This is a genomic window from Streptomyces speibonae, assembly GCF_984686075.1.
Genome location: NZ_OZ480260.1, coordinates 1,864,334 through 2,095,019 on the forward strand (window position 1 = coordinate 1,864,334; position 230,686 = coordinate 2,095,019).

Sequence of the window (230,686 nt, forward strand, 5' to 3'; positions counted from 1 at the left end):
ATCCCGTGGACAAGGCCGTCCTGAGCCTCGGCCTCACCGCGCTCGCGATCTCGCTGCCGCCCTGGCCTGGCGCGGCCCTGGTGCTCGTGACCGCGCTCGCGGTCCTGCTCGGCCCGGCCGGAGTGCCCGGGCGGCGGCTGTGGCGGGCGTACCGGGTGCCGCTGGGGTTCTGCGTCACCGGGGCGCTCACCCTGCTGGTGCAGGTGGGCGGGCCGGACGGGTTCGTCTCACCCGCCGAGGACGGGCCGCTGCGCGCCGGGGAGTTGCTGCTGCGCACCTCGGCGGCGTCCCTCGGGGTGCTGCTGTTCGCGTTCACCACTCCCCTGTCGGATCTGCTGCCGCGCCTCGTGCGCGCCGGCGTGCCCGCCCCTCTCGTCGACGTGGCGCTGGTGACGTACCGGATGAGCTTTCTGCTGCTCGACTCGGTACGCCGGGTCCGGGAGGCGCAGGCGGCCCGGCTCGGGCACACCACCCGCGCGGCGACCTGGCGCTCCCTCGGCGGGCTCGGCGCGACCGCGTTCGTGCGGTCCTTCGACCGGGCGGCGCGGTTGCAGACCGGTCTCGCCGGACGCGGTTACGACGGCACCCTGCGCGTGCTGGTGCCCGAGACCCGGATCTCCGTCCGGTTCACGGTGCTGAGCGTGGCGCTCCTGGCGGCGCTGGCCGCCCTCACCCTGGTACTGGAAAGGCCCCTGTCGTGAGCGAGTCCGTGCCGGTGGCCCTGCGGGGCGTGTCCTTCGCGTACGAGGACGGACCTCCCGTGCTCACCGGCCTCGACTTCGAGGTGCGTGAGGGACGCGCCCTGGCCCTGCTGGGGCGCAACGGCAGCGGCAAGACGACGCTGATGCGCCTGCTCAGCGGCGGACTGCGCCCGGACGGCGGGGAGTTGACGCTGGACGGGCGGGCGGTGCGGTACGACCGGAAGGGGCTGACGGCGCTGCGCACCACCGTGCAGCTGGTGGTGCAGGACCCCGACGACCAGCTGTTCGCCGCGTCGGTCGGACAGGACGTGTCGTTCGGGCCGCTGAACCTCGGCCTGCCGGATGCGGAGGTGCGGGCCCGCGTGGCCGAGGCGCTGGCCGCGCTGGACATCTCCGCGCTCGCCGACCGGCCCACGCATCTGCTCTCCTACGGGCAGCGCAAGCGGACGGCCATCGCGGGCGCGGTCGCCATGCGACCCCGCGTACTGATCCTGGACGAGCCGACGGCCGGCCTCGACCCGGACGGCCAGGAACGGCTGCTCACCACCCTCGACGGGCTGCGTGCGAACGGCACGACGGTCGTCATGGCGACGCACGACGTCGACCTGGCCCTGCGCTGGGCGGACGACGCGGCCCTGCTCACCCCGTCGGGCGCGCACACCGGCGCGGCGGCCGGGATGCTGGCCCGCACCGACCTGCTCGCGGCGGCGGGACTGCGGCTGCCGTGGGGTGTCGCGGTCGCTCGACTCCTGCGGGAACAGGGGCTGTTGACCAAGGCGGCCACGGGTCCGCGGACCCCGGAGGAACTGGCGGCCCTGATGACCGCGCCGGCCGGCGGGAGGAACACACGGCTCGTGTGACGGCGGTCGGAGGAAGTACCAAGACCTGCTCAGAACGGCAGGATTTCGTTCACGGTCAGGGAGTCGAGGTCCAGCGAAGCGCCGCGGCGGCGGTCGCGGGAAGCGGGCTCGTCCGCCAGATGCAGCGCCCTGCGGCGGGCATCCTGGTACGAGTCCGCTTCCACCACGAACGTGTGGCTGCCGACGCTTCCTTCGGGAGTCCTCATGAGAAAGGTGACGGACCAGAAGAACATTGGTCTGCCTCCGGTTTCGGGTCGAAGGCTGGTCTGCGTTGTGCCCTGGAATCAGTGTTGACCCGCGGGCACCGATGCGTCCAATGCATATATCGCAATCACTGAATGCAGGGGGCGCATATACGGCCGTCCTCGTCGCGCGAGGCGGCTCAGGATGCCGCAGCCTCGGTGGCCGCGGCGGCCAACTGCTCGATGATGGCGGGAAGTTGCTCGGTCACCTCGGCGTCCTGAACGGGCTGGACGTCCGCGAAGCGGGCCCGTGATCCGGGGATCGCGAGCGGGGCGTGGTCCAGGACGACGGCACCGGCGACACCGAGGGCCCTGCGTGCGTCGTCGTGCGCCCGCGCCCCGCCGAAGCGGCCGGCGGACGCCCCGATGACCGCGGCCGGCTTGCCGGCGAGGGCGGCCGAGCCCCGGGGCCGGGAGCACCAGTCGATGGCGTTCTTCAGCGCCGCAGGGAGGGTGCCGTTGTGCTCGGGCGACAGCAGGAGGAAGGCGTCCGCGCCGTCGGCGGCCTCCCGGAGCCGCGCGGCGGCCGCGGGGACGCTGCCCTCGACGTCGATGTCCTCGTTGTAGAGGGGGACGTCGGCGAGTCCCTCGTGGATGTCGATCTCGACGCCCTCGGGGGCGAGCTTGCCGGCGGCCTGGGCCAACTGGCGGTTGTGCGATCCGGAACGGAGGCTTCCCACGAGGGCGAGGACGCGTATGGGCATGACGGAACTCCTGTCGGGTCGAGCGGGGAGATAAGGGGGGAGAAGGAAGGAGTACGGCGGGCTCGTCACACCTTCCGCATGGCGCTGATCACGCTGTCCACATGGCGTCTCGCGGCGGCCTCGGCCGCCTCCGGGTCACGGTTGGCGATCGACTCGATGATGGCCAGGTGCTGGGGCAGCGACACGGCCGGGCGTCCGGGCTGGAGGGCCAGCTTGTACTGGTGCCGGATCAGCTGGGCGCGCAGCCGGTCGATGAGTTCGGCGGCGGCCTTCTGGCCGGACATCTCCAGAACGAGCCGGTGCATCGCCTGGTTGAGCTGCGAGTACTTCAGCGGCTCACCCGCCGCCACCGCCGCCTGCATCTCGTCACCGAGCCCGCGCAGCCGGGCGATGTCGTCGTCGGTGGCCCGCTCGGCCGCCTTCGCGGCGCACAGCCCTTCGAGGACCATCCGGCACTCGGTGATGGCGATGGCCTCCTCGATGGGGACCACGCGCACACGGGCACCGCGGTTGGGGATCCGCTCGACGAGGCCCTCCGCCGCCAGGTCAAGCAGCGCTTGGCGGAGGCTGGCTCTGGTGACGCCGTAGGTTTCGGAGAGCTCCACCTCGACCAGCCGCTGACCGGGGACCATCTCCCCGGACAGGATCGCCTTGCGCAGCTCATCGGCCGCGCGGCGCGCTGCAGTGACCCCACGTGACATCTCGGGTCTCCCTTCTTTTTCCTCAACGTAGCCAATGGCTGACCATATTGTCAACAATCACGTAGACAATCACCGCCGCCCGGACAACCCCGGGACGCCCGGCGAGCAGCGCCGCGAGCACGGTCGCGAGCGCCACTGCGGCCACCCCGCCCAAGATTAGTTCACACAATCATCGCCGAGATTGTTGACAATCTTTGGCGAGCGCCGTCACTCTCATGGAGACGCAGGGCCACGGAACGGCCCGAACCGGCGCATTCCGGATGAAGTCCCTGTGTCCCGATACGGCGACGTGCGCATGGCGCGGGCCACGGTCTCACCGGCCCCGATGCGTTGTGGACAAGGAGATTCGATGAGTTCAGTCCCAGATGCTGGGCCGCTGCTCGTCATCAGTGCCCATGCCGGTGACTTCGTGTGGCGTGCGGGCGGCTCGATCGCCCTGGCGGCCGAGCGCGGCGAGCGGGCGAAGGTGGTGTGCCTCAGCTTCGGCGAACGGGGTGAGTCCGCCAAGGCATGGCGGGCGGGCAGGACGCTGAAGGAGATCAAGGAGATACGCCGCACCGAGGCGGAGAACGCCGCCGCGGCCCTCGGCGCCGAGATCGAGTTCCTGGACGCGGGCGACTACCCGCTGCAGGAGAGCGCCGAGCTGGTGGACCGGCTCGTCGGCGTCTACCGGGAGCTGAACCCCTCGGTGGTGCTCACCCACCCGCTGACCGACCCGTACAACGGGGACCACCCGGCCGCGAGCAGGATGGCGCTGCAGGCCAGGGTGCTGGCCCAGGCGGTCGGCTACGACGCGCCGGGGGAGCCGCTGGGCGCGCCCCCGGTCTTCTTCTTCGAACCGCACCAGCCGGAGCAGTGCGGCTTCGTCCCCCAGGTGCTGCTCGACATCACCGCGGTCTTCGACAAGAAGCGCGCGGCCATGGAGTGCCTGCCGGCGCAGCAGCACATGTGGGACTACTACACCGACCTGGCCAGGCGGCGCGGTGTGCAGCTCAAGCGCAACGCGGGACCCAATCTCGGGCTGCCCCATGCCACCATGGGTGAGGCGTACATGCGGTTGTACCCGCAGGTGACGGATGTGCTGCTATGAGGACCGTCGTCGTCACAGACCCTCCGCGCGCCGATGTCCGCCAGGCCGACGAGCTCGGCCGGTACGGCGTGGCGACCGTGCACGAGGCCCTGGGCAGGACCGGGTATCTCGGTCCGGGGCTGCGCCCCGCCTGGCCGGGAGCACGCATGGCCGGCAACGCCGTGACCGTGCTCTGCTGGCCGGGTGACAACCTGATGATCCACGTGGCCGTGGAGCAGTGCCGCGAGGGCGACGTCCTCGTGGTCACCACCACCTCACCGAGCACCGACGGCATGTTCGGCGAGCTCTTCGCCACCGCGCTCCAGCGCCGCGGGGTACGCGGCCTGGTGATCGACGCCGGGGTCCGCGACGTCGCGGATCTGCGGACGATGGGCTTCCCCGTGTGGTCGGCCGCGGTGAGCGCCCAGGGGACGGTGAAGGCCACGGCGGGCGCCGTGAACGTACCCGTCACCCTCGGCGGCCGGCAGGTCCGGCCGGGAGACACCATCGTGGCCGATGACGACGGTGTGCTGTGCGTCCCGCGTGAGGACGTGGCGCGGGGCATCAGCGCCGCGCACGCCCGGTCCCTGCGCGAGGAGGAGGCCCGTGCCGCCTTCCGGGAGGGCGAGCTCGGTCTGGACCGCTACCGGCTGCGCGAGCGGCTGCCCGGGATGGGGATCCGCTATGTGACCTCCGCCGAGTACGCCCGTCTGCTGGAGGGCGGGACGCCCCCGGGCTCCGCGCCCGCCGGCAGCGCGACGGGGGGTGCGTCATGACGGCTTCCGAGGCGGGTGTCCGCTGTCTGCTGATGCGCGGCGGAACGTCGAAGGGGGCCTACTTCCTGGCGGAGGACCTGCCGCGGGAGAAGGCCGAACGCGACGACCTGCTGCTGCGGATCATGGGCAGCCCCGATCCGCGCCAGATCGACGGCATCGGCGGTGCCCACCCCCTGACCAGCAAGGTCGCCGTCGTGTCACGGTCGGCCGACCCCGCCGCCGACCTCGACTACCTGTTCCTTCAGCTGGGCGTCGAGGAGGGCACCGTCTCCGAGCGGCAGAACTGCGGCAACCTGCTGGCCGGCGTGGGACCGTTCGGGGTGGAGCGCGGTCTGATCGCCGCGGGCGCCCCGTTCACGGACGTACGCATCCGGATGCTCAACATGGGCGGCGGCATCGCCACCGCGCGCTTCCCCACCGTGGACGGTGGCGTGCAGTACGCGGGCACGACCGCCATCTCGGGCGTGCCGGGCACGGCCGCGCCGATCGTCCTGAACTTCACCGGCACCGCGGGCTCGGTCACCGGGCAGCTGCTGCCGACCGGCAAGGCCCGGGACGTGATCGACGGCGTCGAGGTGACCTGCGTGGACAACGGCGTGCCCGTCGTCGTGGCGGCCGCCGAGGACCTGGGCATCACCGGGTACGAGCCGGCCGAGGAACTCGCCCGCGACCACCGGCTGCGCGACCGGGTGCAGTCGCTGCGGCTCCAGGCCGGGACGATGATGGGACTCGGCGACGTCTCCGGCACCTCCGTGCCCAAGACGACGCTCGTCGCCGCTCCGCGGGACGGCGGGACGCTGTGCACCCGCACCTTCATCCCCCTGCGCCCGCACACCTCCATCGGCGTGCTCGGAGCGGTCGGCGCACTCACGGCGGCGCTCGTCGACGACGGGGTCGCCCGGCGGTTCGCCGTCCTGCCCCCCGACGGGCACCCCCTGGACGTCGAGCACCCCACCGGCCACACGCAGATCGAGCTGGAGATCGACACGGCGACGGACCCGCCGACCGTGCGGCGCGCGGGCAACGTGCGCACCGCCCGCAAGCTCTTCGACGGAACCGTCTTCCCCCGCCACAGCGCACGCCCCGGCCCAGGACGGAGAACACCATGACACTGCTGCACGAGGTCGCCCACCTCGGCCATGTGGAACTGCTGACCCCGGAACCGGACAAGAGCCTGTGGTTCTTCACCGAGCTGCTCGGCATGACCGAGAACGGCACCGACGGTGACTCCGTCTACCTGCGCACCTGGGACGACTACGAGCACCACAGCCTGAAGCTGACCGCCCACCACACCTCCGGCATCCGCGGCACCGCGCTGCGCTGCTCCAGCGAGGAGGCGCTCAAGCGCAGGGTCGCCGCGATCGAGGAGACCGGAGCCGGCCTCGGCTGGCGCGACGGCGACGCCGGACTCGGCGCCACCTACTGCTTCCGCGACCCGGACGGCCACGAGATCCAGCTGTACTGGGAGACCGAGTGGTACCAGCCGCCGGACGAGCTGCGGCCGGCGCTGAAGAACCAGGCCCAGGCCTACCCCGGGCGGGGCGTGGGCGTACGGCGCCTCGACCACGTCAACTTCCTCGCCGCGGACGTCGAGCGCAACGGCACGTTCCTGTGCGACGCCCTCGGCGCCCGGGTCACCGAGCAGATCGTGCTGGACGACGGCACCATCGGCGCCCAGTGGCTGCACTTCGCCAACAAGTCCTACGACCTCGTCTACACCGAGGACTGGACGCAGAGCAACGGGCGGCTGCACCACATCGCCTTCGCGACCGACACCCGCGAGGACATCCTGCGCGCCGCGGACATCTTCCTGGACAACGGCGTCTTCATCGAGACCGGACCGCACAAGCACGCGATCCAGCAGACGTTCTTCCTCTACGTCTACGAGCCCGGCGGCAACCGCGTCGAACTGTGCAACCCGGTCGCCCGGCTGATCCTCGCCCCCGACTGGCGTCCCCTGACCTGGACCCAGGACGAACGCGCCAAGGGCCAGGCCTGGGGTCTGAAGACCATCGAGTCCTTCCACACCCATGGCACACCACCGGTCGGCTGAGCCGCCCGCCCACCAGAACGAGGAGAGCCGCAGTGCAGTACACCGAGGCGGAAGAAGTGGTGCGGGCGCATCGCGCACTCGCCGTGGTCGGCCAGTCCGACATGGTGTGGGGACATGTGTCCCTGCGTGATCCGCACGGGCGCGGGATCTGGATGAAGAGCGCCGGCTGGGGCTTCGAGGAGGTCGGCACCGAGCAGATCGTCCTGGTCTCCATGGACGGCGAGGTGCTCAGCGGCACCGGCAAGCGCCATCTCGAGTGGCCCATCCACACCGAGATCATGCGGGCCAGGCCGGAGGTCACCTGTGTGGTGCACACCCATGCCACCCCGGTGATCGCGTTCGCCTCCCTGGGCGTGTCCCTGCTGCCGGTCGACCGCGACGGAGTGCTGTTCACCGACCCGCAGATCCCCCGCTTCACCGTGACCGGGGGCCTGGTCAAGACCACCGGGCTCGGCACGGCACTCGCCGACACCCTGGGCGGCGCGCCCGCCTGCCTGATGCCCACCCACGGAATGGTCGCCGTCGGAACCGACACCGCGCACGCGGTGATGCACGCCGTCCTGCTGGAACGCGCGTGCCGGATGCAGCTGCTGGCGGCGTCCGCGGGCGGCCCGACCCTCTACTCCAACCACCACGAGGTCCTGGCCAAGCGCGAGGAGTGCTGGCCGGACAGCCAGATCCAGGCCGGCTGGGAGTACCTCGTCCGGCAAGCAGAACTCGCGTACCCCAAGGAGATGCCATGACAGCCGAGCCGACACTGCCCGCGGGCGCTTCCCGCCCCGTCGACGTGGACGCGTTGAGCGAGGCCACCCGCAACCGCACGTGGTCCATGCTCATCGCGGGAGAGCTTGTGCCGGCCGGATCCGGGGCGAGCTACGAGGACGTCTCCCCCGTCACCGGGAAGACGGTCGCACAGGTGCCGGACGCGACCGCCGAGGACGTCGAGACGGCCGTCGTGGCGGCGCGCGCCGCCTTCAAGGAGTGGGCGGCGACGCCGATCACCGAGCGCGCCCGGGTGGTCCGCGAGATCGCCCGCCGGGTACGGGAGCACGCGCCCGAGTTCGGCGCGCTGGACACCCTGGACGGCGGCAACATCATCCGGCTGTCCACCGCGGACGCCTACGCCGGCGCCGACGCCCTCGACTACTTCGCCGACTGCGCGGTGGCCCTCAAGGGCGAAACGGTGCCGATCTCTCCGTCCGCCCTGCACTACACCACCCAGGAGCCGGTCGGCCTGGTGGCCCGCATCATCCCCTACAACCACCCGATCATGTTCGCCACCGCCAAGATCGCGGCGCCGCTGGTCGCGGGCAACTGCGTGCTGCTCAAGCCTCCGCACCAGACTCCGCTGTCGGCCCTGCGGCTGGGCGAGATCGTGGCGGACCTGCTGCCGAAGGGCGTGCTGTCGATCATCACCGGCCAGGGCCCCGAGACGGGTCAGGCCCTGGTCGAGCACCCCGACATCCGGCGGATCGCCTTCATCGGCAGCCCGCAGACGGGACTGCGCGTCCAGCGCGCGGCGGCCGAGACCACCGTCAAGCACGTCACCCTCGAACTGGGCGGCAAGAACGCCCTGATCGCCTTCCCCGACGCCGATCCGAAGGCCGTCGCCGCGTCGGTGGTCCGCGGCATGAACTTCACCTGGGCCGGACAGTCCTGCGGTTCGACGAGCAGGCTCGTGGTCCACGAGGACATCCGCGAGGAGACGGTCGCCGAAGTCGTCCGTCTCATCCGGGACATGCGCATCGGCGACCCCTTCGACGAGCAGGCCGACGTCGGCTGCCTGGTCTCGCCCGAGCAGTTCGCGAAGGTCAACAGCTACCTGTCCATCGCCACCGGGGAAGGAGCGACGTGCGCCGTGGGCGGCGCCCCCAACCAGCCGGCGGCGCGGCCCCACGCGCTGATCGTGGAGCCGACCGTGTTCACCGGCGTCACCCCGGACATGCGCATCGCGCAGGAGGAGGTCTTCGGCCCGATCCTGTCCGTCCTGAGCTTCACCACCGAGTCCGAAGCCGTCGAGATCGCCAACTCCGTGGAGTACGGGCTGACCGGCTCCGTGTGGACCGACGACCTGCGCAGGGCGCACCGCGTCGCGGACGCCCTCGACACCGGCTACGTCTGGATCAACGACTCCGCACGGCACTTCGCCGGCACCCCCTTCGGCGGCTGGAAGGCCTCCGGGCTCGGCCAGGAGGAGTGCGTCGAGGAGCTCGTCAGCTTCACCCAGCCCAAGGCCGTCCACGTCAACTACGCCTAGCCACCGGAAGACTCCCCGCCCCGCGGGCGGCGCGTGGCACCGCCCGCGGGGAGGGCCAGAAAGGAACGTGAGGACCGTGGCAAAGAGTTCTGCCGTCTTCCGGCGGCACCAACAGCAGGAAGGCAGCACACCCATGAGCAAGTCCGCCGGCCCCCTCGACGACGCCGGGATAGAGATCGACGGCGTCGGCAAAACGTTTCGGTGGCGGAACAAGGGCGTCGCGGAGGAGGTCGTGGCCCTGGGCAAGGTGGACTTCACCGTCCGGTCCAACGAGTTCCTCGCGGTGATCGGCCCCAGCGGCTGCGGAAAGACCACCCTGCTGCGGACCGTGGCCGGGCTGATCAAGCCCGACCGGGGCGAGATCCGCGTCGGCGGACGGCCGGTCACCGGACCCGGCGAGGACCGGGCGGTGGTGTTCCAGCACTTCGGCCTCTTCCCCTGGAAGACCGTCGTGGACAACGTCAAGTTCCCGCTGCGCATGCGGGGCGTGCCCGACAAGGAGGCGGCGGCCACCGCCCGCGCGAACCTCAAGAAGGTCGGTCTGGAGGGCTTCGAGCGCAGCTACCCGCACCAGCTGTCCGGCGGCATGCAGCAGCGGGTGGGCCTGGCCCGGGCGCTCGCGACCGACGCGCGGATCCTGCTCATGGACGAGCCGTTCGGCGCGATCGACGCCCAGACCCGGGAGTTCATGCAGGAACAGCTGATGAAGCTCTGGGACGAGAACAAGAAGACGGTCGTCTTCGTCACCCACGACCTCGACGAGGCCGTCAGCCTCGCCGACCGCATCCTCGTGCTCTCCCGCCGGCCGAGCCGGGTCCGCGCCGTCGTCGACGTCGACCTCCCCCGGCCCCGCTGGGACTACGACGTACGCAGCGAGCCCGCGTTCGCGGAGGCCCGGCGCACCATCTGGGAGATGCTCCGCAGCGACCTCGTGGAGGAAGAGGAAGGGGCGGGCATCCATGCGGTCTGAACGCTTCTCCCCTCGCGCCGCGCTCGGCCGGGCCGCGCCTCACCTCGCGTTCGCCGTCGTCTTCTTCGGCGCCTGGGAGCTCTACGGCCGGTCCGACGACGCGCAGCTCCCCGCGGTCTCCGCCGTCGCCACCGCCATGGCCGACATCACTGCCGACGGCTCCCTGCCCAGCGCCCTGGGCTCCAGCATGCAGCTGCTGGTCATCGGCTTCCTCAGCGCGGCGGTCGCCGGGTTCGTGGGAGGCGTCCTGCTGGGCCGCTACCGGCCGCTCGACCGCACGCTCATGCCCTTCCTGAGCGCGCTGTACGCCGTCCCCACCGTCGCGCTGGTTCCCCTGGTACTGGTGTGGCTCGGATTCGGGCTGAGCGGCCGGGTGACCGTCGTGTTCCTCTCCTGCTACTTCCCGATCATGATGAACGTCTACGCCGGCGTCCGGGACACCCCGCCCGAACTCATCGAGGTCTCCCGCTCCTTCCTCGTCAAGTCCGAGTTCGGCCTGCTGCGCACCGTCGTCATCCCCGCGGCCGTCCCGTTCATCATGTCCGGACTGCGCCTGGGCATCGGCCTGGGAGTGGTCGGTATGGCCGTCGCCGAGGTCTATCTGCGCCTCGGCGGGATCGGAGCACTCATCGCCGCCTACGGCGCCACGTTCCGGCTCGACTACCTGTTCGCCGCGATCATCCCGCTGCCCCTGCTCGGGCTCCTCCTCACCAAGCTCTTCACCCTCATCGAGCGCCGTGCCGACGCATGGCGAGCCGGCTGAGCCGTCGCGTCCTTCGGCCGGCGACACGACACCGCGAACCGCAACCCCTGGACTGTGCCATGCAGACGATTGCCCTCACCGACCAGAAAGCCGACAGGCCCCCACCCCGCAAGCCACCCGGCCGCGTCCGACGCCTGTGGGCCCGGATGTGCACCCCGGAGTTCTACTCGCCCGCCTGCTTCCTCCTCGTCTTCTTCATCGCGTGGGAGATCGCGGGCCGCCGGATCGACCCCCTCCTCTTCGCCCCGCCGTCCCGGGTGGCAGAGGCCTTCGTCGACCTGGCGGCATCCGGTGAGCTGGTCACCGCGACCCTCACCACCCTCAACGCCCTTCTCGCCGGCTTCGGACTGGCCGTCCTGATCGGCCTGCCCTTCGGCGTCCTCCTCGGCCAGGGCAGCGTCTTCGGCCGCGTTCTGGAGCCCTACATCAACGCCGTCTACGCCACCCCGCGCGTGGTCATCGTCCCCCTGGTCATCATCTGGTTCGGGGTGGACTACTCCGGCCGGGTCTTCCTGGTCTGGCTCGGCTCCGTGATCCCGGTGATCATCAACACCGCGTACGGGGTCCGCAACGCCCGGCCCGACCTCATCGAGGTCGCCCGGTCCTTCCAGACCCCCCGCCACCAGCTCATCCGCCACGTCCTGCTCCCCGGCGCACTGCCCTACATCGCCGCGGGACTGCGCATCGCCGCGGGCCGCGCCGTCATCGGCGTCCTCGTCGCCGAGATCTTCCTCCAGAACACGGGACTGGGCGGTGTCATCCAGACCAACGCCGCCTTCTTCCGCACCGCCCCGATGCTCGCCGCGGTGATGCTCGTCGGCCTGATCGGCACGCTGTTCATCAGCTCGGTCAACGTCCTGGAGAAGCGCGTCGCCGACTGGAAGACGGCGGGCCGGGCCGAGTAGCCCGCGGCACCGCCCGTCCCCACCGCACCGCGCACCCGACCCCCCAGCCGCCGCCCCCCGCCTCTTCCCACCCACCGCCGGAAGCCCCCCCGCCGGCACGTCCCCGAAGAACAGGAACTCCCATGCAACACCGCACCGCACTCCGCCTCACCGCGGCCTTCGCCGCCATCGCCCTCGCGGCAGGCTGCAGCAGCGCATCGGACCAGGACTCCGGACCGCAGACGGCACCGAGCAGCGAGTTCGACTTCGACCTGGAGGGCCAGACCATCCGGCTGGGGCTCACCCAGCCCAGCGCCTACCAGATGGGCTCCTACTACTCCCGCGACCTGCTCGAGCAGTGGGGCGCGAACGTCGAGACCCAGGTCCTCGGCAAGACCACCGGAGTCGAGGCCATCGTCGCCGGCCAGCTCGACGTCGCGGCCCGGAGCCAGGAGGAGGCCCTGCGCGGCTCGGACTCCGGGGCGGATCTCACCGCCATCGGCTCCTGGCTCAGCTCCATCCCCTACGTGCTCATCACCAAGAAGGAAGTCAGCGACGTAGCCGATCTCAAGGGCCGCAACCTCGCCGTCGCCGGCCCGGCGAGCTTCGACAACCTGATGTTCCGCTACATCCTCGAGAACGAGGGTCTCGACCCCGAATCCGACGTCACGTTCACGGCGCTCGGTGCCCCGCCCGACCGTACCTCCGCGATGCTCTCCGGACGCGTCGACGCGGCCCTCCTCTTCGTCGACGGATGGATCTCCATCGAGGAACAGGCCGACGATCTCAAGAATCTCGGATATCTCAACGACACCCTTCCCGACCCCGGAATCGACAACGGATTCTGGTACGGCGACACGGAATTCCTGAAGAGTTCCGGTGACGTTCCGCTCGCCATCGCGTGCGCCAACCTCGAGGCCAACGCCTGGGCCAAGGACAAGGACGCCTTCGTCTCGTACACCCTCGACCACGTCAAGGGCGCCCTCGAACCCGACGTGGCCGCGGCCTACGACGAGGCACAGCGGCTGAACATGTTCCCGACCACGCCCGAGGAACTGCTCAAGACGGACCGCATCGACAACCTGGTCGGCATCCTCGCCGACCACGACATCGTGAAGGACGACCTCGACCCGAAGCAGATCGTCGACAGCAGCTACCTGGAAGAGGCCGCGGAAATGGGCTGCGGATCCTGATCCCGTAGGCCTCCGCGCCCACCGCACCGCAGCACCGTCGCCCGCCATGACGCATGGCGGGCGACGGTCTTCCGCATACGTCCGGCGCATCCCCGCCGTTCCGAACTTACATTTCACTCATGACAATGCACGGTGCATTCTGAGGTGCACCCGACACACCACAAAGGAAAAACTCATCGATGAGGAGCCCGCATTGTCATCCGTTCACCCGAAGAATTCCGGACGACGAGCCACTTCCCTGTGGACGGCCGCCGGCATCCTCGGCTGTGTCATGAACCCGGGCAGCACCCCGCTCTTCCTCGCCCTGATCGCCCTGATCGGCGCCGGTGCGCAGAGCGCGCTCAACCTCATCACCGCCTCGGTCGCCGACACCTACCCGGTGACGCTGCGCGCCACCGCCATCGGCTGGACCCACGGCGTCGGCCGGGGCGGGGCCATTCTGGCGCCGCAGCTCGGCGGCTGGATCCTGGCCGCGGGCTTCGGCCCGCACGCCGTCCTGGGCACGTTCGTCGTCACCGCGGCCCTGGGCGGTCTGTTCATGCTCGTGCTGACGGCGATCGGGGTGGCGGCGGCCGTGCGCCGCGCTCCGGCACCGCTCGTGTCGACGCGGAGCCGGTAGGCGGCGCACGGTCTCAGTCGGTCCCGGGGCGCGGATGGGCCAGCAGCCGGCGGGGGTCGGACGCCCGGGTGATGGCCGACTCGACGGCGGCGATGCGCTCGCCGAGCAGGGTCAGGGCGTCCACCGCGCGGGCCGCGGGATCCTCGCCGTGACCGGCCGCGCTCCGGGTGCGCACGTGGGCGGCCTTGAGCTCGGCCCAGCGGGCCGCCCCGTCGGGGGTGAGCGTGCCGCGCAGTTCGGCCAGCTTGAGCAGGCTCGCCTCGGCGCCGCTGGTGAGCGTCTGCGCCTCGGCCGCGTAGTGGTCGTCGATGACGGCGGTCAGCTCGGCGTCGTTCATGACGGGCTGGATCCGCTGGGCGATCCGGTTCATGTTGCGGTAGGAGCCCTGGAGGCGAAACGGCGGCTCGGTACGGGCCTCGTCGGACTGGGCGGCTGAGGCGATGTAGGCCTCGTTGACCGCGAGCACCGTCCGGCGGGCGGTGAGCAGATGGCGCAGCACGGCCAGGATCCGGTCCAGTTCGGTGGGCGGGTAGGGGTGGACGAGCCGGTCGGGGCGGGCCGTGGGGTCGCCGGCGGCGAGGCGGATCAGCAGGTCCAGGTCGGCGCGGTCGCGGGAGGCGAGCGGGGCGAGCACCGGGTTGGCGGTGAGGGCGTTCTCGACGAAGCTGAGCGCGAAGACGTCCTCCTTGCCGGCGAGGACGTCGCCGAGGTTCCACACGTCGGCGCGGTTGGCCAGCATGTCGGGGACCCGGAAGGCCTCGCCGGACTCGGTGTAGGGGTTGCCGGACATGCAGACGGCGAACCGCTTGCCGCGCAGGTCGTAGGTGCGCGGTTCGCCCTCCCACACGCCTTCCATCCGGCGGGTGGCGTCGCACAGCGGGATGAACTTCTGCAGCAGCTCGGGCGAGGTGTGCTGGATGTCGTCGAGGTAGAGCAGGGTGTTGTTGCCGGCGGCCAGCGCGAAGTTGATCTTCTCGACCTCCTGGCGGGCGGTGGCGTTGGGCGCCTCGGCCGGGTCGAGTGAGGTGACCGCGTGGCCGAGTGCCGGGCCGCTGATGCGGACCAGGACCAGACCGAGCCGGTGCGCCACGTACTCCACGAGGGTGGTCTTGCCGTAGCCGGGCGGGGAGACGAGCAGCAGCAGTCCGCCGGTGCCGGTACGGGCGGACTCGCCCGTGGTGCCGAGCTGTTTGGCGAGGCTGTCGCCGATCAGCGGCAGATAGACCTCGTCGACCAGCCGGTTGCGGACGAACGAGGACATCACGCGCGGCCGGTGGTCGTCCAGACGCAGCCGGGTGCGTTCGGCGACCACGAGGGCGGTGCGGCGGCGCTGGAAGGCGCGGAAGGCGGGGCCGTCGTGGTCCCTGAACTCCTCGGTGCGGTAGAGGAATTCGTCGAGGCGGAGGGTGAGGCGGCGGTCGGTGATCCGGGGGTGGGTGGCGATCAGCCCGTCCACCGTGACGGTCAGCGGGGCGTCCGATTCGTGGCGGGGCACGTCCGGGCAGAGTTCGGCGGCGACGGCCTCCGCGAGGTCGCCGGGCGTCACCGGGTCGCCGGCGGCGGTGGTGTACGCGGTCAGCCAGGCCTCGACCAGTTGCCGGCGGGCGGTGAGATCGGCGAGGGCGGGAAGGTCCTCGTCGTAGGCGTCCGTGGCGACCGTGCGGCGGAACTTGTCGAGCAGGGTGCGGGCCCGGGAGCTGATCACGAAGCCGTCGGGGCCGGTGGTCAGTTCGTCGAAGAGGTACGCGGCGCAGGCCTCGGGGCGGACGGCGGCGCCCGCGTCCCACTCCCCCACCGCGCGGGCCAGTTCGGCGCGCAGCGCGTCCAGCGCGGGCGGCGGGCCGAAGGCGTCACGGACCCGGGCGAGGGAGCGGGCGCGGCGGGTGAGGTCCTCGCGCTCCCGGTCCGTGGTGCCGTGGGCCCAGTAGAGCAGGGCGTGGGCACGGGCGGCGGAGGCGTGGCGCAGGGTTCCGGCGCCGTCGTACAGGGGCAGCAGGGCGGTGAGGATCGCGGTGGCGTCGTGGTCGTGGACGCCCCGCTCGTAGCCCTCGTCGTACGCCTCCTCGGCGGCCTTGCGGACCAGGGCGGCCAGGTCGTCGGCGCCGGCCAGGGCGTCGGGGCCGTGCTCGTGCAGCAGGCGGGCGGCGAGGTGTTCGGCGCGGTACACCTCCGGTGACTCGGAGGGCAGGTGCCGCTGCCACAGGGGCCGGTCGGCGAGCAGGGCCGGGTCGGTGACGGGGGCGCGGTAGTCGGTGCCGGTGAGGGCGACGGCGAGGCCGTCGCCGTGCGGGACGACGGTGAGGTCGAAGGGCTGGGTGGAGACGGCGAAGCGGTGGCCGCCGAGGCGGATGACGCGGCCGCCGTCCGCGTAGAGGTCGGTGCGGTCGCGCAGGGCGCGGGCGGCCTCCTCGTGGGCGGAGCGCAGTCGGCCCTCGAGTTCCTCTGCCCGTACCCGGTCGCCGAGTTCGCGCAGTTCGCCGGCGGTGCGGCGGACCTTGGCGACGAGCGGGTCGGAGGCGAAGTAGGTGCTGACCGCGTCGGTGTCGGTGAGGGAGGCGGAGCGGCGGGCGATCGTCTCCAGGACGCGGTCGGCGGCGGAGGCGAGCTGTTCGGCGCGGCGGGCGCGGGCGTCGGTGAGGCTCTGCTTGCGCGCGGCGAACGCCTCGTAGATCTCGGTGCGCTTGGCGGCGAGTTCGCCGAGGACGTCGTCGAACTCGGCGAAGCGGGACTCCAGCGACTCCAGCTGGGTCAGCACCCGGGTGAGCTGGTCGTCGCAGTGCTCGGGGTCGTCGGCCGCCGCGAGGGCGCCGGTGACGGTCTGGCCGAGCAGGGCGAGTTCGGCGGCGAACCCGGCGCGTGCCTCCTGGTCGAGGAGGCCCCGGCGGTGGGTGTCGAGGGTGGCGCGGGCGCGGTTGACGCCGCCCATGGCGTCGGCGACGCGTTCCAGGACGGTGGTGCGGACGGTGGCGTCGGTGATGTCGAGTCCGGCGACCACCTCGGTCACCGTGCGCAGTCCGTCGGCGAGTTCGTCGAGGCGGGCGGCGACGGGGGCGGCCTCGGCGGTGGTGGTGAGCGACTCGATGTCGGCGTGCAGCCGTTCGAGGTCGGTGTGGTGGGCGGCGAAGGCGTCCTCGCGGGCCAGGAAGGCGATCGCGCGCTGCCCGAAGGAGGCGAGGTCCGTCTCGGCCGTCCCGGCCAGCTCGTCGATGCGGTCGTGGTCCGCGTACCGCATGTCCTTCAGGGTCAGCAGATGGCCCTGGGCGTGGCGGAGTTCGGTGAGGCCGGTGACCCAGGCGGTGGCCTCCCGGGGCTGCTCGCCGCGCAGCCGGCGCACCACCGAGGCGATGCGGTCCGCGGCCTCGTCGAGCGCCTCGGCGGCCCGGCGGGTGAGGTCGCGTACGGTCTCGAACTCGGCCAGCACCTGCTCGGCGGTGGTACGCACCTGCTCCAGCGGGGTGCGCAGGTCGCCGAGTTCCGGCTCGCCCAGCCAGTGGTGGGTGTCCAGGGCGCGGACGCAGGCGGCCGCGAGGGTGGTGTAGATCTCGGCCGTCGGGGTGGTCTCGGCGGCGGAGCGGGCCAGGGACAGGCAGTCGGAGATGCCGCGGACGAGGTCGGCGTTGCCGACCCGGGCCAGTGCGCCCTCGCCGGCGGGCAGTGCGGCGGCGTGGGTGTCGGAGACGTAGGGCGACTCCCACAGCTGGACGGGGTGGACGCGGGCGGGCTCGTCGCCCTCGGGGCGCAGCAGGACGAGCTGTCCGTCGTCGAACAGCGCCCAGCCGTGGCCGGCCATGGGGGTGGCGACCGCCTCGCGGATCTGGTTGTACGACAGCAGCAGGGCGCGTCCGCGGGCGGGCGCGTGGAACGCGTAGAGCACGTCCTCGCCGTGGGGCGAGCGCACCTCGCGTTCGAACTCCATGCCGTCCGTGTCGAGTTCGTACGTCTTGTGGGTGCCGGCGGCGAGGCAGTAGCCGCCGGGGAAGACGATGCCCTGGTCCTCGGGCAGCCGGCGGCAGCCCTGTCCGATGCCGTCGAGGCGGACGACGGTGCGGGTGAGGGTGTTGAAGACCAGGTGGCGGGGCGCGGTCTCCTTGTAGGGGAGCACCCGCAGCAGGATCAGCGGGCCGACGCGGGCGTGGGCGATGTCGGCGTCGGCGAGGGACTGCAGGGGCTCGTCGACCGGCTCGGCGTGGATGCCGTCGGGGGTGGTGGTGTCGTTCTCGGTCTTGACGGTGAGGGTGCCGCCGAGGGTGTCGACGTAGATCTCGTCCTGGACGCAGACGTGCGGGTGGCGGCCGAGGACGTGGTTCTCGCGGGTGGCGGGCGTCCAGACGATGTCGGCGGGCGGGGTGGCCGCGTGGTCGCGGTCGCCGCGCGCGTCGAGGAAGGCGGTGCGGCCGTCCTCGGTCACCGACCAGCGCAGGACGCGGATGTCGCCGGGCTTCTCGCCGGTCTGGAAGACGGCGAGCAGCTTGCCGTCGACGCGGCGCAGCCGCAGCAGCCGGGCCTGGCGGTAGTAGCGGTGCAGGGCGGCGAACTCGCGGACGAAGTCGGGGTCGTCGAGGAGTCCGGGCACCGCGTCCTCGGGGAGGCGGCGCAGGTCGCGGTCGTGCGGGGCGAGCACGTCGCCGACCGCGGTGTCCCGGTCGGGCCGGGGCCGGGCCTCGTAGCCGAAGAGGAGCACGTCGCCCACGGCGACGATGTCGCGCGGGATGCTCGCGCGGTCGGTGCGCAGCCGCTCGGTGCCGGTGAGGCGCAGTTCGGGGGCGCCGAACTCCTCGGCGCGGCGGTGGTTCAGCGCCTCGGCACGGCGGGCGAGTTCGCCGGCCTGCGCGGTGAGGCGGTCGCGCAGTACCTGGTAGGCGCCGCCGTCGACCGCCGGCCCGGCCCCGCCCGGGGCGGGTGTACGGGACGCCTCGTGGGGCGCGTCCGGGCCGGGAGCCGTGCTGGTTCCGGGTGCGCCCGGGCCCGGCGTTGCGCGCGGGGCCGGGTTCGTGGGCTCGTGGGTGCCGGTGGTCATGGCTGCCTCTCGGGATGGGAGCGGTCGGGAGCCGCCGTCCCCTGTGCGGCGGCTCCCGACCGGATGGCGGTCAGGTCCTGGCGCGGCCGTTCAGCTCGGCCAGCGGTGTGTCGGACAGACCCAACTCGCCCGCTTTCTCGATCAGTTCACGGAACCGATCGGTGTGCTCCCCGCCCTGGCGCATGAGCCGCATCAGCAGCGCGGAGACCGTGAGGTTCTGCACGTCGCCCGTGGAGACGGAGCCGAGGATCCGGCTCAGGTCGTCGGTGAAGCTGGCCGAGCCGTCCAGCCAGGGGCCGGCGAGGGCCTGTGCGGTCTCGGAGTTCTTGACGAAGCCGTCCACGCCCTTGCCGAGCGCGATGGAGGACATGAGGCGGTCGAAGAACACCGACTCCCCGCCGACGATGTTGATGTCGGCGCTCTCCAGGCCGGTGGCGAGGACGGTGGCCTGTGCCTCGGCGACCTGCCGCTGCACGTCCAGTCCGGCGAGCCGGATGTCCTTCTCGGCTTCCAGCCGCAGCCGGTACTCCTCGTGGCCGCGCGACGCCTCGTCGAGGGCGGCCATCGCCGCCGCCTTCTCGGTGAGGCCGGCCGCCTCGGCGCGGAGCTTGCCGCTGATGGCTTCCGCGTCAGCGAGGGCCTTGGCGCGTGCGCCCTCGGCCTCAGCGCGCAGCCGGGCCTGGGTGGCCTCGGCCTCGGCGCGGCCCGCCTTCTCGATGACCTCGGCCTCCTTGTCGCGGACCTGGACGGTGGCCAGTCCCTCGGCGGCCGACTCCGCCTGGATCCCCTCGGCCAGCCGCAGCTTGGCCTGTGCGTCGAGGTCGGCGGTCTTCAACCGGGCCTCGGCGAGGGTGAGTTCCTCGGCGGCGCGGTGGGTGGCGGCCTGCTCGGCGGCCTCGGCGGCCTTGATGTCCTTGACCAGCTTCTCCTGCGCCTCGGCCTCCGCGGCGATGATGACGGCCTGGCGCTCCCGCTCGGCCTCCTCCACGGCCCGCAGCCTCTTGATGGACTCCTCCTGCTCGGCGACGGTACGGTCCACCGCCACCCGCTCGCGGATGACCTCGGCGATCTCCCGCTTCTCCGCCTCGACCTCCTTCTCGGCGGAGATCCTGGTCAGTTCGGTCTCCCGGTCCCGGGCGATGACCTCCAGCAGGCGGTCCTTCTCGATGCGCTCGCTCTCCACGGCGAGGACCCGCTCGCGGTTCTTGGCGGCGACGGCGACCTCGCGTGCCTGGTTCTCGCGCTGCACGCCGAGCTGTTCCTCGGTGCGCAGGAAGGCGCTCTGCGCGCGCAGCCGCTCCTCCTCCACCACCCGCGCGGTCTCGGCCTCCTCACGGGCCCGTACGGTCTCGATCTCCCGCTTCTGCTTGCTCTCGGCGTCGGCCTGCCGGCGCTCCAGTTCCAGGATCGCCTCGCGTGCGTCGACGTCCTGCCGGGTGATCTCCTTCTGCTCGTTGCGCTGGGCCTCGTTGGTGCGGACGTGCTCCACGGCCGTGAGCTCGGTGATCTTGCGGATGCCCTGCGCGTCGAGCACGTTGCCCGGGTCGAGCTGGGTCAGCGGGGTCTGCTCCAGGAAGTCGATCGCGGCGTCCTCGAGGTGGTAGCCGTTCAGGTCGACGCCGATGACCTCGATGATCCGGTACCGCAGCTCCTCGCGCTTGGTGTAGAGGTCGGTGAAGTCCATCTGCTTGCCGACGGTCTTGAGCGCCTCGGAGAACTTGGCGTGGAACAGTTCCTGGAGGGTGTTGCGGTCGCTGGCCCGGGCGGTGCCGACGGCCTGCGCGACCTTGATGACGTCGTCGACGGTCTTGTTGACCTTGACGAAGAACGTGATGCGGATGTCCGCGCGGATGTTGTCCCGGCAGATCAGGCCTTCCTTGCCGGCCCGGGTGATCTCGATGGTCTTCACCGAGATGTCCATCACCTCGGCCTTGTGCAGCACCGGCAGCACGACGGAGCCGGTGAACGTCACGTCCACCTTGCGGACCTTGGAGACGATCAGCGCCTTGCCCTGCTCCACCTTGCGGAAGAGCTTGGTGACCAGCAGCAGACCGATGAGCACGAGCAACAGGGCGACGCCGGCGAGTACGGCGAGGCCCACGGTGGCGGCATCCATGGGAGACGTCCTTATGGGCTGAAATAGTGGCAGAAGTCGGGTGAGGCGGTGCCTCGTTGGCGGGACGGGCGAATGACCGGTGAAGGAGGAGACGGCTCAGCGGGCGCTGTGGTTCTGCGACGCCCGCGGACTGAGGCCGTCCACTCGTCGGCGCTCCGCGCGCCGGGCCCCGTCCCGGTCCGCACCGCGTGAGCGCGGGGACCGGGACGGCCAGGGTTCGTCGGGGCAGGGCCGGTGCGACGGCCGCCCGTACCGGGTGACGGGCGGGACCGCGGCCGCGTCGCATGTGCGCATCTCCGCCCCCTCCCGTTCACCGCTCGACGACTTCGGGCAGCACTGCTCCCCTCCGGGCTCCGGCGCGGACACCTGCCGGTGTCCGGCACCGGAACCTTCCGCGGTGCTCCCCGGGAAGCATGATGCCCGATCGGGGCGGACCGGCGCATTGCCGGATTCCGGCAAGTTTTACTAGGGTCTGCATGCCGACGCATGCACACGAACGCATCAGGGATGCGTCAAGAGTTGGGGGGACCGGGTGACGGAACGGCAGATTCCGGAAGAGTATCTGGAGGGCTATCCCCGCATTCTCGCCGAGGTGGCGGCGACGGGCCGACGCCTCACCCGGGACGAGATCGCCTCACGGCGGGTCCTGGGGGAACGGGCCGCGGAGGCGGGTTTCAATCTGCGCTCCCTCGTCAGCGCGCATCTGTCCGCGGCGCGCGGCGCGTGGCCGCCCGGCGAGGATTCGGCGGACGACGCGCTCGCGGCCGTCCAGCAGGTCGTGGACGCGTTCGCCGAGGGCTACGAGCGCGCACAGCGGCTGGCGGTGCGTCAGGAGGAGGCGGCCCGGCGGGAGTTCATCGACGACCTGCTCTACGGCCGCAGCGACCTGGGCCGGCTCGCCGAACGCGCCGAGCGCTTCGGTCTACGGCTGTCCCACGAACACGCGGTCGCCGTCGCGCAGGGGCCGGCCGCCTACGACGAGGGCGACCCGGTGCCGCGGCAGGTGGAGCAGGCGCTGATAGCCCGCTTCAACGACCGCAGCATCCTGCTCACCACGAAGGACGGCCGGCTGCTGTGCATCGCGCCGGGGCATCAGAAGGAGGTGCTGACCTACTTCGCCAAGCAGGCGCACGCCGCCACCGACGGCGGCCAGGTCGCCATCGGCCGCCCGCAGTCCGGGCCGGGCGGGGTCGTCCAGTCGTACGAGGAGGCCCTGAGCTCCCTGGAGATCGCCGAGCGGCTGGGGCTGGACGACCCGGTGCTGCGCGCCGCCGATCTGCTCGTCTACCCGGTGCTCGCCCGCGACCGCCAGGCCATGTCCGACCTGGTGCACAACACCCTGGGCCCGCTGTCCACGGCCCGGGGCGGCGCCCAGCCCCTGATCGACACGCTCACCGCCTACTTCGACTCCGGCTGCGTGGCCGCGGAGGCGGCCCGGCGCCTCTCCCTGAGCGTGCGTGCGCTGACGTACCGCCTGGAACGCATCAGCAAACTCACCGGCGCGAACCCTGCCGACCCGGCCCACCGCTACATGCTCCAGACAGCGGTGATCGGCGCCCGCCTCCTGGACTGGCCGAACAGCGACGCGTAGCGCCTGGCCGGCAGGCAGGACCCCGATGATCAGCACGCGCCTGCCGGACCGCCCGGGCGGCGACGCGTAGAGCCTCGCCGACAGGCGGGCAAGGCCGTCACCGGACGCCGACGACCGGCACGCGGCTGCCGGACCACCCGGGCGACAACGCACAGACGGGCACTTCGACACCCCGCCACGCGGCCAGCTCCCGCAACGCCCCGGCCCACAACAACCTCGCCCGGACACAAGGCACCGATGACCGGCATCAGGCCGCCGGACCTGCCGGGAGGCGACACGTGAGCCGTCGGCCCGCGCGCCGGGCCGCCGCCAGGGGCTCCCGCCTCGCCGGCCGGCGAGGGACTCGGCGTCCCGCCACGCCACCAGCTCATCCCGGCGACCGCGGCACAGGGCGACGCCCCCACCGGGCGGCGCGGCTGCCCGACCGCGCCGGACGGTGGCGCGTGTGCCGTCGCCGGCAGGCGCGGAAACTCGGCGGTTCGCCGTATGGTCGGCTCGGCCGGGGGCCGACCCGGGCACGGGCGGCGGTGGTCGGCGCGCGGCTGCCCGGCCGGGCCCGACAGTGACGCGTATGCCGTCGTCCGCAGATGCGGGAACCCGGCGGTTCGCCGTGCGGTCGGGGCGGTCAGGGGGACCTGGGTACAGGGGCGTCGCCGGGTGGGGGGCGTCAGGGTGGGGTGGGGTCGGTGGGCAGGAGCTCTCGGTGCAGGGACTCGGGGGGCAGTGCCAGTACTCGGGGGATCTCCGTGTTCCAGTGCGTGGCCAGGTCGTTCAGGGTGGCGGCGAAAGAGCGCTGGGGGCGGCCTCGGACGAGGGTCAGGGCGATGGCCGCCACCGGGCGGTACAGACGGCGGCCGCGGATGCGGACCGTGACCGTCACGCGCCAGTGGCCCTCGAGGCCGCCGGGCGCGGGGACCGCCCGCAGTTCCGCCCGCCCCGCGCCGCACTCCACGCGCGCCCACAGCGGTGCCGTGCGCCCCCGGCGGCCCGAGTCCGCCGCCGTCCACCAGTCGTCGCAGCGCAGCCGCGCCGCACCGCTCACCCGGGACAGGGCGGACCACACGCCCGCCACCCGCGCCCGCCCGTCGATCTCGACCAGGCGCGGACGGTCCGGCCGGCGCAGCAGACCCCGTCCCTCGACCTCCGCGTCCGGCGCCGACACCGCGAGCGCCAGCCGCAGCGCGCGCCGGCGGTGCCACTCCTCCACCCCGACCCGCACCGTCTCCCGCGCGTCCCCGGTGCTCTCGTACACGGCCCCGGGGTGGAGATGGCGCCCCTCGGCGAGCCGTACGTCCGGCACGGTCCGCCCGTCCGGCAGCAGCACCCGCCCCGCCTCCGCACGGCTGCCCTCCGCCAGGTCGAGCAGGACGGCGAGGGCGTCGGCGAGCCAGGGAAGCGGGACGGGTGCGAGGGACACCGTGTGACGGAGAACGGCCATGGGGCCAGCCTGGCGAACCGGCCGCGGGCGGGTCCATGCCCGGCGACGGCAGGAACGGCGCGGTCGCCCTTCCGGCCCACGGCAACGGGTGGGCAGGAAGGGCGCCGGTCAGTCCTGGACCAGGGTGATGTCCCGGTGCTCGACGGCGTGGGTGACGGGCAGCAGCAGGATGCCGCCGGGGCGCAGCTCCATGACCGTGGCCTCGACGTGCGCCGAGCCGGCCTTCAGGGTCGCGCCCTGCACATGGCCGGAGTTCACCCAGCGGTGCTCCTTGCCGTCGCACACCGCGCGGGTGCCCCCGATCGGGTAGCGCTTCCCGGGCTCGGCCGCCTGGCTGATCGAGGAGGCGACGAAGACCTCTCCGGTGGCGGCGGTGCAGCGGTAGGTGCCGGAGAGGGTGACGCCGTAGGAGTCGACCCGTCCCTCCGCATCGACCGTCACGGACTCCTCGGGCGCGGCCTGCGCGGTCGCGGAGGGGGCTGCCGCGGCGGTGCCGAGCAGCAGGAGCGCGGCACCGGCCGCCGCGCCGAGGTAGGGACGTACAGGCACGGGGAAACCTCCACAGGTGAGGGGAAGGGGGCGTTTCACCCCTACCCGGCCAGGGGGTGCGCGGCCACGCCTCGTCACCCCTTCGGCGGCGGAAGGCATCGGCTGTCGGGGAACCGTCCCGGGATTGTCCTGGAGCTGTCACGTTCCACGACGGGCCGTTCCGGTGCGTCGGCGGACGGAGGATGGTCGTGCGTACGACCCATTCGGATCGTCACCGATGTGGAGGTGCGCCATGTGTGCCCACCAGCCTTCCTGCCCCCGGACCGAGTCCCGCGTCCCGCACGTCGTGGCCGCCCACCCCGAGCAGGGGTGGAGCCTGCTGTGCGACGGCGTGATCGTCTTCGACGACACCGGCGAGCTGCTCCCCGACGGCCGGGTGGTCGCCCCGCACCGGCTCCCCGCCGAGAGCCTCGCGGTCGCCGCCTAACACCGTCCGCGGCACCGGCCGCGCCCGCCGCCCGGCGCGCGCCGCTCAGCGCCCGCCACCCGGCGCCCGCCGCTCATCCCTCCGCGACGAACCACCGCAGCAGGGAGGCCAGCCGCTCCGGCCGGTCCTCGGCGATCAGCGTCCGGGTCCTCTTCAGCTCCACCAGCCTGCCCCGGGGCAGCAGTTCGGCCAGCAGGCGGCCGTGCTCGCGGGGCATCATCCGGTCCTCGGCCGCCCAGACCACCAGCGCGGGCCGGTCGAAGTACCGCAGCCCCTGAGCGGCCTCGAGCAGTTCGGACCGCCGCACATGGGTGCCGTAGTGCCGGAAATCCCGCCGGATCGCCGGTTCGGTGCGCAGCGGCCGCAGCCACCGCTCGACGATCTCGTCCGGCACCGGGCGCAGGGTGAGCGCGCCGAAGCCGACCGGCAGTCCGCGCAGGGGTTTCAGGCCCAGGGCGCGCACCATGAGCGGGACGCCGCCGGGGATCCGGCAGGCCGCGGTGATCATTTTCCCGGGCAGGCCCGGCGGATAGTTGTCGAAGGCCTCGCAGGAGATCAGCACCAGCCGGGCCAGCCGCTCGGGATGCCGGGCCGCGACCGTCTGGGCGCGTCCGCAGTCGCTCTCGACCAGGGTGACGTCCCGCAGGTCGAGCCGGTCGAGGAACTCCACGATCAGCTCGTTGACCAGGTCGGGCGTGGGCGGCCGGGACATCGGCCTGCGGTGCGCGCCGTACGGCAGGGTGGGCGCGATCAGCCGGTGGCCGGGGCGCAGCACGGCGATGACCTTCCGCCAGACGGAGGAGTCGTGCAGGAGTCCGTGCAGCAGCACGACGACCGGCCCCTCGCCCCCGGTGTCCTCGTACTCGATCGTGCCCGCGCTCAGTGCGATCTCCGGCATGACGCCAGGCTAGATGTGTCCGCACGGCACGGCGCGGCGCGGGCCGTCACCCGCTCAGGGCAGCACCGCGAAGCCGTCGAGTTCCACCAGGGCCTCCTCGTCCCACAGGCGGACCACTTCGACGACCGCCATCGCCGGGTAGTCGCGTCCGGCCAGTTCCCGCCATGCCGTCCCGATCTCCCGGGCGTGGGTGCGGTACGCGGCGACGTCGGTGGCGTACACGGTGACGCGGGCCAGGTCGGCGGGGGTGCCGCCGGCGGCACGCAGGGCGGCGAGCAGGTTGGTCAGGGCCCGGCTGAACTGTTCGGGCAGGGTGTCGCCGACGACCTTGCCGCCGGGGTCGAGCGCGGTCTGGCCGGCCAGGAACACCAGCCGGGAGCCGGTGGCGACGACGGCGTGCGAGAAGCCGGCCGGCGGGGAGAGTTCGGGCGGATTGACGCGCTCGGCGGTCACCGGACCTCCAGGTTCTTGTACGACTCCTTGGCGATGATGCCCCGCTGCACCTCGCTGGCCCCCTCGTAGATGCGGGGCGCGCGGACCTCCCGGTAGAGGTGTTCGAGCAGGTGCCCGCGTTGCAGGGCCCGCGCGCCGTGCAGTTGGACGGCGCGGTCGACGACGTACTGCGCGGTCTCGGTGGCGAGCAGTTTCGCCATCGCCGAGCGCCGGGGGACGTCGGCGGCGCCCGCGTCGTACGCCGTGGCCGCCGCGTACACCATCAGGCGGGCCGCCTCCGTGCGCAGGGCCATCTCGGCGACCTGGTGGGCGACGGACTGCAGGTCCTTCAGCTTGCCGCCGAAGGCGTCCCGCCGGGCGGTGTGGCGCAGGGTGGCGTCCAGGGCGGCCTGGGCCATGCCGACCGCGAAGGCGCCGACGCTGGGCCGGAACAGGTTGAGGGTGTCCATGGCGACCCGGAAGCCGCCGTCGGGCTCGCCGAGCACGTCGTCGGCGGTCACCGGTACGGCGTCGAACCGGAGCGCGCCGATGGGGTGCGGGGAGATCATGTCGAGGCGGCTGCCGGTGAGGCCGGGACGGTCGGCGGGGACCAGGAAGGCGGTCACGCCGCGGGCGCCGGCACCGGGGGTGGTGCGGGCGAAGACGGTGCAGAAGTCGGCGTCGGGGGCGTTGGAGATCCAGCGCTTGTCGCCGGTGAGCCGCCAGGCGCCGGGCCCGTCGGGGTGCGCGGTGAGCGACAGGGCCGCCGCGTCGGAGCCTGCGCCCGGCTCGCTCAGCGCGAACGCCGCGACGACGCTGCCGTCGCTCACCCCGGGCAGCCAGCGCTCACGCTGGGCGGGGGTGCCGTGGGCGTGCACCGGGTGGGCGCCCAGGCCCTGGAGGGCGAGCGCGGTCTCCGCCTCGGTGCAGGCCTGGGCGAGGGACTCGCGCATCAGGCACAGCTCGAGCGCGCCCGAGGTGAACAGGCGGGACAGCAGTCCGAGGGAGCCCAGTTCGGCGACCAGGGCGCGGTCGACCCGCCCGGGTTCGCTCTTCTCCGCGAGCGGGCGCAGCCGCTGGGCCGCCAGCGCGCGCAGCTCGGCACACCAGGCGACTTGTGCCGGTTCGAGCGAGAATGCGGTCATCGCCGGTCCTTCCCTCGCGGCTGGGCCGCTCCGAGGTTATCGCGGACCATTGACTGTCGTCACCAACACGCTACGCTCCCCGTGCGAGCCCACCACGCCAAGGGGGCGAACCGCCATGAATCCACGGGCCACCGCGCACGTCGACACCTTCGCCCGCGACCATCTCCCGCCACCCGACGAGTGGCCGGAGCTCCGCTTCGACCTGCCGGAGCTGCGCTACCCCGAGCGGCTGAACTGCGCCGCCGAACTGCTGCACGGCCCGCCCGACGACCGCCCGGTGTTCCGCACCCCCGACGGCGCGTCCTGGACGTACGGCGAACTGCGGGCGCGGGTGGACCGGCTCGCGCACCTGCTCACCGGCGACCTCGGGGTCGTCCCCGGCAACCGGGTGCTGCTGCGCGGGCCCACCACGCCGTGGCTGGCCGCGTGCTGGCTGGCGGTGCTGAAGGCGGGCGCGGTCGCCGTCACCGTGCTGGCCCAGCAGCGCGCGCACGAGCTGAGCACCATCTGCTCGATCGCCGAGGTGCGCCACGCGCTGTGCGACGTGCGATCCGTGGACGACCTGGCCAAGGCCGAGGTCCCGGGCCTGCGGATCGCCACGTACGGCGGCGACACACCGGACGACCTGCTGCGCCGCCCGGCGCCCGGTACCCCGTACGAGGCGGTGCCGACCGCCGCCGACGACGTCGCGCTGATCGCCTTCACCTCCGGCACCACCGGACGGCCCAAGGGCTGCATGCACTTCCACCGCGACGTGCTGGCGATCGCGGACACCTTCTCCCGGCACGTGCTCAGGCCGGTCCCGGACGACGTCTTCGCCGGCAGCCCCCCGCTCGGCTTCACCTTCGGCCTGGGCGGACTCGTGGTGTTCCCGATGCGGGCCGGCGCGAGTGCCCTGCTGCTCGAACAGGCGCACCCCGAGCAGTTGCTTGCGGCGGTCGCCGAGCACCGGGTGTCGGTGCTGTTCACCGCGCCCACCGCCTACCGGGCGATGCTCGGCGCGGCGGCCCCCCGCGACCTGTCCTCGCTGCGCCGGTGCGTCTCGGCGGGCGAGAACCTGCCGGCCGCCACCTGGAACGCCTGGTACGAACGCACCGGCCTGCGCATCATCAACGGCATCGGCGCGACCGAACTGCTGCACATCTTCGTCTCGGCCGCCGACGAGGACATCAGGCCGGGGGCGACCGGGGTGCCGGTGCCCGGCTGGCAGGCGCGCGTGCAGGACGCGGACGGCGCCCCCGTGCCGGACGGGGAGCCCGGCCTGCTCGCGGTGCGCGGCCCGGTCGGCTGCCGCTATCTCGCCGACCCGCGCCAGCGGGACTACGTACGCGGCGGCTGGAACATCACCGGTGACACCTACGTCCGCGACCCCGACGGCTACTTCCGGTACGTGGCCCGCGCCGACGACATGATCATCTCGGCCGGGTACAACATCGCCGGACCCGAGGTGGAGGACGCCCTGCTGCGCCACCCCGACGTCGTCGAGGCGGCCGTGGTGGGGCGGCCCGACGAGGCACGCGGCCAGGTGGTGGTGGCGTACACGGTGGTCAAGGAGGGCGCCGAGCGCGACGCGGAGGCCCTGCGCGCCTTCGTGAAGGAGGAACTCGCCCCGTACAAGTGCCCCCGCGAGATCGTCTTCATGGACGCGCTGCCGCGTACCGCCACCGGCAAGCTCCAGCGCTTCCGGCTGCGCACTTCCGCCGGTACAAGGGATGACCAGGGCTGATGCGGGGGAACGGCACCCGCCGGCACGACCTAAGATGATCAACGTGTCCGACCAGCATGCTCCACGGTCTCTCATCGTCACGCTCTACGGCGCCTACGGCCGCTTCGCGCCGGGCCCGGTGCCCGTCGCCGAACTGATCCGGCTGCTGGCCGCGGTCGGCGTGGACGCCCCGTCCGTGCGTTCCTCGGTGTCCCGGCTCAAACGGCGCGGGCTGCTCGTCCCCGCGCGCACCGCGCGGGGTGCCGCCGGGTACGAACTGTCCCCGGACGCACGCCAGTTGCTGGAGGACGGCGACCGGCGCATCTACGCCACCGCCCCCCACCGGGACGAGGGCTGGGTGCTCGCCGTGTTCTCCGTGCCGGAGTCCGAGCGGCAGAAGCGGCATGTGCTGCGCTCCCGGCTGTCCGGCCTCGGCTTCGGCACGGCGGCACCGGGCGTGTGGATCGCGCCCGCGCGGCTGTACGAGGAGACCCGGCACACGCTGGAGCGGCTGCGGCTCGACGGGTACGTCGACCTCTTCCGCGGTGAGCACCTCGGCTTCGCGCCCACCGCGGACGCGGTCGCACGCTGGTGGGACCTGGCCGGGATCGCCAAGCAGCACGAGGCGTTCCTGGACCGGCACGGGCCCGTGCTGCGCTCCTGGCAGGAGCGGTCCGACACCCCGCCCGAGGAGGCCTACCGCGACTACCTGCTCGCCCTGGACTCCTGGCGCCACCTGCCCTACACCGACCCGGGCCTGCCCGCCGCCCTGCTCCCCCGGGACTGGCCCGGTACGCGCTCCGCGGCCGTCTTCCACGCGTTGCACGAGCGACTCCGCGACGCGGGCGCCCGCTACGCGGCCCTGGAGTCCCGCTGACCCGGACACCCCGCCCGAGTGTCATGCGTCACACTTCCCATGATTCAGGGAACCTTTAAAGTCTCCCTTCCCTCTTCTCATCATTCTCATCTACGGTCGGTCCGCATGAGTCTCCTGCGCAATGTGAACCGGGCCCTGACCGTCACCACCGGCCTCCAGGTGCGGCGGGCTCCCCGTACGGCCTCCCCCCGGCCGGCCGTGAACCCCGCCGAGCGCCCGGCGGGCCCGTACCACCGCCCGTCGGCCGGGGAGCTGGCGACCGAACGGTTGCTGCGGCAACCGGTCTTCATCATCTCCTCCATCCGCTCCGGCTCCACGCTGCTGCGCATGATGCTCGGCGCCCACTCCCGGCTGCACGCCCCGCACGAACTGCACCTGGGCGCGATCGACGTCACCTGCGCCAACTGGTTCTCCGAACGCGCCATGAAGGCCCTCGGCCTGGGCCGCGGCGACCTGGAACACCTGCTGTGGGACCGCATCATGCACCGCGAACTGGTCACATCGGGCAAGGAGTTCGTCGTCGAGAAGACGCCGGCCAACGTCTACATGCACCGGCGGATCCGGGACTGCTGGCCCGACGCCCGGTTCGTCTTCCTGCTGCGCCACCCGGAGTCCGTCGCCCGTTCGTGGCACGAGAGCGACCCCGTCAAGCGCCCGTACGACAAGGCCGTGACCGACGTGCTGCGCTACCTGGACGCCGTCGAGAAGGCGCGCGCCGCCTGGGAGGACGGCTGCACCGTGCGCTACGAGGACATCACCGCCGACCCCGAGCGGGAGATGCGCCGGCTGTGCGCGTTCCTCGGCATCGACTACGAGCCGGCCATGCTCGAGTACGGCACGAAGAGCGGCGGCGAACTCGTCCGGGGGCTCGGCGACTGGCGCGACAACATCCGGACCGGCACGGTGCAGCCGGGCCGTCCGCTGCCCCGGCGGGAGGAGATCTGCGAACGGCTGCGCCCGACCTGCGAGGCCTGGGGCTATCCGGCCTGAGCGGGTCGGTCGCCCAGGGTGAGGCGGGGCTTGGGCGCGTCGGTGCGCCCGGTCTGCGGGCGGCGGCTGCCCGCGCGGTACTGCGGCGGCCAGACGACGCCCGGCCCCTCGTAGCCCTGCTCGGCCGCCGCGTGCAGGGTCCAGTGCGGGTCGTAGAGGTGCGGCCGGGCCAGCGCGCACAGGTCCGTACGCCCGGCGAGGAGCAGGGAGTTGACGTCGTCCCACGAGGAGATCGCCCCGACCGCGATCACCGGGACGCCGGCCTCGTTGCGCACCCGGTCGGCGAACGGGGTCTGGTACGAGCGGCCGTACTCCGGCCGCTCGTCGGCCACCACCTGCCCCGTCGACACGTCGATCGCGTCGGCGCCGTGCGCGGCGAAGGCGCGGGCGACCTCGACCGCGTCCTCGGCGGTCATGCCGCCCTCGGCCCAGTCGGTGGCGGAGATGCGGACGGTCATCGGCCGGTCCCCGGGCCACACCGCGCGCACGGCGTCGAAGACCTCCAGCGGGAAGCGCAGCCGCTTCTCCGGTGAGCCCCCGTAGGCGTCGGTGCGGCGGTTGGTCAGCGGGGAGAGGAAACCGGAGAGCAGATAGCCGTGGGCGCAGTGCAGTTCCAGCAGGTCGAAACCGGCCCGCGCGGCCCGCAGGGCGGCGGCCGTGAACTGCTCCCTGAGGTCGGTGAGCTGGGCCCGGCTCAGCTCCCGGGGCACCTGGCTGCCCGGCTTGTACGGCAGCGGGGACGCGGCGACGAGCGGCCAGTTGCCGTCGTCGAGCGGCTCGTCCATGCCCTCCCACATCAGCTTGGTCGAGCCCTTGCGCCCGCTGTGGCCGAGCTGCACGCCGATCGCGGTGCCGGGCGCCTGGGCGTGCACGAAGTCGGTGATCCGCCGCCACGCCTCGGCCTGCCGGCCGGTGTACAGGCCCGCGCAGCCGGGGGTGATGCGGCCCTGCGGGCTGACGCACACCATCTCGGTCATCACCAGTCCGGCGCCGCCGAGGGCGCGGGCGCCCAGGTGGACGAGGTGGAAGTCACCGGGCACGCCGTCGGCCGCCGAGTACATGTCCATGGGAGAGACGACGACCCGGTTGCGCAGGGTCAGACCGCGCAGCCGGAACGGCGTGAACATCGGCGGCGTGCCGGGCGGGCAGCCGAAGGCGCGCTCCACCGATCCGGTGAAGCGGGCGTCGCGCAGCCGCAGGTTGTCATGGGTGACGCGCCTGCTGCGGGTCAGCAGGTTGAAGGCGAACTGGCGGGGCGGCTGGGAGAGGTACACGGACAGGTTCTCGAACCATTCCAGGCTGGCCCGGGCGGCGCGCTGGGTGGAGGCGACGACGGGCCGGCGCTCGGCCTCGTACGCGCTCAGCGCGTCGTCGAGGGCGGGCTGCTCGCGCAGGCAGGCGGCGAGCGCCAGCGCGTCCTCCACGGCGAGCTTGGTGCCGGAGCCGATGGAGAAGTGCGCGGTGTGCGCGGCGTCGCCGAGGAGGACGGTGTTGCCGTGCGACCAGCGCTCGTTGACGACCGTGCGGAAGGTGGTCCACGCCGAGTTGTTGCCCCGCAGCGGCCGTCCGCCGAGCGCCTCGGCGAAGATCTTGGCGCAGCGCGCGAGGGACTCGTCCGTGTCGAGCTCGTCGAATCCGGCGGCGTGCCAGACCTCTTCGCGCATCTCGACGATCACGGTGGAGGCGCATGGGCTCTGCGGCCCGGAGGGCCTCGTTGAGGGGTGGTGGCCGGGCGACGGGCGGGCGAAGGGGTAGCCGTGCAGCTGCATCACGCCGTGCTCGGTCTCGGCGATCTCGAACCGGAAGGCGTCGAAGGCGAAGTCGGCGGCCAGCCAGATGTAGCGGCAGCGGTGTGCGGTGATCCGGGGCCGGAAGACGTCCGCGAAGGCCTCGCGGGTGGTGCTGTTGACGCCGTCGGCGGCCACGACGAGGTCGTGGGTGGCGGCCAGGCGGGCCGGGTCGGGGGCCGGGGAGCGGAAGCGCAGGTCGACGCCGAGGGCGCGGCAGCGGTCGTGCAGGATCTGAAGGAGGCGGCGGCGCTCGAGCGCGGCGAAGGCGTGCCCCGTGGAGGTGTGGCGGGTGCCGCGGTGGACGATGTCGATGTCGTCCCAGCGGACGAAGTCGCGTTGCAGGGCCGCGTAGACCTGCGGGTCGGCGTGCTCGATCCCGCCGAGGGTCTCGTCGGAGAGGACGACGCCGAAGCCGAAGGTGTCGTCCGGGGCGTTGCGTTCCCAGAGGGTGATCTGCCGACCGGGGTCCAGCCGCTTGAGCAGCGCCGCGGTGTAGAGGCCGCCGGGGCCTCCGCCGATGATCGCGACGCGCTGCCCCCGGGGGTGTGCGGTGCCGTGCGTCATCGGGTCACCGTCCCTGCCACTTCGCAGGACGCTTCTCGGTGAAGGCCGCGTGGAACTCGGCGTAGTCCTCGCCGGTCATCAGCAGGGCCTGGGTCGACGCGTCGAGTTCGACCGCCGCCGACAGGGGCATGTCCAGTTCGGCCGTGAGCAGCGCCTTGGTCTGGGCGTGGGCGAGGGCGGGGCCGTCGGCGAGGCGGCGGGCCAGGCTCCGGGCGGCCTCGTCGGCGCCGCCCTCGTCCGTGAGAGTGCTGATCAGGCCGATCCGCTCGGCCTCCGGGGCGCGCACCGGCTCGCCCAGCATCAGCAGCCGCGTCGCGTGGCCCAGGCCGACGACCCGCGGCAGCAGGTACGCGGCGCCCATGTCGCCGCCGGAGAGGCCGACCCGGGTGAAGAGGAAGGCGAAGCGGGCGCTGGGGTCGGCGACGCGGAAGTCGGCGGCCAGGGCGAGGACCGCGCCGGCGCCGGCCGCCACGCCGTGCACCGCGGCGATCACCGGGAACGGGCACTCCCGTACGGCGCGCACCACCTGGCCGGTCATGCGGTTGAAGTCGAGCAGCTGGGCGGTGTCCATGGCGAGGGTCGCGCCGATGATCTCGTCGACGTCGCCCCCGGAGCAGAAGCCGCGTCCCTCGCCGGCCAGCACCAGGGCCCGCACCGCGCGCTCCCGGGACAGCTCGGCGAGCAGGTCGCGCAGGTCGGCGTAGGCGCCGAAGGTGAGCGCGTTGAGCTTGTCGGGGCGGGCGAGGGTGACGGTCGCGACGCCGTCGTCGAGGTCGACGCGCAGATGCTCCCAGCGGCCGGTGCGGGCGGCGGAGCCGGTGAAGGGACTCATGAGGGCGGCCTCCTCGGGCGGGCGCGGCGCTGCTCACTGACCTCGGTCCTCCCGAAGTTATCACCGATCGGTGACTGTCGTCACGAGCACGCGATACACCGTTCGGGGGCCGTCACTTCCGTCACGGCTTGTCGACACACCGGTAACGGTGGGATCAGGCGTGCGAGGCGGGGCGCCGGCATGGGTAGGCCGTCCGTTGCCGGGGCCGGACGCCCCGGCCGGCGCCCGGCCAGTACACCGGGACCGGCCCCCGCGAAGGGCGGCACCGGGTGCGCCGTACCATGACGGCTGAACACAGGAGCGCCCGCTCCATGAACGGACCCGCTGTGCACGAACCCTCCGCCGCTTCCACCTCCTGGCGCGTCGCGCTGCCGCACACCACTGCCGCAGTGCCCGTGGCGCGTGCACTGGTCCGTACGGCGCTGGCCGAGCGCAAGCACTCCGCCGACAGCGACACGGCGGAGCTGCTGACGGCGGAGCTGGTGGCCAACGCGGTGGAGCACACCTCGGGGAGCACCCCGATAGAGCTGGTGGTGCGGCTGCTGCCGGCCGGGTTCCATGTCGAGGTGCACGACACCGACCCGGCGCCGCCCGGCGACCTCACCCGCCCGGTGATCGGCCTGCCCGCCCCCTGGCAGGAGCACGGGCGCGGGCTGCTGCTGATCCGCTCGCTGAGTTCGTCCTGCGGTCACCGCCCCACCGAGTCCGGCAAGGCGGTGTGGTTCCGGCTGCCGGGGCAGCGGCGCCCGGTCTGAACGGGCCGCCTCAGGCGAGGGTGGCCACCAGGACCGCCTTGATCGTGTGCATACGGTTCTCCGCCTCGTCGAAGACCAGCGAGTGCGCGGACTCGAACACCTCGTCGGTCACCTCCAGCGACTCGAGGCCGTGCGCCTCGTGCACCTCGCGGCCGACCTGGGTGCCGAGGTCGTGGAAGGCGGGCAGGCAGTGCAGGAAGCCGACGTCCGGGTTGCCGGTGGCGCGCAGGACGTCCATGGTCACCGCGTACGGCGCGAGGGCGGCGATCCGCTCGGCCCAGACCTCCTTGGGCTCCCCCATGGAGACCCAGACGTCCGTGGCGACGAAGTCGGCGCCCGCGACGCCCTCGGCGATGTCCTCGGTGAGCGTGATGCGGGCCCCGCTCGACGCGGCGAGCTCGCGGGCCCGGTCGACGACCTCCTGGGCCGGCCAGTAGGTCTTCGGGGCGACGATGCGGACGTCCATGCCCAGCAGGGAGGCGGTGACGAGGTAGGAGTTGCCCATGTTGAAGCGGGCGTCACCGAGGTAGGCGAAGGCGGTCTCCGTGAGCGGCTTGGCGGTGTGCTCGGTCATGGTGAGCACGTCGGCGAGCATCTGGGTGGGGTGCCAGTCGTCGGTGAGCCCGTTGTAGACGGGGACGCCCGCGTACCGGGCCAGCTCCTCCACCTTGGCCTGGCTGTCCCCGCGGTACTCGATGCCGTCGTACATCCGGCCCAGCACCCGGGCGGTGTCCTTCACGGACTCCTTGTGCCCCATCTGCGAGCCGGACGGGTCGAGGTACGTGGTCGAGGCGCCCTGGTCGGCGGCCGCGACCTCGAACGCGCAGCGGGTGCGCGTCGAGGTCTTCTCGAAGATCAGCGCGATGTTCCTGCCCTGCAGGTACCGGCGCTCCGCCCCGGCCCGCTTGGCCGCCTTCAGCTCGGCGGCCAGCTCCAGCAGGCCGCGGAACTCCTCCGCGGTGAAGTCCGCCTCCTTGAGGAAGTGGCGGCCGGCGAGGGCGGTCGGGACAGTCGCCATGGGGTGCTCCAGGGATGGGGGACACGAACGTCTGGAAGTGTATACGAGAACTCGTATTTATATACGACGTTGTCAGACGGCGTCTCGCTCCACGGGACAGCTCATGCAGCGCGGGCCGCCCCTGCCCCGGCCCAGCTCGCTGCCGGGGATCTCTATCACCTCGATGCCCTGCTTGCGCAGGTGCGTGTTGGTGGTGGAGTTCCGTTCGTAGGCGACGACCACGCCCGGTTCGACGGCCAGGACGTTGCAGCCGTCGTCCCACTGCTCGCGTTCCGCGCTGTGCACGTCCTGCGTGGCGGTGAGCACGCGGATCTCGCTGAGCCCGAGCGCGGCGGCGATCGCGCGGTGCATGTGCTCCGGCGGGTGGTCGGTGACCTTCAGCTCCTTGTCGTCGGAGCCGGGCTCGATGGTGTAGGAGCGGAGCATGCCGAGGCCGGCGTACTGGGTGAAGGTGTCGCCGTCGATCATCGTCATCACGGTGTCGAGGTGCATCAGGGCACGTCTCTTCGGCATGTCGAGCGCGATGATCGTACGGGCCGAACCGGCCGCGAACAGCTTGTGCGCGAGCATCTCCACGGCCTGCGGTGTGGTGCGCTCACTCATCCCGATCAGCACGGCGCCGTTGCCGATGACCAGCACGTCCCCGCCCTCGATGGTGGAGGGGTAGTCGGCCTGCCCCTCGGACCACAGGTGGAAGGTCTCCTGCCGGAACAGCGGGTGGTGCCGGTAGATCGCCTCGAAGTGCACGGTCTCGCGCTGCCGGGCGGGCCAGCGCATCGCGTTGATGGATACGCCGTCGTAGATCCAGGCGGAGGTGTCACGGGTGAAGAGGTGGTTGGGCAGCGGGCGCAGGAGGAAGTCGTCGAGCTCCATGACGTGGAAGCGCACGGAGGTCGGCTCCGGGTGGGTGTCCAGGAACTCCCGCTTGGTCATCCCGCCCACCAGGACCTCGGCGAGTTCGGGCGCCGGGAGCGTCTCGAACGCGGCGCGGAGGTGGTCCGTGGCCAGCGGGCCGTACTCCTTCTCGTCGAAGACCCGGTCCAGGACGAGCGCGCGGGCGGCGGGGAGCGCGAGCGTCTCGGCGAGCAGGTCGCCGAAGAGGTGCACGGTGACCCCGCGGTCGCGCAGGACGTCGGCGAACCCGTCGTGCTCGGCGCGCGCCCGGCGCACCCAGAGCACGTCGTCGAAGAGCAGGGCGTCCTTGTTGCTGGGGGTGAGCCTTTTGAGCTCGAGATCGGGCCGGTGCAGGATGACGCGGCGCAGCCGCCCGGCCTCGGAGTCGACGTGGTAGGTCATGCCTTCATCCTGACCACCCGAACGCGAATTCACCCCCTCTTCCCCACATCCACGCCACGCCCCCGGTCACGCGGCGCCGGAAAGCACCGGCCCCCGGCCTTCAGCACCGGCCGGACCCCGGTCCCCGCCCTCCGGCGCGCCGCCGCACGCCGCGATACGGGACACGACCGGTGCGGTGTCGGAGCCTTCGGGCGGGCGGGGAGGAAGACGGCCCTAGCAGGAGGGCGGGCGGGGCGCACGATGCGCTGCCGCACAGCACAGCGGCGCCGCCGCGGGCACGGCCCGTCCCGGCCGGTGGACCCTCGATGAGGCCCGCCCGGCAGAAGCCCGCCGGAGCGGCGACGCGCCGAACCCCACCGCCGCGGCCAGGCAGGCCCGGCGACGACGCACCGCACACCGGCCGCCCCGCCCCCGCGCCACCGGCACGGACACACCGCCCACGCGCGCCCGCCGAACCGCACCGCCGGGCGCGGGGTGGCCTGAAAGGGACCCTCGACAGCCCGCCCGACAGGGCGGCTACAGGCGGGGGTCCACCGGTTCGGATTCCAGGGCGAGGACCGCGAACACCGGTTCGTGGATGCGCCACAGGGGCTCGCCGTCGGCCAGGCGGTCCAGGGACTCCAGGCCGAGGGCGTACTCGCGGATGGCGAGGGAGCGCTTGTGGTTCAGGAAGCGGTGGCGCAGGCGGGCCAGGTTCTCCGGGCGGGTGTACTCGGGGCCGTAGATGATCCGCAGGTACTCGCGGCCCCGGCACTTGATGCCGGGCTGGACCAGGCGGCCCGAGGGGTCGCGGACCAGGGCGTCGACGGGCTTGACGACCATGCCCTCGCCGCCGCGGCCGGTCATCTCCAGCCACCAGTCGACGCCGGCCCGTACCGACTCGGGGTCGGCCGTGTCGACGAAGAGACGGCGGGTGGTCCGCAGCAGGCCGGTGGTGTCGTGCTCGACCATGCGGTCGATCAGCCCGAGCTGCCGGTCGTGCGGCAGGGCGGCGAGGCTGCGGCCCTGGACGGCGAGGATCTGGAACGGCGCCAGGCGCACGCCGTCCAGCCCGTCGGTGGTCCAGCAGTAACGGCGGTAGGCGTCGGTGAACGCCGCCGCCGACTCCGCGCGCTCGCGCTGGCGGTCCAGCAGGCCGCCCACGTCCACACCGCGGGCCCCCGCCGCCTCCAGCGCGGCCAGGGCACCCGGGAAGACCGCGCCGGAGGCGGCGCCGACCGCGGCGTACTGCGAGCGCAGCAGCCCGGACGCCTTCAGGGACCACGGCATCAGCTCGGCGTCCAGAAGGAGCCAGTCCGTCTTGAGCTCATCCCACAGGCCCGCCGCGGTGACCGCCGTGCGCAGCCGGCCGAGGATCTCCTCCGTGACGGTGGCGTCGTCGAAGAAGGGCCGGCCGGTACGGGTGTACAGCGAGCCGGTCGTGTCCCCGACGGCGGCGAAGCGCTCGGCGGCCACGGCCGCGTCGCGGCAGACCAGGGCCACCGCGCGGGAGCCCATGTGCTTCTCCTCGCACACCACCCGCGCGACACCGTCCCGCTCGTACTGGGCGAAGGCCTCCACCGGGTGCTCCAGGTACCCGTCGAGGTGCGAGGTGGCGGTCGGTGCCATGGTCGGCGGCAGGTACGGCAGCAGCCGCGGGTCGATCGCGAAGCGGCTCATCACCTCCAGGGCCGCCGCGGCGTTCTCCTCCCGTACGGTCACCCGCCCCGCGTGCCGGGTCTCGACCACGCGGCGGCCGTGCACGTCCGCCAGGTCCAGCGGACGCCCCTCGTGACCGCCGGGTGCCTCCGTGCGCAGCGGACGGGCCGGCTCGTACCAGACCCGCTCGGCCGGTACGTCGACCAGTTCGCGCTCCGGCCAGCGCAGCGCGGTGAGCTTGCCGCCGAACACCGCGCCGGTGTCCAGGCAGATGGTGTTGTTGAGCCAGGTGGCCTCCGGGACGGGGGTGTGGCCGTAGACGACCGCCGCCCGGCCGCGGTAGTCCTCGGCCCACGGGTAGCGCACGGGCAGCCCGAACTCGTCGGTCTCGCCGGTGGTGTCGCCGTACAGGGCGTGACCGCGCACCCGGCCGGAGGTGCGGCCGTGGTACTTCTCCGGCAGACCCGCGTGGCAGACCACGAGCCGGCCGCCGTCGAGCACGTAGTGGCTGACGAGGCCCTCGATGAACTGCAGTACCTCCGCACGGAACTCCTCGCTCTCGCCGTCCATCTGCTCGATGGTCTCGGCCAGTCCGTGCGTGTGCTGCACCTTGCGGCCCTTGAGGTACCGGCCGAACTTGTTCTCGTGGTTGCCGGGCACGCACAGCGCGTCGCCCGACTTCACCATGGCCATCACGCGGCGCAACACGGCGGGGCTGTCCGGCCCGCGGTCGACGAGGTCGCCGACGAAGACGGCGGTACGGCCCTCGGGGTGCGCGCCGTCGACGTAGCCCAGCTTGCCGAGCAGGGCCTCCAGTTCGGCGGAGCAGCCGTGCACGTCGCCGATGATGTCGAACGGCCCGGTGAGGTGGGTGAGATCGTTGAACCGCTTCTCCGTGACGACGGTGGCCCGCTCGACCTCCTCCACGCCGCGCAGCACATGCACCTTGCGGAAGCCCTCGCGCTCCAGGTGGCGCAGCGAGCGGCGCAGTTCCCGGGTGTGCCGCTGGACGACCCGGCGCGGCATGTCGGCGCGGTCGGCGCGGGCCGCGTTGCGCTCGGCGCACACCTGCTCGGGGACGTCGAGCACGATGGCGATGGGCAGCACGTCGTACCGCTTCGCCAGGTCGATCAGCTGCCGCCGGGACTCCTGCTGGACGCTGGTGGCGTCGACGACGGTGCGGCGGCCGGCGGCCAGGCGCTTGCCGGCGATGTAGTGCAGTACGTCGAAGGCGTCACGGGAGGCGCTCTGGTCGTTCTCGTCGTCGGCGACCAGACCGCGGCAGAAGTCCGAGGAGATGACCTCGGTGGGCTTGAAGTGGCGCCGGGCGAAGGTGGACTTGCCCGAGCCGGAGGCGCCGATGAGCACCACGAGGGAGAGGTCGGTGACGGGCAGCGCGCGGCCCGGCGTGGTCACGGTGGTCGTGGTGCTGGTCATGCGGCCTTCGCCTCCTTCACGGTCTCGGTCACGAACACGGCCATCTGCGTGGGCGGTCCGACCTCGGGGTCGTCCGGTCCGACGGGGAGGAAGTCGACGTGGTAGCCGTGCCGTCCGGCCACCTTCTCCGCCCAGGCGCGGAACTCCGCCCTGGTCCACTCGAAGCGGTGGTCGCCGTGGCGGACATGGCCGGCCGGGAGGCTCTCCCAGCGCACGTTGTACTCGACGTTGGGGGTGGTCACGACGACCGTCCGGGGGCGGGCCGCGCCGAACACCGCGTACTCCAGGGCGGGCAGCCGGGGCAGGTCGAGGTGTTCGATCACCTCGCTGAGCACGGCGGCGTCATAGCCCCGCAGCCGCTTGTCGGTGTAGGCGAGCGAGCCCTGGACGAGGCGCACGCGCGCCGCCTGCCGCTCCCCCATGCGGTCCAGCTTCAGCCGCCGGGAGGCGATGGTGAGCGCCCGCATCGACACGTCGACGCCGACGATCTCGGTGAAGGACGGGTCCTTGAGGAGCTGCTGCACCAGCTGTCCCTGGCCGCAGCCCAGGTCGAGCACCCGCGCGGCCCCGGCCCCGCGCAGCGCGGCGAGGATCGCCTCCCGCCGCTGCACGGCGAGCGGTGTCGGCTTCTCCTCCTGCTCGGCCTCCGCCCCGACGGCGTTGTCGATGTCCTCGACCTCGCTGTCGTCCGCCTCGGCCAGCCGGACCAGCTCCAGCCGCTCCCTGGCCTGCCGGGTCAGCGACCAGCGGCGGGAGAGGTACCGGGCGGTGATCAGCTGCTGCTCGGGGTGCCCGGGCAGCCAGCCCTCGCCGGCCCGCAGCAGCTTGTCGACCTCCTCGGAGGAGACCCAGTAGTGCTTGGCGTCGTCGAGGACGGGGAGCAGGACGTACAGGTGGCGCAGGGCCTCGGCGAGGGTGAGCGTGTCCGCGTCCAGGACCAGGCGTATGTAACGCGAGTCGCCCCACTCCGGGAACGCGGTGTCCAGCGGTACGGGTTCGGCGGTGACCGTCCAGCCGAGCGGCTCGAAGAGCCGGCGCACGAGGTCCGGGCCGCCGCGCGCCGGGAGGGCGGGCACCTCGATGCGCAGCGGGCGCGGCTGTCCTGGCAGTTCCGGCCGGGCGTTGCACACCCCGCGCATCGCGCTGGAGAAGACACCGCTGAGCGCGACGGCGAGCAGCGAGGACGCCGCGTACGGCCGGTCGTTGACGTACTGCGCGAGCGCGGCGTCGGGGGCGCCGCCGCGGCCCTTGCCCTTGCCGCGCCTGACCAGTGCCACCGCGTCCACCTCCAGCAGCAACGCCGCCGTGCAGCGCTGGTCGTCGGCCTCGGGGTAGAGGACGTGCGCCGTGCCGTGGGAGGTGGAGAACGCCTGCGCCTTCTCGGGATGCTTGTGCAACAGGAAACCGAGGTCGGTCGCCGGGCGCTGCGCGGAGCCGGTGGTACTGATCGTCAGGAACACGGTGGTTACACCTCGAACACCTTCTGAGCTGCGGATACACGCCGGGGATCCGGCGCGTCCGGCCAGCGTACGGGGGATGGGGCCGCGGTGTTCGGGGATTTTCGCCGGGCCGGCGGCGGGCGGGGCCGCCCCGGTGGGTGCGGCGTCCGCCCGCCGGGCGCGTGCCCTTACGACAGCTGGGACTGGACCTGGGAGGAGATCAGCTCCAGGTGGTCGAGGTCGGACAGGTCGAGGACCTGGAGGTAGATGCGCCGGGAGCCGGTCCCGGCGTAACGGCCGATCTTGTCGACGACCTCGGCCGGGGAGCCCGCGAGGCCGTTGGCCCTGAGTTCGTCGACCTCGCGGCCGATGGCGGCGGCGCGGCGGGCGACCTCCTGGTCGTCCTTGCCGACGCAGACGACGAGGGCGTTGGAGTAGACGAGGTCGTCGGGGTCGCGGCCGATCTCCCGGGCGGCGTCCCGGACCCGGGTGAACTGGCGCACGGTGTCCTCGACCGAGGCGAAGGGCATGTTGAACTCGTCCGCGTACCGGGCCGCGAGGCGCGGGGTGCGCTTCGCGCCGTGGCCGCCGATGAGCACCGGCACCTTGGCCTGGGCGGGCTTGGGCAGGGCCGGGGACCCGGTGAGGTCGTAGTAGGTGCCGTGGTGGTCGAAGGTCCGGCCGGGTTCGGTGGCCCACAGGCCGGTGACGATCTCCAGCTGTTCCTCGAGGCGGGCGAACTTCTCCCTCGGGAAGGGGATGCCGTACGCCTTGTGCTCCTCCTCGAACCAGCCGGCACCCAGGCCCAGTTCGATCCGGCCGCCGGACATCTGGTCGACCTGGGCGACCTGGATGGCGAGCACGCCGGGGAGGCGGAAGGTGCCCGCGGTCATCAGGGTGCCCAGGCGGATGCGCCGGGTCTCGCGGGCGAGGCCGGCCAGGGTGATCCAGGCGTCGGTGGGGCCGGGCAGGCCGTCCGAGGAGCCCATGCTGAGGTAGTGGTCGGAGCGGAAGAAGGCGTCGAAGCCGAGGTCCTCGGTGGCCTTGGCGACGGTGAGCAAGGTGTCGTAGGTGGCCCCCTGCTGGGGCTCGGTGAAGATGCGAAGATCCATGCCTCCATCCTGCATGCCGTGCGCACCTGCGCGCGGCGGGCCGGGCCGTCGTACCGGGGGTGGTACGGCCGTCCTGCCGGGGCGGGCGGCCACGGTCGGGTGAAATCGGGGCGGGCCGGGTGGTGGGGTGTGACCGGGCCCGGTGAAGATCGTTGGCTCGGGCGGAGCCGGAGCGCCCGGCTTCCGCTCCGGCCGGTGTGCGCCGGGGTGTCAGGGTGTCGGTCCGCCAAGGACCACGGGCCGGGGAGGCCGTCATGTCCGAAGAGAGCGTGCCGCAGCAGGGCGGGGTGGCGGCGGGTCCGCCGAAGGGGCTGTTGCGGCAGATGGAGGAGCTGATGGCGGCGCTGAACGCGGATCTGTTGGCGCTGGACGCGGATCTGCAGGCGGCGGGGCCGGGGCGGGCCGGCGGTGCCACGGCCGGTGCGGAGGAGAGCGAGAGGCGCTGAGCCTGCGGAGCGGGGGCCGGTGGGTCAGCCGGCCTCCCGCTCGGATAAGACCTCGTCGCGGTCCGCCAGTCTGCGCAGCATCTCCAGGACGCGGTCGCGGGATTCGTCCGCCGCGTCGATGGCCTCCATGCACTGCCAGTACGTCGCCTCGTCGTCGACGGAGCAGGCGATGCCGACGAGGGCGATGCCGACCTCGCCGAGCAGCCCGCCGAGGTGCATCAGGGCCTGGCGGGCCTCGCCCAGCTCGGTCAGCTGGGCCGCGCGCAGCTCGCCCGGTGCGCAGTCCCGGCTGTCCAGCACTCCGCAGCCGCGGCCCGCCAGCTCGGTCAACCCCAGGGCCTCGCCCCGCAGTTCGGGCGGTCCGGCGACCGCGAGCCGGCTCCCTATCGCCTGTGCCAGGGCTTGCGCCTGCCACACCTCGGTCAGCAGTTCCGGTATGCCCCGGCTCGCGGCCAGGGCCCTTCTGTTCGTCACGATGAGCCGCACAGCGTCCATGCGCTGCCCCCGTCTGTCCGACGCGCTACCCACGCGTCCGCATCCGTTGAACTCCCCTGTTCACTACCCAGAGTGAGGGGCCGTGAGACAAAAAGCCAGAGGAAGACCGAAATCTGTGGACAACAATTCGAGATCGGTCGACTTTTCGCATACGGAGAGTGAAATCGGAGTCATCAGCTCCATCGCGGAGTCATTGGCTCCATCACGGGGACTCCCGGCGGGGCCTCCCCGCGGGGAACCTGTGCTCGTTCCGGTCGATCTTCGCGGCGAGCGCCGGCAGCGGGTCGACACCGAGGACTTCGCACAGCTGGAGGAGATAGGCGAGGACGTCGGCGACCTCGTCGGTGACCCGGTGCGCGGTGCCGGGGTCCTCCATGACCCGGGCCGACTCCTCCGGCGTCAGCCACTGGAAGATCTCGAGGAGTTCGGACGCCTCCACGCTCAGCGCGGCGGCCAGGTTCTTCGGGGTGTGGTACGGCCGCCAGTCGCGCGCGGCGGCGAACTCGGCGAGGCGGCGCTGGAGTCCGGCGAGGTCGAGGGGCTCGCGCGGGGTGTCGTCATCGTACGGTTCGGTCACGGTCCAGGTGTACCACCGTCGCTCCGGGCACCGCCGCGGCCCAGGAGGCGTCGCTCACCGCGCCGGCCAGGCGGATGTGCCCGCGCTCGCACATCCGCGCCGCCAGCCGGAGCAGCTGTGTGCGCTGGCCGGGGTCCAGGGACCGGTCCAGACCGTCGGTGACGACCGTGAGGGTGCGCAGCGCGGCCGGGACCTCGCCGGGCACGTCGGTCTCCAGCACGCCGGGGCCGGTGAGCAGCACCAGCGCGAGGGCGGTGTAGCGCAGTTCTCCGTCGCCGAGCCGCCGCAGCTCGGTGCGGCGGCCGTCGCCCCGGTCGAGCAGGGCGCGGACGAGCCGGCCGGCGTCGTACGGCTCGGCGAGCAGATCGGCGACCGGCCCGGCGCAGCCGGCGCGCACCACGTCGACGAGGAGCGCGTGCCGGCGTCCGCACTCGGCGCGGGTGCGCCACAGGACGTCGGCGAGGTTGTCACAGCCGCCGAGCAGCCGCCCGGACCCGGCCGGCACCGGCCCGCGCATCCGGTCGGGGCGCGGATCGCAGGGGAAGACCGAGCGCAGCGCGACGACCATCTGCTCGGCGGCGGCGAGCACCTGCCGCTGCCCGGGGGTCTTGCCGGCGACGCGCAGCGGCAGCAGCGCGGTGCCGAGCCGGTCGTCCGGCAGCGGGGCCCGGGTCACCGGGGTGGCTCCGGCGGTGTGCCAGGCGGCCTGGACGGTGCGCTGCCGCGGGTCGCGCAACGCGGTCTCCAGCAGGACCAGGCCGCCGGCCGTCAGCCGCTCCCCCACGATCCGCAGGCCGGGTTCGGCCTGGACGGCGATCTCCAGCCGGACCGGCCCCTGCGGGCCGTCGGCGGTGCAGCCGATCCGGAATCCACGCCGCCGCTGGGCGTCGGGGCGGGAGCGTTCCGGCACCCATGCGACGGGCTCGGGGAACACCTCCGCCAGCGGGGCCCCGCCGCCGAGCCGGGCGAGCGCCTCGTACGCCCGCAGCGCACCGGTCTTGCCGCTGCCGCTCGGCCCGGTGATCAGCGTGAGCGCCCCCAGGGGCAGCGCGACGCCGCGGTGCCCGGCGAACGCCGAGAGCAGCAGTTCGGTGACCCGCGGCAGACCGGGCCCGGCGGCGGGCGCGGCACTCGCGGCGGACGCGCTCCCGGCAGGCGCGGCACTCGCGGCGGACGCGGCGGGGGTGCTCCCGGCGGGCGCGGCGCTCGCGGCGGGCGCGTTCCCGGCCGACGGCGTGGGTGGCGGGGGCGTGCCCGGGCGGGACAGGGGTGGCGAGGTCATGTGCGGGACGCTAGGGGATGCGGTGCGCGGCGAACCGTTCCGCTCGGGCGGCCTTCCTACGATCGGGCGGCGCGGGCCGGACCGCCGCTCGCGCCCCGTGGACCGCGTGCGCCCCCGCGCTCACGTCCCTGTTATCCCCATCCCCTCCATCAGCCCCGTGACCTCCGTGCCGGACGGGGTCAGCAGGAAGACGTTGCGGTCGACCCGGTGCATCCCGCTGGCCAGGCCGAAGACGACGCCCGTGCTGAAGTCCAGGACGCGTTTGGCGACGTCGGCCTCCGCGCCCGTCAGGTCCAGCAGCACGGGTATGCCGGACATCAGGGTCTCGGCGACGTCGCGGGCGTCCGCGAAGACGTTCACCCGCAGGACGACGAAGCGGCGCCGTGCCTCCGTCTCCGCGTCGGGCCGGGCACGGTGGTCCACGGCGGAGGGCCACGCGTCGCGGCCCCGCAGCGGGACGACCTGGGCGAGCCCCTCCCACTGTTCGTCGGTGACATCGTGGCTGTTCACCGGCATGCTCCGTCCCCTGTCGTGCTGGCAGTGTGCATCAGTCGATTCTGACGCATGGTCACCCGTTCGGCCCAACACGACACGCTCCGCCACAGCGCTGCCGCTGGTGACCCACGTTCTTCGCCCCCGCCGCCCCTTCCCGTCCCGACCCGGGGGCGCTGCCCCCGGACGCCCGCTCCTCAAACGCCGGAGGGGCTGAATTTCAGCCCCTCCGGCGTTTGAGGACGAGGCCCGAAGGCCGAAAGGCGGGGCTGGGGCTACCCCTGAGCTTCGGCCAAGCCGGACCCGGCCACCGCCTCCGCCGCCGCCACACCGCAGACGCGTGCCGCGCCGTGCGTGGCGATGTGCAGCGCGCCGCGCGGCGGTGACTGGGGCACGCCCATCTCCACCACCACGGTGTCCGGGTCCGCGGCGAGCAGCGTGTCCAGCGCCGTGCGCATCCACGGGTGCCGGTGCTCGTCGCGGACCACGGCGACGACCCGCCGGCCGGCCGCGGCCTTCAGCGCCTCGTCACCGGCCCCGGCGCCGGTGAAGCTGCCCGTGGAGGTGCCCGGCAGCAGCCGCTCCAGCTCCGCGCCGACACCCCACGGGGTCTCGTCGCCCACGGCGATGTTCGGCGCCGGGTTGAAGGTCGCCACGTACACCGGCCCGGTGACCGGCGCGGGGGCGGGGCCCCGGGTGACGGTCACCGCGCGGCGGGCCGCCGTGAGGCCGATCTCCGGCTCGGCGGCGACGGCCGCGTCCGGGGAGCGCCGTACCTCCGCGGTCCACCGGGCCAGCTCGCGCACCCGGCCCGCGGCGTCGGCGAGCCGTTCCTCGGGCAGTTCGCCGGAGCGTACGGCGGACACGAGCGCGTTCCGCAGGCTCAGCACCGTGTCCTCGTCGCACAGTCCGCCGCCCACGCAGATCGCGTCGGCGCCGGCGGCGATGGCCAGCACGACGCCCTGTTCCAGACCGTAGGTGGCGGAGACGGCCCGCATCTCCATGCCGTCGGTGACGATCAGGCCCTCGTAGCCGAGTTCGCCGCGCAGCAGCTCGGTGAGGATGCGCCGGGAGAGCGTGGCCGGGCGGTCCGGGTCGAGGACCGGCACGCGGATGTGGGCGCTCATCACGGCGCGGGTGCCGGCCGCGATCGCCGCCCGGAACGGCTGGAGTTCACGCTCGTGCAGCGTGGTGGCGTCCAGGTCGATGTGCGGGATCGCGTGGTGCGAGTCGACGCTGGTGTCGCCGTGGCCGGGGAAGTGCTTGGTGCAGGCGGCGACCCCGGTGGACTGCAGGCCCTGGACGTAGGCGGCGGTGTGCCGGGCCACCAGCGCGGTGTCCCGGCCGAAGGAGCGGACGCCGATCACCGGGTTGTCGGGGTTGGCGTTGACGTCGGCGGACGGTGCCCAGTTGAAGTTGACCCCGCACTCGGCGAGCCGTCGGCCCAGTTCGCGGGCGACGCCCCGGGTCAGGTCGGTGTCGTCGACCGCGCCGAGTGCGTGGTTGCCGGGGAAGGAGGAGCCCGTGCGGACCTCCAGACGGGTGACGTCGCCGCTCTCCTCGTCGATGGCCACCAGCAGGTCGTCCCGCTCGGCCCGCAGCTGCGCGGTGAGGGCGGTGACCTGCTCGGCCGTGGTGACGTTGCGGCCGAAGAGCGCGACGGAGGCGAGCCCTTCGCCGAGCCGGCGGCGCACCCAGTCGGGCGCGGTGGTCCCGGCGAAGCCGGGCTGGAGCACGGCCAGCGCGTCCCGGGTGAGGGTGTCGGTGCCGGTGGTGAATGTCGTCATCAGGGGCGTTATCCCTTCACGGCGCCGTCGGTCAGGCCGCTGACGGCCTTGCGCTGCAGGAAGATGAAGAGGATCAGAATGGGAAGCGCGAAGAGGGAGGACGCGGCCATCGTGGCCCCCCAGTCGTCGCCGAAGGCGGTGCGGAACTGCGAGAGCCACAGCGGCAGGGTCTGGTGCTCGATGCCCTTGTTCAGGATGAGGACGAGGGGGAATTCGTTCCAGGCGGTGATGAAGCCGAAGAGCGAGGTGGCCATGAGCCCGGGTGCCAGCAGCGGGAAGATCACCTTGACGAAGGCCTGGGTGCGGGTGCAGCCGTCGACCATCGCCGATTCCTCCAGTTCCTTCGGCACGGCGGCCACATAGCCGCGGAGCGTCAGCAGGGTGAGGGGCAGCACCATCATCATGTAGAAGGCGGTGAGCGGCACCAGGCTGTCGAGCATGTCGCTGTCGCGCACCAGCATGTAGATGGCGATGACCATGACCTCCCAGGGCGCCATCTGCGCCAGCATGAAGGTCACGATGAAGCCGCGCCGTCCCTTGAACCGCATCCGGGCCAGGGCGAACGACGCGAGCAGGGCGATGACCAGCGACAGCAGCACCGCGACGACGGTGACGGTGACCGAGTTGCGGACCAGTGTCCAGAAGTGGTCGGCGTGGACGGCCTTGTCGAAGTGGGTGAGGGTGACGTCCGTCGGGAACCACACGGGGGTCTCGGTGATGATGTCGCCGCGCGGTTTGAAGGCCGTGGCGAACATCCAGTAGACGGGGAAGGCGAACACCACGAAGAGCAGGACGGCGGTCGTGTTGGGCCAGATGCGGCCGAAGAGTGAGCGCTTCACAGCTCGTCCTCCTCTTGCTTGATCACCGCGCGCAGGTAGTACGAGGTGATGACGATCAGCACCAGGATGGTGAGGAACGAGATGGCGGCGCCCATGCCGAAGTGCTGGTTGCCCACGCCCTCGACGAAGGCGTAGATCGGCAGGGTCTCGGTGAGCCGGTCCGGCCCGCCCTCGTTGATGGCGAAGATCTGCGGGAACGCCTTGAAGACCCAGATGACCTCGAGGAAGGTCGTCGCGTACAGGAAGGGCCGCAGGAACGGGAAGGTGACCGAGGTGAAGCTCTTCCAGGGGCCGGCGCCGTCCAGGGAGGCGGCCTCGTACAGTTCCTTGGGAATGGTGGTGGTGGCGGCGTACAGGTTGATCGCCACGAACGGCACCGACTGCCAGACGATCAGCATGGTGACCACGGAGAACGTGGAGAACTGGGTGCCGAGCCAGTTGTAGTCCGCCATGGAGTGCCAGCCGGCCTTGTCCAGCACCCAGTTGACGACGCCGTAGCGCTGGGCGAACAGCCACTGGTAGACGGTGGTGGCGGCGATGATGGGCATCGCCCAGGCCAGGACCAGGCCCAGCATGAGCAGCAGCCGCATCCTCTTGCCCAGCCGCGCGAGCAGCAGGCCGACGAGGGTGCCCAGCAGCATGATCAGCACCACGTTGGCCGTGGTGAAGTAGACCGTGCGCTGGACGACCGACCAGAACTCCGAACTGCCCAGGGCTTCCTGGTAGTTGTCGAAGCCGTTCCATTCGGTCAGATGCTGGATGAGCTGCCGCGCGTTGAGGTTCTGGAACGACAGCATGCCGTTCTTCACCAGGGGCCAGCCGAGCAGGGTCAGCGTGGCGAGGAGTGCGGGCAGCAGGAGCAGATAGGGGGCAGCGGCGGCGCTGCGGCCGCGTGAGGCCCGGGATCCGCGTTTCGTCTCACGCGGGCCCGGCCGGGCCTCGGCCTTGTGGACATCGGGCTCCCCGGCCGTGTCCGTGCCTTGGGTCTGCACTGGCATGACTTGCCGTCTCTTCCGTGGCCGTACGAGCAACGGCCGGGGGCGCCGTGCGGCGCCCCCGGCACGTTGTCGTCAGTTCTCCTGTGCGAGGCGCTTGTTGATCTCCGACTCGACGTCCTTGGCGGCGTCGGCCGGAGACTTGCCCTTGAGCACGGCGGTCATGTACGCCTTGATCGGGTTGGGCGTGTTCTCCACCGCGGCCCACTGCGGGATCAGCGGGGTGGTGCCGCCCACCGCGGCGGCCGGGGCGGCGGCCTCGGCGACCGCGTTGCCCTCGAGGCTGGACTCCAGCGACTTCTTGTTCGGGATGACGCCGTTGGCCTTGGCCAGGGCACCCTCGAACTCGTCGGACAGGACGACCTTCAGGAACTCCTTGGCCAGTTCCTGCCTCTCGCTGCCCGCCGCGACGGCCAGGTTGGAACCGCCGAGGAAGACACCCTCGGGCTTGTCGGCCGTCTCACCGGGGATGGTGAAGTAGCCGAGGTCCTTCTCGATCGCGGGGTTGGCCTCGATCGCGGTCGCGGCCTCCCAGCCCATGCCGATGAAGGCGCCGGTCTTGCCCTTGGAGAAGACGTCGGCCTGCTGCGGGTTGGCCTCGTCCTTGTCCTTGGGGGCGCTGGAGAAGGAGGCGTACTTCTTGTAGATCTCCATGGCCGCGGTGACCTTGGGGTCGGAGAGGTTGGAGACGTACTTGTCGCCGTCCTTCTTCACCAGGTCGGCGCCCTGGCCGATGATCAGGCCGTCGAAGAAGTACCAGTTCTGGCCGGCCATGTAGATCGGCTCGGCGTCGGTCTTCTTGTCGATGGCCTCGAGGTCCTCGAAGAACTCGTCGCGCGTCTTGGGGGTGTCCTTGATCCCGGCCTCGGCCCAGATCTTCTTGTTGTAGATGACGACGCGGTTGGCGAAGTACCAGGGGGCGGCGTACTGCTTGCCCTCGAAGATGGAGGACTCGTTGACGGAGTCCGTCCACTCCGAGCCGATCTCCTTCTTCAGGTCCTCGAGCTCGGCGAGGCCCCCGGTGGCCGCGTAGGCCGGGGTCTGGGTGTTGCCGATCTCGATGACGTCCGGCGGGTTGCTCTCGGAGAGGGCCGTGGTGACCTTCTGCTGGATGCCGTCCCACTGCTGGGTCTCGAACTTGACCTTGGCGCCGGTCTTCTTCTCGAAGGCGGCCTGTACATCCTTGGTCCAGTCGGCCGGCGCGGAACCGTCCATCGTCCAGACCACGAGGGTCTGCCCCTTGAAGCTCTCCGGCCCCGCGTCCTTGCCGCTGTCACCGTCGTCGCCGCACGCAGCGACGGAGAACAACATGCCCGCGACCCCGATCGCGGCTATCAGCTTGCGCTTCACGCGCCACCCCTCCTCAGGAATGCCTTGCACACCCACGCCCTCGGCGGTGACCCCCACAGCGGCGCAACAGCTCGGTGGGCTGGGAACCGGCTTCCTCTAAATGGTTTAGACCAGCAAGGGGAGCTTGGCCTAGACCTATGGCTCTGTCAAGGGCCGTGGACTCACGCCTGGATAACGGGTCGGACACCGTTGCCCCGCCGGGCAACTCCCCTCAAACAGGGATGGGTTGACCGTTGGACTAGACCAAAGCGAGAACTCAACGTTATAACGGGTTCGCCGAGCGTGCGGCGCCGATCCCGGCCGTCCGCCGACGTGCACCGCGGTCGGCTCCTGCCGTCCGCGCGCCGGACATCGCAGCCGGAAGGCAGGTCATGAGCACGGACGTCAACAACGCCCAGGCCGACACGGGGGTGCCGCGCCGTATCGGACGCGTTCCTAAGTACTACCGCATCAAGCAGCGGTTACTGCACATGACCGACGAGCGGGCGCCGGGCTCCCCGATGCCCGCCGAGCGTCTGCTCGCCGTCGAGTTCCGCACCTCCCGGACCACGATCCGCAAGGCCCTGCAGGAGCTGGTGGGCGAGGGGCGGCTCGACCGCATCCAGGGCAAGGGCACGTTCGTCGCCCGCCCGAAGGTCTACCGGACGCTCCAGCTGACCTCGTACACCGAGGACATGCGGGCGCAGGGGCTCAGCCCCGCCTCCCAGGTGCTGGACATCGGGTACATCGCCGCCGACGCCGAGCTGGCGGTGCTGCTGGACGTCGAGCCGGGGGACAGGGTGCTGCGCATCGAGCGGCTGCGGCTGGCCGGCGGGGAGCCCATGGCGATCGAGGCGACCCACCTGCCCGACCGGCGCTTCCCCCAGCTGCGCCGCAACCTCAGCCGCTACACCTCGCTCTACACCACGCTCGCGGAGGTGTACGGCGTGCGGCCGGCGGAGGCCGACGAGACCATCGAGACCTCCCCCGCGACCCCGCGGGAGGCGGGCCTGCTCGCCACGGACGTGGGACTGCCCATGCTGCTGCTCTCCCGCCACTCGCGGGACGAGTCGGGCACCCCGGTGGAGTGGGTCCGCTCGGTCTACCGCGGTTCGCGCTACAAGTTCACGGCCACCCTGAAGCGTCCACCGGCCTGACACTCCGTGACGTCCGAGACACCGCTGGCCATGATTGGCCTATACCTTTCACGGAAAGGCGGGTATACACGGGAGGGACCATTTGGCTTCCCATTCCAAGGACCCACCACATGGCCATTCGGCAACGCACCATCGTCCTCGGCACGCTGGGCTTCGGGACGAGCACCGACCAGGAGACGTCGTTCAGGATCCTGGACCGCTTCACCGAACTGGGCGGCACCGTCCTCGACACGGCCAACAACTACGCGTTCTGGGTCGACGGCGGCACCGGCGACGAGAGCGAACTCGTCATCGGCGCGTGGCTCGCGGACCGGGGCGCACGCGACCGGGTCACCATCGGCACCAAGGCCGGGGCCCGGCCCTCCGTCCCCGGCGGCGGCCTCGAGTCCGCCGAGGGGCTCTCGGAGAAGGCGATCCGGGCGGCGCTCGAGGGCAGCCTGCGCCGCCTGGGCACCGACCACGTCGATGTGTTCTGGGCCCATATCGAGGACCGCTCCGTCCCCCTGTCCGAAACCGTGCACGCCCTCGCCGGCCTCGTCGACGAGGGCAGGACCGGCGAGCTCGGGGTGAGCAACCACGCGCTCTGGCGCGTCGAGCGGGCCAGAGCCCTGGCCGGTGACCGGCCCCGCTGCACCCACCTGCAGTACCGGTACTCCTACCTCCAGCCCCGCTTCGACCAGCCGCTGCCGTCGTCGGCCCACGTCCATGTCACCGGCGACCTGCTCGACTACGTGCGCAGCGAGCCGGAGCTGCGGCTGTGGGCCTACAGCCCGCTGCTGTCGGGCGGCTACACCCGACAGGACGTGGAGATCCCGGCGGCGTACGACCACCCCGGCACCGAACCCCGGATGGCCGCCCTGCGCGAGGTCGCCGACGAGCTGGGCGCGACGGTGAACCAGGTGGTGCTCGCCTGGCTGCTTGACCACGACCCGGCGATCCTGCCGATCGTCGGCGTCAGCCGGGTCGCCCAGATCGAGGAGGCCATGGGAGCTCTCGACCTGGTGCTCAACGACGACCAGCGCGGACGTCTGGACCGGGCGGGCCGGTGACCGCTGGACCGGGCGGGCCGGTGACCGCGGACCGCCGGCGCTGACGGCCGCCGCCGTCGGCGGGTCCGGGATGCCGCTCTCCCGGACCCGCCCCGCCCGGCTCAGCGGGCGAGCGAGACCACCAGCCGCTGAGCCTGGTGGTCGGAGAGCCCCCGTGGGTCCTCGAAGGCGTAGCGGTGCACCCGCAGCCCGTCGTCGGTGAACGCCCAGTCCAGCCGCCACAGTCCCAGGCCCTCGGCGTTCCAGGTACCGGGCAGCACGGTTCCGGAGGCGGGCAGGGCGTCACGGAGTGTGCCCCGCAGGCCGTCCAGGTCGCGCATGGCCGGAGTGGTGTTGAAGTCCCCCGCGACGAACACCGGGTGCGGGTTGTCCCGTACATCCTTCACCAACTGCGCGTAATGGTCGCGGCGTTCGGCGTCGCGGGCCCGGATCTCACGGTAGAAGCCGCCGCTCAGCACGCTGCGCTCGATGTCGAGCTGGACGGGTATGTGGACGTTGTAGAACGAGACCACCTCGCCCCGCACGTCCACATCGGTGCGCAGCACCTTCCCCCGCTCGAACGTCTCCCGCCAGGGCGTTCCGGGGCCGATTTCCCTGCCCTGGCCGACCGGCGGGCGGGAGACCACGGGGAAGCGCGACAGGGTCAGCTGCTCCCCCACAACCGCCACGTGGTACCCGGGGAACTCCTCGCGCACGCGGTCCAGTTCGTCGAGCGGAACGGGCCGGCCGTCGTCCCAGGCGAGGTACTCCTGCAACAGGTAGACGTCGGCCCGCTGGGCCTTGAGATAGCGGTAGAACGCGTCGGGGTCGTCCGTGGTGTCCCAGTACAGGGTGTTCCACGACACGACCGTCAGCGCGTCCGCGGGCGCGGGGCCGGGCCGCCCGCCGGGCGTCAGGGCGGCCCAGTTGACGCCGGCCCGGCCGAGTCCGGTCAGCAGCACCAGCACGAGCACGGCCGCCAGCGGCCGGCGTATCCGGCGCGGGCTCGCCCACCGGGTGAGTACCAGGAGCACCGTCGGCACGGCCAGGAAACAGACCGGCGGCACCAGGTCGAACACCAGCCACAGCCACCAGCGGCCGCTCAGCGCGTAGTTGAGCACCGAGTACAGCGTCCACAGCGCGGTGAGACAGACCGGCGCGACGGCGGCGGCCCGCCGCAGGCCGGTACGCGGCGGGGCGGAGGAGGGGGAGGCGAGGGGGTCGGCGGTGGCCGTCATATGTCCTCGGACGGATGATCGTATGGATCTTCGGCGGTCACGCGGCCGCACCCTAGCAGGCGGTCCCGGGGGCCGGACGACGATACAGAACCGATAACGGTCCGATACGCAGCGCGACCGACACTACCCGCATGCCGCCTTCCATATCGGTTGTCATCCCTGCTCACAACGCCTCCCGTACCCTCGCCGCCTGCCTGGAGTCCGTCTACGCCCAGAGCTGCCCGATCCACGAGGTGATCGTCGTGGACGACGGCAGCACCGACCGGACGGGCGACATCGCCCGGGGCTTTCCGTGCACGCTGATCCGGCTGGAGCCCAACCGCGGTGTCTCGGCGGCCCGCAACGCCGGCATCGCCGCCGCCGGCGGCGACATCCTGTTCTTCCTCGACTCCGACGAGGCGCTCACCCCCGACTCGGTGGCGAACGCCGTGGACCTCCTGGAGGCGGACCCGGACCGCGGGTGCGTCCACGGCGTGATCGCGCCGGACCCGCTGTTCGACGACGGGCCGGTCGAGCGGTACAAGGTGCTGCACGCCCACTGGTGGCGGGCGCGCGGGGTGGGCGAGGTGGAGACCGCGTTCTTCGCCCAGGCCGCCGTGAAGCGCCGGGTGTTCGACGTCGTGGGCGGGTTCGACGAGCGGCTGCGCGACTCCGAGGACCTGGAGTTCAGCGACCGGCTGGCGCCGCACTTCCGGATCGTGCTCACCGACCGGATCGTGGCCCGCCACGACGAGGAACACGAACTGGGCACCCTGCTCGCCGAGACGTTCCGGCGCGCGCTGCTGCTGGTCCCCGCGCTGCGCTCGGCACGGCGCGGCGGACGCCGGAACCTGACCGCGAACAGCCCCGCGTCGGTCGCCGCCGCCGCCCTGTTCTTCCTGAGCCTGCCGCTGGCCTTCCTGTGGCCCCCGGCGCCGGTGGCGGGTCTGGCCGCCTTCTGCGCCGCCAACGCGGGACTGCTGCGGTTCGCCGCACGGCACCGGGGCGTGGGGTTCGTGCCGTTCTTCACCGCGGTGCATCTCGCCACGCACGCCGCCCTGTTGAGCGGGGCCGCGCTCGGTGCCCTGCGGGCGCCGGGCGGCCGGAGCGCCGGCCGCGGCTCCGTCGCCGTGCGCCGGGAGCCGAGCCGGTGAAGCGCGGGCTGCGCACGCTGCTCACTCCGGCCGTCGTGCTGACCGCCCTCGTCTTCGTCTTCCTCGCGCTGCGCGAGGACGGCCCCGAGGCGGTACGGGCCCTGGCCCGGCCGGAGGCGGCACCGCTGCTGGCCGCCGCGGTGGTCACCAATGTCGCCGGGCTGGTGCTCGCCGTGCACGCCTGGCGGGTGCTCATCCCCGGTGACCACGCCGTGCGGGGCCTGTACGCGGCGCGGATCTACTTCCTGGGCCAGCTCAGCAAGTACATCCCCGGGCGGGTCTGGGGCGTGCTCACCCATGTCGCGCACGGCCGCGCGGCCGGGGTGCCCGGCGCGCAGATGACCTCCGCCTACGTCCTGAGCCTGGCGCTGACCCTGCTGACCGGGACCGGGGTCGCCCTGCTCGCGGCGCCCGCCGCGATGCCCGGCAGCTGGCCGTGGATGCTGCTGCCGGCCCTGGCCCTCGCCGCCTGTGTGGTGCGGCCCGCACTGGCGACCCGGCCGCTGACCGCGCTGGCCGACAGGCTCCGCCGGCCGGTGCTCGCGCCGGACGACCGGGCGGTGCGGCGGGCGATGCTGCTGGCCGTCGCCGCCTGGCTGGTCTCCGGCGCCCACCTGTGGTTCGTGGTCCTCGCCCTCGACGCACCGGTGTGGCGCAGCACCGGCCCGGCGGTCGGGGCGTTCGCCCTGGCCACGGTGGTCAGCAGCCTGGCCCTGATCGTGCCGGACGGGTGGGGGGTACGGGAACTCACCATCACCGCGGCGCTGTCCGCCGTACTGCCCGGCGGGGTCGCGGTGACCGCCGCCCTGGCCAGCCGGCTCGTCTGTGTCGTGGCCGAGCTGGGCAGTTCGGCCGTCGTCCTCGCCTGGTCCCGGTTCCGGGGCGCCCCCGACCTTCCCCTCACCGCGCGGCCCGCAACGGCGCGGCCCGCGAGCCCGCACTCCGTCACTCCGATGGGAGAAACCCGTGTACACCCTTGACGACGCCGAACGACTCGAGGTCGGCGAGGTGCACGACCTCTACCGGCAGTATGTGAACAAGAGCCAGGTCTCCCTCATGACCTCCTTCGGCTTCGGCCGTGAACTGGTCGACCACGCCGAGGGCGCCTACCTCACGCTCAAGGACGGCCGCCGGGTCCTCGACATGACCGGCGGGGTCGGCGTCCTCAACCACGGCCACAACCATCCGCGGGTCCTCGCCGTCCGGGAACGGTTCGCCCGTGACCGGCGGATGGAGGTCCACAAGACGTACTTCTCCCCCTATCTGGCGGCGCTCGGCCACAACCTGGCCGAGGTGCTGCCCGGCGACCTGAACATGTCGTTCCTGCCCAACTCGGGCGCCGAGGCGGTCGAGGGCGCGGTCAAGCTCGCGTACAAGTACCACAACGGCAAGCGGCACACCGTGCTCCGCGCGGACTGCGCCTTCCACGGCAAGCTGCTCGGCTCGGGCGGGCTGACCGGCCAGAACCAGTTCTCGTTCCCGACCATCCCCGGCATCGACACCTTCCGGTACGGCGATCTGGACTCGGTGCGCGAGGCGATCGGCCGGCACCCGCGGGACGTCTACGCGATCCTCATCGAGCCGTTCAGCGCCTCCACCGTGCAGTGGTGCTCGGAGCACTTCCTGCGCGGGCTGCGCGAGTTGTGCACGCGGCACGACATCGTGCTGATCTTCGACGAGATCTACACGGGCTGGGGCAAGACGGGCAGCATGTTCCACTTCATGCGGTATCCGGGGCTGCTGCCGGACGTGGTCACCACGTCCAAGTCGTTCGGCGGCGGCAAGTCCTCGATCTCCGCCTATGTCGCCCGGGAGCCCGTCTTCCGCAGGGCGTACGACAACCTGGGCGACTCGCTGCTCAACTCGACCTCCACCACGTACTACGGCTTCGGCGAGGAGTGCGCCACCGCGCTGGAGGCGGTCAACATCGCGGTGGAGGACGACTATCCGGCGCGGGCCCGCGCCCTGGAGGCCGTGCTGGAGCCGGGGCTGGCCCGGCTCGCCAAGGAGCACCCCGACGCGATCGGCTCCGTCGCGGGCGCCGGCGCCCTGTGGGGCGTCTTCATCGACGGCGGCCCCAAGGTGCTCGACCTGGTGGCGAAGCTGGCGCCCGGGGGCATGGCCAGGGACCCGCAGTTCAAGACCAAGCTGGTGACCTGCGCGGTGATCAACGCCCTCTACGAGGACCACGACATCTTCGCCTACTACACCCTCAACGGACGCAATCCGCTGATCCTCGGGCCGTCGCTGGTCACCGAGCCGGACGAGGCGGAACGCGCGGTGGACGCGCTCGGCGCGGTGCTGGAGCAGGGCCTTGGGCGGCTCGTCGCCCGTTTCGTCAAGCAGAAGGTGAGCTCGCAGTGGTGATCACCATCACCGGCGCGGCCGGCATGCTCGGCGGCCGGCTGGCCGAACGTCTGCGCGCCGACGGCTGGGAGGTGCGCGGAGTGGATCTGCGCCCCGGCCCGGACGTGGAGTTCGTCGGGGACATCCGTGACCGCGACCTGATGCGACGCGCCCTGACGGGCGCGGACGTCCTGGTGCACGCGGCGGCCGCGCTGCCCAGCTATCCGGACGAGCAGATACGGTCGATCATCGTCGGCGGCACCAAGAACGTGTTCGCGGCGGCGCGGGCGGCCGGCACGCCCCGGGTCGTGCACGTCTCCTCCACCGCCGTGTACGGGCTGCCGAAGGTGGTGCCGACGACGGAGGGGTATCCGCGCGAGCCCGTGGACACCTACAGCCGGGCCAAGGCGGCCGCCGAGGAGGTCGCCGAGCGCTACCGCGGGGACGGCATGTGCGTGCCGATCCTGCGGCCCAAGACCTTTGTGGGCCCCGGCCGCATGGGGCTGTTCTCCATGCTCTTTGAATGGGCCGAGGAGGGGCGCAACTTCCCGGTCCTGGGCAAGGGCGACGTGCGGATACAGATGTTCGCCATCGACGATCTGATCGACGCGGTCGTCACCGTGCTCACCGCCGAAGAGGACGTCGCCAACGACACCTACAACCTGGCCGCCGCCGAGTTCGGCACCCTGCGCGAGGACTTCCAGGCCGTCCTGGACGCCGCCGGGCACGGCAAACGCGTCGTCGGACTGCCCGCCCGCCCGGCGCTCGGCGTCCTCGCCGCCCTGGAGAAGGCCAGGCTGTCACCGGTGTACGGACGGCTGCTGCACAAGCTGATGGACGACTCCTACGTCAGCATCGACAAGGCGTCCCGTCGGCTGGGGTTCACGCCCAAGTACTCCAACCAGGAAGCCGTGCTGCTCACCTACGAGTGGTGGCGCACCGTCCGTCACGAGGCCCCGACCGGCGGCGCGACCGGCCGCACCAGCCGGGATCCATGGCGCCAGGGCCTGCTGTCCGCGGCCCGGGTCTTCTTCTGAGGAGGGCCATGACCTACGTCGACGCACAGACGACGCCCGCCCCGGCCGCCGGGGACACGGGCGACGGTCCGGACGGGCGCGGACCCGGGGGAGCAGGGCCGGCGCGGGGCGCGGCGGCCGGGCTGCTCGCCCTCACCCGCCCCGGCCAGTGGCCGAAGAACTTCCTGGTGGTGCCCCTGCCGCTGCTCGGGGCCCCGTGGAGCTGGGGCACCGCCGGGCAGGTCGCCACGGCCACCGCGGCCTTCGTGCTGGCCTCCTCGCTGGTGTACGTGGTCAACGACATCGCGGACGTGGAGCGCGACCGGCGGCACCCGGTGAAACGGCACCGGCCGCTGGCGTCCGGGCAGGTGCGGCGGCCGGCCGCCATGGCCTTCGCGGGCCTCCTGGCGGCGGCGCTGGTGCCGCTGCTCGCGCTGCTCGACGCGGGCGCGGCCGGGGCGGTCCTGCTCTTCCTGACGGTCAACGCCGCCTACAGCTGGCGGTTGAAGCATCTGCACCTGCTGGACGTGTTCATCGTGGCCACCGGGTTCGTGCTGCGGCTGCTGGGCGGGTACGAGGCGAGCGGCCATCCCGTCGCGGGCTGGCTGGTGCTCACCGTGCTGACCCTGTGCCTGCTGCTGATCCTGGGCAAGCGCCGCCACGAGCTGGGGGTCTCCGGCACCGGGCACCGGCCCGCGCTTGCGGGGTACTCCGCGCACTTCCTGGACCTGGTGCTGGTGATGTGCTCGGGACTCACCATGGTGAGCTATCTGCTCTACCTGCGCACGGAGTCCGGCTACGCGCCCGCGGCCCTGCTCACCGCGCCCTGCGCGCTGTTCGCGCTCTTCCGCTATCTGCAGATCGTGGTCGTGAAGAGCGAAGGGGGCAGTCCGGTGCGGACCCTGCTGCGGGACCCCGTGATGCTCAGCAACTCGTCCGTGTGGGCCGCCCTGCTCCTGGCGGTCCAGCTCGTCTGACCGGACCGCCGCTCACCCCTTGTTCCGACCGAGGACCCGAAGGACCCGCATGACCGCACCTCTCGTGTCGGTGGTCGTCCCCATGTACAACGACCGCCGCACCGTCGACCTCTGCCTGCGCTCCGTACGGGAGCAGACCTACGAGAACCTGGAAGTGATCGTCGTCGACGACGCGAGCACCGACGACTCCGCCGAACTGGCCGCCCGGCACCCGGTCACCCTGGTGCGCGCCGAGCGCAACGGCGGCCCCGGCGCCACCCGCAACCTGGGCTTCGGCCACTCCCGGGGAGAGATCGTGTTCTTCCTGGACGCCGATGTGACCATGCATCCCGAGGCGGTGGCGCGCGCGGTGGAGCTCTTCGAGGAGCACCCGGAGTACGGTGCCGTCTTCGGCATACCGGACAAGGAGCCGCTGTTCGACGAGGGGCCGGTGTGCGACTACCGGATCCTTCAGTACCACTACTGGCGCAAGAGCGCCGAGGGCCTGGTGAGCGGCGGCTTCTACGCGCTGGGCGCGGTGCGCCGCTCCGCCTTCCTCGAGGCCGGCTGGTTCAACTCCGCGCTGCGGCAGACCGAGGAGATCGACCACGCGGAACGGCTCGCCGCCCGCGCCCCGATGCTGCTCACCTCGCGGATCCGGGGACGGCTGTCGGACGAGAGCCGGATGCGGCCGCTGCTGCGCAAGGCGTTCGTCCGCAGCCGGCTGCGGGTGCCGTTCTATCTGGACCGGGGCCGGGCGATGCAGGGCATGGAGACCGGCGGCCGGGCGGTCGCCTCCGTGCTGGCGGCCCTCGCCCTGATCACACTGCCGGCCGCCCTGATGTGGCCGGCCGCCCTGCTGGTGCCGGTGCTCGCGCTGACCGGGTGTGTCGTCGCCGACTGGGGCCAGTACGTCTTCGTCGCCCGGGAACGCGGCCCGGCGTTCCTGGTGTTCTTCACCGGCTGCCATGTCCTGATGAACACGGCGGTGGTGGCCGGGCTGGCCGTGGGGCTGGTCCAGTGGGCCCTCAGCGGCAGGTTCCGGCGGATGTACCGCGTGGAGGCGTCCGTATGACGACCGAGTCACCGGCCGCCGAGGAGCGGACGGAAGAGGAGCGGACGGAATCCGGCCCGGCCGCGGGGGATCCGGCCGCGCCCGCACCGGAACGCGCCCGCCGGACGGCCCGCAAGCTCCGCCCCTGGACCCGCCGCCCATCCGAACCCGCCACAGGGAACCCCGACACAACCGCACCGGAACGCGCCCGCCGGACGGCCCGCAAGCTCCGCCCCTGGACCCGCCGCCCATCCGAACCCGCCACAGGGAACCCCGACACAACCGCACCGGAACGCGCCCGCCGGACGGCCCGCAAGCTCCGCCCCTGGACGGGCCGCCCGTCCGAACCGGTCACGGAGGACCCGGACACGGCCGCACCGGGACGCGCCCGGCGGGTGGCCCGGGTGGTGCGGCTGTGGTACGGGCGCGTGCTCGTGGGGGTCGCCGGGGTGTGGCTGCTGTACGCGGTCGTCCGGTGGCTGGTCAGCGGCCGCTGGCACTGGTCCATCCTGCTGGACGCGGCCCCGCCGCTGCTGCTGGTGTTCGTCCCGGTGGTGCTGCTCCTCGCGGGCGCCGCGGCCTGCGGCCGGCGCCGGCCGTGGGCCCTCGGACTCTCCTCGGCGGCGCTGCTGCTGGCGCTCACCACCGGTTCCGGCATCAACTGGCCGGCGCTGTGGCGCGACCCGGGGCCGGTGCCGCCGGGCGCCTTGCACGTCGTGTCGCTGAACACGCAGTACTGGGGCCAGGAATCCGGTGTCGACAAGGTGTACGAGCTGCTGCACAAGCACCCGGCCGACGTCTATCTGCTCCAGGAGCACGTGGCCTGGAAGGCGGGCCTCGGGGAGGAGGGGTACAGCGAGCTGCGGGACGACGACCGGCTGCGCGAGGAGTTCCCGGGCTACCACATCGCCCGCCGCGGCGAACTGCTCACCCTCTCCCGGTTCCCCATCGTGGCCAGTCCCCCGGTCGGCCCCGCCATCGAGTTCGACGACCGCCCGGAGACCCCGTTCAAGCGGGTCTTCGACCGGGACAAGGTGATGCGCACGGATCTCGCGATCGGCGACGAGGTGCTCAGCGTCTACAACGTGCATGTCACCGTGCCGCTGGCCGTCGACAACCTGGACCCGTTCTCCGACTTCGACCACGACGCCTACTTCCGCAGGAAGTTCGACTGGCGGAGGGAGGAAATACGCGGCCTGGAGGACGACCTGGACCGCAACGCGCACCCGACGCTGATCTCCGGCGACTTCAACGCCACGGCGTCGATGCGGGAGATGGACGGGATCCGCGACCGGGCCGACGACGCGCTGCGCGCCAACGACGATCTGTTCCCGACGAGCTGGAGGTACGGCGCACCGGCCGCCTTCGAGTGGGACAGCGTGTTCAACCGGACGCTGCCGCTGTGGCGGGTGGACTGGAGCTTCACCCGTCACGACGTCCGTGTGCACCGCTACGACCTGCTGTCCAGCGAGGGTCTGTCCGAGCACCTGTTGCAGGACCTGTGGGTGTCGCTCTGACGGTTCGCGTCCGGCCTGACCGTTCACGTCCGGCGTGCGGCCGGGGCGGCGCGGGAGACCCGTCCGCCCCGGCGCACGGCGCCGCCGTCAGGCGACCCCGCGGACGGGCCGCTCCCGCTCCAGGCCGAGCAGGATGGCCTGTTCCAGTTCCCCCAGTTCGGGTCCCGGTTCGATCCCCAGCTCCTCGACGAGCGTCGAGCGGATGCCGCGGTACACCTCCAGGGCCTCGGCGGTGCGCTGCGACCGGTACAGCGCGAGCATCAACTGGGCGTGGAGATGCTCGCGGTAGGGGTGTTCCGCGGTGAGCTGCATCAGCTCACCGATCAGGTCCCGGTGGCGGCCGAGTTCCAGGTCGAGGCGGATGCGTTCCTCCGTGGCGCGCAGCCGCGCCTCCTGAAGGCGCCGCGCACCGGACTCCACCGGCCCGCCGGACAGCCCCGCGAGGGCGGGGCCGCTCCACAGGGCCAGGGCCCGGCGCAGACAGTGGACGGCCTCCTCGAGCAGACCGGCCTCCGTGAGGGTGCGCGCCCGGCGTACCCGGGCGTCGAAGACGGAGGCGTCCAGCTGGGACTCCTCCAGACGCAGCCGGTAGCCCTGCGGATGGGTCTCGATGAGGTCCGCCAGGCCGGCGGCCGCGAAGCTGCGGCGCATCGCGGAGATGCAGATGCGGATCTGCGTCCGTGCGCTGGCCGGTGGGGCGCCGCCCCAGACGGCGTCGACGAGGTCGTCGACGGGCACCACCCAGTTCGCCTCCAGAGCCAGCACCGCGAGGACCGTCTTCGTGCGTCTGCCTCCCAGCGGAAGATCGTGACCGTCGACGGCCACTCGTAACGGTCCGAGAACGTGGACCAACATGCCAGAAACCCCCGTTAGCTTCCTTGCAAGCGCCCCGCCGGTCCGCGCCACGGTCTGATTCCCCACACGTCGGGCAGGGGTGACGGTGCGCTGTTCGAGCATGACCCTGAGCCACCTTGGTGTAGACCAAGCAGGGTGTCAAGGAGAATCCGTCCGGCCCCGGCGGTGCCGCGGACGACGCCGCTCCGGTGAAGCAACGGGCAGAAACGGGGCTCGTGTTGAGCTTCCGGCCAAGCCTCCGACGTTCCTTGACACATGCTATTGGTATAGGCCAATCTAGCCTGGTCTGAACCAAGTGCTCGGCGCGTCCCCGCTCACTCGGGAGCGTGTGTTCGTCCCTGTCCGGAGGTACCCGCATGGCACAGCGCAGCCGCCCGCGACTGCTGCGGTGGGCGCACTCCGTGCTCCAGCCGGGCTTCGAGGGGACGGCGGTGCCCGGCTGGGTGCGCCGGCGGATATCCGAAGGACTCTCCTCCGTCGTCCTGTTCGGCCGCAACATCCAGGGCCCGGAACAGGTCGCGGGGCTCACTACCGCCCTGTACGCGGAGAACCCCGACCTCGTGATCGCGGTGGACGAGGAGGCGGGCGACGTCACCCGGCTGGAGGCCCGCACCGGGGCGTCCCGTCCGGGCAGCCTGGCGCTCGGCACGCTGGACGACATCGATGTCACCGAGCAGGTCGCCCGCGACGTCGGCCGGGAGCTGCACGCCGCCGGCATCACCCTGAACTACGCGCCGAGCGCCGACGTCAACACCAACCCGCTGAATCCGGTGATCGGGGTGCGTTCCTTCGGGGCGCGCCCCGATGTCGTCTCCCGGCACGCCGCCGCCTGGGTGCGAGGGCTGCAGTCGGCGGGCGTCGCCGCGTGCGCCAAGCACTTCCCCGGCCACGGCGACACCGTCGTCGACTCCCATCACGGGCTGCCCCGGGTCCCGTCCGACGCCGGCACCCTCGCGCTGACCGCGCTGCCGCCGTTCATCGCCGCCATGGACGCGGGGGCCCGGGCCGTGATGACCGCGCATCTGCTCGTACCCGCCTACGACGACCGGTGGCCGGCGACCCTGAGCCGCTTCGTCGTCGAGGACCTGCTCCGCGGCGAGCTCGGTTTCACCGGGCTGGTCGTGACCGACGCCGTGGAGATGGGTGCCGTGGCCGACCGCTACGGCATGCCGGATGCCACGGTCCGGGCCGTCGCCGCCGGTGCGGACGCGGTCTGCCTCGGCAGCGAGAACGCCGACGAGGCGACCGTGGCCCGGCTGGCCGATGCTCTGGTGGACGCCGTCCTGACCGGCGCCCTGCCGGAGCAGCGGCTGGCCGAAGCGGCGGACCGGGTACGGGAGTTCGCCCAGTGGGCGGGCTCCCTGCGCCGTACCGCTCCCGATGCCGGCGGCACCCCCGGCATCGGGCTGACGGTGGCCCGGCGGGCCGTGCGCGTCCACCACAGGCCGGACCGGGACACGGCGTTCCCGCTCGTGGACGCCCCCCATGTGGTGGAGCTGACTCCCGCCCCCACCCGCGCCATCGACCCCACCACCCCCTGGGGCGTGGCCGAACCCCTGAAGACACTGCGCCCGGGCACCACGTCCGTCCGGATCGGCGAACACCGGCTCCAGGACGGCGAGGAGGTGCTGGACCGGCTGGCGCTGCGCCCTGCGCACGGCCGTCCGCTGGTGGTGGTCGTCCGCGACGCCGCCCGCTACCCATGGATGACCCGCGCGCTCGCCTGCCTGGTCCGCCGCCGGCCCGACGCGCTCGTCGTCGAGATGGGCGTACCCACGGGCGAACGCCCCGGCGCGGTGTACCTGGCGACGCACGGCGCCACACGCGTGTCGGGCATCGCCGCGGCCGAGGTCCTGGTGGGCCGATCCGGACCGTAACGACGCGGCCGGTCACCGCTCCCCCGTCACCTTCCGCCCCGCCATGCCCTCTTGCCTCGCCCCCTGTCCTCGCTACCCACTCCCCCTTTGTTCCCTTTGTTCCCGCCCCTGTCCGCATGCAGTGAGTGATCCCGATTCTTCCGGAGTAACCGCATGACGACGCACCACCGTTTCTTACACCGCGCCGCCTCGGAGCGCCCCTACTTCAGCGCCGACGGTGAGACCTACCTCGCCCAGACGCAGCTGCGGCACCTGAACAAGGACCTGCCGCTGCGGGTGCTCTCGGAGGAACAGTTCGCGTCCTGGCAGAACCTCGGCTACGTGGTGGTCCCGGAGGCGATCTCCCGCGACGCGGCCAAGCTGCTCCTGGAGTTCGCCTGGGACTTCCAGGGCCTGGACCCGCAGCGCCCCGAGACCTGGTACGAGGAGCGCACCTTCCGCTCGGACCTCGAACGGGACCTGTACGTCTACGGCTTCGTCGAGGCGTACCACCACCAGCTGATCTGGGACAGCCGCCAGAACCAGCGGGTCTACGACGCCTTCGTGGACGTCTGGGACTGCGAGGAACTCTGGTGCACGCTGGACCGCCTCAACCTCAACCCGCCCAATGTGAAGAACCGCTCGCGCTCCCTGATCGACCCCACGGACGAGGGCTTCGACATCGAGCTGCACTGGGACGTGGACACCACGGCGAGCGTGCCGCCGCAGCGGGTGCAGGGCATCATCGCCCTCACCGACACGGAACCGGACCAGGGCGGTTTCCAGTGCTCCCCGGAGCTCTTCCGCCGGTTCGACGAGTGGAAGATCGCGCAGCCCGCCGACCGCGACCCGATCCGCCCCGGGACCGACCGTTCGGAGTTCCCGGTGATCCGGCCCCAGCTCAAGGCCGGTGACCTGCTGATCTTCAACGGCATGCTGGCGCACGGGGTGGCCGGCAATTCCTCGGCCGACGGGGTGCGTGCGGTGCAGTACCTGTCGATGATGCCGGCCCTCGAGGAGCACGAGGAACTGCGCACGTCCCGTGTGGAGTCCTGGCGCACGCTCAGCACGCCGGACTGGAACGCGACCCTGGTCGGCGACGCGACCAAGCACGAGTCCCTGCGCTACGGCCCCGCCGAACTAGACGGCCTGGGACGCAAGTTGCTGGGGCTCGACGCCTGGCACGAGCGCACACGATGAGGCGGGGAACCGACATGCACCGGATATGTCTGACCCTCCCGACCAACCGGGAGTGCTCCGCCACCATCACGGCCATCGGCGCCGAAGCCGCCGACGCGGCCCGCACCTTCGACGTCGAGGTGCATCTGCTGATCCTCGACTCCTCCGACGAGGCGACCCGGGCGGCGCACGCCCGGACGGCCGCCGCGCTCCCCGAGGAGCCCGGCGTGGTCGTCCACCATCTCGACGAGTCCGCCCAGCGGGAGTTCCTGCGCGCCGCCATCGAACGGGCCGCGCTCGCGGACCCGGACCGGGTCCTCGACCTCATGCTCCCGGACGCGCTGTCGTACGGCGCCTGCACCAACCGGGCGTTTGTGATCGCGGCCGCGCTGGGCTGCCGTTCGGTGCACCGGCGCGACTCGGACTGCAGCTACCAGATCTTCGAGGGCGAGCCCGTCCACCCCATCCACCACGAGCTGGCCTCCCTGGGCAAACAGGCCCGTGACGCCGTCGTCGCGGTCACGGAGGTGCAGCTGGACCCGGCGATCGCCGACCGCACCGTGTCGATGGTGGGCGCCTCCTTCATCGGCGAACTCTCCGTCGACATCGGCCAGATCCAGGAGCTCGACAAGGAGGTGTACGAGGAGGTCGTCGGGCTCTGGGCGCCCGGCCACTGGAGCGCCGAGCAGCGGCAGGAACTGGTCGAGGAGTCCTTCAAGGGCGCCGGGACACTGCCCTTCACGGGCGACCACTCGACGCTGACCCTGGTCGACCCGATGCGCGTCGACATGTCCAACATCGCCTTCGACCGGGACGTGTACGAGCGGCTGCCGCTGCCGCCCGCCACCGCGACCATCGGCAGCGACTACTTCCTCATCCACGCCGTGTACGACGCCGGGCTGCCCGGCGTCCTGCACAACCGGCACATCGAGAACTACTACACCGGCGAACGCCGCACGCACGCCGGCTTCATGGCGTACCAGACCCGGTTCGTGAAGTTCCTGCTGTCGATGCTCTACCTCCACTACGTCTACGAGCGGATGGGCGACGCCGGTGCCACCCTGCTGGACGACGCCGGGCGGCTCGACCCCGCGCCCTTCGCCGCGTTCCTCGGCGAGAGCGTGCGGCTGGACCGTACGGAGAACGAGCGGCGGCTGGACACGGTCGCCTCCGCGTACGCGCGGCTGGGCGGGAAGTACGACGAGTTCGCGCGCGCCATGAAGGCGGACCGGCAGCGCCTGCTGGACGAGGCCGCGGAGGACACCGAGGACTTCCGGCTGCTGATCGAGGCCTGGGAGCCCCTGGTGGCGGCGGCACGGCGCACGGACGTGCGGAGCACTTCCCGGTGAACACGACCCTCCACAGCGCCCTCGCGGACTCCGCCGAGGACCGGCTGATCTACGACCTGGACGGCATCGCCGGCCGGTTCGACGCCCTGACCGAGGAACTGCCGGGCGCCGGCATACGGTTCGCGATGAAGGCGTGTCCCGTGGACGAGGTCCTGGTGTGTCTGGCCGAGCGGGGCTCCGGCTTCGACGCGGCCGGCCCCCGGGAGATCGTCCGGGCCCTGGCGACCGGGGCGCCCGCGGAGCGGATCCACTACGGCAACACCGTGAAGTCCGACGGGAACATCGCCGAGGCCTACCGGCTGGGCATCCGGACCTTCGCCACGGACAGCCTGGAGGACGTGGCGGCCCTGGCCGCACACGCGCCGGGCGCCCGGGTGTTCTGCCGGCTGGCGACCAGCGGGCAGGGGGCGCTGTGGGGGCTCAGCCACAAGTTCGGCTGCTCGCCGGAGGACGCCGTGCGGGTGATGACGGCGGCCCGGGCCGCGGGGCTCGTCCCCGCCGGGCTGTCCGTGCACGTCGGATCGCAGCAGATGACCACCGAGGGCTGGCAGTCGGCCTTCGCCACCCTGGCCGACGTGCTCACGGCCCTGCACGGCCGGGGGATCGTGCCGGACCACGTCAACCTGGGCGGCGGTCTGCCCGCGCTCGGCTACAGCGACCGCAGGGGCAACCGGCTCGAGCCCCCGCTGGACAAGATCTTCGCGGTGCTGCGCGAGGGGGTGCAGCGGCTGCGGGACCTCTCCCCCGCCCCCCTGGACGTCCTGCTCGAACCAGGACGCCACCTCGTGGCCGACCACGGCGCCATCCGGGCGCACGTGTCCCGGCTGACGTCCCGCACCGGGTCCGGCGGCCGGCCCGAGTACTGGCTGTATCTGAGCTGCGGCAAGTTCAACGGCCTGTACGAGATGGACCAGTTGCAGTATCCGCTGCTCTTCCCGGACCATCCGGACGACGCCGAGACGGTGTCCGCCGTCGTCGCGGGTCCCACCTGCGACAGCGACGACGCCTACGCGCACGAGCACGGCCGGGTGCGGGTGCCGAAGGACCTGGTGTCGGGGAACCCGGTCTGGGTGATGTCCGCCGGTGCCTACGCCGCCGGTTACATGACCCAGGGCTTCAACGGCTTCCTTCCGCTCCCCCATGTCTGCGTACGGGCCGACGACGTCGCCCCGGCGGACGGCACGGCGGGCGGGGCCGGCCGGCCGGCGCGGGACGGCGTACGGATCCGTCCCGTCGCCGCGGCGGACTGGCCGGGGATCGCCGCCCTCGAGGCGGCGGTGTACGCGCCGGTCTCGCTGTCCGAGGGCCGGGAGGCGCTGGAGTCCCGGGGCCGGGCCTCCCCTGAGACCTGTTTCGTCCTGGAGGCCGGGGGCCGGATCGCCGGTTACCTCCTCTCCCTGCCCTACCCGCCGTCGCGGTACCCGGACCTGACCCGGGCCGAGGAGGAGTCCTTCGTCCACGGCTCCGGTCCCCGCAATCTCCACCTGCACGACATGGTGATCGCGGAGGACCTGCGCGGCCGGGGGCTGGGCAGCAGACTGCTGCGCCGTCTGACGGCCGCCGCGAGCGGGACCTACGACCGGATCTCCCTGATCTCCGTGGGCGGCACGCAGGGCTTCTGGTCGAACCACGGCTTCCGGCCCGAGCCGGGCGTCGCGCCTCCCACCGGTTACGGCGAGAACGCCGCCTACATGTACTGCCCGCTTCCGGGCCGGACCTCCGGCGGCCCCGCCGCCCGGGACTGAGGAGCACTGATGTCCGCATCCCCACCCGCACCCCCGTCCGAGTCCGCCTCCCCGGCACCGGCCGGTTTCCGGCGGGGCCGGATGGCCACGGCGGCGCTGTTCTGCTTCCTCGGCTTCCAGTACGCCACCTGGGTCTCCCGGCTCCCCGCGCTCAAGGACCGGTTCGACCTCGACGAGACCCGGGTCGGTCTGCTGCTGATGGCCTGCGGGGTCGGGGCGGCGGTGTCGTTCCCGCTGGTCGCCCATCTGATGAAGCGGCTCGGCTCCCGGCAGCTGGCGCTGTGGTCGGGGCTGTGCCTGGTGGGGGTGCTGCCGGCGCTGTCCGCCGCGGGGAACTACCCGCTCGTGCTGGCGGTGGTCTTCGTCGACGGCGTGGCCGTCGGATGCCTGAACGTCGCCATGAACGCGCAGGGCGCGGCGCTCGAGTCCCGGTACGGGCGGACCACGATGGCCCAGCTGCACGCCACGTTCAGCGGCGGCCAACTCGCCGGTGCGCTGCTGGCGTCCGGGATGAACGCCGTGACGCACGCCCTGGCCGCGCACTTCGCCCTCGGCGCGGGGCTGCTGGTCCTGCTGCTGGCCGCCGCCCGGCCCGGTCTGCTGACCGATGACGGCGGTGCGCCGGAGGAGTCGGAGCCGGCGAAGGCCGCGCACGAGGCCAAGGGGCTGCGGAAACTGACCGGCGCCGGGCAGGCGGCCCTGTGGCTGAGCTTCGCCATGATGCTGGGCACGGTCGTCGAGGGCGCCATGACCGACTGGTCGACGCTGTACCTCGCGGAGGAGACGGGGGCGTCGGCGCGGCTCGCGCCGCTGGGCATCGCCGTGGTCTCCGTGATGATGGTGCTGGCCCGCCTGCTCGGCGACCGCTGGCGGGAGCGCTGGGGCGACGCGCGCGTCGTCCGGGTCGGCAGTGTGGTAGCCGGCACGGGGCTCGGCCTCGCCCTCGTCACGGGCGGCACCTGGCCGGCGCTGGTCGGCTTCGCCTGCGTGGGGCTCGGCATGGCGACGGTGACCCCGTGCCTGTACGTCGCCGCCGCCGCGGAGGGGCCGCAGGCGCTGACCCTGGTCGCCGCCATGGGCACCACGGGGCTGCTCGCCGGCCCGGCCCTGATCGGTTTCGTGGCGGGCCACACGGACCTGACGGTGGGCATGGCCGTGGTGGCGGTCTCGGCCCTCCTGGTCTCGCTCACCGCCCGCCACCGCAGCTGGCACACCCCTCGCACGACACCGGCCGCCTGAGCGCCCGGTCACACCACCCGGCGAACCTGACGGCGGCCCCCGGCCCACCCCCGCCCGGGTGCCGCCGTCACCCTCCGGTACCGCGCAGGGTCCGGTGCTCCCGCCCCGTGGGCGGCTCTCATCACCGGCCGCCCCAGGAAACCGGCGAACCCCGCCGAAACACACCGCGTACACACGCCGCCGCCCCTCGGCCGTACCCCGTGCCGTGGACTGCGGGCCCCGGCACCAGCCACCATCCGGAAGCGACCGGGGCCGCCGCCCCTCAGCCGTACTCAGACCCGAGAAGGCGCGGTCCTCCACATCAGCCCGCCCCACGAAAACGGCCGCCCTCGGCGAGACACCCCGAGCCCCCCTCTCGCACCGCCTGCCGCCGCACACCGGACCCGACAGCCGCGGGTTCTCCGCATCGGCCCGCCGCGCGAGGGCGGCCGCCTTCGGCAAGGCACACCAGTGCACGCCCCACGTCCCCTCAGCCGTGCTCCGGATCCGAGGCGGTTCTCCGCATCAGCACGCCACACGGGAGCAACCGGCTTCGGACGAACCGGTGCGCGCGCCGCCCCCCTCCTTCACCGGCTTCGGGCTCGCGACGGCCACCGGAACCCTCGCCCTGCCGCACCACCCCACCGCCCCGGGCCGCGTCCGGCCGTACCGGGGCCGCACCCCGCCAGGCCCCCGGTCAGGCGCGCCGGAGCCGCAGTACCGGGGCGAGTACGACGACGAGCAGCCCGGCGAGCGGGACCACCAGCAGGCCCACGCGCAGACTGGTCGCGTCGGCGACGAGGCCGACGACCGGCGGGGAGCACAGGAAGCCCAGGCGCATCAGCCAGGAGACGATCGTGAGCCCGGATCCGGGTTTGAGGCCGGGCAGTTCGTCGGCCTCGTGCATCGCCGCGGGGACGAGCGTCGCCACGCCGAAGCCGGCCGCGGCGAAGCCGAGGACCGTCCCCGGCACCGTGGGCACGGCCAGCGCCAGGCCCATGCCGACCGCCGCGACGAGCCCGCCGGTACGGGCGACCTGCCGCTGGCCGAACCGGTCCACGAGCCGGTCGCCGATCAGCCGGCCGACGAACTGGGCCCCGACCAGGGCGATGAACCCGCAGGCCGCGAGCGTCACCGAGGCGTTCAGCGAGCCGGAGAGGTACAGCGCGGCCCAGGAGTTGCCGGCGTCCTCGACGAGGGTCCCGGCGGTGGCGATGAGGACGAGCGCGGCCAGCACCCAGGCGGTGCGCCGTGACACGGTCGCCGCCTCGCCCCGCTGCCGCGGCACGGAGTCCCCGCCGCCTTCCTCCCCGGCCGCCGCCTCCGTGTCGGGCCCGGGCAGGCAGTACCGCAGCGCGACACACGCGGCGGCGCCGAACAGCACGCCCGAGATGAGCAGATGCTGCCCCCGGGACAGGCCGAGGGCGATCGCGCCGGCGGCCATGGCGCCGCCGGTGACCGCGCCGATGGACCAGATGGCGTGGAAGGAGTTGATGATGCTGCGCCCGTAACGGCGCTGCACCCGCAGAGCGTGCGCGTTCTGCGCGACGTCCGTGATCGCGTCCATGGCCCCGGCGAGGAACAGCGCCGCCGCGAACAGGGCCACCGACCCGGCCAGTCCGGCCGCCAGGACCCCCGCGCCCGTCAGCAGGGTGCTGAGCACGGCGACGCGCGCCGAACCCAGCCGGCGCACCAGCACCCCCGCCGTCAGACCGGCCACGATGGCGCCCGTCGGGAACGCCGCGACGGCCAGCCCGTAGGCGGCGTTGCCGATGCCGAGGTCGGCCTTGATCTGCGGATAGCGCGGCAACAGGTTGGCGAACAGGGCCCCGTTGGTCAGAAACAGCACTGCCACGGCCGCCCGGGCCCGCCGGTCGGCCCGGGTAGGCCGCAGCAGTACGTCGACGGTCATGCGGGGAGCCTACCTCCGGAGCGTACGTTCGTACACTCCGGCTCCCAGGTGGCCTGCACGTCCGGACACGGTGCCGCCGTAAGCCCGACGGCACGCGCCTCCGCGGCTCAGGGCCACAGATCGAGCACGGCGTCCAGGGTGAGTCTCCACATCGGCTCGGCACCGGTGCCGAACGCGGCAGCGAGCGCGTATCCGACGGACGCGTCGTACGGCTCCGGGGCGGACCCGGGCTCCCACTCCACGCTCACCTTCCCGTCGCCGGTCGACGTGAAGACACCGAGCCGCCTCCGGTCCCGCAGCAGACTGCTGGTGCCGAGGGAGTCCGGGACCAGCACGTACGCGCACTCCCGCGCCGCGGAGACGACCTCCACGCGGTACGACCGCCGGGTCAGGAACCCCTTGGCGGGCCGCAGGGTCTCCCCGGCACCGTCGACGACCAGGGTGAGCCGGCGCGGGTCGCGCGTCCCGATCGGCACATGACTGTCCGCCGTCTCCCCCGGGGTCCGCCGGATCGCGGCCGCCGGCACCCCGCCCCCGCTCACCTCCAGCGTCCCGGCCTCGTGATCGAGCTCGATCACGACCGCCCCGAAGAACACATCATCGGCGGGCCCGTACACCAGCGGCTCCATCGGGACGCCTCACCTCCTGCTCAGACCGGTGATCCTGTGTATCAAGTCTCCGCCGGGCGCGGGGAGTCGCTTCGGTTTCCGGCCAACGGGCCGGCGGCGGTCGAGCACGTGGAATGAGTTGTCGTACCCATGTGCCGGGCCGGGGGGCTGGTTAGGCTGCGGGCGAGTGTGGTGGTCGGGGTGGTCCAGGGAGGCGGGTGCGGGATGCGGCTGGTGGGGGGAGCGGAGGAGCTCGGGGACGGTGATCCCCGGGAGATCAGCGGGTATCCGCTGTACGCCCGTCTCGGTGAGGGCGGCATGGGGACGGTCTATCTGTCGCGGACGCGCGGGAACCGTCCGGTCGCGCTGAAGGTCATCCGGCGGGAGCACGCCGAGGACCCGCATTACCGGCGCCGTTTCGCGCGGGAGGCGCAGGCGGCGCGGAAGGTCGCCGGGTACCACCTGGTGCCCGTGCTCGACTTCGACACCGAGGCCGAGCAGCCCTGGATCGCCACCGCGTATCAGCCAGGTCCGGACCTGGGGTCCGTGCTCGAGGCGTACGGCCCTCTCCCGGTCGCGACCGTGCTCCAGATCACCGGGTGTGTGGCGCGGGCGCTGCACGCGGTGCACACGGCCGGGTACGTGCACCGGGACGTCAAGCCCGGCAACGTGCTGATCGGGGCGGACGGTCCCTGGCTGATCGACTTCGGCATCGCGCGCTCCGCCGACTCCACCAACCTCACGGCCACCGGCGGCCTCGTGGGCACCCTGCGCTTCATGTCGCCGGAGCACGCGCGCGGCCGGGAGCCCGGGCCGCCCAGCGACGTGTTCTCCCTGGGGCTGCTCACCGCGGTCGCGGCCACCGGGCGCCACCCGTACGGGGACGGCGACGGCCTGGTCGTCGCGGCGGCCATCGCCGGTACCGACACGCGCCCGCCCCACCTCGACGGCTGTCCCGAGCCCGTACGACGCGTCCTGCTGACCGCGCTCGCCGCCGACCCCGCGGACCGGCCGGACGCGGCGGAACTGGCGGCGCTGTGCGAGGACGCGGCCGGGCGGCCGCTGACCGACTTCGACGACTGGCTGCCCGGACCCGTCGCCTCCGCCGTGGCGTCGGTGGAGGCGGAGGCGTCCCGGCTCACCGCACGGGTGCGGACGGCCGGCCCTCCCCCGCCGCCGCCCGCGCCCGCCGGCTTCGGACCGCCCCCGCTCATGCCCCCGGCGTCCACGGTGCCCCTCCGCACGGAGCCGGCGTCGCGGGTGCGGCGCATGCGGGTGCTGGCCGCCGCGGCCGCCGTCCTCGCCGTGGCGGGCACGGCCGTCGCCGTCGCCTCGATCGGGCGGGATGGGGGCGAGCGGACGACGGAGGGCAGCGGGCAGCAGAGCTCCGGCGCCCCTTCGACCGCGCCGTCGCAGGCGTCGCAGCAGCCCGCGCAGGACGACGACGGCGGGCGCCCCGTGCCGCACGCGCCGGAGGGCTACCAACTGGTCTTCGCCAACAAGCCCTTCACCCTCGCCCCGCCCCCGGAGTCCGACCGCGCCACCCACCTGGACCTCGACGTGCCCCGGTCCACGTACCTGGAACGCGATGCCCTCCCGGGCCCCGCGGAGCTCGTCTACAACTCCGACGGCTGGCTGGGCAGCCTCCTCGTGGTCGTCGGGGAGCGGACCACCATCTGCACGGAGGAACAGCAGACGGCCGTCCTGTCCCACCCGCTGCCCGCCGCCGAACTGCGCCTGGGCCGGCAGGTGAGGGTCGGCACCGTCCTGTGCTCGATCACCAGCAACGACAACATCGCGGAGGCGGAGGTCACCGAGATCATCCCGGGAGAGGGAGCCGACGGACTGCCGACGTACAAGGGATACGTCACCGTGTGGAAGTCTCCGGCGGGCGATGGGCAGGGCTGATCGCCGGAAGGGCCCCTCGTTCCCGCCGACCGCTGTCGGGCGGTACATATGGCTCGAACCTTCAACACATTTTGCACACAACCCCTCTTCAACACTGACCCCCATGGTCTAGATTGACCGTGCTTCAGCTGTTCGAGTACGAAGCGGCCGTCAACGATCCATTGATCCGGCACCACCGACAAACAGCTCCGGGCCCGTGAGGCCCCCGGGTGCGGGGAGCACCCGGGGGCCGACGGGTCGCACGCACCTCGCACGTCCGGCGGGACCGCGCATCAGCGCTGCCGCCGGGTGAGTGGAACAAGCACCTCTGCAAGACCGCGGAAGTCAGTTCGGGGGGCGGGGGCCTCCCGAGGGGGACCTGGGGGGTTCTGTGCGGCAAGGGGGATTAGTCAGCCCGTTTCCGTCGGCGCGCGGACGTCTGACGAGCGGGGAGATCAGCCGGCCCGCGAGCGACTGGGAGCAGCGGTACCGCCGTACCGTGATCACCAGCGACTCCGTCACCACCGGTGTCGTCGTGGCGTCCATCGGCAACTTCTTCGGCGCCCGGGACGCGGCCAACTGGCACGAGAAGTGGGGCATCCTGGCCTTCGGGACCTGGCTGCTGGTGCTGGGGGCGCTCGCGGTCGGCCGGGCGTGGGCACCGGCCGTACTCGGCCAGGGCGCCGAGGAGTTCCGCCGGCTCGGCCGCTCGCTGTTCGCGGCGACCGTCGTGCTGGCGCTCGGCGGGATCGCCCTCACCTCGCGCAACATCAAGCTGTGGATCTTCGTCGCCGTTCCCGCGATCGCGATCGTCACCATGACCGCGCGGTATCCGCTGCGGCTGTGGCTGCACAAGCAGCGCAAGCAGGGGCGGTGTTTAAGACCGGTGCTCGCCGCCGGAAGCCCGGACACCGTGCGCGACCTGATCAGCCGGACCCGCAAGTTCCCGCACCTCGGCTGGCAGGTGGACGCCGTGTGCACCCCGGAGGGACACCGGCTCGGCGGTGACCGGCTGGACGGGGTGCCGGTGGTGGGCCGGCTGACGGACGTGGCCGACCACGTCCACCGCGACGGCTACCGCGTCGTCGCGGTCACCCCGGACCCGCACTGGTCGCCGCACCGGCTGCGGCGGCTGGCGTGGAGCCTGGAGGGCAGCGACGCCGAGATGATCGTGGCGCCGGTGCTGATGGAGGTGGCGGGACCGCGGCTGCACGTCGACGCGGTGCTGGGGATCCCGCTGCTGCGGGTCAGCATGCCGGCCTTCACCGGGGGCCGCCGGGTGGTCAAGGGCGTGGTCGACCGGCTGGGCGCGGCGGTCCTGCTGCTGCTGTTCGCGCCGCTGATGGTGTGCGTCGCGCTGCTCGTGCTGACCACCAGCCGGGGCGGCGCCTTCTACCGGCAGCGCAGGGTCGGCAAGGACGGCCGCGAGTTCACCATCCTCAAGTTCCGCACCATGGTCGCCGGTGCCGACCGGGCCCGTGCCGCGCTGGCCGACCGGAACGAGGGCGCGGGGCCGCTGTTCAAGCTCCGGAGGGATCCGCGGGTGACCCGGGTGGGAGCGGTGCTGCGCCGCTGGTCGGTCGACGAACTCCCGCAGCTGTTCAACGTACTGACCGGATCGATGTCGCTCGTCGGTCCACGGCCCCCGCTGCCGGAGGAGTCCGCCGCCTACGGCCCGGACATCCGGCGGCGGCTGCTGGTCAAGCCCGGGCTCACCGGCCTGTGGCAGATCAGCGGGCGCAGCGACCTGTCATGGGAGGAGGCGGTCCGGCTGGACCTGCGGTACGTGGAGGACTGGTCGCTCGCGCTGGACACAGTGATCTTGTGGAAGACGCTGCGTGCGGTGCTCCACGGGCAGGGCGCCTACTGATGCGCGGGTGCCGTCGGGCGGACGCGCGGACCGCAGGCCGCCGGGGCCTGCCTGGGGGGAGGAACGGATCATGAGAGTCAGCGTGTTCGGGCTCGGCTACGTGGGCTGCGTGTCGGCCGCGTGCCTGGCCGAGATGGGGCACGAGGTCATCGGGGTGGACGTGAACCGGGTGAAGGTCGGCCTGGTCAACGCCGGCAAGGCCCCGGTGGTCGAGGAACGGATCGGCGAACTGGTCGCCGACGTCGTGCGCACCGGTGCGCTGCGCGCCACCACCGACGTCCGCGAGGCGATCACCGGCAGCGAGATCTCGCTGGTGTGCGTGGGCACGCCGTCGGAGCCCAACGGCAGCCTGTGCACGACGTACTTGGAGCGGGTCACCGAGCAGATCGGCGCCGCCCTGGCCGAGCGCGGCGGGCAGGGCGGACGGCACACCGTGGTGTTCCGCAGCACGATGCTCCCGGGCACGTGTCTGAACCTGCTGGTGCCGATCCTGGAGAAGAACCTCGGCGGTACGGCCGGAGTGGACGTCGGGGTCGCCGTCAACCCGGAGTTCCTGCGCGAGGGCACGAGCGTGCGGGACTTCTTCGACCCGCCCAAGACCGTCATCGGCGAACTCGGTCCGGCCGACGGGGACATGGTGGCGGCGCTGTACGAGGGGCTGCCCGGTGAGGTGTTCCGGGTGCCGGTCCCGACGGCCGAGGCGGTCAAGTACGCCGACAACGCCTTCCACGGTCTCAAGATCGGCTTCGCGAACGAGCTGGGCGCGGTGTGCCAGGCGCTCGGCGTGGACTCGCACCAGGTGATGGACGTCTTCCTGGCCGACCGCAAGCTGAACATCAGCCCCGCCTATCTGCGGCCCGGGTTCGCCTTCGGCGGCTCCTGCCTGCCCAAGGACCTGCGCAGCCTGGTCCACGCGGCGCAGCGGGCCGACGTCTCGGTGCCCATCCTGTCCCATGTGCTGCCCTCCAACGCCGATCATCTGCAGCGCGCGGTGGAGCTGGTGGAGCGGACCGGGAAGCGCCGGGTGGGGATGTTCGGGCTGTCCTTCAAACCGGGCACCGACGACCTGCGCGAGAGCCCGCTGGTCGAGCTGGCGGAGCGGCTCTTCGGCAAGGGGTACGACCTGCGCATCCACGACTCCCATGTGAGCCTGTCCCGGCTGCTCGGCGCGAACCGCGAGTACGTCGAGACCCGGCTGCCGCACCTCGCGCAGCTGCTCGCGGACTCCGTCGAGGAGGTCCTCGAGCACGCCGAGGTGTGTCTGGTCGGGACCAGGGACCCGGCCGTGCTGGCGGCGCTGCCGCACGGCGACGGCCCGGTGATCGTCGACCTCGTCCACCTCCCCGACGCCGATGCGCGCCGGGCCGAACCGGGGTACGTGGGCCTTGCTTGGTGACACATCGTCCGGAGACACGGCGTCCGGGAACACGGCGTCCGACCGCACGTCGGTCGGGGGCGCGGCCTCGCGTGACGGCGGCCGGGTCCGCGGCCGCCGCGCGCTGATCCTGGTGGAGAACCTGTCCGTGCCGTTCGACCGGCGCGTGTGGCAGGAGTGCACGACGCTGCGCGACGCGGGCTGGGAGGTGCACGTCATCTGCCCCCGGGGTACCAAGCGGGACACCGAGCCCGAGGCGGAGATCGACGGCGTGCGGATCCACCGCTACCCGCTGCGCGCGGCCACCGGCGGTCCCGCCGGCTATCTGCGGGAGTACGGATCGGCGCTGTGGCACACCGCCCGGCTGGCCCGGAAGGTCGGCCCGGTGCACGTGGTCCACGCCTGCAACCCGCCCGACCTGCTGTTCCTCCCCGCCCTGTGGCTGAAGCGGCGCGGGGCGCGGTTCGTCTTCGACCAGCACGACCTGGTGCCCGAGCTGTACCTCTCCCGGTTCGGCCGCGGCAAGGACCTGCTGTACCGGGCGGTGTGCGCGCTGGAACGGATGACCTACCGGGCCGCGGACGTCGTCATCGCCACGAACGAGAGCTACCGGGACGTCGCGGTGCGCCGGGGCGGCCGGCGGCCGGAGGACGTCTTCGTGGTGCGCAGCGCCCCGCAGACCGACCGGTTCCGGCCGGTGCCGCCCGATCCGGAGCTCAAGCACGGCAAGCCCCATCTGCTGTGCTACCTCGGCGTGATGGGGCCGCAGGACGGCGTCGACTACGCCCTGCGCGCCCTGGCGAAGCTCCGCGACGAGCTGGGACGCACCGACTGGCACGCGGTGTTCGTCGGTTCCGGCGACGCCTTCGACGCGATGGTGGAACTGTCCCGGCGGCTCGGTCTCGAGGACCAGGTGCGCTTCACCGGGCGCATCCCGGACGCCGACCTGGTGCGCCATCTGTCCACCGCGGACGTGTGCCTCTCCCCCGACCCGTGCAATCCGCTCAACGACGTGTCGACCATGAACAAGGTTCTGGAGTACATGGCGATGGGCCGGCCGATCGTCTCGTTCGACCTCAAGGAGGCGCGCGTCTCCGCCGGGGAGGCCGCGCTCTACGCACCGGGCGACGACGAGGCCGAGTTCGCCAAGCGCATCGCGCTGCTGCTGGACGATCCCGAACTGCGGGCCCGGATGGGCAGGATCGGCCGGGAACGGATCAACGGGGACCTCGCCTGGAGCAACTCCCAGGTGTCGCTGCTCGCCGCCTACACCGCCGCCTGCCGTCACCGGGCTCCGGCGGCGGGCGCGGCGGGCCGGGCAGGGCGGAGGCCGCGCCGTTGAACGACGACACGATACGTCTGGCCACGATCGGGCGGCTGCTGCGGCGCCGACGGCGGCTGCTCGCCGTCCTCGCCGTGCTGGGCGCGCTCGCCGGTCTCGGCGCCTCGCTGCTGTTCCCGCCGCGCTACACGACGTCGGCGTCGGTGCTGCTGTCGGGGCAGTGGGAGGAGCGCGAGCTGGTGACCCAGGCGGAGATCGCGACCAGTTCGGCGGTGGTCGACCGCGCGGCGGCCACGCTCGGGCGGCCCGGAATCGACGGCGGCGAGTTGCGGGACCGGGTGGACGTCGAGGTCACCGACGGGAACATCATCGAGATCTCGGGCACGGACGACACCCCGGAGGGTGCGCAGCGCATCGCCGACCGGGTGGCCGAGGAGTACGTCGCCTACGCGGCGCGGCTCGCGGGCGACACCGCGGACCCCGACGCGGCGAGCCGGCCCGAGGAACTGCGCAGGACGGTGCTGCAGACCAGCCGCCGCATCACCGACCTGGCCCAGGCGGCGGATCCCGGGCGGAGCGTGGAGAGCGTGCAGGGCCGTACCGAGCTCGAGAAGCTGCGCACCACGTTGCAGGAGGCCATGGAGAAGCTGGAGGAGGCCGACCCGGCGCTGAACAGGGCCGGCATGGTCGTGATGGGACCGGCCGCCCGGCCCGGCGGCGAGGCACCGCCCACCCGTGTGCACCTCGTCCTCGGCGGGGCGCTGCTGTTCCTCCTCCTCGCCGTCGTCGGCCATCTCGCCACCGCGCGGATGAGGCACCGGCCGCGCACCGAGCCGGAGATCGCCGCGGCGCTGGGCTCCTCGCCGCTCGGCACGGTGGACGTGCCCGCCGACCGGTCCCTGCGGCGGGCGGCGGCACGGGGCGGCCCGCGGGCCCGGGTCCGCAGGCTGCTGGGGGCCGACATGCCCTGGGACGTTCCGGCCCCGCGGGCCTCGGGCGACGAGGCCGCCGGGCGGCTGCGCTACCGGCGCGTGTGCGCCCGGCTCCAGGACCGGATGCCGCCCGGCGGGCGGGAGGCGCTGGTGGTCGTCCCGGACGGCGACGAGGTCGCCCGCCGCGCCGCCACGCGGCTCGCCGAGGAGGCCGGGATCGAACTCGCGCTCCACGTGGTGACGGTTCCGGCGGACCGTCCGACGGTCCCGGACCGCGCCGGCACCTCCGGCGCCCTCGTCGTGCTCGGCACGGGCACCTGGACCGCGGGCGAACTCACCGGCCTCACCGACGCCTGCACGGACGCCGGCCACGAGATCACCGGCTTCGTCGTCGCCACCCCGGTCCGGGCCCGTACGGCACGGACCACCGGCCCCTCCGCACGGCCCACCGCCCCGGCACTGGGAGGCGCGGTATGACCACGCACCACAGACCGACGCCGGACCACGCCCCCCGCTCGCCGGGCCCGTACAGCACCCGCACGGCCCGGCGCCCCGGCGCTCGCCGGCGGCAACGCGAAGAGGAGCACGGTCTGACCACGCATCGGACGCCGACGCCTGACCGCGCCCCCGCCTTCAGCGGCCCCGGCCGCTCGGGACCGTACAGCACGCACCGCGACGGCACCTCCCGTGTCCTCGTGCTCGGCGCGGGCACAGGGACGGCGGGCGAGCACGGGTTGCCGGTCCCTTCACACGGGCCTCCGCTCCCCGCGCGCCCACACCGCGGCAGCGCCGAGGGAGGTGCGGTATGAGGACGGACCAGGCGGTGGAGTCACCGGCTCCGCTCTTCGACCTGCCGGGGCTGGTGGCCGCCGTGCGCCGGCGGCGCCGGGTGTGGGGGACGATGGCGTTGCTGGGGTGTCTCGCCGGCGTGGCGGTGGCGGTGGTGCTGCCTCCGCCGCCGACCGCGGTGACCACGGTGCTGGTGGCGCATGAGGGGGACCAGCCCAGCGACCCCGGCACGCTGATCCGCACCGACGCCGCGCTGTTGCAGACCACGCGGATCGCGGACCGCGCCCTGCGGGACCTCGGCTCCCGGGAGAGCCCGAAGGACTTCATGCGGGACTACCGGGGCACCGGCGTGACCAACAACCTGCTGCGGATCGAGGCGTCGGGCGACAGCGACGCGCAGGCGGTGGCCCGGGCCGAGGCGCTGGCCGACGCGTTCGTCGCGGACCATGTGCGGCGGCTGCGGGAGGCCGCGGCCGCCGAGTCCGAGGCGCTGCTCGCCCGGCGCGACGACCTGCGGGACGAACTGGCGCGGGTCAACGAGGAGATCGGGGAGGGACCGCAGTCGGACGACCCCGAGGCGTCGGCGAACCTCGAGTCGCTGTTCGCCCGGCGGGCCGAACTGACCTCGCGCATCACGGACTTCGCCCAGCGTGCCGAGGAGGCGAGCCTGGGCACGCCCCGGCTGGTGGCGGGCACCCGGGTGGTGGACGCCGCGCGCCCGGTGGACCACTCGCTGCCCGCGACCGCCGCGGCGAACGCGGGGATCGGGCTCGCCCTGGGGCTGGCGCTCGGGCTCGCGCTGGCCGCCGTCGGCGCGGTGGTGGCGGACCGGCCCGTGCTGCGCCGGGAGATCGCGGCGCACCTGGGTGCCTCGGTCGTCGCGGAGCTGCCCCGCGGGGCGGCCCGGCCGTGGCGGCGCCGCAGGGTCCGGGCGGCGCGGACGCGGCTCACGGCGTCCCTGGCCCGTACCGTGCGGGGCTCCCCGGAACCGGTGTCGCTGCTGGAGCTGGGCTGTGCCCGCACCGCGGGCGCGGTCGCCCTGGATCTCGCCGGGGAGCTGAAGGGCGAGGAGCCGGTGGTCGTGGTCGACGGTCTGCCCGACGCGCGGCTCGCGAGCCGCCGTCCGCAGCCGGGAGGCCCCACCGTGGTCGGCGGCGCGGACGCGGACGCCGGGCCGCCGGGGGGGCCGCGGATCGGCGTCGGTTCGGTGGCTCCGGGCACCGCGTGGACCGACCTGCGGTACCTCGGCACCCGGGCCGTGCTGGTGGTGCGGGCCGGGGCGGGCAGCGCCGCGTGGCTGCACACCGTGGCGCGGCAACTGGCGGACCAGGACATCGCGGTGCACGGCGTGGTGCTGGTCGACCCGGATCCGCGGGACCGGACCGACGGCACGCTGTGGGACCGCCCGGCCACCGCGCCGCGCGGCAGGCGTGAGCGGCCCGCGCCCAGCTGGGTGAACGGGACGGAGCGGCCCTCCGTGCGGGCGGCGACGCGGGTGCCCGACGGCGAGCAGGAGGTGCGGTAGCACATGTGTGGCATCTCAGGCACCTACCGGTGGCCGGACGGGAAGGCCGTGACCGACCGGCTCACCGAGACCCTCGCACACCGCGGCCCGGACGGTGCGGGCCGCTACAGTCACGCCGCCGGCGACGGCGAGGTGCACCTCGGACACCGCCGGCTGGCCATCATCGACCTGACCGGGACGGGCGCCCAGCCGATGGTCTCCGGCGGCCTCGCCCTGACGTACAACGGCGAGCTCTACAACGCGCCCGAGCTGCGGGCCGAACTGGCGGCCGCCGGCGTGCGGTTCCGGGGTACGTCGGACACCGAGGTGCTGCTGGAGGCGTGGCGGCGCTGGGGCACGGACTGTCTGCCCCGGCTGCGCGGCATGTTCGCGTTCGGCGTCTTCGACGAGCGGACCGGCGAGCTGGTGCTCGCCCGCGACCAGCTCGGCATCAAGCCGCTGTTCCTGCTGCGGCGGGGCGAGGGCCTGGTGTTCGCCTCCGAGCTGAAGGCGCTCGCCGCGGTGACCGGCGGGTCGCTGGAGGTGGACCCCGCGGCGCTGGTGGCCTCGCTGCTGTACTACTGGGTGCCGGACTCCCGGTGCGCGTTCCGCGAGGCGGAGAAGCTGCCGCCGGGGAGCTGGCTGCGGATCCGGCCCGACGGCCGGGTGGAGCGCGGCCGGTACTTCAGCCTGCGCGACGTGGCCGCCGAGGGCAGCCAGCGGGCCCTCGACGGCGCGGAGCCGGACCTGGCGGCGGTCGTCGAGGAGTCGACCCGGCGGCATCTGCTCTCCGACGTCCCCGTGGCGGCCTTCCTCTCCGGAGGGCTCGACTCCAGCTATCTGACCGCGCTGGCCGCCCGCGACCGGCCCGGCATCCCCGCTTACACGATCGGGTTCCGCGCCGAGGACGCCCGGTTCGAGGCGATGCCGGACGACCTGCGCTACGCCCGGCAGGTGGCCGAGCGCTTCGGCGTGGACCTGCGCGAGATCGAGATCGCCCCGGACGTGCTCGAGCTGCTGCCGCGGATGACGTACCACCTGGACGAGCCGATCGGCGATCCCGCCGCGATCAACACGTATCTGATCTGCTCGGCCGCCCGGGAGGCCGGGGTGAAGGTGATGCTCTCGGGGATGGGCGCCGACGAGCTGTTCGCCGGGTACCGCAAGCATCTGGCCAATGTGCTCGCGCTGCGCTACCAGCGCGTCCCGCGGCCGCTGCGGCGCGGGGTGGCGCGGGCCGTGGACCGGCTGCCGGTCGCCACGAGCCGCCGCGGGTACCGGTCGGTGCGCTTCGCCAAGCGGTTCCTCTCCTTCGCCGATCTGCCGGAGGAGACCGCGTTCCGGCGCAGCTACACCCTCTACGACCGGGAGGAGCTGCTGGATCTGGTCGATCCGGACCTGGCGCCGGCGGTCGAGGACGTGCTGACCGAGCACGCGGACGTCTACGCCGACAACGACCTGGACGACTTCGTCAACCGCATGTGCCTGGGCGACGCCCGGATGTTCCTGCCGGGTCTGAACCTCGCGTACACGGACCGCTCCAGCATGGCCGCGTCGACCGAGGTGCGGGTGCCGTACGTGGACGTCGAGGTGGTCAGGGCGGCGTTCGCGGTTCCGGGCCGGCGCAAGATCGCCGGACGGCAGGGCAAGGCCGTCCTGAAGGAGGCGGCGGTCTCGGTCCTGCCCCGGGAGATCGTGTACCGGCCCAAGGGCCTGTTCAGCGCGCCGCTGCGGGCGTGGATGAGCCGGGATCTGGCCCCCCTGGTGCGCGAGGTGGTGCACGACGGCGTCCTCGTCCGTTCCGGGTTCCTGCGCCGCGAGGCGCTCCAGCGGCTCGTCGCCGAGGACGCCGCCGGGCAGCGGGACTTCTCCAAGCATCTGTGGCACGTGCTGACCCTCGAGTACTGGTACCGCGGCGCGACCTCCGGGACCGGCGGACACCCCCTGACGGCATAGCGACGGCACCTGCCTGACGGCGTAGAGACAGACGGCGTAGAGACGAAGAGGACTTCGGGTGAAACAGGTCGTACAGAACTACAGGAGCGGCGAGCTGGCACTGCTCGACGTGCCGGAGCCGGGCTGCAAGCCGGGCGGTGTGCTGGTGCGCACCGCCTACTCGCTGATCTCCACCGGAACCGAACTCATGAAGGTCTCCGAGGCCGGCATGTCGATGCTGGGCAAGGCCCGTTCCCGCCCGGACCAGGTGGCCAAGGTGGTGCAGAGCGTGGCCACCAACGGGGTGCCCGCCACCTACCGCAAGGTGATGGGCAAGCTGGACTCCTACACGCCGCTGGGGTATTCGCTGTGCGGGGTGGTCGAGCAGGTCGGCGCGGGCATCGACGACGTGGCGGTCGGCGACCTCGTGGCCTGCGCCGGCAACGAGCACGCGCTGCACGCCGAAGTGAACTGGGTGCCGAAGAACCTCTACGCCCCGGTGCCGGACGGGCTCGCGCCGCGGCACGCGGCCTTCGGCACGGTCGGCTCGATCGCGTTGCAGGGGGTGCGCCGCGGCGAGTCGCAGCTGGGGGACGTGGCGCTGGTCATCGGTCTGGGGCTGATCGGGCAGTTGGTGGTCCAGCTGCTGGCCGCGTCGGGGGTACGGGTGGTCGGCGCCGACCCCGACCCGGAGCGCTGCGCGCTCGCCGAGCGGCTGGGCGCCGCGGCGTGCGGTGACCCCGCGTCCGCGGCCGTGGAGCAAGCCGTCGCCGAACTCACCGGCGGTATGGGCGCGGACCAGGTGTATCTGGCCGCCGGCGGGGGCAGCAACCAGCCCGTCGAGCTGGCCGCCCGGCTGAGCCGGGACCGCGGCCGGGTCGTCGACATCGGCAAGTGCAGCCTGGACCTGCCGTGGAACGCGTACTACGAGAAGGAGCTCGACGTCCGGTTCTCCCGTTCGTACGGCCCCGGGCGGTACGACCCGGAGTACGAGCTCGAGGGGCGGGACTACCCGATCGGCTACGTCCGCTGGACGGAGCGGCGCAACCTGGCGTGCTTCCTCGATCTGGCCGCCCGGGGCCGTGTCGACGTGGAGCCCCTGGTCTCCCACATCGCCGACTTCGAGGACGCCGTCAAGACGTACCGGCGGCTGGAGGACGGTGAACTCAAGGCCGTCGCCGTGCTGTTCCGGTACGCGGAGGGCGACACGGAGGGCCGGGCGGCCCCGCTGACGGCCGTGCCCGACGTGCCGGCGGGGCACGGGCCGGTGCGAGTGGCCGGGAGGCCCGTGCGGCTGGCGTTCGTCGGGGCCGGGAACTACGCGACGTCGATGCTGCTGCCGCACCTGACGGGGCGCGACGGTGTCGAGCTGTCCACGGTCGTCACCACGACGGCGCTGTCCGGGGCCAACGCCCAGCGCAAGTTCGGCTTCGCCCGGGCGACCACCGATCTGGACGCCGTGCTCGGCGACCCGTCCGTCGACGCGGTGTTCGTGGTCACCCGGCACAGCTCGCACGCGGACCTCACGCGCAAGGCGCTGCTCGCCGGCAAGGCGGTGTTCGTGGAGAAGCCGCTGGCGCTCACCGGGGAGGAACTGGCCGGTGTGCTCGCGGCGGTGGAGGAGTCCGGCAACGACCGGCTGCAAGTGGGCTTCAACCGCCGGTTCGCGCCGCTGCTGCGGGAGGCGAGGGAGCGGTTCGGTGCCCGGACCGGTCCGGCGAGCCTGCGCTACCTCGTCAACGCGGGCCGGCTCGACCACGGCAGCTGGTATCTCCGGCAGGGCACCGAGGGCTCCCGGTTCACCGGCGAGGGCGGGCACTTCATCGACACGGCGAGCTGGCTGCTGGACGCCGACCCGGTCTCGGTGTACGCGGTGGCCGCGTCCGGCAACGAGGACCTGCAGATCGTGCTGCGCTACCCGGACGGGTCCACCGCCACCCTCAGCTATGTCACCAACGGCCCGTCGGGGTTCCCCAAGGAGACGCTGGACCTGATCGCGGACGGCAAGGTGCTGCGGCTCGACGACTTCGTCCGGGCCTCGGTGTACGACCGCAAGCGGTGGGTCAGTTCGCGGCTGCCGAAGGCCCGGGACAAGGGCCAGAACGCCGAACTGGCCGCGTTCGTCAAGGCCGTACGGACCGGTGGGCCGATGCCGGTGCCGCTGCGGTCGCTGGTCGCCACCACGACAGCCACCCTCGCCGTGGAGACCGCGCTGGCGGCGGGCGCGCCGGTGACGCTGACGGGGGCGCGATGACCGCGCGTCCGGGGAGCCCCGGCTGGTACCTGCGGCGGCTGTCCCGGATGGGGCCGCGGGAGGTCGGCGGCCGGGTGGGCGACGCGGTGCGCCGGCGGCGGTGGCGGTCGGGGCTGCCGGACGGCCCGGACGTGACCGGTGCGCGGTTCACCGCGGTGCTGCCCGCCGGGGCGGTCGCCTCGGTACCCGCGGACGCCGTGAAGCGTCTGCTCGCCGACGCGGACCGGCTGATGGCCGGGCACGCCGAGTTCTTCGGTGTGGAACGCGACGACCTGGTGGACCCGGACTGGTGGTACGACCCGAAGACCGGGCGCCGCGCCCCGTGGGGCTACGCCTTCGGCGTGCCGTACCGCGACGAGGACGTGGTCGGGGACATCAAACAGATCTGGGAACCGTCCCGGCACCAGTACCTCACCCAGCTCGCCGCGGCCTACGCGCTCACCGGGGACGAGCGGTACGCCGAGCGGGTGGCCGCGCATCTGCGGTCCTGGTGGGCGGCCAACGCGCCGCTGCGCGGGGTGCACTGGGTCAGCGGCATCGAGCTGGGCATCCGGCTGCTGTCGTGGGTGTGGATCCGGCGGCTGCTGGACGGCTGGCCGGGGGCGGCCGCGCTGTTCGAGGACAACCCGGTGGCGCACCACCAGATCTGGCATCACCAGCGCTGGCTGGCGGCGTTCCCCAGCCGGGGCTCGTCGGCGAACAACCACGTCGTCGCCGAGGCGGCCGGGCAGCTGGCCGCGTCCTGCGCGTTCGGGTGGTTCCCGTCCTCGGCCCGCTGGCGGGCCGACGCGTTGCGGTCGCTGGAACGGCAGTTGCGGGCGAACACGTTCCGCTCCGGCCTCAACCGCGAACTCGCCACCGAGTACCACGGGCTGGTGCTGGAACTCGGCCTGGCGGCGGTGGCCGAGGCGGACGCGGCGGGGGTGCCGGTCCCCGTGTCGGTGCGGCGGGTGCTGCTGCGGATGACCGACGCGCTCGCGGCGATCGTGGACAACCGGTTGCGGCCGCCGCGCCAGGGGGACGCGGACGACGGGTACGGGCTGGTCCTGGACGGCGCGGGCACGCACCGCTGGGCCTCCCTGCTGGCCACCGGGGACGCGGTGTTCGGCCGGCTCCCCTGGTGGCCGGAGGTCACGACGACGGACGTCCGCACGCCCCTCCTCACGGCACTGATCCACCCGGGCACCGATCCGGCACCCCCGGCCCGCCCACCTGCCCCGCAAGCCCGCCCGGTGCCCCTCCGCCCGGTCCCCGCGACACCCCCGTCCCGACGGCGGCTCCACCCCACGACGGACACCCGCCCGGGCCCGGCGCCGGCCCCCGACGACCGTCTCCGGCCGGTCCCCGACGGCGCACCCCACGACACGGCGGAGACCCGGCCGGCCCCCACACCGGCCCCCGACGGCCCTCTCGGGTCCGCTCCCGACGCCGGGCCCCGGCCCGCGCAGGATGGTGAGCCCCGCGTCGGCGAAGTGCCCGAGCCGCCGCCCGGACCACCGGCCCAACAGCCCGGCACCACACCACCCCCCGACGACCGTCTCGGACCCGCTCCCGACGCGGGCCCTGAGCCCACGACCCCACCGGCCCAACGGCCCGGCACCGCCGACGCCCGCCCCCGCCCCGCGCCACCCCCCGACGGCCGTCTCCGGGCCGTTCCCGCGCCACCCCCCAACGGGCGTCTCCAGCCCGTCCCCGCCACCGGGGCCCGGCCCGCGAGTGTGCTGGGGCGGGCGGGCGGTGCCGTGCGCGGGAGCCGGCGGCTCGCGGGTGTCGTCGCGTCGCTTCGTCAAGGTGCGGGGGCACGGCGTGGGAGTGGGGCCTGGGCCCGGCGGCCCGGGCGGCGGCCGGGGCACTTCGCCGACGCGGGGCTCACCATCCTGCGCGGGCCGGAGGAGATCTGGTGCCGTTGCGACGGCGGCCCGCACGGCTTCCTGTCCATCGCGGCGCACGCCCACGCGGACGCCCTCTCCGTGGAGGTGCGGCACGACGGCGTCGACGTGCTCGCCGACCCGGGGACGTACTGCTATCACGGGCAGCCCGAGTGGCGGCGGTACTTCCGGTCGACCCTCGGTCACAACACCCTGGAGCTGGACGGCACCGACCAGTCCGTCTCCGGCGGCCCGTTCCTGTGGACCCGGCACGCGCGCAGCCGGGTCCTGGCCGTGGACACCGCCGGTGCCGCCGCCGGCGGGACGGCGCGGTGGTGCGCCGAGCACGACGGCTACCGGGGCTCCGTGCACCGCCGCCAGGTGGAACTGACGCCCGAACGCCGGGAGTTGCGGATCGTCGACACGGTGCGCGGTCCGCGCCGTGCCGTACGCCTGGCGTTCCACCTCGGCCCGGCGGTCACCGCGCGGCTGGAGGGGGACCGGGCCTCGCTCACCTGGACCCGGGACGGCGAGGAGCGCTCCGCGGTGCTGGAGCTGCCCGGGCAGCTGTCCTGGCAGGCGCACCGCGGCGAGACCGGGCCGCCGCTCGGCTGGTACTCGCCGGGCTTCGGACGCAAGGAACCCGCCACCGCACTGGTCGGCACCGGTTTCACCGGCGGCGCGGAGGAGTTCGTCACCGTACTCGGGTTCCACGGCTAGGGAGGAGGACACGTGGCAAGGACGTGGCGGCACCGGACGGCGTCGGCGGTGGCACCGCTGGCGCTGGTCCTGCTGGCCGCGACCGGCTGCGAGGACACGCCGGACGCGCGGCCTGAGCCGACCACCGGGCCGGACACGCCCGTGGCCCGGGTGTGCGCCGAGCCCGCCGCCGGGCCCGCAAAGGCGCCCGCGGGCGCGGTGACGGTCGACCCGGCGGTGACGGGCGACCTCGCCGAGAAGACCAGGAGCAACCCCCCGAACACCACGTTCTGGCTCCGGCCCGGCAGGCACCGGCTCGCGCCCGACCGCTACGCGCAGGTCGTCCCCAAGCGGGGCAACACCTACATCGGCGCGCCGGGCGCGGTGCTCGACGGCCGGAAGACCAACCAGTACGCGTTCGGCGGCCCGGCCCCCGACGTCACCATCCGCCATCTGACCGTGCGCGGGTTCGCCGCGCCGCACGACGAGGGCGTGGTCAACCACGATTCGGCCGACGGATGGGTGATCGAGCACGCGACGATCCGCGACAACTCCGGTGCCGGGCTGATGGCCGGGGCCCGCCAGCAGGTCCGCGCCAGCTGTCTGCGCGACAACGGCCAGTACGGCATCAACGCCTACAAGGGCGACGGCCCCCTCGAGGACCTGGTGGTCGAGGGCAACGAGATCACCGGCAACAACACCGGCGACTGGGAGCGGAAGAAGCCGGGCTGCGGCTGCACCGGGGGCGTGAAGTTCTGGAACGTCGACGGCGCCGACATCCGCGGCAACTGGGTGCACGACAACCGCGGGACCGGGCTGTGGGCGGACACCAACAACAACGACTTCCGCATCGAGGCCAATGTGCTGGAGGCCAACGACGGCGCCGCGCTGATCTACGAGACCAGCTACAACGCGGTCATCCGGAACAACATGATCCGGCGGAACAACTGGGTCGAGGGCCGCCGGCACGCCGACCGCGGCGACACCTTCCCGTTCGCGACCGTCTACCTCTCCGAGTCCGGCGGCGAACCACGGGTCCGGGCCCGCACGAGCAAGATCGAGATCCACGGGAACGTGCTGGAGAACAACTGGTCCGGCATCACCCTGTGGGAGAACGCCGACCGGTTCTGCAACAGCCCCGCCAACACCTCCTCCGGTGACTGCACACTGCTGGTGGAGGACACCGGGAGCTGCGCACAGCCGGCGATCGGCACGGCGCCCCTCTATTCCGACTGCCGGTGGAAGACCCAGCGGGTCGACATCCACGACAACCGTTTCGTGCTGGACACCTCGGTCGTCGACTGCACGACGCGGTGCGACCGGATGGCGTTGCTGGCCAACTACGGCACCTACCCGGAGTGGTCGCCGTACCAGGGCGACAGCGTGGCCGACGCGATCACGGGCGAGCAGCACAACCGCTGGCACGACAACGTCTACGTCGGACCGTGGCAGTTCGTCGCCCACGACCCGAGCCGGGTGCTGACCCCCGGCCAGTGGCAGGGCGCCCCGTACCGGCAGGACGAGGGCAGCACCTTCCGCGCGCAGGAGGGTGGTTGAGATGGCCGTGGAGCGCACACCGAGGACGATCGGTGCCGTCTGGGGGCTGCTGGTCCTCAACACCCTGGGATCGGCGGGTGCCGAGACGATCGTCCCGCTGCCCCGCTCGCTCATCCAGATGGTCACCATGAGCGCGCTGGCCGTCGCGTTCACGCTGGCGCTCGCGGTCAATCTCCGGCTGCGCATCCGGGCCGGCGCCTTCCTGCTGCTGCTCACGCTGCTGCTGGTGCCGAGCGTGCTCTCCAGCATGGACCTGGACTCCGGGTTCGGCGCGCTGTTCCGCTGCGCCCGGCTGGCGCTGTTCATCGGCACGCTGTGGCTGGTCAGCCGCTGGTGGGACGGCGGCACGACGTTCGTCCGGCATCACATCCGGATGTACTTCGTGGTCCTCGGGTCGGTCGCCGCCGGCCTGGTCCTCTCGCCGGGCGCCGCGCTGCCCGACCTGTACGGCGGGCGGCTGGTCGGCGCGCTGTGGCCGCTCACCCCGCCGCAGATCGGCCAGTACGCCGCGGTGATCATCGGGCTGACGGTGCTGCTGGTGCTGGGCCGCCGGACCGACGGGCGCAGCGCCGCGCTGGTCGTCGTTCCGGCGCTCGTGCTGCTGGTGCTGACCCACACGCGGACGGCCACGGTCGGGCTGCTCGTCGGGCTGGTGCTGGCGATCGGCTCGCTGTTCCTGACCAGCGCCGCCGCCCGCCGGTTCTTCGCCTGGACCGTGCTGTGCGCGGCGGTGGCGGCGGTGGCGTTCGGCTCCGCGGTACGGGAGTGGTTCCTGCGCGGGCAGAGCGAGGAGAACTTCAGCAGTCTCACCGGCAGGGCCAAGGTGTGGGACGCGCTGCTGGCGGAACCCCGGACCACCTCGGAGCACCTGTTCGGCGCGGGGCTGGGCGACAAGTCCTTCGGCGGGCTGCCGATCGACAACAGCTGGCTGGCCGTCTACCACGAGCAGGGCATGACCGGTGTCGTGCTGGTGGCGGCGTTCCTCGCCGTGCTGGGCGGCGTGGCGCTGCTGCGGCCGCCGTCGGTGCCGAGGGCGTGCGCGATCTTCCTGATCAGCTACTGCGCGATCGCGTCGTACACCGAGGCCGGGCTGGGCGACGCCTCACCGTATCTGCTGCATCTGGCCGTGGCCGCCTCGCTGCTGGCGGCGCCCGCCGCGGGCGCCGCGCTCCCGCCGCCCGCGCCGGATCCCCGGGCGGCGCGGCCCCGAACGGCCGCCCGGCCGACGGAGGTGACCTGAGCATGCATGTCCTCGTGGTGCACAACCGCTACAACTCGGCGCAGCCGAGCGGGGAGAACAACGTCGTCGACCAGGAGGTGGCGCTGCTGCGCGGGGCCGGCCACCGGGTCGGGGAGTTCGGGCGGCGCAGTGACGACATCGCCGCGATGTCCCTGCCGCGCAAGGCGGCGGTGCCGCTGCTGGTGCCGTGGAACCCGGCCGTGCGCAGGGAGCTCGCCGCCCGGCTGCGCGAGGAGCGGCCCGACGTGGTGCACGTCCACAACGTCTTCCCGCTGCTGTCCCCGGCGGTGCTCGCCGCCTGCGCCGACGCCGGGGTGCCCGCCGTCGCCACACTGCACAACTACACCCAGGTGTGTCCGCCCGGCACGCTGCAGCGGGCGGGCGGAGCGTGCGCCGAGTGCGTCGGGAGGGCGCCGCTGCCGGCCGTCCGGCACGGCTGCTACCGGGACTCCCGGCTGGCGACGCTGCCCCTGGCGGTCGGTCTGTCGGTCAACCGGCGGCGGTGGTGGTCCGGTGTGGAGCGGTTCCTGTGCATCTCCGCCGCGCAGCGCGACGTGCTGGTGTCGGCGGGCATGCCGGCCGGACGGCTGGCGGTGAAGCACAACTTCGTGCCCGATCCGGGCGTGATCCGCTCGGGCGGCGGCGAGCATCTGCTGTATCTCGGCCGGCTCGCCGAGGCCAAGGGCGTACGGCTGCTCATGGCCGCATGGGACGAGATCGCGGCGGCCGGCGGGGTGGGCGTACCGCTCGTGATCGCCGGCGCGGGGCCGCTGGAGGGCGAGGTGACCGCCTGGGCGGCAGGCCGCGACGACGTCCGGTACGTCGGCCTGTACGACCCGGAGCAGTGCCGGCGGGCCGTGGCGCGGGCGGTCGCCGTGGTGGCGCCCTCCACCTGGCTGGAGGCGTTCGGTCTGGTGGTCGTGGAGGCGATGGCGGCGGGCGTACCGGCCGTCGCCGCCGGGCACGGCGCCTTCGTCGAACTGGTCGAGGACGGGGTGAGCGGGCTGCTGCACCGGCCGGGTGAGGCCGCCTCGCTCGCGTCCTGCCTGCGCCGGATCACCGCGGATCCGGATCTGGGGCGGCGGATGGGCCGGGCCGCCCGGCACCGATACGAGCAGGGCTTCAGTCCGAAGGTCGGTCTGGAGCGCCTGGAGGACGCGTACCGCACCGCGATCGCGGGTCGGTCAGCACTGGCTCGCGGCGGGGACACCCGCGCGGGCAGGGGGGATGGGAACAGCCGATGACACGATGCCGACTCTGCGGCTCGGAAGCGCTGGCGAGCGTCGTCGATCTGGGGGCGACGCCGCCGTGCGAGAGCTTCCTCGCCGCGCACCAACTGGATCTGCCGGAGCCCGCGTACCCGCTGCATCTGCGGGTCTGCACCGACTGCTGGCTCGCGCAGATCCCTCCGCTGATCACGCCGGAGGAGACGTTCAAGGAGTACGCGTACTTCTCCTCGTACTCCACCTCCTGGGTGGAGCACGCGCGCGCGTTCACCGCCGGGGCCGCGGAGCGGCTGGGGCTGGGCGCCGACGCGTTCGTGGTGGAGGTCGCGAGCAACGACGGCTATCTGCTGCGGCACATGGTGGACCGCGGGATCCGCTGCCTGGGCATCGAGCCGTCGGTGAACGTCGGTGCCGCGGCGCGGGACGCGGGCGTGCCCACGCTCACCGAGTTCCTGGACCCGGCCGTGGGCGCCGCCGTCCGCGAGGAGCACGGCCCGGCGGACCTGGTCGTGGCCAACAACGTGTACGCGCACATCCCCGACGTGGTCGGCTTCACCCGGGGACTGCGCGCGCTGGTCGCCGACGACGGGTGGGTCTCCATCGAGGTGCAGCACCTGCTCACCCTGATCGAGGAGAACCAGTACGACACGATCTACCACGAGCACTTCCAGTACTACACGGTCGCCTCCGCGATCCGGGCGCTGGCGAGCGGCGGACTCGCGCTGGTGGACGTGGAGACGCTGCCCACGCACGGCGGCTCGCTGCGGCTGTGGGCCCGCCCGGACGAGGCGGCCGGGGCGCCCTCCCGGCGGGTGGCCGAGGTGCTGGACCGGGAGAAGGCCGCCGGACTGCAGGAACTGTCGGGGTACACGCAGTTCTCCGCCCGGGTCGCCAAGGTCCGCCGCGACCTGCTGCGGTTCCTCGTCGAGGCGGCCGAGCGGGGCGAGACGGTCGTCGGCTACGGCGCCCCCGGCAAGGGCAACACGCTGCTCAACCACTGCGGCATCCGGCCCGACCTGCTCCCGTACACGGTGGACCGCAACCCCTACAAGCACGGCAGGTTCACCCCGGGCACCCGCATCCCCGTCCTGCCCCCGGAGCGGATCGCCGCCGACCGGCCGGACTACGTCCTCGTCCTGCCGTGGAACCTGCGGGCCGAGCTGACCGAGCAGCTGTCGTACGTGCACGACTGGGGCGGCCGGCTGGTCTTCCCCATCCCCGAACTGAGCGTCGTCGAGGTCGCGTCTGGAGAGGCCAGGGCATGAAAGTCGTTCTGTTCTGCGGCGGTTACGGCATGCGGATGCGCGAGGGCACCTCCGACGACGTGCCCAAGCCGATGGCGATGGTCGGCCCGCGGCCGCTGATCTGGCATGTGATGCGCTACTACGCGCACTACGGGCACACGGAGTTCATCCTGTGCCTGGGCTACGGGGCCCACCACATCAAGGACTTCTTCCTCACCTACGAGGAGACGACGTCCAACGACTTCGTGCTGCGCGGCGGCCGGACCGAGCTGCTGTCCACCGACATCTCCGACTGGACCATCACGTTCGCGCAGACGGGCATCGAGTCGCCGATCGGGGAGCGGCTGCGCCGGGTGCGGCACCATCTGGACGGCGACGAGATGTTCCTCGCCAACTACGCCGACGTGCTCACCGACGCCCCGCTGCCGGAGATGATCGACCGGTTCGCGCGGCGTGACGCCGGCGCGTCGATGATGGTGGTGCCGCCGCAGTCCTCCTTCCACTGCGTGGACCTGGGCGACGACGGCCTGGTGGGCGGCATCACCCCGGTGAGCGAGCTGCCGCTGTGGGAGAACGGCGGCTACTTCGTGCTGCGCCAGGAGATCTTCGACCACATACCGGACAACGGTGACCTGGTCGCCGACGGCTGCGCCCAACTGGCCAAGCGCGGACGGCTGGTGGCGTACCAGCACCGCGGCTTCTGGAAGCCGACCGACACCGTGAAGGAGCGGGCGGCGCTCGACGCCGGGTACGCCAGGGGCGAGCGCCCGTGGGCGGTGTGGGAGCGGGACGGCGCGGGGGTGGGCGCGTGATCCGGCTCGGCACCGGCGGCGCCGGGCGGATCGTTGCGGTCGGCGCCCACTGCGACGACATCGCCATCGGCGCCGGCGGCACCCTGCTGACGCTGTGCGGCGCACGGCCGGGCATCCGCGTCGACGCGCTGGTGCTCTGCGGCGGCGGGGGTCCGCGCGAGCGGGAGGAGCGGGCCGCGCTCGCCGCCTTCTGCCCGGGCGCCGAGCTGCGGCTGACCGTGCTCAAGCTGCCGGACGGGCGGGTGCCCGCGTACTGGGAGGAGGCCAAGTCGGCGGTTGAGGAGCTGCGGGCGCGGACCGAGCCGGACCTCGTGCTGGCCCCGCGCACGGAGGACGCCCACCAGGACCACCGCGGCCTGGCGCGGCTGATCCCCACCGCGTTCCGCGACCACCTCGTGCTCGGTTACGAGATCGTCAAGTGGGACGGCGACCTGGGCCGTCCGACCGCCTACCAGCCGCTGTCGCCGCGGACCGCCGAACACAAGGTGCGGCTGCTGCAGGAGCACTACCCCTCCCAGCGGCACCGGCCCTGGTACGACCGGGAGGCGTTCCTCGGTCTCGCCCGGATCCGCGGCATCGAATGCCACGAGCGCTACGCCGAGGCGTTCGCCGTCACCAAACTCACTCTCGACCTGGGGGAATGAACCTTGCGCGTACTGCTCACCGGACACCAGGGCTACCTGGGCACCGTGATGGCCCCGGTCCTCGCCGCCGCCGGGCACGAGGTCGTCGGTCTCGACGCCGGTCTGTTCGCCGACTGCGTGCTCGGTCCGCGGCCCGAGGACCCGCCGGGGCACCGCGTGGACCTGCGTGACGTCACGGCCGAGCACGTGGCCGGGGCGGACGCCGTGATCCACCTGGCCGCCCTGTCCAACGACCCGCTGGGCTCCCTGGCGCCGGAGCTCACCTACGACATCAACCACCACGCCTCCGTCCGGCTGGCCCGGCTGGCCCGCGACGCCGGGGTGCGGCGCTTCCTGTACGCGTCGACGTGCTCGGTGTACGGCGCCGCCGGCGGCGGCGAACTGGTCACCGAGGACGCCCCGCTGCGCCCGGTGACGCCGTACGCGGAGTCCAAGGTCCGGGTGGAGGACGACCTGCACGAGCTGGCCGACGGTGACTTCAGCCCGGTGTACCTGCGCAACGCCACCGCCTTCGGGCACTCGCCGCGGCTGCGCGCCGACATCGTGCTGAACAACCTGGTGGGTCACGCGCTGCTGTCCGGCGAGGTGCGCGTGCTCTCCGACGGCACGCCGTGGCGGCCGCTGGTGCACGCCGTGGACATCGCACGGGCCTTCACCGCGGCGCTGGGCGCGCCGAAGGAGGCGGTGCACGACCGGGCGTTCAACATCGGCAGCGAGACCAACAACGTCACGGTCGCCGAGATCGCGGAACAGGTCGCCGAGGCCGTGTCCGGTTCGAAGGTGGTGATCACCGGTGAGACGGGCGCCGATCCGCGGTCGTACCGGGTGGACTTCTCCCGGTTCCGCGAGGCGATACCCGGCTTCGACTGCGAGTGGACGGTGAAGCGGGGCGCGCTCGAACTCGCCGACGCCTACCGGGAACACGGCCTGACGCGTGAGGACTTCGAGCGGCGCTTCACGCGGCTAACCGTGCTGCGCGCGGCCTCCGACGCCGGTTCCGTCGACGGCACCCTGCGGTGGCGCCGGTGACCGGGGCCGCGGCCGGCTCCGGCTCCGGCTCCGGCTCCGGCTCCGGCTCCGGCTCCGGTGAGGAGATGTACGGGCTGGTGGAGCGGATGTACCCGCTGTGCCGGAGCATCACCGGTGACGGGGTGCGCGCCACCCTGGACATCGTCGGGGAGTACATCCCGCTGCGCGTGCACGAGGTGCCGACCGGGACGAAGGTGCTCGACTGGACCGTGCCGCAGGAGTGGAACATCCGGGACGCCTACATCGCCGACGCCTCCGGCCGCCGGGTCGTCGACTTCGCCGCGTCGAGTCTGCACATCCTCGGCTACAGCGTTCCGGTGGCGGCGACGATGCCGCTGGCCGAGCTGCGCGAGCACCTGTACACCCTGCCCGAGCACCCGGGCTGGGTGCCGTACCGCACCAGCTACTACGCGCCGAAGTGGGGGTTCTGCCTGGCGCAGGAGACCCTGGACGCGCTGCCGGACGGCGAGTACGAGGTGTGCGTCGACTCCACGCTCGCCGACGGCCACCTCACCTACGCCGAGCACGTCGTGCCCGGCCAGGTGTCCGACGAGGTGCTCGTCTCCAGTCACGTCTGCCACCCCTCGCTGGCCAACGACAACCTGGCCGGCATCGCGGTGGCGACGTTCCTGGCGCGGGCGCTGGCGGAGCGGACCCCGTACTACACCTACCGGTTCCTGTTCGCGCCCGGCACCATCGGCGCGATCACCTGGCTCGCCCGCAACGCGGAGCGGGTGCGGCGGGTCCGGCACGGGCTGGTGCTGGCCTGCGCCGGCGACCCGGGCCCGCTGACGTACAAGCGGAGCAGGCGCGGCGACGCCGAGATCGACCGCGTGCTGCACCACGTCCTGACCACCTCCGAACGCCCGCACCGCATCAACGAGTTCACCCCCTACGGCTACGACGAACGGCAGTTCTGCTCCCCCGGGTTCGACCTCGGCGTGGGGTCGCTCAGCCGCACCCCGTACGCCGGATATCCCGAGTACCACACCTCGGCGGACAACCTGGATTTCGTCTCCCCTGAGGCGATGGCGGACACGCTCGCCGTCTGCCGTGAGGCGTTCGGCGTCCTCGACCGCAACCGGCGGTACGTCAACCTCTGCCCGTACGGCGAACCGCAGCTCGGCCGGCGGGGGCTGTACGACTCGCTCGGCGGCCGCAGCGACGCCAAAGAGGCCCAGATGGCCATGCTGTGGGTGCTCAGCCTCTCCGACGGCGAACACGGGCTGCTGGACGTCGCGGAGCGGTCCGGGCTGCCGTTCGACACCGTCGCCGCGGCGGCCGGGGCGCTGCACGACGCCGGACTGCTCAAGGCCTGACGCCGATGACCGTCGAGGGGGAGAAGAAGACGAGCCGGACGGGACCCGCCCGGCGGGCCGTGGTGGGGCGGCTGTCCTGGGGGCTGGCCGACCAGGCGGCCTCCAGCCTGTCCAACTTCGCGGTGGGCATCTACGTGGCGCGCTCGCTGGGGCTGACCGCGTTCGGCGTGTTCAGCCTGGCCTGGGTGACGTACGGGGTGGTGCTCAACGTCTCCCGCGGGCTGGCCACCGACCCGTTGGTGGTGCGCTTCAGCGGTGTGCCGGAGGCGTCCTGGCGGGAGGCGGTGGCCCGCTCGTCGGGGACCGCGCTCGGCGTCGGTGCCGTCATCGGCGCGGTCTGTCTGGGGGCCGGGCCGGTGCTGGGCGGAAGCCTGGGGGCCGCGTTCGCCGGCCTCGGCGTCGTCCTGCCGGGGCTGCTGCTCCAGGACGCCTGGCGGTACGCGTTCTTCGCCGCCGGCGAGGGCCGCAAGGCGTTCGTCAACGACGTCGTGTGGGGCGTCGCGCTCGTCCCGGCGATGGTGGTGGCGGCCCGGGTGGGCACCGTGACCGCCTTCCTGCTCGCCTGGGGCGGGTCCGCCGCGGTGGCCGCCGGGTACGGCTGCCTCCAGTCCGGCATCCGGCCCCGGCCGGGCGGATGGCGCGTGTGGCATCGCGACCACAGCGACCTGGGCTACCGGTACCTGGTCGAGAACGTCGGTGTCAGCGGCTCGAGCCAGCTGCGGGCCTACGGCCTCGGCGTGGTCGTCGGCGTCGGCGCGGTGGGCGTGATCCGGGGCGCCGAGCTGCTGCTCGGGCCGTTCCTCGCCGTGCTGATGGGGCTGTCGCTGGTCACCGTCGCCGAGGCGGCGCGGGTGCTGCGACAGGCCCCGCGGCGGCTCGGCGCGTTCTGTCTGCTCCTCGGCGGCGGGCAGGCCGTCGGGGCGCTGCTGTGGGGCTCGGTGCTGCTGCTGGTGCCGGACCGGCTCGGCGAGCTGGTGCTCGGCGGCGTCTGGCACGCCTCCTCCGAGCTCATCGTGCCGGTCACGCTCGGCGTCGCCGGCGCCGGCCTCGGCACCGGCGCCGCGGCCGGGCTCCGGGCCCTGGCCGCGGCCCGGCGCAGCCTGCGCTGCCAGCTGTTCGCCTCCGCCTGCTACGTCGTCGGCGGGATCGGCGGGGCGGTCGTGGCCGGCACCGCCGGCTCGGCCTGGGGCGTCGCCGCCGCGTCCGCCTGCGGCTCGGCCGTCTGGTGGCACCAGCTGCGGGCCGGACTGCGCGAACACCACCACACCATCCCCGAAGTGAGGACACCGTGAGCACGCAACCCCGGCTGAGCATCGGCCTGCCCGTGTACAACGGCGAGGAGTACCTCGCCGAGGCGTTCGACGCCCTGCTCGGCCAGACCTACGAGGACTTCGAACTGGTCGTCTCCGACAACGCCTCGACCGACGGGACGCGGGACATCTGCCGCGCGTACGCCGCGAAGGACTCCCGCGTCCGCTACATCCGGCTGCCGAGGAACATCGGCGCCGCGCCGAACCACAACTACGTCTTCACCGAGTGCCGCGGCGAGCTGTTCAAGTGGGCCTCGCACGACGACCTGTACGCCCGGGACCTGCTGCGGCGCTGCGTGGAGGCGCTGGACGAACGCCCGGAGGTGATCCTCGCGCACAGCGGCCAGGCGGTCATCGACGGCGACGGCCGGGTGAAGGTGCCGTACGAGTACGCGCTCGCCACCGACTCGCCGCACGCGCCCGAGAGGTTCCGCAGCCTGCTGTTCGAGCCCGGCGGCGACGACTTCTACGGGGTGATGCGGGCGGAGGTGCTGCGCCGGGTGAAGCCGCACGACAGCTACCACCACGCCGACCGCACGTTCGTCGCCGAGATCACCCTGCACGGGCCCTTCCACCAGGTGCCGGAGCTGCTGTACTTCCGCCGCGACCATCCCACCCGCGCCGAGCGGGCGAACCCCTCCAAGCGCGCCCGGTGCGTCAACCTGGACCCGCGCCGGGCGGGCCCGCTGCACCCCACGCCCCGGCTGCTCGCCGAGTACGTCTGGGGCTTCGTCTCGGCGGTCCGGCGGGCGCCGCTCTCCGCCGCCGACCGGCGCGCGTGCTACCGCCATCTGGCCGCGTGGATGACCAGCCGGGTCCGGCCCGGCGCCGGTGAGCGGGTCGAGGACCGGGCCCCGGTCGACCCGGAGCGCGTGGAGGTGTCCGTCGACGCCCTCGTCGCCGGCCGTGAGGGGAGGCGCGCGTGACGGCCCCGCGTGTAGGGGTGTTCGGCCTGCTCGGCGCCGGCAACGTCGGCAACGACGGCTCGCTCGAGGCCGTACTGGGGTATCTGCGCGCCGAGCACCCGGAGGCCGTCGTGGACGCCCTGTGCGGCGGGCCGGAGGCCGTCAGCGCCCGGTACGGGATCCCCGCGGCGCGGCTGAACTGGTACCGCGGGGAGTACCGGACCGCGGCGCGGCCGGGCGCGGTCGCGGGCAAGGCGCTGGGCAAGCTCGTCGACGTGGTGCGCACGGCCGCCTGGGCGCGCCGGCACGACGTGGTGATCGTGCCGGGCACGGGCGTCCTGGAGACCACGCTGCCGCTGCGGCCGTGGGGTCTGCCGTACTCCCTGTTCCTGCTGTGCGCGACCGGGCGGCTGGTGGGCACGCGGGTCGCGCTGGTCGGGGTCGGCGCGGGCGCGATCCGCAGCCGGCCGACCCGGGTCCTCACGCGCTGGTCGGCGCGGCTGGCCGGGTACCGGTCGTTCCGGGACACCCTGTCCCGCGACGCGATGCGGGCGATGGGCGTGGACACCACGCGCGACGGGGTCCACGAGGACCTGGTGTTCGCCCTGCCGGCGCCGCCGGCGAGCACGCCCCCGGATCCGCCGGGCACGGTCTGCGTGGGCGTCATGGACTTCCACGGCAGCAACGACGAGCGCGCCCGGGCCGGGGAGATCCACCGCCGCTACGTCGACGGGACGACACGCTTCGTCCGTGCGCTGGCCGAGGAGGGCAGGCCGGTGCGGCTGCTGACCGGCGACGAGCTCGACCTGCCGGTGGCCGACGCGGTCCGCGACGCCGTGGCCTCGCCGCTGGTCACCGTCGCGGAGACGGCCTCGCTGACCGACGTGATGAAGGAGACGGCGGCCGCCGACGCCGTGGTGGCGACCCGGTATCACAATCTGATCTGCGCGCTGAAGACCGGTACGCCGACCCTCGCACTCAGCTACTCCGCGAAGAGCGACACGCTCATGGACCGCATGGGCCTGGGCGCGTACTGCCACCCTGCCCGCGAGATGGACGCCGGCCGGCTGCTCGGACAGTTCCGCGAACTGGAGCGGCGCTCGGCGGAGTTGCGGCGGACCCTCGCCGAGCGGAACGCGGCCGCCGCCCGGCGCGTGGAGGGCCAGTTCGCGGAGCTGTCGGCCATCCTGTTCCGGTCGGCCGCTCACGCCCCGACCCCGAGAGAGGTTCCATGAAGGCGACCGAAGTCCCGGAGATCACCGGCGCATACCTGTTCGAGCCGACGCCGTACGCCGACGAACGCGGCTTCTTCTGCCGCACCTTCGACACCGAGGTGGTCCGCTCGGTGGGCCTCGACCCGGGCGCCTTCGTCCAGGACAGCCTGTCCCGCTCGGCCCGGGGAGTGCTGCGCGGGCTGCACCTGCGCTCGGGGGCCGGCGAGGCCAAGCTGGTGCGCTGCTCGTACGGGAGGATCTTCGACGTGGTCGTGGACCTGCGGCCGGACTCGCCGACGTATCTGGGCCGGGCCTTCTTCGAGCTGTCCGGCGAGACCCAGACGACCCTGTACATACCGGCCGGGTGCGCGCACGGCTTCCAGGCGCTGACCGACCCCGCCGACACGTCGTACCGGATCGACCGCCCGCACGATCCGGCCGAGGACGTGACCATCGCCTTCGACGACCCGGAACTCGCCATTCCCTGGCCGCTGCCGGTCACCACGATGTCCCGGCGGGACCGGGAGGCGCCGGGCCTGGCCGAGGTCCTCAAGCGCGAGGGGAGCTGAACGCACCGTGCAGAACGAGGAGTTCGCCCTGCCCCGCTCCCGGGCGGTCAACGAGCGGCTGCACGCCCTGATCCCCGGCGGCGCGCACACCTACGCCAAGGGGGACGACCAGTATCCCGAGGACCTGGCCCCGGTCATCAGCCACGGCCGCGGCGCCCACGTGTGGGACATCGACGGCAACCGCTACGTCGAGTACGGCTCCGGGCTGCGGTCGGTCAGCCTCGGCCACGCCCACCCCCGGGTGCTGGAGGCGGTACGGCGGGAACTGGGCCGCGGCGGCAACTTCGTACGGCCGTCCCTCCTGGAGGCCGAGGCGGCGGAGCGCTTCCTGGCCACGGTGCCGACCGCCGAGATGGTGAAGTTCGCGAAGAACGGCTCCGACGCCACCACCGCCGCGGTGCGGCTCGCCCGCGCCGCCACCGGGCGCCCGCGGGTGGCGGTCTGCGCCGACCACCCGTTCTTCTCCGTCGACGACTGGTTCATCGGCACGACAGCGATGAACGCGGGCATCCCCGCAGCGACCACCGAACTGACCGTGCCGTTCCCCTACGGCGACCTCGCCGCCACGGAGAACCTGCTCACCCGGTACGACGGCGAGATCGCCTGCCTGATCCTGGAGCCCGCCACCCACACCGAGCCGCCGCCCGGCTACCTCGCCGGGCTGCGCGCCCTGGCCGACCGGCACGGCTGCGTCCTGGTCTTCGACGAGATGATCACCGGCTTCCGCTGGTCCGAGGCGGGCGCCCAGGGCCTGTACGGCGTCGTCCCCGACCTCTCCACCTTCGGCAAGGCGCTGGGCAACGGGTTCGCCGTCTCCGCGCTGGCCGGACGGCGGGAGCTGATGGAACTCGGCGGGCTGCGCCACTCCCGCGACCGGGTGTTCCTGCTGTCCACCACGCACGGTGCCGAGACCCACGCGCTGGCCGCCGCGATGGCCGTGCAGGCCACCTACGGGGAGGAGGGCGTCACCGCGCGGCTGCACGCCCTCGGCGAGCGGCTGGCCGCCGGTGTCCGGGAGGCAGCGGCCGCGATGGGCGTCGGCGACCACGTCCTCGTGAAGGGCAGGCCCAGCAACCTGGTCTTCGCCACCCTCGACGAACAGGGCCGGCCGTCCCAGGAGTACCGCACCCTGTTCCTGCGCCGGCTCCTCGCGGGCGGTGTCCTGGCCCCGTCGTTCGTGGTGAGCAGCGCCCTCGACGACACGGACATCGCCCACACGGTCGACGTGGTGGCCCAGGCCTGCGCGACCTACCGGAAGGCCCTGGACACCGGCGATCCCACCCCGTGGCTGGGCGGCCGCCCGGTGAAACCGGTGTTCCGCCGACGCGCGTGACGCGCCATCAGCACGGCCCCCCTATCGGCTCTTCGGGCCTCGTCCTCAAGCGCCGGACGGGCTGAAATTCAGCCTCTCGGCGTTCGAGGAGCGGCGGTCCTGACCCTACGCCGGCGTTCACCCGGCCCGGACACCGCGTCAGCGGCCGCGCGGACCCGGCAGGCCGCCAACGGCGGGCCGGCACCGGCGCGACGCCGACGGCCCGCCCGGACCCGCGCGGCGCCAACAGATGTCACACCCGCGCGGCACCGGCGCGACGGCGACGGCGACGGCGACGGCGACGGCCACCCATACCCGGGCGGCGGTTTCGCCCCCCCGGGTGGGACGCCGACGGCCGTCCGCACCTGACCCGGCGTCAGCGGTCGTTCGGGGTCGGTGTGGTGGGCACGGGGTTCTGGCGGGAGGCGTGGGGTCGGTTCAGGAGCCAGGCGGTCGGGGGCGTCACCGCCAGGGCCGTACACCAGCCGCCGATGGTGTCGGTCGGGTAGTGGGAGCCCAGGACGACCTGCGCCCAGCCCATGGCGGCGCCCGCGAGCAGCGCCGCGGCGAGGACGAGTGACGTGCCGGCCGGCCCGCCGAGGCCGCGCCGGCCCGCCGCGATCAGCGCCAACGCCAGGACGAACGCGGTGAGGAACGCGGTGTGCCCGCTCGGATAGGCCAGGTGCCCGTCGTGGATGGTGCGCCCCACCAGGGGCTTGGCCACCTTCGTCGCCCCCACGGCCGCCCCGGTCGCGGCCACGACGAGCACCGCCGCGCGAGGACTGCGCAGCAGCAGGCACCCCGTCACCGCGGCCCCGACCAGCAGCGCCGCCCCCACGGGCTCGCCCAGGAAGTCCGTGGCCAGGGCGACGTTCCGCCAGGACGGCCCGGCGCCCTCCAGCACCGTCCGCACCCGCGCGTCCGCCGCGCCGGGCTCGCTCTCCCCCGCGGACAGCACGCCGAGCAGGACGGCCACCAGCGCGCCGAGCACCGCCGCGGCCCCCAGCCGCACGCGCGGCCGCCGGTCCGGTCCGGCTCCCCCGTCACCGCCGGTCACGGCGCCACCTCCGCGAGGTCGAGCGCGGCGAGTTCGGTGAGCAGGCGGACCACGTGGGTGAGCGGGTCGTCGGGCGGCAGCGGCAGGGCGTCCAGCCGGTCCGCGCTGTCCGCGATCTCGTCCTTCCCGAGGTACCAGGCGGCGTGCACCGCGTCGAGCAGCATGTGGGCGGCGCGTGCCGGAGCGCCGCCCCCGGCCGGCCCGGTCGCCCCGGCCGCCCCGGTCAGCAGCCGGCGTGCGGTACGGAGCAGTCCGCGGTGGAACGCCGCGGCGGCGCGGACCCGGACGGCGCGCACGGTCAGGTCCGGGTCGCCGGTGCCCGCGGCGCCGCGCCGGGCGAGCTCGTCCATGCGGTCGATGTCGCCCTCCTCGGCGATGGCCTCCGCGGCGAGCACCAGCCGGCGGGCCCGGTCCGCGGCGGACTCCGTGAGCTGGGCGGCCCGTTCGTAGGCGGCCGCCGCGGCGGCGTATCCACTGCGCTCGGTGGCCCGTTGGGCGGTGCTCTCCAGTTCCGCCGCCACCTGCTCGTCGGGGCCGGTCGCCACGGCGGCGTGGTGCCAGGCGCGCCGGTCGGCGTCCACGGGCCGGTGCAGGGCCTCGGCGAGGGCCGTGTGCACCACGTGGCGGAGGCTGACCGGCGCCGCCTGGTAGACGGCGGACCGCACGAGGGGGTGGCGGAAGCACACGGTGCGGTTGTCCACCCGGAGCAGTCCCGCCGTCTCCGCCGGTACGAGATCGGCGGGGCGGCAGCCGAGGGAAGCGGCCGCGCGCAGGACGACGTCGCGGTCTCCGGTGTCCTCGGCGGCCGCGACGAGGAGCAGGTGCCCGGTCGGCTCGGGCAGCCGCCGTACCCGGTCGAGGAACGCCTCCCGCACCGCGTCGGTCATGGGCAGGACCCCGCCCGCGGCGCCCGGCCGGCCGGCGGCGAGAGCGGCCGGCAGTTCGAGGAGGGCGAGCGGGTTGCCCCGGGCCGCGGCCAGGACCAGGTTCCGGTGGGCGGGCGACAGTGTGGCGGCGTGTTCGGCCAGGAGGCCGGACGCGGCGGACGCGTCGAGTCCGGCCAGCGGCAGGTGGGCCAGTCCGGGCGCCTCGAATCCGTCGCGGGCGGTGATGATCAGCGCGGTGCCCTCGGCGTCGAGCCGCCGCGCGGCGAACAGCAGGGCCTCGGCGGACGCCCGGTCCAGCCACTGCGCGTCGTCGACGAGGCACAAAACGGGTCCGCGGTCGGCGAACTCGGCCAGCAGGGACAGGACGGCGAGGCCGACGAGCATGCGGTCGCCCGGTTCGGCCGGGGCGAGGCCGAAGGCCCCGCGCAGGGCACGCGCCTGCGGCGCCGGGAGGGCGTCGGCGCGGTCGAGGGCGGGCCGCAGCAGCAGGTGCAGGCCGGCGAACGGCAGGTGCGCCTCGGACTCGATCGCGGTGCCGCGGATGACCCGCATCCCGTCGGCCGCCGACGCCGCGTACTCCATCAGCGCGGTCTTGCCCATGCCCGGCTCCCCGGTGATGAGCAGACAACCGCTGCGACCGGTACGGCAGTCCGTCAGCGAGCGGTCGATGACCGATATCTCGTCACTCCGTCCGTGCAACACGTGGTGAGCGTACTCAAGCCGGCCGCGGATCCCGGTCCGGATTGCCGGGGCGTGACGGATTCCGCTCCCGGTCACCGGCCTTAGCGTGAGGGACACGAGCACGGCGTCCTCGACGCCGTACGCACCGACACGACCTCGCCAGGAGCCGGACGTTGACACCCGATCCCATGACTCTCCACCCCCTGCCGGCGCACGACAGGGTGGTGTTCCTCAAACCGCTGATCGGCTCGCCGAAGATCGTCGTGGGCGAGTACACGTACTACGACGACCCGGAGGGCGCGACCGGCTTCGAGCACCGCAACGTGCTCTACGCCTACGGCCCCGAGCGGCTGGTCATCGGCAGGTACTGCGCCATCGCCATGGGCACCCGGTTCCTGATGGCCGGTGCCGAGCATCCGACGATGGGCCCCTCCACCTTCCCGTTCACCATGTTCGGCGGTGCGTGGGCGGAGCGGACCCTCGACCTCGTCACCGGCATGCCGAGCCGGGGCGACACCGTGGTCGGCAACGACGTCTGGTTCGGCCACGGGGCCACCGTCATGCCCGGCGTCCGCATCGGTGACGGCGCGATCGTCGCCGCGGGGGCGGTGGTCACCGCGGACGTCCCGCCGTACACGGTCGTCGGCGGCAACCCGGCGCGGCCGATCCGGCGCAGGTTCGACGACGCCGACGTCGACCGGCTGCTGCGGGCGGCCTGGTGGGACTGGCCGGCGGAGCTGGTCACGGAGCACGCCCGCACCATCATGGCCGGCACCCCGGCCGACCTCGCCCGGATCGCCGCCGAGCACGGACCGGGCGCCGCGTGACCGACACGGCACCCGGCGCCGTACACGCACCACAGAGCCGTCCGCCGACGGCGCCCCCGCCCGCGCCGGCCCCACACCGCCGCCGCCCCGGCCCGGGCAGCGGCACGACCGCCCGAGAGGACCCCATGCCCCCCACGCCCCCCGACCCCGGCGCCGAGTTCGACCGGCAGGTCCGCACCCTCGTCGCACGGGACTGGCCGACGACGGCCGGCCTCACCGAGGAGGAGTTCACCGCCCTGGTCGCCCCCCTGCGCGACCTCGCCGCCGGCGTCGCGCACGGCGCGTGGGAGCCGGCGGCCGGCCGCATACCCTTCCTCCTCGTGGTCACCCGGGACGTCGTCCCGATCGAGCACACGATGACGCGCACCACCCTGCACGGCAGGAGCGAGCCCGGCTTCGTCGACCGGTCCTTCGAGCCCGGCGCCCTCGAACGGTTCGTCGCCGTCGAGGAGACCGGCCTCCCCGGCCCGCGCGCCTATCTGCTGTGCGACGTGGAGCGCGGGGAGGAGTTCTGCGGCGCCGTGCCCGCCGACGCGCTGGCCGCCATCGCCGCCAGGGGCCGCACCCCGCTCACCATCGAGGAGGGCATCGCGCTGATCACCCACTTCCCCGAGGCCCTGGTCAAGAACAAGTGCTTCTCCCTCGGCGGTTCACGCTGCGGCAACCGCCGCGTCCCGGCGATCTGGATCAGCAGGCACGCCCCCAGACTCGGCTGGTGCTGGGAGGGCAACCCCCACACCTGGCTCGGCATGGCCTCAGCCGCCTCCCGCCGCGCCGCCGGGGAACGGTAGGGCCGTCACTGCCCTCGCGGCGCGTCTCCCCTGCGGTCGGGCCCCGTCGCCGCCAGTGAGCCGAGCAGGCGGAGGGCGTCCGCGGTCCGGGTGCCCTCCTGGGCGTGGTAGACGATCAGCTGCTGGCCGGGGGCGGACCGTACGTCGAAGGTCTGCATCCGCAGGGCGAGCTCGCCGACCTCCGGATGGTTCAGGCGCTTGACGGCGTCACTCTTGCCCCGGGCGTCCCGCCTCTTCCACAGGCGGGTGAACTCGCGGCTGCCCTCGGAGGCCTTGCGCAGGACCTCCTGGATGCGCGGGTCGTCCGGGCGGGCGCCCTCCAGGAACCGGAACCCGGCGACCGCGTTGCCCGCGGCGTACTCCCAGTCCGCGTAGAACTGCCGCACCGACGGGTCGAGGAACATCGTCAGCAGCAGGTTCGCGCCGGGCCGCAGATGGGGGAAGACGGCCCGTCCCAGGGTGTTGGCGGCCAGCACGTCGTAGGCCCGGCCCAGGACGAGCGCCGGGGTCCGGTCCCACATCTCGGCCATGGTCAGCAGTTCGGGGTTGGCCCGCTCGACACCGCCCTCGGCGCGCTGGGACGGGGCCATCCCGGCGATCCGGTACAGGTGCAGCCGGCCGTCCTCGTCGAGCAGCAGCGCGTCGCTCAGCGCGTCCAGGACCTGCGGCGACGGCCTCCGTTCCCGTCCCTGCTCCAGCCGCAGGTAGTAGTCGACGCTGATCCGGGCCAGCATCGCGACCTCTTCGCGGCGCAGGCCGGGGACACGTCGTCGCCCGTCCTGGGGCAGACCGACTTCGGACGGCGTCACCTGGTCGCGCCGGGCCCGCAGGTAGTCACCCAGTTTCGAGGTGGTCATGCAGTTCAGCGTAGGCCCGTCGTTCCCGGTCAGCCTGGTCCCCGTGCACCCAGGTACGGGCCCGGCAGGGGCCGCCTTCGGCTACCGCTGAGCGCTTTTCGGACAACCGGCACCCGTTCGGGTGAGGGGAGCCAACCGGGAGGGGGTCCGGCCCGTCTCCCGATCCGGGCAGCGCGGCCCCGCCCTCGAGCCGGGCCGCGCTGCCCGCTCAGGTTCCGCACGGAACGCCACAGCCGGAAACACGAGGACCGATGACCAGATTCTTCCAGCAGGGCCGGCCCAGCAGCCGCCTGACCCGCCCGTCCATCGCCGCCGCCGCGGCCATCGCCGTGACCGCGGGCGTCGTCGCCGCCGCGCCGGACGCGAAGAGCGACGAGGCGGGGCCGAAGCTCAGCCTGATCGCCGCCTCCACCTCGGTGACGCTCGACTCGTGGAAGGAGGACCCCGGGGTCTACCTCGACCTCGGCACGTACCTCACCTCCGAGAACGGCGCCCTCGAGTTCCGGGTGAACCGCACGTCCTACAAGGACCCGGTGGTCATCGAGCAGAGGATCCAGGACGGGAAGAAGACCCGGACCAGGACGCTGCCGGCCGGGCTCGTGAACGACTTCTCCGGGCTGCCGGACTTCACGCGGATCACCCTCACCGACGCGGCCGGCGAGAAGGTGCTGGAGAGAACCGAGACGTTCTGCCCCAACAACGCCTCCGGACGGGTCCGGCCCGACGCCCCCGCCAACTCGAAGTATCCGCAGAGCTGCCCCACGAACCCCTTCACACTCGGTTCGGTGTGGGGCGTCGAGAACGGCTGGGCGTCCAACACCTACAACGCGTACTACGGCGAGCCGGTCGAGCTGGCCCCCGGCACCTACACCGCCGAGATCGGCGTGGCGGAGAAGTACCGCGACCTCTTCGGCATCGCGGACGAGCCGCAGACCGTCAAGGTGGTCGTCCGCGAGCGCAGCTGGGAGGACGAGTCCGGGGGCTCCGTCGGCCGCGGCGCGGTGAAGTCCGCCGCCTCGGCACACGGCGCGCACGCGCACCACGCGGGCCACGCGGACAACGGCCCGCACGCGCAGCACGGTGCTCCCCCGGGCACCCCGGAGGCGCCCGCGGCCGAGACGAGCGGCGCCGGCCCCTCGTACAACGAGGGCCACGGCCCCTACCCGGCGGCTCCGCCCGCACTGCCGTGGGCGCTGAAGCGCTCGTCCCTCGGACGGCAGGCCGCGGGCGCCGCCGAGATGGGTGACGGCCCCGGGCAGACCGACGGTTCGCGGCAGGCGCCGGCCGCCCGGCCCAACGCCGAGCGGCCCACCGGCAAGGCCTCCGTGCCCGACGTCCCGAAGCCCGACCTGCGCTCGCTGCCCGCCTACGGCATCACCGTCAGCGACGGCTACGAGGAGGACCCGGACAGGGACTACCTCGCCTTCAGCGCCAACGTGTGGAACGCGGGCCCGGCCAAGCTCGTCGTGGACGGCTTCCGCTCACCGGGCAAGGACGTGATGGACGCCTACCAGTACTTCTACGACGCCGACGGCACGCAGGTCGGCTACACCCCGACCGGCGGCATGGAGTGGGACCCGCGTCCCGGCCATGAGCACTGGCACTTCCTGGACTTCGCCAGCTACCGGCTGTTGTCGGCCGACAAGAAGGAGACGGTGCGCAGCGGCAAGGAGGCGTTCTGCCTGGCCAACACCGACGCCGTCGACTACACGGTGAAGAACGCCGCCTGGCACCCGGACAACACGGACCTGTCCACCGCGTGCGGCGAGCAGAACTCCATCTCCGTGCGCGAGGTGCTCGACGTCGGCTCCGGTGACACCTACACGCAGGACCTGCCCGGCCAGTCCTTCGACATCACCGACCTGCCGAACGGCACGTACTACATCCAGGTTCTCGCCAACCCGGAGAACCGGCTCAAGGAGACCGACCACGACAACAACAGCGCGCTGCGCAAGGTCGTCCTGGGCGGTGAGAAGGGCGCCCGCACGGTAACGGTTCCGCCGCATTACCTGGTGGACGCCAACTGACCCACCCGTGGCAGAAGGGGCGGCTCCGGGGTCCGGGACCGGCCGGAGCCGCCCCGGCCGCCGGAAGGCCGTGCCGTGTCACAGGCCCGGGGCACCCCAGAGCGGGAACCACCGGCTCAGGTCCTGCTCGATCCGCAGGTCGTCCCTGAGTGCGGCCCTGACCTGGAGTTCCAGCGGATGGTCACGCTTGTTGCCGGGCAGCGGGGCGAACGGATAGAAGCTGCCGCGCTTGTAGAGGTAGACCAGTGCGAGGGGCTGCCGGCCGGCCCGGAAGGCGACCAGCGAGCAGAGGAGCTGCGGGCCGAAGCCGGCGTCCTGCAGGGTGGTGTTGACCGCGTGCAGATCGCTGACCAGGGCGGGCAGATCGTCCGGGGAGCGGCGGGAGAGCAGCCAGGCGTAGCCGTAGGCGTCGCGGCTGAACTCCACGGGGGCGTCACCGCGTTCCGCGTCGGCCTCCAGAAGGGCCCGTACCTCCTGCTGGACGCGCGCGAAGGCGCCGCCCTCGATCGCGGCGAAACAGACCGAGCCGGCACCGGTCGGGGTGAGGCCGAGGGCGGCGTGCAGGGTGATCGCCGCCGAGGGCAGGGCGAAGAGCTGGTCCAGATCGGGCCGGGCAGGGGTACTGCGGCCCAGCAGGGTGTCCCAGAAGCCCACGGTCGCGCCTCCTCACTCAAGCGTCCCGCCCGTGTCGCTGCCGAGCTCCGCGGAGAGCTCCGCGAGCGCCTCCAGCCGGCGTTCCAGGGTGGGGTGGGTGGAGAACAGTTTCGCCATCGTCGTACCGGGTCCGAGGGCGGGGGTGAAGAAGAACGCGTTGAACGCCTGGGCGGTCCGCAGGTCCTTGGTGGGGATGCGGGCGATGTCGCCGCTGATCTTGGTCAGCGCCGAGGCCAGGACGGAGGGCTTGGCGGTCAGCAGGGCCGCGGCCCGGTCGGCGGCCAGCTCCCGGTAGCGGGACAGGGCCCGGATCAGCAGGAAGCTGATGGCGTACACCAGGGCGGAGACGGCCATGACCGCCAGGAACACGGCAGCGGTGTTCTGGTCCCGCTGGTTGCGTCCGCCGAACAGCTGGGAGTAGAAGGCGAAGCGGACGACCAGTCCGGCGATCACCCCCAGGAACGAGGCGACGGTGATCACCGCCACGTCGCGGTGGGCGACATGGGAGAGCTCGTGCGCCACCACCCCTTCGAGCTCCTCCGTCTCCAGACGCCGCATGAGCCCGGTGGTCACACAGACCACGGCGTGGTCGGCGTTGCGGCCGGTGGCGAACGCGTTGGGCAGGTCCATGTCCGAGACGGCGACCCGGGGCCTGGGCATGTCCGCGGTGGCGCACAGCCGGTCGACGATCCCGTGCAGCACAGGCTGTTCCGCGGGCGTGACGATGCGCCCGCGCATGGCGTAGAGCGCGATCCGGTCGGAGTACCAGTACTGGGCGGCCAGCACGGCGGCGGCGATGACGATCACCAGGACGACGGACTTCAGCAGCGCGATCAGCGCGGCGACGAACGCCACGTACAGCAGGCCGAGCAGGAACATCGTGACGGCCATGCGGGTGGTCAGCCCCCGGTCGGGTGCGAAACGGCTGCGCATCGTCACCTCCGTCAGCCCGGGAACGGTGAAGGGCCGAGTGGTCCCGGCACGGCGGCCTCCCCGCCGTACAGGTACCTCTTCCATTGTCCCCGCGGGATCCGCGCACGGCAGTTCGAACGTGCCGTGCACAGAGTTCCCGCTGGTCAGGGCATGCACCGGCAGCGGGGCTCCAACCGTTGGCGCGGAGTGCGGCAGGTGCCTAGTCGCCGAGCGCCGCGTCCATCTCCTGCCTGAGGTCGCTTCCGGCGGGAACGATCCGGACGTACAGACCGGTGAGCCGTCCGGCGAGTTCGGCGTTCAGACCACCGCGTCCGATGGCGCTGCGGACCTGGTGGTGCGGAACGGCAACGACGGCCCGCTGCCGATCGATGAGGATGCCCGTCGGCTCCGCGTAGACCAGCGCGTTGACCAGGAGCGTGCGCTGATCGCTGGAATGGGCGATGACCTCGAACTTCTCCTCGCTCCTCCCTCCTGACAGCAGACGCTGGGCACCCCGGATCCGCTCGGCGTCCCTTCCCACGAAGGCTCCCCGGACGCTGGAGGCCGGCCGGGTGGGGGCGGCGGCGATCTTCGTGAGCGCTCCCGCGACCCGGGCGATCCGGGTGATCACGACGTCGCCGGTCGTCAGCTCCGGCACGAACCCGGCCAGAACGCGCTCCACCAGGTCCGGTGAGGTGAGGGAGAGCGTGAGGGCTCCGTCCCACGGCTCGTCGAGGACCAGCGCGACCACGTGGTCGCCCTTCGTCAGGCGCGAGAACAGCTGGTTCCTGGGGGACTCCCAGAATGCGTGCGTCGGCAGGACCGCCTGGTGCGCCTGCCCGGTGACGGGATCGTAAACGGTGCACCGGTACGCGTCCGGCGTCCGGCCGGTGATCCGCGCGGTCACCGCCGTACCGGGTCCCGGGAGGCGGCCGCCGGAGTCGTTCAGGATGAACGCGGCCCCCTCGTCCGGCGTCAGGCCGAGGGTGTCAGCGGCGAGCCGCACCAACCCGACCTTGCCCGGATAACAGTGTCTGCACGAGACCCGCCCCTGAGAGGTGACCTTCAGGACCGCGTCCCCGTGGTCACCCCGGTCACGGGGGCACGTCCACACCGCTCCGTCCTCCGACGTGCCCCCGAGTCGGCGCAACAGCACGCCGGGGTCCGAAGCGTTCGCCTCCGCGATACGCCGGTTGAGCGGCGACAGCGCGGGCACCGGCATCACCTCCGTCATCTCCCTGCCCTTCACGGCCTCTTTGCGGAACCGGTCCGCCGCCTTCCTGATCAGCTCCAGATCGATGCCCTGGTCCTCGGTCGACTTGCCCACCGGCGGGGGCTCGGTTCCGGTGGACAGGACCGGCAGCCGCCACTCGGTGTCCCCCCTGGCCCGTAGAGCCGCGACCCTGGCCAGCATGGTCAGGGCAGCCGCCGCCGAGTCCGGCGGAACCATGCGCAGCCGTGCCGCGTAGCGCACCGCCCTCAGGGTGGTCTCGTCCAGTCGCGCGTCCGGGTCGGCGGCGAAGGGCACGGTGGGCATACCGTCCGCGGGTGGTCCGCCCGCCTGGGCCCAGGGCAGATGCGCCTCCGGCCGTGCCACCTCACCGATGTGCTCCGTGAAGAGCTGGAGGCCGGCCATGTCCAGCGTGCCGCCATCGGCGTGGGCGTCCACCCACCGGTGGGTGAATCCGACCACCGCGGTGTAGACCGGCAGGGCGGCCGCCCGTCCGGGTGGAGCGACGAAGACAATCCTCGCGGCCACGTCACTCGCCGACAGACCGCCCGCCCGCAGCGCATCCGCCGTCTGCGGGTTCGGGTTCGCTTCCGCCCCGGCCGCCCACGGGATCAGCACCTCCTTCGCCGCCATGCCGGGCGGCACCGGCGGCGAGTGGGGGGTCCGGATGGCGAGGTCGTACCGCGGCGGCGGGGCGGCGGGCGCGTCCGGCAGCGGCACGCCCAGCCGGCGCATGACCCGCTCGTCCACCCAGCTGAGAGCGCGTTGACCGGCGTCGATGTGCTCCTGGCCGTCCGGGTGGGGCAGCCAGGCGAGGAAGCTGGGCGCGGTACCGCTCAGCTCGGCCAGGCGGCTGGAGATCGCCCGGGTGGTCCGCAGGAGCTGGGGCGGCGGGATCGCTCCGAGGAGGATCCGGCGCGTCCCTTCGGCGAAGTCGAACTGCCACTGCTGGGGCGGCCGGCCAAGATCGCCGACCCGGCGGAGCAGGCCGCTCAGAAAGACCTCCGCGATGTGTCCGGAGTCCACCGAGGAGCCCAGAGCCTGCCGGACGAGATGCATCGCGGGCACGGACAGCGGCGCGACCGCCGCCAGGTGCACCGCGACCCGGTACGCCTCCGTCGACGCGAAGGAGCGGAACCGCAGCACCTCGGAGTACGGCTCCTGGGGAGGCCGAGGGCGTGCGGCGCTCGGCGCGTCGGACGGGATGCTCCGGGGCGCGGGCGCGGGCCCGAGCAGCGGAAGGAGCGCGGTGGTGCCCGCCGAGCCGACCAGACGGGTCCAGGCCGCCACCGCGGCGGGGGTGGGGGTGAGGACGGGGACGGGCGTGCCGTCGAACGGCCGCAGGTCGGGAGGCAGTACGGGATCCCTGATGTCCCACGTCGCGTTGGCCGCCGCCTGGCGGCGCGAGATCACCTGCCACGGTTCCGCGCGGATGCCGGTGCCGGCCCACATCCTCCGGGGAAGCGTGTGCAGCACGGCGACCGGGCTCACCTCGGCCAGCCGGTCGAGCAGATGGTGCATGCGGCCGTCCCGCCAGGCTCGGCCCACTCCGTCGCTGACCACGATCAGCAGCGTGCGGCCCGAAGGGTCGGCGACGGCGGAGGGCGGGAGCGTCGCGGGAGCCGTGCCGAACGGGTGGTGGCCCAGCAGGGGCCCGTCCGGGCTCCGGGTGTCCAGGCTGAAGGTGTGGACGACACCGAACGCACCGCTGCGTTCCATGAGGAGCCGTACCTCGGTGGTGAGGCGTTGCCAGGGCAGCATGGACACCCCGTCGTCCACGAGGATCGCGAGATCGAGCCCGCGTCGGCCGGCTGGCCGCAGCACGACGTCGGGCAGCCCGGTCTCGGCCATGGCTGCCACGGTCCGGGGAATGTCGAGTTCGAGGCGGCGCGGATCCGGCCGGGGCATCCGGAGCGGGCGCAGCGCGCGCCCGAGGGCGAGTTCCGCCGTGCCGAGGGCCTTCTCGCCGGGAGGCCGCACCGACAGGGCCGGGGCTCGCGGGGGCACGGCGACGGCCCGGTCGGGGTCCGGAACGGGAGCGGCACCGCCCCGCAGGGCGCCTCGACCGCGCCGGGGCCGCCGGAAGGGGCCGGCCGAGCGGGTGTACCGGGCCTGACCGCCGGCCGTCGGCGGCACCGGCGATTCGCCCTCGTCGCCTTCCTCCGGGCCATCGTCCCGCCGTGTCCCCAACACCCGCGCCGGCGCGCCGGCGGGGGCCGACGGCAGCCGGGTGGCCAGCCAGAGGGCGTCGAGGAGTTCCTCGCTCGACAGATCCGCTCCGCAGTCGGCCAGGACGTCCCGCACCCGCTCGAACATGCCCGGTCACACCGTCCCGCTGAGGCGATGCAGTACGGCGTCCAGGAGACGCTCGGCGTCCAGGCCGACCCCGCCAAGGCGCAGGAAGACGGCGTTGAGCAGCTGGTCGGTGGCCAGTTCGCCGCTCGCGCGCCTGGCCAGGAAGGCGCGCACGAGCTCATCGGCGGCTTCGAACCCCTCGTCGTCCGGCCCGTCGCCACCCAGGTGGGCCCGTACGATCTCCCGCAGCCGTTCCTCGTCCGGCTCGGGCAGGTCGAGCCTGACACAGCGGCGCAGGAACGCCGGGGGGAAGTCCCGCTCGCCGTTGCTCGTGATGACGACGACCGGGAACTCCTCGCACCGTACCCAGCCGCGCTCGACATCCGCCCGGCCCCCCGGGTCCCCCGTCACCACCCGGACCCGGTCCTGCTCCCCGGCCAGCCGGGCCAGCTCGGGGATTTCGAACTCGCCGTCCTCGAAGATGGTCAGCAGGTCGTTGGGCAGATCGATGTCCCCCTTGTCGAGTTCGTCGATCAGCAGAACCCGCGGCCGGTCCTCCGGGAGCAGAGCCGTCCCCAGCGGTCCCAGGCGGATGTAGGAGCCCACGTCCGGCTCCGCGGGCTCCGTGCCCTGCTCGCCGTGCCGGTCACGCCGTAGGCCCGCCTCGCGCAACCTGCCGATGGCGTCGTAGTGGTAGAGGCCGTCCTGCAGTGTGGTCCGGCTGTTGACCGGCCAGTGCAGTACCCGGCCCAGACCCAGCTCGTGGGCGATCGCGTGCGCCATCGACGACTTGCCGGTTCCCGGTTGCCCCGTGACCAGAAGGGGCCGTCGCAGCATCAGGGCCGCGCTGACCACGTCCGCCTCGTCGGGCCCGATGAGGTAGAGGCGCTCGCGCCGTCGTCCTGCCCCTGGCGCGGCACCGCCGAACCGGCGCCATGGCGGTGCCGGCGGGAAATCCACCTCGCGTACCCGGCCGTCACCCCGGAACAGCCGCCAATCGCCTCCGGCGTCGTTCGCAGTCACCTGGCAGCCGTCCTTCCGGAGTTCGTCATGTCGTCGGGGGGATCGTCGTAGTCGGGCGGCGTGGGGAGGACCATGTCCGGGTCGTCCCACACCACGGCGGGCCGTGCGGGGTCCGTCCTGTTGCCGTAGTACACGCCCTGCCGGAGCTCTTGGACCGCAGTCGGCAGATCCGGCAACGCCACGCCGCCGACGATGCCGTCGAGCCGCCGCGCGTGCTCCACGTGCGCGGCCTCACGGTCCCAGAGCACCACGGGGACGCCGAGCCCCACGCAGAGTTTCAGGAAGTCCTCGCGGAACTTCCGCCCACCGTGCAGAACGACCCATGGCGCGTCGCGGTGTCTATCCCTCAACTCATGGTGGACGATGCGCAGTTCGGTGCCGTCCTTGATGACGAGGGGGTCGGTGCGCCCGGCTGCCCACCGCCGCTCGATATCGGCGCGCCTGCCCCTCTCCCTCTCCATGTCCGGGAAGAACTCACGCAGTCGCATGGCCACCTGGTATTCCGCACCCAGCACCAGGCCGCTGTCGGTCGAGATCCCCAACGGGCCGAACGTCTCCTGCCCGGTGGACGCTGTCCAGCCGTCGACCGGCAGATGGAGATGCCGCGCTCCCACCACCACGTCGATCCGGGGAAAGCCGCCCTGGTCTCCGGCCAGCCTGTGGATCGTCCGCCCCAGCTCCTCCGCGGTGTACGGCCCGGCCGAAACGCCCGTCGCCTCCGGTGCCCGGCCCTCACTCACCCGCCAGAAGTAGCAGGTGTAGGGCTCGTCGACCGCATCGTTGCGGGACAGGTCGACGACGATCCGCGTCACCGGCCGACGCAGTGACCTGACCCACCGCGAGGCCTGCGCGCGATATTCGGCCAGGAGGGACGGGTCACGGTCCAGACGCCGGCCGATGTCGTCGCACCAGGCGTCCAGTTCACTCCTGATCGCCTTGTCGGTGACGGCGGCGGACAGGAAGACGGCCAGCCGGAGCAACGGCGGCATCATGTCCGCGCTGTCCCGGTCGAGATCGTCGACCGCCGCCGCCAGGCGCTCCTGCGGCACGGTGCCGTCGGAGACCCAGGCGGGCAGACGGTCGGCCAACTGCAGTACGTGACGGGCCGCCTGGCAGAGAAGGCGGGGCTGGGCAGTGTTGACGGGTGTCAACAGCGCGAGAAGCCTCTCGTGCTCCCCGACGGACAGGAGGCGGACGCCCTCCACCTCCCGTCCGTACGCCACCAGTCGCCTGACTGCCCTCCGGTGGTGTCCTTTGTCCTCGGCACTCATGCTCGACTCGCGCTTCATGAGCAACTCGTCCAGGGTCGCGAGTGCGCGTCCTTCGCTGAACAGGAGGGCTGCCAGTTCTTCTTCCAGGTGGAGGACGGCCATGGCCGGTTCCTCGGCGGTCATGTGCAGGCCGAGTCTTCTCGCCAGCCGATTCGCCGCAGTTTCCAGTTTGTCCTTGCTGTCGAACAACTCCCACAGACAGCCGACCGCGCCCTCCGGCACTTTGCCCGCGTCGACGACGGATTCGGACGCAGCGTTGAGCACGTCGCGCGCTCCCGCTCGGCACAGCTCGTCGCGGATGTGCTGCCACGGCACCGTCAGGGTGCGCCGCATCACCTGTCTGTCCGACGACAGCCGGTCGTTCATGACGTGATGGGTCACCAGTCCCACGGCCACCGTGGGATCGCGCTTCTTGAACAACGGACCGCCGCTGTAACCGTGCTTGATGGAGGCACCGCTGAGGTCGGCGTCGGCGTAGTAGTACCAGGTGTCGCGGGCTTTGACCCTGGTGTCGGCGAAGGTGCCGCGGTCACCACCGCCGTGGTACGCCCGCACCTCGAGCCATTCCGTCATGTCCTGCCACACCACAGCGGGCATCGATGGCGCGGCGGGCTCGTCGAGTTCCAGCACCGCCAGGTCGCCTTCCCCCCAGTTGCTCCCGGGACTCCGGCGAGGAGGCACCCACACCACCGGCCGGGCCGCGCTCCGATGGCTCTGCGCGCCCTGACGCAGCACGACGCGGAGACACGCGGATCGCGTCGGTGGCTCGGTGTCGGTCTGTTGTTCGCCCAGAGCATCGGCGACCACATGTGCGCACGTCAGAACGTAGCGCGGGGAGAGCAGTGCCCCGGCGCCGGCAGCGGACGACGCCCCGGCCTTGAACACCGATGCCAGCGTCGGCAGGTTGTCTCCCGATGGGCGGAACCACCCCATCCGTCAGGTCCCCTGCGTGTCGCCGGCGTCCCAGGTGGCCGAAACCGTCATCGTGGCATGGCCGTTCGCGCCCACGATGCCCAGTTTGAGGTCCTGCCCCACCTGGACCCCGAAGGTGACCGACACTTGCTGGGGCGGCTCGGGAACGCGGGTGACCGCATGGTGCACCTCCTCCAGCAACGGCCCCAGCGGGCTGAGCATGTGCCGCAGCCTTTCGGTGGCCACCACCGCGGCGCGCCCGCGCCGCGCGGACACCGGCGTCACCGTGCCGAAACCGTCCGGGAGATCCGGCGTGTCTTCGTCGTCCTCCAGCGGGCCGGCATCCGACGCGGGCTCCCCCACATCGGACAGCTCCAGCCGTAACACCGTCCCTGCCAACTCGACTTCAAGCGACTCAGCCATGAACACATTTTGTCCGACAGCACCATCACGTGGCCAGGAGATGCGAACAACGGTCCATGGCCGTCCGCGGGGAACGGGTGCCGGAGGTGCGGGCCGCACCCCCGGCGTCGGGAAGGTCAGCGTCGCAGGGTGAGGACGCCCGGCCGCCACGGCAGCCGGTTGTACTCGCCGCCCGCGTTCGGGTCCTTGCCCTGGTAGAGGAGTTGCAGGTTGCAGGGGTCGACGGTCATGGTCTGGTCGGGGTTGTCGCGGACCAGGTCACCGTGGCTGATGTCGTTGGTCCAGGTGGCACCGCTGTTCGCCTTGCCCGCGAAGGGGTTGCTCTCACTGGCGGCCTGCGGGGTCCACGACCCGCTCAGGCTGGAGGACGTGAAGGAGCGGAAGTAGCGCCCGTTCGCGCCCATCGCCTCGACGATCATGAGGTACTGGTTCTGGCCCTGCACCTTGTAGACCTGTACGCCCTCGAACAGGTTGGCCTTCGTGTCGCTCATGATCGTCGTGTACGAGGAGCCGAAGTTGCCGGGGAAGTTCCCGATCGGCATGCTCGCCCGGTAGATCTTGCCGTTGTCACCGGCGAAGAAGAGGTACATGTTCCGGTCGTCGGCGATCAGGGTCTGGTCGATCGGACCGGTGTCGGAGCCGGAGATGCTCCCGGTGAACAGCGGCTGCGGGGCGGACCAGCCGTTGGGGTCGGTGGGGTCGCTCGACGTGCGGTAGATGAAGGGCCAGGAGCCCCACTGGTAGGCCAGCACCCACACGTTCTTGGGCGCGAAGTAGAAAAGGGTCGGTGCCACCGCGGCCTGGGTCATCCCGGTCTGGCGGGCCGAGGCCATGTCCGACCAGTTCGTGAACGGGCTGAACATCATCGAGCCGTACGTCGATCCCGACACGTTCGACGCGTAGACCAGGTGCTTGCCGTTGTGCGTCACGGTGGTGAAGTCCTTCACCGCGGCCCACCCGTTCGCCGGCTGCGCCAGCACACCCGTCGAGTTCCAGCGGTACGCCGACGGAAGGGCGCACGTGTCGTCGGGCGGCGTCGTCCCGGACAGGCCCGACCACTGCTGGTTGCTGCCGCCGTTGCACGTCCACAGCTGCACCGCCGTGCCGTTGGCCGTGCCGTTGTCCTTCACGTCCAGGCACAGCCCGGACTCCACGCCGACAACCGTGCCGTCGGAGTTCACCCGCCACTGCTGGTTCGCGCCGCCGGTACAGCTCCAGATCTGCACCCGGGTGCCGGCCGTGGTGGCATGGCCGGGAACGTCCAGGCACTTGTCGCCGTACACGGTCAGGTCGCCGGCGTCGGTCCACGTCCACTGCTGGTTGGCCCCGTCCCAGCAGTCGTAGATCTGCAGATACGTACCGTCGGTCCGCTCGGCGCCCAGTACGTCGAGACACCGGCCCGAACCGGCACCGCGCAGGGAGCCGCTGGCGGCCGCCTGGGCCGGGGCGGCGGAGAGCATCGCCGCCAGCGCGGCCAGGGTGGCCACCAGGGCGGAGAGCGAGCGTTGTCGAGTCCATGACATTTGCATGCGGCGCGACTCCCATCGGGTTCGGTATGTCGAACATATGTCGAAGTGTCGAGCAGCCTGAATGATAGGGACCCGGCCAACGGCGTCAACCCCTGTCGCATGCATCGCGGTTGCAGACGAAACATGCACCGGGACCGATGGGCGCAAATTCGCACTCCAGGCCGACTGAACGACCCTTCCTGCGACAACTGCCCAGCGAGTGCCACGTTTTTGATCTCCGAAAGTTTCGAATGAAAAACAGAAACTTTTCCTGCCGCGCGTATTGACGATGCATCATCAACGCCTCGATCATTCCTGTCTGAGAAACCGGCCTCCGCTCGATATTTCGAACGCCCCGTGCCCGGCCGGTGATTCCTCCCTGTGTTCCAGTCCGTTCGTGATGTCTACCTTGGAGGCACAGTCATGGGCTTCTATGCCCTCCCCAGACCCGATGAGCGCCGCCGGATCCGCGGCCCGCTGGCGGCGCTGGCCGTCGGCGTCCTCACCGCGGCCCTCGCGCTGGTCACGCCGCCCCCCGCGCAGGCCGCCGAGAGCACCCTCGGCGCGGCGGCGGCCCAGAGCGGCCGCTACTTCGGCGTCGCCATCGCCTCGGGCAAGCTGGGCGACTCGACCTACACGTCGATCGCGAACCGCGAGTTCAACTCGGTGACCGCCGAGAACGAGATGAAGATCGACGCCACCGAACCGCAGCGGGGGCAGTTCAACTTCAGCTCCGCCGACCGCGTCTACAACTGGGCGGTGCAGAACGGCAAGGAGGTGCGCGGTCACACGCTGGCCTGGCACTCCCAGCAGCCCGGCTGGATGCAGAACCTCGGCGGCAGCGATCTGCGCCAGGCGATGATCGACCACATCAACGGCGTGATGGCCCATTACAAGGGCAAGATCGCCCAGTGGGACGTCGTGAACGAGGCCTTCGCCGACGGCAACTCCGGCGCCCGGCGCGACTCCAACCTGCAGCGCACCGGCAACGACTGGATCGAGGTCGCCTTCCGCACCGCGCGCGCCGCCGACCCGTCCGCCAAGCTCTGCTACAACGACTACAACGTCGAGAACTGGAACTGGGCCAAGACCCAGGCCATGTACAACATGGTGCGGGACTTCAAGTCGCGCGGCGTGCCGATCGACTGCGTCGGCTTCCAGTCGCACTTCAACAGCGGCAGCCCCTACGACAGCAACTTCCGCACCACCCTGCAGAACTTCGCCGCCCTCGGCGTCGACGTGGCCGTCACCGAACTGGACATCCAGGGCGCCTCTCCCACGACCTACGCCAACGTGGTCAACGACTGCCTGGCCGTCGAGCGCTGCCTCGGCGTCACCGTCTGGGGCGTGCGTGACATGGACTCCTGGCGCTCGGAGCAGACGCCGTTGCTGTTCAACAACGACGGCAGCAAGAAGGCCGCGTACAGCGCCGTCCTCGACGCGCTCAACGGCGGCGACACCTCGGAGCCGCCCGCGGACGGCGAGACGATCAAGGGCGTCGCCTCCGGCCGCTGCCTGGACGTGCCCAACGCCTCCACCAGCGACGGCACCCAGCTCCAGCTGTGGGACTGCCACGGCGGCACCAATCAGCAGTGGGAGTACACCGACGCCGGTGAGTTCCGGGTCTACGGCGACAAGTGCCTGGACGCCGCCGGCACCGGCAACGGCGCCGCGGTGCAGATCTACAGCTGCTGGGGCGGCGACAACCAGAAGTGGCGCCTCAACTCCGACGGCTCCATCGTCGGCGTCCAGTCCGGGCTCTGCCTCGACGCCGTCGGGGCCGGCACCGGCAACGGCACCCGGATCCAGCTGTACTCCTGCACCAACGGAAGCAACCAGCGCTGGACCCGCGCCTGACGGGCCCTTCCTCCGTCTCAGCCGTCCGGCGGTTCCTCGCCGGACGGCAGCCGGAGCGTGAAGACCGAACCGGTGCCAGGTCCGCTGCGTGCCTCGGCCGTCCCCCCGTGCGCCGCCGGCAGGTGGCGGACGGTGGGCAGGCCGAGGCCGCTGCCGTACCTCGTCGCCGGCCCGGCACGCCGCCAGTGTGACGGTGCCGCCCGGCGGGGTGTGGCGCAGGGCGTTGCAGACCAGGCTGCCGAACGCCTGCCGCATCCGGACCGGGTCGGCGTCCAGCCACGGTGTGCCGTCGGCGGTGGTGCGCGCTGGAGGACCACCGCCTCCTCGTCCGGGGAGGCGAGCAGGGCCGGCTCGGGCGCCACCACCCCGTCGCGGGTGCCCCCCAGCCAGCCGCGGATGTTGGTCAGCGGGCCGCGCAGTTCGTGCGCGATGTCGCTGACCACCGCCTTGCACGGCCGCAGACCTGGACGTCCTCCTGGACGTGATCGCCGCTCCGGCCCCCGCCGACGCCGCCGCCTGGCGCATCGACCTCCCGGCCCCGAAGTTCACCAGCCTGCGCCAGTACCGCATCGGCCTGTGGGCGGATGACGACCACTGCCGCGTCGACTCCGCGACCCGCGGCCTTCTCGACCGGGTCGCCCGACTCGTCCGCAACGCCGGCGCCACCGTCGACGACAACACCCGGCCCGTCGACCTCGCCACCAGCGACCACCTGTTCCAACGGCTGATGTACGCCACCGCGGCCGCGTCCGCCGACGACGAGGCCTTCGCCGCCGACTGCGAGGCCGCCGACGCGCTCCCCGACGACGACCCCGGCGCCCTCTACCTCAGGTCACGCACCATGCGGCACCGCGACTGGGCGCGCGCCGACGAGGACCGCCAGAAGCTCCGCGGCCAGTGGGCCGACTACTTCACCCGACACGACATCCTCATCACGCCGGCAGCACCGACCGCGGCCGTCGACGACCAGACGTCCGTCCCGCCGCCCCGGCGCCACGTCACCGTCGACGGCGAGCGCCGGTCCTTCTATGACCAGACCAGTTGGATCAACCTCGCCGGGCCCGTCGGCCTGCCGTCGATCGTGCTCCCCGCCGGCAGCACGAACACCGGCCTGCCGCTCGCCCTCCAGATCATCGGCCCGTACCTGTCCGACCGCACCCTGATCGCCGCGGCCCAGCAGCTCGCCCACATCCTCCCGACACCCACGAGCCCACCCCCCTTCACCGCCTGAACGAGATCGTCCCCGCAGATGCGGGGAGCAGACTTCCGCCTCACCACGTAGGACACGGTCCAAAGGACCGTCGTTCGCCGCGCTGCCCGAGGCGACCGGCGGCAGCCAGCGGGATGCGCCCTCCAGCGCCCGCCGAGCGTGGTGGAGGTGACGGAAGGTGTCGTCGGACCCGGCAGGCGGCGTCGATCCGATCTTCCGGCCGGCGAAGAAGCTGAGGAATTCCGAAGCAGGGCGGCGGCCCGGGGGTTCGGCGTGGTCATGCCTCGAACCCGTCAGGGTCGCGCCGCGGTCAGGCGGTGCGGCGTCTCAGTTCCGCCTCGGTCGAGGCCAGCAGCTCGTTCCAGGACGCCGCGAACTTGCGGACACCCTCGTCCTCCAGGACCCGGACGACCTCGTCGTGGGAGATGCCGAGTTCAGCGACCGCGTCGAGCACCGCGCGGGCGTCCTCGTACGTACCGCGTACGGTGTCGCCGCGCACGGCGCCGTGCTCGGCCACGGCCCGGAGGGTGGCCTCCGGCATGGTGTTCACCGTGTTCGGGGCGACCAGCTCGTCGACGTACAGGGTGGGCTTGTACGCGGGGTCCTTCACGCCGGTCGACGCCCACAGCGGACGCTGCCGGTGGGCGCCCGCGGCCTCCAGCGCGCGCCAGCGGCCGGTGGAGCAGACCTCTTCGTACGCCTGGTAGGCCAGACGCGCGTTGGCCACGGCCGATCTGCCCTTGAGGGCCGCGGCCCGCTCCGTACCCAGGGCGCCGAGACGGCGGTCGATCTCGGTGTCGACGCGGGAGACGAAGAAGGACGCGACCGAGTGGATCCGCGACAGGTCCAAACCGCGCTCCCCGGCCTTCTCCAGGCCGGTCAGGTACGCGTCCATGACCTGGCGGTGGCGCGCCGGCGAGAAGATCAGCGTGACGTTGACGCTGATGCCGAGGGCGGTCACCTCGGTGATGGCCGGCAGGCCCGCCTCAGTGGCCGGGATCTTGATCAGGGTGTTGGGACGGTCGACGAGCCAGGCCAGTTGTTTCGCCTCGGCGACCGTCGCGCGGGTGTGGTGCGCCAGCCGCGGGTCGACCTCGATCGAGACCCGGCCGTCCCGGCCGTGGGTGGCGTCGAAGACCGGGCGCAGGACGTCGGCGGCCGCGCGGACGTCCGCCGTGGTGATCATCCGGAGGGCCTCCTCGACGCCCACCCCGCGGGCAGCGAGGTCGTCCAGCTGTGTGTCGTAGCCGGAGCCCTGGGAGATCGCCTGCTGGAAGATCGACGGGTTCGTGGTCACACCGGCCACGTGCCGCCGTTCGACGAGGGCGGCGAGGTTGCCCGATGCGATCCGCTGCCGCGACAGGTCGTCCAGCCAGATCGCGACACCCGCGTCGGAGAGGTGCTCGAGTGCGTCGGTCATCAAGGGGGCTCCAGGAGTGGTGTTCATGCGTGTCGGCGGAGTGGGGCCGTCGTCCGCCCGCCCACCGGAGTGGTCCGGCGGGCGGGCGGGGCGAGGACGGGTCAGGAGGTGGCGGACACGGAGGGCGTGCCCGTGTCCTTGGTGTCCCTGCCGGGCTCGGCGAAGTGGGCCTCGCGCGCGGCGGCGGGGTTCCAGCCCCGGTCGACCACCCGGCGCTGGAAGGCGATGGCGGCGCCCAGCAGGACGAGGACGATGAGCGCGATCACGAGGGTGCCGCCCAGGGGGCCGAGCTTGACCGCGTAGCCGACGGACAGGCCGAACCAGCCGAAGTCGGCGTCGCCGAACGTGGTGTTGGCCAGGCCGAGCGAGCCGAGCACCTTCAGCAGCAGGGCGGGCAGGAAGGTGATGATCACGCCGTTGACGAAGCCGCCGACGACGGCGCCCCGGCGTCCGCCCGTGGCGTTGCCGAAGACGCCGGCCGTGCCGCCGGTGAAGAAGTGCGGGACCATGCCGGGCAGGATCAGCGCCAGGCCCATCGGCGCGTCGAACGCCATGAGCACGCCCAGGCTGGCCAGGCCGCCGGTGAAGCTGGCGATGAAGCCGATCAGGACCGCGTTGGGCGCGTAGGGGAAGACGACCGGGCAGTCGAGCGCCGGGAGGGCGCCGGGGACCACCTTCGCCGCGATGCCGTTGAAGGCCGGGACGAGTTCGCCGAGGATGGTGCGGACGCCGAAGAGGATGACGGCCACGCCCACGCCGAACAGCAGGGCCTGCATGACGCCGGCCATGATGTAGTCGCCGACGGACTCGGCGTCCATGACGGCGAACGCCTTCTCCTTGCCGACCCGGCCGAGCATGGCCACGGCGGCCACGGTGTAGATGAGGACCATCGACAGCGCGGTGGCGACCATCGAGTCGCGCAGGAACTTCAGCCCGTCGGGGAACTTCATGTCCTCGGTGCTCTTGCTGCGCTTGCCGACCACGCGGCCGACCGTGCCGGCCGCGATGTAGCCGACCGTGCCGAAGTGCCCCATGGCCACCTCCTCGCCCCCGGTGACCTTGCGCGTCCAGGGCTGGGCGAAGGCGGGCATCACGACCATGATCGTGCCGAGCAGGGCGGCGCCGACGGCGATCATCCACACCGCCGACAGCTCGGCGAGCGCCAGCAGGGCCGTGATCATGGTCGCCATGAAGAAGGTGTGGTGGCCGGTCAGGAAGACGTACTTGAGCGGGGTGAACCGGGCCAGCAGGATGCTCACCACGAATCCGGCGATCATCACCCAGGCGACCTGGGCGCCGAACTCCTCCTGCGCCAGGGCCACGACGGCCTCGTTGGTGGGGACCACGCCGCGGGCGCCGGTGGCGCCCAGGATGAGCTCGCCGAGCGGTTCCAGGGCGTTGACCACGGTGGCGGCGCCGACGCCGAGGATCAGGAATCCCAGCGCGGCCTTCAGACCGCCGCCGATGACCTGGCCGACGCTGCGGCGCAGGGCGAGCAGACCGATCGCGGTGATGATGCCGACCAGGTAGGCGGGCTCGTTGAGAACGTTGTTGACGATGAACTCGGCGGTGCCGACGATGACGTCCATGGGTGTGCTCCTCGGAGCGGGCGGGGAGAGCGGGGAGTCTGGGGAGCGTGGGGGCGTGGGGAGCGTGGGGGCGTAGGGAGCGTGGGGGCGTAGGGCGGCAGTGGGGAGAGCGGGGTGCGGCGTCCGCAGCCGTCAGCCCGCTTCGCGCAGGGCGTCGGCGAGCGACGTGGTGATGAGGTCGACGTTCACGAAGTTGTCGATCACCACGATCCGGGCCTTCACCTCGCCCAGCTGAGGGGCGAGTTCGCCGGAGGTGACGACGAGGTCCGCGCCCGCGGCGGCGCCGCGGGCGGTGCCGATGTCGGCGACCTCGACGTCGGCGGTCACGCCGAGGCGTCGCAGGGCCTTCTCGACGTTCATCTTCAGGATGATGCTGCTGCCGATTCCCATACCGCAGACGGTGAGGATCTTCATGACGGGACCTCCGGTTCGAAGCTGCCGATCAGGCGCCGCACGGTGGCGGCGTCGGGGGCGGTGAGGAGCTCTTCCAGCCGGCCGGGCGCGCCGAGCAGCTGGGCGAGGCCGCCGAGCGCCGCGGTGTGCCGGCTGTGGTCGGTCGCGGCCAGGCCGACGACCACGCGGACCGGGTCGTTGTCCTGGTGACCGAAGCGGACGGGGGTCCGCAGGGACACCCACGACAGTCCGGTGCGCCGGACCGCGGGTGAGGGGCGGGAGTGGGCCAGGGCCAGTCCCGGGGCGATGACGATGTACGGGCCGAGCTGCTCGACGGTCGCGATCATCTCGTCGCTGTACTCGGCGGTGGCGGCACCGGACCGGATCAGCCCCTCGCCGGCCAGGCGGATCGCCGTCCGCCAGTCGTCGGCGGAGGCGTCGACCTGGACCGACTGCTCGGGGAGGAGGTCCAGCAGGGACAGGGTGTCGGACATGAGAGGCACCTTGCTGGTCGGTAGTGGCACCCGATGCGGATGAGTGCGGCGGGTGACGGCAGCGTAAACAGGAATTCTGCCTAGCGCTAGACATAAGTCTGTTGACTTTGAACTGAAACCGGGTTGAGACTCGGGCAACCGCGGCGACCGGCCGCCCCGACCCAAGGACCGTTGATGGCAACACCCCCCGTACCGGCCACGGCGACCCCGCTCACCGGGATCGCGGCCTCCCCCGGCATCGCCGGCGGCACGGCAGTGCTGTGGAACGACCCGGACACGCCCCTGGCGGAGACCCGCATCGAGGCGGACCAGGTGGTTGGCCAGCTGGCCCGGCTGGACAGCTGTCTGCACACCGCCGCCCAGGAGCTCGACACCCTCAGATCCGCCGTGTCCGGCGCCGAGGGACAGGGCGTCCTCACCGCCCATCTGGCGATGCTGGCCGACCCCGGCCTGCGCGAACGCCTGACGGCGGCGGTGCGCGACCGGCTCGTGGACGCCCCCACCGCCGTGCAGCGCGTCCTCACCGAGCAGGCGGACACCCTGCGCGCCTCCGACAGCGCGCGCATCGCCGAGCGGGCCACCGACGTCGACGACCTGCGCCTGCGCCTGCTCACCGCCCTCGGCGCCGCCCGGCAGACCCGGCAGCCCGAACTCCCGGAGGACGCCGTCGTCGTGGCGACGGACCTCACGCCGTCGCAGACCATCGGCCTGGACCGCGACCGCCTGCGCGCGTTCGTTCTCTCCGGCGGCGGTCCGACCGCCCACACCACGATCCTCGCCCGCTCCCTCGGCATCCCCGCCGTCGTGCAGGTGTCCGGGCTGGAGGCGATACGGCCCGGCGCGCCGCTCCTCGTCGACGGCGACCGGGGCACCGTGACCCGCGACCCCTCCCCCGACGAGGTCGCCCGCGCCGCCGCGGCGGCCCGCGCCCGGGAGACCGCCGCCGCCGAGCCACTGCCCCACGCCACCACCGGCGACGGCCACCGCGTCCGGCTGTCCGCGAACATCGGCTCCGCCGACGAGGCCGTCCGCGCCCACCGCGCCGGCGCCCGCTCGGTCGGCCTGTTCCGCACCGAGTTCGTCTTCCTCGCCGGGGACGGCCTGCCGGACGAGGAGGAGCAGCTCGCCGCGTACGCCGGAGCCGTCCGGGCCCTGGACGGCGGACGGGTGACGATCCGTCTGCTCGACGTCGGCGGCGACAAGCCGCTGCCGCCGCTGACCGCCGCCGAGGCCAACCCGATGCTCGGCCACCGCGGTGTGCGGCTGCTGCTCGACGCCCCGGACGTGCTGCGCACCCAGCTGCGGGCCGCATTGCGGGCCGCCGCGCACGGAGAGGTGTGGATCTGCGTGCCGATGGTCTCCGGCACCGCGGAACTGAGCGCCGTACGCGGTCATCTCGACGCGGTACGGGCCGAGTTGGCGGCGAACGGAGTCGAGCACGGTCCGGTCGGGCTCGGGGTCATGATCGAGACCCCGGCCGCCGTGCTCTGCGCCCCGGCCCTGGCGCGCGAGGCCGACTTCTTCTCCGTCGGCACCAACGACCTGCTCCAGTACCTCGTCGCCGCCGACCGGGACAACACCCGCGTCACCCGTCTGCTCGACCCGCACACACCCGCCCTGCTGCACGCGATCGGCCTGGTCGTCGCGGCGGCGCACGCGCACGGCATCACGGTCAGCGTGTGCGGCGAGGCCGCGGGCGACCCCGCGATCCAGCCGCTGCTGATCGGCCTCGGCGTGGACGAACTGTCCATGACCGCCGCCCGTCTGCCGGACGCCGCGCGCGCGATCGGCGCCCTGAGCGGCGCCGAGGCCACGGAACTCGCCGGCCGCGCCGCGCACGCGGACGACGCCGACGCCGTACGCGCCCTCCTGGAGCCCGCGCCGCCCGCCCCGCCGGTCACCGCCGAGCCGCTGGACGGGGACGGGTGGGCCGTCAACGTGACCGTCGCCGACCCCGAGGGCCTGCACGCCCGCCCCGCCGCGCAACTGGTGGCGACCGCCCAGCGCTTCGCCTCCGAGATCACCCTGGACGTGGCCGGCCGGCGGGCCGCCGCCAAGGCCATGCTCGCCGTGCTGGGCCTGGGCGCGGACCGCGGCACCGAGGTACGGATCGAGGCCCGCGGCGCGGACGCCCGGGAGGCCGTGACCGCGCTGGGCGCGCAGCTGGCGGTCGCTCCCTAGCGGCCCGCAGCACCGCCCGGCTTCCCGTCACGTCGCCCCGGCTTCCCGTCACAGTCGACCCGGCTTCCCGTCACTGTTGTCGACCCGGCTTCCCGTCACAGTCGACCCGGTTTCCCGTCACCGTCGAACGGAATAGTGCACACGATTGGCATAATGACTGGCATGGGGATTCGCAACGGCCGAGCTGCGGCGGGGGCCGGCCACCTCCTGGACATGATCCGCAACAAGCGGGCCCGCACCCGGTCCGAGCTCGTCCGTGCCTCCGGCATGGCCCGCGCCACCGTCGAGAACCGGCTGACGGGACTGCTGGAGGCGGGTTACATCGTCTACGGGGCGGGCAGTCCCGGTTCGGCCTCGGTCGGACGCCCGGCCGAGGTGTTCGAGTTCAACCAGCGCTCCGGCACGGTCCTCGCCGCCGACCTCGGGCTCGACCACTGCCGGGTGGCGGTGACCGACCTGGATGCCGGGGTCCTGGCATCGGCCGGCGGACCGGTGGACATGGATGCCGGGCCGGAACAGGTCATGCGGGAGGTGGACCGGCACTTCACGGCCGTGCTGGAGCAGTCGGGCGCGGCGGCCGGCGACGTGCGGGCCATCGCCGTCGCCGTGCCGGGGCTCGTCGAGACCACGACAGGCCGTGTCAACTCCCCGACCATGATGGGAAAGTGGTACGAGTTCGATCTGAACGCGTTCTTCGCGCAGCGGTTCGCGGAGGTGCCCGTCCATCTGGAGAACGGCGCCCACGTCATGGCGCTGGGCGAGCAGCGCAAGCGGTGGCCGGACACCGCCGACCTGCTCATGGTCGACGCCGGGATGAGCGTCGGCAGCGGGCTGGTCCTCGACGGGCGGCTCTTCCGTGGGTCGCTCGGCGCGGCCGGGGACATCGGGCATCTCAACCGCGGCGGCAGCAGGGTCTGCCGGTGCGGCAGCGTCGGGTGCCTGGAGACCGAGGCGGCCGGCTGGGCGATCGCCCGGGATCTGCGGAGCATGGACCGCGAGGCGCGGACGGCCGCGGACATCGTGGCGCTCACCCGTCAGGGCGACCCCGACGCGGTCGGGCTGGTGCGCCAGGCGGGGCGGGTCATCGGCAGTGTGGTCGCCGACCTCGTCGGCGTCCTCAACCCCTCCGTGGTGACCGTCGGCGGGGCGCTCGCCGAGGCGCGCGAGACCCTGCTGGCGGGCATCCGCGAGGCCGTCTACGCCGGCTCCCACCCGCTGGCCACGCGCGATCTGCAGATCACCCACAGCCTCCTGGGCACCGACGCCGGCCTGATCGGCGCGGCCACCCTGGCCTCCGAGCAGCTCCTCGCCCCCGAGGCGATCGACGCGCAGCTCAGCAGCCGCTGACGTTTTGCCCGTACCCGCGCGGTTACCCCTGAAGGGTCATGCCCTCGCGTCCCCTGTGCACGGGCCTTGTCCACAGGCCGGACGCCGGGGCCGGGGACCGTGGACCGTCGACGGGATCGGAACGGAGCTCGCATGGCCGGCAACAAGGTGTCCGACTACATCCTCCAGCGGCTGCGCGAGTGGGATGTCGATCATGTCTTCGCCTATGCGGGCGACGGCATCAACGGTCTGCTGGCGGCCTGGGGACGGGCGGACAACAAACCGAAGTTCGTCCAGGCCCGCCACGAGGAGATGTGCGCGTTCCAGGCCGTCGGCTACGCGAAGTTCTCCGGCAAGGTCGGGGTGTGCGCGGCCACCTCGGGGCCCGGCGCGATCCACCTGCTGAACGGCCTGTACGACGCCAAGCTGGACCACGTCCCCGTCGTGGCCCTGGTGGGGCAGACGAACCGCAGCGCCATGGGCGGCTCCTACCAGCAGGAAGTGGATCTCGCCAGTCTCTACAAGGACGTCGCGTCCGACTTCTGCGAGACCGCCACCGTCCCCGAGCAGCTGCCGAACCTGATCGACCGTGCCCTGCGCACCGCGTACGCCCGGCGCACGGTCACCGCGGTCATCGTCCCCGGCGATGTGCAGGAACTGGACTACAGCCCGCCCACGCACGCCTTCAAGATGGTGCCCTCGAGCCTCGGTCTCGGCCGGTACGCGCCGGTGCCGGCCGAGGAGGACCTCCAGCGGGCGGCCGACGTGCTGAACGCCGGCGAGAAGGTGGCCGTCCTCATCGGGCAGGGCGCCCGCGGCGCACGCGAGGAGGTCGAGCGGCTGGCGGACGTCCTCGGCGCCGGGGTGGCCAAGGCGCTGCTCGGCAAGGACGCCCTGCCGGACGACCTGCCCTACGTCACCGGCTCCATCGGCCTGCTGGGCACCCGCCCCTCCTACGAGCTGATGCAGGAGTGCGACACCCTGCTGATGATCGGCTCCAGCTTCCCGTACACGCAGTTCATGCCGGAGCTGGACCAGGCGCGGGCCGTGCAGATCGACATCGACCCGCACATGATCGGCCTGCGCTACCCGAACGAGGTCAACCTCGTCGGCGACGCCCGCGAGACCCTGCGCCGCCTGCTGCCCAAGCTGCACCGCAAGCAGGACCGGGCCTGGCGGGAGAAGACCGAGAAGAACGTGGCCCGCTGGTGGGAGATCATGCAGCGCCGCGCCGCCGTCGGCGCGGACCCGGTCAACCCGGAGTACGTCGTGCACGCCCTGGACGGCAAGCTCCCCGACGACGCCATCCTCACCGCCGACTCCGGCTCGGCCGCCAACTGGTACGCCCGGCACCTGCGGCTGCGCGGCCGCATGCGCGGCTCCCTGTCCGGCACCCTGGCCACCATGGGCCCCGGGGTGCCGTACGCCATCGGCGCGAAGTTCGCCCACCCCGACCGGCCCGCGATCGCCCTGGTCGGCGACGGCGCCATGCAGATGAACGGCATGATGGAGCTGGTCACCGCCGCGAAGTACTACCGCGAGTGGTCCGACCCGCGGCTGATCGTGGCGGTGCTGAACAACGGCGACCTCAACCAGGTCACCTGGGAGATGCGCGCCATGTCCGGCGCCCCCCAGTTCGAGGAGTCGCAGCACATCCCCGACCTCCCCTACGCCGACATCGCCCAGCGCATCGGCCTGGACGGCGTACGCGTGGAGAAGCCCAAGCAGGTCGAGGCCGCGTGGGACCGGGCGCTGGCAGCCGACCGGCCCTTCGTCATCGACTTCCGCACCGACCCGGCCGTCCCGCCGATCCCGCCGCACGCCTCGCTCGACCAGATCGAGGCGGCGGCCACCGCGATCCTCAAGGGCGACAGCGACCGCGGCTCGATGGTGAAACAGGGCCTCAAGGCCAAGGTCCAGGACCTGCTCCCCGGCACCCGCCACCGCGACGACCGGCCGGGCGCCGGCAAGCACGACAGCACCGGGGAGAACACGTGACGCGGGCCCCGTCACGAGGACGGGGCCCGCGGCCGCCGGTGCGCGGGACGAACGTCAGCCGCTGACCGTGATGTTGGAGCTTCCGCTGCTCTGGAAGCCCTCGGTGGCCATGATCATGTAGTACCGGAACTCGCCCAGGTTCATGCCCGCGCGCGCCCAGGCGTCGAAGTGGTTGCCGGTGGTGATGGTGCCGGAGCCGATCACCTTCGACTGCCGGACGCTCCAGTACTGGTCGAAGGTGCGGGTGCCCTCGACGGAGGGGGCGTTGTAGCGCGTCGTCTTGTAGATGTCGTACGTGCCGCCGTCGCTGTAGACGGTGCCCCGGTGCTCGCCGGTGGGCCGGTAGCTGCCCCAGTTGTCGACGATGTAGTACTCCACCAGCGGGTTCGACGTCCAGCCGTAGAGACAGCCGTAGCCGTTGCCCGACGGGTTGAAGTAGCCGCTGTAACGGACCGTCCTGCGCCCGCCGTTGCCCCAGCCCTTGCCCGCGACGAAGTTGCCGCAGTTGGTCCACTGGGTGCTGTAGCTGCCGCCGCCGTTGAGCGTCATGGAGACGGAGCCACCGCCGTCGGTCCAGAACGAGTAGTACATGCCGTCGTAGCCGGTCTGGTTGGTCGTGATGGTGGTGGCGGCGTGGGCGGTGCCGGGCAGCAACAGTCCGGACGCGGTGGCGAGCGCGGCGGTGCCGGCGCCGAGGAAGCCGCGCCGGCTCAGGCCGCCGAAGGGAGCGGGGTTCTGCTGAAACTGGTCCTGCTGCGTGCCGTCCTTGTGCATGCGTCCTCCCGATGAAGGCTGGTGGGGGGCGGGCGGCCGGGGCCTGCCCGCGGGCCTTGCAGGGAAGTCTTCGGAGACCGCCATGAGCCTGTCAACAGTTTCGACCAAGTTTCGGAAACATTTCCTTCACATGGAGAGGGTTGAGATGTGGCATATTCGCAGTTCAGATAGCCTCCTACGCGACTCACCTCCTTCAGCGCATGGTGATGTGAATGCATAACACCGCAATCAAGAGAGCAGAGGGCGAAACTTTCGGACACGCGTGCCGAGGCGCGAGGGGGCGTGCGCGTGAAGCTCCGCCCATGCGCCCTTTTGCCCTGAGCCGGGCGGCTCGCAGGATCACCGGTTCATCACCGCGACGGGAAACAGGAAGCCGGTGCGAATCCGGCACGGTTCCGCCACTGTGACCGGGGAGTTGCCCCCGTCCACACGCCACTGCGCACCGCGCGGGAAGGCCAGGGGGAGGAGCGTCGATCCGGGAGTCAGGACGCTGGCCTGCCGCGGGCCCGATCCGAGGAGCGCGGACTCCCCAGGAGGCTTCACGTGTACGACGGCATGTCCCGTCCCCCGCTGTTCACCCCTGGACGTGGCCCGCTTCCGGGCCCGCATGTTCGTGCTGCTCTCCCTGGTCACCGGCGTCATCGTCGCGGCGTGCGGACCGATCGGCTTCGTCGGCCTGATGCTGCCGCACACCGTCCGCCTCGCCGTCGGCGGCGACCACCGCCGCGTGTGCCGGCGGCCGCGCCCTTCCTCCCTCCCCCCGAGTGAACACGGAAGGGGCCCGCGCGAGCGATCACTCACGCGGGCCCCTTCGTCGCGCCTGCCGTGAAGGGTGAGAAGACGATCACGAGCAGGACGTCTGTCGCGGCTACAGGCGCAGAAGCAGACTGTCGCCCCGCTCCTTGGCCGCGGCGTACCGCTTCGCCACGTCCTGCCAGTTGACGACCTGCCACATGGCCTCGATGAAGTCCACCTTCTGGTTCCTGTACTGCAGGTAGAAGGCGTGCTCCCAGGCGTCGAAGACGAGGACGGGGGTGGAGCCCTGCCCGACGTTGCCCTGATGGTCGTAGACCTGCTCGACGATCAGCCGGCCGCTGAGCGGCTCGTGGGCGAGCACGCCCCAGCCGGAACCCTGCGTGGTGGCGGCGGCCTTGGACAACTGGGCCTTGAAACCGGCGAAGGAACCGAACGACTCGGTGATCGCGTCGGCCAGTTCCCCGACACCGTCCCGGGCGAGGGGCTCGCCGCCACCACCGTCCTTCGGACCGGTCATGTTCTGCCAGTAGACCGAGTGCAGGATGTGCCCCGAGAGATGGAACGCCAGGTTCTTCTCCAGGCCGTTGACCGCCCCCCACGCCTCCTTGTCCCGCGCCTCGGCCAACTGCTCGAGGGTGTCGTTGGCCCCCTTCACATACGCCGCGTGGTGCTTGTCGTGGTGCAGCTCGATGATCTCCGGACTGATGACCGGCGCGAGCGCCGAGTAGTCGTACGGGAGCTCCGGGAGCGTGTAGAGCGCCATGCCCAAGGTCCGCCCTTCGACGTTATTGCAAGTTATGTGCAACTGCATCATACCGGCAAGTGTGGCGGGCCGTCGTACATGAGTGGGACTGGAGGAGGATGGCCGCCCAGGGCCAGGCGGCTTCGTATCCGGACCACGCAATGGCCGCCGGTCGCGAGCTCGCCAGGCGGAGGGAGACGATTCACTCCCGGTGGTCAGTGATGAACGTGTGAATGACCTGAGTCAGGCGGCGGCGGTCCCGCTCCGTCAGATGTGAGGCCTCCCCCACCTGTGCGAGGAAATAGCTCAGGCTCGCAGTGCAGATGTCTCCCTGCCGGTCCGGCAAGCTGCATGAGATGGACTTCCCGGCCGGATTCCCCTGCGTGACGGTGGACACGAACAGCGCGACCGTGTCATAGCGGGAGTCTCTGCCCCAGAGATACGAGCTGGAGCCGGCCTGAACCCGGACGAGCGAGGCATGCAAGTTGCGGACACCGGTCGACAGAGGGGTCACCTCTTCATCCGGCGGTTTGGTGCAGTCCGCGCCTGGTGACAACCGGGCGACCTCGGGAAGGTACTCACAGCCGTAAACCGACGAGTAGGCGGCCCCGGCCGGGGCGAATGCTTCCGACACCCCCGAACGGCCGTCGTCCGCCCCCATGAAGAAGTGGATGCTGCTGGCTCCGAAGACGAAGTGACAGGTCCCTGTTTCGGGACCGAGTATGTACTGCACGGCGTCACCGCGTCCGGCCCGTATACCGGCGACGGCCGCCCCTCGGGGAAGAGTCAGTGGGCTCGGCAGACGGACGGAGTCCGGTATGGGGTCATCCGTGGGTACGGCGTAGGCGGACCTGTTCTCGCAGGTTCGGACATGCACCACCGTCTCCACGGCGCCGTCCGTGGCGGAACGGCCGGAGGACGCGGGCGGGTCGGGGCGCTCCGGTGAATCGGAGCAGCCTGTGACGAGCAGGACGACGGCCAGGACCGCCGCGCCCACCAACCCGGCCGCGTGTGATCTCGGGCCAGGTCGTCGGGCCGCCCACGAACCACTGTCTGAGAACCAGTCCGGCCGCACTCCGTGCATGAAAGTGACTGCTTCCTCGTCAGGACCGCACGCCGCTTCCGCAGCGGCATCCCGTCAGCCCTTGCCACCTGATGCCCAGTTGAAGACGCAAGGGACCGCCGTCAGCGGTTTTCCAACGCGTGCCGAAGAAACGGTGAGCCGGGTCGGACACTGCACTGTCATGGGAACTACTGGCAGGTTACAACGGTATGCGAGAGGACCAACAGTGGTGCAACGGAGGCGAGTTGATGCAGTCGGTGGACAGATTGCCCTTGGAGGACGGCGGGGAGATCGTGTTCGAAGTGGTGCCGGGTACCGTCCGTCCGGCCGGGGAAGGCCCGGTGCAGGCCGGGAGGGTGACGGACGCGGTGAGGAGGGCGCCGGCGACGCTGCAGGAGGCACTCCGACCGGTCCGGGACATGACGCGTGCCGTGGTGACGCAATTGCGGGATGCCGGACCGGCCGAGGTCGAAATCGAGTTCGGACTGGACCTCTCAGGTCAGGTCGGCGTGATCGTCAACAAGGGTGAGGCGGCCGCTCACTTGAGGATCAGAGCCTTGTGGCGGGGTGAAGCATGCACGGGCGACGGCGTGCGAGCCGAATAGATGTCGGCCCACGAGAGCCGCTCCGCTCCCGGCGCCGGAGAGCCTCAGGACCTGCCCAGGGGTGCGGGCTCGGGTGCGGCTCCGGCCTCCGCGGTGGCCGCTGCCGTGGCGCAGATCGTTGCCGCGGACGGCGCAGTGACAGGTGCAGGGTTCCTGGGAGGCGAGAGCCTGGTCATCACGTGTGCTCACGTGGTGCACATGGCCGGCAGCGGCCCCGGCGGCCGGGTCACCTTGTGCTTTCCTCACCTGCCGGATGCACCACGGGTCGAAGGAACAGTTCTGGCCGATGCATGGCGCGCCCCGGAGAAGGAGGACATCGCGGCTGTGCGCCTGGAAAAGGTACCCGTCGGGGGCCGCCCGATGTCTCTCGGGTCGAGTGCCGGATGTTCGGGTCACCGGATCTCCTCGTTCGGATTTCCCGCCCAGGCTTTCAGCGGCGGCCACTTCGGTTATGGCACAGCCGGTGACCGGCTGCCCGGGGGCCGAACGGGAACCCTGCTGCAGTTGACGGGTGCGAACGACCTGACGGCGGGCTTCAGCGGCGGACCGGTGGTCGACGAGGTGACCGGCCTGGTCATCGGGATGGTCTCCGCGTTCACCCACCCCGACCCGCACCACCGAGGGCTGGGCGTCGCCTACGCGACGCCTGCCGAGGTGCTACGGAAGGTGGTGCCGGAGCTGGCGGAGCACAAGGTGCTCCCCTACCCAGGGCTGGCGCCGTTCACCGAGCAGGACGCCGCATGGTTCCACGGCCGGCAGACCGCGGTGCACGGCCTACTCGAACGCTTGCGCCGCCACCGGCTGATCCTGGTGCTCGGCCCGTCCGGTGCGGGGAAGTCCTCCCTCGTCCGGGCCGGAGTGATCCCTGCGCTGGCCGACGGCGGGCTGCCCGGCAGCGACCGATGGCTCCATGTCCTGGCCCGGCCCGGCCAGAACCTGCTGGAGGAGTTGGAACGGTCCGGCCTGGGGGGTGCCGCGATCGATGGCATGGGGCCGGCGGTGGACCGTTGTCTGGCGGCGGCACGGGGGGACCGGTTGTTGCTGGTCATCGACCAGTTCGAGGAACTCCTCATCCAGTCGGCGGCCGATGACCTGGGCCCCGGCCCTCCCCCGTCCGTCGTTGCGGAACTCATCGCGGCGATCGACGCACACCCCGTACTCAGCGTCGTACTCGTCATGCGGAACGACTTCTATCCACGCCTGGCAGATCTGTGCCCCGGCTTGCTGGAGGCGGCCAAGGCCGGATCACTGGACGTGTCCGCCCAGCTCACCGTGTCCGAACTGCGCGAGATCGTCATCCGGCCGGCGCAGGACGCCGGAGCACGCTTCGAGGAAGGTCTGCCGGAGCGCATCATCGAGGACTTCCGAGCCGCCGATCCAGAGGGCCGTACGCCTGCCACACTTCTGCCCCCTCTTCAACTCGCGCTGGCCGAACTGTGGGAGCGCCGCACCCACGGCCGTATCACCCACGACGCCTACCAGCGCATCGGCGAGGTCACCGGCACTCTGACCACCTGGTGCAACACCGCCCTCAACGCTCTGCCCGCCGGCCATCGGACCACCGCACAGCGCGTCCTCACGGCGCTGGTCCACCCTGCCGACGCCGCACACGGCATACCGGCCACCCGTCAGCGAGTCACCCTGGCCCGTCTGCGCACACTCTCCCAGGACGCCAGGGAGGCACCGTCCGTTGCGAGTACCGTTTTCGACGAGGTCATAACCGCGCTGAGCCGTGACCGCATCATCACCACGAGCACCCCTCCCGGCACAGAAGGGCGCCCGGGTGAGCCCGTCGCGGAACTCATTCACGACGCACTCATACGTGACTGGAGCGACCTGCGTGCTTGGATGGCGCGCGACCGCCGCTTCCAGACGTGGCTGCACCAGGTGACCGGACTGCGCAACCGGCACGCAGACACCGGACTGGCCGCGGACCTGCTCGTCGGCACTGCCCTCGCAGAGGGACTGGAGTGGGCCCGGCAGCGCTCGGTTCCCGCCGAGATCGCCGCCTTTCTGACCGCGAGCGAGAACCACCAGCAATCCGTCGTCCGTCGCGCTCAACGCCTCAACGCTCTCCTGGTCTTCCTCCTGTCCCTCACCCTTGTCGTCGCCGGCGTGGCCGTCTGGCAGCGCCAGGAAGCGCTCGACGCCCAGCACCGAGCACAGTCCCGGCAACTCGCCGCGCAATCCCAAGCTCTCCTGGGCACCGCGCCCGACCTGGCGTCGCTCATGGCGATCCAGGCATACCGGATCTCACCCACCGCGGAAGCACGCGCCGGACTCCTGCGCGCGGCTGACCTCGGACTCGCTCACCTCCTCGGCGCGCGCGGCGGTGACCTGCAGTCGGTGGCGTACAGCCCGGACGGGAAGACACTCGCCGCCGGAGGCGCCGACGGCACCATACGGCTGTGGGACGTCGCTTCCGGTGAACAGCGGGACACCCTTCGCACCTCCTACAGTGGCCACGTGCGGTCCGTGGCGTTCAGCCCGGACGGAAGGACACTCGCCTGCGGCGGTGACGACGGCAGAGTACGGCTCTGGGACGTGGCCGCCAGGCGGTGGCGACGCGACCTGGCAGTCGACGGTGGATGGGTCTGGTCGGTGGCGTACAGCCCGGACGGAAAGACACTCGCCGCCGGAGGTCGCGACGGTGGAGTGCGGTTCTGGGACGTGTCCTCGGGCAGGGGATGGGACGGCCCGGGTGCCCATGGCGGTGAAGTGCTGTCGGTTGCGTTCAGTCCGGACGGCACCACGCTCGCCGGCACCAGCGCCGACGAGCGCGCGGACGGCAGAGTACGGCTGTGGGACGTATCCACGGGACGGCGGCGGGACCGTTCGCTCACCCATCTCGGCGGCCAGGTGACGTCGGTGGCGTACAGCCCGGACGGAACGATCCTCGCCACCGGCGGAGAGGACGGCAGGATACGGCTGTGGGACGTCGCCGGCGGCCGCCAACGGGGCGACCCCCTGACACCCGGCGGTGACGTGCGGGCGGTGGTGTTCAGCCCGGACGGGACAACCCTCGCCACCGGCGGAGAGGACGGCAAGGTCCGGCTCTGGGACGTCTCTTCCGGCCGGCAGTCAGGCAGCACCCTTGTACACGGCAGCCAGATATCGTCCCTGGCATTCAGTCCGGACGGAGAAACACTCGCCGGGGGAGGTGGCGGCACGGCGCGTCTGTGGGACGTGGACGCCGGTGAGCCATCGGACGGCTTCCTCTCCACTGTCGACGGCCCGCTGTATTCACTCGGGTTCAGCCGGGACGGCACCTCGCTCACCGCCGCCGGTCCCGACTCGGTTCATCTGTGGGACCTGGCCTCTGATCGGCGCCGGCGCAGCCGCCTGGAGGATCCGGGCGGCCCCGTTGTCTCGGTGGCGCTCAGTCCGGACGGCGCTACACTCGCCGGCGCGGTCTCCGGCAGCGGGTTACGGCTGTGGGACGTAGCCACGCACAAGCAGGAGGGTGACTTCTCGTCGCCTTCCGGCGAGCACGCCATTTCGGTGGCGTTCACCCCGGACGGGAAGACACTCGTCACGGGAGGAGACGACGGCAAGGTGCAGCTGTGGGACACGGCAACCGGCGAACCGCGCGGTGACCCAGTGGTCCACGGAGAGCCGCCTTGGACACAAGTGGAGTTGGTGGCGTCAAGCCCGGACGGCGAAACACTCGCCAGTGCGGGCAACGAGACGGTGCGGCTGTGGGAGATGACCACGGGCCGGCAGCTGGGCCACCCTCTGGCCGCTCGGGGCGAGGTGTCGGACATGGCGTTCAGCCCGGACGGCAAAACACTCGCCGTCGCCGTCACGAACACGGTCGAGGGAGTGGTGCGGCTGTGGGACGTGGCGACAGGACAGCAACGCGCCGAACTCAGCGGCAACGACAAAGTCGTGTCGTCGGTGGCGTTCAGCCCGGGGGGAGACACACTCGCCGTCGTCGGCTCCACCGACCACCCGGACGCCTTCCCCTCGGGCTCCGTCGGCAGCGGGATTCGGCTGTGGGACCTGGCCACAGGGCAGCAACGCGCCGAACTCACGGACCACACCGGAGTGCTGTCGGCGGTGGCATACGGACCGGACGGGGACACGCTCGCGAGCCTCTCCGTCCGTACCGAGGGCGACCATACCGCGACCTCGACCGTACGGCTGTGGAATGTGGCGCTCCCCGACCCCGCCGAGGCCGTCCAGGAAATCTGCCGCGCCCTCGGCCGGGACTTCACCGATGCCGAACGGTCCCGCTACCTCGCCGGCCTGCCGACCGACCCGGTGTGTCCATGAACGGGCGGAACGGACAGCGGTGAGCGTTGCCGTGCATGTCGCAGGTCACGCCCCTCATGCACCAGCTCCGCGATAGCAGGCACTCCGCGTGACGTACGATCCGGCGTTCTCGTCTGCCTGGGTCTGTGAGACCTACCTTGCGGGTCCGGCCGGGCGGCACACTCACGGCATGCCATCCGTACGTCCGTGAACGCGGCGCGCCGGATGCCGCGGGCGAGGTACGCGGCCGTCGCCGGCGGCCCCGCCCGTCGGTCGCGGACGTCGTCACCCCCACCACCGAACCGAAGGCACACACATGTCCCATGACCCCACCGGGCCGGCCGTTTCTCCGCCTGACGGCTCCCCGCCGCCGTCCCGGCGCACGTTCATCGTGACGACCACCGCGGTGGGCGGTACCGCCGTCGCCGGCGGTCTGGCCGGGGCCGCGCCCGCGCTGGGCGCCGTACCGGAGGCGGCCGGCGGTCCGTCAAGCGGCCGTGTCTCGCTGACCGTCAACGGTGAGCGGCACACCGTCACGGTCGACCACCGGACGTCGCTGCTCGACCTGCTGCGCGAGCGACTCGGTCTGACCGGGTCCAAGAAAGGCTGCGACGCCGGAGCCTGCGGGGCGTGCACCGTCCTGGTCGGCGGGCGTCGCGTCAACGCGTGTCTGACCCTGGCGATACGCCTGGAAGGCGCCGAGGTCACCACCGTCGAGGGTCTGGCCCCGGGTGAGGACGGCGAACTCCACCCGTTGCAGGAGGCGTTCATCGCGCAGGACGCACTCCAGTGCGGATTCTGCACGCCGGGTCAGATCATGTCCGGCCTCGGGTGCATCCGGGAGGGCCACGCCGGCTCCGCGGAGGAGATCCGCGAGTGGATGAGCGGCAACGTCTGCCGCTGTGGCTGCTACGTCAAGATCGTCAAGGCGGTCGGCCAGGCCGCCGCGCACGGGAAATGAGGCCGGCCACATGTATCCCTTCTCCTACACCAGGGCCTCCGACACCCGGGGCGCGCTGGCCGCCGGGCGGCGCGGCGGCCGGTACATCGCCGGCGGCACCACTCTGGTCGACCTGATGCGCGAGACCGTCGAGCGGCCTCGCGGGCTCGTCGACATCGACGGACTGCCGCTGCGCGAGGTCGCCCGCACCGAGCGCGGGGGCCTGCGCATCGGCGCCCTGGTACGGATGGCCGAGGCCGCCGCCCACCCCGAGGTGCGCACCGCCTACCCCGTCCTCTCGCAGGCACTGGAGCTCAGCGCCTCCCCGCAGGTGCGGAACATGGCCAGCATCGGCGGCAACCTCATGCAGCGCACCCGCTGCACGTACTTCCGCGACGTGACCGCCGCCTGCAACAAGCGCGACCCGGGCACCGGATGCGCGGCACGGGACGGCTTCAACCGCACCCACGCCATCCTCGGCACCTCCGAGCACTGCGTGGCCACCCACCCCTCCGACGCCGCCGTGGCCTTCGCGGCGCTGGAGGCGAGCGTGCACCTGCTGGACCCGGACGGGCGCGCGCGGCGCGCGCGTCTGACCGACTTTCTGCTGCGGCCCGGTCGCACTCCGCACCGCGAACAGGCCCTGAAGCCAGGCGAGTTGATGACGGCGGTGGAGGTGCCGGCTCATCCGCGCCCGCTCCGGTCTGGCTATCTGAAGGTGCGTGACCGGCAGTCGTTCGAGTTCGCCCTCACCTCCGCGGCCGTCGCACTGCACATCCGCGGAGGGGTGATCCGGGAGGCGAAGGTCGCCGCCGGCGGCGTCGGCACCGTCCCGTGGCGGCTTTCCTCGGTGGAACGGGAGTTGGCCGGCGAACGGCCCTCGAACGCCCTGTGGGCCAGGGCCGCCGGACGGGCGGCTGAGGGAGCCCGTCCGCTGGAGCACAACCGCTTCAAGGTCGACCTGCTCGAACGCACCGTCGCCCGTCAGCTCCGCATCGTAGGGGGTACGCGATGAGCACCCAGCCGCACGCGGCCGTCGGAGCGCCGCTGTCCCGGGTGGACGGACGGCTGAAAGTCACCGGCAGGGCCGAGTACACCGCCGACCACGACGTCAAGGGCGTGGTCCACGCGGTTGTCGTGGGCAGCCGTGTCGCCCTCGGCCGCGTCACGGCCGTCGACACGCGCGCCGCCATGGCCCAGCCCGGCGTCCTGAAGGTGATCAGCCATCTCGACGCGCCGCGGCTGGCGTACGACGACAACCCCGATGCGTTCATGGACCCCGCCGGCGAACGCCTGCACGTCTTCCAGGACGACCGCGTCCGCTTCTTCGGGCAGCCCGTCGCCGTGGTGGTGGCCCGGACGCTGGAAGGAGCGCAGCACGCCGCGCGGCTGGTGCGTGTCTCGTACCGGACGGAGCGGCCCTCCACCGACCTGACCGCCCCCGGCCTCCCGGCCTCCGACCTGCCCCCGCAGGGCTACGAGCGCGGCACCCCGCGGGAGGCACTGGACGCCGCGGAGGTCCGGCTGCAGGCCGTCTACCGGTTCGCCCGCGTCCACCACAACGCCATGGAGCCGCACGCCACCATCGCCCGCTGGGACGGCGACGAGCTCACCGTCTGGGACAAGACCCAGTGGGTGCAGGGGACGCAGTACGAACTCGCCGCCGTGTTCGGCATCCCGCGGGAGTCGGTGCGCGTCATCTCGCCCTTCGTCGGCGGCGCGTTCGGCAACGGGGCGCGGGTCTGGCCGCACTCCACCGTCGCGGCCGTGGCCGCCCGGGTGACCGGCCGTCCGGTGAAGCTCGTGCTGACCCGCGAGCAGCTCTACCACGGGGTGGGCTACCGGCCCGCCTACACGTACGAACTCCGCCTGGGCAGCGACCGGAGCGGACGGCTGGCCGCGGCGGTCCACGACATCAGGGCCGAGACGTCCGCGTACGAGCACTTCCTGGAGGGAACGATGACGCCGGGCCAAATGCTCTACGCCACCCCCCACGTCGGCCAGACGTACCGGACCGTGCCGCTCGACGTGAACACGCCGACCTACATGCGCGGCCCCGGCTACGCGACCGGCGCGTTCGCCATCGAGTCGGCCCTGGACGAACTCGCCCACGAACTGGGCATCGACCCGATCGAGCTGCGGCTGCGCAACGAGACGGCACAGGACCCCTCCAACGGGCTGCCGTTCTCCACGCGGCGGCTGCGCGAGTGCCTGCGTGTGGGTGCCGACGCCTTCCGCTGGGACCGGCGTGCGCCGGAGCCGCGTGCCACCCGTGACGGCGACCTGCTGATCGGCACCGGCGTGGCCGCCGGCTGCTACCACACCCTGCGGCTCGGGGCCCAGGCCCGGGTCAGGCTGGATGCCGACGGCACGGCCCTGGTGGAGTCCGCGTCCAGTGACATGGGCCCCGGCACCTACACCTCGATGTCCCAGCTCGCCGCGGACGCTCTCGGCCTGAACATCCGGAAGGTGACCTTCCGACTCGGCGACTCCCGCATGCCGGCGTCCCCTCCCCACACCGGCTCCGTCACCATGGCCAGCGTCGGCTCCGCCGTCCAGGACGGATGCGACCGGCTGCGGCGACAGGCGATCGAGCTGGCCGTCGGGGACAGGGACTCGCCCCTGTACGGCGCCGACGCCGGCGACGTCGTCGTGCTCGGCGGCCGGCTGCGCGTACGCGGCAACCCGGCGCGCACGGAGACCTACGAGCGGCTCCTGACCCGCAACCACCGCACCCACCTGGAGGTGCTCGGCTCCGCCGCGCAGCCCTCCGCGCCCGCGCGGTCGTCGATGTACGCCTTCGCCGCGACGTTCGCCGAGGTCGCCGTCGACGCCCGGCTGGGCACGGTACGGGTGCGGCGGATGCTCGGCGTGTACGACGCGGGCCGCATCATCAGCCCCAAGCTCGCCGAGAGCCAGGCGCTGGGCGCCATGGTCGGCGGCATCGGCCAGGCGCTCCTGGAGCACACGGTCACCGACCACCGCGACGGCAGGATCGTCAACGCGAACCTGGCGGACTACCTCGTCCCCGTCAACGCGGACGTCCCAGACCTGCGGGCGGTCTACCTGGACGGCGGCGAGGACCTCGACGCCGCGCCCATCGGCGTCAAGGGGCTGGGCGAGGTGGTGGCCGTCGGCGTGGCGCCCGCCCTCGCCAACGCCGTCTTCCACGCCACCGGCCGCCGCGTGCGCGAGCTGCCGATCGCCCTCGAAGCCCTGCTGTGACCCCGGGGCGGCCCGTCACCGGGCCGCCCCCTACCGGAAGACCCACACCATGCTGAACATCGCGGACGAGCTGCATGCCTGGTGCCGCGCGGCACGCCCCTTCGCCCTCGCCACCGTCGTCCGGGTCGGCGGCAGCGCGCCGCTGCCGCTCGGCACCTCGCTGGCGGTGGACGCCGAGGGGAACGCCATCGGCGGCGTCTCGGGCGGCTGCGTGGAGGGCGCCGTCTACGACCTGTGCCGCCGTGTCCTGGAGACGGACGGGCCCCCGGCGGTGCGGGAGCGGTTCGCCCACTCCGACGAGGACGCCTTCGCCGTGGGTCTGACCTGCGGCGGCGAACTCGACGTCCTGGTACAGCGCGTCGACCCCACGGCCGAGCCCCACCTGGTCGCGGTCCTCGGCGCGGTGGCGGCGGGGCGGTCCGCCGCCGTGGCCCGGGTCGTGGAGGGACCGCGGGAACTCCTCGGCCGCACCCTGTCCGTCCTCGACGACGGGGACCCCGGGGCGTACGGCGGGACACTGGGCGGCGACGAGCGGCAGGACCGGGCGGCGGCGGACCGGGCCCGCGCCCAGGTGCGGACCGGACGCACCGCCCGCGCCGGGATCGGCGGGAACGCCGCGACCTGCCCCGACGGACTCACCCTCCTGATCCACGTCCACGCCCCACCGCCCCGCATGCTCATCTTCGGCGCGGTCGACTTCACCGCTGCCCTCAGCCGCGCCGGGCGCTTCCTGGGCTACCGCGTCACCGTGTGCGACGCCCGGCCGGTCTTCGCCACCCTGGCCCGTTTCCCGGACGCCCACGAGGTCGTCGCCGACTGGCCGCACCGTTACCTGGCCGCCACCGGGGTGGACGCCCGTACCGCGGTCTGTTCCCTCACCCACGACGCGAAGTTCGACGTACCCCTGCTGGACCTGGCCCTCCGCCTCCCCGTCGGCTACGTGGGCGCGATGGGCTCCCGCCGCACCCACGCCCGCCGCCTGGAAGTGCTGCGGGAGGCCGGCGTACCGGAGGAGCGGCTCGCCCGGCTGCGCTCACCGATCGGTCTGGACCTCGGTGCCCGTACCCCCGAGGAGACGGCGATCTCCATCACCGCGGAGATCGTCGCCCACACCCACCGCGCCTCCGGCGTTCCCCTCTCGCGCACCACGGGCCCGCTGCACCCGCCCGCCCGGGATGCCGCGGAGAGCCGTCAGCCGCCCTCGAAGTGACCGGCGGGGGCCACTCCGCCGTCGATGTGCCCGTGCGGCTCCCAGGTCCCCTCGGGCGTGGCCTCGGGCACCACCCGGTGGCTGTCCCAGGGCCTCGCCAGCGCCGACGCCGCCGGGGCCAGACCTCCCACCACAGTCGCGGCGAGGAACAGCGCCGCAGCGAATCGCTTGCCCATCCGTACTCCTCCATCGATCGACCGGATCCCGGACGCCCATCCTGTGTGCTCCGTCCCACCGCGGCCAGGAGCTTCGACGCTGGTCGAAAGGGCCTGGTCAGGCGCCGCCCCGGTGCACGAGCCGGGTGCCGAGCGGGGTGGGCAGGTGATGGGCGTGCGGGCCGGTGCGGTGGGTGGTGATCAGTCCGGCGTCGCGCAGCACGGTGGTGTGGTGGGAGACGGTGGCCGCAGAGACACCGGTACGCCGGGCGAGGTCGGTGGTGGTGACGCCCTGTCCGGTGGCGATCAGGTACAGCATCTGGGCGCGGCTGCGGCCGAGGAGGGCTTCCAGGGGGCCGGGCCGGGGCTCCCCCGGCCGGCCCGGCTCGGGGATCCGGACGGTGTCGTGCGGGACGGGAAACAGCACGACGGGCTGCTCGGAGGACAGGAGGAGGGCCGGCCGGCGGCCGCAGAAGAGGGACGGGACGAGGCGCAGGCCGCGCCCTTCGAGATGCAGGTCCTCGTCGTAGTCGGGGGAGAACACCTCGAGTACGGGCGGCGTCCAGGTGAGGGTGGGGTGCAGCCGCGAGAGCATCGCGTCCAGTCCCTCGGTCAGCAGCGTGCGCGCCGCGGACGTCCGGGCGGCCTCGGCCCCGGCGTGCAGATGGCGCCGCACAGGGGCGATCACCGCGCCGTGCCACTCACGCACCGCCTGCTCCACGGTCTCCAGTGCCCGTGGTGAGCCGTCGGCGACGGCGCCCGCCCAGGCCGGAAGCGGTCTGCCCGTGAACCGGGTGAAGTTCTCCATGTCGCCGCGCAGGAAGGCGTTCGGCGTGTGGAGCAGTGCGTCGAGGCCGGTGTCCAGGTCGGTGGAGACCAGCGGGGTGAGGAAGTCCGGCATGAATCCGTGCGGAGGTATCAGCGATTGCAGGCGGCGCGCGGAGGGCGGCACCCGCTGACGCGCCCAGCGCTGCCAGCGCCTCGCCTCAACCCGGGTCCAGGGCTGCGGTGTTGCAGGATTCGCAGGCTGCTCACCGTTTCGTGCAGAAGATCCGGCCCGTCCCCGAGGGACACCCGCAGCAGGTCGTCACGCGTGAAGTGAAGGCGAAAAGCCACCGAGCCACTCCCCCCAAGACTCTAATATGATATCCATATTCAACAAGCCCGGTGCTCCGCCAACACGGTGCGCACATACCGGTCTTGGGACCGGTAACCATGCATGCGAACGGTAAAAGCGAGTGACGAGCGATCACAAGCACACTGACGTGAGCGATCACGTGGACACGGGGAGACCGGGCGGGCTCGCCGACGGCGTGCGCCTGACCGTGCGGAGCGTGGTGCAGGTCCTGCTCGGCGGGTTCGCGCTGCTCACGATCGTCACGACCGCCGCGGTGCTCGGGCCGTTGCTCGCGCTCGACCTCTACACACCGTCCGTCGCCGCCTGGTGGACGGTCTTCACCGCCGTGGTCGTCCAGGGGGTGCCGTTCCTCCTGCTCGGTGCGCTGGTCTCCGCGGCCGTCGGCGCGCTCGTGCCGGAGCGGGTCTTCACCCGCTTGCTGCCGCGCCATCCGGCTCTCGCGGTGCCGGTGGCGGGCACGGCCGGTGTGGTGCTGCCGGGGTGCGAATGTGCTTCCGTCCCGGTGGCCGGCAGTCTCATACGGCGCGGAGTGGCCCCGGCGGCGGCGCTGGCGTTCCTGCTCTCCGCACCCGCGATCAATCCCGTCGTGCTCGTCGCCACGTCGCTCGCGTTTCCCGGCCAACCGATGATGGTGGCGGGCCGGTTCATCGCATCGCTCGCCACCGCCGTGGCCATGGGCTGGCTCTGGGCGCGCTACGGCCGCTCGGAGTGGCTCCGGCTGCCGAAGCGGCCGGCGGCCGAAGCGGGCACCTCACGCGCGGGTGCCTTCATGGCGGCGTTGCAGCACGACTTCCTGCACGCCGGGGGCTTCCTGGTGCTCGGGGCGGCCGCGGCGGCGAACTTCAACATCACTGTGCCGAAAGCACTGCTGGACGTCTTCGCGGCGTCCCCCTGGGTGTCGGTACTGCTCCTCGCGCTGCTCGCCGTGGTGCTGTGCGTGTGCAGCGAGGCGGACGCCTTCGTCGCCGCGTCGCTGAGCGGGTTCGGCCCGGTGGCCCAGCTGGCGTTCATGGTGGTCGGCCCGATGGTCGACCTCAAGTTGTTCGCGCTCCAGGCGGGCACGTTCGGACGGGAGTTCGCCCTCCGGTTCTCGAGCGTCACCTGGGTGACCGCGGTGGTGAGCAGTGTGCTCGTGGGGTGGTGGCTGCTGTGAGCAAGTACGGACCCGCCATGCTGTTGCTGCTGGTCGGCGCCGCGGTGCTGCGCATCTCGCTGTTCAGCGACCTCTACCTCCGCTACGTCCAGGCAGGCCTGCGCCCCTATCTCGTCGTCTCCGGGGCGTTGTTGATCCTGCTGGCTCTGACGGCGGGCACACGGACCGCGCTGACGGCGCGGAAGGACACTCCCGATGCCGACAGACACGATCACCTCGCCGAGGACGAATCGGACCACGCTCACTCGCACACGGCCGGTCCGCGCGTCGCCTGGCTGCTCGCCGTCCCCGCCCTCGCCCTTCTCTGCTTCCCGCCCCCGGCGCTCGGTTCGTACAGTGCGGCGCGGGAGGAGACCCGCAGCGGCGAGGAGTACGCCGGCGTCGGCACGTTCCCCGCGCTGCCGGCCGGTGACCCGGTGGAGCTGACCCTGGCCGAGTTCAGCGGCCGCGCCGTGTACGACAACACGTACTCACTCAAGGGCCGCACGGTGCGCCTGACGGGGTTCGTCACCAGGGGCGACGGCGGCACCTGGTACGTCACCCGGCTGCTGGTGGCGTGCTGCGCCGCCGACGCGACGACGGTCAAGGCCGAGATACGCGGCGCGGAGGCACCGGCGACCGACACGTGGGTGACGGTGACGGGCACCTGGCACCCCCGGGGCGAGCTGGGCACGGACGCGGCCTGGCCACCCGCGCTGGACGCCACGACCGTCCGCGCCGTCGCCGAGCCGTCGGACCCCTACGAGGAGCGCTGAGCCCCGCCGAGATGGCATCCGCGCTCTCAGCCGCCCTGCGAAGGAGACCCAGCGGGGCTGCGGCGAGCGGCCCCTGCGCCACGAGCACAACCGGCGCCGCCTGGGTCCGGGAACAGCGGCCATGTGGGCGGCAGTGAACAACAAGGCTGCCATCAGCCCGTAGGTTGGCGCATGACGAACTGAGCGATGGAGACGTGCGGCGCGGTGATCAAGGCGCTTTCGAGCGTCCCGGGGTTTGAGAGCACGCCCCTCGATCACTCCTGACAACCAGTCAGTGACCCCGACGGACACCCGGTCAGCGGCACGGTCTACGCGGCCCATCCTCACGATCACGCCTGCCACCACCCGCTGCATGACGTCCACGGCTACCTGCTCCGCGCCCCGGTTGGAGGAGCCGGCCGTCCCCTTTCGGACAGCCGGCGCCGGTTTCACCGAGATCGAGGCCGCGGGCACCGGGCGCCCTGCCGGTTCTGGACGCCGCCGGCCCCGGCTTCCGTCCGCCCTGACATCCGCAGGCACGCCCAGCCGGAGGTCCGGTCATGACTCCGCCGAGTCATGGCCGGACTCGGGGCCCGTCGCGCGAGCGGAGCCACTACCAGGAGGACTTGGTGACCCCCGGCAGGAAGCCGGCGTGGGCCTGCTCACGCACGCGGACGCGTGACAGGCCGAACTTCCGGAAGTGACCGCGCGGCCGCCCGTCCACGCTGTCCCGGTTGCGCACGCGGGTCGCGCTCGCGTCGCGGGGCTGGCGCCGCAGTTCTTCCACGGCGGCCCGGCGTTCGGCGTCGGTGGAGGACGGCCGGCGGATGATCTCCTTCAGCTCCGCACGGCGGGCCGCGTACCGCGCGACGGCCGCCTTGCGCTTCTCGTTCTGCGCGATCTTGCTCTTCTTGGCCATCAGACCTTCCCCCCTCGGGCGCGGATGCGGGCCACGGCGGCCTCGATGCCGATGCGGTCGACGGTCTTGATCGCCTTCGCGCTGAGCGTCAGCCGGACATACCGCCCCTCGCCGGGCAGCCAGTAGCGCTTGCGCTGGATGTTGGGGTCGAAGCGGCGCGAAGTGCGCCGATGCGAGTGGGAGACGGTGTTGCCGAAGCCCGGCTGGGAGCCGGTCAGTTGGCAGTGGGCGGACACGGTCGTACCTGCCTCTCTCAAGGACGGTCAGTTTTCGATAATGGGAATCATTGTCATATACTAGCGTCCATGGCACGCAACGAGGTACGCCCGGTCATCAAGCTCCGATCCACCGCGGGAACCGGCTACACGTACGTCACCCGCAAGAACCGCCGCAACGACCCCGACCGCCTGGTGCTGCGCAAGTACGACCCGATCGCCCGGCGCCACGTCGACTTCCGCGAGGAACGCTGACCTCCCGCCGCTCCGCCACCGGCCCCGAACTCAAGGACGCCCCATGAAGCCCGGAATCCACCCTGCCTACGGTCCCGTCGTGTTCCGCGACCGTGCCGCGAACTACGCGTTCCTCACCCGCTCCACCATGACCAGCGACAAGACGATCGAGTGGGAGGACGGCAACACCTACCCGGTGGTCGACGTCGAGGTCTCGCACGTCAGCCACCCCTTCTACACGGGGACCGCCCGGGTCATGGACACCGCAGGGCGGGTCGAGCGCTTCGAGCGCCGGTACGGCCGACGCGGAGCCAACTGATGCGCGGCGGATCCGGACTCCCCGTCGTCATCGTCGCCGGGCTCCACTCCGAGGCACGCCGCATGGTCGTGGAGCACCTCTTGCACCTGGTGCCCGACAGCGTCACTCTCCACCACGACCTCTCCACGGCGGCCGACGGCACCGTCCTGCGCCAGGTGCGCGATGCCTCCGGCGAGCTGTCCCGGGGCGAGGCCCCGTTGGTCAACGACTGCGCATGCTGCGCGCTGCGCGAAGACGTGGTCCCCGAGCTGGAACGGCTCGCGGACGCCGGCCTCACCCGGCTCGCCGTCCTCGAGCTGTGGGACTCCGTCGAACCCAAGGGGATGGCCGAGGTCCTCGTCCAGCACGGTGCCGACGCGGTCCGGCTCACCAACGTGATCACGGCGGTCGATCCCGCTCTCGTCCTCCCCTGCCTCGGCAACGGCGATGACCTGGCCGAGGCGGGCCTGGCGGCCGCGGCCGGCGACCAGCGCACGGTCGGCGACACCTGGGCCCGGCAACTGGAGTACGCCCCCGTCCTCGCTGTCGTGGAGAACGAGGACGCCGACGACGAGGACCGGGCGCTCCTCGCCCAACTGCACCCCACGGCCCGTCGGGTGAGCGCCGACTCCCCGGAGCTCGCCGGGCTGGCCTACGCCGGCTTCGACGCCGAAGCGGCCGCCGCGGCCCAGCACCCGGCCTGCGCCCTGCTCCCCCAGGAAGCCGACGAGGCAGGCGTCACCACCTTCGTCTGGCGTCGGCACCGCCCGTTCCATCCCGGACGCCTCCACCAGGCGCTGGAAGACCTCTGCTGCGCCGCGGCCCGCAGCCGCGGACGGTTCTGGCTCGCCGACCGTCCCGACACCCTGCTCGCCTGGGACGCCGCGGGCGGAGCCCTGTGCGTGGAGAGCGCCGGCCCATGGCTCGCCTCCCTTCCGGATGCCGCCTGGGAGATGGTCCCGCCCGTACGCCGCGCGGCCGCCGCACTGGACTGGCACCCCGAGCACGGCGACCGCTGCCAGCACCTCGTCTTCACCTCACCCGGTCTGGACCGCGACGGGCTCGCGCGGGTGCTGGAATCCTGCCTGCTCACCGACGCCGAATACGCGGCGGGCCCCGAAGCATGGAAACGACTGCCGGCTGCCTTCGGCTCCCTGCTCGGTCCCGCCGCGTGACACCGCCCCGTCCACCACATCACAGAAGGAGCACCATGAGCCCCCGTCAGGGCCCCCGCAAGCCGGTCACGTCCCGTCCCAATCCGCTGGACGCGGCAGGGATCACGTACATCGACTACAAGGACACCGATCTGCTGCGGAAGTTCATCTCCGACCGCGGCAAGATTCGCAGCCGCCGCGTCACACGCGTCACCGCCCAGCAGCAGCGGCAGCTCGCCGCGGCGATCAGGAACGCCCGGGAGATGGCGCTCCTGCCCTACTCGGCTCGGTGAGCGGCCACCCCTCGGTCCGGGCGCGCTGCGGACGAGCGTGACGCCCTCAGGCGAGGGCCGTGCCCACGAGCATTCCGGCGCGTGCCGACGTGTTCGTGGTGTGCCCGACCTCTCCGGCCCCCGAGGCCGCCCGGGTCAGGACCGCTTGTCCGCCGGTTCGAGGATCGCCACGCACTCGACGTGATGCGTCATCGGGAGCATGTCGACACCGGACGGCGATGAGAAAGCGCAGGTCAGAAGGTATTTTCTGATATGGTCGTTGATCTGGTTGGTCACCACAAGGACCTCCGGACCGAACCGGGGCGCCGGTTCGCGGACGAGGGCGACCATGTCACCGCTGTCGGCCACGTTGGTCCAGTGCTTGACCGGCGCCGGCCAGATCCCCGTGCCGTCCTGCTGTGGTGCGGGCTGTAGACGGTCGAAGACCAGCCCGGCGAGGCCCAGCGGGGAACCGAGGGTGATCAGCGTCAGCGGCGGCCGCTCCGGCCGGAGAGCGCACAACACCTCGTAGGCAACCACCGAGCCCAGCGAGTGCCCCACAACCACCCGGGTGTCCGACGTGATCAGCTCCGCAGTCCGAGCCCGTACGGCGTCACGCAGCTCGGGCTCTGTGAAGTAGCCGGTCGGAGACAGCACCAAAGAATCGAGTGCGGGTGAGGGCGTGCAGGGCGCGGCGCACCCGGTCCACAGAAAGGGGGCGACTGGCAAGATGGCCGAGGGCGCCAGGGCAGCAGCGGGGCCAGCGCCCGTACCGTCCGGCCCCCCAGTGTCCGGGCCGGGGATGCCGGGATTCAGCCGAGCGGCCTCCCGCCACCAGGTCTCCAGCAACTCGGCCTGGAACCCGGGCTCCACATCCTCCGCCCGGTAGTAGGGCTCGCCGCGCGTGCCGGTCTGCCTGTAGAGATCCCCATATCCGGCGCAAGCAATGTCGTCGTCCGACAGCCGCCCGAGCGTGGGATCTCGGCGTAAGGCAAGTCCGACTCCGCCGCGCAACGCCGACGCGATTTCCGCCAACATGGTCTCAGTGGTATCAAGTTGACGCCCCACCCCGTGCACCACGGCAACCCGGCTCATGGTCCCCCTCATGCGCGTTCCCGTGCTCCCGTCACGAGTTAGTCGGAGGCAGTGTCAGGGTCTGATCTCTTCCCCTCTACGCCGTTCATCGACTTGACGGGCAAAATCCCTGCTGAGGTCAACCGCCCCCGTAGAGACCCGGCAGGTCGACCAGGAGGAGATCATCACGTCTGGCCGCCAATTCGACCAGGTCCGGGTAGAAACCGTGCAAGGAGAACAGGGCCAGCGTGGCGCCTGTGGTGTCGTAGCCCTGGCCGGTGAGCAAGCCCCGGATGTGCTCGAGGCGTTGCAGGTCACCGGTGCCGCGGCGGGCGGCGGTGGCCTTGGCCTCACCGATCAGGGCGATCCGGGCGCGCGGCGCCTGCGGACGCTCCCCCAAGGCGAGGGCGAGCACGTCGACCTCGTGCTTGGTGCGGGCCGCCGGGTCGGCGACCTCGGTGGTGCCGACGGGGCCCGGCAGGCCGCCGGGAAGCAGGGTATGGGCGTAGCGGCGGGTGAAGGTACGGGCGAGATCCTCGAAGTGCGGTCCCAGGATCTTGGAGTTGAAGGTCGTCGTAGCGGCCTGCCACGCCTGTTCCGCGAAGCCCTGCTCGACGATGGCGGCCTGCGGCAGCGTGATCAGTTGGTTGAAGCGGATGACGGGGTCGGCGAGTGTGATGATCGGGTGGCGCGGGCGCAGGATGTCCTGCTCGCGCTGGATGTAACCGGTGGACTCCAGGATGTCCAACGGATGTGTGACGGCGTTGCGTTGACGCTCCAGGGCTGCCCCGATCTTCGTCGGGGTCGAGGCACCCTGGGCGATCGCGGTGAGGATGTCGTAGTACAGGGTGTGCTGGGTGATGCGCGGGTCCTCCCGCAGCAGGTACTCGGTCTCTGTGCGCGAGTAGACGGCCCGGCCGGGGTCCAGGAGCGTGCGGGTCAACCAGGCGGCGAAGCCGTCGTTCGGGTGGGGGCGGGCGGCCACCGGCCGGTAGCCGGGGGCTCCGCCCAGGACGGCGTGGACCTGCAGGGCGGTCAGCGGATCGTCGATCCGCCAGAAGTCGCGTGCGGCCCGGTAGTCGAAGGCACCCAGCCGGAGGTCGATCACGGCACGACCCCGCAACGGCTTGGTGCCCGAGAGCAGTTCGTGCATGACGCTCATAGCGGAGCCGCAGAGGATCAGCCGCGGGCCGGGGCAGACGCCGGTGCCGCTTCCGCGCTGGCGCTCGTCGTAGAGCTGCTGGAGCAGCCCGGGGATCTCCGGCGAGTGCTGGAGCAGATACGGCAGTTCGTCGATCACCAGCAGCGGCGCACCCGAGCGAACGGTTACATCAAGCGCGTTGGTCAGGACTTCGCGCCAGTCGGACAGCCGCAGCGTGCCGGGCTGCAGACCGGCGTGGGCCGCGACCGCGTCGCCGAACCGCCGGATTGCTGGCAGCCGACCCTCCTCCCGCACCGCGGTGACATAGAGGCCGCCCACCCGCTCGCACAACGCCTGCAAGAGATACGACTTCCCGTGCCTCCTGCGCCCCGACACGATGCCCAGGCGCATCGCCGGATCCGGATCCGTGACGAACTCGGCCAGCAGGTCCCACTCCCGGTCCCGGTCGACCACATCTTCAGGCTTGAGCGGCAGGTTCTTGTTCATCAGAGAAACCCCACATCGGGACAGGTCCGCTACATCGCAGGATGTATAAGTCTACTTGTACAGGCAGACCTGTTAAGGAGGACGTCCGGCTATCCGGCCCAAGGCCACAACAGTGTGAGATACCGCTGTCCGTGCCGATGCGCAGGCATCCGTAGGCGCACTCCTCTCCACAGCCGACCCTGCCTCGCACCGGTCACTCCCCTGAACGGCCCCATGATCCGCCGGGATCCGAGCGTCAATCGAGCGCCAAGATTTCCGAAAAGACGGCGCCGTCGCGCACCGCAGCGCCCCCGACCAGAGGAAACACGCAGGCCGGGCCATGTGGGCGGATCGACCTGCTGCTATTTACGCGTCAGGCACCCTTCTTGTCCGGCTCCAGGATCGCCACGCACTCCACATGATGCGTCATCGGAAAGATGTCCGCCTGAGCGAGACTCGGAAAAGACCAGGTCATGGCCTGTTTCTAGGCTCGCTGTCCCGCTCGCCGGCACCCAGAGCGTCAAACGAGCGTCACGACCGACAGCCCATCCTTCCTCTCCCTTCGGGGCGGAACAGGCGGCCACGGGAGCTTCGAAGGCGGCACCAACGGGCAGTACCCCTTCGCGGCCCGCCACAGCGGCAAGTGCCTCACCGTCGACAACGGCTCCACCGCCAACCGTGCTCGCCTGTCGCAGCAGCCCTGCACCAACTCAGCTGCCCAGACGTTCACTCCGGCCGGCTGATCACGGGTCAGCAGGTCGCGGTAGAGCCCGGTGTCCAGCACCGGGCCCCGTCGGGGCGTCCCGCCCATCCGCTCCCGCCGACTCACCGACTCACCGACTCACGCAACGTCTACGTGCTACGTGCTACGTGCTACGTGAAGGCTAAGACGCGCTCAAGGATGCGGCGGCCGGCGCGGCCCCAGGTCGGCTACTGGCCGGGCCGGTGAAGGCGTCGGCGACACACTCGCCGAGGACGGTGACGCTCCCGGAGAACCCGGTCGGGCCATGGTCGCTGTCTGCCTCTCTCAAAAAGGGTGTGGCCTGCCGCCTTCACGTGGCTCCTGCTGGGCGGGTCGCCCCGCGTCCGCACCGGGGAACGGCACCGGACTGGTGGCCAGATGCAGTCCTTGCGCAGGTATTGACATGCCATTCAAGACGGACGTAACTTCCCTGCCACAAGGTAGTAACGCGCGTTATTAAAGCGCGTAACCCGAGACGTTACCTCGCCTTAGCCCGGCCGAAAGGGACTGGAAGTGGCCACGAACAGGACGCATCGCGTGACCATGAGTGATGTGGCCCGCCACGCGGGTGTCTCACGGACAACGGTCTCCTTCGTCCTTAACGACAAGCCCGGCGCGGCCATCCCCGAGGAGACCCGTCGTCGGATCCTGGAGGCGATCGACGAGCTCGGCTACCGGCCCAACGCCGGGGCGCGGGCGCTGGCCGCGAACCGCAGCAGGTGGTTCGGACTGATCACCGAGATCGTGACCGGTCCCTTCGCGGGGGAAGTGATCACGGGCGCGCAGAGCCGCGCCTGGGGTGACCGGAGGTTCCTGCTGATCGCCGCGAGCGAGGGTGACCCCGCCCAGGAGGCTGCCGCGCTCGACCAGATGCTGGAGCACCGCGTGGAGGGGCTCCTGTACGCCACGACCTGGCACCGCGCCGTCACGCTCCCCAAGGCCGCCCGGGAGGTCCCGACGGTGCTCGTCAACTGCTACGACGCGGAAGGGAAGCTGCCGTGCATCCTGCCCGACGAGGTGTCGGGCGGATACAAGGCGACCCGCCGGCTCCTGGACGCAGGTCACACCCGCATCGGGTTCATCAACCTCGACCCGGCGATCCCGGCCGCCGTCGGCAGGCGCGAAGGATACGAACGTGCCCTGCGCGAGGCCGGGATCATCCCTGACCCCTCCCTCGTCGTCCCCGGCTGGGCGACCGCAGACAGCGCCTATACCGCCGCCCGCGAACTGCTGGACCGCCCGGCCGGCGACCGGCCGACCGCGCTGTTCTGCGGAAACGACCGGATGGCGATGGGCGCGTACGACGCGATCAAGGAACGTGGGCTGCGCATCCCGCACGACGTGGCCGTGGTGGGGTTCGACAACCAGGAACTCATCGCCGCCTATCTGCGGCCGAAGCTGACCACGCTCGCCCTGCCCTTCGAGGCCATGGGCACCAAGGGCATCGACATGCTCGCCGCTCTCGCAGCGGGACAGCCGCTCGACACCCGTCAGGTGACGATCGACTGCCCGCTGCTCGAACGCTCGTCGGTCTGACCGCTAATCAGTCCGCCGAGGAATCCCATCCCGTCTTCGCCCTGTGTGTTGAAGAAAGGAAAAGAGTCTCCATTATGGCACCCTCCCGCATACCTTCACGGCGGCCCCGAGCCGTCCTGAGAGCGGTCACCGCGACCGCCGCCGCGGCCCTGCTCCTGTCCGCCTGCACGGGTGGCTCGGGCACCTCCGGCGCCGGGGACACCTCCGGCAACCAGCTGCTCACCATCCCGCGCGAGGATCTGGCGACGTTCACGCGCAACTTCAACCCGCTCTCCCCGCAGGCCGCCCCCATGACCAAGGAGGCCATCTACGAGCCGCTGGTCGTGCACAGCATGGCGAACGCCAAGGACACGCCGTGGCTGGCCACCAAGTGGGAAGAGGCGAAGGACGGCAAGTCCCTCACCTTCACACTGCGCGAGGGCGTCAAGTGGTCGGACGGCAAGCCGCTCGTCGCCGATGACGTCGTCTACACCTTCGAGCTGCGCAAGAAGGTGCTCGGCGGCCTGGAGTACCTCGACAAGGTCACCGCGGTCGACGCGCACACGGTGAAGTTCTCCTTCAACAAGCCCTTCTCGCCCGGCTTCTTCGAGATCGCCGGCCAGCAGATCATGCCGAAGCACATCTGGTCCAAGGTCAAGGACCCGGCGAAGTTCACCAACCCGAACCCGGTCGGCACCGGCCCGTACACGAAGCTGGAGAAGTTCCAGGCCCAGTCGTACGAGCTGCGCAAGAACCCCGACTACTGGCAGCCGGACAAGCCGCAGATCGCCGGTATCCAGATGCTCGCCTTCTCCGGCAACGACAGCGCCAACCTCGCCTTCACCAACGGTGAAGCGGACTGGACGCAGTCGTTCATCCCGGACATCGAGAAGTCTTTCGTGACCAAGGACAAGAAGCACAACCACTACTGGAACCCGCCCGCGGGCGCCATGATCAATTGGCAGCTGAACACCACGAAGGCCCCCTTCAACGACCCGGCCCTGCGCAAGGCGCTCAGCATGGCCGTCGACCGCGACCAGATCACCAAGGTCGCGATGAACGGCTACGCCGAGCCCGCCGACTGCACGGGCCTGGCCCGCACGTACGACAAGTGGCGCGACAAGGACCTCGCCGCGTCCTGCACCTGGACGAAGTACGACACCGACGCGGCAGCCAAAGCCCTCGACGAGGCCGGATACAGGGAGAGCGGCGGTAAGCGGAAGCTGAAGAACGGCAAGGACTTCACGCTCGACATCTCCGTCGGCTCCGCCTCCTCCGACTGGATCTCGGCCGCCAACATCATCAAGCAGAACCTCGCGAAGGTCGGCATCACCGCCACGGTGAAGACGCCCGACTGGGGGGCCGTGGTCAGCTCGTACGAGCAGGGCACCTTCGAGACCGGCATCGTGTGGAGCAACAACGGCGCCACCCCGTACGAGTACTTCCGCGACGTGATGTCGAGCGCCATGCTCAAGCCCGTCGGCGAGAAGGCCACCCAGAACTACCACCGCTTCGCCGACAAGAAGGCCGACAAGCTCATCGACGCCTTCGCCGCCGCCACGGACGAGAGCGAGCAGCGCGAGCAGGTCGACGCGCTGCAGAGGCTGTACAACGAGGACGCGCCCGCGGTGCCCCTGTTCACCGGACCCGAGTTCGGCGCGTACACCGACAAGCGCTTCACCGGCTGGCCGTCGGCGGACAACCCGTACGCCACCCTCGGCAACCGCAACTCCAGCACGATCCTCGTGCTCACGTCGCTGAAGCCCGTCAAGAGCTGACGCGAGTCCGCGCGGACCGGTGGCCGTCCTCCTCCCCGACCTGGACGGCCGCCCCCGCGCACCGCATCCCCGTTCACCCCCACCGACAGGGAGCACGAGCAGTGCGTCTCATCCTGCGCAACCTGGGGTTCTATCTACTCGCCTTCTGGGCCTCCATCACCCTCAACTTCCTGCTTCCGCGATTCATGCCGGGCGACCCGGTCTCCCGGATGTTCGCGCAGCAGGCAGGCGGGATGCAGCCCGAGCAGATAGCCCAGTTGCGGAAACTCTTCGGCCTCGACGACCGTCCCTTGTGGGAGCAGTACGTCTCCTACGTCAAGAGCGTCTTCACCGGCGACCTCGGCATCTCCATCTCCCGCTTCCCGACCCCGGTCACCGAGGTGATCGGCTCGCAGATCGGCTGGACGCTGCTGCTCGGCGGTACCGCCCTCGTCATCGCGGCCGTCGTGGGCAACCTGCTCGGCATCGTCGCCGCATGGCGGCGTGGCGGCGTCCTCGACTCCGCCTTCCCACCGCTCCTGATCTTCGTCGGCTCGTTCCCGTACTTCTGGCTGGCGATGGGCGCGCTGTACCTGTTCGGGGTGACGCTGGGCTGGTTCCCGCTGCGGCACGCCTACGACGCGGGTCTGACCCCCGGCGTCAACGCCGAGTTCCTGGCGAACGCCGGCACCCACCTCGTGCTCCCGGCCCTCACCGTCGTGGCCGTCACCGTCGGCAGCTGGATGCTCGGCATGCGCAACACCATGATCGCCACGGCAGCCGAGGACTACATCACCATGGCGGAGGCGAAGGGGCTGAGCCCCTCGCGGATCATGTTCCGCTACGCCGCCCGCAACGCACTGCTCCCCTCCGTCACCAACTTCGGCATGGGCCTCGGCTTCGTCGTCGGCGGCGCTCTGCTCACCGAGGTCGTGTTTGCCTACCCAGGCATCGGCTTCCAGCTGCTGGCAGCCGTGCAGGGTCTCGACTACCCGCTGATGCAGGGCATCTTCCTCACCATCACGGCAGCCGTGCTCCTGGCGAACTTCCTGGTCGACATCATCTACGTCCGCCTCGACCCGCGCGTGCGCGTCCGCTGAAGGGAGCCGACGAGACATGACCGCCGTAGACATCGCGGGCAAGACCCCGGCCGCAACCCCGCCGGCCGCGCCCACCGCGCAGGGGCCGGGCCGACGACGCGGACTGGCACGCCAGCTCCTCGGCAGCAAGAAGGCACTGTCTGGCCTGTGCCTGCTCGCCGTCTTCGCACTGCTGGCGCTGCTCGCGCCCGTCCTCGCCCCCGGCGACCCGTCCCTGATCAACTCCACGGGCAGCCAGGCTCCTTCGGGGGCGCACTGGCTCGGTACGACCACGAAGGGGCAGGACGTCCTCGCGCTCACCCTGTGGGGCGCGCGCTCCTCGATGTTCGTCGGGTTCACCGTCGGACTCGCAGCGACCGGCATCGCCATCCTGGTGGGCCTCGCGTCCGCGTACTTCGGGCGGCTGGTGGACGACGCGCTGACCCTGTTCACGAACGTCTTCCTGCTGCTGCCCGGCCTGCCGCTGCTGGTCATCCTGGCGGCGTTCCTGCCCCCGGGAACCTCCACCGTCGTCCTGGTCCTGGTGATCACCGGCTGGGCGGGCTCGGCCCGGGTGCTGCGCGCGCAGGCCAGGTCGATCCGCGGCAAGGACTTCGTGGCCGCCGCCGTCGTCACCGGTGAGCGCCCGCTGCGGATCATGTTCCGGGAGATCCTCCCCAACATGGCGTCCGTGGTGATGACCACTCTGCTGGGCTGTGTCGTCTTCGGCATCACGTCCCAGGCGGCGCTGGAGTTCCTCGGCCTCGGCGACAGCAGCGTCGTCAGCTGGGGCACCAACCTCTACTGGGCCAGCAACGACGGCGCGCTGATGACCGGCACATGGTGGGTCTTCGTCCCCTCCGGACTGTGCATCGCCCTCGTCGCCTTCGCGCTCGCCCTGGTCAACTACGCGGTCGACGAGATCACCAACCCGAGGCTGCGCTCCGTGAAGCGTCGACCCGTGAAGAGGAGGGGCTGAGCGATGGACCCCGTACTTGAGGTGCGTGACCTGCGGGTCGAGTACCGCGGTGACGGCCGTACGGTCGTCGGGGCGGACAACGTGTCGTTCGAGATCGGCGCAGGTGAGATCTTCGGCCTCGCCGGTGAGTCCGGCTGCGGCAAGTCGACCATCGCCAACGCGGTGATGCGGCTGCTGAAGCCCCCGGCGGAGATCACCGCGGGCAGCATCCGCTTCCAGGGCCGGGACGTCCTCGCCCTGGACGCACGCGAGCTGCGCGCCTTCCGCTGGCGGGAGATCGCCATGGTCTTCCAGTCGGCGATGAACTCCCTCAACCCCGTCCTGACCATCGGCGAGCAGATCGTCGACATCTTCACCACCCACGAGAAGATGAAGAAGCGGGCCGCGCGGGAGCGGGCCGGCGAGCTGCTTCAGCTGGTCGGCATCGATCCGGGAAGGCTGAAGGCGTACCCCCACCAGCTCTCGGGCGGCATGCGCCAGCGCGTGGTCATCGCCATGGCCGTCGCACTGCGGCCCCGACTGCTGATCATGGACGAGCCGACCACCGCGCTCGACGTGGTCGTGCAGCAGGAGATCATGGCGCAGATCCGCGACCTCCAGCGGGAGCTGGGCTTCTCCATCCTCTTCATCACCCACGACATGTCCCTGATGGTCGAGCTGTCGGACCGCATGGGCGTGATGTACGGCGGACGGATCGTCGAACTCGCCGACGCCAAGGACCTGTTCGCGGAGCCGCTCCACCCGTACAGCGAGGCGCTGATGAACGCCTTTCCGCCGCTGACCGGCCCGCGCCAGGAGCTCACCGGCCTCTTCGACGCCCCGCGCACTGCCGACAGCTGCGGCTTCCACGTCCGCTGTCCCGAGGACCGTTCGGACTGCTCCACGAACATCCCCGACCTGCGCGAGGTCGCGCCCGGCCGCTGGGTGGCCCGCAGCCTTGAAGGAGCCCCCCGATGACCGAAGCCCTGCTGTCCGTCCGCGGTCTGACCAAGGACTTCCAGGTCGGCACCGTCTTCTCCCGGCGCCGCGTCCGAGCCGTCAACGACGTCTCCTTCGACCTGCCGGCCGGCCGGATCACCGCCCTGGTCGGCGAGTCCGGCAGCGGCAAGTCCACCATCGCCCGCTGCCTCGCCCGCCTCGAACAGCCCACCGCCGGTGAGGTGTTGCTGGACGGCGAGGACGTCCTGCGCACCGAGCGGCGCCGGGCGTCACGGGCGTACCGCCGCAAGGTCCAGATGGTCTTCCAGGACCCCTTCGGCTCACTCAACCCCGTCCACCGCATCGAGCACTTCCTCACCCGGGCCCTCGTCCTGCACGGCCACTCCGCCACACCAGAGGCGCTGCGCGAGCTGATAGAAACGGTCGGCCTGACCGAGGACATGCTCCAGTCCTACCCGCACGAACTCTCCGGCGGCCAGCGTCAGCGCGTCTCCATCGCTCGCGCGCTGGCGGTGGAGCCGCGCCTCATCCTGGCCGACGAACCGACGTCGATGCTGGACGTCTCCGTGCGCGTCGGCGTGCTCAACCTGATGCGGCGCCTGCGCGACGAGCGGAACATCGCCATGCTCTACATCACGCACGACCTGGGCTCCGCCCGCTACCTCGCGGACACCACGATGGTGATGTTCGCCGGCGAACTCGTCGAGGGCGGCGACGCACTGGCCGTCATGGACGCCCCCGCCCACCCCTACACCCGCCTGCTGCTGTCCGCCGTACCCGACCCCGAACGGGCCGGCAGCTACGACCCCGTAGAACGCGCCAGGCTCCGCGAGGAGATCCTCAACCCCACGTCCTGCCCCTACGGCGACGACGGCACGTGCAGCCTCACCGAGCCCGTCCGCCACATCGTCGGCGAGATCGACGGACAACCCCACTGGGTGCGCTGCCACCTGCGCGCACCCGCCTCCGACATCGCCCGCCGCGTCCTCAAGGCCACCGACCGGCCGGACGTCGAGGCCACCGACGACACCGAGAAAGCGGAGACCACCGCCGCATGACCCACGACCTCACCCTCCCCTCCGGCACCCCCACCGCCGAGGGGCTGGCCGAACGCGCCCTGCGCGACCCCCACCGCCCCCGCTTCCACTTCACCTCGCCCGGCGGCTGGCTCAACGACCCCAACGGGCTGAGCCACTGGAACGGCGTCTACCACCTCTTCTACCAGTACAACCCGCTCGCTGCCGCCCACCACCGCATCCACTGGGGCCACGCCACCAGCACCGACCTCGTCCACTGGACCGACGAACCGGTCGCCCTCGTCCCCGGCACCACCGGCCCCGACCGCGACGGCTGCTGGTCCGGCGTCCTCGTCGACGACGGCGGAGTGCCCACGCTCGTCTACTCGGGCAGGCACGGCGAGCATGAGCTCCCGTGCGTGGCCAGGGGATCGGCGGATCTGAGGTACTGGACCAAGGACCCAGCCAACCCGGTCATCACCGCCCCGCCGGAGGGCATCGATATCACGGCCTTCCGCGACCACTGCGTGTGGCGGGAGGGCCAGCTGTGGCGCCATCTGGTGGGCTCGGGAATCCGGGGTGCCGGCGGAACGGCCTTCCTGTATGAGTCGGACGACCTGCGCAGCTGGCGCTACGTCGGCCCCTTGCTGACGGGTGACGCTGCACAGAACCGGGGCGAGCTCGACTGGACCGGCACGATGTGGGAGTGCGTCGACCTCTTCCGGCTCGGCGAGGACGAGGAAGTCGGCAGCACCGACGTGCTGGTCTTCTCCGCCTGGGACGAGGGCACCACCCACCACCCCCTGTACTGGACCGGCCGCTACCAGGGCGACACCTTCACGCCGACCGGCCTCCACCGCCTCGACTACGGCGGCCGCTACTTCTACGCCCCCCAGTCCACCCGTGACGAGCACGGCCGCCGCATCATGTTCGGCTGGCTCCAGGAGGGCCGGACGGATGAGGCGAACGCGCTGGCCGGCTGGTGCGGTGTGATGTCCCTGCCGAGGGTCGTCACGCTCGCCACGGACGGCGGCCTGCATCAGGCCCCGGTGCCGGAGCTGACTGAGCTGCGGCGGGAGCGCGTAGAGGTGGCTCCGGGGCGGTTGGCCGACCCGTACACCCGGCTGCACACTGTGCACGGGGACCAGTTGGACATCGAGACGACCCTGCGTCTCGCTCCCGGAGCGACCGCCCGGCTCGTCGTCCGTGAGACACCGGACGGCGCGGAACGCACGGTCGTGGAGGTGAGCCGGTCGCACGACGGAGCGGGCACTCTCCGTCTGCACCGCGAGACCAGCAGCCTCGACCCGACGGCCGACACTGAACCCCGGTACGGAGAGGTCCCGTCGGGCTCCGACGGGCGGGTCGACCTGCGCGTCCTTGTCGACCACTCCGCACTGGAGATCTTCGCCAACGGGCGTGCCCTGACCGCCCGCATCTACCCCACCCGCCCGGACGAGGCCGTAGGCGTCGGTATCGGTGCCGACGGCGACGTGGCCCTGGAGCGGTTCGACGCCTGGCAGATGGCGTCGGCCTTCACCGACGGACCCCGGCCGCTGTGGCCGTGACGGTCTTACACACGACCACGGCCCGCGGGGTGGACGTCCCCCCCGGGCCGTGGCCCACCCTTCCCTGTTCTCCCTCAGGAGCCGCCATGAGCGTGTCCCGCCGTACCCTCCTGCTCGCCGGAGGAACCGCCGCCACCCTGCTGCCTCTCGGAGGCATCCTCCCCGCAGCACAGGCCGCCCCGAGCGCCGCCGGAGCGACCCCCGCCGCCACCCCGGTTCCCGACCCCATCCCGGTCACCGGCACCTGGACCCGCACCTCCGACGGCGGCCAGAAGGCGACCGCTGGCCGTCGCGGGCCCGCCCTCGCCCTGTCCGAGCAGCAACTCGCGACCAATGGCATGTATGCGGCCCGCGTCACACCCCAATCCGCCGCTTCGGTGGGCGCGTTGGTGTTCCGGGCGGCCCTGGACGGCTCGGCCGGATACGCGGTCGCCCTCGACCCGGGCCGTGCCCGCATACGGCTCTACGACCTGGCCGGCGGCGACACACTCGCCACCGCTCCACTTCCGGGCGCGCACGCCGGAAAGCCCTATGACCTCGAAGTGGCAGTCGACGGACCCGAGCTGGCGGTGTACGTCGACGGCAAGCGGATCCTGCACACCGTTGACCACCGCCACGACACCGGCTCGGTGGGCCTGCTCGCCCAGGGCGGCAAGGTCACCTTCGGCGCCCCCTCCCTCTCCTCGGTCACCACCAACCTCACCGGCTGGACCACGAGCGGCGGCACCTGGGCAGCGAGTCCGCTGGGCTGGCGCGCGGCACCGACCCAGGGAGCCACCGCCCGCGCCATCACCACGACCAAGACCTACGACACAGCGCTCCAAGCCGACCTGCTCCTGCACGACGCCTCCGCCATCGCCGCATTGCTCGTACGCACGGACGCCAAGGCCACGCGTGGCTACGGCGTCCAAGTCGACCCGGAACAGGGCAGGCTGCGGCTCTATCGCATCGACGGCAACGTCACCCTCGGCACCTACGCGACCACCATCAAGGCTGACACGGTCTACCGCCTGCGCGTCGAAGCCGAACACGACGAGCTGCGCGTGCACTGGCAGACCAACTTCCTCTCCCCCGACGGCTACGCCCCCGTCATCACTGCCCAGGACTCCACCCACACCAAGGGCCAACTCGCCGTCACGGCATCGGCTGGCGAGGTGTCCTTCGAGAACATCGCCGGCGCCGACCTCACCACCGGCCTCCAGGGCTGGACGGCCCGCTCCGGCACCTGGACCCCCGACCTGCGCGGCATCCGCGGCGAGAACGGCCTGCGCACGGCCCCCTTCACCGACGGCGACCTCGTGGCGAGAGCCGACATCACACCCGGCGACCGCTCCTCCTCGGCCGGCCTCGTCCTGCGCGCGACCGCAAACGGCTCCGGCGGCTACGAAGCCCGCCTGGAAGCCGGCCGCGACGCCGTCGTCCTGCTGGACCGCTCCTCCGGCACCCGCCTCGCCTCCGCCACCGGCCCGGTCCGACCAATCACGGCCGGAAGCACGTACCGCGTCGAGGCCCGCGCGACGGGCACAACCATCGAGGTGTGCGTGGACGGCGTACGGGCGCTCAAGACTCGCGTGTCCCGCACCAAGGGCGCCACCGTCGGCACCGCGGCCGCGCACGGGACGTCGTACTTCCAGAACGTCGAGATCCACAGCACCGCCGACTATTTCACCGAGCCGTACCGCCCCACGTACCACTACTCCCAACTCACCGGCTCCACCAGCGACCCCTGCGGCCTGCTGCACTACGACGGCGAGTACCACCTCTTCCACCAGGACGAGGGCCGCTGGGCGCACGCAGTCAGCACCGACCTCGTCCACTGGCAGCCCTTGCCGATCGCCCTGCCCTGGAACGCCTACGGCCACTGCTGGACCGGCTGCGCGGTCGTGGACGCCGACGACACCTCCGGTCTCTTCGACGGCGGCTCGGGCCTGATCGCGTACTACACGAGCTACCACCCGGACAAGCCGGGCGGGAACGCCAGCGTGCGCATCGCGTACAGCAAGGACAAGGGACGCTCCTGGCAGCTGCACGGCGGCTCTGCCCCGGCCGTGCAGAACCCGGGAGGCCCCGACGCCGGCTGGACCTTCCGGGATCCGAAGGTGATCCGCGACGAGGCCCACGACCAGTGGCTGATGGTCGTCTCCGGCGGCGACCATGTCCGCTTCTTCACCTCCAGCGACCTCCTCGCCTGGACCCAAGTCAGCTCCTTCGGCTACGGCGACTGGGTCACCCCGGGCGTCTGGGAGTGTCCCGACTTCTTCCCGCTGCCGATCGACGGCGACAAGGACAAGGTGAAGTGGGTCCTCACCCTGAGCACCGGTGCCGTACGCGCCACGAACGGCTCGGCCGCCCAGTACTTCACGGGTGACTGGAACGGCACCAACTTCGCCCCCGACCAGAAGCCCGGCACGGTCCTGCGCGCCGACTCCGGCCGCGACTACTACGCCGCCATGTCCTTCTACGGCCTGCCCGACGACCGCCGCGTCTGGCTCGGCTGGATGAGCAACTGGGACTACCCCTTCAGCGCCCCGACCGGCGGCTGGAACGGCCAGCTGAGCACCCCCCGCGAACTGACCCTCACGGACACCGCCGACGGCGTACGCCTGGCGCAGCGCCCGGTCCCGGAACTGGTAACGCTGCGCACGTCCACCACGAACCGCAAGAACCTCGCCGTCGGCCCCGACTCCGCGAACCCGCTCGCGGGAGTCCGGGGCATCGCCTACGAGATCGAGGCCGAGATCACCCTCGGCACCGCCAGGGAGATCGGCTTCCGGCTCCGGACCGACGGCGACCAACACACGGCAGTCGGATACGACGCCGAGGCGCAGGAACTGTTCGTGGACCGCTCGGCATCGGGCCTGAGCGACTTCACGCAGTACTTCGCGGGCCGCACGACCGCGCCGATGAAGACGACCGACGGCCGCGTGACCCTGCGCGTGTACGTCGACTCGTCCTCGGTCGAGGCATTCGGCGCAAACGGACAGGCCGCCGTGACCAGCCTGATCTTCCCCGGTCCGGACGCCGACGGCATGGCCTTCTACGCCAAGGGCGGCACCGCACACATCGAGTCGCTCAAGGTGCACAGGCTGGACAGCACCTTCCGCCTGGTGAATCGGGTGAAGCCACTGGTGGCCGCCCCGACCGGCGGTGAATTCCGCTCGAACCTCGGCAAGCTGACGATCACCCCCGCCGGCCGCTGGTCGACGGACAGCGCGGGCCGCGCCGGAACCTTCGACAAAGACTCCAACGCGATCTCGGCTCGCACGGCGACGGACCTGGACCTCACCACCCTGGTCCGGCTCGGCGGCCCCGACCCGGACACCGGCGGCGCCCTCTCCCTCCTCTGGCGCGCCTCCTCCGACGGTGCCGACGCCTACTGCCTCAACATCGACCCCGACCTGCACGTGATCCGCCTGGTCGCCAAGGCCAACGGCTACTTCGACGACGCCGCCGCCCTCGCCCGCGTCCCCGCCCTGCTCCGCCACGGCACGACCTACCTCGTCCGCATCCTCACCGAGGGCGACCGCATCCAGGTATTCCTCAACGGTGAGCGGATCATCGACGTAACGGACACGACGTACACGAGCGGACACATCGGCCTCAACGTGTTCGGAGGGAGGGCGGCATACCAGGACGCCTACGCGAAGGAGCTGTGACCGCCGGTCATGCCGGCAGCAACCGTGACCGCAGAGGCTCCGCCCTCAAGTAGCCGACGGGTGGAGCACGTGGCCCGGCTGCTCCTGGGCGGACCGGATGTGGAAACTGACGGCATACAGCGCCTGCACCCCCGATGCCCTGTGCGACGACCGTTTCCCCCCTCGAAAGCGGTCAGGGCACCGCTCGGAGAGCAACCGTAATACCGCCGCGCCCAGGTCCGTAATGCCCTGGGCGGGGCTTCGAGGCCGAACGTCCGGTCAACCGAACGTCATAGCTGCTGGCCCCGACGGCCCGGATGATACGGGGAGCCGTCGTGCACGTGGAGGACGGCGCTCGCGGCGAGTTCGGCGACGACCAGGACGACCGCGTCGTGTGCCTCGGTGCCGTGCGGGTGGCCCCACTCGGTTACTGACTTTCGCACTCCGAGAACTGAGCTGCCCGGTGTGGTGCAAGATACCGAGATCACCCCGCGATGGCCCCGGTAACGCCCAGAGCCCCGAAGCGGGCGTCAGCCGAGCGTCAAGATTCCTCGAAAGAACCCCTGAAAGCGCCGCCGAAGCGACCGGCTCCCTCACGAAGTCGCAGGTCAGGCAACCTTCAAGGATCGATCCATCCATTCGACCCGCTGCATGGAGAGAAACAGGTCGGTCGCCGCGCCTGCGCCACAAAGCCGCAGGTCAAGCACCCTTCACGGCAGGCTCAAGAACTGCCACGCACTCCACGTGCGACGTCATCGGAAAGATATCGGCCTGAACGAGTCACGGAAAAGACCAGGTCAGAGCAGCTTTCTCGGCTCGCCGCGCAGCGTGAGTGCGCCCAGAGCGTCAAACGAGCGTCACGACTGGCCGGACGCACCCGCCCTCGGTACGGCAGGCGCGTCACCTTCATCAAGAGCTCTACGGATCTTGTCGCTTTCTGCGGGACGACCGCGCGGCGCCGGGGTTCCTACTCCTCCGTGGCAGCGTGGGAGCGTCGGCCGGAGACCTCTTCTCTACGGTGAGTGGCCTTACGGCGTGCGGCTCACGCCCCTCGATCCCCTCGGTCCCGGGGATAGGGTCGGTCTGCAGTGGTGCGGGAGCAGAACGCTGGGCGTTGTCCGGGACGGGCAGGACGTTCCGACGATGCAACTCGGCGACGCTGACCAGCGGCGACATGAGAACACGGTCGAGCAGTTCATTCTGAGCCGACTGCAGCTCGACCAGATGCCACAGAACGGACAACACGTACTGTAGTTCCTCACTCCAGGCAGGTAGCCACCGCTCGGGCCGGATGTGGTCCAGCTGGCTGACGGCTCTGCGAGACGGCGGTCCCGTCCTACGTTTCAACCAGCCGTCGAGAACGTTCTGTCCGCTGACCTGGTAATCCCGCATTTGCTGAGTTACCGCACCGAAAACTCCTTGGCCGAAGTGGAGTTCCAGACGGTCGGAGTCGTAGACGAAACTCTCGGGTAGTTCGTCCCTGCCGACCTGTCTCCGGTACGTGATCGCCGGCTGTGCGGTCGTCCAGACCTCCTGGGGTCCGCCGGGCCTCCCCGCCACCGGGTCCACGAGTCTCTCTCCGAAGGTGGAGGCCCAGATCACCTTCCGCCCGATGTGCAGCGCCTCCGACCACAGCGTGGCGTCACCGGTGAGCGGTACGCGGACGCCGACGGTGGTGAGTTCGTCATCGAAGCGGGACCGGAAACCAGGGTGGGCCGTGATCGCGGCGATGTACGCGAGCAAGTCCTCGGCGGAGACAGCCAGACCGCCGAAGGAGTTACGAAGGTGCTGGAGAAGGCCGGGGGTCACATTGGGGGTGCCGTCCTTCTGCAGGAAGGGGATCACCCTGCCACCACCCCAGCCGGCGAAGTGATGCATGTCCGGCATCAGCGCGGTGAACAGCGTGGCGGGGCCGTCACCGAACCGTTCTGAGTGCAGCTCCACGATGTGTATCTGGCCCTCGGCCCGGTTCTCCCACAGCTCCGGCGAGCACCTGTCAAGGACTCTGTTGTCCGGGATGATCCACTGCCGATCGAAAGGGCGGAAGGCCACAGGCACCGGCTCCGGACACTCGGGACCCGCCTCCAGCATCGACCGCCTTCGCTGTGCCGATCCCGGGAGCGGCTTGACCGGCCGGTCGATGGTACGGCCGCCTTTGGTCTCCCTGAACAAGGCACGCTTCTCGGCCAGGTCCGTCTCGGCGGTCAACCTCCGCCACCGGGAGCGCAGCGTATCGGGGTCCGCGGAGTAGACCCACGTCCGCTTGGGCAAAATGCCGGGCACTGTCCATGGCAGCAGATCATCCAATGCGGGATACGTATCCCATGCTCCGATGGCCGCAGGGGTGAACGGAGCATGGGCATCCTGACGCACCGGGCGCCACTGGTCACTGTCCGGCCCGAGAGCCTCGAGCTGTGCGTACTTCTCCTCACGAGTGCTGCCGTCCAGGGCGACGTACCTGATACGGGCAGGTTCGGTGTCGGCTCTGCTGCGGACGAACACGGCGATCGTCAGTTGCTGCTGAACGCCCTCGAAGAGGCGTGTCCGTAAAGGTGGCTGGATACCCTCGGGGCTGAGGTCAATGATCCAGCCCTCGGAACAAGTCTCACGCAGGTACTTCCTCATCCCTCGGAAACCGGGCCCGCTGAGGAAGCCCGCGGTACTGATGAAGGCGACGATTCCGCGGTCCGACTCGGAACGGTGCTGTTCGAAGACCTTGAAGGTGGCCCAGCGCCAGAAGTAGACGTACAGGTTCTTGAGCTTGTTCTCGTGTACTCCGTTTCTGCCACCAAGGCGGAAGGCATCGAGCAGGGGTGCTTTGTCATCCCCCTCGCGCCCCTTCTCCACCCAACCGCCCTCCCCCTCGGCTCTCTCCCGGTCCGGGGGGTTACTGATCATGACAGTGACCTTCTGCTCGCGCTTGATCCAGTCCGCCTTGCGGGTGTTCTCGACCAGAGGATCGCCATCGGGCAGGAACGTGAAGAGCGTGGCCCTCTCGTAGGGGTCTGCGAGGGTGTCGGCGAGATGGAGCCGCAGATCGCCGAGTTGAGTGTCGGTGACTTGCTTACGGAGGGTCTGGGTGATTCTCATCTGGGCGACCGCGTAGGCGGCCATTTGACGCTCGAAGCCGATCAGCCGTCCCGCCAGCTGTTCCACCGCTTCGCCGCGGAAACCCTCCCCGCGGCGGGAGCGTTCTTCGGCGACCCTGTCGATAATCTCGCTGAGGAACGTGCCGGTGCCCATCGCAGGGTCGACGATCGTCACCTGCTCGTCGGCGAAGCCCTCCACACAGCCCAGGCGGGTACGCAGCACTGCGTCGGTGAAGCGAACCATCTCCTTCACCAGACGGGGCGGGGTGTAGTACGTGCCGGAGCGTTTACGCAGATCGCGGTCGTACTCCTGGAGGAAATCCTCGTAGAGATGAACGTGGGCGTCGGGCGTCCGTGCTCGGATCGCCTCCCAGTCGACAGCGTCGATGACCTGCACGAGCGTGTCGATTCGGCGGGCGAACTCGGCGTCCACCGTCTCCGTCAGCAACTGCAGGGCTCGACCCATGACCGTGTTCTCTGCCTTCAACTCATGTGCAACATCAACGAAGTTGCGGTCGGCGAGCGGTACGTTCTCGATACGGGCCAGCAGCAGGGCGAAGGCGATCGTCTGGGTGTAACGGTCGGCGAAGAGGTGATCGGGGTCTTGCCCATCGGTTGAGGGGAAGAGCACCTTGCTCCAGTGGTGTGCCAAGGCGGTGAACGGCTTGGGGACAAGTCGTCGGCTGCGAGTACCGTCTGGCGTTCTGCGTTCGAGGGCGAGCTGCTCCAGCACCTCCTCGCGCAAGTACTGACACAGCGGAGCGATAGACGACACCAACTGGCCAACAGTCGTGATGCGTCGGGGCTGCCACCCGAGAAATTCCCGCAACAGATCCCGAAACGCCCCTCCATCGGCTGCACTGATACGCAACCGGCTGCCGGACCGGTACAGATCACCTTCGAGCCGAACCGTGCGCAGAGGCCGCGACCCGCCTCGGTACAGGCACCAGGTGTGACCGTTGCTATACAGCACATTCGGCAGTCGGCGCATCAGCTCCCACTGCTCCCGGTCCCGCTTCGTGAAGCCGTCAGGCGTGACGTCGTGCCCCGGGGCCTTCAGCTCGAGGAACCCGGTGATGCGCCCCGATGTCTCCACCGCGTAATCCGGACGCACCCGGGCCTCGGGCAAGGAATACTCAGGATGAAGGCGAGGACGCAGCTTCCAGCGCGCCCCGAATGTCTCCACCAGCTTCGCCACCGGCAAGCTGATGGACGCCTCCGTGTCGCTGACCCGCAGACGCTCCCTGCACTCGGACCCAAAGTCCGACACGAGAGTCCGTATCCACTCCTCCGGCACCTTGTCCCCTCCAAGCTGTGGACGCGGACGGTGGATCACCGCAGACACAGCTTGTTGGAGGCGAAAGGACCGCCTCAGTGCGCACGGGGGGCGCGCGAGGGGCACGGACGGCGCGTTCCGTGACCGCTGGGAAAAGAGGGGCGGATGTTGGTCGGGAAGAGACCTCCAGAGCCCCCCTTGACCGCCCCTCAGGCGGGAAGGCGCTCTCGGGACGCCATTCCCGATTTACTACCGGGGTGCTGGAATCCTTCCTTCATTCCGTCATCGCAGCGATGCACAGTGTGCGAATCACCGAAGGCGAGCGGCCCCTCTGCCCCGCCTCTCGAAAGTCCTACAGATGCTTGCCGCCATACGCATTAACCCGCTGGACGGACGACCCCCAAGGACGGGACCAGCGCCCGGCGGACTGCCAGGAGTGAGCACCGCTCACGGAATAGCAGACTGCGGCAACCAGCTCACCAGGAGATCCGTCCCCGCTCGCTCCGGACGCCAGCTCGCTCATCATGACACTCGCAACGTCTCCGGCCGCCATAATGGAGTCATGCCCTCCAGCCCACAGCACCCCGCACCCACCCCAAGGAACGTCTCGGGAGCGGACGCCGAGGACCTCGCGCTGTACCGGGAGAAGTTCCGTCGCCGTCTGCCGGAGTCGCTGGACGAGCTGCGCGGGCCGACACACGGTGTCGTGGATCTGCCGCTGCACCTGGCCTGGTCCGGGATGACCTCGTACGACCTGGGCAAGCCGCGCCAGCGTATGGGCCTGTACCGCACCGTCTTGCACGAGGGCCTGCACGACGACCTGCCCCGCTACCTCGACCAGGACCTGCTCCTCCAGCTGTGGCCGGTGCTGCGCACCCTCGTCGGCCGCAGCGTGCGCGCCGTATGGGAAGACGCCTTCCCTCAGCTCGCGTCCCGCGCCCGGGCAGCCGCGTGACGGACATGCCGGAGCTGCACACGCGGCTCCTGGCGGATGTGCTCGCGCTCGGCTCCCCGTATCCCTTGGTTCTCACCGGCGGATACGCCGTGCGGGCACACCGCCTCGTGAACCGCCCCAGCCAGGACCTCGACGTCGCCACCGAGAACCCGGCGCCCATGGCCGACATCGCCGCCACGCTCCGCGCCGGACTGGAAGCCCGCGGCTGGAAGGTGCACGCGCTGGAGACCGCCCCGCTGTCCGCCCGCTTCACCGTGACCGACCCGGCCACCGGCCAAGAATGCGAAGTCGACATCCTCAAGGAGATCTTCTGGCGGCCGGTCGCCCAGAGCCCGTACGGGCCCGTCCTCGCGGAGGAGGACGTGATCGGGACCAAGGTCCGCGCCCTCGCCGACCGCGGAGCGCCCCGCGACCTGATCGACGTGTTCGCAGCCTCCCGCCGCTGGACCAGTGCCGAGCTCGAAGAGTTCGGCCGCCGCCACGCCCGCGGCCGCTTCGAGCGCGAGGATCTGCAGTCGAACCTCACGGGCGCCGAGTGGACCGACGATGAAGCCTTTGCCGCCTATGGGCTCGATGACGCCACCATCACCGCTCTCCGCTCCTGGGCCGTGGAGTGGGCCGACCACCTCGCGACCCGTCTCCTCGAAGAGTCCGATGATCCGCACATCGACTGATCACGTCCAAATGAGGGCTCGCGGTGAGGCGGGGCTTGCGCGCTGAAATCCGCCGTACCGTACAGTGCCAGAGTGGTCACCATGAGTGCCCACGGATGCAAGGTGCCCGCCGGGGCCGGCTACAGGTGCAGTCCCACATGGTTCACGATGAACCGCTTCTCCTCGGAGTCGAGGGCGAAGTAGATGCGTCCGACCTCATTGGGCGAGACGGCGTCCCGGACCTTGATGTGCGGCAGTCCGTCCCAACGCTTTCCGTTGAACATGAAGTAGCGCTTGTCCTTGTCCTTGCTGAGTTTCTCGTCGTTGGGCGCGAATTTCAGTCCGTGGTTGTCGTAAAACCACTGGGCCAGCCTGGGCATCCTGCCGGAATTGGAGTACAGGTCCGTCGCAGCCTGCGCAAGGGCGGTCAGCCGGTCGGTCATCTCCTGGGGGTACGGGTAGCGGGAGTCCTTCCAGGTGCGCGCCGCTCTCGCCGTGAACACGATGTGCTCCTCTGATGCCTTAACGAGAGCTTCGAAAGTGGGTACGGCGTCCGTTCCCAGAGGAGGGATCTCGCTCCACGCGTCCGATGTGGCCGCCTGCCCGCTCCCGCCCTTCGACAGGTTTAGGTACTCGTTCTTCCAGTAGTCCCGGTCCTGACGCAGGGCCTCAGCGGTGGCGGCATCGTCTCGCGCCTTGTCGCGTTCCTCCATGCAGCTCTGTGCCATGTCCTCCCAAGATGTGGCGTCCTCTTCGAGCTGCCGGACACGCTTCTGCAGCGCTTCGAGCTCGGCGGTCGTGTCTCCGGCGGCCTGGGCGCGCGACAACTGCTCCGCCGCCCTGCGGGCTCCCGCGCGGTACGACGCCTGTCGCGCACGCTCCCACGCCGTGTCACTGCCGCGGGCGATGACAGAGAGATGGGCGAGCGACGGCATCAGCCGCCGTTCCACGAAGGACGTCTGAGACACCTCCTCCCGTGAGTAGGCGGGGTGCTCCAGGCCGAGGTCGGGCCAGACCAGCCGGGCGCCACCGCTGGGTACGGCCACCTGCTCGTGGGCCCGGCGGACGGCCTGTGCGGTCACGTAGTTCAGGGTCACCACCTGGGCCAGGCCCGCGAGTTGCCCCGACGCATCGGCCGCCGCGCTCCATCCCGCCTGGTCCCTGGGGTGCATCAGGAGAATGGGGAGGCGCGTGCGCAGCGCCAGGACGTCGAGGAGTACGTCAGCGTGACTCTCCTCCCGGATCCTCTCGTATCGCCCCGTGGCGAGCTGGCTCAGCACCCGCACTTCAAGTTGCTCGTCGCCGAGCACCGCCCGCAACAGGTTGGGGCGCTTGAGCGGCGGATCCTGCACCGGCGCTATCCAGCCGTCGGGGATCTCCCTGCCCATGACGATCCTGAGCCCGCCGCCTTCCCCCGACTGGGAGACCGTGACCCGGGTGACAAACTGGGCCGGTCCCGTAGACAGCGGCTGGTGGATGGTCATGCGCAGGGCGCGGGTGAGTTCGTCGCCCGCCACGGTCCAGCTCACTGTGCGGTCACCGTGGCCGGGAATCTTGCCGGCGAGCACCGCCCGGCCATCCCTGTCGAGTTCGGTCGCCGACGGTGCCGGTACACGTCCGTGGTGGCCGAGCCAGTCGGCGAGATGGCCGCGAAGGCTCTCGTAGACGTGGCCCGGCTGCTCCTGGGCGGACCGGATGTCGAAACTGACGGCATACAGCGCCTGCACGGCGGCTCCCCTCACCCCCGATGCCCTGTGCGACGACCGTTTCCCCCTCGAAAGCGGTCAGGGCACCGCTCGGAGAGCAACCGTAATACCGCCACGCCCAGGTGCGTAATGCCCTGGGCGTGGCTTCGGGGCCGACCGTCCGGTCAACCGAACGCCATAGCTGCTGGCCCCGACGGGGCCGATGAAACGGGGCGCCGTCGTGCACTCCGCCAGACCGTCTTGCCGGGCCGGGGCTGTCGCGTACGCCCCAGTCGGCGGCGAGCGCATCGACAAGGCAGTCTGTGGCATCTGCCCTCGTCCGGATCGGGAGCCTGTCGCGCCAGCCGCGTGGGGTGAATGTCGGTCACCTCGATTCGGACGACGCCCAGACTCTCGTCGTGGGAAAGGGACGGGGCGAAGCCCCGCCCGGGACGCGGCCGTGGAGGACGGCGTTCGCGGCGAGTTCGGCGACGACCAGGACGACCGTGTCGTGTGCCTCGGTGCCGTGCGGGTGGCCCCACTCGGTTACTGACTTTCGCACTCCGAGAACTGAGCTGCCCGGTGTGGTGCAAGATACCGAGATCACCCCGCGATGGCCCCAGTAACGCCCAGAGCCCCGAAGCGAGCGTCAGCCGAGCGTCAAGATTCCTCGAAAGAACCCCTGAAAGCGCCGCCGAAGCGGCCGGCTCCCTCAAGAAGTCGCAGGTCAGGCAACCTTCAGGATCGATCCATCCATTCGACCCGCTGCATGGCGAGAAACAGGTCGGTCGACCCGCCTGCGCCACAAAGCCGCAGGTCAAGCACCCTTCACGGCAGGCTCAAGAACTGCCACGCACTCCACGTGCGACGTCATCGGGAACAGGTCGAACACCCGCAGCGTCCGCACCCGGTACCCCCCGTCGCGGAAGTACGCCAGGTCCCGGGCCAGGGCCGCCGGGTCGCAGGCCACGTAGGCGATCCTGCGGGCGCCCAGGGAGGACAGGTGGGCCACCGTCCTGCGGCCGGCGCCGGCGCGGGGCGGGTCGAGGACGACGAGGTCGACGTCCGTGATGCCGGTGCGGGGCAGGACGGACTCGACCTTGCCCTGTTCGATGCGGACGCGCGGGAAGTCCGCGAGGTTGTGGCGGGCGTCCTCGACGGCGCGCTTGCCGGACTCGATGCCGAGGACCGCGCCCGCCTCGCCGACCCGGTCGGCCAGCGCGCCCGCGAACAGGCCGACGCCGCAGTAGAGGTCGAGGGCCATGTCGCCCTTGCGGGGCAGCAGGCCCTGCATGACCGCGGTGACGAGGGTGTCGGCGGCCTTCGGGTGGACCTGCCAGAAGCCGCCGCCCGCGACGCGGTGGGTGCGGCCGTCCGCGCGTTCACGGACGAAGGGGCGGCCGTGCACGCGGTGGATCTGGCCGTTGCGTTCGTCGACGCGCAGGACCGAGACGGGGCGGTCGAGTTCGACGAGCGGGAGGCGGGCGCCGGGCTTCGGGGTGAGGACGACCTGGCGGTCCTGGGAACCGGTGGCCGCGATGGCCTCGACGGAGTCCATGCCCGTCCAGTCCCGCTTCTCGATGCCCAGCTCGCTGACGCCCTCCGCTGCGATCATGCAGTGGTCGATCGGCTCGACCTCGTGCGAGCGGTGGCGGCGCAGGCCCGCGCGGCCGTCGGCGGTGACGGCGTACTGCACGCGCGTGCGCCAGGCCGGGACCTGGCCCGCGGGGACCTTGTCGCCCTCGGCCGGCATCACCGTGCCGTCCCAGCCGGCCTCCTCGGGCGTGAGCCCGGCCAGGCGCTGGAGTTGCTCCGCCACGACCTCGCCCTTCAGGCGCCGCTGCGCGCCCGGCTTGGCGTGCTGCCAGTCGCAGCCGCCGCAGCGGCCGGGTCCGGCGTACGGGCAGGGGGCGTCGATGCGGTCCTTGGAGGCGTCCAGCACCCGCACCGCGTCCGCGCGCAGGAAGCGGGCCCCCTCCTCGCCCTCCGTGACCTGCGCGACCACACGCTCGCCGGGCAGGGCGTGCCGGACGAAGAGGACCTGGCCCTCGGACGTACGGGCGATGCAGTGGCCGCCGTGGGCGACGGGGCCGACCTCGACCTCGTACTCCTGCCCCACCAGTGATTTCCTCGGTTCTGCCTGCATGGCGGGGTGACTCCACAACATCGAGAGCGGACCGGCCCCTCGGGGGCCCGGGACAACAGCCCACCAGTCTACGGGTGCGGGGAGGAGTCCTTCGCCCGTTCGGCCGGGCCGCGGCGCACCGAGCCCGGTGCCGCCCAGTCCTGCCGCCTGCGGGCCCGCCGTTTGGCGGCCTCGGAGGACTGCAACTGGTAGGGCACCGAGGTCACCATCACGCCCGGGGTGAACAGCAGCCGGCCCTTGAGCCGCAGCGCGCTCTGGTTGTGCAGCAGGTGCTCGTACCAGTGGCCGACCACGTATTCGGGGATGATCACGGACACCACGTCGCGCGGTGACTCGTTGCGCAGGCTCTTGACGTACTCGATCACCGGGCGGGTGACCTCGCGGTAGGGCGAGTCGAGCACCTTCAGGGGTACGTCGATGCCGCGCCGCTCCCATTCCTCGCGCAGGGCCCTGGTCTCGTCCGGGTCCACGTTGACGCTGAGCGCCTCCAGGGTGTCGGAGCGCATGAGCCGGGCGTACGCGAGCGCGCGCAGGGCGGGGCGGTGGATCTTGGAGATCAGGACGACGGAGTGGACCCGGGACGGCCGTACGCTGTCGTCGGTCGGGGCCTCGGGGGCCGCGATCTCCTCGGCGACGCGGTCGTAGTGCTTCCGGATCGCCGTCATGGTCGCGTAGAAGATGCACATGCCGAGCAGCGCGACCCAGGCACCGTGCGTGAACTTGGTGACGAGTACGACGACGAGGACCAGGCCGGTGAAGAAGGCTCCGAAGGCGTTGATGGCCCGGGAGCGGATCATGCGGCGGCGCTCGGCCACGGCCCGCTCGGTGGCCAGCAGCCGGTTCCAGTGCCGCACCATGCCGGTCTGGCTGAGGGTGAAGGCCACGAAGACGCCGACGATGTAGAGCTGGATCAGCCGGGTGGAGTCGGCGCCGTAGATCGCCACCAGCAGCGCGGCGGCGCCCGCTAGCAGCACGATGCCGTTGGAGAAGGCGAGCCGGTCGCCGCGCGTGTGCAGTTGGCGGGGGAGGTAGCGGTCCTGGGCGAGGATCGAGCCGAGCAGCGGGAAGCCGTTGTAGGCGGTGTTCGCGGCGAGGAACAGCACCAGCGCGGTGGCGGCGGCGAGGATCATGAACAGGACGCTGCCGTGGCCGAACACGGCCTCGGCGACCTGGGAGATCACCGGGTCCTGGACGTATCCGGTGCCGAGCGGGACGCCGTCGCGGGTCAGGTCCTGGGCCGGGTTCTCGGCCAGGCGGACGTCGGTGACGGAGGCCAGTGCGATGATCCCGCAGAACATGGTGACGGCGAGCAGGCCCATCAGGGCGAGGGTGGTCGCCGCGTTCTGCGCCTTGGGCTTGCGGAAGGCCGGGACGCCGTTGGAGATCGCCTCCACGCCGGTGAGCGCGGCGCAGCCGGAGGAGAAGGCGCGCAGCAGCAGGAAGACCAGGGCGAAGCCGGCGAGGCCGGGGTGCTCGGGTTTGATCTCGAAGTCCGCGGTCGGTGCCCGCATCTCCTCGCCGAGGACGACCGCGCGGAAGGACCCCCAGGCGATCATGGCGAAGATGCCCGTGACGAAGACGTACGTGGGGATCGCGAAGAGTGTGCCCGACTCCCTGACCCCGCGCAGGTTCATCAGCGTCAGCAGCACGATCACGCCGATCGCGCAGGCCGCCTTGTGCTCGGCGACGAACGGGATCGCGGCGCCCAGGTTCTCGACGCCGGCGGAGATCGACACGGCGACGGTGAGGACGTAGTCGACGAGCAGGGCGCTGGCGACGGCGAGTCCGGCCCTGGGACCGAGGTTGGTGCCGGCCACCTCGTAGTCACCGCCGCCGCTCGGGTAGGCGCGGACGTTCTGGCGGTAGGAGGCGACGACGGTGAACAGCAGCACGACGACGGCGACGGCGATCCACGGGCTGAAGTGGTACGCCGAGAGGCCCGCGACGGACAGGACCAGCAGCACCTCGCCGGGGGCGTAGGCGACGGAGGACAGCGGGTCGGAGGCGAACACGGGGAGTGCCACGCGCTTCGGCAGAAGCGTTTCCCCGAGCCGGTCGCTGCGCAGTGCGCGCCCGATGAGGATCCGTTTGGGCACGTCGGTCAGTTTGGACACAACAGTGGATCGTAAGCCGTCGGCCACGGGGGCGACCCACCCGCCACCCCCTTCCATACGGCATCGATACGCCTCTGCCCTCCGGGTGAATTCAGCGCGGGCCGGGAGCGGATTCCGCAGGTCGCGGAAGTGTCATGCCCAGCGGCGCGGAACTTCCATCTCTATATGACTAGCCACGTCCCGTGGAGGTCTCATGCACACGACCGCAGAACTGATCGGCGCCGCGGCCACGCTCGTCGGCCTCGGCATCCTCGCCGTGGCGAGCGTGCGCAGCATCACGCGCCGCTGACCGGGCCGGGGGCGGACGCGGCGCATCCGTCGCGCAGTTCCCGCGGTCCGATGGCCGCCACGCGTGTGGAGGGCACCGTGCAGGCGTAGGCGCCGGCCACCGCACCCAGCCGGGCGCAGTGAAGGGGCGGCTCGCCCCGGAGGAAGCCGTGGAGGAACGCCGCCGCGAAGGCGTCACCGGCCCCGTTGGAGTCCACGACCGGCGCCGGGGGCTCGGCGGCGGGGATCCGGACCGTCCCGCCGTCGGCGAGCAGCAGCGCGCCCTCGGCCCCCGCGGTGGCGACGACGACCCGGGCCCTGCCCCGTTCGGCGATCCGGCGCATCGTGGCCTCCGGTTCCGGCAGGGCCGCGGCCGAGAGGAAGACGAGGTCCGCGGCGAGCGCGAAGGACTCGTGGTACGGGTTGGCTCCGTCCCAGTCGTGCAGGTCGGTCGAGATCGTCACGTCCGCCTCGCGCAGCAGGGGCAGGGCCTCGGCACAGGGCTGGGTGATGACGACGTGGGCGTGCCGGCTGACGGCGGCGAGACGGCGCACGGTCTTTTCGGGAAGCCGGTCCGTCCCGGCCCAGCGGGTCGCGTCGTACAGGGAGAGCCGGCGGCCGTCGGGGCCGACCAGGTTGACCGCGCGTTTGGTGCCGCACGGCTGCGGTACGGCGGTGAGCGCGATGCCGTGGTCCCGGTGCAGGGCGCGGACGAGGTCGCCCTCATGGTCGTCGCCGATCAGGTCGAGGTGGTGGGTGCGCAGGCCGAGGGCGCTGGTGCCGAGGGCGACGAAGTCGCCGCTCTGTCCCGCGCGGGTGACGATGCCCGGCCGGATCATATGACTGTCGGCGAGCGGAACGGGCAGTTCGGGCACATGCACGATCGTGTCCACACCGGCGCCGCCCAGGACGAGCACGTCGATCTCCGCGGTCATTGGCTGGTTTCCTCCTTGCCCGGGTCTCGGGCGTTCCCCGGTGCTGCGGATACGTTGGATTCGGCACGCGGAGGCGACGGCCCGGCCCCGGAAGGCGTCAGGACCGCGATCCCCCGGCATGATGTTGCCTTGCGGCCGGTTCCCCGCGCCGCGTTGTCCCGCCTGGCGAGCCGGAAAGAGAGACATGAGCACGAAGGTCATGAAGGCCGAAGGGCCTGCAGGAAGCGCGGTGTGAGGCGATGCACATTGTCATCATGGGCTGCGGAAGGGTGGGTTCCGCCCTGGCCCAGACCCTGGAGGAGCAGGGCCACACGGTAGCCGTGGTCGACCAGGACCCCACCGCCTTCCGCCGGCTGGGCTCCTCGTTCGGCGGCCGTCGGGTCACCGGCGTCGGCTTCGACCAGGACACCCTGCGTGAGGCGGGCATCGAGGAGGCCGGCGCCTTCGCCGCCGTGTCCAGCGGCGACAACTCCAACATCATCGCCGCGCGGGTGGCGCGGGAGATGTTCGGCATCGAGAACGTGGCCGCCCGCATCTACGATCCCCGCCGCGCGGAGGTCTACCAGCGCCTCGGCATCCCCACGGTGGCGACCGTCCGCTGGACGGCCGACCAGATGCTGCGCCGGCTGCTTCCCTCGGGTGCCGAGCCGCTGTGGCGCGACCCCACCGGCGGGGTCCAGCTGGCCGAGGTGCACACCTCCCCGGCCTGGGTGGGCCACCGGATCAGCAGACTGCAGGAGGCGACGGGCGTGCGCGTGGCCTTCCTGACCCGGCTCGGCGAGGCGATCCTGCCCAGCTCGCAGACGGTGCTGCAGGAGGGCGACCTGGTGCATGTGATGATGCGCACGGATGAGATCGACCGGGTCGAGGCGGCGTTCGCCAAGGGTCCCGAAGAGGAGGGCGGTCGCTGATGAGGGTCGCCATTGCCGGAGCCGGAGCCGTGGGCCGCTCGATCGCGGGCGAGCTGCTGGAGAACGGCCACGAGGTGCTGCTGATCGACAAGGCGCCGACCGCCATCTCGGTGGAGCGCGTACCGCAGGCGGAGTGGCTGCTTGCCGACGCCTGCGAGATCACCTCGCTGGACGAGGCCGCGCTCCAGCGCTGCAACGTCGTCATCGCCGCGACCGGCGACGACAAGGTCAACCTGGTCGTCTCGCTGCTCGCCAAGACCGAGTACGGCGTTCCGCGGGTCGTGGCCCGGGTGAACAACCCGAAGAACGAGTGGCTGTTCAACGAGTCGTGGGGCGTGGACGTCGCCGTCTCCACCCCGCGCCTGATGTCGGCCCTGGTGGAGGAGGCGGTCAGCGTCGGCGACCTGGTCAGGCTGCTGCGCTTCAGCCACGGTGACGCCAACCTGGTCGAGCTGACCCTGCCCGAGGAGTCGGCCCTGGCCGGCACCCAGGTCGGGGACGTCCAGTGGCCGCAGGACACCTCGCTGGTCACCATCATCCGCGGCACCCGCGTCCTGACGCCGACCCGTGAGGACTCCCTCGAGGCCGGCGACGAACTCCTCTTCGTCGCCGCCCAGGCCCGGGAGGAACAACTGGAGGACCTGCTGTCGGTCCGCAGGGAGTCGTAAGGCCGGGGCACCCGGAAAACCCCGGGTGCCCCCTTCCAGCCCGTCCGGCGTTTGAGGACGAGGCCCGTTCAGGGCCGAAGCGGGGTCCGGGAGCGGCAGCCCCCGGAGTGCGAGGGCGAGGCGCGCCTACTCGGAGGCGGCAGCCTTGCGTTCCTCCTCCGCCTCCATTTCCGCGAACACATCGATCGGCGGCGGCGCCTTCGCCAGGAACACCCACGTGAGATACACGGCGAGCAGGAACGGCGGGATCTTCAGCGCGACCAGCACCCATCCCAGCTGCGTCGTGTCCGCCCACCAGTACAGCGGGAAGAGGATCGCGCTCTTGCCGAGCAGGATCAGCCCCCACGCCCAGCTGGCCTTCGTGTAGGCCTTCTTCCGGCCGGGATTGCGCGTACGCCAGGAGAGGTTCTCCCGGAACACCGGGCCGAGCATCAGCCCGATCAGCGGGACCCCCGCCATCGCCGAGACGATGTACGCCAGGGCCAGGCCCAGTGTGTACAGCATGCCCGGCAGGTAGAAGTCCTTGGCGTTGCCGGTCATCATCGCGAAGACCACGCCGAAGGCGACGCCGAAGACGCCGCTGAAGGCGTGCTTGACGGTGTCCCTGCGGGCGAGCCGGACCACGACCATCACCAGCGCCACGACGAGCGCGGCGATCGCCGACATGTGCAGGTCCTTGTTGACCGTGTAGATGCTGACGAAGAGAAGCCCGGGCAGCACCGTCTCGACCATGCCCCGCACCCCGCCGAACGCCTCGAACAGGGCGGCCTCCGTCACCGCCCGGGCGTCGTCCGCGGATGTGTCTTCGGTTGTCGGCTTGTCGAGCGACGTCACCGGCTACTCCCGTCCGAGGGGTCTCAGTTCGTATTTCGGATTGAACAGCACCCGGCGGCCCCGGCTCATCGAGATCCGGCCCGATGCGATCAGCTTGCGCCCCGGTTCTATCCCGAGGATGGAGCGCCGGCCGAGCCACACCACGTCCAGCGCGGCGGAGCCGTCGAACAGCTCGGCCTCGAGGGCCGGGACTCCCGCGCGCGGCCGCAGCGTGACCGTGCGCAAGGTACCAGTAACCGTCACGATCTGCCGGTCCTGGCAGTCTCCTATCCGCGTACAGCCGGCGGTCTCGGCGTCCTCGCGCAGCTCCTGCGACTCCAGGTCCTCCTGGCTGGAGGAGAGCCGGTCGAGCATGCGCCGGAACCGGCCTGCCGGCTTCTCCGAACGAGGAACAGCACTCATATCTGAAGCGTACCGGGGGCCACTGACGGTTCCGTACCCTCCGCGGCCGTGACCCTCACTTCTCGAACCGGTACCCCATGCCCGGCTCGGTGATGAGGTGCCGGGGATGCGACGGATCCGCCTCCAGTTTCCGCCGCAGCTGCGCCATGTACACGCGGAGGTAATTGGTCTCCGTCCCGTACGACGGCCCCCACACCTCCCGCAACAGCTGCTTCTGCCCCACCAGACGGCCCCCGCCGCGCACCAGCACCTCCAGCAGATGCCATTCGGTGGGCGTCAGCCGTACGTCCTTGCCGCCCCGGTTGACCTTCTTGGCGGCGAGGTCGACGGTGAACGCGTCGGTCTCGACCACCGTGTCGCCCGCGTCGGCGGGCTCGGCGCGCCGTACGGCGGCCCGCAGCCGGGCCAGCAGTTCGTCCATGCCGAAGGGCTTGGTGACGTAGTCGTCGGCGCCCGCGTCCAGCGCCTGGACCTTCTCCTCGGAGGCGTGCCGCGCGGACAGCACGAGGATCGGCACCCGGCTCCAGCCGCGCAGTGCCGTGATGACCTCGACGCCGTCCATGTCGGGCAGGCCCAGGTCGAGGACGACCACGTCGGGGTGGTGCGCGGCGGCGGTACGGAGGGCCGCCGCACCGTCGTGGGCGGAGTCGACCTCGTAGGAGCGGGCCTTGAGGTTGATCACGAGGGCGCGCACGATGGCCGGATCGTCGTCGACCACCAGCACACGGGTCATGCGGACTGCCTTTCCGGTTCTGCGGGTCCCACGGCGTGCGTGGCCCGGCATCCCGTCCCGCGGGAAGAATCCGACGACGGGAAGAATCCCACAATACGTTCCCCGGCCCAGGGCTCAGTGCTCGGTGATCTCGCCGTCGCTCAGCTCCAGCACGCGGTCGGCGAGGCCGAGCAGGGTGGCGTCGTGGGTGGCGACGAGCGCGGTGACGTGCTCGCTGCGGACGACCGCGCGCAGCAGCTCCATGACGGCGTGCCCGGTCTCGGCGTCCAGCTGGCCGGTCGGCTCGTCGGCGATGAGGAGCGAGGGGCTGTTGGCGAGGGCGCGGGCGATAGCGACCCGCTGCTGCTGGCCACCGGACAGCTCGCCGGGCCGCTGGGCCGCGTGGTCGGAGAGTCCGACCAGGGAGAGCAGCAGGGCGACGCGCTCCTCGCGCTCGCGCGGGTCGGCACGGCGCAGCCGCAGCGGGACGCCGACGTTCTCGGCGGCGGTGAGGATCGGGATAAGGCCGAAGGACTGGAAGACGAAGCCGACGTGGTCCCGGCGCAGGGCGAGCAGCCCGTTCTCGTCGAGGCCGGCGAGGTCGCCGCCGTCGACGTGGACCCGCCCGCGGTCGGGGGTGTCGAGGCCGCCGACGATGTTCAGCAGCGTGGTCTTGCCCGATCCCGAGCGTCCCTTGAGGGCGACCAGCTCGCCGCGCGGGACCTCGAAGGAGACGCCGCGCAGCGCGTGGACCGCGGCGGCCCCGGTGCCGTACGACTTGTGCACGTCCTCGACGCGCACCATGGCGTCGGTGATCACCTGATTCATGCGGCTGTCCCTCCCCCGTGAAACCGGGCGCCAGTATCCCCGTCCGTGCCCGGTCGATCAACGGGCGGGCGGGGTCGTCCTGTGAGGGAAGGGATCCGGGCCCGCGCACAGGAAGGGCCGCGTCCCTCGGGGACACGGCCCTGTGAGCCCGGCGCGCCGAGCGCTCAGCGCACCTCGGTGATCTCCGGTCCGCGCTGGAGCTGGCCCATCCCGCCGGCGAAGCGGGAGCCGCCCTCCTCCTGCTGCACGTTCTCCGGGACCATCTGGGCGTCGTTCGGCAGCTTCAGGACGATCGGGTCGCGCGGTGCCATCGGGCCCTCGCCGCGCACGACGACCGTGTCCCGGAAGATCTGCTCGAGGAGCCCGGCCGCCTGCGGCTGCACCGCGCCCTGGCCGGAGATCACCCCGCGCAGGAACCAGCGGGGGCCGTCCACACCGACGAACCGCACCACCTGGAAGCCGCCGGTGCCGTCCGGCAGCTGCACCGGCACCTGGGCGCGCAGCTCCCAGCCCAGCGGACCCTCGGCCTCGTCGATGATGCCGCCCTGCTGGGTGATGCCGGTGGCGATCTCCTCGCGCACCTCGCCCCAGATGCCCTCACGCTTGGGAGCGGCGAAGGCCTGCAACTGGATCGCGCTGTCGCGCAGCACGACGGTGGCCGCGACGATCGCGTCGCCCGCGACCTCCACCCGCAGCTCCATGCCGTCGACTCCGGGCACGAACAGCCCGCCCAGGTCGACCCGGCCCTCGCCGGGCTCCCGGACCTCACTGCTGTCCCAGGGGCCGTCGGGCCGCGGCGCCGGCTCGAGCCTCAGCCGCTCGGCCTCCTCCTCGCCGTCCGCCTCAGTGTCGACACCGTCGACGACCTGCTCGGCCTCGCCGGCCGCACCCTCGGCGGCATCCTTCTTCTTGCGACGTCCGAACACGTCACTGTCCTTCCCGGTCGGATACGACCGAAGCGTATCGATTCCCACCCGCTGTACCGCCTACGGCGGCCTGAACGCTTGTGCCGCTCTTACCTTCTTCTTCCACCGCGGCATGGCCGCCGGTGGACCCGAAGCCCCCCTCGGCCCGGACCGAGGGGGGAAGCTGCGCGACGGACACGAAGCGGACCCTCTCGACCTGCTGGACGACCAGTTGGGCAATCCGGTCGAAGCGCTCGAACCGCACGGTCTCGCGCGGGTCGAGATTCACCACGATCACCTTGATTTCCCCACGGTACCCGGCGTCAACCGTCCCCGGGGCATTCACCAGGGCCACACCGCAGCGGGCGGCCAGACCGGATCGCGGATGCACGAAGGCCGCGTACCCGTCGGGGAGGGCCACAGACACTCCGGTGGGCAGGACGGCCCGTTCCCCGGGGGCCAGTTCGCAGGCCTCGGTGGTGCGCAGATCGGCCCCCGCGTCGCCCGGGTGCTCGTACGCCGGAAGCGGTACGTCGGGGTCGACACGCCTGATCAGCACCTCGAGTGCGCCGGGGCCGGGCCCGCTCACGGGTTCACCTCGAAGGCACGGGTGCGCCGGACCTGGTCGGGGTCGCTCATGGCGGCCTGGATCTCCTCCTCGCGGCCGTGGTCGATGAAGTGGTCGACCTTGACCTCGATGAACAGGGCGTCCGCGCGGACCGCGACGGGCCCCTCGGGGCCGCCGATGCGTCCGGTGGCGGTGCAGTAGATCTTCCGACCCGCCACGGCCGTGACCTCGGCCTCCAGATGCAGCACGGTGCCGACGGGTACCGGGCGGACGAAGTCCGTCTCCAGCCTGCCGGTCACGGCGATGGTCCGCAGCAGCCAGTTCAGGGAGCCCAGCGTCTCGTCCAGGGCGGTGGCGAGGACTCCTCCGTGCGCGAGGCCCGGGGCGCCCTGGTGGGCGGCCTGCACGGTGAACTCGGCGGTGATCGACACGCCTTCGCCGGCGCGGGCCTGGAGGTGCAGTCCGTGGGGCTGTTCGTCGCCGCAGCCGAAGCACTGGCCGTAGTGGGAGCCGAGGAGCTCGCCGGGGGCGGGCGCGTCCGGGTGGCGCGCCGGCGGCACGGCGTCGGCGGGAGGCTGAAGGGCTGGGGAAGTACCACTCACAGGCGGAGACCTTACCCGCGCGCGAGTGCTCTCCCGACACCGTGCCAAGCTTGGATTCATGCAGCTCTCCGCCGCCCCGTACGAAGAACGCCTCACCGCGCCCCGTTCCTGGTGGCTGCTCTCCTTCCTGGTGGGATTCTCCCTGGCCCTGGTTCTGCTGCCGTTCGGCACGCTGCCGATGCTCGGCGGCCTGGCCGGGGGGACGGCCTCGGCGGCGGTCGTGGCCAGTGCGTACGGCTCGGTGCGCATCCGGGTGGTGGGGGGCCATCTGATCGCGGGTGAGGCGAGGATTCCGGTGTCGGCGCTGGGCGAGGCGGAGGTGCTGGACGCCGAGGAGGCGCGGGCGTGGCGGGGGCCCAGGGCCGACCCGCGCTGCTTCATGCTGCTGCGGGCGTACATTCCCGGTGCCGTGCGCGTGGACGTCACCGACCCGGAGGACCCGACGCCGTACGTCTTTCTGTCGACACGGGAGCCGGAACGGCTGGCGCGTGCGCTGTCCGCCGCGCGGGGTGCCTCTCCGGCGGAGCAGAACGGGGACGAGGGGCACGCCGACGCCGGCCGGTGAGGTGAGGCACGGGAGCTTCCCCTCGCGCAGCGCAGTTCCCCGCGCCCCTGGGGGAGGTGCGTCTGCGGGGTTCGGTGGCGTGCGGGGCGTCAGGTAGCCCGTCCGGCGTTTGAGGACGAGGCCCGTTCAGGGCCGACAAGGGGGTCCGGGGGCGCAGCCCCCGGGGACGGGACGGGAAGGGGCGGCGGGGGCGACGGAACGGTGCTCAGGACGCCCCGTCGCGTCCGCCACCGGGCTCCTTGAGCGCGGCCTCGGGCAGGACGTCGTCCGGGTGCTCCAGCGCGGGAAGCGCGGCCAGTGCCGACCAGGGCACCTGGATCCTCCGCAGATCCCCCCGGATGCGCGCGGCGAGCCGTCTGGTGTCCCGGCGGTTCATGACCGCCCCCACCGCCGCCCCGACCAGGAACGGCATCAGATTCGGCAGATTGCGCACCGTGCGCTTCATGATCCGCTGGCGCAGTTCGCGCTTCATGCGGCTGTTCAGGGCCGCGCTCACGGTGGAGGGCCTGGTCGCCTCGACCCCGCGCTCCTCCGACCAGGAGTTCAGATAGACGGTGCTGCGCTGAGCGAGGCCGCCGGGCGGCCGTACGCCGTAGACCTCGTGGAGTTCGGCGATCAGCTTGAGTTCGATCGCGGCGACGCCGGTGATCTCCGCGGCCAGTTCCGCCGGCATCGCGGGCGGCACGGGCATCATCGCCGCGGCGCCGACACCGGCCCCCACCGTCGCCGTGGCCTTCGCCGCCCCCGCCACGAGCTTGTCCGCGAGCTCCTCGGGTCCGAGCCCGGGGAACTGCCGGCGCAGCGTCGCGAGGTCTCTGACGGGCACCCTCGGGGCGATCTCGATGATCCGGTCCGCGAGATGCCCGAGCCCCGCCCTGGCGCGGGCACCGCCCTTGCGGGCTCCTTCCCGGGCCTTGTCGCGGAGAACGGCGGTTCTCCGGTGCGCCACGGGCGCGGTGACCTCCAGGGACGCCGGGAGGTCACCCCGGCCGGATACTGCTTCGAGCGAGGCCGCCCCGGTGCCGGTTGAGCCTCGCTCTGGGTCACGCGTGTCGTGCTGTGGGCCCTGGGGCCCTTGGTCCGCTCCCCTGTTGAGGAAGCGGCGCTTCCGCGGAGGGGTCGAGCCGGTCACGGCCGACCCCGCCTCAGTCGCAGTCGCGGCAGATCGGCTGGCCGTTCTTCTCGCGGGCCAGCTGGCTGCGGTGGTGCACCAGGAAGCAGCTCATGCAGGTGAACTCGTCCTGCTGCTTCGGCAGGACCCGGACGGCCAGCTCCTCGTTCGAGAGGTCCGCTCCGGGCAGCTCGAGGCCCTCGGCGGCCTCGAACTCGTCGACGTCCACGGCCGAGGCCGACTTGTCGTTCCGCCGGGCCTTCAGTTCTTCCAGGCTGTCCGAGTCGACGTCGTCATCGGTCTTGCGTGGAGTGTCGTAGTCGGTTGCCATGTCGCTCTCCCCCTCTGGGTGTATGCGGTGTCTCCAGCGCACGTAACGCGTGAGAGGCCGGACTTGTGCCCGACCTGAGGCGGAGATTTTGCCTCACATCAAGGTCTGTTACTCAATCGACACCCAACCGGACTCCTCATGAGTGATCGGCTTGGATGGCGATGGGGACCGTACACGGTCCCGACGCCGCACTTCAAAGGCGCCTCAACGTGTACTTCCCGTGATCAAGCCCCCTGAAAACCAGGACTTTTCCGACGTTTCGACGGCGGCCATGATCACGGAGAGTGCATGACCGAGAAATCGCCCCTGTGATCGATCACACACGGGGATGCCGGTGATGGGTCCCGGAAATTCTGCGCAAAGCGAACACCCCGTTGTGTCGGGGGCATGATGTCAGATCGGAAGGGTGACGCGCATCACGAGGCCTCCCCCTTCACGCGGCTGTGCGTAGATGTGCCCGCCGTGCGCCCGGGCGACCGACCGCGCGATGGACAGACCGAGTCCGACGCCCTTGTCGCTGCCCGTGCGCTCGCTGCGCAGCCGGCGGAACGGCTCGAAGAGGTTGTCGATCTCGTACGCCGGTACCACCGGGCCGGTGTTGGACACCACCAGGACCGCCTGGCCGTGCTGGACCTCGGTGGTGACCTCGACCCAGCCGTCCTCCGGCACGTTGTACCGCACGGCGTTCTGCACCAGGTTCAGGGCGATGCGCTCCAGCAGCACACCGTTGCCCTGGACGACCGCGGGTTCGCGGGTGCCGCGGATCTCCACGCCCTTGGCCTCCGCCTCGGCGTGCACCTGGTCGATCGCCTGGGTGGCGACCTCGGCCAGGTCGACCGGTTTGCGCTCGACGATCTGGTTGTCGCTGCGGGCGAGGAGCAGCAGGCCCTCGACGAGCTGTTCGCTGCGCTCGTTGGTGGCCAGCAGCGTCTTGCCCAGCTGCTGGAGCTCGACCGGCGCGTTGGGGTCGGAGAGATGGACCTCCAGAAGCGTGCGGTTGATCGCCAGCGGGGTGCGCAGCTCGTGCGAGGCGTTGCCGACGAAGCGCTGCTGGGCCGTGAACGCCCGCTGGAGCCGCTCCAGCATGTCGTCGAAGGTGTCGGCCAGCTCCTTCAGCTCGTCGTCCGGGCCGTCCAGCTCGATCCGGCGGGAGAGGTCCGAGCCGGCCACCGCGCGGGCGGTGCGGGTGATCCGGCCCAGCGGCGACAGGACCCGGCCGGCCATCGCGTAGCCGAAGGCGAAGGCGATGATCGCGAGACCGAGCAGGGCGAGCAGCGAGCGGCTGAGCAGATCGTCCAGGGCGTGCTGGCGCTGCTCGTTGACGCATTCGTTGAGCGCCCGGTTGAGGTCGTCGGCGGGCAGCGGGGAGCTGCGCAGGTTGCACAGGTCGCTGGAGACCTCTCCGGAGAGGATCCGGAACGGCAGGTCACTGCCCACGTTGAGCGCGTTCGCGGCCAGCAGGTAGATGATCGACAGCAGCATGATCCCGGCGATCAGGAACATGCCGCCGTAGAGCAGGGTCAGCCGTATCCGGATGGTCGGGCGCAGCCAGGGGAAGGGCGGTACCGGCCTGCGAGGGTCCCAGGTGGGCTTCGGCGGGGCCTGCGGGGACGCCGGCGTGGGGGTGGCGGCCATCGGGGATCAGATCCGGTAGCCGGAGCCGGGCACGGTCACGATGACCGGCGGCTCGCCCAGCTTGCGGCGCAAGGTCATCACGGTCACCCGGACCACGTTGGTGAACGGGTCCGTGTTCTCGTCCCACGCCTTCTCCAGCAGCTGCTCGGCGGAGACCACGGCTCCCTCGCTGCGCATGAGCACTTCCAGCACGGCGAACTCCTTCGGCGCCAGCTGCACCTCCTTGCCGTCGCGGAACACCTCGCGGCGGTTGGGGTCGAGCTTGATCCCGGCGCGCTCCAGGACGGGCGGCAGCGGCACACTGGTGCGCCGGCCGAGGGCACGCACGCGCGCGATGAGCTCGCTGAACGCGAAGGGCTTGGGCAGGTAGTCGTCGGCGCCGATCTCCAGGCCCTCGACCCGGTCGCTGACGTCGCCGGACGCGGTGAGCATCAGCACGCGCGTGGGCATGCCGAGCTCGACGATCCTGCGGCACACGTCGTCGCCGTGCACCAGGGGGAGGTCGCGGTCGAGGACGACCACGTCGTAGTCGTTGACGCCGATGCGCTCCAGGGCGGCCGCACCGTCGTACACGACGTCGACGGCCATGGCCTCCCGGCGCAGCCCGGTGGCCACCGCATCGGCGAGCAGCTGCTCGTCCTCGACGACGAGTACGCGCACGTCGCTTGTCCTTCCTCATGTCCCGCCCGCGCAGCGCTGCAAGGCGCACGCGGGCAGGGTTGCGGGTGGGTGTGTTGCCTCCATCCTGCCCCTTTCGGCCATAAGTCGGAGGTAAGGCGGGTGGAGGAACGGCGGCGGACAGGTGCGGGGCCCGGCAACCTGGGGGCGAACGGGGCGGGAATACGAGATTTTCTCGCGCGGTTAGGTTTCCCCGGAAGGGAGCTTGGGGAGGACGGGTTTTACATCCCACGATCACGCTCTGCGCGTATCGCACCACCATGCGGTACGACGCAGTCCGCTTCCGCAGAGCGGGCATGGATGTCCGGCACCGTTGCCGCCCAGCAGGGTGACACCGGGCATCCGCTTCGGACGTGATCGTCCCTTCCGAACGGCACACCCCCGTGCCACCGACCCACCGACCCAGGACGAGGGGGCGCAGCATGGACGCTTTCACCGCAGGACTTCTGCAGCGCATAAGGGCGACCGAGTCCGATCTGTCGCGGGCGCGCGCCGAGGGCGACGACTTCCTCGTCGAAGTGGAGCAGGGCGAGCTCGACGACCTGCGCCGCCTCGCCGCCGAGCACGGCGTGGAGGTCGGCGCCCACAGCGTCTGATCGGTAAGCAGGTGAGCGGGCTCCGGCGAATCCAGCGCCGGGGCCCGTTCACATGTGCGATGCCGGGTGGTGGCCCGGATCAGGGCGTCCCGTCGTGCCAGGCTCCCAGGTCCTCCAGGAGCCGCTGGAGGGGCTCGAAGACGCCGGGGCTCGCGGCGACGGTCAGGGCGCGGGAGGGGGCGTCTCCGGGGCGCCCACCGGTCAGCGCGCCCGCCTCCCGGGCGATCAGGTCCCCGGCGGCGAGGTCCCAGGGGTGCAGTCCGCGCTCGTAGTAGCCGTCGAGACGGCCCGCGGCGACGTCGCACAGGTCGATGGCGGCCGAGCCGCCGCGCCGGATGTCCCGCAGCAGCGGGATCAGCCGCTGCACCACGTCCGCCTGGTGGGCGCGGACCTCGGTGACGTAGTTGAAGCCGGTGGAGACCAGGGCCTGGTCCAGGGGCGGTGAGGGGCGGCAGCTCAGCTCGCGCTCGCCGTCCCAGGCGCCGGTGGCCCGGGCCCCGCCGCCGCGCACCGCGTGGTAGGCCTCGCCGCGCATGGGCGCGACCACGGCCCCCACGACGGTCTCGCCGTCCTGTTCCGCCGCGATGGAGACGGCCCAGGTGGGCAGGCCGTAGAGGTAGTTCACCGTGCCGTCGAGCGGGTCGATCACCCAGCGGATACCGCTGCTGCCCTCGGTGGCGGCGCCCTCCTCGCCGAGGAAGCCGTCGTCCGGGCGGCGCTCGGCGATCATGGTGGTGATCAGTTTCTCCGCCGCGAGGTCCATCTCGGTGACGACGTCGATCGGGCTGGACTTGGTCGCGGCGACCGCGAGGTCGGCCGGGCGGCCGTCCCGCAGCAGCTCGCCCGCGCGGAGGGCGGCCTCCCGGGCGAGCTCCAGCAGTTCCGCGTGCAAAGGATCGGTCACGGGGCTCCTCATGCGTAGGGGCTGTCGGCGCCCGCGGCGGCGGGACGCGGGGCGCGGGCGGGGCAGCAGCCCACGGGGCAGATGTCGTGGCTCGCGCCGAGCGCGCCCAGGGCGCACGGTGCGACGTCCTGCCCGCGTTCGGTCGCCGCGCGCTCCACGATCAGCTCGCGGACGGCGGCGGCGAACCGCGGGTCGTCGCCGACGGTCGCCGAGCGCCGCACCGGCAGCCCCAGCTCCCCCGCCTTGGCCGTGGCCTCCGTGTCGAGGTCGTAGAGGACCTCCATGTGGTCGGAGACGAAGCCGAGGGGGGCCATCACCACGGCCGGGACCCCGGCGGCGTGCCGCTCCTCGAGGTGGTCGCAGATGTCGGGCTCCAGCCAGGGGATGTGCGGGGCGCCCGAGCGGGACTGGTAGACGAGCTGCCAGGGCCGGTCGACGCCGGTGCGCTCCCGTACGGCGTCGGCGATCAGCCGGGCCACGTCCAGGTGCTGCGCGACGTACGCACCGCCGTCGCCGTGGTCCTCGACGGGACCGGAGGTGTCCGCGGCAGCGGTCGGGATGGAGTGGGTGCAGAAGGCGATGTGCGCGCCGTCCCGCACCTCCTCGGGGAGGTCCTCGAGCGACCGGACCACGCCGTCGGTCATGGGCTCCAGGAAGCCGGGATGGTTGAAGTAGTGCCGCAGCTTGTCGACCTTCGGCAGCTCCAGGCCCTCCGCCTCCAGGGCGGCGAGGGCGTCGGCCAGGTTCTCGCGGTACTGGCGGCAGCCGGAGTACGAGGCGTAGGCGCTGGTGGCGAGGACCAGGATGCGGCGGCGGCCGTCCTGGACCATCTCGCGCAGCGTGTCGGTGAGGTACGGCGCCCAGTTGCGGTTGCCCCAGTAGACCGGCAGGTCCAGGCCGTGCTCCGCGAAGTCCTTGCGCAGCGCGTCCAGCAGGGCACGGTTCTGGTCGTTGATGGGGCTGACCCCGCCGAAGAGGAAGTAGTGCTCGCCGACCTCCTTGAGGCGTTCCCTGGGGATGCCTCGCCCGCGGGTCACGTTCTCCAGGAACGGGACCACGTCGTCCGGGCCCTCCGGGCCGCCGAAGGAGAGCAGGAGCAGAGCGTCATAGGGACTGGCGTCGAGCACGTCTGGCATGCCTCGATCCTCCCACTCACCACCGACAGCCGGGACACGGCGGGGGTCCCCGGGCATGCCCCGGTAGAACGCGGTGCGTCGCGGCCGCTCCCGGCCGTAAGCTGTACCGATTGCGGTCGCACCTTACTGAGACCTCCGGAGTCCCCGTGCCCAGCCCTTATCGCGCCCTGTTCGCCGCGCCCGGCAGCAAGGCCTTCTCGGCCGCGGGGTTCATCGGCCGGCTGCCGCTGTCGATGATGGGCATCGGCGTGGTGACGATGCTCTCCGAGCTGACCGGTCGGTACGGACTGGCCGGCGCCCTGTCGGCCACGATCGCGCTCTCGGCGGCCCTGGCGGGACCGCAGGTCTCCCGCCTGGTGGACCAGTACGGGCAGCGCCGGGTGCTGCGCCCGGCGACGCTGCTCTCACTCGGCGCGGCGTCGGTGCTGCTGTTCGCCGCGCACTACGCGTGGCCGGAATGGGTGCTGTTCGCCGCGTGTGTCGGCATCGGCTGCGTGCCGAGTCTCGGTGCGATGATCCGGGCCCGGTGGGCCGCCCTGTACCGGGGCACGCCGCGACTGCACACCGCGTACTCCTTCGAGTCCGTGGTGGACGAGGTCTGCTTCATCTTCGGGCCGATCGTCTCCATCGGACTGTCCACGGCCTGGTTCCCGGAGGCCGGGCCACTGCTCGCCGCGTGCTTCCTGGCGGCCGGGGTCTTCTGGCTGACCTCGCAGCGGGCCACCGAGCCGGCTCCGCATCCGCGCGAGAAGACGGGCGGCGGCACGGCGCTGCGCAGCGCGGGCCTGCGGGTGTTGGTGGGGACGTTCGTGGCGACGGGCGCGATCTTCGGCGCCGTGGACGTGGTCACCGTGGCCTTCGCCGAGGAGCGGGGGAACAAGGCCGCGGCCAGCGCGGTGCTCGCGGTGTACGCGCTCGGCTCGTGCGTGGCGGGCGTCGTGTTCGGGCTGCTGCGCTTCGCGGGGGCGGCGGAACGTCGTTGGCTGCTGGGCGTTTGCGCCATGGCCATGAGTATGATCCCACTCCTACTGGTCGGGAACCTGCCGTTTCTGGCCGTGGCGCTGTTCGTTGCGGGTCTGTCCATCGCTCCGACGATGATCACGACGATGTCCCTCATCGAAGAGCACGTACCACGCGCGCAGCTCACCGAGGGCATGACCTGGGTGAGCACCGGGCTCGCGGTCGGGGTCGCGGTCGGCTCCTCCGTGGCCGGCTGGGTGATCGACGCGGCCGGCGCGCGTGCCGGGTACGGGGTTCCGGCGGCGGCCGGGGCCGTCGCGGTCGCGGTCGGTTTCCTGGGGTACCGCCGGCTCAAGCGGCCGGCTCCGGGTCGGGGAGGCTCCGTTGGGCAGCACGACGAGCGCGAGGAACGGCACATGGCGTAACTGGGGAGGGACCGTCTCCGCCCGCCCCGCGCGGGAGGTCACTCCCGCCTCCGTCGACGAGCTGGCCGCCGCCGTGCGCCGGGCCGCCGAGGACGGCCTGCCGGTGAAGGCCGTCGGCACCGGGCACTCCTTCACCTCGATAGCCGCCACCGGCGGCCTGTTGATCCGCCCTCAACTGTTGACGGGCATACGTGACATCGACCGCGCTGCCGGCACGGTCACGGTCGAGGCCGGCACGCCGCTCAAGAGACTCAACCTGGCCCTCGCGCGGGAGGGGCTGTCGCTGACCAACATGGGCGACATCATGGAGCAGACGGTCTCGGGGGCGACCAGTACCGGCACCCACGGCACGGGCCGCGACTCCGCCTCCATCGCCGCCCAGATCCGGGGCCTCGAACTGGTCACCGCGGACGGTTCGGTGCTGACCTGCTCCGAGAAGGAGAACCCGGAGGTCTTCGCGGCCGCCCGCGTCGGGCTCGGCGCGCTCGGCGTCATCACGGCGGTGACGTTCGCCGTGGAGCCGGTCTTCCTGCTCACGGCCCGTGAGGAGCCGATGCCGTTCGACCGTGTCTGTGCTGAGTTCGACCAATTCCACGCGGAGAACGAGCACTTCGAGTTCTATTGGTTTCCGCACACCGGCAACACCAACACCAAGCGCAACAACCGCAGCGCGGGGCCGGAGCGGCCCGTGCACCCGCTCCGGGGCTGGGTCGACGACGAACTCCTGTCCAACGGGGCGTTCCAGGTGGCCAACTGGGTCGGCCGCGCGGTGCCCGCCGCCGTCCCGGCCATCGCACGGATATCCAGCAGGGCGCTCTCCGCGCGGACCTACACCGACATCCCTTACAAGGTCTTCACCTCGCCGCGCCGAGTGCGGTTCGTGGAGATGGAGTACGCCGTTCCGCGCGAGGCGCTCGTCGAGACGCTGAAGGAGCTGAAGGCGATGGTGGACCGCTCGCCGCTGCGGATCAGCTTCCCCGTCGAGGTGCGCACCGCGCCGGCCGACGACATCACGCTGTCCACGGCGTCCGGCCGGGACAGCGCCTACGTGGCCGTCCACATGTTCAAGGGGACCCCCTATCAGGGGTATTTCACCGCCGCCGAACGCATCTTCACCGCCCATGAGGGGCGGCCCCACTGGGGGAAGATCCACACGCGGGACGCCGAGTACTTCTCCCGGGTGTATCCGCGCTTCGGGGAATTCACGGCGCTGCGCGACCGGCTCGATCCGGAACGCCGGTTCCGCAACGACTACTTGCGGAGGGTCCTGGGGACATAGAGGATGCGTTGAGCGGCGCGCCCATCCACGCTCGTGGTCCGAATGGAGTACTGTGGCGAGCCCTGGGTCCGGTCTCCCGTCAGGGTGCTCGGGACCTTTGAGGACCGCCGGGAGGGGGGCTAGTTGCACAGGGTGACACAGTTGGTCACTTAGCGTTGCGAATAGGTAACCGTGCCATAACGGCGATCCAGGGCCCGCGCCCGACACGCCGGGCAACTCGGCAAGGTTGTGGCAGGCTGCACCCGGGCAGGCCACACTCGACTAGCGGAAGCAGCGACGCACGTGACGTCGGCAGGCACCACCCGGGAGGTCCCCATGCCCGAACTGCGTGTCGTGGCCGTCTCGAATGACGGCACACGGCTGGTGCTGAAGGCTGCGGACAGCACGGAGTACACGCTTCCGATTGACGAACGGCTCCGCGCCGCCGTGCGCGGCGACCGTCCCCGCCTCGGCCAGATCGAGATCGAGGTGGAGAGTCATCTCCGCCCCCGCGACATCCAGGCGCGTATACGAGCCGGTGCGACCGCGGAAGAGGTCGCCCAGATGGCCGGCATCCCCGTGGACCGCGTGCGTCGCTTCGAGGGCCCGGTCCTCGCCGAGCGCGCGTTCATGGCCGAGCGCGCCCGCAAGACACCCGTGCGCCGGCCCGGTGAGAACTCCGGGCCCCCGCTCGGCGAGGCCGTTCAGGAGCGGCTGCTGCTGCGCGGCGCGGAGAAGGACACCGTGCAGTGGGACTCCTGGCGCCGTGACGACGGCACCTGGGAGGTGCTGCTGGTCTACCGCGTGGCGGGCGAACCGCACTCGGCGAGCTGGACGTACGACCCGCCGCGGCGGCTGGTCCAGGCCGTCGACGACGAGGCCCGCTCGCTGATCGGCGAGTCCGACGACCTGGCCGCGCCCGAGCCCAGCTTCCCGTTCGTCCCGCGCATCGCGCGGCTGCCGCGCGACCGCCCGCTGGACCGGACCGGCGACCGCGAGCGGCCGAGCCTGCCGGCGCAGGCGTCCGAGCCCGCCGAGGAGTCCACGGCGGTCACGGCCTCGGGCGAGCGGGACTCGCTGACCAGCCTGCTGGAGGCGGTGCCGAGCTTCCGGGGCGACCTGGTCGTGCCGGAGCGCACGCCCGAGAACGCCCCGGAGGAGCCGGAGTCCGAACCCGAGGCGGAGGAGCCTCCGGCCCCCGCGGCCTCGGCCGGTTCCGCCTACGCGGACGTCCTCATGCCACGCTCCGTCGGCAGTCACCGGGACCGCCTCGTCGGCTCGACCGACCGCCAGGCCGAGGCGGACGGCGTCCGCCCGGGCCGCCGCGCGGCGGTACCGAGCTGGGACGAGATCGTGTTCGGCACCCGCCGGAAGAAGCAGGAGTAACGGTCCGGGCAACCCGCCCGGCCAAACGCTCACCGATGGGGCGCCCCGCTGGAGGGGCGCCCCATCGCGTCGCGCCAGAAGCTCCCCGCGCCCGCCGACGCCCGACGGCATCATCTCCGAAAGGCCGCCGCCCGCGCGCCGTGCCGTGCATCCCCCGCCGCCGGACGAGCACCGCGCGCAGCCGTGCGCGCGGAGACCGCCGCCTGCGCCCGCCCCACATCCGCCCGGCCGCGCAGAACAAGCCCCGGGCGGAGCGAGCACCGCGCGGGGCGCCCGCGCACAGAGCGACGGCCCGCCTCGCGGCATCAACTCCACGCGGGCACGAGTCACGCAGCACTACTGCGGGTCCGGGCCCACCGCCGGCCAGGCGCTCCGGACGCGACAACCACTCCGACGCACACTGTCAGCAACCCACTTGCGGTGCCGCCGGAACGCCGGCGTCGTCGGCGCCATGACGGGGCGCACCACGCGGGACCGCGCACCGACGCAAGCCACAGCCCACCCGCGCGCCGGGTCGGCCGGGCAGGCACCGGGGTGGGACGAGCCCTGCGCGGAACGGGTGCGCACGGAAGCCGCCTGCGCGGCGGGCCGGGAGTGCGAGTCCCGGGCGGGGCGAGCACCGCGCGGGGCGGTTGTGCGTGGAATGCGACGTCCGTGACGGGCCGCGTCCGCTTCGCGTGGGGCGCGCGGCTACTGCGGGTCCGGGCCCACTGCCACCGGGCGTTCCGGGTGCGATGACCATTCCGACCAGGAACCTACGTACAGGGCCGCGGGGATGCCCGCGACTGCCAGGGCGAGTACCTCGTGGGCGCCGGAGACGCCTGAGCCGCAGTACACGCCTACCGGTGCATCCTCCGACACGCCCAGGCCCTTGAAGCGGGCGTTCAGTTCCCCCGCGGGCAGGAAGCGGCCGTCGGGGCCGACGTTCTCCGTCGTGGGGGCCGAGACCGCGCCCGGGATGTGTCCGCCGACCCGGTCGATCGGTTCCACCTCGCCGCGGTACCGCTCCCCCGCGCGGGCGTCCAGCAGCACGCCCGAACGCGCCATCGCCGCCGCGCCGTCGGCGTCGAGCAGCCCGGCCTCCGCCGCCACCGGCACGAAGTCCCCCTCGGCCGGCCGCGGCACCGACGTCTCCAGCGGGCCCTCCCAGGACGGCAGCCCGCCGTCCAGGACCCGCACGTCCGGGTGCCCCGTCCACCGCAGCAGCCACCACGCGCGGGCGGCGCCCCAGCCCAGCCCGCCGTCGTAGACGACGACCGGGCGCGCCGCCGACACGCCCGCCCGCCGCATCGCGGCACCGAACACCGCGAGCTCCGGCAGCGGATGGCGGCCCCGCCCGCCCGGCGCGGCCGCCAGCTCCTTGTCGAGGTCGACGAAGACGGCACCGGGAAGATGCCCGGCCTCGTACGCGGCCCGTCCGTCGAACGGCGCCTGGGCCGTACTGAGCTGCCAGCGGACGTCGAGCAGCACCGGCGGGTGCGCACCCGCGCGTGCGCTCGCGAGTTCGGATGCGGAGATGATGGCGTTCATGGTCACCATCCTCGCGCACGGGGTGGCCGAGTCGTCCAGGTCCGACTACTCTGCTCGGCCGGGCAGGACCGGTCACGAAGTGTACGGGATCGGGCACATACTGTGTCGGCATCGGCGCGGGAACGATCCGCCGAGCGGACGGGGTACACGACCCGCAGGGGCGAGATGACCACGGCCCGCGAGCACGCGGCCGAGAAGAGAGTGACGATGACCGACGCACGGGGACACGCCCGCCCGAACGGCGAGGCGCCCGCCCGGCACACACCCGGCACACCCTGCTGGGTGAGCCTGATGGTGCACGGACTTGACGCGATCGAGGAGTTCTACGGGGCACTGTTCGGCTGGGAGTTCCGTCCCGGACCCCGGCAACTGGGCCCCTATGTGCGCGCCTTACTCGACGGACGGCCGGTGGCCGGCATCGGCGTGCAGCCCCCGGACCGTCATCTGCCGGTCGCCTGGACGCCGTACTTCGCGTCGGACGACGCGGGCCTGACGGCCGACGCGGTGCGCGCGTGCGGCGGCACGGTCGGAGTCGGCCCCCTGGACGCCGACGACGCCGGGCGCCTGGCGATCGGCTCCGACCCGTGCGGCGCCGTCTTCGGCGTCTGGCAGGCGTCCGCGCGGACCGGCCCCGCGGTCACCGGCGTACCCGGCGCTCCCGCCTGGAACGAGCTGACGACCTACGAGGCGGCCCATGTGGCCAAGTTCTACGAGACCGTGTTCGGCCACGAGCAGCGCACGGACACCTCCCCCGCCGACCACGTCACCCTCCACCTGGCCGGCCGCCCCGTCGCCGGCGTCCACGGCCTGGGCAGCGCGCTGCCGCACGAGCGGGGGCCGCACTGGACGACGTACTTCGTCGTCACCGACGTCGACCGCGCGGTGGACCGGGTCCGCGACCTGGGCGGCCGGGTCCTCGACCGGCCGCACGACGGCACCCACGGCCGCGTCGCCATGGTGACGGACCCGGAGGGGGCTCGGTTCGCTGTGGTGGAGGCCGCGCGGTGACACGGAGGCTCATGGCGGCGCAAGGGCGCCGGTGAGCAGGTCCGGACCAGGCCACGAGCCGTTGCGTTGTGCATGCCCATGGTGTGGAACGCCCTTGAGCTCAGTGGCGCGCCACCGTGGTTCCGCGGACTGACACCGCTTGCTCCGCCGAGCGGGCCGGACGGCGTCGGTGAACAGGTGGTCGGCACCGAACCCACGTTCCCGGTCCTCAACCGGCCCCCAGAGCCGTTCCGGCTGCGTCGCCCTCCCAGCCGTCCGGAGTGCGCCAGATGACCTCGATGGCGAAGACATCCCGGATCGAGCCAACGGACCATGGCTCGGCGGGCGCCCCGGAGAGAACGAGGTAGCGATGGTCGGCCTTGCTCGGCAGGGTGTGGTCGACCTCCAGGAGCCGCGCCGCGCCCGCCCGGAGGTCGGCGTGGGACGTCCGGCCGGCGCCCAGGACCTCGTAGAGGTGCAGTCCCGTGTCGGTGACACACCTGACGTCGACGACGGCGGAGGTTTCGGGCTGCCGGTCCGCGCGCAGGAGAGCCGCCATCAGTTCGAACCGCACGGCTTCGTGCGTCTTGCAGGTGCGGTCGGCGGTGGCCGCCGCCTCCAAGTGCTGCAACAAAGCCGTGGCCGGGAGGGCTGTCTGGGATGTGGTGGTCATGGTGCCGGACTCCTTCGGCGCGTTTCCCGGCCGCTCGTGCTGTTCGGGAGGTTCGTGGGTGTCGGTGGCGCTCTGCGGCTGCGGCTGCGGCCGGAGACGGGGGGCCGCTTCCCCGACGGCGACTGCAAGCCTCTGACGCAGAGTCTCCCGCGCTGTTGCCAGGGCTTTCGGCCAGCCGCTCTCCGCCAGCTCCGACCGGAACACCTCGGGCGTGAACGTGCCCGATTTCAGCGTGTGGTTGGTGGACACCGTGAGGTTCAGCAGCCGGTTCAGGCCCGGCTTGTCGGGGGAACCGGACGAGGGTCGCTGCGTACGCTTCTGGTATGAGCGACGTGGGCGGGCTGCGCGAGCGCAAGAAGCAGAAGATGCATCAGCGGTTGTCGGATACGGCCATCAGGCTCTTCCTGCAGAAGGGCTTCGAGCAGGTGACCGTTGCTGATGTCGCGGCGGCCGTCGACATCTCCAAGCCGACGCTCTTCCGGTACTTCCCGGCCAAGGAGGATTTGGTTCTGCACCGGCTGGCCGACCATGAGGGGGAGGCCGGCAGGGTGGTCGCACAGCGCCCGGCCGGGCGCTCTGCGCTGGAGGCGCTGCGACGTCACTTCCTGGACGGGCTCGCCCGGCGCGATCCGGTGACCGGTCTGAACGATGACGCCGAGGTGCTCGCCTTCCACCGGCTGCTGCACGGGACGCCGTCACTGGTGGCGCGCCTGCACGCTCATGTGGAACGGGACGAAGCCGCTCTTGCCGACGTCCTTGGCGGCGAAACCGGCGGTGGCGTCCAGGCGCGCCTGGCCGCCGGGCAGATCGTCGCCGTCCAGCGCATCCTCGCGCAGGAGAACTGGCGCCACATCACAGCAGGCCACAGCGCGGACGGGCTCTATCCCGAGGCCGTGGCAGTGGCCCAGTCGGCCTTCGCGCAACTCGAGGCCGGACTGCCGCACCTTGCCTGACCTCGCAACGCAACCAGGTAAAAAATGTTACTCGGTTGCATTATTGTTGGGGGATGCCACGCTCCGACTCCGTACTCAGTGACGCCCTGACCCAGGAACGCGCGTACCACGACGCATGCCGAGCGGCGCTGAAGGCCATGATTGACGGCGCGCAAGAACAGGTGGTCGTCGGTGAGGACGCCTCCGCGTCCGGAGCCGACGCCGAAGTACTCGGCTACCAGTTGCGCAGCCAGGCCAAGGAACTTCGGCAGCTGCCCCAGGGCCCGCTGTTCTTCGGACGCCTCGACTTCGCCCGGGACCCCCAGGCCGCCGGCGACCACGCCGGGCAGGAATACCACATCGGTCGTGTGCGCATCGCGCACGATCCGTCCGCCCCACCGCTGGTGGTCGACTGGCGCGCGCCGGTGGCACGCGCCTTCTACCAGGCAAGCGCCCGCACCCCTCAAGGCGTCGCCGTCCGGCGCCGCTTCGGCTGGTCACCTGCCGGCCGCGGCGACTCGGCCGACCTCACCGGCCTCGAGGACGAGCACCTCAGTAAGGGCGAGGTGCGGGAAAGCAGCATCGTCGCCGGCGAGATCGAGCGCCCCCGCATCGGTCCCATGCGCGATATCGCCGCCACCATCCAGCCCGAGCAGGACGACCTCGTACGGGAGGACCTCACCACGTCCCTCTGTGTCCAGGGCGCCCCGGGCACGGGCAAGACCGCGGTCGGACTGCACCGCGCCGCCTACCTCCTCTACACCCATCCGCAGCGCATCCAGCGCGGCGGAATGCTGATCCTTGGCCCCAACCGCGCCTTCCTCTCCTACATCTCCCAGGTCCTGCCCGCGCTCGGTGAGACGGGCGTGAGGCAGTCCACCCTCGACGACGAGATCGCCCGCCACCCGGTCACGGTGCAGGACAGCGACGCCACGGCGATCGTCAAGCACGACATCCGCATGGCAAAGGTCCTGCGCCGCGCGCTCTACGCACGAGTCGGCACAGAGGTGACGCAGCCGCTCGTACTGCCGGACGGCTCCTACCGCTGGCGTGTAGCCGCCAGCGAACTGGAGAAGATCGTCCGGGACGTGTGCACCGAGGAACCCCCCTATGCCGTGGGGCGCGAACGCGTCCGTACCCGCATCGTCCGCGCCGTTCAGCAGCAGGCCGAGCGCCGCGGCGGCCCCCGCACCAATACATGGGTACAAAAGATCTCCCGGGCACGCCCGGTCACCACTCTGCTCAACACCCTTTGGCCCGCCGTGCAACCCGAGGAAATCCTCGCCGACCTGCTCACCCGTCCGGACACTTTGGCCGCCGCCTCCGAAGGCGTCCTCGACGCGGACGAGCAGAAGACCCTCCTATGGCCCAAGCCCCCGCGCTCTGCCAGGTCGGCCCGCTGGTCAGCGGCCGATCTCCTCCTCCTCGACGAACTCGCCGGCCTCATCGAGCGTCCCGGCGGCTACGGGCATGTCGTGATCGACGAAGCTCAGGACCTGTCCCCCATGCAGTGCCGCGCCATCGCCCGCCGCTCACCCTTCGGATCCGTCACCGTCCTCGGGGACCTCGCCCAAGGCACCACCCCCTGGGCCGCACGCGACTGGCCGCAGTTCCTCACCCACCTGGGGAAGCCAGACGCCAGCGTCACCGCACTCACCACAGGATTCCGCGTCCCCGGCGCCGTCGCCGAACTCGCCAACCGCCTGCTGCACCACCTCGACGCGGACGTGCCACCCGCCCGATCCCTGCGCCGCGACGGAGAGGTGAGCATCGAGACCACCCACGACACGACCGCCGCGACAGTCATGGCCGTGAACACAGCCCTGGAGCACACAGGCACCGTCGGCGTCATCGCAGCCGACACCGACGCACCAAAGCTCCACCGCGCTCTCATCGCGGCCGGGATCCCGGCATCCGGACCGGACACTCTTGGAGCCCGCCTCACCATCGTGCCGGCCTCCACCGCCAAAGGACTGGAGTACGACCACGTCGTGGTGGTCGAGCCCTCAACCATCGTCCAAGCCGAGCCTCGCGGCATGAACCGCCTGTACGTGGCCCTCACCCGAGCGGTCTCCCGCCTCCACATCGTGCACTGCGCACCACTGCCGCTCGCGATCCGGTCCTTGGAGTCACAGCACATCGAACCGCAGACCCTGAACACCGAGCACACCCAAGAGACTTCCAGCGTTGATCTATCGACCGATTGATGAGCAAGATCGGTAAGTGGCGGGGCGCGACCGGATCGACGCCGGATCACTGCACGAGGCACTCGACACGACCACACCCGGCGGACACCTGGTCTTCCACGTCTACGCGACCCTGGCAGAGTTCATCCGCGAACTCATCCTCCAGGGCACCAACGAGGGTTTGAGGCCGCCCGCGCCCGAGGTGCCCGCCTCGGGCGGCGTCCGCCGGCCCTGACCGGCCAACAGGTACGTCACGCACGTGACCTGCTCGCCCGCCCGGAGAACACCGTCACCTCGATCGCGAAGCTCCTCGGCGTCTCCAGGAACACCATCTACAACTACGTGCCCGAACTGCAGGGCGGTCGCATCGCGCTCGCCGAGGCACCGAGCACGGCGGCGCTGCCCCAACCCGCCAGGTCCGAAGGCTGATCACCGCCGTTTGCAGCTGGTGACAGAGTTCTTACCGGCGCCCCTGGTGGAGTGTCGGCTCGCCCACCTCGGTGATCAGTTGGTCTGCCCCCTCGCCTCACGGATCCGCCTGTCCGACTCGGCGTCCAGCACGGCTTGCTCGCGCACTCCAGGGTCATAGCCGTTCCACTCCCGCAGCGCGGCGTGTACCGGCTCGTACTCCGCCCAGACCGTCTTGCCCGGTCCGTCCGGGCGCAGGTGCCAGTCCCAGCGGGCCGCGAGCCGCGATACGAGGAGCAGGCCGCGGCCGGCCTCGTCGGTGCCGTCGATCTCCTCCGGGGTGGCGGGGCGGCGGGGGTGGCGTTCGGTGCGGGTGTCGGTCACCTCGACGCGCACGGTGCGGCGCTCGAGGGTGGCGTGGAGGCGGAGGTGGAAGTCCCTGCCGGAGACATGGCCGTGGCGCACGGCGTTCGAGGTGAGCTCCGCGACGATCAGCACGATCGCGTCGTGCGGGTCGGTGCCGTACGGGATGCCCCACGCGTCCAGGCGAACGGCGGCGAGGCGGCGGGCGAGACGGGCTCCGCGCGGTGTGGAGGTGAAGCGCATCTCGAAGGTAGGCCCCGGTGGTGTGGGTGCCTCGCAGGGGCCGCAGAAACTGGCGGGTTGGGTGGTGTCGGTGGAATTGGTGGGTTTCGTCGTCACGCCTCTCACGGTCCCGTCGGTCGCGTAGCGTGACCAGTGGTGACGCAGCGACAGGGGGCGGCTGTACCCGTGTTGTACGCGCGTGTCGGAGCTGCGCGCCGTGACGGCGTCCCTTGCGGGGGCGTTGAGCGAGAGAAGGCGGTGGTGGACATGGCGGAGCGCGCGGACGCGGAGGCCGGGGCCGAGGCGGTTTCCGGGGAGCGTGGGAACGGCGACGGCGGCGCGTATGTGGCCGTTCTGAGTCTCGGGGACGGGTGGGAGAACGACGACGGTACCGGGCGGCGACCGGAGGACGAGGCCGGACGGGGTGTCGTGGTCACGTTCGGGCAGACCATGAAGACGCTGCGGGTGCGGGCGGGGCTGGAGCGCGAGGAGTTCGGGCGGCGACTCGGGTACTCGGCGTCCACCATCGCCTCGTTCGAGCAGGGGCGGAGGATTCCGACGCCGAGGACGATCGAGCGGGCGGATGAGGTGCTGGGTGCGGGTGGGTTGCTGTGCCTGTGGATGGAGCAGGTGGAGCGGGCTCAGTATCCGGTGTTCTTTCAGGGGATGGCGGTGTTGGAGAAGGAGGCCGTTGAGCTGGTCGCCTACGACACCCTGGTAGTCAAAGGGTTGCTTCAGACCGAGGAGTACATGAGGGCGCTGCTAGCCATGAGGCGGCCTCCCCTGGACGAGGAGACCATCGAGCAGCGAGTGACGGCACGCTTGGCCCGACGGGACATCTTCGAGCGTCGGCCTGCCCCGCTACTGAGCTTCGTACTCGACGAGGCAATTCTGCGGCGGCCCTACGGAGGCAAGCCCGTGCTGCGCGGGCAGTTGGAGCATCTGCTACTGATCGGGCAGAGGCGCAACGTCGAGATCCAGGTCATGCCGGTCGACCGCGAGGACAACGCCGGTGTGAACGGACCGTTCACGGTTGTGACACGGAAGGACGGTAAGAAGTTCGTGTACGCCGAGGCACAAGGAATCGGCTCTCTACAGACCGACCCGGAGCAAGGGGTTCTGGCCGCCGCCCGCTATGGGATTATCCGATCGCAGGCTCTCAGTCCGCGAGAGTCACTGGAAGTCATCGAAGGGGTGCTGGGATCACTATGAACAACGCCGAGTCCTCGACCGTCGCCTCCGGCCTGGCATGGTTCAAGAGCAGCTACAGCGGTACCGAGGGCGGCGATTGTGTGGAGGTGGCGGCCACCACGGCAATCGTGCACGTCCGTGACTCGAAGGCTGAGGCCGGCCCCGTGCTCACCGTCTCCCGTGAGGCATGGGCAAGCCTCATCGGGTTGACCTCGTCGGAGCGGCGCGTGTAACGCTCGCACGACCGTGAAGGCCCTGCCGACTTGGATGTCGGTCGTCAGGGCCCTCCGTACCTACTGGGTACCTCGGCCTTGTACGCCGGTTCCGCCTCTCTGCCGACAGCGTCTATGGCCGCGAGGGTCGGCCTCGTCACCTTCGTCGCAGGAGTGCCTGGCGAGGTACGGGCAGTAGCCGGTCGGCGTCGGTGGCTCCGCGGATCTCGTAGGCCGCGCGCTGAGGGCGATGACTGCCCGCAGCTTGGCGCCAGGAATAGCCGCGAGCCCGCCGTCCGTTGGCACGGGCATGACGACGAACGCGCCGCGGCCCGAGGTGCTGCGTTACACCGCCTTCTCCGATGACCCCGACGGCGGGAACCCCGCCGGTGTCGTGCTGGACGCCTCCGGCATGGACGACGGCGGCATGCTGGCCGTCGCCGCCGGGCTCGGGTATTCGGAGACCGCGTTCCTGACCGCGCGCCCGGAGAAGCGGGCGTACGGCGTGCGGTACTTCAGCCCCAAGGCGGAGGTGCCGTTCTGCGGGCACGCCACCGTCGCCGCCGCCGTCGCGCTCGCCGAGCGGATCGGCCCCGGTGAGCTGGTGTTCTCGACGCCCGCCGGGACCGTACCGGTCGAGGTGGCCGAGGCGGCGGACGGGACGGTGCGGGCCACGCTCACCAGTGTCGAGCCCCACGTCGAGGAGGTCGCCGACGCGGATCTCGCGGAGGCGCTCGCCGCGCTGGGCTGGCCGTCCGCCGATCTCGACCCGGCCTTCCCGCCCCGGATCGCGTTCGCCGGAGCGCGCCACCTCGTGCTCGCGGCGGCGACGCGCGCCCGTCTCGCCGACCTCTCCTACGACTTCGCGCGCCTCGAGGCGCTGATGCACCGGCTCGACCTGACCACGGTGCAGTTGGTGTGGCGGGAGTCGGCCACCGTCTTCCATGTACGCGACCCGTTCCCCGTCGGCGGTGTCGTCGAGGACCCGGCGACCGGCGCCGCGGCCGCCGCGTTCGGCGCGTACGCCCGTGAGTTCGCGCTGGTGACCGAGGACGCCGTCCTGACCCTGCACCAGGGCGAGGACCTGGGCCGCCCCGGCGAGCTCACGGTGACGCTCCGCGCGGGCGACCGGCGAGTCCGGGTCGGCGGCGCGGCCGCCCGCATCGGCTGAGGGCGACGGGCCGTCGCCGCTTCCCGCGCGGCAGCGCTACGGCCGGCGCGCGGTGGAGGGTTCGTCGGGCAGGCGGATGGTGAAGGCCGTCTCGACGCCCGGCCGGCTCGTGACCCAGACGTCTCCGCCGTGGGCCCGCACGAGTTGTCTGACGATGGACAGTCCCAGGCCGCTGCCCCCGGTCTTCCTGCTGCGGGAGGTGTCCCCCCGCCAGAAGCGGTCGAACACCCGCGGCAGGTCCTCCGGGCGGATTCCCGCGCCGGTGTCGGTCACCCGGAGTTCGACACCACGCGGTGCACGACGGGCGCCGAGGGTGACCCGGCCGCCGGGAGGGGTGTGGCGTACCGCGTTGGACAGGAGGTTGCCGATCACCTGGCGCAGCCGCACCGGATCGGCGTGGACCGAGAGGTCACCGGCGGTGTGCACGACCAGCTCCACGTTCTTGGCCTTGGCTCCCGCGCGGTGCGCGGCGGCGGACTGCCCGATCAGGTCGTCCAGGCGTACCGCCTGCGGGCCGAGGTGCAGCGTCCCGGCGTCGGCGGCGGCCAGCACCTGAAGGTCGTCGATGATGTGCTGGAGGAGATGGGCCTCCTCCTGCAACGAGGTGAGGAGGGCGGCGTCGGGTTCGGCGATGCCGTCCTGTGCCGCGTCCAGCCAGCCGCGGATGTTGGTGAGCGGGGTGCGCAGTTCGTGCGCGATGTCGCTGACCATGGCTCTGCGCTGTTCCTCGGTGCGTTCGCGGCGCTCGGAGAGGTCGTTGAGGGCGGCGGCCAGATAGCCGGTCTCGTCCTTGGTGGTGACCGGGATGCGGAGGTGCTGCCCGTCGGGGGCTCGGGCGGCGTCGGCCAGCGCCCGCAGCGGACGTACCAGGCGGACGGCGATGACCGTGGTCAGGGCGATGGTCACGGCGAGCACCAGGGCGGTGGTGCCGACGATCCGGAGGGTTCCGGACAGGGTCAGGTCGAAGACGCGGACGGCCGCCCGGGGAGAGTCGGTGACGAACAGCAGGGCCGCCGGGGCGACATGCCCGGTGAGCTGCTCGCGCCGCCCCTCCTCGGCGCATTCGTCCACGATGGCCTGCTCCGCCTCGGAACCCCGGTACTCCGGCCGCAACCGCGTGTCGATCCGTACGGACTCGGGCGAGGGCACGTGGTGGCGCTCCGCGCAGCGCCGGACGAGCCGTTCGAGTTCCGCGAGAGCGACGGCTTCCGTCCTGGTGGGCGCCGCCAGCTCCTTGGACAGGCACAGGGGGGCGGCCTCGGTGGCCGTCCGGGAGAGCCGGACCTCGGGCCGGCCGCTGTATCCCTCGACGATGTACGCCGGCCGTCCCAGCTTGCCGTTCAGGCACGTGGTCTCGGCGCGGGCGAGGCGGCGCAGTTCCGCACGCTCGTCGGCGGGGAGGCGGTAGGGGCCGACGGCACGGGGGTCGATGCGGGAGATCTGCTGCGCGGGGTCGATGCCCTGTCCCGGGTGGGCCGTGACGTGCAAGGGGTCGATGACCGCCGAGGCGTTGACGGGGAGGTCCCGGGCGCGGTCCGGGTCGGACGCGGTGATCGGCCGGCGGTTCCGCGTGGTGAGCACGATGCCGCGGCCGGTCCGGTCGGCCAGCTCCCGCACGGTGCGTTCCACGCCCTCCCAGCCGCGGTGCGTCGCTGCGAACGCCGTCAGCGTGTCCTGGACGGCGGTGTCGTCCGCGAGCACCTGGCCGCGCTCCTGCTCGATGGCCAGGCTCGTGCCGCGCACCGTGAGCCACGCGGTGGCCCCGATGGACAGCAGGGAGATCACCAGGGACGTCAGCAGCAGCCGCAGCAGCAGGCTGTTGCGCAGGGGAACCTCAGCCGTCACGGCGGCCGCTCGTCAGCTTGTAGCCGATTCCGTGGACGGTCAGCAGCAGGGCCGGGTCGCGCGGAGAGGCCTCGATCTTCTTGCGCAGGTTCATGATGTGCACGTCGACGGCGCGTTCCGTGATGACCCGGTCGTGGCCCGTGGCGCACTCCAGCAGCTGGGCCCTGGTGAAGACCCGGCCGGGCGAGGCCGCCATGGCGCTGAGGATGCGGAACTCGCCCGGGGTGCACCGGACCGGGCGGCCGTGGCAGAAGACCTCGTGGCCGGCCGGATCCAGGGTGAGCGGTCCGACCTCCAGGACCGGCCGGGTCTCCGGCGCCGGCTGGTCCGCGGGTTGGCTGCGCCGTAGCAGGGTGCGGACCCGCGCCACCAGCTCACGCGGCCGGTAGGGCTTGGTCATGTAGTCGTCCGCGCCCAGGTCGAGGCCGAGGAGCACGTCGTCCTCGGTGGACCGCGCGGTGAGCATCAGCACGGGCAGGCTGCCCTCGGCCCGTATCCGGCGGCACACCTCCAGTCCGTCCAGACGCGGCAGCATCCAGTCGAGCACGATCAGGTCCGGCGGCCGCCGGGCGACCTCGTCCAGGACCGTCCGCCCGTCGTGCACCACGGTGACGGCGTGGCCTTCGTGCACGAGGTAGCGCCGGATCAGTTCGGCCTGCTTCTCGTCGTCCTCGGCCACCAGAACGTTCGCACACATGGCGTCGATGTTAGACCGGAAATGCACGCCGAGGAGCCTGTTCCGACCCCTTTCCGTTCCTCACAACTTCCTGACAATTCCATGCTATTGCCGGGTGCGGCGGCCGGATCGCGCATTGTCGGCGACCTCTCATACCTTCCTGACAATCCTCTGTCACAGTCACCGCATGAAAAACGCATCGACCCGTGTTCGTTCCTGTTTCCGCGCCCGGCGCCTTCGTCGCGCCGCCCTGGTCCTCGCCGCCACCGGGGCCACGTTCGCCCTGGCCTCCGGCTGCTCCGACGGCGGTGGCGGCGTCGAGGACTCCGACGTGGCCTCCGTGGAAACCGGCACCGGCAAGCAGGACGGGGGCGGGTCCACGGCGGCCGCCGAGGCCGAGGCAGGCCGCCCCCAACTCCGCCTTGACACCACGCTCGAGGAGGAGGTCCGGATGTACCAGGGCTACCTGCGCTGCCTCAAGGACCAGGGCGTGGACGTCCCGCGCTCGGGCGGCAAGGGCGGCGAGGACATCGATCCCAATTCCCTGTGGTTCCCCGGAGAGAACGTGGCCGAGGAACACCCGGCCGCGGAAAAGAAATGCCTCTCCAAGAGGCCGCTGCCACCCTCGGAACTCGACCCGAAGAAGAACCCGAACTACATGACGGACTACCGCGAATGGATCGAATGCAATAACCGCAGGGGCCTGGAGGTCGACCCGCTCCCCGACGGCAGCGGCTGGAATTACAAGGACGGCGGGAATGTACCGGAGAACGCCGAGCAGATCGACAGCGAGTGCCGGATCGAGGCCTTCAGTGAGCAGTGAACGCGACCCCGCGGACACCGTGATGTTGCGTAAGATCGCCGACGGAGCCGAGTCCGGCCCCGGACCCGAACGCGAACCAGGACCCGAGCCCGAGCCCGAGCCCGACCCCGAGCCCGAGCCCGAGCCCGAGCGCGACCCCGAGCCCGAGGCGTCCGCCGCGCGGCGCTCCGGCAGGTTCACGCGCCGCGGTGTCGTCGTCGCGACCGCCGTGCTCCTCACCCTGGGGGTGGGCGCCGGGCTGCTGTGGGCCCGCGACGACACCGGCGCCCCGGCCGTCGAGAGCGGTCCCGAGATCCGGACGGTCGCCGTCACCAGAACCGACCTGTCCGGCACCCGGGAGATCGAGGGCACCCTCGGCTACACCTCCCCGCGCACCCTCCGCGGCCCCGGGCAGGGGCGCGTCACCTGGCTGGCGAAACAGGGAACGACGGTCAAGCGCGGCCGGCCGCTGTACCGGGTGGACGAGCGTCCCGCCGTGGTCTTCCACGGCAGCACCCCCCTGTACCGCAGGCTCGACGCGGTCGGTCTCACCGGCCGGGACGTCCGGGTCGTCGCCGACAACCTCAAGGCGCTCGGCTACGACATCGGAAGCCAGCCGCCGCCCGGCACGCGGATCCAGCCGTCACGCCCCGCGGTCCCCGACCCGTCCGCGGCGGACCGGCCGGAGGAGGAGCGGGAGGAGGCGTCGGCCTCGCAGCCTCCGCCCGCCGAGGAGAGCGGCGCACCGTCCTCCGCGGCGCCGGGCGGGGACCCGGGCGCGGCTCCCCCGCCGGTGACGGTCAAGGAGGGCGACGGCGTGCTCACCTCCTCGCTGATGGCGGCCGTCCGGCGCTGGCAGGCGACCGTGGGCATGCAGCCGACCGGCGTGCTCGACGTGTCCGACGTGGTGGTGACGCAGGCCGCCGTGCGCGTCAGCGAGGTCCTCGTGCAGCCCGGGGACGAGGCCGCGGCGGAGCTGATGACGGTCACCGCCACGACCAAGTCCGTGACCGTGCCGGTGGAGGCCCTCGACATCGGGTCCATCAAGAGGAAGCAGCGGGTCACCGTGGTGCTCCCCGACCGGTCCGAGACCCGGGGCCGGGTCTCCGCGATCAGCAGCGTCATCCGGGGCGGCCAGGACGGCGCGGACGAGCCGGGACGCTCCAAGATCAACGTCACGGTCGCGCTCGACGACCCGGAGACCGTGAAGGACCTCGACTCCGCACCGGTCGAGGCGCGGTTCGAGGCGGAGTCCAAGAAGGACGTGCTCGCGGTGCCCGTCGGCGCCCTGCTCGCCCTGCGCGAGGGCGGTTACGCCCTGCGCGTCGCCGGCGGCGATCTCGTCCCCGTGGAGACGGGCATGTTCGCCGAGGGGCTGGTCGAGATCAGCGGCAACGGTGTCAGGGAGGGCATGAAGGTGGAGGCCACGGCATGACCGAGGTCATCGCCGTGCGCGAAGCGACCATGACCTATCCCGGCGGGGTCCGGGCGCTCGACCGGGTCTCGCTGTCGGTCGGGACCGGCGAACTGCTGGCCATCGTCGGCCCGTCCGGCTCCGGGAAGTCCACGCTCCTCAACATCATGGGCACCCTGGACCGGCCCACCGGCGGCGAGGTGATCGTCGAAGGGCAGAACGTGGCGGATCTCCCGGACCGGGAACTCTCCGCCCTGCGCGGCCGGCGACTCGGCTTCGTCTTCCAGCAGTTCCACCTGACGGACGGTCTCACCGCGGCGGAGAACGTCGCCACCGGCCTGCTCTACGCCGGGGTGCGCAAACGCCACCGGCGCCGGCTCGCCGAGGAGGCCCTGGGCCGGGTGGGACTGGCGCACCGCGCCGGCCACCTGCCCCAGCAGCTGTCCGGCGGGGAGCGCCAGCGCGTCGCCATCGCCCGTGCGCTGGTCAACGAACCCGCCCTGGTCCTGGCCGACGAACCGACCGGAGCACTCGACACGGCCAACGGCGCCGCCGCGCTGGCGCTGCTGAGAACGCTCCACGAGGAGGGCACCACGATCGCGGTCATCACCCACGACCGCGACATCGCCGCCCAGTTGCCCCGGCGGATCCGGATGCGCGACGGCCGCCTCGTCGAGGACACCGGACCGGCCGGAAGTCCGCCACTGACCGAAAGTTCGCCATGACCGCTCCTGACGCCCCGCCCCGCCGCACGCCGCGACGGGCGCACGACACCCGCCGGAGGCACCCGGATCCCGGGGGCTCCCGCTCCGGCCGCACGACCAAGCCGGTGCGGCTGGCTCCGTCGGACCTCCTCGGGCTCGGGCTGCTCGGGTTGCGCACCCGCAAGCTCCGGGCCGCCCTGTCGGCGCTCGGCATCTCGATCGGCATCGCCACGATGGTCGTCGTGACGGGCATCCCCGCCTCCAGCCATCGGGCGCTGATGGACGAGATCTCCGCGCTCGGCCCCAACATGCTGCGGGCGCAGTCCGTGTCCGTGCAGAGCAAGCCCGTACCCCTGCCCGAGGAGTCGGTCGACATGGTGCGCCGGATCGGCCCGGTCACCGGGGTGAGCGCGGTGGCCAACACCCATGCGCAGGTCCGGCGTTCCGACCTGATCGACGACAGCGACTTCTCCGGCGCGGGCCTGTCCGTCCTCGCGGCCCGGCGCGATCTGCTGGACGTGGTGGGCGGATCGGTGTCCTCGGGCCGGTACTTCAGCCGTGCCGACGAACGGTTCCCCACCGCCGTCCTGGGCGTACGGGCCGCGACCCAACTCGGCATCGGGGAGATCCACGCCGACGACCCGCCCCCGCAGATCCGGATCGGCACGTCGTGGTTCACGGTCATCGGCGTGCTGCGCGCCGTCCCCCTGGCCGACGACCTCGACCACGCCGTGCTGACCGGATGGCACGCCGCCCGGGAGACCCTGCGGTTCGACGGCAAGCCCACGGTGATCTACATCAAGGCGCGGGAGGACGCGCTCGAGGACGTACGGGACGTACTGCCCGCCACCGTGTTCCCCGAGCAGCCCGGCCAGGTCCAGGTCAGCCGGCCCTCGGACGCCCTGGCCGCCAAGCGCGCCACCCAGAACACCTTCTCGTCGCTCTTCCTGGGGCTCGCCGGAGTCGCCCTGCTGGTCGGCGGGATCGGGGTCGCCAACACCATGGTGATCTCGGTGCTGGAGCGCCGCAGGGAGATCGGGCTGCGCCGGGCGCTGGGCGCGACGAGAGGTCAGATACGGGTGCAGTTCCTCACCGAGTCCGTGGCACTGGCGGTGCTGGGCGGCATCGCGGGGACCGGGCTGGGCGTCCTCGTCACCGTCGGCTACGCCACCTACCAGGGCTGGCCGCCGGTGATCTCGGCGCTGTCGGTGGCCGGAGGCTGCCTCGGTGCGGCGGTGGTCGGCGTGGCGGCCGGTGTCTACCCGTCGGTCCGCGCCTCCCGGCTGTCCCCGACGACGGCCCTGGCGTCGACCTGACCCGCCGCTCAGTGGCGGACGTCCGTCACTGGGTGACGGGCAGCACGTCCGGGGAGAGTGCCGCCGCGCGGGCCGTCGCGGCCGTCATACGGCGGCGGTGGTGGCGGCGGCACAGGACCTCGTAGCCGATCTCGTCCACGGAGCCGGTGACGTCGCCGACCACCACCTGGGCGCCCTCGACGACCATGACCCCGCCGACCGTACGGGCGTTGTGCGTGGCGCGGGCGCCGCACCAGCACAGGGCCTCGACCTGGAGCACCTCCACGCGGTCGGCGAGTTCGACCAGGCGCTGGGAGCCCGGGAACAGCTTGGAACGGAAGTCGGTCGTGATGCCGAAGGCGTAGACGTCGAGGTCCAGGTCGTCCACCACGCGGGCGAGCTGGTCGATCTGCTCCGGCGCCAGGAACTGCGCCTCGTCCGCGATCACGTAGTCGGCGCGCCGGCCCTGCGAGAGATGGTCGACGAGGTGCGCGTACAGGTCGGCGCCGTCACCGACCTCCACCGCGTCCGTGACCAGGCCGAGGCGGGAGGAGAGCTTGCCCTCGCCCGCGCGGTCGTTGCGGGTGAAGATCATGCCGACCAGGCCGCGTGCCGACCGGTTGTGCTCGATCTGGAGAGCCAGCGTCGACTTCCCGCAGTCCATCGTTCCGGAGAAGAACACCAGCTCGGGCATGGGAGGACGGGAACCTTTCGGCAGGGGACGGCGGGCCGGGCTCGCGAGCGTACTTCGAGCAGCCTCAGGAGCGTACTTCGAGCAGGGGGACGAGCTGCTCGGCAGGGGTCATGGAGCCGTGGTTGCCGACCATCGCCGATTCGCGCGGTTCCCTCTCGGAGGCGATCAGCAGGACGTCGTCCCGCGCGGCGGCGACCACGTCGCCGATGCGGTGCACCACGCGGTCGTCGATCGCGGGCCCGAACCAGCCGGATGCGATCGCCTCGTCGCGCGAGGCCACCCAGAACTGCTCGCCGAGCACCTCGCGCCAGCAGGTCAGTACGTCGTCCGTCGCGCCGGGGACCGCGTACACGTGCCGGGCGCGGCCCTCGCCGCCGAGGAGGGCGACGCCCGCCTTCAGCTCCCAGTCCTCGTCGAAGTCGATGCGGTGCTGCTCGTCGAAGGGGACGTCGATCATGCCGTGGTCGGCGGTGACGTAGAGGGCGCTGCGCGGGGGCAGCTGCTCCGCCAGGCGCTGCACGAGCCGGTCGACGTGGGCGAGCTGGCCGCGCCAGGTGTCGGAGTCGACGCCGAAGCGGTGTCCCGCACCGTCCACCTCGGCGTAGTACGTGTAGACGAGGGCTCGGTCGGCGCTCGCGAGCTGTGCGGCGGCGAGGTCCATGCGGTCCTCGCCGGAGAGCCGCCCGTGGAAGGCGCCGCCGCTGAGCGCGACCTTGGTCAGCGGGGTGTTGGCGAAGGTCGGCGAGGACACCTGGGCGGCGTGCACCCCCGCGCGGTGGGCCAGCTCGAAGACGGTGGGGTACGGCTGCCAGGCGGCGGGGGCGGTCCAGGGCTGCCAGCGCAGCTGGTTCATCAGCTCGCCGGTGTCCGGGTTGCGCACGGTGTAGCCGGGCAGGCCGTGGGCGCCGGGCGGCAGGCCGGTGCCCACGGAGGCGAGGGAGGTCGCGGTGGTGGCCGGGAAGCCCGCGGTGATCGGGCGGCCGGTGCCGCCGCGCGAGCTGCCGAGCAGCGAGGTCAGGAACGGGGCGTCCTCGGGGTGCGCGCGCAACTGCTCCCAGCCGAGACCGTCGATCAGGAACACGCAGTTCCGGTCGGCGGGGGTCAACTCGGGGATGCCGGCGGTCGTGCCGGGGACGCCGAGACCGGCCGCGAGGGTGGGCAGCAGGTCGGCGAGCGAACCGGTGCCGTACTCGGGTACGGGGGCGGAGTCCAGGGGGAGGGGTTCCGGGTGGGAGTCCCAGACGGCCGGCTGCACCATCAGCGGCCGGTGTCCGCGGTCGCCTCGGAGAGGGCCTGCGCGAAGACGAGCGCCTGGCGCACCGTCTCCGGCCCGTCACCGGCCTCGCTGACGCGCAGGCTCAGGTCGTCGGCCGTCGAACTGCCCGTGTAGCCGTGGTCGGCCTCGCAGTTGGGGTCGCCGCAGGCGGCCGGCTCCAGGTCGATGCGGGAGACGGCGCCCCAGCCGATGGTGAGCACGATCTCGCGCGGCAGCGTGCCCGGGCTGTACGACTCCGGGTTCGCGACCACGCGGCTGACCACGATCGAGGAGATGCGGCCGAGCTTGACCGACTCGGTGGAGGTGGTGGCGTACGGCGTCGGGGAGGTGCTGTCCGCGGCCTGCTCGTCGGTGTGGCTGACGATGAAGCGGTTGCCGGTGAGGACGAGCACGGTGACGTGCCGCCGCACCTCGTTCTGGTCGAACGTCGTCTCCTGGTGGACCAGATACGACCGGATGGGCTCGCCGCCCACGGCGGCCTCCACCGCCTCGGCCACGAGGGCCGGGTAGTAGCCGCTGCGCTCGATCGCCGCCCGCAGCCCCTGGGTCGTCGTACTGGTCTTGGCCATGACGCCCATCCTACGGGTGACCGGTGACTGCCAGGCACCGCTCGGCGTGGTCCGCTCCCCGGGCGTCCTCAGTAGGCCGGGAGGGTCCGCGGGCCGAGGTCGTCGCGGGCGGGCGGCGGGGCCAGGCGCACGGAAGCGCCGAGGACGCTCACCCCGTGCGGGGCGACGACGACCGGCTCCAGGGTCACCGCGACGACCTCGGGGTGGTCGTGGACCAGCCGCGACACCCTCAGCATCAGTTCCTCCAGGGCGGCGGTGTCGACGGGGGCCGAGCCGCGCCAGCCGAACAGGAGCGGGGCGGTCCGGATCGATCGCACCAGGGAGGTCGCGTCCCGGTCGGTGACCGGGATGAGGCGGTGCGCCATGTCCCCGAGGAGCTGCGAGGGGGGTCCGGCGAGGCCGAAGGAGAGCACCGCTCCGGCGGCGGGGTCGATGACCGCGCGCACGAGCGTGTCCACACCGCGCGGTGCCATGCGCTGCACCACGGGGCGCAGCTCCGCCGGCGCGCCGAACAGCTCGGTCAACTCGGTGTACGCGCGGCGCAGTTGTTCCTCGTCCATCAGGTCCAGGCGGACGCCGCCCAGGTCGGCGCGGTGCCTGAGGTGCGGGGCGGTCGCCTTGAGGGCCACGGGGTAGCCGAGGCTGCGGGCGGCCTCGGCGGCGGTGTCGGGGGTGGGGGCGGGCAGCGCGCGGTGCACGGGGATGCCGTACATGCCGAGCAGGTCGCCGGTCTCCTCGGCGCCGAGGGTGAGCCCCTGCCCGCGCGCGAGCAGCCCGTCGATGAGCGCGGCGGCGCCCCTCTCGTCGATGTCGTCGTACTGCGGCACCTTCCCGGGCTCGGCGGCCTCCCGTCGCCACCGCGCGTACGCAACGACCTGCGCCAGCGCCCGCACGGCCCGCTCGGAGGCGGGGTAGGCGGGGATGAGGTGGGCCCCTTCGGGGGGCACGCCGGGATCGGACGGGTCGGTGGCTGCCGCGGGGGCTGCCGCGCCGGGGGCGTGCCGCGCCGGGTCGGGCGACGCGGGGGCGCGGGCGCCTGCGGGCGCCGTGGGGTCCGCAGGCGAGGGAGCGGCGCGGCGCCCGGCCTGCGGTACCGTCGGCTCGGCGGTGCCGTCTCCGGCACGCCGGCCCACGGCTGCGGCGCCGCCCGCCACGCCGGAGACTGTGCCGTGTCCGTCCTGCGGACCGGCCGCGCCGTCCGCATCCCGGGACGCCGTGCCCGCGCTTGCTTCCGCGCCGTCCGGCGTCCGCGAGGCCGCGCCGTCACCGGCACGCGAACCCGCCTCCCCCGCCGCACCGTCCGTCGTCCCGGGGGCCGATCCTGCCTCCGCCGCCGCACCGTCCGTCGTCCCGGAGGCCGATCCTGCCTCCGCCGCCGCGCCGTCCGGCGTCCCGGAGGCTCTGGCGTGTGTGGAGCCCGAGCCTGCGGCGCCCGGCGGGCCGTGCGCTGCCCGCCCGGAGGGTGTGTCGTGGTCGGCCTGTGTGCTGGACGCGGGGGTGTCCTGTGCCGGGCGCGGGGGTGCGGTCGCGCTCGGCTGCGGCTTCCGGTGTTCGTCCCCGCGCGGTGCGGCGTTCGCTGTGGTGCGTGCGGGTTCCGGGACCGCCGGGGACGGAGCGGAGCCGGGCGCCGGCTGGGGGGCCGTGCTGGTCGCGGCCGACAGGGCCGCCGCGAGGCCGCCGAGCTCGACGTGGACGACGAGGACCGGCTTGGCGGGGGCCGCCGCGGCGGCCGAGCGCAGGGCCTCCGCCAGGGCCGCGTCGCCGACCGAGCCCTCCCCCACCGCCGGTATCGCGGTCACCACGACCGCGTCGTTCGCGTCGTCGGCGAGCGCGTGCGAGAGCGCCGCGTGGAAGTCCGCCGCCGACGCCGCCGTGGTCAGGTCACGCGGACGGTGCGGGCGCAGGCCCTCGGCGAGGCAGGCGTCGTAGGTGAGCAGGCCCAGGGACTCGGAGTTGCCGAGGATCGCCACGCGGGGTCCGGCCGGCAGCGGCTGGCGGGCGAGCAGCAGGCCCGTGTCGACCAGTTCGGTGATGGTGTCCACGTGGATCACCCCGGCCTGCCGCAGCAGCGCGGACACCGTTTCGTGGGGCAGCCGGGTGGCCCGTACGGCGTGCCCCCGGGGCCCGGCGCCGTGGCGGGCGCCCTGGACCACGACCAGGGGCTTCGCGGCCGCGGTCCGGCGGGCGAGGCGGGTGAACTTGCGGGGGTTGCCGATGGATTCCAGGTACATCAGGACGACGTCGGTGTCGGGATCCTCGTACCAGTACTGCAGGACGTCGTTGCCGGAGACGTCGGCGCGGTTGCCCGAGGAGACGAAGGTGGAGACGCCCGTGACCCCGGTGACGCCGCCGCCGCGCCGGTGCAGCCGGGACAGCAGGGCGACGCCGATCGCGCCGGACTGGGCGAACAGACCGATGCGGCCCGCGCGGGGCGGCTCCGGCGCGAGCGAGGCGTTCAGCCGCACGTCGGGGGCCGTGTTGATGATGCCGAACGCGTTCGGTCCGATGATCCGCATGCCGTACGAACGAGCCTGCCGGACGAGGGCACGCTGGCGTTCGCGGCCGTCGGGGCCGGACTCGGCGTAGCCGGCCGAGACGACGACGAGCCCTTGCACTCCGTGCTCACCGCACTCGGTGACGACCTCGGGGACGTGCTCGGCGGGCACCGCGACGACCGCGAGGTCGACGGGTCCGTCGATCTCGCGGACGGAGCGGTACGCGGCCACCCCGTCCAGTTCCTTCATGTCCGGTGCGAACGCCTTGTTCACCGCGTGGAGCCGGCCGGTGTACCCGGCGTCGCGGATGTTGTCGAGGACGCTGCGTCCCACCCCGCCGGGGGTGCGTCCGGCGCCGACGACGGCCACCGAGCCGGGCGCGAGCAGCCGCTGCACGGAACGCGCCTCCGCGCGCTGCTCGCGCGCGTACTGCACGGCCATGGACCGGTCCGTGGGCTCGAGGTCGAGCTCCAGGCGGACGACGCCGTCCTCGAAGCTGCGCTTCTGGGTGTACCCGGCGTCGGTGAACACCTTGATCATCTTGGTGTTGGCGGGCAGCACCTCCGCCGCGAACCGGCGGATCCCGCGCTCCCGCGCGACGGCCCCGATGTGTTCGAGCAGCGCGGAGGCGACGCCCCGTCCCTGGTGGGCGTCCTGCACCAGGAAGGCGACCTCCGCCTCGTCGGCCGGGCCGGACGCGGGCGCTCCGTCGGTGCCGATGCGGTCGTAGCGTACGGTGGCGATGAACTCGCCGCCGATGGTGGCCGCGAGTCCCACCCGGTCCACGAAGTCGTGGTGTGTGAAGCGGTGGACGTCCTTGGCGGACAGGCGCGGGTAGGGCGCGAAGAAGCGGTAGTACTTCGACTCGTCCGAGACCTGCTCGTAGAAGCTGACCAGGCGCTCGGCGTCGTCGACGGTGATGGGGCGGATGCGCGCGGTGCCGCCGTCGCGCAGCACCACGTCGGCCTCCCAGTGGGCGGGATACTCGTGCCGGTCCGACGAGGTCTGCATGGGCCCCAGAGTACGGCTCGCGTACGACAACGGCGCGAGGCACTCTGTGGTGGACGACAGCCGGACCGAGGCCGCGGTCCGGCTGTCACCGGGAGCGGGCACGGGTGCCGCTCCGGGCATGCTTCACGATGTGGGAAACTGGTCTAGACAACCCTGAACACCGAAGGGCAGCAACACATGGCTGAGCGCCGCGTCAACGTCGGCTGGGCCGAGGGTCTCCACGCCCGCCCCGCCTCCATCTTCGTCCGAGCCGCCACGGCCGCAGGCGTCCCGGTGACCATCGCCAAGGCCGGGGGCACCCCCGTCAACGCGGCCTCCATGCTCGCCGTGCTCGGCCTGGGCGCCCAGGGCGGCGAGGAGATCGTCCTCGCGTCGGACGCGGAAGGGGCGGACGCCGCCCTGGACCGTCTGGCGAAGCTGGTCTCCGAGGGGCTCGAGGAGCTTCCGGAGACCGTCTGAATCGCGCTGAATGGCACAGGCAGCGCGGGCCCCGCTCCGCGCGGCCGCACGGCGCATTACGCGCTTTACGGAAAGGCCCGCCCGGGATGCACCGGGCGGGCCTTTCCGCATTCCCGTTCCCCCTTTTTACGGGCAGCAGAAACAACCCCCCGAGAATTGCGCCCTCTTTGTATACGGCACCCGTGTTAAGGGCGAAGACTCGGCATGTTTACGGGATGTTGCGAGGTCCTCACACGCTCCGTGCGGCCGGCCCGGTCGGCGCCGGAGCCGAACCGCAGGCGGTGCCCCGCGCTCGCGCGCTCGGTGTGCAGCGCCGTGACGGCCCGCGCGCGGTCGCCGTCGCCCCGCGCCACGGCGTCCACGATCGCGCCGTGCTCCGCCCAGTACTCGACCGGGTCGGCCGGACCGTCGGTGGTGTACATCCAGGTGATCTTGTGCCGCAGCTGGGTCAGCATCGACGTCAGCGCCGCGCTCCCGGAGGCCTGGGCGAGCGTCTCGTGGAACCAGCCGCTCAGGGACCGCAGGTCGTCGCTGTTGCCCTGACGGGCCCGTTCCTGCCCGAGCCGGACCAGTCCGCGCAGCACCTTGAGATGTGCCTCGGTGCGGCGCTGGGCCGCGCGGGCGGCGCCGAGCGGCTCGAGCAGGGTGCGCATCTCCAGCAGATCGGCGGCCTCCTGCTCGGTCGGTTCGGCGACACACGCGCCCGCGTGCCGACGGGTGACCACGAAGCCCTCGGCCTCCAGGGTGCGCAGCGCCTCGCGGACGGGGACGCGGGAGACGCCGTAGCGGCGGGCGAGGAGTTCCTCGGTGAGCCGGCTGCCACGCTCATGGACACCCGCGACGATGTCGTCCCGGATCGCCGTGCACACCGAGTGCGCGGGAATACGCATGACCGACCTCCGGCTTAATCCCCGTGAAACGCCGACGAATGACGTCCGTTCCGTGACTCTATTGCAACCGGCCGGAATTTCCGACGGCAGCCGGGAATCCACACATATTTTTTGGACAGCAGGCGCCCCCGAAACGCCGAAAGCCCCGGCCGGGGAGCCGGGGCTTCTCAGGGCGGGCGTGTCTCAGAGGTTCACGCCGTGCCCGCGGAGGTAGGCGACGGGATCGAGGTCGGAGCCGTACTCGGCGGTGGTACGGGCCTCGAAGTGCAGATGCGCGCCCGTGACGTTGCCGGTGGCGCCCGAGAGGCCGATCTGCTGGCCCGCGGCGACCTGCTGCCCCACCGAGACGGAGACGGACGACAGATGGCCGTACTGCGTGTACGTGCCGTCGTTCATCTTGATGACGACCTGGTTGCCGTACGCGCCGCCCCAGCCGGCCTCGACGACGGTGCCGACGCCCACCGACTGGACGGGCGTGCCGCTCGCGGCGTGGAAGTCGATGCCGGTGTGGGTGCCGGACGACCAGACGGCGCCACCGCTCCCGTAGGCGGTCGAGACGTAGGAGCCGGGGATCGGGGAGACGAAGGTGTTGAGGCGCTTGCGCTCCGCCTCACGCGCGGCGCGCTCCTTCTCCGCGCGGGCCTCCTCGGCCTCCTCGGCCGCCTTCTCGCGGGCCGCCTGCTCGGCGGCCTTGCGCGCGGCGGTCTCGGCCGCCTCACGCGCGGCCTCGTGCTGGGCGGCGGCCTGGGCGTCGATCCGGTCGGCGACCGCGTCGCCCAGGGTGACGACGGGAGTGAGGCCGGTCTGCGCCGCGGCGGGTTCGGCGGCGAGCGCGGGGGCCGCGAGGGAGCCGACGACTCCACCGCCGGCGAGGGCCGCGACGCCCGCCACGCGGACGGTGCCGCGCTGCGTCCGGCTGGGACGACGATGCTTCCCCGGGGCGCGGGTGAACGCCATGTACAGCTGGTCCTTTCCTTCCCTCTCGCCTACCGGGTTAGCTGACGGGTTCGGAGCAGGAAGGTCTCCTACGGACCCCCTCGCGGTACGCGCGGGCGCCCGATTCACCCCAGGGACTGCGTGTGGGTCCCCGGCTCCCCTGGCTCGCGCCGTACGGGGACTCGGCGATGGCTGTCCGCTGCCGCGGATGCGGCGCACTGCCCGACGAACAGCCCGCACGAAGCTATGCGGGACATCTCCCAACGCCCAAACGAATCCGGGTTTTTGTAGCGCATCCCACAGGGCAGACAGGCAACCTCCACCTCAATTCGGGCATAAGAGGGCCCTGGTGACGTTCGCGTCACCAGGGCCCACGCGCGCGTGCCGGCCGGCGGCCGCCTACTCGGCGGTCACGACGGTGACTTCACCGATCCCCAGGGCCTCGACCGGCGCCTTGATCTGCGCCGCGTCACCGACCAGGACGGTCACCAGGCGGTCCACCGGGAAGGCGCTGACGACCGCCGCGGTGGCCTCCACGGTGCCCGTCGCGGCCAACTGCCGGTACAGGTCGGCCTGGTAGTGGTCCGGCAGGTGCTGCTCGACCTGGTCGGCCAGGGTGCCGGCGACGGCCGCGGCGGTCTCGTACTTGAGCGGCGCCACCCCCACCAGGTTCTGTACGGCGACGTCGCGTTCGGCGTCGGTGAGCCCGTCCGCGGCAAGCGTGCGCAGCACCTTCCACAGGTCGTCCAGGGCGGGACCGGTGTTCGGCGTGTCGACGGAGCCGCTGATGGCCAGCATCGCCGCGCCCGTGCCGTCGGGGGCGGACCTGAGGACCTGTCCGAACGCCCGCACGCCGTAGGTGTAGCCCTTCTCCTCGCGCAGCACGCGGTCCAGGCGGGAGGTGAGGGTGCCGCCGAGGCAGTACGTGCCCAGCACCTGGGCGGGCCACACGCGGTCGTGGCGGTCGGGGCCGATCCGGCCGATCAGCAGCTGTGTCTGGACGGCGCCGGGACGGTCCACGATCACGACCCGGCCGCGGTCGTCGGCGACCACCGGCGGAACGGGCCGCGGCCGGCCCGGGGAGCCGGTCCAGGCGCCGATCGTGTCGCCGAGCAGCGCGTCCAGGTCGACGCCGGCGAGGTCGCCGACGACCACGACGGTGGCCGTGGCGGGGCGGACGTGGCTCTCGTAGAAGGCGCGCACGGCCGCGGAGTCGATGCCGGCGACCGTCTCCTCGGTGCCCTGGCGCGGGCGCGACATGCGCGAACTCGCCGGGAAGAGCTCCTTGGACAGTTCCTTCGCCGCGCGGCGGGAGGGGTTCGCCAGCTCGTGCGGGATCTCGTCGAGGCGGTTGCGGACGAGCCGCTCGACCTCGCTGTCGGCGAACGCGGGCGCCCTGAGGGCGTCGGCGAGCAGCCCGAGCCCCTTTGGCAGCCGCGAGGCGGGGACCTCCAGGCTGAGGCGGACGCCGGGGTGGTCGGCGTGCGCGTCCAGGGTGGCGCCGCAGCGCTCCAGTTCGGCGGCGAACTCCTCTGCGGAGTGCTTGTCGGTGCCCTCGGAAAAGGCGCGCGCCATGATCGTGGCGACGCCGTCGAGCCCCGCCGGCTCGGCCTCCAGGGGCGCGTCGAGCAGCACCTCGACGGCGACGACCTGCTGGCCGGGGCGGTCGCAGCGCAGGACGGTGACGCCGTTGTCGAGCCGGCCGCGCTCCGGGGCCGGGAAGGCCCAGGGCTTGGCGTCGCCCGGCTGCGGCTGGGGGTGGAAGTCCATCGTGGCGAGCTCGGTCACTTCGCCGCCTCCTCGTTCTCGTCGGTGCCGGCGGCCGCGGCGGCTTCCTCGGTGTCCTCGTCCTCCGGGGCGACGGGCTCGTAGACGAGCACCGCGCGGTTGTCGGGGCGCAGGCGGCTCTTGGCGACCTCCTGCACCTCCTCCGCCGTCACCTCGAGGACGCGCTGGACGGCGGTCAGGGCGAGCTGCGGGTCGCCGAACAGGACGGCGTACCGGCACAGTTCGTCGGCGCGGCCCGCGACCGTGCCGAGCCGGTCGAGCCACTCGCGCTCCAACTGGGCCTGCGCGCGTTCCATCTCCTCCGCCGTGGGGCCCTGATCGGCGAACCGGGCGAGCTCCTCGTCGATGGCCGCCTCGATGACCGGCACCTCCACGTCGCCGGAGGTCTTCACGTCCAGCCAGCCCAGGGAGGGGGCCCCGGTCAGCCGCAGCAGACCGAACCCGGCGGCCACGGCGGTGCGGTCGCGCCGTACCAGCCGGTTGTAGAGCCGCGAGGACTCGCCGCCGCCGAGGATCGTGAGCGCCAGGTCCACGGCGTCGCACGCGCGCGTGCCGTCCTCCGGCAGCCGGTAGGCGGCCATCAGCGCCCGCGCGGGGACCTCCTCCTCCACGACCTCGCGCAGCTGCTCGCCGATGACGTCGGGCAGCGAGCCGTCGCGCGGGGCGGGCTTGCCGTCGTGGGACGGGATGGAGCCGAAGTACTTCTCGATCCAGGCGAGGGTCTGCTCCGGGTCGATGTCCCCGACGACGGACAGCACGGCGTTGTTCGGCGCGTAGTAGGTGCGGAAGAACGCGCGGGCGTCCTCCAGGGTGGCCGCGTCCAGGTCCGCCATCGAGCCGATCGGCGTGTGGTGGTACGGGTGGCCCTCCGGGTAGGCGAGCGCGGTCAGCTTCTCGAAGGCCGTGCCGTAGGGGACGTTGTCGTAGCGCTGGCGGCGCTCGTTCTTGACGACGTCGCGCTGGTTCTCCATGGACTCGTCGTCCAGGGCGGTCAGCAGGGAGCCCATCCGGTCGGCCTCCAGCCAGAGGGCGAGCTCCAGCTGGTGGGCGGGCATGGTCTCGAAGTAGTTGGTGCGCTCGAAGCTGGTGGTGCCGTTGAGGGAGCCGCCGGCGCCCTGCACCAGCTCGAAGTGACCGTTGCCCTTCACCTGGGCGGAGCCCTGGAACATCAAGTGCTCGAAAAGGTGAGCCAGACCGGTACGCCCCTTGACTTCGTGGCGCGAACCGACGTCGTACCAGAGGCACACCGCCGCGACCGGGGTCAGGTGGTCCTCGGAGAGCACCACGCGCAGGCCGTTGGCCAGGCGGTGCTCGGTCGCTGTCAGGCCGCCGGAGCCTGCCTGGTCTGTGGCCGTGTGACCCATGGGCATGTACGTCCCTTCGATCGCGGAGGCGGGTCGTCGAATCCGCCGTTTCTGCCGGTCCTGCCACTGTATGCAAGCGCGCGGACGACCGGCGAAGTTCCCGGGCGGGCGGGGATACGCCGAGAGCGAGAATGCCCGGGAGGCCTGCCCGCGGGGGCGCGCGGCCGGTGCGGGTGGGCAGGGGGCGACTGGGGGTTGTCTCCCGCTCGCGCGAGGCCGGGAGCGGGCAGGCACGCACACCGCGTGCACCGCGCACACCGCGTGCGCGAACCCGGTGGCAACCCCCGCCGACCTGGTTCCCCGGGCGCCCCCGCGCGGAGCGCGGCGCGCCCGTCCGCGTACTCTGCTCGCGCCGCCGCACCGCACCGGACGGACCGGCCGGACCCGGGTCCTGGTCCCGTCTGTCAGTGCGACGGTCCACAATGGTCCGCGTCAGATCCGTCCCACGCTCAGCAAGGAGCCGGCAGCGATGGCCCGCCGCAGCACGAAGACCCCGCCGCCCGACGACCCGTACGAGGAGAAGATCCTCGACATCGACGTCGTCGACGAGATGCAGGGCTCCTTCCTCGAGTACGCCTACTCGGTCATCTACTCCCGCGCCCTGCCGGACGCGCGCGACGGCCTCAAGCCGGTGCACCGCCGCATCGTCTACCAGATGAACGAGATGGGTTTGCGGCCCGAGCGCGGCTACGTGAAGTGCGCCCGCGTCGTCGGCGAGGTCATGGGCAAGCTGCACCCCCACGGCGACGCGTCGATCTACGACGCCCTCGTGCGCATGGCCCAGTCGTTCTCCATGCGCGTCCCGCTCGTCGACGGCCACGGCAACTTCGGCTCGCTGGGCAACGACGACCCGCCCGCCGCCATGCGGTACACCGAGTGCCGGATGGCCGAGGCCACCGGTCTGATGACCGAGTCGATCGACGAGGACACGGTCGACTTCGCGCCCAACTACGACGGCCAGGAGCAGGAACCGGTGGCGCTGCCCGCCGCGTTCCCGAACCTCCTGGTGAACGGCGCCTCGGGCATCGCGGTCGGCATGGCCACCAACATGCCGCCGCACAACCTGCGCGAGGTCATCGCCGCCGCGCGGCACCTGATCAGGTACCCGAACGCCGACCTCGACGCGCTGATGAAGCACGTCCCGGGCCCCGACCTGCCCACGGGCGGACGGATCGTCGGGCTCTCCGGCATCCGCGACGCGTACCAGACGGGCCGCGGCACGTTCAAGATCCGCGCGACGGCCACGGTGGAGGACGTGACGGCGCGCCGCAAGGGCCTGGTCGTCACGGAGCTGCCCTTCACGGTCGGCCCGGAGAAGGTGATCGCCAAGATCAAGGACCTGGTCGGCTCGAAGAAGCTCCAGGGCATCGCCGACGTCAAGGACCTCACCGACCGTGAGCACGGTCTGCGCCTGGTCATCGAGATCAAGAACGGCTTCGTGCCCGAGGCGGTGCTGGAGCAGCTGTACAAGCTGACGCCGATGGAGGAGTCCTTCGGCATCAACAACGTGGCCCTGGTGGACGGCCAGCCGCTCACGCTCGGCCTCAAGGAGCTGCTGGAGGTCTACCTCGACCACCGCTTCACCGTCGTGCGCCGGCGTTCGGAGTTCCGCCGCGGCAAGAAGCGCGACCGTCTCCACCTGGTCGAGGGCCTGCTCACGGCGCTGGTGGACATCGACGAGGTCATCCGCCTCATCCGCTCCAGCGAGAACTCCGCACAGGCCAAGGAGCGGCTGATGGACCGCTTCTCGCTCAGCGACGTCCAGACCCAGTACATCCTCGACACGCCGCTGCGCCGCCTGACCAAGTACGACCGGATCGAGCTGGAGGCCGAGAAGGACCGGCTGAACGCGGAGATCGAGGAGCTGACCCGGATCCTGGACTCGGACGCCGAGCTGCGCAAGCTCGTCTCCGCCGAACTGGCCGCGGTGTCCAAGAAGTTCGGCAACGACCGGCGTACGCTGCTGCTGGAGTCGGGCGCCGCCGTGGCCGCCGCGGTGCCGCTGCAGGTGGCGGACGACCCGTGCCGTGTGCTGCTGTCGTCCACGGGGCTGCTGGCCCGTACGGCGAACGACGAGCCGTTCGGCGACACCTCCGGCGCCAAGCGGGTCAAGCACGACGTCATCGTCTCGGCGGTCCCGGCCACGGCACGAGGCGAGATCGGCGTCGTCACCTCGGCCGGCCGTCTGCTCCGGCTGAACGTCGTGGACCTGCCGCAGCTCCCCGAGACGCTGCCGACGCCCAACCTGTCGGGCGGGGCTCCCCTCGCCGAGTTCGTCTCCCTGGAGGACGACGAGGACGTGGTGTGCCTGACGACCCTGGACGAGTCGTCGCCCGGTCTCGCGCTCGGCACGGAACAGGGTGTCGTCAAGCGCGTGGTGCCCGACTACCCCTCCAACAAGGAGGAGCTGGAGGTCATC

General features: G+C 72.0%; 191 protein-coding genes, 4 pseudogenes and 2 riboswitches (2 of these 197 cut by a window edge). Of the genes and pseudogenes, 110 read left to right on the forward strand and 85 right to left on the reverse strand.

From position 1 onward, the window contains the following. Window positions 1-701: the 3' portion of a cobalt ECF transporter T component CbiQ gene (gene cbiQ / locus AC5L3C_RS08215; RefSeq protein WP_493648050.1), read on the forward strand. The gene continues 49 nt to the left of window position 1, outside the view; 701 of the gene's 750 nt are visible here — the last part of the coding sequence; its start codon lies off the left edge, out of view; it ends in the stop codon at window positions 699-701. Further along, complete coding sequence (locus AC5L3C_RS08220; RefSeq protein ID WP_493648052.1) at window positions 698-1,561, forward strand: energy-coupling factor ABC transporter ATP-binding protein; 864 nt, start codon at window positions 698-700, stop codon at window positions 1,559-1,561. Before cbiQ ends, AC5L3C_RS08220 begins: the two co-directional genes overlap by 4 nt. A gap of 29 nt (window positions 1,562-1,590) precedes the next feature. Here AC5L3C_RS08220 and AC5L3C_RS08225 read toward each other — a convergent pair whose 3' ends face one another. The 3 genes from AC5L3C_RS08225 to AC5L3C_RS08235 all read right to left on the reverse strand — a co-directional run bounded on the left by AC5L3C_RS08225 (window position 1,591) and on the right by AC5L3C_RS08235 (window position 3,208). After that, window positions 1,591-1,767 (reverse strand): hypothetical protein, encoded by a 177-nt coding sequence (locus AC5L3C_RS08225; protein WP_240661129.1) that lies wholly within the window; start codon window positions 1,765-1,767, stop codon window positions 1,591-1,593. Window positions 1,768-1,943: 176 nt separating this feature from the next. Continuing rightward, a complete protein-coding gene (locus tag AC5L3C_RS08230; protein ID WP_493648053.1) occupies window positions 1,944-2,507 on the reverse strand; it encodes an NAD(P)H-dependent oxidoreductase in 564 nt (187 codons plus the stop codon). A gap of 65 nt (window positions 2,508-2,572) precedes the next feature. Then, entirely contained in the window at window positions 2,573-3,208 is a 636-nt protein-coding gene (locus AC5L3C_RS08235) for a GntR family transcriptional regulator (RefSeq protein ID WP_493648055.1), read from the reverse strand. 349 nt (window positions 3,209-3,557) lie between these two features. On the opposite strand from AC5L3C_RS08235, the gene AC5L3C_RS08240 reads away from it, so the two are divergent. The 11 genes from AC5L3C_RS08240 (at window position 3,558) to AC5L3C_RS08290 (ending at window position 13,792) form a co-directional block, all read left to right on the forward strand. Next, window positions 3,558-4,298, forward strand: coding sequence for a PIG-L deacetylase family protein (locus tag AC5L3C_RS08240; protein ID WP_493648056.1), 741 nt, complete (start codon window positions 3,558-3,560; stop codon window positions 4,296-4,298). Continuing rightward, window positions 4,295-5,053 carry a 4-carboxy-4-hydroxy-2-oxoadipate aldolase/oxaloacetate decarboxylase gene (locus tag AC5L3C_RS08245; RefSeq protein WP_493648058.1) on the forward strand — a complete coding sequence of 253 codons (759 nt, stop codon included), beginning with the start codon at window positions 4,295-4,297 and terminating at the stop codon, window positions 5,051-5,053. Before AC5L3C_RS08240 ends, AC5L3C_RS08245 begins: the two co-directional genes overlap by 4 nt. After that, window positions 5,050-6,162, forward strand: a complete 1,113-nt coding sequence (locus AC5L3C_RS08250) for a 4-oxalomesaconate tautomerase (RefSeq protein ID WP_493648060.1) — start codon at window positions 5,050-5,052, stop codon at window positions 6,160-6,162. Before AC5L3C_RS08245 ends, AC5L3C_RS08250 begins: the two co-directional genes overlap by 4 nt. Then, complete coding sequence (locus AC5L3C_RS08255) at window positions 6,159-7,106, forward strand: catechol 2,3-dioxygenase (protein ID WP_493648062.1); 948 nt, start codon at window positions 6,159-6,161, stop codon at window positions 7,104-7,106. Before AC5L3C_RS08250 ends, AC5L3C_RS08255 begins: the two co-directional genes overlap by 4 nt. A gap of 32 nt (window positions 7,107-7,138) precedes the next feature. Further along, window positions 7,139-7,849, forward strand: coding sequence for a class II aldolase/adducin family protein (locus tag AC5L3C_RS08260; RefSeq protein WP_493648063.1), 711 nt, complete (start codon window positions 7,139-7,141; stop codon window positions 7,847-7,849). After that, window positions 7,846-9,363, forward strand: coding sequence for an aldehyde dehydrogenase family protein (locus AC5L3C_RS08265; RefSeq protein WP_493648065.1), 1,518 nt, complete (start codon window positions 7,846-7,848; stop codon window positions 9,361-9,363). The genes AC5L3C_RS08260 and AC5L3C_RS08265 overlap by 4 nt, the downstream gene beginning before the upstream one ends. A 76-nt stretch (window positions 9,364-9,439) precedes the next feature. After that, window positions 9,440-10,333, forward strand: coding sequence for an ABC transporter ATP-binding protein (locus tag AC5L3C_RS08270; protein ID WP_493648066.1), 894 nt, complete (start codon window positions 9,440-9,442; stop codon window positions 10,331-10,333). After that, window positions 10,323-11,096, forward strand: coding sequence for an ABC transporter permease (locus AC5L3C_RS08275; RefSeq protein WP_493648067.1), 774 nt, complete (start codon window positions 10,323-10,325; stop codon window positions 11,094-11,096). Before AC5L3C_RS08270 ends, AC5L3C_RS08275 begins: the two co-directional genes overlap by 11 nt. A gap of 59 nt (window positions 11,097-11,155) precedes the next feature. Further along, entirely contained in the window at window positions 11,156-12,001 is an 846-nt protein-coding gene (locus AC5L3C_RS08280; RefSeq protein ID WP_493648069.1) for an ABC transporter permease, read from the forward strand. 122 nt (window positions 12,002-12,123) lie between these two features. Further along, the gene (locus tag AC5L3C_RS08285) at window positions 12,124-13,173 is read left to right on the forward strand and encodes an ABC transporter substrate-binding protein (RefSeq protein WP_493648070.1); all 1,050 of its coding nucleotides are present in this window, start codon (window positions 12,124-12,126) and stop codon (window positions 13,171-13,173) included. A gap of 271 nt (window positions 13,174-13,444) precedes the next feature. Beyond that, window positions 13,445-13,792: a hypothetical protein gene (locus tag AC5L3C_RS08290; protein ID WP_493648072.1), complete on the forward strand. Its 348-nt coding sequence runs from the start codon at window positions 13,445-13,447 to the stop codon at window positions 13,790-13,792. Between the two features lie 13 nt (window positions 13,793-13,805). Here AC5L3C_RS08290 and AC5L3C_RS08295 read toward each other — a convergent pair whose 3' ends face one another. Together AC5L3C_RS08295 and AC5L3C_RS08300 are read right to left on the reverse strand one after the other, a co-directional pair. Next, complete coding sequence (locus AC5L3C_RS08295) at window positions 13,806-18,809, reverse strand: DNA repair ATPase (RefSeq protein WP_493648074.1); 5,004 nt, start codon at window positions 18,807-18,809, stop codon at window positions 13,806-13,808. Between the two features lie 70 nt (window positions 18,810-18,879). Next, on the reverse strand, window positions 18,880-20,925 hold the full coding sequence (locus tag AC5L3C_RS08300; RefSeq protein WP_493648076.1) for an SPFH domain-containing protein: 2,046 nt from the start codon (window positions 20,923-20,925) through the stop codon (window positions 18,880-18,882). Window positions 20,926-21,457: 532 nt separating this feature from the next. Here AC5L3C_RS08300 and AC5L3C_RS08305 point away from each other — a divergent pair. Further along, window positions 21,458-22,516 carry a PucR family transcriptional regulator gene (locus AC5L3C_RS08305; protein ID WP_493648078.1) on the forward strand — a complete coding sequence of 353 codons (1,059 nt, stop codon included), beginning with the start codon at window positions 21,458-21,460 and terminating at the stop codon, window positions 22,514-22,516. A gap of 667 nt (window positions 22,517-23,183) precedes the next feature. On the opposite strand, the gene AC5L3C_RS08310 is transcribed toward AC5L3C_RS08305, so the two are convergent. Continuing rightward, window positions 23,184-23,954, reverse strand: a complete 771-nt coding sequence (locus AC5L3C_RS08310; protein ID WP_493648080.1) for a hypothetical protein — start codon at window positions 23,952-23,954, stop codon at window positions 23,184-23,186. Window positions 23,955-24,062: 108 nt separating this feature from the next. Next, window positions 24,063-24,503: a DUF6299 family protein gene (locus tag AC5L3C_RS08315; protein ID WP_493648082.1), complete on the reverse strand. Its 441-nt coding sequence runs from the start codon at window positions 24,501-24,503 to the stop codon at window positions 24,063-24,065. A gap of 232 nt (window positions 24,504-24,735) precedes the next feature. Here AC5L3C_RS08315 and AC5L3C_RS08320 point away from each other — a divergent pair, with 232 nt between their 5' ends. Next, window positions 24,736-24,930, forward strand: coding sequence for a DUF5999 family protein (locus AC5L3C_RS08320; protein ID WP_493648083.1), 195 nt, complete (start codon window positions 24,736-24,738; stop codon window positions 24,928-24,930). 73 nt (window positions 24,931-25,003) lie between these two features. Here AC5L3C_RS08320 and AC5L3C_RS08325 read toward each other — a convergent pair whose 3' ends face one another. Genes AC5L3C_RS08325 through AC5L3C_RS08335 form a run of 3 tightly spaced genes read right to left on the reverse strand, consistent with a single transcriptional unit; the run spans window position 25,004 to window position 27,405 of the window. After that, complete coding sequence (locus AC5L3C_RS08325; protein WP_493648085.1) at window positions 25,004-25,828, reverse strand: alpha/beta fold hydrolase; 825 nt, start codon at window positions 25,826-25,828, stop codon at window positions 25,004-25,006. A gap of 54 nt (window positions 25,829-25,882) precedes the next feature. Beyond that, on the reverse strand, window positions 25,883-26,281 hold the full coding sequence (locus AC5L3C_RS08330) for a RidA family protein (RefSeq protein WP_493648087.1): 399 nt from the start codon (window positions 26,279-26,281) through the stop codon (window positions 25,883-25,885). Beyond that, a complete protein-coding gene (locus AC5L3C_RS08335) occupies window positions 26,278-27,405 on the reverse strand; it encodes an acyl-CoA dehydrogenase family protein (RefSeq protein WP_493648088.1) in 1,128 nt (375 codons plus the stop codon). Before AC5L3C_RS08335 ends, AC5L3C_RS08330 begins: the two co-directional genes overlap by 4 nt. A gap of 115 nt (window positions 27,406-27,520) precedes the next feature. Between AC5L3C_RS08335 and AC5L3C_RS08340 the strand changes: the two genes are divergently transcribed. From AC5L3C_RS08340 to AC5L3C_RS08350, 3 genes are all read left to right on the forward strand, one after another. Continuing rightward, window positions 27,521-29,131: an AMP-binding protein gene (locus AC5L3C_RS08340; protein ID WP_493648090.1), complete on the forward strand. Its 1,611-nt coding sequence runs from the start codon at window positions 27,521-27,523 to the stop codon at window positions 29,129-29,131. Between the two features lie 34 nt (window positions 29,132-29,165). After that, the gene (locus AC5L3C_RS08345) at window positions 29,166-29,987 is read left to right on the forward strand and encodes a PaaX family transcriptional regulator (protein ID WP_493648092.1); all 822 of its coding nucleotides are present in this window, start codon (window positions 29,166-29,168) and stop codon (window positions 29,985-29,987) included. Between the two features lie 105 nt (window positions 29,988-30,092). After that, the gene (locus AC5L3C_RS08350) at window positions 30,093-30,977 is read left to right on the forward strand and encodes a sulfotransferase family protein (RefSeq protein ID WP_493648093.1); all 885 of its coding nucleotides are present in this window, start codon (window positions 30,093-30,095) and stop codon (window positions 30,975-30,977) included. On the opposite strand, the gene AC5L3C_RS08355 is transcribed toward AC5L3C_RS08350, so the two are convergent. Then, on the reverse strand, window positions 30,965-33,331 hold the full coding sequence (locus tag AC5L3C_RS08355) for a bifunctional salicylyl-CoA 5-hydroxylase/oxidoreductase (RefSeq protein ID WP_493648095.1): 2,367 nt from the start codon (window positions 33,329-33,331) through the stop codon (window positions 30,965-30,967). The genes AC5L3C_RS08350 and AC5L3C_RS08355 overlap by 13 nt on opposite strands. Before the next feature lie 4 nt (window positions 33,332-33,335). Then, on the reverse strand, window positions 33,336-34,163 hold the full coding sequence (locus tag AC5L3C_RS08360; protein ID WP_493648097.1) for an enoyl-CoA hydratase family protein: 828 nt from the start codon (window positions 34,161-34,163) through the stop codon (window positions 33,336-33,338). Between the two features lie 311 nt (window positions 34,164-34,474). Here AC5L3C_RS08360 and AC5L3C_RS08365 point away from each other — a divergent pair, with 311 nt between their 5' ends. Next, a complete protein-coding gene (locus AC5L3C_RS08365; RefSeq protein WP_493648099.1) occupies window positions 34,475-34,918 on the forward strand; it encodes an ATP-binding protein in 444 nt (147 codons plus the stop codon). A 10-nt stretch (window positions 34,919-34,928) separates the two neighbouring features. Here AC5L3C_RS08365 and argF read toward each other — a convergent pair whose 3' ends face one another. From argF to AC5L3C_RS08390, 5 genes are all read right to left on the reverse strand, one after another. Further along, window positions 34,929-35,936, reverse strand: a complete 1,008-nt coding sequence (argF, locus tag AC5L3C_RS08370) for an ornithine carbamoyltransferase (protein ID WP_493648101.1) — start codon at window positions 35,934-35,936, stop codon at window positions 34,929-34,931. A gap of 72 nt (window positions 35,937-36,008) precedes the next feature. Beyond that, entirely contained in the window at window positions 36,009-37,232 is a 1,224-nt protein-coding gene (locus AC5L3C_RS08375; RefSeq protein WP_493648103.1) for an arginine deiminase, read from the reverse strand. A 516-nt stretch (window positions 37,233-37,748) separates the two neighbouring features. Then, entirely contained in the window at window positions 37,749-40,307 is a 2,559-nt protein-coding gene (locus AC5L3C_RS08380) for a polynucleotide kinase-phosphatase (protein WP_493648105.1), read from the reverse strand. Then, entirely contained in the window at window positions 40,304-41,767 is a 1,464-nt protein-coding gene (locus tag AC5L3C_RS08385) for a 3' terminal RNA ribose 2'-O-methyltransferase Hen1 (RefSeq protein ID WP_493648108.1), read from the reverse strand. The genes AC5L3C_RS08380 and AC5L3C_RS08385 overlap by 4 nt, the downstream gene beginning before the upstream one ends. Before the next feature lie 167 nt (window positions 41,768-41,934). Then, window positions 41,935-42,858, reverse strand: a complete 924-nt coding sequence (locus tag AC5L3C_RS08390) for an LLM class F420-dependent oxidoreductase (RefSeq protein WP_493648110.1) — start codon at window positions 42,856-42,858, stop codon at window positions 41,935-41,937. 254 nt (window positions 42,859-43,112) lie between these two features. On the opposite strand from AC5L3C_RS08390, the gene AC5L3C_RS08395 reads away from it, so the two are divergent. Further along, window positions 43,113-43,304: a hypothetical protein gene (locus AC5L3C_RS08395; protein WP_493648112.1), complete on the forward strand. Its 192-nt coding sequence runs from the start codon at window positions 43,113-43,115 to the stop codon at window positions 43,302-43,304. Window positions 43,305-43,328: 24 nt separating this feature from the next. On the opposite strand, the gene AC5L3C_RS08400 is transcribed toward AC5L3C_RS08395, so the two are convergent. The 8 genes from AC5L3C_RS08400 to AC5L3C_RS08435 form a co-directional block, all read right to left on the reverse strand. Continuing rightward, window positions 43,329-43,799, reverse strand: coding sequence for a DUF6099 family protein (locus AC5L3C_RS08400; protein ID WP_493648114.1), 471 nt, complete (start codon window positions 43,797-43,799; stop codon window positions 43,329-43,331). Window positions 43,800-44,001: 202 nt separating this feature from the next. After that, entirely contained in the window at window positions 44,002-44,376 is a 375-nt protein-coding gene (locus AC5L3C_RS08405; protein WP_493648116.1) for a nucleotide pyrophosphohydrolase, read from the reverse strand. Further along, the gene (locus AC5L3C_RS08410; RefSeq protein WP_493648117.1) at window positions 44,357-45,658 is read right to left on the reverse strand and encodes an ATP-binding protein; all 1,302 of its coding nucleotides are present in this window, start codon (window positions 45,656-45,658) and stop codon (window positions 44,357-44,359) included. Before AC5L3C_RS08410 ends, AC5L3C_RS08405 begins: the two co-directional genes overlap by 20 nt. Window positions 45,659-45,778: 120 nt before the next feature. Then, window positions 45,779-46,174 carry a cell division protein SepF gene (locus AC5L3C_RS08415; RefSeq protein ID WP_125503610.1) on the reverse strand — a complete coding sequence of 132 codons (396 nt, stop codon included), beginning with the start codon at window positions 46,172-46,174 and terminating at the stop codon, window positions 45,779-45,781. A gap of 251 nt (window positions 46,175-46,425) precedes the next feature. Beyond that, the gene (locus AC5L3C_RS08420; RefSeq protein ID WP_493648119.1) at window positions 46,426-47,937 is read right to left on the reverse strand and encodes a glycoside hydrolase family 3 protein; all 1,512 of its coding nucleotides are present in this window, start codon (window positions 47,935-47,937) and stop codon (window positions 46,426-46,428) included. Window positions 47,938-47,945: 8 nt separating this feature from the next. Next, window positions 47,946-48,776, reverse strand: coding sequence for a carbohydrate ABC transporter permease (locus AC5L3C_RS08425; protein ID WP_125503612.1), 831 nt, complete (start codon window positions 48,774-48,776; stop codon window positions 47,946-47,948). After that, complete coding sequence (locus tag AC5L3C_RS08430; protein ID WP_164555589.1) at window positions 48,773-49,774, reverse strand: carbohydrate ABC transporter permease; 1,002 nt, start codon at window positions 49,772-49,774, stop codon at window positions 48,773-48,775. Before AC5L3C_RS08430 ends, AC5L3C_RS08425 begins: the two co-directional genes overlap by 4 nt. A gap of 72 nt (window positions 49,775-49,846) precedes the next feature. Beyond that, window positions 49,847-51,121 carry an extracellular solute-binding protein gene (locus AC5L3C_RS08435; protein WP_493648121.1) on the reverse strand — a complete coding sequence of 425 codons (1,275 nt, stop codon included), beginning with the start codon at window positions 51,119-51,121 and terminating at the stop codon, window positions 49,847-49,849. Between the two features lie 371 nt (window positions 51,122-51,492). Between AC5L3C_RS08435 and AC5L3C_RS08440 the strand changes: the two genes are divergently transcribed. After that, window positions 51,493-52,257 (forward strand): GntR family transcriptional regulator, encoded by a 765-nt coding sequence (locus AC5L3C_RS08440; RefSeq protein ID WP_493648123.1) that lies wholly within the window; start codon window positions 51,493-51,495, stop codon window positions 52,255-52,257. Between the two features lie 110 nt (window positions 52,258-52,367). Then, window positions 52,368-53,306 carry an aldo/keto reductase gene (locus tag AC5L3C_RS08445; RefSeq protein WP_125503615.1) on the forward strand — a complete coding sequence of 313 codons (939 nt, stop codon included), beginning with the start codon at window positions 52,368-52,370 and terminating at the stop codon, window positions 53,304-53,306. Window positions 53,307-53,407: 101 nt separating this feature from the next. Here AC5L3C_RS08445 and AC5L3C_RS08450 read toward each other — a convergent pair whose 3' ends face one another. Next, the gene (locus tag AC5L3C_RS08450; RefSeq protein ID WP_493648125.1) at window positions 53,408-54,523 is read right to left on the reverse strand and encodes an endonuclease/exonuclease/phosphatase family protein; all 1,116 of its coding nucleotides are present in this window, start codon (window positions 54,521-54,523) and stop codon (window positions 53,408-53,410) included. A 131-nt stretch (window positions 54,524-54,654) separates the two neighbouring features. On the opposite strand from AC5L3C_RS08450, the gene AC5L3C_RS08455 reads away from it, so the two are divergent. The 7 genes from AC5L3C_RS08455 to AC5L3C_RS08485 are packed head-to-tail and all read left to right on the forward strand — an operon-like array spanning window position 54,655 to window position 62,545. Then, window positions 54,655-55,656 (forward strand): glycosyltransferase family 2 protein, encoded by a 1,002-nt coding sequence (locus AC5L3C_RS08455; protein ID WP_493648127.1) that lies wholly within the window; start codon window positions 54,655-54,657, stop codon window positions 55,654-55,656. Continuing rightward, entirely contained in the window at window positions 55,653-56,636 is a 984-nt protein-coding gene (locus AC5L3C_RS08460; protein WP_493648129.1) for a lysylphosphatidylglycerol synthase domain-containing protein, read from the forward strand. Before AC5L3C_RS08455 ends, AC5L3C_RS08460 begins: the two co-directional genes overlap by 4 nt. Then, window positions 56,623-58,023 carry an aspartate aminotransferase family protein gene (locus AC5L3C_RS08465; RefSeq protein WP_206302292.1) on the forward strand — a complete coding sequence of 467 codons (1,401 nt, stop codon included), beginning with the start codon at window positions 56,623-56,625 and terminating at the stop codon, window positions 58,021-58,023. The genes AC5L3C_RS08460 and AC5L3C_RS08465 overlap by 14 nt, the downstream gene beginning before the upstream one ends. Then, window positions 58,017-59,039, forward strand: coding sequence for an NAD-dependent epimerase/dehydratase family protein (locus tag AC5L3C_RS08470; protein WP_493648132.1), 1,023 nt, complete (start codon window positions 58,017-58,019; stop codon window positions 59,037-59,039). Before AC5L3C_RS08465 ends, AC5L3C_RS08470 begins: the two co-directional genes overlap by 7 nt. Window positions 59,040-59,047: 8 nt before the next feature. Further along, window positions 59,048-59,995: a UbiA prenyltransferase family protein gene (locus AC5L3C_RS08475; RefSeq protein WP_493648134.1), complete on the forward strand. Its 948-nt coding sequence runs from the start codon at window positions 59,048-59,050 to the stop codon at window positions 59,993-59,995. 49 nt (window positions 59,996-60,044) lie between these two features. Beyond that, window positions 60,045-61,049 (forward strand): glycosyltransferase family 2 protein, encoded by a 1,005-nt coding sequence (locus tag AC5L3C_RS08480; protein ID WP_493648136.1) that lies wholly within the window; start codon window positions 60,045-60,047, stop codon window positions 61,047-61,049. After that, the gene (locus AC5L3C_RS08485; protein ID WP_493648138.1) at window positions 61,046-62,545 is read left to right on the forward strand and encodes an endonuclease/exonuclease/phosphatase family protein; all 1,500 of its coding nucleotides are present in this window, start codon (window positions 61,046-61,048) and stop codon (window positions 62,543-62,545) included. Before AC5L3C_RS08480 ends, AC5L3C_RS08485 begins: the two co-directional genes overlap by 4 nt. 87 nt (window positions 62,546-62,632) lie before the next feature. Here the strand turns inward: AC5L3C_RS08485 and AC5L3C_RS08490 are convergent, their stop codons facing one another. Next, entirely contained in the window at window positions 62,633-63,370 is a 738-nt protein-coding gene (locus tag AC5L3C_RS08490; protein ID WP_185930964.1) for an AfsR/SARP family transcriptional regulator, read from the reverse strand. A gap of 386 nt (window positions 63,371-63,756) precedes the next feature. Here AC5L3C_RS08490 and AC5L3C_RS08495 point away from each other — a divergent pair, with 386 nt between their 5' ends. The 6 genes and pseudogenes from AC5L3C_RS08495 (at window position 63,757) to AC5L3C_RS08520 (ending at window position 70,768) form a co-directional block, all read left to right on the forward strand. Beyond that, on the forward strand, window positions 63,757-65,277 hold the full coding sequence (locus AC5L3C_RS08495) for a glycoside hydrolase family 3 protein (protein WP_493648139.1): 1,521 nt from the start codon (window positions 63,757-63,759) through the stop codon (window positions 65,275-65,277). A 153-nt stretch (window positions 65,278-65,430) separates the two neighbouring features. Beyond that, window positions 65,431-66,456: a phytanoyl-CoA dioxygenase family protein gene (locus AC5L3C_RS08500; protein WP_493648140.1), complete on the forward strand. Its 1,026-nt coding sequence runs from the start codon at window positions 65,431-65,433 to the stop codon at window positions 66,454-66,456. Window positions 66,457-66,470: 14 nt separating this feature from the next. Then, the gene (locus AC5L3C_RS08505) at window positions 66,471-67,784 is read left to right on the forward strand and encodes a DUF6271 family protein (protein ID WP_493648141.1); all 1,314 of its coding nucleotides are present in this window, start codon (window positions 66,471-66,473) and stop codon (window positions 67,782-67,784) included. Next, a pseudogene (locus tag AC5L3C_RS08510) lies at window positions 67,781-68,962 on the forward strand (type III PLP-dependent enzyme domain-containing protein); the annotation flags it as partial. The gene AC5L3C_RS08505 and the pseudogene AC5L3C_RS08510, both read left to right, overlap by 4 nt. Window positions 68,963-69,061: 99 nt before the next feature. Further along, entirely contained in the window at window positions 69,062-69,529 is a 468-nt protein-coding gene (locus AC5L3C_RS08515; RefSeq protein WP_493653781.1) for a GNAT family N-acetyltransferase, read from the forward strand. A gap of 9 nt (window positions 69,530-69,538) precedes the next feature. Then, window positions 69,539-70,768 (forward strand): MFS transporter, encoded by a 1,230-nt coding sequence (locus AC5L3C_RS08520; protein ID WP_493648142.1) that lies wholly within the window; start codon window positions 69,539-69,541, stop codon window positions 70,766-70,768. 676 nt (window positions 70,769-71,444) lie between these two features. Here the strand turns inward: AC5L3C_RS08520 and AC5L3C_RS08525 are convergent. Then, window positions 71,445-72,659, reverse strand: coding sequence for an MFS transporter (locus AC5L3C_RS08525; RefSeq protein ID WP_493648143.1), 1,215 nt, complete (start codon window positions 72,657-72,659; stop codon window positions 71,445-71,447). A 107-nt stretch (window positions 72,660-72,766) separates the two neighbouring features. Next, complete coding sequence (locus AC5L3C_RS08530) at window positions 72,767-73,288, reverse strand: hypothetical protein (protein WP_493648145.1); 522 nt, start codon at window positions 73,286-73,288, stop codon at window positions 72,767-72,769. A gap of 204 nt (window positions 73,289-73,492) precedes the next feature. On the opposite strand from AC5L3C_RS08530, the gene AC5L3C_RS08535 reads away from it, so the two are divergent. The 22 genes from AC5L3C_RS08535 to AC5L3C_RS08640 all read left to right on the forward strand — a co-directional run bounded on the left by AC5L3C_RS08535 (window position 73,493) and on the right by AC5L3C_RS08640 (window position 104,064). Continuing rightward, window positions 73,493-75,175: a serine/threonine-protein kinase gene (locus tag AC5L3C_RS08535; RefSeq protein WP_493648147.1), complete on the forward strand. Its 1,683-nt coding sequence runs from the start codon at window positions 73,493-73,495 to the stop codon at window positions 75,173-75,175. A 370-nt stretch (window positions 75,176-75,545) separates the two neighbouring features. After that, window positions 75,546-77,024: a sugar transferase gene (locus tag AC5L3C_RS08540; RefSeq protein WP_493648148.1), complete on the forward strand. Its 1,479-nt coding sequence runs from the start codon at window positions 75,546-75,548 to the stop codon at window positions 77,022-77,024. A 70-nt stretch (window positions 77,025-77,094) separates the two neighbouring features. Further along, window positions 77,095-78,420: a nucleotide sugar dehydrogenase gene (locus tag AC5L3C_RS08545; RefSeq protein ID WP_493648150.1), complete on the forward strand. Its 1,326-nt coding sequence runs from the start codon at window positions 77,095-77,097 to the stop codon at window positions 78,418-78,420. Next, complete coding sequence (locus tag AC5L3C_RS08550; protein WP_493648152.1) at window positions 78,410-79,741, forward strand: glycosyltransferase family 4 protein; 1,332 nt, start codon at window positions 78,410-78,412, stop codon at window positions 79,739-79,741. Before AC5L3C_RS08545 ends, AC5L3C_RS08550 begins: the two co-directional genes overlap by 11 nt. Further along, window positions 79,738-81,090: a Wzz/FepE/Etk N-terminal domain-containing protein gene (locus AC5L3C_RS08555; RefSeq protein WP_493648153.1), complete on the forward strand. Its 1,353-nt coding sequence runs from the start codon at window positions 79,738-79,740 to the stop codon at window positions 81,088-81,090. Before AC5L3C_RS08550 ends, AC5L3C_RS08555 begins: the two co-directional genes overlap by 4 nt. A 328-nt stretch (window positions 81,091-81,418) precedes the next feature. Then, a complete protein-coding gene (locus AC5L3C_RS08560; protein ID WP_493648155.1) occupies window positions 81,419-82,927 on the forward strand; it encodes a Wzz/FepE/Etk N-terminal domain-containing protein in 1,509 nt (502 codons plus the stop codon). Between the two features lie 3 nt (window positions 82,928-82,930). Then, a complete protein-coding gene (gene asnB, locus AC5L3C_RS08565; protein WP_493648157.1) occupies window positions 82,931-84,862 on the forward strand; it encodes an asparagine synthase (glutamine-hydrolyzing) in 1,932 nt (643 codons plus the stop codon). Window positions 84,863-84,920: 58 nt separating this feature from the next. After that, window positions 84,921-87,095, forward strand: coding sequence for a bi-domain-containing oxidoreductase (locus AC5L3C_RS08570; protein WP_493648158.1), 2,175 nt, complete (start codon window positions 84,921-84,923; stop codon window positions 87,093-87,095). Next, window positions 87,092-89,683: an alginate lyase family protein gene (locus tag AC5L3C_RS08575; RefSeq protein ID WP_493648159.1), complete on the forward strand. Its 2,592-nt coding sequence runs from the start codon at window positions 87,092-87,094 to the stop codon at window positions 89,681-89,683. The genes AC5L3C_RS08570 and AC5L3C_RS08575 overlap by 4 nt, the downstream gene beginning before the upstream one ends. A 12-nt stretch (window positions 89,684-89,695) precedes the next feature. Then, entirely contained in the window at window positions 89,696-91,219 is a 1,524-nt protein-coding gene (locus AC5L3C_RS08580) for a right-handed parallel beta-helix repeat-containing protein (RefSeq protein ID WP_493648160.1), read from the forward strand. A gap of 1 nt (window position 91,220) precedes the next feature. Continuing rightward, a complete protein-coding gene (locus AC5L3C_RS08585; RefSeq protein ID WP_493648162.1) occupies window positions 91,221-92,459 on the forward strand; it encodes an O-antigen ligase domain-containing protein in 1,239 nt (412 codons plus the stop codon). 2 nt (window positions 92,460-92,461) lie between these two features. Further along, window positions 92,462-93,703, forward strand: coding sequence for a glycosyltransferase (locus tag AC5L3C_RS08590; protein WP_493648164.1), 1,242 nt, complete (start codon window positions 92,462-92,464; stop codon window positions 93,701-93,703). Then, entirely contained in the window at window positions 93,700-94,950 is a 1,251-nt protein-coding gene (locus AC5L3C_RS08595) for a class I SAM-dependent methyltransferase (protein ID WP_493648166.1), read from the forward strand. Before AC5L3C_RS08590 ends, AC5L3C_RS08595 begins: the two co-directional genes overlap by 4 nt. Next, complete coding sequence (locus AC5L3C_RS08600; RefSeq protein ID WP_493648167.1) at window positions 94,947-95,741, forward strand: sugar phosphate nucleotidyltransferase; 795 nt, start codon at window positions 94,947-94,949, stop codon at window positions 95,739-95,741. Before AC5L3C_RS08595 ends, AC5L3C_RS08600 begins: the two co-directional genes overlap by 4 nt. Continuing rightward, window positions 95,738-96,385 carry a PIG-L deacetylase family protein gene (locus AC5L3C_RS08605; RefSeq protein WP_493648169.1) on the forward strand — a complete coding sequence of 216 codons (648 nt, stop codon included), beginning with the start codon at window positions 95,738-95,740 and terminating at the stop codon, window positions 96,383-96,385. The genes AC5L3C_RS08600 and AC5L3C_RS08605 overlap by 4 nt, the downstream gene beginning before the upstream one ends. 3 nt (window positions 96,386-96,388) lie before the next feature. Further along, the gene (locus AC5L3C_RS08610) at window positions 96,389-97,414 is read left to right on the forward strand and encodes an NAD-dependent epimerase/dehydratase family protein (protein WP_493648171.1); all 1,026 of its coding nucleotides are present in this window, start codon (window positions 96,389-96,391) and stop codon (window positions 97,412-97,414) included. Between the two features lie 65 nt (window positions 97,415-97,479). Beyond that, entirely contained in the window at window positions 97,480-98,733 is a 1,254-nt protein-coding gene (locus AC5L3C_RS08615) for a DUF4910 domain-containing protein (protein WP_493653782.1), read from the forward strand. Between the two features lie 5 nt (window positions 98,734-98,738). Beyond that, on the forward strand, window positions 98,739-100,025 hold the full coding sequence (locus AC5L3C_RS08620) for a hypothetical protein (protein ID WP_493648173.1): 1,287 nt from the start codon (window positions 98,739-98,741) through the stop codon (window positions 100,023-100,025). Next, window positions 100,022-100,969 (forward strand): glycosyltransferase family 2 protein, encoded by a 948-nt coding sequence (locus AC5L3C_RS08625; protein ID WP_493648174.1) that lies wholly within the window; start codon window positions 100,022-100,024, stop codon window positions 100,967-100,969. The genes AC5L3C_RS08620 and AC5L3C_RS08625 overlap by 4 nt, the downstream gene beginning before the upstream one ends. Beyond that, a complete protein-coding gene (locus tag AC5L3C_RS08630) occupies window positions 100,966-102,183 on the forward strand; it encodes a polysaccharide pyruvyl transferase family protein (protein ID WP_493648176.1) in 1,218 nt (405 codons plus the stop codon). The genes AC5L3C_RS08625 and AC5L3C_RS08630 overlap by 4 nt, the downstream gene beginning before the upstream one ends. Further along, window positions 102,180-102,731, forward strand: coding sequence for a dTDP-4-dehydrorhamnose 3,5-epimerase family protein (locus AC5L3C_RS08635; protein WP_125503646.1), 552 nt, complete (start codon window positions 102,180-102,182; stop codon window positions 102,729-102,731). Before AC5L3C_RS08630 ends, AC5L3C_RS08635 begins: the two co-directional genes overlap by 4 nt. Before the next feature lie 7 nt (window positions 102,732-102,738). Next, window positions 102,739-104,064, forward strand: a complete 1,326-nt coding sequence (locus AC5L3C_RS08640; RefSeq protein ID WP_493648178.1) for a glutamate-1-semialdehyde 2,1-aminomutase — start codon at window positions 102,739-102,741, stop codon at window positions 104,062-104,064. Between the two features lie 355 nt (window positions 104,065-104,419). Here AC5L3C_RS08640 and AC5L3C_RS08645 read toward each other — a convergent pair whose 3' ends face one another. Further along, the gene (locus AC5L3C_RS08645; protein ID WP_493648180.1) at window positions 104,420-105,100 is read right to left on the reverse strand and encodes a phosphatase PAP2 family protein; all 681 of its coding nucleotides are present in this window, start codon (window positions 105,098-105,100) and stop codon (window positions 104,420-104,422) included. Continuing rightward, on the reverse strand, window positions 105,097-106,689 hold the full coding sequence (locus AC5L3C_RS08650; protein WP_493648181.1) for an AAA family ATPase: 1,593 nt from the start codon (window positions 106,687-106,689) through the stop codon (window positions 105,097-105,099). Before AC5L3C_RS08650 ends, AC5L3C_RS08645 begins: the two co-directional genes overlap by 4 nt. 167 nt (window positions 106,690-106,856) lie before the next feature. Here AC5L3C_RS08650 and AC5L3C_RS08655 point away from each other — a divergent pair, with 167 nt between their 5' ends. Further along, window positions 106,857-107,495 carry a CatB-related O-acetyltransferase gene (locus tag AC5L3C_RS08655; protein WP_493648183.1) on the forward strand — a complete coding sequence of 213 codons (639 nt, stop codon included), beginning with the start codon at window positions 106,857-106,859 and terminating at the stop codon, window positions 107,493-107,495. 125 nt (window positions 107,496-107,620) lie between these two features. Continuing rightward, window positions 107,621-108,286, forward strand: coding sequence for a DUF5701 family protein (locus AC5L3C_RS08660; protein ID WP_493648185.1), 666 nt, complete (start codon window positions 107,621-107,623; stop codon window positions 108,284-108,286). A gap of 5 nt (window positions 108,287-108,291) precedes the next feature. On the opposite strand, the gene AC5L3C_RS08665 is transcribed toward AC5L3C_RS08660, so the two are convergent. Beyond that, window positions 108,292-109,143, reverse strand: a complete 852-nt coding sequence (locus AC5L3C_RS08665; RefSeq protein ID WP_493648187.1) for a helix-turn-helix transcriptional regulator — start codon at window positions 109,141-109,143, stop codon at window positions 108,292-108,294. A gap of 251 nt (window positions 109,144-109,394) precedes the next feature. On the opposite strand from AC5L3C_RS08665, the gene AC5L3C_RS08670 reads away from it, so the two are divergent. Beyond that, window positions 109,395-111,170 (forward strand): lysyl oxidase family protein, encoded by a 1,776-nt coding sequence (locus AC5L3C_RS08670; protein WP_493648189.1) that lies wholly within the window; start codon window positions 109,395-109,397, stop codon window positions 111,168-111,170. Window positions 111,171-111,248: 78 nt separating this feature from the next. On the opposite strand, the gene pspAB is transcribed toward AC5L3C_RS08670, so the two are convergent. From pspAB to AC5L3C_RS08705, 7 genes are all read right to left on the reverse strand, one after another. Further along, window positions 111,249-111,824 (reverse strand): PspA-associated protein PspAB, encoded by a 576-nt coding sequence (gene pspAB, locus AC5L3C_RS08675; RefSeq protein WP_493648191.1) that lies wholly within the window; start codon window positions 111,822-111,824, stop codon window positions 111,249-111,251. A gap of 12 nt (window positions 111,825-111,836) precedes the next feature. Further along, window positions 111,837-112,757, reverse strand: a complete 921-nt coding sequence (htpX, locus tag AC5L3C_RS08680) for a zinc metalloprotease HtpX (protein ID WP_125510004.1) — start codon at window positions 112,755-112,757, stop codon at window positions 111,837-111,839. A gap of 199 nt (window positions 112,758-112,956) precedes the next feature. Continuing rightward, window positions 112,957-116,283: an SAV_2336 N-terminal domain-related protein gene (locus AC5L3C_RS08685; protein WP_493648195.1), complete on the reverse strand. Its 3,327-nt coding sequence runs from the start codon at window positions 116,281-116,283 to the stop codon at window positions 112,957-112,959. A 6-nt stretch (window positions 116,284-116,289) separates the two neighbouring features. Then, window positions 116,290-117,285, reverse strand: coding sequence for an AAA family ATPase (locus tag AC5L3C_RS08690; protein WP_493648197.1), 996 nt, complete (start codon window positions 117,283-117,285; stop codon window positions 116,290-116,292). Next, entirely contained in the window at window positions 117,282-119,489 is a 2,208-nt protein-coding gene (locus tag AC5L3C_RS08695) for a VMAP-C domain-containing protein (RefSeq protein ID WP_493648199.1), read from the reverse strand. Before AC5L3C_RS08695 ends, AC5L3C_RS08690 begins: the two co-directional genes overlap by 4 nt. A 3-nt stretch (window positions 119,490-119,492) precedes the next feature. Further along, window positions 119,493-119,891 (reverse strand): CU044_2847 family protein, encoded by a 399-nt coding sequence (locus tag AC5L3C_RS08700; RefSeq protein WP_493648201.1) that lies wholly within the window; start codon window positions 119,889-119,891, stop codon window positions 119,493-119,495. 116 nt (window positions 119,892-120,007) lie between these two features. Continuing rightward, window positions 120,008-121,420, reverse strand: coding sequence for a non-reducing end alpha-L-arabinofuranosidase family hydrolase (locus tag AC5L3C_RS08705; RefSeq protein ID WP_493648203.1), 1,413 nt, complete (start codon window positions 121,418-121,420; stop codon window positions 120,008-120,010). Between the two features lie 402 nt (window positions 121,421-121,822). Between AC5L3C_RS08705 and AC5L3C_RS08710 the strand changes: the two genes are divergently transcribed. Continuing rightward, window positions 121,823-123,256 (forward strand): endo-1,4-beta-xylanase, encoded by a 1,434-nt coding sequence (locus AC5L3C_RS08710; protein ID WP_493648205.1) that lies wholly within the window; start codon window positions 121,823-121,825, stop codon window positions 123,254-123,256. A gap of 17 nt (window positions 123,257-123,273) precedes the next feature. On the opposite strand, the pseudogene AC5L3C_RS08715 reads toward AC5L3C_RS08710, so the two are convergent. Next, window positions 123,274-123,705, reverse strand: a pseudogene (locus tag AC5L3C_RS08715) (sensor histidine kinase family protein); the annotation flags it as partial. A gap of 32 nt (window positions 123,706-123,737) precedes the next feature. Between AC5L3C_RS08715 and AC5L3C_RS08720 the strand changes: the two are divergent. Then, window positions 123,738-124,487 (forward strand): amidase family protein, encoded by a 750-nt coding sequence (locus tag AC5L3C_RS08720; protein ID WP_493648207.1) that lies wholly within the window; start codon window positions 123,738-123,740, stop codon window positions 124,485-124,487. Between the two features lie 289 nt (window positions 124,488-124,776). On the opposite strand, the gene tal is transcribed toward AC5L3C_RS08720, so the two are convergent. From tal to AC5L3C_RS08740, 4 genes are all read right to left on the reverse strand, one after another. Further along, window positions 124,777-125,886 (reverse strand): transaldolase, encoded by a 1,110-nt coding sequence (gene tal, locus AC5L3C_RS08725; protein ID WP_493648209.1) that lies wholly within the window; start codon window positions 125,884-125,886, stop codon window positions 124,777-124,779. A 101-nt stretch (window positions 125,887-125,987) separates the two neighbouring features. Next, on the reverse strand, window positions 125,988-127,475 hold the full coding sequence (gene ulaA, locus AC5L3C_RS08730; RefSeq protein ID WP_493648211.1) for a PTS ascorbate transporter subunit IIC: 1,488 nt from the start codon (window positions 127,473-127,475) through the stop codon (window positions 125,988-125,990). Window positions 127,476-127,607: 132 nt separating this feature from the next. Then, window positions 127,608-127,889, reverse strand: a complete 282-nt coding sequence (locus AC5L3C_RS08735; protein ID WP_125503663.1) for a PTS sugar transporter subunit IIB — start codon at window positions 127,887-127,889, stop codon at window positions 127,608-127,610. Next, the gene (locus AC5L3C_RS08740; RefSeq protein WP_493648214.1) at window positions 127,886-128,362 is read right to left on the reverse strand and encodes a PTS sugar transporter subunit IIA; all 477 of its coding nucleotides are present in this window, start codon (window positions 128,360-128,362) and stop codon (window positions 127,886-127,888) included. The genes AC5L3C_RS08735 and AC5L3C_RS08740 overlap by 4 nt, the downstream gene beginning before the upstream one ends. 174 nt (window positions 128,363-128,536) lie before the next feature. On the opposite strand from AC5L3C_RS08740, the gene ptsP reads away from it, so the two are divergent. From ptsP to AC5L3C_RS08755, 3 genes are all read left to right on the forward strand, one after another. Continuing rightward, window positions 128,537-130,543 (forward strand): phosphoenolpyruvate--protein phosphotransferase, encoded by a 2,007-nt coding sequence (gene ptsP / locus AC5L3C_RS08745; protein ID WP_493648216.1) that lies wholly within the window; start codon window positions 128,537-128,539, stop codon window positions 130,541-130,543. A gap of 162 nt (window positions 130,544-130,705) precedes the next feature. Next, window positions 130,706-131,890, forward strand: coding sequence for an ROK family protein (locus AC5L3C_RS08750; protein WP_493648217.1), 1,185 nt, complete (start codon window positions 130,706-130,708; stop codon window positions 131,888-131,890). A 132-nt stretch (window positions 131,891-132,022) separates the two neighbouring features. Further along, window positions 132,023-133,867, forward strand: a complete 1,845-nt coding sequence (locus tag AC5L3C_RS08755) for a thiamine pyrophosphate-requiring protein (protein WP_493648219.1) — start codon at window positions 132,023-132,025, stop codon at window positions 133,865-133,867. 54 nt (window positions 133,868-133,921) lie between these two features. On the opposite strand, the gene AC5L3C_RS08760 is transcribed toward AC5L3C_RS08755, so the two are convergent. Further along, window positions 133,922-134,641 (reverse strand): glycoside hydrolase family 11 protein, encoded by a 720-nt coding sequence (locus AC5L3C_RS08760; RefSeq protein ID WP_493648221.1) that lies wholly within the window; start codon window positions 134,639-134,641, stop codon window positions 133,922-133,924. A gap of 344 nt (window positions 134,642-134,985) precedes the next feature. Then, window positions 134,986-135,137, forward strand: a riboswitch (cobalamin riboswitch). Window positions 135,138-135,221: 84 nt separating this feature from the next. On the opposite strand from AC5L3C_RS08760, the pseudogene AC5L3C_RS08765 reads away from it, so the two are divergent. Then, window positions 135,222-135,371, forward strand: a pseudogene (locus AC5L3C_RS08765) (iron chelate uptake ABC transporter family permease subunit); the annotation flags it as partial. A 138-nt stretch (window positions 135,372-135,509) separates the two neighbouring features. Here the strand turns inward: AC5L3C_RS08765 and AC5L3C_RS08770 are convergent. Beyond that, window positions 135,510-136,160, reverse strand: coding sequence for a superoxide dismutase (locus AC5L3C_RS08770; protein ID WP_493653784.1), 651 nt, complete (start codon window positions 136,158-136,160; stop codon window positions 135,510-135,512). Between the two features lie 181 nt (window positions 136,161-136,341). Next, window positions 136,342-136,872, reverse strand: a complete 531-nt coding sequence (locus AC5L3C_RS08775) for a hypothetical protein (protein WP_493648222.1) — start codon at window positions 136,870-136,872, stop codon at window positions 136,342-136,344. A gap of 578 nt (window positions 136,873-137,450) precedes the next feature. Between AC5L3C_RS08775 and AC5L3C_RS08780 the strand changes: the two genes are divergently transcribed. The 6 genes from AC5L3C_RS08780 (at window position 137,451) to AC5L3C_RS08805 (ending at window position 147,436) form a co-directional block, all read left to right on the forward strand. Beyond that, entirely contained in the window at window positions 137,451-137,807 is a 357-nt protein-coding gene (locus AC5L3C_RS08780) for a CU044_2847 family protein (protein WP_493648225.1), read from the forward strand. Then, window positions 137,808-142,082: an nSTAND1 domain-containing NTPase gene (locus tag AC5L3C_RS08785; protein ID WP_493648227.1), complete on the forward strand. Its 4,275-nt coding sequence runs from the start codon at window positions 137,808-137,810 to the stop codon at window positions 142,080-142,082. A gap of 295 nt (window positions 142,083-142,377) precedes the next feature. Further along, window positions 142,378-143,022 carry a (2Fe-2S)-binding protein gene (locus AC5L3C_RS08790; protein WP_493648229.1) on the forward strand — a complete coding sequence of 215 codons (645 nt, stop codon included), beginning with the start codon at window positions 142,378-142,380 and terminating at the stop codon, window positions 143,020-143,022. 10 nt (window positions 143,023-143,032) lie between these two features. Continuing rightward, the gene (locus AC5L3C_RS08795) at window positions 143,033-144,016 is read left to right on the forward strand and encodes an FAD binding domain-containing protein (RefSeq protein ID WP_493648230.1); all 984 of its coding nucleotides are present in this window, start codon (window positions 143,033-143,035) and stop codon (window positions 144,014-144,016) included. Beyond that, complete coding sequence (locus AC5L3C_RS08800) at window positions 144,013-146,226, forward strand: xanthine dehydrogenase family protein molybdopterin-binding subunit (protein ID WP_493648232.1); 2,214 nt, start codon at window positions 144,013-144,015, stop codon at window positions 146,224-146,226. Before AC5L3C_RS08795 ends, AC5L3C_RS08800 begins: the two co-directional genes overlap by 4 nt. Window positions 146,227-146,275: 49 nt before the next feature. After that, entirely contained in the window at window positions 146,276-147,436 is a 1,161-nt protein-coding gene (locus AC5L3C_RS08805) for an XdhC family protein (protein ID WP_493648234.1), read from the forward strand. Here AC5L3C_RS08805 and AC5L3C_RS08810 read toward each other — a convergent pair. Both AC5L3C_RS08810 and AC5L3C_RS08815 read right to left on the reverse strand, forming a co-directional pair. Further along, window positions 147,418-147,612: a hypothetical protein gene (locus AC5L3C_RS08810; RefSeq protein WP_493648236.1), complete on the reverse strand. Its 195-nt coding sequence runs from the start codon at window positions 147,610-147,612 to the stop codon at window positions 147,418-147,420. The genes AC5L3C_RS08805 and AC5L3C_RS08810 overlap by 19 nt on opposite strands. 97 nt (window positions 147,613-147,709) lie before the next feature. Next, window positions 147,710-148,492, reverse strand: coding sequence for an ArsR family transcriptional regulator (locus tag AC5L3C_RS08815; RefSeq protein ID WP_493648237.1), 783 nt, complete (start codon window positions 148,490-148,492; stop codon window positions 147,710-147,712). A 364-nt stretch (window positions 148,493-148,856) separates the two neighbouring features. Here AC5L3C_RS08815 and AC5L3C_RS08820 point away from each other — a divergent pair, with 364 nt between their 5' ends. Next, on the forward strand, window positions 148,857-149,882 hold the full coding sequence (locus AC5L3C_RS08820) for a permease (RefSeq protein WP_493648239.1): 1,026 nt from the start codon (window positions 148,857-148,859) through the stop codon (window positions 149,880-149,882). Further along, entirely contained in the window at window positions 149,879-150,637 is a 759-nt protein-coding gene (locus AC5L3C_RS08825; RefSeq protein WP_493648241.1) for a TIGR03943 family putative permease subunit, read from the forward strand. Before AC5L3C_RS08820 ends, AC5L3C_RS08825 begins: the two co-directional genes overlap by 4 nt. A gap of 592 nt (window positions 150,638-151,229) precedes the next feature. Here the strand turns inward: AC5L3C_RS08825 and rpsN are convergent. Next, window positions 151,230-151,535 (reverse strand): 30S ribosomal protein S14, encoded by a 306-nt coding sequence (rpsN, locus tag AC5L3C_RS08830; RefSeq protein ID WP_493648243.1) that lies wholly within the window; start codon window positions 151,533-151,535, stop codon window positions 151,230-151,232. After that, the gene (gene rpmB, locus AC5L3C_RS08835) at window positions 151,535-151,771 is read right to left on the reverse strand and encodes a 50S ribosomal protein L28 (protein WP_493648245.1); all 237 of its coding nucleotides are present in this window, start codon (window positions 151,769-151,771) and stop codon (window positions 151,535-151,537) included. Before rpmB ends, rpsN begins: the two co-directional genes overlap by 1 nt. Before the next feature lie 69 nt (window positions 151,772-151,840). On the opposite strand from rpmB, the gene rpmG reads away from it, so the two are divergent. From rpmG to rpsR, 4 genes are read left to right on the forward strand one after another with little or no spacing between them, the layout of a single operon-like run. After that, a complete protein-coding gene (gene rpmG / locus AC5L3C_RS08840) occupies window positions 151,841-152,005 on the forward strand; it encodes a 50S ribosomal protein L33 (protein WP_125503678.1) in 165 nt (54 codons plus the stop codon). A gap of 43 nt (window positions 152,006-152,048) precedes the next feature. Further along, complete coding sequence (locus AC5L3C_RS08845; RefSeq protein ID WP_125503679.1) at window positions 152,049-152,303, forward strand: type B 50S ribosomal protein L31; 255 nt, start codon at window positions 152,049-152,051, stop codon at window positions 152,301-152,303. Further along, window positions 152,303-153,457 (forward strand): CobW family GTP-binding protein, encoded by a 1,155-nt coding sequence (locus AC5L3C_RS08850; RefSeq protein ID WP_493648248.1) that lies wholly within the window; start codon window positions 152,303-152,305, stop codon window positions 153,455-153,457. The genes AC5L3C_RS08845 and AC5L3C_RS08850 overlap by 1 nt, the downstream gene beginning before the upstream one ends. Before the next feature lie 35 nt (window positions 153,458-153,492). Further along, window positions 153,493-153,729, forward strand: a complete 237-nt coding sequence (gene rpsR, locus AC5L3C_RS08855; RefSeq protein WP_493648250.1) for a 30S ribosomal protein S18 — start codon at window positions 153,493-153,495, stop codon at window positions 153,727-153,729. Window positions 153,730-153,864: 135 nt separating this feature from the next. On the opposite strand, the gene AC5L3C_RS08860 is transcribed toward rpsR, so the two are convergent. Next, window positions 153,865-154,803 (reverse strand): antibiotic ABC transporter ATP-binding protein, encoded by a 939-nt coding sequence (locus AC5L3C_RS08860; protein WP_493648252.1) that lies wholly within the window; start codon window positions 154,801-154,803, stop codon window positions 153,865-153,867. A gap of 118 nt (window positions 154,804-154,921) precedes the next feature. After that, window positions 154,922-156,430, reverse strand: coding sequence for an AAA family ATPase (locus AC5L3C_RS08865; RefSeq protein ID WP_493648254.1), 1,509 nt, complete (start codon window positions 156,428-156,430; stop codon window positions 154,922-154,924). Between the two features lie 581 nt (window positions 156,431-157,011). On the opposite strand from AC5L3C_RS08865, the pseudogene AC5L3C_RS08870 reads away from it, so the two are divergent. The 9 genes and pseudogenes from AC5L3C_RS08870 to AC5L3C_RS08910 form a co-directional block, all read left to right on the forward strand. Then, window positions 157,012-157,152: pseudogene (locus tag AC5L3C_RS08870) on the forward strand (RICIN domain-containing protein); the annotation flags it as partial. Window positions 157,153-157,694: 542 nt separating this feature from the next. Further along, the gene (locus AC5L3C_RS08875) at window positions 157,695-158,687 is read left to right on the forward strand and encodes a LacI family DNA-binding transcriptional regulator (protein WP_493653785.1); all 993 of its coding nucleotides are present in this window, start codon (window positions 157,695-157,697) and stop codon (window positions 158,685-158,687) included. A 74-nt stretch (window positions 158,688-158,761) separates the two neighbouring features. Continuing rightward, window positions 158,762-160,444 (forward strand): ABC transporter substrate-binding protein, encoded by a 1,683-nt coding sequence (locus AC5L3C_RS08880; protein WP_125503743.1) that lies wholly within the window; start codon window positions 158,762-158,764, stop codon window positions 160,442-160,444. A 101-nt stretch (window positions 160,445-160,545) separates the two neighbouring features. Continuing rightward, the gene (locus tag AC5L3C_RS08885; protein ID WP_125503745.1) at window positions 160,546-161,523 is read left to right on the forward strand and encodes an ABC transporter permease; all 978 of its coding nucleotides are present in this window, start codon (window positions 160,546-160,548) and stop codon (window positions 161,521-161,523) included. Between the two features lie 16 nt (window positions 161,524-161,539). After that, a complete protein-coding gene (locus tag AC5L3C_RS08890; protein WP_125503746.1) occupies window positions 161,540-162,481 on the forward strand; it encodes an ABC transporter permease in 942 nt (313 codons plus the stop codon). Window positions 162,482-162,484: 3 nt separating this feature from the next. Beyond that, entirely contained in the window at window positions 162,485-163,438 is a 954-nt protein-coding gene (locus tag AC5L3C_RS08895; protein ID WP_125503748.1) for an ABC transporter ATP-binding protein, read from the forward strand. Further along, complete coding sequence (locus AC5L3C_RS08900; protein WP_125503750.1) at window positions 163,435-164,478, forward strand: ATP-binding cassette domain-containing protein; 1,044 nt, start codon at window positions 163,435-163,437, stop codon at window positions 164,476-164,478. The genes AC5L3C_RS08895 and AC5L3C_RS08900 overlap by 4 nt, the downstream gene beginning before the upstream one ends. Further along, the gene (locus AC5L3C_RS08905; RefSeq protein WP_125503752.1) at window positions 164,475-166,004 is read left to right on the forward strand and encodes a glycoside hydrolase family 32 protein; all 1,530 of its coding nucleotides are present in this window, start codon (window positions 164,475-164,477) and stop codon (window positions 166,002-166,004) included. Before AC5L3C_RS08900 ends, AC5L3C_RS08905 begins: the two co-directional genes overlap by 4 nt. A gap of 86 nt (window positions 166,005-166,090) precedes the next feature. Next, complete coding sequence (locus AC5L3C_RS08910; protein ID WP_125503754.1) at window positions 166,091-169,660, forward strand: glycoside hydrolase family 32 protein; 3,570 nt, start codon at window positions 166,091-166,093, stop codon at window positions 169,658-169,660. Window positions 169,661-169,929: 269 nt separating this feature from the next. Here the strand turns inward: AC5L3C_RS08910 and AC5L3C_RS08915 are convergent, their stop codons facing one another. Further along, the gene (locus AC5L3C_RS08915) at window positions 169,930-170,082 is read right to left on the reverse strand and encodes a hypothetical protein (RefSeq protein WP_164555596.1); all 153 of its coding nucleotides are present in this window, start codon (window positions 170,080-170,082) and stop codon (window positions 169,930-169,932) included. 475 nt (window positions 170,083-170,557) lie between these two features. Next, window positions 170,558-173,926, reverse strand: coding sequence for a type ISP restriction/modification enzyme (locus AC5L3C_RS08920; RefSeq protein ID WP_360596715.1), 3,369 nt, complete (start codon window positions 173,924-173,926; stop codon window positions 170,558-170,560). A 640-nt stretch (window positions 173,927-174,566) separates the two neighbouring features. On the opposite strand from AC5L3C_RS08920, the gene AC5L3C_RS08925 reads away from it, so the two are divergent. Together AC5L3C_RS08925 and AC5L3C_RS08930 are read left to right on the forward strand one after the other, a co-directional pair. Next, on the forward strand, window positions 174,567-174,959 hold the full coding sequence (locus tag AC5L3C_RS08925) for a hypothetical protein (RefSeq protein ID WP_205077499.1): 393 nt from the start codon (window positions 174,567-174,569) through the stop codon (window positions 174,957-174,959). A 5-nt stretch (window positions 174,960-174,964) separates the two neighbouring features. Continuing rightward, window positions 174,965-175,633, forward strand: coding sequence for a nucleotidyl transferase AbiEii/AbiGii toxin family protein (locus AC5L3C_RS08930; RefSeq protein ID WP_205077501.1), 669 nt, complete (start codon window positions 174,965-174,967; stop codon window positions 175,631-175,633). Window positions 175,634-175,752: 119 nt separating this feature from the next. On the opposite strand, the gene AC5L3C_RS08935 is transcribed toward AC5L3C_RS08930, so the two are convergent. The 4 genes from AC5L3C_RS08935 to AC5L3C_RS08950 all read right to left on the reverse strand — a co-directional run bounded on the left by AC5L3C_RS08935 (window position 175,753) and on the right by AC5L3C_RS08950 (window position 182,759). Further along, a complete protein-coding gene (locus AC5L3C_RS08935) occupies window positions 175,753-177,339 on the reverse strand; it encodes a tropomyosin (RefSeq protein ID WP_205077503.1) in 1,587 nt (528 codons plus the stop codon). Between the two features lie 775 nt (window positions 177,340-178,114). After that, on the reverse strand, window positions 178,115-179,443 hold the full coding sequence (locus tag AC5L3C_RS08940) for a class I SAM-dependent RNA methyltransferase (RefSeq protein ID WP_493648256.1): 1,329 nt from the start codon (window positions 179,441-179,443) through the stop codon (window positions 178,115-178,117). Window positions 179,444-179,511: 68 nt separating this feature from the next. Further along, window positions 179,512-181,557, reverse strand: coding sequence for an APC family permease (locus tag AC5L3C_RS08945; protein WP_493648258.1), 2,046 nt, complete (start codon window positions 181,555-181,557; stop codon window positions 179,512-179,514). A gap of 275 nt (window positions 181,558-181,832) precedes the next feature. Further along, window positions 181,833-182,759, reverse strand: coding sequence for an adenosine kinase (locus AC5L3C_RS08950; RefSeq protein ID WP_493648259.1), 927 nt, complete (start codon window positions 182,757-182,759; stop codon window positions 181,833-181,835). A gap of 239 nt (window positions 182,760-182,998) precedes the next feature. Between AC5L3C_RS08950 and AC5L3C_RS08955 the strand changes: the two genes are divergently transcribed. Together AC5L3C_RS08955 and AC5L3C_RS08960 are read left to right on the forward strand one after the other, a co-directional pair. After that, window positions 182,999-183,670: a potassium channel family protein gene (locus AC5L3C_RS08955; protein ID WP_125503762.1), complete on the forward strand. Its 672-nt coding sequence runs from the start codon at window positions 182,999-183,001 to the stop codon at window positions 183,668-183,670. Further along, the gene (locus AC5L3C_RS08960; protein WP_125503764.1) at window positions 183,670-184,338 is read left to right on the forward strand and encodes a potassium channel family protein; all 669 of its coding nucleotides are present in this window, start codon (window positions 183,670-183,672) and stop codon (window positions 184,336-184,338) included. Before AC5L3C_RS08955 ends, AC5L3C_RS08960 begins: the two co-directional genes overlap by 1 nt. Window positions 184,339-184,464: 126 nt before the next feature. Here the strand turns inward: AC5L3C_RS08960 and AC5L3C_RS08965 are convergent, their stop codons facing one another. From AC5L3C_RS08965 to AC5L3C_RS08995, 7 genes are all read right to left on the reverse strand, one after another. Then, window positions 184,465-185,172, reverse strand: coding sequence for a DUF3159 domain-containing protein (locus AC5L3C_RS08965; protein ID WP_493648260.1), 708 nt, complete (start codon window positions 185,170-185,172; stop codon window positions 184,465-184,467). Between the two features lie 3 nt (window positions 185,173-185,175). Continuing rightward, window positions 185,176-185,574, reverse strand: coding sequence for an OB-fold nucleic acid binding domain-containing protein (locus AC5L3C_RS08970; protein WP_125503768.1), 399 nt, complete (start codon window positions 185,572-185,574; stop codon window positions 185,176-185,178). Window positions 185,575-185,629: 55 nt separating this feature from the next. Then, window positions 185,630-186,307: a response regulator gene (locus AC5L3C_RS08975; RefSeq protein WP_125503770.1), complete on the reverse strand. Its 678-nt coding sequence runs from the start codon at window positions 186,305-186,307 to the stop codon at window positions 185,630-185,632. A gap of 114 nt (window positions 186,308-186,421) precedes the next feature. Next, on the reverse strand, window positions 186,422-187,114 hold the full coding sequence (locus AC5L3C_RS08980) for an ABC transporter ATP-binding protein (protein ID WP_493648262.1): 693 nt from the start codon (window positions 187,112-187,114) through the stop codon (window positions 186,422-186,424). A 164-nt stretch (window positions 187,115-187,278) separates the two neighbouring features. Continuing rightward, window positions 187,279-188,040 carry a DUF3710 domain-containing protein gene (locus AC5L3C_RS08985; RefSeq protein ID WP_493648263.1) on the reverse strand — a complete coding sequence of 254 codons (762 nt, stop codon included), beginning with the start codon at window positions 188,038-188,040 and terminating at the stop codon, window positions 187,279-187,281. A 1-nt stretch (window position 188,041) separates the two neighbouring features. After that, window positions 188,042-188,608 (reverse strand): dUTP diphosphatase, encoded by a 567-nt coding sequence (dut, locus tag AC5L3C_RS08990; RefSeq protein ID WP_493648264.1) that lies wholly within the window; start codon window positions 188,606-188,608, stop codon window positions 188,042-188,044. After that, window positions 188,605-189,189 (reverse strand): PaaI family thioesterase, encoded by a 585-nt coding sequence (locus AC5L3C_RS08995; RefSeq protein ID WP_125503778.1) that lies wholly within the window; start codon window positions 189,187-189,189, stop codon window positions 188,605-188,607. The genes dut and AC5L3C_RS08995 overlap by 4 nt, the downstream gene beginning before the upstream one ends. Before the next feature lie 58 nt (window positions 189,190-189,247). Between AC5L3C_RS08995 and AC5L3C_RS09000 the strand changes: the two genes are divergently transcribed. After that, window positions 189,248-189,754 (forward strand): DUF3093 domain-containing protein, encoded by a 507-nt coding sequence (locus tag AC5L3C_RS09000; protein WP_493648266.1) that lies wholly within the window; start codon window positions 189,248-189,250, stop codon window positions 189,752-189,754. A 205-nt stretch (window positions 189,755-189,959) separates the two neighbouring features. On the opposite strand, the gene AC5L3C_RS09005 is transcribed toward AC5L3C_RS09000, so the two are convergent. The 4 genes from AC5L3C_RS09005 to AC5L3C_RS09020 form a co-directional block, all read right to left on the reverse strand. Continuing rightward, window positions 189,960-190,886, reverse strand: coding sequence for a hypothetical protein (locus tag AC5L3C_RS09005; RefSeq protein ID WP_493648267.1), 927 nt, complete (start codon window positions 190,884-190,886; stop codon window positions 189,960-189,962). 13 nt (window positions 190,887-190,899) lie between these two features. Beyond that, on the reverse strand, window positions 190,900-191,196 hold the full coding sequence (locus AC5L3C_RS09010; protein ID WP_003993510.1) for a DUF4193 domain-containing protein: 297 nt from the start codon (window positions 191,194-191,196) through the stop codon (window positions 190,900-190,902). A gap of 393 nt (window positions 191,197-191,589) precedes the next feature. Continuing rightward, the gene (locus AC5L3C_RS09015) at window positions 191,590-192,831 is read right to left on the reverse strand and encodes a sensor histidine kinase (RefSeq protein ID WP_493648269.1); all 1,242 of its coding nucleotides are present in this window, start codon (window positions 192,829-192,831) and stop codon (window positions 191,590-191,592) included. Between the two features lie 6 nt (window positions 192,832-192,837). After that, the gene (locus AC5L3C_RS09020; protein WP_007387794.1) at window positions 192,838-193,491 is read right to left on the reverse strand and encodes a response regulator transcription factor; all 654 of its coding nucleotides are present in this window, start codon (window positions 193,489-193,491) and stop codon (window positions 192,838-192,840) included. 440 nt (window positions 193,492-193,931) lie between these two features. Between AC5L3C_RS09020 and AC5L3C_RS09025 the strand changes: the two genes are divergently transcribed. Then, a complete protein-coding gene (locus AC5L3C_RS09025) occupies window positions 193,932-194,105 on the forward strand; it encodes a hypothetical protein (protein WP_164555597.1) in 174 nt (57 codons plus the stop codon). A 79-nt stretch (window positions 194,106-194,184) separates the two neighbouring features. Here AC5L3C_RS09025 and AC5L3C_RS09030 read toward each other — a convergent pair whose 3' ends face one another. Beyond that, entirely contained in the window at window positions 194,185-195,009 is an 825-nt protein-coding gene (locus AC5L3C_RS09030) for an inositol monophosphatase family protein (RefSeq protein ID WP_125503786.1), read from the reverse strand. Between the two features lie 8 nt (window positions 195,010-195,017). After that, window positions 195,018-196,145 (reverse strand): ferrochelatase, encoded by a 1,128-nt coding sequence (locus AC5L3C_RS09035; RefSeq protein ID WP_493648271.1) that lies wholly within the window; start codon window positions 196,143-196,145, stop codon window positions 195,018-195,020. 146 nt (window positions 196,146-196,291) lie between these two features. Here AC5L3C_RS09035 and AC5L3C_RS09040 point away from each other — a divergent pair, with 146 nt between their 5' ends. The 3 genes from AC5L3C_RS09040 (at window position 196,292) to sepH (ending at window position 200,174) form a co-directional block, all read left to right on the forward strand. Beyond that, window positions 196,292-197,530, forward strand: coding sequence for an MFS transporter (locus AC5L3C_RS09040; protein WP_493648273.1), 1,239 nt, complete (start codon window positions 196,292-196,294; stop codon window positions 197,528-197,530). Continuing rightward, window positions 197,490-198,809, forward strand: a complete 1,320-nt coding sequence (locus AC5L3C_RS09045; RefSeq protein WP_493648274.1) for a D-arabinono-1,4-lactone oxidase — start codon at window positions 197,490-197,492, stop codon at window positions 198,807-198,809. The genes AC5L3C_RS09040 and AC5L3C_RS09045 overlap by 41 nt, the downstream gene beginning before the upstream one ends. A gap of 315 nt (window positions 198,810-199,124) precedes the next feature. Continuing rightward, window positions 199,125-200,174, forward strand: a complete 1,050-nt coding sequence (gene sepH, locus AC5L3C_RS09050) for a septation protein SepH (protein ID WP_493648275.1) — start codon at window positions 199,125-199,127, stop codon at window positions 200,172-200,174. 690 nt (window positions 200,175-200,864) lie between these two features. Here sepH and AC5L3C_RS09055 read toward each other — a convergent pair. Further along, entirely contained in the window at window positions 200,865-201,704 is an 840-nt protein-coding gene (locus AC5L3C_RS09055; RefSeq protein ID WP_493648277.1) for a sulfurtransferase, read from the reverse strand. Between the two features lie 207 nt (window positions 201,705-201,911). Between AC5L3C_RS09055 and AC5L3C_RS09060 the strand changes: the two genes are divergently transcribed. Continuing rightward, window positions 201,912-202,712 carry a VOC family protein gene (locus AC5L3C_RS09060; protein WP_493648278.1) on the forward strand — a complete coding sequence of 267 codons (801 nt, stop codon included), beginning with the start codon at window positions 201,912-201,914 and terminating at the stop codon, window positions 202,710-202,712. A gap of 208 nt (window positions 202,713-202,920) precedes the next feature. Here AC5L3C_RS09060 and AC5L3C_RS09065 read toward each other — a convergent pair whose 3' ends face one another. Then, complete coding sequence (locus AC5L3C_RS09065) at window positions 202,921-203,364, reverse strand: hypothetical protein (RefSeq protein WP_493648279.1); 444 nt, start codon at window positions 203,362-203,364, stop codon at window positions 202,921-202,923. A gap of 323 nt (window positions 203,365-203,687) precedes the next feature. On the opposite strand from AC5L3C_RS09065, the gene AC5L3C_RS09070 reads away from it, so the two are divergent. Genes AC5L3C_RS09070 through AC5L3C_RS09085 form a run of 4 tightly spaced genes read left to right on the forward strand, consistent with a single transcriptional unit; the run spans window position 203,688 to window position 206,911 of the window. Beyond that, the gene (locus tag AC5L3C_RS09070) at window positions 203,688-204,317 is read left to right on the forward strand and encodes a TetR/AcrR family transcriptional regulator (protein ID WP_493648280.1); all 630 of its coding nucleotides are present in this window, start codon (window positions 203,688-203,690) and stop codon (window positions 204,315-204,317) included. A gap of 53 nt (window positions 204,318-204,370) precedes the next feature. Continuing rightward, window positions 204,371-206,503 (forward strand): HelD family protein, encoded by a 2,133-nt coding sequence (locus AC5L3C_RS09075; RefSeq protein ID WP_493648282.1) that lies wholly within the window; start codon window positions 204,371-204,373, stop codon window positions 206,501-206,503. 16 nt (window positions 206,504-206,519) lie between these two features. Further along, the gene (locus tag AC5L3C_RS09080; protein WP_493648283.1) at window positions 206,520-206,717 is read left to right on the forward strand and encodes a recombinase family protein; all 198 of its coding nucleotides are present in this window, start codon (window positions 206,520-206,522) and stop codon (window positions 206,715-206,717) included. A 29-nt stretch (window positions 206,718-206,746) separates the two neighbouring features. Continuing rightward, window positions 206,747-206,911: a hypothetical protein gene (locus AC5L3C_RS09085; RefSeq protein WP_493653786.1), complete on the forward strand. Its 165-nt coding sequence runs from the start codon at window positions 206,747-206,749 to the stop codon at window positions 206,909-206,911. Window positions 206,912-206,986: 75 nt separating this feature from the next. Here the strand turns inward: AC5L3C_RS09085 and AC5L3C_RS09090 are convergent, their stop codons facing one another. After that, window positions 206,987-207,592 carry an ATP-binding protein gene (locus AC5L3C_RS09090; RefSeq protein ID WP_493648284.1) on the reverse strand — a complete coding sequence of 202 codons (606 nt, stop codon included), beginning with the start codon at window positions 207,590-207,592 and terminating at the stop codon, window positions 206,987-206,989. A 150-nt stretch (window positions 207,593-207,742) separates the two neighbouring features. On the opposite strand from AC5L3C_RS09090, the gene AC5L3C_RS09095 reads away from it, so the two are divergent. The 3 genes from AC5L3C_RS09095 (at window position 207,743) to AC5L3C_RS09105 (ending at window position 210,049) form a co-directional block, all read left to right on the forward strand. Next, window positions 207,743-208,687, forward strand: a complete 945-nt coding sequence (locus AC5L3C_RS09095) for a helix-turn-helix domain-containing protein (protein ID WP_493653788.1) — start codon at window positions 207,743-207,745, stop codon at window positions 208,685-208,687. Then, window positions 208,684-208,899 (forward strand): DUF397 domain-containing protein, encoded by a 216-nt coding sequence (locus AC5L3C_RS09100; RefSeq protein ID WP_493648286.1) that lies wholly within the window; start codon window positions 208,684-208,686, stop codon window positions 208,897-208,899. The genes AC5L3C_RS09095 and AC5L3C_RS09100 overlap by 4 nt, the downstream gene beginning before the upstream one ends. 289 nt (window positions 208,900-209,188) lie before the next feature. Beyond that, complete coding sequence (locus tag AC5L3C_RS09105; RefSeq protein ID WP_493648288.1) at window positions 209,189-210,049, forward strand: PhzF family phenazine biosynthesis isomerase; 861 nt, start codon at window positions 209,189-209,191, stop codon at window positions 210,047-210,049. Between the two features lie 36 nt (window positions 210,050-210,085). On the opposite strand, the gene AC5L3C_RS09110 is transcribed toward AC5L3C_RS09105, so the two are convergent. Together AC5L3C_RS09110 and AC5L3C_RS09115 are read right to left on the reverse strand one after the other, a co-directional pair. Beyond that, window positions 210,086-211,894 carry a sensor histidine kinase gene (locus AC5L3C_RS09110; protein WP_493648290.1) on the reverse strand — a complete coding sequence of 603 codons (1,809 nt, stop codon included), beginning with the start codon at window positions 211,892-211,894 and terminating at the stop codon, window positions 210,086-210,088. Further along, complete coding sequence (locus AC5L3C_RS09115; RefSeq protein ID WP_493648292.1) at window positions 211,884-212,591, reverse strand: response regulator transcription factor; 708 nt, start codon at window positions 212,589-212,591, stop codon at window positions 211,884-211,886. Before AC5L3C_RS09115 ends, AC5L3C_RS09110 begins: the two co-directional genes overlap by 11 nt. A 166-nt stretch (window positions 212,592-212,757) precedes the next feature. On the opposite strand from AC5L3C_RS09115, the gene AC5L3C_RS09120 reads away from it, so the two are divergent. From AC5L3C_RS09120 to AC5L3C_RS09135, 4 genes are read left to right on the forward strand one after another with little or no spacing between them, the layout of a single operon-like run. Beyond that, the gene (locus tag AC5L3C_RS09120; protein WP_493648293.1) at window positions 212,758-213,393 is read left to right on the forward strand and encodes a hypothetical protein; all 636 of its coding nucleotides are present in this window, start codon (window positions 212,758-212,760) and stop codon (window positions 213,391-213,393) included. A gap of 22 nt (window positions 213,394-213,415) precedes the next feature. Further along, a complete protein-coding gene (locus tag AC5L3C_RS09125) occupies window positions 213,416-214,807 on the forward strand; it encodes an efflux RND transporter periplasmic adaptor subunit (RefSeq protein ID WP_493648295.1) in 1,392 nt (463 codons plus the stop codon). Next, window positions 214,804-215,511 carry an ABC transporter ATP-binding protein gene (locus AC5L3C_RS09130; protein ID WP_493648297.1) on the forward strand — a complete coding sequence of 236 codons (708 nt, stop codon included), beginning with the start codon at window positions 214,804-214,806 and terminating at the stop codon, window positions 215,509-215,511. Before AC5L3C_RS09125 ends, AC5L3C_RS09130 begins: the two co-directional genes overlap by 4 nt. Beyond that, on the forward strand, window positions 215,508-216,806 hold the full coding sequence (locus AC5L3C_RS09135; protein WP_493648299.1) for an ABC transporter permease: 1,299 nt from the start codon (window positions 215,508-215,510) through the stop codon (window positions 216,804-216,806). The genes AC5L3C_RS09130 and AC5L3C_RS09135 overlap by 4 nt, the downstream gene beginning before the upstream one ends. A 25-nt stretch (window positions 216,807-216,831) precedes the next feature. Here AC5L3C_RS09135 and AC5L3C_RS09140 read toward each other — a convergent pair whose 3' ends face one another. The 4 genes from AC5L3C_RS09140 to AC5L3C_RS09155 form a co-directional block, all read right to left on the reverse strand. Further along, a complete protein-coding gene (locus AC5L3C_RS09140; protein ID WP_493648301.1) occupies window positions 216,832-217,479 on the reverse strand; it encodes a thymidine kinase in 648 nt (215 codons plus the stop codon). Between the two features lie 64 nt (window positions 217,480-217,543). Continuing rightward, window positions 217,544-218,737: an alkaline phosphatase family protein gene (locus AC5L3C_RS09145; RefSeq protein WP_493648303.1), complete on the reverse strand. Its 1,194-nt coding sequence runs from the start codon at window positions 218,735-218,737 to the stop codon at window positions 217,544-217,546. Continuing rightward, window positions 218,737-219,324 carry a DUF5998 family protein gene (locus tag AC5L3C_RS09150; protein ID WP_493648305.1) on the reverse strand — a complete coding sequence of 196 codons (588 nt, stop codon included), beginning with the start codon at window positions 219,322-219,324 and terminating at the stop codon, window positions 218,737-218,739. The genes AC5L3C_RS09145 and AC5L3C_RS09150 overlap by 1 nt, the downstream gene beginning before the upstream one ends. Window positions 219,325-219,392: 68 nt before the next feature. Continuing rightward, on the reverse strand, window positions 219,393-222,830 hold the full coding sequence (locus AC5L3C_RS09155) for a GNAT family N-acetyltransferase (RefSeq protein ID WP_493648306.1): 3,438 nt from the start codon (window positions 222,828-222,830) through the stop codon (window positions 219,393-219,395). Window positions 222,831-223,007: 177 nt separating this feature from the next. On the opposite strand from AC5L3C_RS09155, the gene AC5L3C_RS09160 reads away from it, so the two are divergent. Next, the gene (locus AC5L3C_RS09160; protein ID WP_030235221.1) at window positions 223,008-223,289 is read left to right on the forward strand and encodes an HPr family phosphocarrier protein; all 282 of its coding nucleotides are present in this window, start codon (window positions 223,008-223,010) and stop codon (window positions 223,287-223,289) included. A 185-nt stretch (window positions 223,290-223,474) separates the two neighbouring features. On the opposite strand, the gene AC5L3C_RS09165 is transcribed toward AC5L3C_RS09160, so the two are convergent. The 4 genes from AC5L3C_RS09165 to AC5L3C_RS09180 form a co-directional block, all read right to left on the reverse strand. Beyond that, a complete protein-coding gene (locus tag AC5L3C_RS09165; RefSeq protein ID WP_493648308.1) occupies window positions 223,475-224,179 on the reverse strand; it encodes a GntR family transcriptional regulator in 705 nt (234 codons plus the stop codon). 183 nt (window positions 224,180-224,362) lie between these two features. Then, complete coding sequence (locus AC5L3C_RS09170) at window positions 224,363-225,136, reverse strand: M23 family metallopeptidase (RefSeq protein ID WP_493648310.1); 774 nt, start codon at window positions 225,134-225,136, stop codon at window positions 224,363-224,365. Window positions 225,137-225,147: 11 nt separating this feature from the next. Further along, window positions 225,148-225,313: riboswitch (cyclic di-AMP (ydaO/yuaA leader) on the reverse strand. A 201-nt stretch (window positions 225,314-225,514) separates the two neighbouring features. Further along, complete coding sequence (locus AC5L3C_RS09175; protein ID WP_493648312.1) at window positions 225,515-226,903, reverse strand: M16 family metallopeptidase; 1,389 nt, start codon at window positions 226,901-226,903, stop codon at window positions 225,515-225,517. Next, window positions 226,900-228,273 carry a M16 family metallopeptidase gene (locus tag AC5L3C_RS09180; RefSeq protein ID WP_493648314.1) on the reverse strand — a complete coding sequence of 458 codons (1,374 nt, stop codon included), beginning with the start codon at window positions 228,271-228,273 and terminating at the stop codon, window positions 226,900-226,902. Before AC5L3C_RS09180 ends, AC5L3C_RS09175 begins: the two co-directional genes overlap by 4 nt. A gap of 463 nt (window positions 228,274-228,736) precedes the next feature. Between AC5L3C_RS09180 and AC5L3C_RS09185 the strand changes: the two genes are divergently transcribed. Continuing rightward, window positions 228,737-230,686: the 5' portion of a DNA gyrase/topoisomerase IV subunit A gene (locus AC5L3C_RS09185; protein WP_493648316.1), read on the forward strand. 507 nt of this gene lie beyond the right edge of the window; the window shows 1,950 of its 2,457 coding nt (coding positions 1-1,950); the start codon lies at window positions 228,737-228,739; the stop codon falls past the right edge of the window.

Bases quoted from the DNA above. Each gene is read 5' to 3' on its own strand.
- AC5L3C_RS08225 (WP_240661129.1), bottom strand. From the start codon at position 1,767: ATGAGGACTCCCGAAGGAAGCGTCGGCAGCCACACGTTCGTGGTGGAA.
- AC5L3C_RS08230 (WP_493648053.1), bottom strand. From the start codon at position 2,507: ATGCCCATACGCGTCCTCGCCCTCGTGGGAAGCCTCCGTTCCGGATCG.
- AC5L3C_RS08235 (WP_493648055.1), bottom strand. From the start codon at position 3,208: ATGTCACGTGGGGTCACTGCAGCGCGCCGCGCGGCCGATGAGCTGCGC.
- AC5L3C_RS08240 (WP_493648056.1), top strand. From the start codon at position 3,558: ATGAGTTCAGTCCCAGATGCTGGGCCGCTGCTCGTCATCAGTGCCCAT.
- AC5L3C_RS08245 (WP_493648058.1), top strand. From the start codon at position 4,295: ATGAGGACCGTCGTCGTCACAGACCCTCCGCGCGCCGATGTCCGCCAG.
- AC5L3C_RS08250 (WP_493648060.1), top strand. From the start codon at position 5,050: ATGACGGCTTCCGAGGCGGGTGTCCGCTGTCTGCTGATGCGCGGCGGA.
- AC5L3C_RS08255 (WP_493648062.1), top strand. From the start codon at position 6,159: ATGACACTGCTGCACGAGGTCGCCCACCTCGGCCATGTGGAACTGCTG.
- AC5L3C_RS08265 (WP_493648065.1), top strand. From the start codon at position 7,846: ATGACAGCCGAGCCGACACTGCCCGCGGGCGCTTCCCGCCCCGTCGAC.
- AC5L3C_RS08275 (WP_493648067.1), top strand. From the start codon at position 10,323: ATGCGGTCTGAACGCTTCTCCCCTCGCGCCGCGCTCGGCCGGGCCGCG.
- AC5L3C_RS08280 (WP_493648069.1), top strand. From the start codon at position 11,156: ATGCAGACGATTGCCCTCACCGACCAGAAAGCCGACAGGCCCCCACCC.
- AC5L3C_RS08285 (WP_493648070.1), top strand. From the start codon at position 12,124: ATGCAACACCGCACCGCACTCCGCCTCACCGCGGCCTTCGCCGCCATC.
- AC5L3C_RS08290 (WP_493648072.1), top strand. From the start codon at position 13,445: ATGAACCCGGGCAGCACCCCGCTCTTCCTCGCCCTGATCGCCCTGATC.
- AC5L3C_RS08295 (WP_493648074.1), bottom strand. From the start codon at position 18,809: ATGACCACCGGCACCCACGAGCCCACGAACCCGGCCCCGCGCGCAACG.
- AC5L3C_RS08300 (WP_493648076.1), bottom strand. From the start codon at position 20,925: ATGGATGCCGCCACCGTGGGCCTCGCCGTACTCGCCGGCGTCGCCCTG.
- AC5L3C_RS08310 (WP_493648080.1), bottom strand. From the start codon at position 23,954: ATGGCCGTTCTCCGTCACACGGTGTCCCTCGCACCCGTCCCGCTTCCC.
- AC5L3C_RS08320 (WP_493648083.1), top strand. From the start codon at position 24,736: ATGTGTGCCCACCAGCCTTCCTGCCCCCGGACCGAGTCCCGCGTCCCG.
- AC5L3C_RS08325 (WP_493648085.1), bottom strand. From the start codon at position 25,828: ATGCCGGAGATCGCACTGAGCGCGGGCACGATCGAGTACGAGGACACC.
- AC5L3C_RS08335 (WP_493648088.1), bottom strand. From the start codon at position 27,405: ATGACCGCATTCTCGCTCGAACCGGCACAAGTCGCCTGGTGTGCCGAG.
- AC5L3C_RS08340 (WP_493648090.1), top strand. From the start codon at position 27,521: ATGAATCCACGGGCCACCGCGCACGTCGACACCTTCGCCCGCGACCAT.
- AC5L3C_RS08345 (WP_493648092.1), top strand. From the start codon at position 29,166: ATGATCAACGTGTCCGACCAGCATGCTCCACGGTCTCTCATCGTCACG.
- AC5L3C_RS08350 (WP_493648093.1), top strand. From the start codon at position 30,093: ATGAGTCTCCTGCGCAATGTGAACCGGGCCCTGACCGTCACCACCGGC.
- AC5L3C_RS08355 (WP_493648095.1), bottom strand. From the start codon at position 33,331: ATGACGCACGGCACCGCACACCCCCGGGGGCAGCGCGTCGCGATCATC.
- AC5L3C_RS08360 (WP_493648097.1), bottom strand. From the start codon at position 34,163: ATGAGTCCCTTCACCGGCTCCGCCGCCCGCACCGGCCGCTGGGAGCAT.
- AC5L3C_RS08365 (WP_493648099.1), top strand. From the start codon at position 34,475: ATGAACGGACCCGCTGTGCACGAACCCTCCGCCGCTTCCACCTCCTGG.
- argF (WP_493648101.1), bottom strand. From the start codon at position 35,936: ATGGCGACTGTCCCGACCGCCCTCGCCGGCCGCCACTTCCTCAAGGAG.
- AC5L3C_RS08375 (WP_493648103.1), bottom strand. From the start codon at position 37,232: ATGACCTACCACGTCGACTCCGAGGCCGGGCGGCTGCGCCGCGTCATC.
- AC5L3C_RS08380 (WP_493648105.1), bottom strand. From the start codon at position 40,307: ATGACCAGCACCACGACCACCGTGACCACGCCGGGCCGCGCGCTGCCC.
- AC5L3C_RS08390 (WP_493648110.1), bottom strand. From the start codon at position 42,858: ATGGATCTTCGCATCTTCACCGAGCCCCAGCAGGGGGCCACCTACGAC.
- AC5L3C_RS08395 (WP_493648112.1), top strand. From the start codon at position 43,113: ATGTCCGAAGAGAGCGTGCCGCAGCAGGGCGGGGTGGCGGCGGGTCCG.
- AC5L3C_RS08400 (WP_493648114.1), bottom strand. From the start codon at position 43,799: ATGGACGCTGTGCGGCTCATCGTGACGAACAGAAGGGCCCTGGCCGCG.
- AC5L3C_RS08410 (WP_493648117.1), bottom strand. From the start codon at position 45,658: ATGACCTCGCCACCCCTGTCCCGCCCGGGCACGCCCCCGCCACCCACG.
- AC5L3C_RS08415 (WP_125503610.1), bottom strand. From the start codon at position 46,174: ATGCCGGTGAACAGCCACGATGTCACCGACGAACAGTGGGAGGGGCTC.
- AC5L3C_RS08420 (WP_493648119.1), bottom strand. From the start codon at position 47,937: ATGACGACATTCACCACCGGCACCGACACCCTCACCCGGGACGCGCTG.
- AC5L3C_RS08430 (WP_164555589.1), bottom strand. From the start codon at position 49,774: ATGCCAGTGCAGACCCAAGGCACGGACACGGCCGGGGAGCCCGATGTC.
- AC5L3C_RS08440 (WP_493648123.1), top strand. From the start codon at position 51,493: ATGAGCACGGACGTCAACAACGCCCAGGCCGACACGGGGGTGCCGCGC.
- AC5L3C_RS08445 (WP_125503615.1), top strand. From the start codon at position 52,368: ATGGCCATTCGGCAACGCACCATCGTCCTCGGCACGCTGGGCTTCGGG.
- AC5L3C_RS08450 (WP_493648125.1), bottom strand. From the start codon at position 54,523: ATGACGGCCACCGCCGACCCCCTCGCCTCCCCCTCCTCCGCCCCGCCG.
- AC5L3C_RS08455 (WP_493648127.1), top strand. From the start codon at position 54,655: ATGCCGCCTTCCATATCGGTTGTCATCCCTGCTCACAACGCCTCCCGT.
- AC5L3C_RS08475 (WP_493648134.1), top strand. From the start codon at position 59,048: ATGACCTACGTCGACGCACAGACGACGCCCGCCCCGGCCGCCGGGGAC.
- AC5L3C_RS08480 (WP_493648136.1), top strand. From the start codon at position 60,045: ATGACCGCACCTCTCGTGTCGGTGGTCGTCCCCATGTACAACGACCGC.
- AC5L3C_RS08485 (WP_493648138.1), top strand. From the start codon at position 61,046: ATGACGACCGAGTCACCGGCCGCCGAGGAGCGGACGGAAGAGGAGCGG.
- AC5L3C_RS08495 (WP_493648139.1), top strand. From the start codon at position 63,757: ATGGCACAGCGCAGCCGCCCGCGACTGCTGCGGTGGGCGCACTCCGTG.
- AC5L3C_RS08500 (WP_493648140.1), top strand. From the start codon at position 65,431: ATGACGACGCACCACCGTTTCTTACACCGCGCCGCCTCGGAGCGCCCC.
- AC5L3C_RS08505 (WP_493648141.1), top strand. From the start codon at position 66,471: ATGCACCGGATATGTCTGACCCTCCCGACCAACCGGGAGTGCTCCGCC.
- AC5L3C_RS08520 (WP_493648142.1), top strand. From the start codon at position 69,539: ATGTCCGCATCCCCACCCGCACCCCCGTCCGAGTCCGCCTCCCCGGCA.
- AC5L3C_RS08525 (WP_493648143.1), bottom strand. From the start codon at position 72,659: ATGACCGTCGACGTACTGCTGCGGCCTACCCGGGCCGACCGGCGGGCC.
- AC5L3C_RS08530 (WP_493648145.1), bottom strand. From the start codon at position 73,288: ATGGAGCCGCTGGTGTACGGGCCCGCCGATGATGTGTTCTTCGGGGCG.
- AC5L3C_RS08535 (WP_493648147.1), top strand. From the start codon at position 73,493: ATGCGGCTGGTGGGGGGAGCGGAGGAGCTCGGGGACGGTGATCCCCGG.
- AC5L3C_RS08545 (WP_493648150.1), top strand. From the start codon at position 77,095: ATGAGAGTCAGCGTGTTCGGGCTCGGCTACGTGGGCTGCGTGTCGGCC.
- AC5L3C_RS08560 (WP_493648155.1), top strand. From the start codon at position 81,419: ATGAGGACGGACCAGGCGGTGGAGTCACCGGCTCCGCTCTTCGACCTG.
- asnB (WP_493648157.1), top strand. From the start codon at position 82,931: ATGTGTGGCATCTCAGGCACCTACCGGTGGCCGGACGGGAAGGCCGTG.
- AC5L3C_RS08575 (WP_493648159.1), top strand. From the start codon at position 87,092: ATGACCGCGCGTCCGGGGAGCCCCGGCTGGTACCTGCGGCGGCTGTCC.
- AC5L3C_RS08585 (WP_493648162.1), top strand. From the start codon at position 91,221: ATGGCCGTGGAGCGCACACCGAGGACGATCGGTGCCGTCTGGGGGCTG.
- AC5L3C_RS08590 (WP_493648164.1), top strand. From the start codon at position 92,462: ATGCATGTCCTCGTGGTGCACAACCGCTACAACTCGGCGCAGCCGAGC.
- AC5L3C_RS08595 (WP_493648166.1), top strand. From the start codon at position 93,700: ATGACACGATGCCGACTCTGCGGCTCGGAAGCGCTGGCGAGCGTCGTC.
- AC5L3C_RS08600 (WP_493648167.1), top strand. From the start codon at position 94,947: ATGAAAGTCGTTCTGTTCTGCGGCGGTTACGGCATGCGGATGCGCGAG.
- AC5L3C_RS08615 (WP_493653782.1), top strand. From the start codon at position 97,480: ATGTACGGGCTGGTGGAGCGGATGTACCCGCTGTGCCGGAGCATCACC.
- AC5L3C_RS08620 (WP_493648173.1), top strand. From the start codon at position 98,739: ATGACCGTCGAGGGGGAGAAGAAGACGAGCCGGACGGGACCCGCCCGG.
- AC5L3C_RS08635 (WP_125503646.1), top strand. From the start codon at position 102,180: ATGAAGGCGACCGAAGTCCCGGAGATCACCGGCGCATACCTGTTCGAG.
- AC5L3C_RS08655 (WP_493648183.1), top strand. From the start codon at position 106,857: ATGACTCTCCACCCCCTGCCGGCGCACGACAGGGTGGTGTTCCTCAAA.
- AC5L3C_RS08660 (WP_493648185.1), top strand. From the start codon at position 107,621: ATGCCCCCCACGCCCCCCGACCCCGGCGCCGAGTTCGACCGGCAGGTC.
- AC5L3C_RS08665 (WP_493648187.1), bottom strand. From the start codon at position 109,143: ATGACCACCTCGAAACTGGGTGACTACCTGCGGGCCCGGCGCGACCAG.
- AC5L3C_RS08670 (WP_493648189.1), top strand. From the start codon at position 109,395: ATGACCAGATTCTTCCAGCAGGGCCGGCCCAGCAGCCGCCTGACCCGC.
- htpX (WP_125510004.1), bottom strand. From the start codon at position 112,757: ATGCGCAGCCGTTTCGCACCCGACCGGGGGCTGACCACCCGCATGGCC.
- AC5L3C_RS08685 (WP_493648195.1), bottom strand. From the start codon at position 116,283: ATGTTCGAGCGGGTGCGGGACGTCCTGGCCGACTGCGGAGCGGATCTG.
- AC5L3C_RS08695 (WP_493648199.1), bottom strand. From the start codon at position 119,489: ATGGGGTGGTTCCGCCCATCGGGAGACAACCTGCCGACGCTGGCATCG.
- AC5L3C_RS08700 (WP_493648201.1), bottom strand. From the start codon at position 119,891: ATGGCTGAGTCGCTTGAAGTCGAGTTGGCAGGGACGGTGTTACGGCTG.
- AC5L3C_RS08705 (WP_493648203.1), bottom strand. From the start codon at position 121,420: ATGCAAATGTCATGGACTCGACAACGCTCGCTCTCCGCCCTGGTGGCC.
- AC5L3C_RS08710 (WP_493648205.1), top strand. From the start codon at position 121,823: ATGGGCTTCTATGCCCTCCCCAGACCCGATGAGCGCCGCCGGATCCGC.
- tal (WP_493648209.1), bottom strand. From the start codon at position 125,886: ATGACCGACGCACTCGAGCACCTCTCCGACGCGGGTGTCGCGATCTGG.
- ulaA (WP_493648211.1), bottom strand. From the start codon at position 127,475: ATGGACGTCATCGTCGGCACCGCCGAGTTCATCGTCAACAACGTTCTC.
- AC5L3C_RS08735 (WP_125503663.1), bottom strand. From the start codon at position 127,889: ATGAAGATCCTCACCGTCTGCGGTATGGGAATCGGCAGCAGCATCATC.
- AC5L3C_RS08740 (WP_493648214.1), bottom strand. From the start codon at position 128,362: ATGTCCGACACCCTGTCCCTGCTGGACCTCCTCCCCGAGCAGTCGGTC.
- ptsP (WP_493648216.1), top strand. From the start codon at position 128,537: ATGGCAACACCCCCCGTACCGGCCACGGCGACCCCGCTCACCGGGATC.
- AC5L3C_RS08750 (WP_493648217.1), top strand. From the start codon at position 130,706: ATGGGGATTCGCAACGGCCGAGCTGCGGCGGGGGCCGGCCACCTCCTG.
- AC5L3C_RS08755 (WP_493648219.1), top strand. From the start codon at position 132,023: ATGGCCGGCAACAAGGTGTCCGACTACATCCTCCAGCGGCTGCGCGAG.
- AC5L3C_RS08760 (WP_493648221.1), bottom strand. From the start codon at position 134,641: ATGCACAAGGACGGCACGCAGCAGGACCAGTTTCAGCAGAACCCCGCT.
- AC5L3C_RS08770 (WP_493653784.1), bottom strand. From the start codon at position 136,160: ATGGCGCTCTACACGCTCCCGGAGCTCCCGTACGACTACTCGGCGCTC.
- AC5L3C_RS08780 (WP_493648225.1), top strand. From the start codon at position 137,451: ATGCAGTCGGTGGACAGATTGCCCTTGGAGGACGGCGGGGAGATCGTG.
- AC5L3C_RS08785 (WP_493648227.1), top strand. From the start codon at position 137,808: ATGTCGGCCCACGAGAGCCGCTCCGCTCCCGGCGCCGGAGAGCCTCAG.
- AC5L3C_RS08790 (WP_493648229.1), top strand. From the start codon at position 142,378: ATGTCCCATGACCCCACCGGGCCGGCCGTTTCTCCGCCTGACGGCTCC.
- AC5L3C_RS08795 (WP_493648230.1), top strand. From the start codon at position 143,033: ATGTATCCCTTCTCCTACACCAGGGCCTCCGACACCCGGGGCGCGCTG.
- AC5L3C_RS08800 (WP_493648232.1), top strand. From the start codon at position 144,013: ATGAGCACCCAGCCGCACGCGGCCGTCGGAGCGCCGCTGTCCCGGGTG.
- AC5L3C_RS08805 (WP_493648234.1), top strand. From the start codon at position 146,276: ATGCTGAACATCGCGGACGAGCTGCATGCCTGGTGCCGCGCGGCACGC.
- AC5L3C_RS08810 (WP_493648236.1), bottom strand. From the start codon at position 147,612: ATGGGCAAGCGATTCGCTGCGGCGCTGTTCCTCGCCGCGACTGTGGTG.
- AC5L3C_RS08815 (WP_493648237.1), bottom strand. From the start codon at position 148,492: ATGCCGGACTTCCTCACCCCGCTGGTCTCCACCGACCTGGACACCGGC.
- rpsN (WP_493648243.1), bottom strand. From the start codon at position 151,535: ATGGCCAAGAAGAGCAAGATCGCGCAGAACGAGAAGCGCAAGGCGGCC.
- rpmG (WP_125503678.1), top strand. From the start codon at position 151,841: ATGGCACGCAACGAGGTACGCCCGGTCATCAAGCTCCGATCCACCGCG.
- AC5L3C_RS08845 (WP_125503679.1), top strand. From the start codon at position 152,049: ATGAAGCCCGGAATCCACCCTGCCTACGGTCCCGTCGTGTTCCGCGAC.
- AC5L3C_RS08850 (WP_493648248.1), top strand. From the start codon at position 152,303: ATGCGCGGCGGATCCGGACTCCCCGTCGTCATCGTCGCCGGGCTCCAC.
- rpsR (WP_493648250.1), top strand. From the start codon at position 153,493: ATGAGCCCCCGTCAGGGCCCCCGCAAGCCGGTCACGTCCCGTCCCAAT.
- AC5L3C_RS08860 (WP_493648252.1), bottom strand. From the start codon at position 154,803: ATGAGCCGGGTTGCCGTGGTGCACGGGGTGGGGCGTCAACTTGATACC.
- AC5L3C_RS08865 (WP_493648254.1), bottom strand. From the start codon at position 156,430: ATGAACAAGAACCTGCCGCTCAAGCCTGAAGATGTGGTCGACCGGGAC.
- AC5L3C_RS08875 (WP_493653785.1), top strand. From the start codon at position 157,695: ATGAGTGATGTGGCCCGCCACGCGGGTGTCTCACGGACAACGGTCTCC.
- AC5L3C_RS08880 (WP_125503743.1), top strand. From the start codon at position 158,762: ATGGCACCCTCCCGCATACCTTCACGGCGGCCCCGAGCCGTCCTGAGA.
- AC5L3C_RS08890 (WP_125503746.1), top strand. From the start codon at position 161,540: ATGACCGCCGTAGACATCGCGGGCAAGACCCCGGCCGCAACCCCGCCG.
- AC5L3C_RS08895 (WP_125503748.1), top strand. From the start codon at position 162,485: ATGGACCCCGTACTTGAGGTGCGTGACCTGCGGGTCGAGTACCGCGGT.
- AC5L3C_RS08900 (WP_125503750.1), top strand. From the start codon at position 163,435: ATGACCGAAGCCCTGCTGTCCGTCCGCGGTCTGACCAAGGACTTCCAG.
- AC5L3C_RS08905 (WP_125503752.1), top strand. From the start codon at position 164,475: ATGACCCACGACCTCACCCTCCCCTCCGGCACCCCCACCGCCGAGGGG.
- AC5L3C_RS08910 (WP_125503754.1), top strand. From the start codon at position 166,091: ATGAGCGTGTCCCGCCGTACCCTCCTGCTCGCCGGAGGAACCGCCGCC.
- AC5L3C_RS08925 (WP_205077499.1), top strand. From the start codon at position 174,567: ATGCCCTCCAGCCCACAGCACCCCGCACCCACCCCAAGGAACGTCTCG.
- AC5L3C_RS08930 (WP_205077501.1), top strand. From the start codon at position 174,965: ATGCCGGAGCTGCACACGCGGCTCCTGGCGGATGTGCTCGCGCTCGGC.
- AC5L3C_RS08940 (WP_493648256.1), bottom strand. From the start codon at position 179,443: ATGCAGGCAGAACCGAGGAAATCACTGGTGGGGCAGGAGTACGAGGTC.
- AC5L3C_RS08950 (WP_493648259.1), bottom strand. From the start codon at position 182,759: ATGACCGCGGAGATCGACGTGCTCGTCCTGGGCGGCGCCGGTGTGGAC.
- AC5L3C_RS08955 (WP_125503762.1), top strand. From the start codon at position 182,999: ATGCACATTGTCATCATGGGCTGCGGAAGGGTGGGTTCCGCCCTGGCC.
- AC5L3C_RS08960 (WP_125503764.1), top strand. From the start codon at position 183,670: ATGAGGGTCGCCATTGCCGGAGCCGGAGCCGTGGGCCGCTCGATCGCG.
- AC5L3C_RS08970 (WP_125503768.1), bottom strand. From the start codon at position 185,574: ATGAGTGCTGTTCCTCGTTCGGAGAAGCCGGCAGGCCGGTTCCGGCGC.
- AC5L3C_RS08975 (WP_125503770.1), bottom strand. From the start codon at position 186,307: ATGACCCGTGTGCTGGTGGTCGACGACGATCCGGCCATCGTGCGCGCC.
- AC5L3C_RS08980 (WP_493648262.1), bottom strand. From the start codon at position 187,114: ATGAATCAGGTGATCACCGACGCCATGGTGCGCGTCGAGGACGTGCAC.
- AC5L3C_RS09000 (WP_493648266.1), top strand. From the start codon at position 189,248: ATGCAGCTCTCCGCCGCCCCGTACGAAGAACGCCTCACCGCGCCCCGT.
- AC5L3C_RS09010 (WP_003993510.1), bottom strand. From the start codon at position 191,196: ATGGCAACCGACTACGACACTCCACGCAAGACCGATGACGACGTCGAC.
- AC5L3C_RS09015 (WP_493648269.1), bottom strand. From the start codon at position 192,831: ATGGCCGCCACCCCCACGCCGGCGTCCCCGCAGGCCCCGCCGAAGCCC.
- AC5L3C_RS09025 (WP_164555597.1), top strand. From the start codon at position 193,932: ATGGACGCTTTCACCGCAGGACTTCTGCAGCGCATAAGGGCGACCGAG.
- AC5L3C_RS09035 (WP_493648271.1), bottom strand. From the start codon at position 196,145: ATGCCAGACGTGCTCGACGCCAGTCCCTATGACGCTCTGCTCCTGCTC.
- sepH (WP_493648275.1), top strand. From the start codon at position 199,125: ATGCCCGAACTGCGTGTCGTGGCCGTCTCGAATGACGGCACACGGCTG.
- AC5L3C_RS09055 (WP_493648277.1), bottom strand. From the start codon at position 201,704: ATGAACGCCATCATCTCCGCATCCGAACTCGCGAGCGCACGCGCGGGT.
- AC5L3C_RS09060 (WP_493648278.1), top strand. From the start codon at position 201,912: ATGACCGACGCACGGGGACACGCCCGCCCGAACGGCGAGGCGCCCGCC.
- AC5L3C_RS09065 (WP_493648279.1), bottom strand. From the start codon at position 203,364: ATGACCACCACATCCCAGACAGCCCTCCCGGCCACGGCTTTGTTGCAG.
- AC5L3C_RS09070 (WP_493648280.1), top strand. From the start codon at position 203,688: ATGAGCGACGTGGGCGGGCTGCGCGAGCGCAAGAAGCAGAAGATGCAT.
- AC5L3C_RS09075 (WP_493648282.1), top strand. From the start codon at position 204,371: ATGCCACGCTCCGACTCCGTACTCAGTGACGCCCTGACCCAGGAACGC.
- AC5L3C_RS09095 (WP_493653788.1), top strand. From the start codon at position 207,743: ATGGCGGAGCGCGCGGACGCGGAGGCCGGGGCCGAGGCGGTTTCCGGG.
- AC5L3C_RS09100 (WP_493648286.1), top strand. From the start codon at position 208,684: ATGAACAACGCCGAGTCCTCGACCGTCGCCTCCGGCCTGGCATGGTTC.
- AC5L3C_RS09105 (WP_493648288.1), top strand. From the start codon at position 209,189: ATGACGACGAACGCGCCGCGGCCCGAGGTGCTGCGTTACACCGCCTTC.
- AC5L3C_RS09115 (WP_493648292.1), bottom strand. From the start codon at position 212,591: ATGTGTGCGAACGTTCTGGTGGCCGAGGACGACGAGAAGCAGGCCGAA.
- AC5L3C_RS09120 (WP_493648293.1), top strand. From the start codon at position 212,758: ATGAAAAACGCATCGACCCGTGTTCGTTCCTGTTTCCGCGCCCGGCGC.
- AC5L3C_RS09125 (WP_493648295.1), top strand. From the start codon at position 213,416: ATGTTGCGTAAGATCGCCGACGGAGCCGAGTCCGGCCCCGGACCCGAA.
- AC5L3C_RS09130 (WP_493648297.1), top strand. From the start codon at position 214,804: ATGACCGAGGTCATCGCCGTGCGCGAAGCGACCATGACCTATCCCGGC.
- AC5L3C_RS09135 (WP_493648299.1), top strand. From the start codon at position 215,508: ATGACCGCTCCTGACGCCCCGCCCCGCCGCACGCCGCGACGGGCGCAC.
- AC5L3C_RS09140 (WP_493648301.1), bottom strand. From the start codon at position 217,479: ATGCCCGAGCTGGTGTTCTTCTCCGGAACGATGGACTGCGGGAAGTCG.
- AC5L3C_RS09145 (WP_493648303.1), bottom strand. From the start codon at position 218,737: ATGGTGCAGCCGGCCGTCTGGGACTCCCACCCGGAACCCCTCCCCCTG.
- AC5L3C_RS09150 (WP_493648305.1), bottom strand. From the start codon at position 219,324: ATGGCCAAGACCAGTACGACGACCCAGGGGCTGCGGGCGGCGATCGAG.
- AC5L3C_RS09155 (WP_493648306.1), bottom strand. From the start codon at position 222,830: ATGCAGACCTCGTCGGACCGGCACGAGTATCCCGCCCACTGGGAGGCC.
- AC5L3C_RS09160 (WP_030235221.1), top strand. From the start codon at position 223,008: ATGGCTGAGCGCCGCGTCAACGTCGGCTGGGCCGAGGGTCTCCACGCC.
- AC5L3C_RS09165 (WP_493648308.1), bottom strand. From the start codon at position 224,179: ATGCGTATTCCCGCGCACTCGGTGTGCACGGCGATCCGGGACGACATC.
- AC5L3C_RS09170 (WP_493648310.1), bottom strand. From the start codon at position 225,136: ATGGCGTTCACCCGCGCCCCGGGGAAGCATCGTCGTCCCAGCCGGACG.
- AC5L3C_RS09180 (WP_493648314.1), bottom strand. From the start codon at position 228,273: ATGCCCATGGGTCACACGGCCACAGACCAGGCAGGCTCCGGCGGCCTG.